Origin of the sequence: Pseudoalteromonas rhizosphaerae (assembly GCF_902498845.1) — a bacterium.
In the GTDB taxonomy this organism is placed as follows: Bacteria; Pseudomonadota; Gammaproteobacteria; order Enterobacterales; family Alteromonadaceae; genus Pseudoalteromonas; species Pseudoalteromonas rhizosphaerae.
The window spans coordinates 57,672-288,357 of the sequence record NZ_CABVLM010000005.1 but is presented as its reverse complement, the minus strand read 5'-3'; the positions used below and the strand labels follow the sequence as shown (position 1 = coordinate 288,357).

Annotated in this window: 205 protein-coding genes, 1 tRNA gene and 3 pseudogenes (2 of these 209 only partly in view); 124 read left to right on the top strand and 85 right to left on the bottom strand. The window is 39.7% G+C overall.

Annotation, left to right across the window (positions count from 1 at the left end):
* Positions 1-629: the 3' portion of a general secretion pathway protein GspB gene (locus tag PSR9079_RS10065; RefSeq protein WP_149981359.1), read on the top strand. It extends 397 nt beyond the left edge of the window; 629 of the gene's 1,026 nt are visible here — the last part of the coding sequence; its start codon lies beyond the left edge, outside the window; it ends in the stop codon at positions 627-629.
* A gap of 47 nt (positions 630-676) precedes the next feature.
* Here the strand turns inward: PSR9079_RS10065 and PSR9079_RS10060 are convergent, their stop codons facing one another.
* Both PSR9079_RS10060 and putA read right to left on the bottom strand, forming a co-directional pair.
* Positions 677-1,873, bottom strand: coding sequence for a cyclic di-GMP phosphodiesterase (locus PSR9079_RS10060; RefSeq protein WP_149981358.1), 1,197 nt, complete (start codon positions 1,871-1,873; stop codon positions 677-679).
* A gap of 108 nt (positions 1,874-1,981) precedes the next feature.
* Positions 1,982-5,785 carry a bifunctional proline dehydrogenase/L-glutamate gamma-semialdehyde dehydrogenase PutA gene (putA, locus tag PSR9079_RS10055; protein WP_149981357.1) on the bottom strand — a complete coding sequence of 1,268 codons (3,804 nt, stop codon included), beginning with the start codon at positions 5,783-5,785 and terminating at the stop codon, positions 1,982-1,984.
* A gap of 170 nt (positions 5,786-5,955) precedes the next feature.
* Between putA and PSR9079_RS10050 the strand changes: the two genes are divergently transcribed.
* Positions 5,956-6,438, top strand: coding sequence for a winged helix-turn-helix transcriptional regulator (locus PSR9079_RS10050; protein WP_145235173.1), 483 nt, complete (start codon positions 5,956-5,958; stop codon positions 6,436-6,438).
* Between the two features lie 493 nt (positions 6,439-6,931).
* Here the strand turns inward: PSR9079_RS10050 and PSR9079_RS10045 are convergent, their stop codons facing one another.
* Entirely contained in the window at positions 6,932-7,531 is a 600-nt protein-coding gene (locus PSR9079_RS10045) for a TIGR04211 family SH3 domain-containing protein (protein WP_149981356.1), read from the bottom strand.
* Between the two features lie 214 nt (positions 7,532-7,745).
* Here PSR9079_RS10045 and PSR9079_RS10040 point away from each other — a divergent pair, with 214 nt between their 5' ends.
* The 4 genes from PSR9079_RS10040 (at position 7,746) to PSR9079_RS10025 (ending at position 12,588) form a co-directional block, all read left to right on the top strand.
* Complete coding sequence (locus tag PSR9079_RS10040; protein ID WP_149981355.1) at positions 7,746-9,266, top strand: CYTH and CHAD domain-containing protein; 1,521 nt, start codon at positions 7,746-7,748, stop codon at positions 9,264-9,266.
* 31 nt (positions 9,267-9,297) lie between these two features.
* On the top strand, positions 9,298-9,969 hold the full coding sequence (locus tag PSR9079_RS10035; RefSeq protein WP_246175526.1) for an START domain-containing protein: 672 nt from the start codon (positions 9,298-9,300) through the stop codon (positions 9,967-9,969).
* 166 nt (positions 9,970-10,135) lie between these two features.
* Complete coding sequence (locus tag PSR9079_RS10030) at positions 10,136-12,124, top strand: LTA synthase family protein (protein ID WP_149981354.1); 1,989 nt, start codon at positions 10,136-10,138, stop codon at positions 12,122-12,124.
* Positions 12,125-12,180: 56 nt separating this feature from the next.
* Positions 12,181-12,588: a diacylglycerol kinase gene (locus tag PSR9079_RS10025; protein WP_179959168.1), complete on the top strand. Its 408-nt coding sequence runs from the start codon at positions 12,181-12,183 to the stop codon at positions 12,586-12,588.
* Between the two features lie 574 nt (positions 12,589-13,162).
* On the opposite strand, the gene metK is transcribed toward PSR9079_RS10025, so the two are convergent.
* Entirely contained in the window at positions 13,163-14,314 is a 1,152-nt protein-coding gene (metK, locus tag PSR9079_RS10020; RefSeq protein WP_149981353.1) for a methionine adenosyltransferase, read from the bottom strand.
* A 274-nt stretch (positions 14,315-14,588) separates the two neighbouring features.
* On the opposite strand from metK, the gene tkt reads away from it, so the two are divergent.
* The 6 genes from tkt (at position 14,589) to PSR9079_RS09990 (ending at position 20,640) form a co-directional block, all read left to right on the top strand.
* Positions 14,589-16,580, top strand: a complete 1,992-nt coding sequence (tkt, locus tag PSR9079_RS10015) for a transketolase (RefSeq protein ID WP_149981352.1) — start codon at positions 14,589-14,591, stop codon at positions 16,578-16,580.
* A 465-nt stretch (positions 16,581-17,045) separates the two neighbouring features.
* Positions 17,046-17,468 (top strand): hypothetical protein, encoded by a 423-nt coding sequence (locus tag PSR9079_RS10010; protein ID WP_149981351.1) that lies wholly within the window; start codon positions 17,046-17,048, stop codon positions 17,466-17,468.
* A 263-nt stretch (positions 17,469-17,731) separates the two neighbouring features.
* Positions 17,732-18,133, top strand: coding sequence for a PaaI family thioesterase (locus tag PSR9079_RS10005; RefSeq protein ID WP_149981350.1), 402 nt, complete (start codon positions 17,732-17,734; stop codon positions 18,131-18,133).
* Between the two features lie 279 nt (positions 18,134-18,412).
* Positions 18,413-18,724 carry a pyrimidine/purine nucleoside phosphorylase gene (gene ppnP / locus PSR9079_RS10000; protein ID WP_145235187.1) on the top strand — a complete coding sequence of 104 codons (312 nt, stop codon included), beginning with the start codon at positions 18,413-18,415 and terminating at the stop codon, positions 18,722-18,724.
* Between the two features lie 181 nt (positions 18,725-18,905).
* Complete coding sequence (hpf, locus tag PSR9079_RS09995; protein WP_145235189.1) at positions 18,906-19,262, top strand: ribosome hibernation-promoting factor, HPF/YfiA family; 357 nt, start codon at positions 18,906-18,908, stop codon at positions 19,260-19,262.
* 205 nt (positions 19,263-19,467) lie between these two features.
* Positions 19,468-20,640 carry an NRAMP family divalent metal transporter gene (locus tag PSR9079_RS09990; RefSeq protein WP_149981419.1) on the top strand — a complete coding sequence of 391 codons (1,173 nt, stop codon included), beginning with the start codon at positions 19,468-19,470 and terminating at the stop codon, positions 20,638-20,640.
* Positions 20,641-20,790: 150 nt separating this feature from the next.
* On the opposite strand, the gene yacG is transcribed toward PSR9079_RS09990, so the two are convergent.
* The 8 genes from yacG to nadC all read right to left on the bottom strand — a co-directional run bounded on the left by yacG (position 20,791) and on the right by nadC (position 30,165).
* Positions 20,791-21,021 carry a DNA gyrase inhibitor YacG gene (gene yacG / locus PSR9079_RS09985; protein WP_149981349.1) on the bottom strand — a complete coding sequence of 77 codons (231 nt, stop codon included), beginning with the start codon at positions 21,019-21,021 and terminating at the stop codon, positions 20,791-20,793.
* A 67-nt stretch (positions 21,022-21,088) separates the two neighbouring features.
* Positions 21,089-22,768, bottom strand: coding sequence for a type IV-A pilus assembly ATPase PilB (gene pilB, locus PSR9079_RS09980; RefSeq protein ID WP_149981348.1), 1,680 nt, complete (start codon positions 22,766-22,768; stop codon positions 21,089-21,091).
* Between the two features lie 139 nt (positions 22,769-22,907).
* On the bottom strand, positions 22,908-23,540 hold the full coding sequence (coaE, locus tag PSR9079_RS09975; protein ID WP_149981347.1) for a dephospho-CoA kinase: 633 nt from the start codon (positions 23,538-23,540) through the stop codon (positions 22,908-22,910).
* A 1-nt stretch (position 23,541) separates the two neighbouring features.
* Entirely contained in the window at positions 23,542-24,441 is a 900-nt protein-coding gene (locus PSR9079_RS09970; RefSeq protein WP_149981346.1) for a prepilin peptidase, read from the bottom strand.
* A 1,198-nt stretch (positions 24,442-25,639) separates the two neighbouring features.
* Complete coding sequence (locus PSR9079_RS09965; protein ID WP_149981345.1) at positions 25,640-26,869, bottom strand: type II secretion system F family protein; 1,230 nt, start codon at positions 26,867-26,869, stop codon at positions 25,640-25,642.
* A 96-nt stretch (positions 26,870-26,965) separates the two neighbouring features.
* Entirely contained in the window at positions 26,966-28,309 is a 1,344-nt protein-coding gene (locus tag PSR9079_RS09960; protein WP_149981344.1) for an O-antigen ligase family protein, read from the bottom strand.
* A gap of 54 nt (positions 28,310-28,363) precedes the next feature.
* Entirely contained in the window at positions 28,364-28,783 is a 420-nt protein-coding gene (locus PSR9079_RS09955; RefSeq protein WP_149981343.1) for a pilin, read from the bottom strand.
* 536 nt (positions 28,784-29,319) lie between these two features.
* Entirely contained in the window at positions 29,320-30,165 is an 846-nt protein-coding gene (nadC, locus tag PSR9079_RS09950) for a carboxylating nicotinate-nucleotide diphosphorylase (protein WP_149981342.1), read from the bottom strand.
* A 1,250-nt stretch (positions 30,166-31,415) separates the two neighbouring features.
* Here nadC and ampD point away from each other — a divergent pair.
* From ampD to PSR9079_RS09915, 7 genes are all read left to right on the top strand, one after another.
* Entirely contained in the window at positions 31,416-31,961 is a 546-nt protein-coding gene (gene ampD / locus PSR9079_RS09945; RefSeq protein ID WP_145235210.1) for a 1,6-anhydro-N-acetylmuramyl-L-alanine amidase AmpD, read from the top strand.
* Positions 31,962-31,988: 27 nt separating this feature from the next.
* Entirely contained in the window at positions 31,989-32,840 is an 852-nt protein-coding gene (gene ampE, locus PSR9079_RS09940; protein WP_149981341.1) for a beta-lactamase regulator AmpE, read from the top strand.
* Between the two features lie 726 nt (positions 32,841-33,566).
* Entirely contained in the window at positions 33,567-34,316 is a 750-nt protein-coding gene (gene pdhR, locus PSR9079_RS09935; RefSeq protein WP_145235214.1) for a pyruvate dehydrogenase complex transcriptional repressor PdhR, read from the top strand.
* 114 nt (positions 34,317-34,430) lie between these two features.
* On the top strand, positions 34,431-37,097 hold the full coding sequence (gene aceE / locus PSR9079_RS09930; RefSeq protein ID WP_149981340.1) for a pyruvate dehydrogenase (acetyl-transferring), homodimeric type: 2,667 nt from the start codon (positions 34,431-34,433) through the stop codon (positions 37,095-37,097).
* 10 nt (positions 37,098-37,107) lie between these two features.
* The gene (gene aceF / locus PSR9079_RS09925; RefSeq protein WP_149981339.1) at positions 37,108-39,015 is read left to right on the top strand and encodes a pyruvate dehydrogenase complex dihydrolipoyllysine-residue acetyltransferase; all 1,908 of its coding nucleotides are present in this window, start codon (positions 37,108-37,110) and stop codon (positions 39,013-39,015) included.
* A 195-nt stretch (positions 39,016-39,210) separates the two neighbouring features.
* Entirely contained in the window at positions 39,211-40,638 is a 1,428-nt protein-coding gene (gene lpdA / locus PSR9079_RS09920; protein ID WP_145235220.1) for a dihydrolipoyl dehydrogenase, read from the top strand.
* Between the two features lie 625 nt (positions 40,639-41,263).
* Positions 41,264-41,953 (top strand): tRNA-uridine aminocarboxypropyltransferase, encoded by a 690-nt coding sequence (locus tag PSR9079_RS09915; protein WP_149981338.1) that lies wholly within the window; start codon positions 41,264-41,266, stop codon positions 41,951-41,953.
* 317 nt (positions 41,954-42,270) lie between these two features.
* Here the strand turns inward: PSR9079_RS09915 and PSR9079_RS09910 are convergent, their stop codons facing one another.
* Both PSR9079_RS09910 and rapA read right to left on the bottom strand, forming a co-directional pair.
* Positions 42,271-43,302 carry an IS110 family RNA-guided transposase gene (locus PSR9079_RS09910; protein ID WP_179959167.1) on the bottom strand — a complete coding sequence of 344 codons (1,032 nt, stop codon included), beginning with the start codon at positions 43,300-43,302 and terminating at the stop codon, positions 42,271-42,273.
* 218 nt (positions 43,303-43,520) lie between these two features.
* Complete coding sequence (rapA, locus tag PSR9079_RS09905) at positions 43,521-46,415, bottom strand: RNA polymerase-associated protein RapA (RefSeq protein WP_149981336.1); 2,895 nt, start codon at positions 46,413-46,415, stop codon at positions 43,521-43,523.
* 295 nt (positions 46,416-46,710) lie between these two features.
* On the opposite strand from rapA, the pseudogene PSR9079_RS09900 reads away from it, so the two are divergent.
* From PSR9079_RS09900 to PSR9079_RS09880, 5 genes and pseudogenes are all read left to right on the top strand, one after another.
* Positions 46,711-47,574 (top strand): annotated as a pseudogene (locus tag PSR9079_RS09900) (PIN domain-containing protein); the annotation flags it as partial.
* 257 nt (positions 47,575-47,831) lie between these two features.
* A complete protein-coding gene (locus tag PSR9079_RS09895) occupies positions 47,832-49,214 on the top strand; it encodes a PhoH family protein (protein ID WP_149981334.1) in 1,383 nt (460 codons plus the stop codon).
* A 192-nt stretch (positions 49,215-49,406) separates the two neighbouring features.
* Positions 49,407-49,769 (top strand): hypothetical protein, encoded by a 363-nt coding sequence (locus PSR9079_RS09890; protein ID WP_008109624.1) that lies wholly within the window; start codon positions 49,407-49,409, stop codon positions 49,767-49,769.
* 209 nt (positions 49,770-49,978) lie between these two features.
* Complete coding sequence (locus tag PSR9079_RS09885; protein WP_149981333.1) at positions 49,979-51,013, top strand: hypothetical protein; 1,035 nt, start codon at positions 49,979-49,981, stop codon at positions 51,011-51,013.
* A 4-nt stretch (positions 51,014-51,017) separates the two neighbouring features.
* Entirely contained in the window at positions 51,018-51,335 is a 318-nt protein-coding gene (locus tag PSR9079_RS09880) for a hypothetical protein (RefSeq protein ID WP_149981332.1), read from the top strand.
* Positions 51,336-51,427: 92 nt separating this feature from the next.
* Here the strand turns inward: PSR9079_RS09880 and PSR9079_RS09875 are convergent, their stop codons facing one another.
* Entirely contained in the window at positions 51,428-51,781 is a 354-nt protein-coding gene (locus PSR9079_RS09875) for a DUF3147 family protein (protein WP_149981331.1), read from the bottom strand.
* Positions 51,782-51,864: 83 nt separating this feature from the next.
* Between PSR9079_RS09875 and PSR9079_RS09870 the strand changes: the two genes are divergently transcribed.
* Genes PSR9079_RS09870 through PSR9079_RS09835 form a run of 8 tightly spaced genes read left to right on the top strand, consistent with a single transcriptional unit; the run spans position 51,865 to position 60,605 of the window.
* Complete coding sequence (locus PSR9079_RS09870) at positions 51,865-52,248, top strand: BlaI/MecI/CopY family transcriptional regulator (protein WP_149981330.1); 384 nt, start codon at positions 51,865-51,867, stop codon at positions 52,246-52,248.
* Between the two features lie 2 nt (positions 52,249-52,250).
* A complete protein-coding gene (locus PSR9079_RS09865; RefSeq protein WP_149981329.1) occupies positions 52,251-53,240 on the top strand; it encodes a M56 family metallopeptidase in 990 nt (329 codons plus the stop codon).
* A gap of 13 nt (positions 53,241-53,253) precedes the next feature.
* Positions 53,254-54,579, top strand: coding sequence for a TolC family protein (locus PSR9079_RS09860; RefSeq protein ID WP_149981328.1), 1,326 nt, complete (start codon positions 53,254-53,256; stop codon positions 54,577-54,579).
* A 16-nt stretch (positions 54,580-54,595) separates the two neighbouring features.
* A complete protein-coding gene (locus tag PSR9079_RS09855; RefSeq protein WP_149981327.1) occupies positions 54,596-55,828 on the top strand; it encodes an efflux RND transporter periplasmic adaptor subunit in 1,233 nt (410 codons plus the stop codon).
* A 10-nt stretch (positions 55,829-55,838) separates the two neighbouring features.
* The gene (locus PSR9079_RS09850) at positions 55,839-58,997 is read left to right on the top strand and encodes an efflux RND transporter permease subunit (protein ID WP_149981326.1); all 3,159 of its coding nucleotides are present in this window, start codon (positions 55,839-55,841) and stop codon (positions 58,995-58,997) included.
* Entirely contained in the window at positions 58,987-59,682 is a 696-nt protein-coding gene (locus tag PSR9079_RS09845; RefSeq protein ID WP_149981325.1) for a HupE/UreJ family protein, read from the top strand. The genes PSR9079_RS09850 and PSR9079_RS09845 overlap by 11 nt, the downstream gene beginning before the upstream one ends.
* A 25-nt stretch (positions 59,683-59,707) precedes the next feature.
* On the top strand, positions 59,708-60,235 hold the full coding sequence (locus tag PSR9079_RS09840; protein WP_149981324.1) for a hypothetical protein: 528 nt from the start codon (positions 59,708-59,710) through the stop codon (positions 60,233-60,235).
* A gap of 37 nt (positions 60,236-60,272) precedes the next feature.
* A complete protein-coding gene (locus tag PSR9079_RS09835) occupies positions 60,273-60,605 on the top strand; it encodes a DUF6488 family protein (RefSeq protein ID WP_149981323.1) in 333 nt (110 codons plus the stop codon).
* A gap of 469 nt (positions 60,606-61,074) precedes the next feature.
* Here the strand turns inward: PSR9079_RS09835 and PSR9079_RS09830 are convergent, their stop codons facing one another.
* From PSR9079_RS09830 to PSR9079_RS09800, 7 genes are all read right to left on the bottom strand, one after another.
* On the bottom strand, positions 61,075-61,611 hold the full coding sequence (locus tag PSR9079_RS09830; protein WP_149981322.1) for a manganese efflux pump MntP: 537 nt from the start codon (positions 61,609-61,611) through the stop codon (positions 61,075-61,077).
* A gap of 139 nt (positions 61,612-61,750) precedes the next feature.
* The gene (locus PSR9079_RS09825) at positions 61,751-64,951 is read right to left on the bottom strand and encodes an efflux RND transporter permease subunit (protein ID WP_149981321.1); all 3,201 of its coding nucleotides are present in this window, start codon (positions 64,949-64,951) and stop codon (positions 61,751-61,753) included.
* An 11-nt stretch (positions 64,952-64,962) separates the two neighbouring features.
* Positions 64,963-66,216 carry an efflux RND transporter periplasmic adaptor subunit gene (locus tag PSR9079_RS09820; protein WP_149981320.1) on the bottom strand — a complete coding sequence of 418 codons (1,254 nt, stop codon included), beginning with the start codon at positions 66,214-66,216 and terminating at the stop codon, positions 64,963-64,965.
* 55 nt (positions 66,217-66,271) lie between these two features.
* Positions 66,272-67,489, bottom strand: coding sequence for a TolC family protein (locus PSR9079_RS09815; protein ID WP_149981319.1), 1,218 nt, complete (start codon positions 67,487-67,489; stop codon positions 66,272-66,274).
* An 83-nt stretch (positions 67,490-67,572) separates the two neighbouring features.
* Positions 67,573-67,932, bottom strand: a complete 360-nt coding sequence (locus PSR9079_RS09810; RefSeq protein ID WP_246175525.1) for a hypothetical protein — start codon at positions 67,930-67,932, stop codon at positions 67,573-67,575.
* A 46-nt stretch (positions 67,933-67,978) separates the two neighbouring features.
* The gene (locus tag PSR9079_RS09805) at positions 67,979-68,881 is read right to left on the bottom strand and encodes a cation diffusion facilitator family transporter (RefSeq protein ID WP_149981317.1); all 903 of its coding nucleotides are present in this window, start codon (positions 68,879-68,881) and stop codon (positions 67,979-67,981) included.
* Positions 68,868-69,491 carry a transglutaminase-like domain-containing protein gene (locus PSR9079_RS09800; protein ID WP_281290904.1) on the bottom strand — a complete coding sequence of 208 codons (624 nt, stop codon included), beginning with the start codon at positions 69,489-69,491 and terminating at the stop codon, positions 68,868-68,870. Before PSR9079_RS09800 ends, PSR9079_RS09805 begins: the two co-directional genes overlap by 14 nt.
* Positions 69,492-69,676: 185 nt before the next feature.
* Here PSR9079_RS09800 and PSR9079_RS09795 point away from each other — a divergent pair, with 185 nt between their 5' ends.
* The 4 genes from PSR9079_RS09795 (at position 69,677) to PSR9079_RS09780 (ending at position 71,547) form a co-directional block, all read left to right on the top strand.
* On the top strand, positions 69,677-70,066 hold the full coding sequence (locus tag PSR9079_RS09795; protein ID WP_149981316.1) for a Cd(II)/Pb(II)-responsive transcriptional regulator: 390 nt from the start codon (positions 69,677-69,679) through the stop codon (positions 70,064-70,066).
* Between the two features lie 141 nt (positions 70,067-70,207).
* Positions 70,208-70,426 carry a hypothetical protein gene (locus PSR9079_RS23950; protein ID WP_231619716.1) on the top strand — a complete coding sequence of 73 codons (219 nt, stop codon included), beginning with the start codon at positions 70,208-70,210 and terminating at the stop codon, positions 70,424-70,426.
* Positions 70,427-70,711: 285 nt separating this feature from the next.
* On the top strand, positions 70,712-71,209 hold the full coding sequence (locus PSR9079_RS09785; protein WP_149981315.1) for a DUF411 domain-containing protein: 498 nt from the start codon (positions 70,712-70,714) through the stop codon (positions 71,207-71,209).
* Positions 71,209-71,547, top strand: coding sequence for a TolC family protein (locus PSR9079_RS09780; protein WP_149981314.1), 339 nt, complete (start codon positions 71,209-71,211; stop codon positions 71,545-71,547). The genes PSR9079_RS09785 and PSR9079_RS09780 overlap by 1 nt, the downstream gene beginning before the upstream one ends.
* 14 nt (positions 71,548-71,561) lie before the next feature.
* Here PSR9079_RS09780 and PSR9079_RS23650 read toward each other — a convergent pair whose 3' ends face one another.
* Positions 71,562-71,729 (bottom strand): hypothetical protein, encoded by a 168-nt coding sequence (locus tag PSR9079_RS23650; protein WP_179959166.1) that lies wholly within the window; start codon positions 71,727-71,729, stop codon positions 71,562-71,564.
* Between the two features lie 288 nt (positions 71,730-72,017).
* Here PSR9079_RS23650 and PSR9079_RS09775 point away from each other — a divergent pair, with 288 nt between their 5' ends.
* Both PSR9079_RS09775 and PSR9079_RS09770 read left to right on the top strand, forming a co-directional pair.
* Positions 72,018-72,404, top strand: a complete 387-nt coding sequence (locus tag PSR9079_RS09775) for a hypothetical protein (protein ID WP_149981313.1) — start codon at positions 72,018-72,020, stop codon at positions 72,402-72,404.
* Positions 72,405-72,408: 4 nt separating this feature from the next.
* Entirely contained in the window at positions 72,409-72,726 is a 318-nt protein-coding gene (locus tag PSR9079_RS09770; RefSeq protein WP_149981312.1) for a hypothetical protein, read from the top strand.
* A 40-nt stretch (positions 72,727-72,766) separates the two neighbouring features.
* Here the strand turns inward: PSR9079_RS09770 and PSR9079_RS09765 are convergent, their stop codons facing one another.
* From PSR9079_RS09765 to PSR9079_RS09710, 12 genes are all read right to left on the bottom strand, one after another.
* A complete protein-coding gene (locus tag PSR9079_RS09765; RefSeq protein WP_149981311.1) occupies positions 72,767-73,150 on the bottom strand; it encodes a YkvA family protein in 384 nt (127 codons plus the stop codon).
* Positions 73,151-73,242: 92 nt separating this feature from the next.
* Positions 73,243-75,213 (bottom strand): LTA synthase family protein, encoded by a 1,971-nt coding sequence (locus PSR9079_RS09760; protein ID WP_149981310.1) that lies wholly within the window; start codon positions 75,211-75,213, stop codon positions 73,243-73,245.
* 84 nt (positions 75,214-75,297) lie between these two features.
* Positions 75,298-76,056, bottom strand: coding sequence for a COG4705 family protein (locus PSR9079_RS09755; RefSeq protein WP_149981309.1), 759 nt, complete (start codon positions 76,054-76,056; stop codon positions 75,298-75,300).
* A gap of 27 nt (positions 76,057-76,083) precedes the next feature.
* Entirely contained in the window at positions 76,084-76,449 is a 366-nt protein-coding gene (locus tag PSR9079_RS09750) for a diacylglycerol kinase (protein ID WP_149981308.1), read from the bottom strand.
* A gap of 3 nt (positions 76,450-76,452) precedes the next feature.
* Positions 76,453-78,135, bottom strand: coding sequence for a phosphoethanolamine transferase (locus PSR9079_RS09745; protein ID WP_149981307.1), 1,683 nt, complete (start codon positions 78,133-78,135; stop codon positions 76,453-76,455).
* A 10-nt stretch (positions 78,136-78,145) separates the two neighbouring features.
* Positions 78,146-79,756 (bottom strand): BamA/TamA family outer membrane protein, encoded by a 1,611-nt coding sequence (locus tag PSR9079_RS09740; protein ID WP_149981306.1) that lies wholly within the window; start codon positions 79,754-79,756, stop codon positions 78,146-78,148.
* 203 nt (positions 79,757-79,959) lie between these two features.
* The gene (locus PSR9079_RS09735; RefSeq protein ID WP_016899342.1) at positions 79,960-80,718 is read right to left on the bottom strand and encodes a DUF3108 domain-containing protein; all 759 of its coding nucleotides are present in this window, start codon (positions 80,716-80,718) and stop codon (positions 79,960-79,962) included.
* 5 nt (positions 80,719-80,723) lie between these two features.
* Positions 80,724-82,304: a phosphoethanolamine--lipid A transferase EptA gene (gene eptA / locus PSR9079_RS09730; RefSeq protein ID WP_149981305.1), complete on the bottom strand. Its 1,581-nt coding sequence runs from the start codon at positions 82,302-82,304 to the stop codon at positions 80,724-80,726.
* The gene (locus PSR9079_RS09725; RefSeq protein ID WP_149981304.1) at positions 82,294-83,148 is read right to left on the bottom strand and encodes a phosphatase PAP2 family protein; all 855 of its coding nucleotides are present in this window, start codon (positions 83,146-83,148) and stop codon (positions 82,294-82,296) included. The genes eptA and PSR9079_RS09725 overlap by 11 nt, the downstream gene beginning before the upstream one ends.
* Positions 83,149-83,250: 102 nt before the next feature.
* Entirely contained in the window at positions 83,251-85,470 is a 2,220-nt protein-coding gene (locus PSR9079_RS09720; RefSeq protein WP_149981303.1) for a DUF5916 domain-containing protein, read from the bottom strand.
* Positions 85,470-86,888, bottom strand: a complete 1,419-nt coding sequence (locus PSR9079_RS09715; protein ID WP_149981302.1) for a sensor histidine kinase — start codon at positions 86,886-86,888, stop codon at positions 85,470-85,472. Before PSR9079_RS09715 ends, PSR9079_RS09720 begins: the two co-directional genes overlap by 1 nt.
* On the bottom strand, positions 86,888-87,562 hold the full coding sequence (locus PSR9079_RS09710) for a response regulator transcription factor (RefSeq protein WP_029609916.1): 675 nt from the start codon (positions 87,560-87,562) through the stop codon (positions 86,888-86,890). The genes PSR9079_RS09715 and PSR9079_RS09710 overlap by 1 nt, the downstream gene beginning before the upstream one ends.
* A gap of 330 nt (positions 87,563-87,892) precedes the next feature.
* On the opposite strand from PSR9079_RS09710, the gene PSR9079_RS09705 reads away from it, so the two are divergent.
* The 19 genes from PSR9079_RS09705 to PSR9079_RS09610 all read left to right on the top strand — a co-directional run bounded on the left by PSR9079_RS09705 (position 87,893) and on the right by PSR9079_RS09610 (position 106,379).
* Complete coding sequence (locus PSR9079_RS09705) at positions 87,893-88,258, top strand: hypothetical protein (protein WP_149981301.1); 366 nt, start codon at positions 87,893-87,895, stop codon at positions 88,256-88,258.
* A 107-nt stretch (positions 88,259-88,365) separates the two neighbouring features.
* Positions 88,366-88,863, top strand: coding sequence for a DUF411 domain-containing protein (locus tag PSR9079_RS09700; protein ID WP_004589252.1), 498 nt, complete (start codon positions 88,366-88,368; stop codon positions 88,861-88,863).
* A complete protein-coding gene (locus tag PSR9079_RS09695) occupies positions 88,863-90,290 on the top strand; it encodes a TolC family protein (RefSeq protein ID WP_004589253.1) in 1,428 nt (475 codons plus the stop codon). The genes PSR9079_RS09700 and PSR9079_RS09695 overlap by 1 nt, the downstream gene beginning before the upstream one ends.
* On the top strand, positions 90,290-92,032 hold the full coding sequence (locus tag PSR9079_RS09690) for an efflux RND transporter periplasmic adaptor subunit (protein WP_004589254.1): 1,743 nt from the start codon (positions 90,290-90,292) through the stop codon (positions 92,030-92,032). Before PSR9079_RS09695 ends, PSR9079_RS09690 begins: the two co-directional genes overlap by 1 nt.
* A gap of 14 nt (positions 92,033-92,046) precedes the next feature.
* Positions 92,047-95,211 carry an efflux RND transporter permease subunit gene (locus PSR9079_RS09685; protein ID WP_008467841.1) on the top strand — a complete coding sequence of 1,055 codons (3,165 nt, stop codon included), beginning with the start codon at positions 92,047-92,049 and terminating at the stop codon, positions 95,209-95,211.
* Positions 95,212-95,264: 53 nt separating this feature from the next.
* Positions 95,265-95,612, top strand: coding sequence for a copper resistance CopC family protein (locus PSR9079_RS09680; RefSeq protein ID WP_008132134.1), 348 nt, complete (start codon positions 95,265-95,267; stop codon positions 95,610-95,612).
* A 19-nt stretch (positions 95,613-95,631) separates the two neighbouring features.
* Positions 95,632-96,519 carry a copper resistance D family protein gene (locus PSR9079_RS09675; RefSeq protein WP_016899202.1) on the top strand — a complete coding sequence of 296 codons (888 nt, stop codon included), beginning with the start codon at positions 95,632-95,634 and terminating at the stop codon, positions 96,517-96,519.
* Between the two features lie 21 nt (positions 96,520-96,540).
* Positions 96,541-97,005: a YybH family protein gene (locus PSR9079_RS09670; RefSeq protein ID WP_016899203.1), complete on the top strand. Its 465-nt coding sequence runs from the start codon at positions 96,541-96,543 to the stop codon at positions 97,003-97,005.
* 27 nt (positions 97,006-97,032) lie between these two features.
* On the top strand, positions 97,033-98,856 hold the full coding sequence (locus PSR9079_RS09665; RefSeq protein ID WP_013465888.1) for a copper resistance system multicopper oxidase: 1,824 nt from the start codon (positions 97,033-97,035) through the stop codon (positions 98,854-98,856).
* Complete coding sequence (locus tag PSR9079_RS09660; protein WP_016899204.1) at positions 98,853-99,713, top strand: copper resistance protein B; 861 nt, start codon at positions 98,853-98,855, stop codon at positions 99,711-99,713. The genes PSR9079_RS09665 and PSR9079_RS09660 overlap by 4 nt, the downstream gene beginning before the upstream one ends.
* A 628-nt stretch (positions 99,714-100,341) precedes the next feature.
* Positions 100,342-100,764, top strand: coding sequence for a hypothetical protein (locus PSR9079_RS09650; RefSeq protein WP_016899206.1), 423 nt, complete (start codon positions 100,342-100,344; stop codon positions 100,762-100,764).
* A gap of 299 nt (positions 100,765-101,063) precedes the next feature.
* The gene (locus PSR9079_RS09645; protein WP_008467855.1) at positions 101,064-101,477 is read left to right on the top strand and encodes a MerR family transcriptional regulator; all 414 of its coding nucleotides are present in this window, start codon (positions 101,064-101,066) and stop codon (positions 101,475-101,477) included.
* A 101-nt stretch (positions 101,478-101,578) separates the two neighbouring features.
* On the top strand, positions 101,579-103,822 hold the full coding sequence (locus tag PSR9079_RS09640) for a heavy metal translocating P-type ATPase (protein ID WP_076920054.1): 2,244 nt from the start codon (positions 101,579-101,581) through the stop codon (positions 103,820-103,822).
* 11 nt (positions 103,823-103,833) lie between these two features.
* Complete coding sequence (locus PSR9079_RS09635; protein WP_004589267.1) at positions 103,834-104,187, top strand: cupredoxin domain-containing protein; 354 nt, start codon at positions 103,834-103,836, stop codon at positions 104,185-104,187.
* A gap of 9 nt (positions 104,188-104,196) precedes the next feature.
* Complete coding sequence (locus tag PSR9079_RS09630) at positions 104,197-104,532, top strand: DUF2933 domain-containing protein (protein ID WP_016899208.1); 336 nt, start codon at positions 104,197-104,199, stop codon at positions 104,530-104,532.
* Positions 104,525-105,190, top strand: a complete 666-nt coding sequence (locus tag PSR9079_RS09625; protein WP_008467861.1) for a methyltransferase family protein — start codon at positions 104,525-104,527, stop codon at positions 105,188-105,190. The genes PSR9079_RS09630 and PSR9079_RS09625 overlap by 8 nt, the downstream gene beginning before the upstream one ends.
* Entirely contained in the window at positions 105,174-105,596 is a 423-nt protein-coding gene (locus tag PSR9079_RS09620) for a hypothetical protein (RefSeq protein WP_008467863.1), read from the top strand. Before PSR9079_RS09625 ends, PSR9079_RS09620 begins: the two co-directional genes overlap by 17 nt.
* A 10-nt stretch (positions 105,597-105,606) precedes the next feature.
* Positions 105,607-105,978, top strand: coding sequence for a hypothetical protein (locus tag PSR9079_RS09615; RefSeq protein WP_008467865.1), 372 nt, complete (start codon positions 105,607-105,609; stop codon positions 105,976-105,978).
* Positions 105,979-106,028: 50 nt separating this feature from the next.
* Positions 106,029-106,379: a hypothetical protein gene (locus PSR9079_RS09610; protein ID WP_004589646.1), complete on the top strand. Its 351-nt coding sequence runs from the start codon at positions 106,029-106,031 to the stop codon at positions 106,377-106,379.
* 216 nt (positions 106,380-106,595) lie between these two features.
* On the opposite strand, the gene PSR9079_RS09605 is transcribed toward PSR9079_RS09610, so the two are convergent.
* Both PSR9079_RS09605 and PSR9079_RS09600 read right to left on the bottom strand, forming a co-directional pair.
* Positions 106,596-107,327: a MauE/DoxX family redox-associated membrane protein gene (locus PSR9079_RS09605; RefSeq protein WP_149981300.1), complete on the bottom strand. Its 732-nt coding sequence runs from the start codon at positions 107,325-107,327 to the stop codon at positions 106,596-106,598.
* Between the two features lies 1 nt (position 107,328).
* Positions 107,329-107,850, bottom strand: coding sequence for a DUF305 domain-containing protein (locus PSR9079_RS09600; RefSeq protein WP_008109672.1), 522 nt, complete (start codon positions 107,848-107,850; stop codon positions 107,329-107,331).
* Between the two features lie 601 nt (positions 107,851-108,451).
* On the opposite strand from PSR9079_RS09600, the gene PSR9079_RS09595 reads away from it, so the two are divergent.
* From PSR9079_RS09595 to PSR9079_RS09585, 3 genes are all read left to right on the top strand, one after another.
* On the top strand, positions 108,452-108,796 hold the full coding sequence (locus PSR9079_RS09595; protein ID WP_076920561.1) for a recombinase family protein: 345 nt from the start codon (positions 108,452-108,454) through the stop codon (positions 108,794-108,796).
* 214 nt (positions 108,797-109,010) lie between these two features.
* Positions 109,011-109,904 (top strand): HamA C-terminal domain-containing protein, encoded by an 894-nt coding sequence (locus tag PSR9079_RS09590; RefSeq protein WP_076920562.1) that lies wholly within the window; start codon positions 109,011-109,013, stop codon positions 109,902-109,904.
* Entirely contained in the window at positions 109,901-112,405 is a 2,505-nt protein-coding gene (locus PSR9079_RS09585; RefSeq protein ID WP_149981299.1) for a DEAD/DEAH box helicase, read from the top strand. The genes PSR9079_RS09590 and PSR9079_RS09585 overlap by 4 nt, the downstream gene beginning before the upstream one ends.
* Positions 112,406-112,488: 83 nt before the next feature.
* Here PSR9079_RS09585 and PSR9079_RS09580 read toward each other — a convergent pair whose 3' ends face one another.
* The 10 genes from PSR9079_RS09580 to PSR9079_RS09540 all read right to left on the bottom strand — a co-directional run bounded on the left by PSR9079_RS09580 (position 112,489) and on the right by PSR9079_RS09540 (position 125,381).
* Positions 112,489-113,349 carry a DUF6731 family protein gene (locus tag PSR9079_RS09580; RefSeq protein WP_149981298.1) on the bottom strand — a complete coding sequence of 287 codons (861 nt, stop codon included), beginning with the start codon at positions 113,347-113,349 and terminating at the stop codon, positions 112,489-112,491.
* Between the two features lie 448 nt (positions 113,350-113,797).
* Positions 113,798-114,553 (bottom strand): type I phosphoribosyltransferase, encoded by a 756-nt coding sequence (locus PSR9079_RS09575; protein WP_149981297.1) that lies wholly within the window; start codon positions 114,551-114,553, stop codon positions 113,798-113,800.
* A gap of 51 nt (positions 114,554-114,604) precedes the next feature.
* The gene (locus tag PSR9079_RS23945) at positions 114,605-114,775 is read right to left on the bottom strand and encodes a GDCCVxC domain-containing (seleno)protein (RefSeq protein ID WP_425468857.1); all 171 of its coding nucleotides are present in this window, start codon (positions 114,773-114,775) and stop codon (positions 114,605-114,607) included.
* A gap of 92 nt (positions 114,776-114,867) precedes the next feature.
* Positions 114,868-115,026, bottom strand: a complete 159-nt coding sequence (locus tag PSR9079_RS23645) for a hypothetical protein (RefSeq protein WP_179959165.1) — start codon at positions 115,024-115,026, stop codon at positions 114,868-114,870.
* Between the two features lie 53 nt (positions 115,027-115,079).
* Positions 115,080-116,417 (bottom strand): hypothetical protein, encoded by a 1,338-nt coding sequence (locus PSR9079_RS09565; protein ID WP_231619712.1) that lies wholly within the window; start codon positions 116,415-116,417, stop codon positions 115,080-115,082.
* Between the two features lie 4 nt (positions 116,418-116,421).
* Complete coding sequence (locus PSR9079_RS09560) at positions 116,422-118,647, bottom strand: AAA family ATPase (protein WP_149981296.1); 2,226 nt, start codon at positions 118,645-118,647, stop codon at positions 116,422-116,424.
* Complete coding sequence (locus PSR9079_RS09555; protein WP_149981295.1) at positions 118,647-119,081, bottom strand: hypothetical protein; 435 nt, start codon at positions 119,079-119,081, stop codon at positions 118,647-118,649. Before PSR9079_RS09555 ends, PSR9079_RS09560 begins: the two co-directional genes overlap by 1 nt.
* A complete protein-coding gene (locus PSR9079_RS09550; protein ID WP_149981294.1) occupies positions 119,074-119,790 on the bottom strand; it encodes a hypothetical protein in 717 nt (238 codons plus the stop codon). The genes PSR9079_RS09555 and PSR9079_RS09550 overlap by 8 nt, the downstream gene beginning before the upstream one ends.
* The gene (locus tag PSR9079_RS09545) at positions 119,780-122,137 is read right to left on the bottom strand and encodes a hypothetical protein (RefSeq protein WP_246175524.1); all 2,358 of its coding nucleotides are present in this window, start codon (positions 122,135-122,137) and stop codon (positions 119,780-119,782) included. Before PSR9079_RS09545 ends, PSR9079_RS09550 begins: the two co-directional genes overlap by 11 nt.
* The gene (locus PSR9079_RS09540) at positions 122,124-125,381 is read right to left on the bottom strand and encodes a hypothetical protein (protein WP_149981293.1); all 3,258 of its coding nucleotides are present in this window, start codon (positions 125,379-125,381) and stop codon (positions 122,124-122,126) included. The genes PSR9079_RS09545 and PSR9079_RS09540 overlap by 14 nt, the downstream gene beginning before the upstream one ends.
* Before the next feature lie 110 nt (positions 125,382-125,491).
* On the opposite strand from PSR9079_RS09540, the pseudogene PSR9079_RS09535 reads away from it, so the two are divergent.
* From PSR9079_RS09535 to PSR9079_RS09525, 3 genes and pseudogenes are all read left to right on the top strand, one after another.
* Positions 125,492-126,031: pseudogene (locus PSR9079_RS09535) on the top strand (PhoH family protein); the annotation flags it as partial.
* A gap of 66 nt (positions 126,032-126,097) precedes the next feature.
* Positions 126,098-129,883, top strand: a complete 3,786-nt coding sequence (locus PSR9079_RS09530) for a PAS domain-containing hybrid sensor histidine kinase/response regulator (protein WP_149981292.1) — start codon at positions 126,098-126,100, stop codon at positions 129,881-129,883.
* On the top strand, positions 129,852-130,766 hold the full coding sequence (locus PSR9079_RS09525) for a diguanylate cyclase (RefSeq protein ID WP_145234892.1): 915 nt from the start codon (positions 129,852-129,854) through the stop codon (positions 130,764-130,766). The genes PSR9079_RS09530 and PSR9079_RS09525 overlap by 32 nt, the downstream gene beginning before the upstream one ends.
* A 66-nt stretch (positions 130,767-130,832) precedes the next feature.
* Here the strand turns inward: PSR9079_RS09525 and PSR9079_RS09520 are convergent, their stop codons facing one another.
* Positions 130,833-131,213: a DUF3192 domain-containing protein gene (locus tag PSR9079_RS09520; RefSeq protein WP_149981291.1), complete on the bottom strand. Its 381-nt coding sequence runs from the start codon at positions 131,211-131,213 to the stop codon at positions 130,833-130,835.
* Positions 131,214-131,375: 162 nt separating this feature from the next.
* Positions 131,376-132,320 (bottom strand): D-2-hydroxyacid dehydrogenase, encoded by a 945-nt coding sequence (locus tag PSR9079_RS09515; protein ID WP_149981290.1) that lies wholly within the window; start codon positions 132,318-132,320, stop codon positions 131,376-131,378.
* A 102-nt stretch (positions 132,321-132,422) separates the two neighbouring features.
* On the opposite strand from PSR9079_RS09515, the gene zntR reads away from it, so the two are divergent.
* The 4 genes from zntR (at position 132,423) to PSR9079_RS09495 (ending at position 135,696) form a co-directional block, all read left to right on the top strand.
* Positions 132,423-132,836, top strand: a complete 414-nt coding sequence (gene zntR / locus PSR9079_RS09510) for a Zn(2+)-responsive transcriptional regulator (protein WP_149981289.1) — start codon at positions 132,423-132,425, stop codon at positions 132,834-132,836.
* A complete protein-coding gene (locus PSR9079_RS09505) occupies positions 132,820-134,058 on the top strand; it encodes an SO_0444 family Cu/Zn efflux transporter (protein ID WP_149981288.1) in 1,239 nt (412 codons plus the stop codon). Before zntR ends, PSR9079_RS09505 begins: the two co-directional genes overlap by 17 nt.
* A 158-nt stretch (positions 134,059-134,216) precedes the next feature.
* Positions 134,217-135,350: a 1-acyl-sn-glycerol-3-phosphate acyltransferase gene (locus tag PSR9079_RS09500; RefSeq protein WP_149981287.1), complete on the top strand. Its 1,134-nt coding sequence runs from the start codon at positions 134,217-134,219 to the stop codon at positions 135,348-135,350.
* Between the two features lie 100 nt (positions 135,351-135,450).
* Positions 135,451-135,696 carry a DUF1289 domain-containing protein gene (locus PSR9079_RS09495; RefSeq protein WP_149981286.1) on the top strand — a complete coding sequence of 82 codons (246 nt, stop codon included), beginning with the start codon at positions 135,451-135,453 and terminating at the stop codon, positions 135,694-135,696.
* Here PSR9079_RS09495 and PSR9079_RS09490 read toward each other — a convergent pair.
* Positions 135,693-136,310, bottom strand: coding sequence for a type 2 periplasmic-binding domain-containing protein (locus PSR9079_RS09490; protein WP_149981285.1), 618 nt, complete (start codon positions 136,308-136,310; stop codon positions 135,693-135,695). The genes PSR9079_RS09495 and PSR9079_RS09490 overlap by 4 nt on opposite strands.
* Positions 136,311-136,524: 214 nt before the next feature.
* Here PSR9079_RS09490 and PSR9079_RS09485 point away from each other — a divergent pair, with 214 nt between their 5' ends.
* The 3 genes from PSR9079_RS09485 to PSR9079_RS09475 are packed head-to-tail and all read left to right on the top strand — an operon-like array spanning position 136,525 to position 141,679.
* Complete coding sequence (locus tag PSR9079_RS09485; protein ID WP_064667173.1) at positions 136,525-136,728, top strand: DUF3283 family protein; 204 nt, start codon at positions 136,525-136,527, stop codon at positions 136,726-136,728.
* Positions 136,728-137,132 (top strand): GNAT family N-acetyltransferase, encoded by a 405-nt coding sequence (locus tag PSR9079_RS09480; RefSeq protein ID WP_149981284.1) that lies wholly within the window; start codon positions 136,728-136,730, stop codon positions 137,130-137,132. The genes PSR9079_RS09485 and PSR9079_RS09480 overlap by 1 nt, the downstream gene beginning before the upstream one ends.
* 38 nt (positions 137,133-137,170) lie before the next feature.
* Positions 137,171-141,679, top strand: a complete 4,509-nt coding sequence (locus PSR9079_RS09475; protein WP_149981283.1) for an EAL domain-containing protein — start codon at positions 137,171-137,173, stop codon at positions 141,677-141,679.
* 452 nt (positions 141,680-142,131) lie between these two features.
* Here PSR9079_RS09475 and PSR9079_RS09470 read toward each other — a convergent pair whose 3' ends face one another.
* On the bottom strand, positions 142,132-143,079 hold the full coding sequence (locus PSR9079_RS09470; protein ID WP_149981282.1) for an ion transporter: 948 nt from the start codon (positions 143,077-143,079) through the stop codon (positions 142,132-142,134).
* A gap of 4 nt (positions 143,080-143,083) precedes the next feature.
* Positions 143,084-145,759 (bottom strand): bifunctional acetate--CoA ligase family protein/GNAT family N-acetyltransferase, encoded by a 2,676-nt coding sequence (locus PSR9079_RS09465; protein WP_149981281.1) that lies wholly within the window; start codon positions 145,757-145,759, stop codon positions 143,084-143,086.
* Positions 145,760-145,925: 166 nt separating this feature from the next.
* On the opposite strand from PSR9079_RS09465, the gene PSR9079_RS09460 reads away from it, so the two are divergent.
* Positions 145,926-146,642, top strand: a complete 717-nt coding sequence (locus tag PSR9079_RS09460; RefSeq protein ID WP_149981280.1) for an SIMPL domain-containing protein — start codon at positions 145,926-145,928, stop codon at positions 146,640-146,642.
* A 2-nt stretch (positions 146,643-146,644) separates the two neighbouring features.
* On the opposite strand, the gene PSR9079_RS09455 is transcribed toward PSR9079_RS09460, so the two are convergent.
* The 8 genes from PSR9079_RS09455 to PSR9079_RS09420 form a co-directional block, all read right to left on the bottom strand.
* A complete protein-coding gene (locus tag PSR9079_RS09455) occupies positions 146,645-147,343 on the bottom strand; it encodes a hypothetical protein (protein ID WP_149981279.1) in 699 nt (232 codons plus the stop codon).
* Positions 147,344-147,481: 138 nt separating this feature from the next.
* Entirely contained in the window at positions 147,482-149,314 is a 1,833-nt protein-coding gene (locus PSR9079_RS09450; RefSeq protein WP_149981278.1) for a DUF885 domain-containing protein, read from the bottom strand.
* 82 nt (positions 149,315-149,396) lie between these two features.
* Positions 149,397-150,533, bottom strand: a complete 1,137-nt coding sequence (hemW, locus tag PSR9079_RS09445) for a radical SAM family heme chaperone HemW (protein ID WP_149981277.1) — start codon at positions 150,531-150,533, stop codon at positions 149,397-149,399.
* Positions 150,530-151,129 (bottom strand): XTP/dITP diphosphatase, encoded by a 600-nt coding sequence (locus PSR9079_RS09440; protein WP_149981276.1) that lies wholly within the window; start codon positions 151,127-151,129, stop codon positions 150,530-150,532. The genes hemW and PSR9079_RS09440 overlap by 4 nt, the downstream gene beginning before the upstream one ends.
* Positions 151,130-151,132: 3 nt before the next feature.
* The gene (locus tag PSR9079_RS09435) at positions 151,133-151,576 is read right to left on the bottom strand and encodes a DUF4426 domain-containing protein (RefSeq protein WP_149981275.1); all 444 of its coding nucleotides are present in this window, start codon (positions 151,574-151,576) and stop codon (positions 151,133-151,135) included.
* Positions 151,577-151,626: 50 nt separating this feature from the next.
* Positions 151,627-152,160: a YggT family protein gene (locus PSR9079_RS09430; RefSeq protein ID WP_149981274.1), complete on the bottom strand. Its 534-nt coding sequence runs from the start codon at positions 152,158-152,160 to the stop codon at positions 151,627-151,629.
* 57 nt (positions 152,161-152,217) lie between these two features.
* Positions 152,218-153,039, bottom strand: coding sequence for a pyrroline-5-carboxylate reductase (gene proC / locus PSR9079_RS09425; protein WP_149981273.1), 822 nt, complete (start codon positions 153,037-153,039; stop codon positions 152,218-152,220).
* 15 nt (positions 153,040-153,054) lie between these two features.
* Positions 153,055-153,768 carry a YggS family pyridoxal phosphate-dependent enzyme gene (locus PSR9079_RS09420; protein WP_149981272.1) on the bottom strand — a complete coding sequence of 238 codons (714 nt, stop codon included), beginning with the start codon at positions 153,766-153,768 and terminating at the stop codon, positions 153,055-153,057.
* Positions 153,769-153,770: 2 nt separating this feature from the next.
* On the opposite strand from PSR9079_RS09420, the gene PSR9079_RS09415 reads away from it, so the two are divergent.
* From PSR9079_RS09415 to PSR9079_RS09405, 3 genes are read left to right on the top strand one after another with little or no spacing between them, the layout of a single operon-like run.
* Positions 153,771-154,811, top strand: coding sequence for a type IV pilus twitching motility protein PilT (locus PSR9079_RS09415; protein ID WP_145234931.1), 1,041 nt, complete (start codon positions 153,771-153,773; stop codon positions 154,809-154,811).
* Positions 154,812-154,830: 19 nt separating this feature from the next.
* The gene (locus tag PSR9079_RS09410) at positions 154,831-155,961 is read left to right on the top strand and encodes a PilT/PilU family type 4a pilus ATPase (protein ID WP_145234933.1); all 1,131 of its coding nucleotides are present in this window, start codon (positions 154,831-154,833) and stop codon (positions 155,959-155,961) included.
* A 1-nt stretch (position 155,962) separates the two neighbouring features.
* Positions 155,963-156,874, top strand: coding sequence for a hypothetical protein (locus PSR9079_RS09405; RefSeq protein WP_145234935.1), 912 nt, complete (start codon positions 155,963-155,965; stop codon positions 156,872-156,874).
* On the opposite strand, the gene ruvX is transcribed toward PSR9079_RS09405, so the two are convergent.
* The 6 genes from ruvX to PSR9079_RS09375 form a co-directional block, all read right to left on the bottom strand.
* Entirely contained in the window at positions 156,837-157,283 is a 447-nt protein-coding gene (ruvX, locus tag PSR9079_RS09400; protein ID WP_145234938.1) for a Holliday junction resolvase RuvX, read from the bottom strand. The two genes, PSR9079_RS09405 and ruvX, sit on opposite strands and share 38 nt — an antisense overlap.
* A gap of 36 nt (positions 157,284-157,319) precedes the next feature.
* Positions 157,320-157,877 carry a YqgE/AlgH family protein gene (locus PSR9079_RS09395; protein WP_145234940.1) on the bottom strand — a complete coding sequence of 186 codons (558 nt, stop codon included), beginning with the start codon at positions 157,875-157,877 and terminating at the stop codon, positions 157,320-157,322.
* Positions 157,878-157,904: 27 nt separating this feature from the next.
* Positions 157,905-158,858, bottom strand: coding sequence for a glutathione synthase (gene gshB, locus PSR9079_RS09390; protein WP_145234942.1), 954 nt, complete (start codon positions 158,856-158,858; stop codon positions 157,905-157,907).
* A gap of 54 nt (positions 158,859-158,912) precedes the next feature.
* Entirely contained in the window at positions 158,913-159,647 is a 735-nt protein-coding gene (gene rsmE, locus PSR9079_RS09385) for a 16S rRNA (uracil(1498)-N(3))-methyltransferase (RefSeq protein WP_149981271.1), read from the bottom strand.
* 105 nt (positions 159,648-159,752) lie between these two features.
* The gene (locus PSR9079_RS09380) at positions 159,753-160,226 is read right to left on the bottom strand and encodes a hypothetical protein (RefSeq protein WP_149981270.1); all 474 of its coding nucleotides are present in this window, start codon (positions 160,224-160,226) and stop codon (positions 159,753-159,755) included.
* Positions 160,227-160,256: 30 nt separating this feature from the next.
* Positions 160,257-161,150, bottom strand: a complete 894-nt coding sequence (locus PSR9079_RS09375; protein WP_149981269.1) for a DUF350 domain-containing protein — start codon at positions 161,148-161,150, stop codon at positions 160,257-160,259.
* A gap of 73 nt (positions 161,151-161,223) precedes the next feature.
* Between PSR9079_RS09375 and glnE the strand changes: the two genes are divergently transcribed.
* Positions 161,224-164,022 (top strand): bifunctional [glutamate--ammonia ligase]-adenylyl-L-tyrosine phosphorylase/[glutamate--ammonia-ligase] adenylyltransferase, encoded by a 2,799-nt coding sequence (glnE, locus tag PSR9079_RS09370; protein ID WP_149981268.1) that lies wholly within the window; start codon positions 161,224-161,226, stop codon positions 164,020-164,022.
* Here the strand turns inward: glnE and PSR9079_RS09365 are convergent.
* The 3 genes from PSR9079_RS09365 to tolC all read right to left on the bottom strand — a co-directional run bounded on the left by PSR9079_RS09365 (position 164,019) and on the right by tolC (position 167,021).
* Positions 164,019-164,591: a TcpQ domain-containing protein gene (locus PSR9079_RS09365; protein WP_145234952.1), complete on the bottom strand. Its 573-nt coding sequence runs from the start codon at positions 164,589-164,591 to the stop codon at positions 164,019-164,021. The genes glnE and PSR9079_RS09365 overlap by 4 nt on opposite strands.
* 54 nt (positions 164,592-164,645) lie before the next feature.
* Entirely contained in the window at positions 164,646-165,572 is a 927-nt protein-coding gene (gene lpxL, locus PSR9079_RS09360) for an LpxL/LpxP family Kdo(2)-lipid IV(A) lauroyl/palmitoleoyl acyltransferase (protein WP_149981267.1), read from the bottom strand.
* A 105-nt stretch (positions 165,573-165,677) separates the two neighbouring features.
* Positions 165,678-167,021 (bottom strand): outer membrane channel protein TolC, encoded by a 1,344-nt coding sequence (gene tolC, locus PSR9079_RS09355; RefSeq protein WP_149981266.1) that lies wholly within the window; start codon positions 167,019-167,021, stop codon positions 165,678-165,680.
* Between the two features lie 441 nt (positions 167,022-167,462).
* On the opposite strand from tolC, the gene PSR9079_RS09345 reads away from it, so the two are divergent.
* From PSR9079_RS09345 to PSR9079_RS09295, 11 genes are all read left to right on the top strand, one after another.
* A complete protein-coding gene (locus tag PSR9079_RS09345; protein WP_149981265.1) occupies positions 167,463-168,089 on the top strand; it encodes an NUDIX domain-containing protein in 627 nt (208 codons plus the stop codon).
* A 44-nt stretch (positions 168,090-168,133) separates the two neighbouring features.
* Positions 168,134-168,592 carry a DUF1249 domain-containing protein gene (locus PSR9079_RS09340; RefSeq protein WP_145234962.1) on the top strand — a complete coding sequence of 153 codons (459 nt, stop codon included), beginning with the start codon at positions 168,134-168,136 and terminating at the stop codon, positions 168,590-168,592.
* Positions 168,579-169,370, top strand: a complete 792-nt coding sequence (locus PSR9079_RS09335) for a metallophosphoesterase (RefSeq protein WP_149981416.1) — start codon at positions 168,579-168,581, stop codon at positions 169,368-169,370. The genes PSR9079_RS09340 and PSR9079_RS09335 overlap by 14 nt, the downstream gene beginning before the upstream one ends.
* Complete coding sequence (locus PSR9079_RS09330; RefSeq protein WP_149981264.1) at positions 169,355-169,915, top strand: YqiA/YcfP family alpha/beta fold hydrolase; 561 nt, start codon at positions 169,355-169,357, stop codon at positions 169,913-169,915. The genes PSR9079_RS09335 and PSR9079_RS09330 overlap by 16 nt, the downstream gene beginning before the upstream one ends.
* Positions 169,916-169,946: 31 nt before the next feature.
* A complete protein-coding gene (parE, locus tag PSR9079_RS09325) occupies positions 169,947-171,836 on the top strand; it encodes a DNA topoisomerase IV subunit B (protein ID WP_145234966.1) in 1,890 nt (629 codons plus the stop codon).
* Between the two features lie 20 nt (positions 171,837-171,856).
* Positions 171,857-173,785, top strand: a complete 1,929-nt coding sequence (locus tag PSR9079_RS09320) for a GGDEF domain-containing protein (RefSeq protein WP_149981263.1) — start codon at positions 171,857-171,859, stop codon at positions 173,783-173,785.
* Complete coding sequence (locus tag PSR9079_RS09315) at positions 173,778-174,872, top strand: PQQ-dependent sugar dehydrogenase (RefSeq protein ID WP_149981262.1); 1,095 nt, start codon at positions 173,778-173,780, stop codon at positions 174,870-174,872. Before PSR9079_RS09320 ends, PSR9079_RS09315 begins: the two co-directional genes overlap by 8 nt.
* A gap of 10 nt (positions 174,873-174,882) precedes the next feature.
* Positions 174,883-177,174, top strand: a complete 2,292-nt coding sequence (parC, locus tag PSR9079_RS09310; protein WP_149981261.1) for a DNA topoisomerase IV subunit A — start codon at positions 174,883-174,885, stop codon at positions 177,172-177,174.
* A 158-nt stretch (positions 177,175-177,332) separates the two neighbouring features.
* The gene (locus PSR9079_RS09305; RefSeq protein ID WP_149981260.1) at positions 177,333-178,046 is read left to right on the top strand and encodes a 1-acylglycerol-3-phosphate O-acyltransferase; all 714 of its coding nucleotides are present in this window, start codon (positions 177,333-177,335) and stop codon (positions 178,044-178,046) included.
* The gene (gene rraB, locus PSR9079_RS09300) at positions 178,046-178,381 is read left to right on the top strand and encodes a ribonuclease E inhibitor RraB (protein ID WP_064667208.1); all 336 of its coding nucleotides are present in this window, start codon (positions 178,046-178,048) and stop codon (positions 178,379-178,381) included. The genes PSR9079_RS09305 and rraB overlap by 1 nt, the downstream gene beginning before the upstream one ends.
* 193 nt (positions 178,382-178,574) lie before the next feature.
* Positions 178,575-179,792 (top strand): HD-GYP domain-containing protein, encoded by a 1,218-nt coding sequence (locus tag PSR9079_RS09295; RefSeq protein ID WP_149981259.1) that lies wholly within the window; start codon positions 178,575-178,577, stop codon positions 179,790-179,792.
* Here the strand turns inward: PSR9079_RS09295 and PSR9079_RS23940 are convergent.
* Positions 179,752-180,093, bottom strand: coding sequence for a hypothetical protein (locus tag PSR9079_RS23940; protein ID WP_149981258.1), 342 nt, complete (start codon positions 180,091-180,093; stop codon positions 179,752-179,754). The genes PSR9079_RS09295 and PSR9079_RS23940 overlap by 41 nt on opposite strands.
* A gap of 286 nt (positions 180,094-180,379) precedes the next feature.
* On the opposite strand from PSR9079_RS23940, the gene PSR9079_RS09285 reads away from it, so the two are divergent.
* The gene (locus PSR9079_RS09285) at positions 180,380-181,642 is read left to right on the top strand and encodes an outer membrane protein transport protein (protein WP_145234979.1); all 1,263 of its coding nucleotides are present in this window, start codon (positions 180,380-180,382) and stop codon (positions 181,640-181,642) included.
* A 97-nt stretch (positions 181,643-181,739) separates the two neighbouring features.
* Here the strand turns inward: PSR9079_RS09285 and PSR9079_RS09280 are convergent, their stop codons facing one another.
* From PSR9079_RS09280 to pepA, 3 genes are all read right to left on the bottom strand, one after another.
* Entirely contained in the window at positions 181,740-184,595 is a 2,856-nt protein-coding gene (locus PSR9079_RS09280; RefSeq protein ID WP_149981257.1) for a valine--tRNA ligase, read from the bottom strand.
* 60 nt (positions 184,596-184,655) lie between these two features.
* Positions 184,656-185,102: a DNA polymerase III subunit chi gene (locus tag PSR9079_RS09275; protein WP_145234983.1), complete on the bottom strand. Its 447-nt coding sequence runs from the start codon at positions 185,100-185,102 to the stop codon at positions 184,656-184,658.
* Positions 185,103-185,276: 174 nt separating this feature from the next.
* On the bottom strand, positions 185,277-186,788 hold the full coding sequence (gene pepA, locus PSR9079_RS09270) for a leucyl aminopeptidase (protein ID WP_145234985.1): 1,512 nt from the start codon (positions 186,786-186,788) through the stop codon (positions 185,277-185,279).
* 264 nt (positions 186,789-187,052) lie between these two features.
* Here pepA and lptF point away from each other — a divergent pair, with 264 nt between their 5' ends.
* Together lptF and lptG are read left to right on the top strand one after the other, a co-directional pair.
* A complete protein-coding gene (lptF, locus tag PSR9079_RS09265; protein ID WP_149981256.1) occupies positions 187,053-188,165 on the top strand; it encodes an LPS export ABC transporter permease LptF in 1,113 nt (370 codons plus the stop codon).
* Entirely contained in the window at positions 188,162-189,229 is a 1,068-nt protein-coding gene (lptG, locus tag PSR9079_RS09260) for an LPS export ABC transporter permease LptG (protein WP_149981255.1), read from the top strand. The genes lptF and lptG overlap by 4 nt, the downstream gene beginning before the upstream one ends.
* A 32-nt stretch (positions 189,230-189,261) precedes the next feature.
* On the opposite strand, the gene PSR9079_RS09255 is transcribed toward lptG, so the two are convergent.
* On the bottom strand, positions 189,262-189,756 hold the full coding sequence (locus PSR9079_RS09255) for an RDD family protein (protein WP_149981254.1): 495 nt from the start codon (positions 189,754-189,756) through the stop codon (positions 189,262-189,264).
* 261 nt (positions 189,757-190,017) lie between these two features.
* Between PSR9079_RS09255 and PSR9079_RS09250 the strand changes: the two genes are divergently transcribed.
* Positions 190,018-190,102, top strand: a tRNA-Leu gene (locus PSR9079_RS09250).
* 140 nt (positions 190,103-190,242) lie between these two features.
* On the opposite strand, the gene PSR9079_RS09245 is transcribed toward PSR9079_RS09250, so the two are convergent.
* Together PSR9079_RS09245 and PSR9079_RS09240 are read right to left on the bottom strand one after the other, a co-directional pair.
* A complete protein-coding gene (locus PSR9079_RS09245; protein ID WP_149981253.1) occupies positions 190,243-192,147 on the bottom strand; it encodes a hypothetical protein in 1,905 nt (634 codons plus the stop codon).
* 414 nt (positions 192,148-192,561) lie between these two features.
* A complete protein-coding gene (locus PSR9079_RS09240; protein ID WP_149981252.1) occupies positions 192,562-192,945 on the bottom strand; it encodes a DUF1842 domain-containing protein in 384 nt (127 codons plus the stop codon).
* A gap of 519 nt (positions 192,946-193,464) precedes the next feature.
* Between PSR9079_RS09240 and PSR9079_RS09235 the strand changes: the two genes are divergently transcribed.
* The 8 genes from PSR9079_RS09235 (at position 193,465) to PSR9079_RS09200 (ending at position 200,088) form a co-directional block, all read left to right on the top strand.
* Positions 193,465-194,091, top strand: a complete 627-nt coding sequence (locus tag PSR9079_RS09235; RefSeq protein ID WP_149981251.1) for a LysE family translocator — start codon at positions 193,465-193,467, stop codon at positions 194,089-194,091.
* Positions 194,092-194,213: 122 nt separating this feature from the next.
* Positions 194,214-194,654: a GNAT family N-acetyltransferase gene (locus tag PSR9079_RS09230; protein ID WP_179959163.1), complete on the top strand. Its 441-nt coding sequence runs from the start codon at positions 194,214-194,216 to the stop codon at positions 194,652-194,654.
* 182 nt (positions 194,655-194,836) lie between these two features.
* A complete protein-coding gene (locus PSR9079_RS09225) occupies positions 194,837-195,298 on the top strand; it encodes a GNAT family N-acetyltransferase (RefSeq protein WP_145235007.1) in 462 nt (153 codons plus the stop codon).
* 329 nt (positions 195,299-195,627) lie between these two features.
* Positions 195,628-196,179, top strand: coding sequence for a cytochrome b (locus tag PSR9079_RS09220; protein ID WP_149981249.1), 552 nt, complete (start codon positions 195,628-195,630; stop codon positions 196,177-196,179).
* Positions 196,180-196,402: 223 nt separating this feature from the next.
* Entirely contained in the window at positions 196,403-197,131 is a 729-nt protein-coding gene (locus tag PSR9079_RS09215) for a restriction endonuclease (RefSeq protein ID WP_149981248.1), read from the top strand.
* A 102-nt stretch (positions 197,132-197,233) separates the two neighbouring features.
* Positions 197,234-198,064 carry a hypothetical protein gene (locus PSR9079_RS09210; protein ID WP_149981247.1) on the top strand — a complete coding sequence of 277 codons (831 nt, stop codon included), beginning with the start codon at positions 197,234-197,236 and terminating at the stop codon, positions 198,062-198,064.
* Between the two features lie 123 nt (positions 198,065-198,187).
* Complete coding sequence (locus tag PSR9079_RS09205; protein ID WP_246175523.1) at positions 198,188-199,447, top strand: SIR2 family protein; 1,260 nt, start codon at positions 198,188-198,190, stop codon at positions 199,445-199,447.
* A 245-nt stretch (positions 199,448-199,692) separates the two neighbouring features.
* The gene (locus PSR9079_RS09200; RefSeq protein WP_149981245.1) at positions 199,693-200,088 is read left to right on the top strand and encodes a hypothetical protein; all 396 of its coding nucleotides are present in this window, start codon (positions 199,693-199,695) and stop codon (positions 200,086-200,088) included.
* Between the two features lie 28 nt (positions 200,089-200,116).
* Here the strand turns inward: PSR9079_RS09200 and PSR9079_RS24250 are convergent.
* A pseudogene (locus PSR9079_RS24250) lies at positions 200,117-200,313 on the bottom strand (IS110 family transposase); the annotation flags it as partial.
* Between the two features lie 278 nt (positions 200,314-200,591).
* Between PSR9079_RS24250 and PSR9079_RS09190 the strand changes: the two are divergent.
* A complete protein-coding gene (locus tag PSR9079_RS09190; RefSeq protein ID WP_149981244.1) occupies positions 200,592-200,867 on the top strand; it encodes a hypothetical protein in 276 nt (91 codons plus the stop codon).
* Between the two features lie 504 nt (positions 200,868-201,371).
* Here the strand turns inward: PSR9079_RS09190 and PSR9079_RS09185 are convergent.
* On the bottom strand, positions 201,372-202,415 hold the full coding sequence (locus PSR9079_RS09185; protein WP_149981243.1) for an IS110 family RNA-guided transposase: 1,044 nt from the start codon (positions 202,413-202,415) through the stop codon (positions 201,372-201,374).
* A 128-nt stretch (positions 202,416-202,543) separates the two neighbouring features.
* Between PSR9079_RS09185 and PSR9079_RS09180 the strand changes: the two genes are divergently transcribed.
* From PSR9079_RS09180 to PSR9079_RS09140, 9 genes are all read left to right on the top strand, one after another.
* Entirely contained in the window at positions 202,544-203,005 is a 462-nt protein-coding gene (locus PSR9079_RS09180; protein WP_149981242.1) for a hypothetical protein, read from the top strand.
* Positions 203,006-203,083: 78 nt separating this feature from the next.
* The gene (locus tag PSR9079_RS09175) at positions 203,084-203,467 is read left to right on the top strand and encodes a hypothetical protein (RefSeq protein ID WP_149981241.1); all 384 of its coding nucleotides are present in this window, start codon (positions 203,084-203,086) and stop codon (positions 203,465-203,467) included.
* Positions 203,468-203,899: 432 nt separating this feature from the next.
* Positions 203,900-204,157 (top strand): type II toxin-antitoxin system Phd/YefM family antitoxin, encoded by a 258-nt coding sequence (locus PSR9079_RS09170; protein WP_149981240.1) that lies wholly within the window; start codon positions 203,900-203,902, stop codon positions 204,155-204,157.
* Positions 204,145-204,444 carry a type II toxin-antitoxin system RelE/ParE family toxin gene (locus tag PSR9079_RS09165; protein WP_149981239.1) on the top strand — a complete coding sequence of 100 codons (300 nt, stop codon included), beginning with the start codon at positions 204,145-204,147 and terminating at the stop codon, positions 204,442-204,444. The genes PSR9079_RS09170 and PSR9079_RS09165 overlap by 13 nt, the downstream gene beginning before the upstream one ends.
* A gap of 302 nt (positions 204,445-204,746) precedes the next feature.
* Complete coding sequence (locus tag PSR9079_RS09160; RefSeq protein ID WP_149981238.1) at positions 204,747-205,244, top strand: hypothetical protein; 498 nt, start codon at positions 204,747-204,749, stop codon at positions 205,242-205,244.
* Positions 205,245-205,909: 665 nt separating this feature from the next.
* Positions 205,910-206,905, top strand: coding sequence for a fatty acid desaturase (locus PSR9079_RS09155; protein ID WP_149981415.1), 996 nt, complete (start codon positions 205,910-205,912; stop codon positions 206,903-206,905).
* A gap of 83 nt (positions 206,906-206,988) precedes the next feature.
* Positions 206,989-207,366: a VOC family protein gene (locus tag PSR9079_RS09150; RefSeq protein WP_149981237.1), complete on the top strand. Its 378-nt coding sequence runs from the start codon at positions 206,989-206,991 to the stop codon at positions 207,364-207,366.
* Positions 207,367-207,416: 50 nt separating this feature from the next.
* The gene (locus tag PSR9079_RS09145; protein ID WP_145241233.1) at positions 207,417-207,665 is read left to right on the top strand and encodes a TIGR03643 family protein; all 249 of its coding nucleotides are present in this window, start codon (positions 207,417-207,419) and stop codon (positions 207,663-207,665) included.
* Between the two features lie 87 nt (positions 207,666-207,752).
* Positions 207,753-208,160: a GFA family protein gene (locus PSR9079_RS09140; protein WP_145241231.1), complete on the top strand. Its 408-nt coding sequence runs from the start codon at positions 207,753-207,755 to the stop codon at positions 208,158-208,160.
* A gap of 28 nt (positions 208,161-208,188) precedes the next feature.
* Here the strand turns inward: PSR9079_RS09140 and PSR9079_RS09135 are convergent, their stop codons facing one another.
* On the bottom strand, positions 208,189-208,707 hold the full coding sequence (locus PSR9079_RS09135; protein ID WP_149981236.1) for a carboxymuconolactone decarboxylase family protein: 519 nt from the start codon (positions 208,705-208,707) through the stop codon (positions 208,189-208,191).
* A 310-nt stretch (positions 208,708-209,017) separates the two neighbouring features.
* Here PSR9079_RS09135 and PSR9079_RS09130 point away from each other — a divergent pair, with 310 nt between their 5' ends.
* On the top strand, positions 209,018-209,911 hold the full coding sequence (locus PSR9079_RS09130) for an AraC family transcriptional regulator (RefSeq protein WP_149981235.1): 894 nt from the start codon (positions 209,018-209,020) through the stop codon (positions 209,909-209,911).
* Positions 209,912-209,916: 5 nt separating this feature from the next.
* On the opposite strand, the gene PSR9079_RS09125 is transcribed toward PSR9079_RS09130, so the two are convergent.
* Positions 209,917-211,125, bottom strand: coding sequence for an MFS transporter (locus tag PSR9079_RS09125; protein WP_149981414.1), 1,209 nt, complete (start codon positions 211,123-211,125; stop codon positions 209,917-209,919).
* A 157-nt stretch (positions 211,126-211,282) separates the two neighbouring features.
* Between PSR9079_RS09125 and PSR9079_RS09120 the strand changes: the two genes are divergently transcribed.
* From PSR9079_RS09120 to PSR9079_RS09100, 5 genes are all read left to right on the top strand, one after another.
* Positions 211,283-213,022, top strand: a complete 1,740-nt coding sequence (locus PSR9079_RS09120; RefSeq protein WP_149981234.1) for a vWA domain-containing protein — start codon at positions 211,283-211,285, stop codon at positions 213,020-213,022.
* 10 nt (positions 213,023-213,032) lie between these two features.
* Complete coding sequence (locus PSR9079_RS09115) at positions 213,033-213,614, top strand: sigma-70 family RNA polymerase sigma factor (RefSeq protein WP_149981233.1); 582 nt, start codon at positions 213,033-213,035, stop codon at positions 213,612-213,614.
* Positions 213,604-214,233: a hypothetical protein gene (locus PSR9079_RS09110; RefSeq protein ID WP_149981232.1), complete on the top strand. Its 630-nt coding sequence runs from the start codon at positions 213,604-213,606 to the stop codon at positions 214,231-214,233. Before PSR9079_RS09115 ends, PSR9079_RS09110 begins: the two co-directional genes overlap by 11 nt.
* An 87-nt stretch (positions 214,234-214,320) precedes the next feature.
* Positions 214,321-214,584: a helix-turn-helix domain-containing protein gene (locus PSR9079_RS09105; protein ID WP_145241219.1), complete on the top strand. Its 264-nt coding sequence runs from the start codon at positions 214,321-214,323 to the stop codon at positions 214,582-214,584.
* Entirely contained in the window at positions 214,584-215,804 is a 1,221-nt protein-coding gene (locus PSR9079_RS09100) for a type II toxin-antitoxin system HipA family toxin (protein WP_145241217.1), read from the top strand. Before PSR9079_RS09105 ends, PSR9079_RS09100 begins: the two co-directional genes overlap by 1 nt.
* Before the next feature lie 25 nt (positions 215,805-215,829).
* Here PSR9079_RS09100 and PSR9079_RS09095 read toward each other — a convergent pair whose 3' ends face one another.
* The 3 genes from PSR9079_RS09095 to PSR9079_RS09085 form a co-directional block, all read right to left on the bottom strand.
* The gene (locus PSR9079_RS09095) at positions 215,830-217,884 is read right to left on the bottom strand and encodes a TonB-dependent receptor (RefSeq protein WP_149981231.1); all 2,055 of its coding nucleotides are present in this window, start codon (positions 217,882-217,884) and stop codon (positions 215,830-215,832) included.
* A 65-nt stretch (positions 217,885-217,949) separates the two neighbouring features.
* Positions 217,950-218,807, bottom strand: coding sequence for a rhombotarget lipoprotein (gene rhlP, locus PSR9079_RS09090; RefSeq protein ID WP_149981230.1), 858 nt, complete (start codon positions 218,805-218,807; stop codon positions 217,950-217,952).
* Between the two features lie 69 nt (positions 218,808-218,876).
* On the bottom strand, positions 218,877-220,457 hold the full coding sequence (locus tag PSR9079_RS09085) for an ATP-binding cassette domain-containing protein (protein WP_149981229.1): 1,581 nt from the start codon (positions 220,455-220,457) through the stop codon (positions 218,877-218,879).
* A 404-nt stretch (positions 220,458-220,861) separates the two neighbouring features.
* Between PSR9079_RS09085 and PSR9079_RS09080 the strand changes: the two genes are divergently transcribed.
* From PSR9079_RS09080 to PSR9079_RS09070, 3 genes are all read left to right on the top strand, one after another.
* Positions 220,862-221,266, top strand: coding sequence for a hypothetical protein (locus PSR9079_RS09080; RefSeq protein ID WP_149981228.1), 405 nt, complete (start codon positions 220,862-220,864; stop codon positions 221,264-221,266).
* 102 nt (positions 221,267-221,368) lie between these two features.
* Complete coding sequence (locus PSR9079_RS09075; RefSeq protein ID WP_145241208.1) at positions 221,369-221,701, top strand: hypothetical protein; 333 nt, start codon at positions 221,369-221,371, stop codon at positions 221,699-221,701.
* Between the two features lie 14 nt (positions 221,702-221,715).
* A complete protein-coding gene (locus tag PSR9079_RS09070; RefSeq protein WP_149981227.1) occupies positions 221,716-222,804 on the top strand; it encodes an endonuclease/exonuclease/phosphatase family protein in 1,089 nt (362 codons plus the stop codon).
* Between the two features lie 88 nt (positions 222,805-222,892).
* Here PSR9079_RS09070 and PSR9079_RS09065 read toward each other — a convergent pair whose 3' ends face one another.
* Positions 222,893-224,269, bottom strand: a complete 1,377-nt coding sequence (locus PSR9079_RS09065; RefSeq protein WP_149981226.1) for an NAD-dependent succinate-semialdehyde dehydrogenase — start codon at positions 224,267-224,269, stop codon at positions 222,893-222,895.
* A 189-nt stretch (positions 224,270-224,458) separates the two neighbouring features.
* Here PSR9079_RS09065 and PSR9079_RS09060 point away from each other — a divergent pair, with 189 nt between their 5' ends.
* From PSR9079_RS09060 to PSR9079_RS09050, 3 genes are read left to right on the top strand one after another with little or no spacing between them, the layout of a single operon-like run.
* Positions 224,459-225,496, top strand: coding sequence for an NAD(P)H-dependent flavin oxidoreductase (locus PSR9079_RS09060; protein ID WP_149981225.1), 1,038 nt, complete (start codon positions 224,459-224,461; stop codon positions 225,494-225,496).
* Positions 225,489-226,055, top strand: coding sequence for a Crp/Fnr family transcriptional regulator (locus tag PSR9079_RS09055; RefSeq protein ID WP_149981224.1), 567 nt, complete (start codon positions 225,489-225,491; stop codon positions 226,053-226,055). The genes PSR9079_RS09060 and PSR9079_RS09055 overlap by 8 nt, the downstream gene beginning before the upstream one ends.
* Positions 226,056-226,106: 51 nt before the next feature.
* Positions 226,107-226,613, top strand: a complete 507-nt coding sequence (locus PSR9079_RS09050) for a YgjV family protein (protein ID WP_149981223.1) — start codon at positions 226,107-226,109, stop codon at positions 226,611-226,613.
* Positions 226,614-226,634: 21 nt separating this feature from the next.
* Here PSR9079_RS09050 and PSR9079_RS09045 read toward each other — a convergent pair whose 3' ends face one another.
* Positions 226,635-227,147 carry an NUDIX hydrolase gene (locus PSR9079_RS09045; protein WP_149981222.1) on the bottom strand — a complete coding sequence of 171 codons (513 nt, stop codon included), beginning with the start codon at positions 227,145-227,147 and terminating at the stop codon, positions 226,635-226,637.
* A 153-nt stretch (positions 227,148-227,300) separates the two neighbouring features.
* Between PSR9079_RS09045 and PSR9079_RS09040 the strand changes: the two genes are divergently transcribed.
* The 4 genes in view from PSR9079_RS09040 to PSR9079_RS09025 are tightly spaced (at most 31 nt apart) and all read left to right on the top strand, a layout consistent with a single transcriptional unit that may run on beyond the window.
* Positions 227,301-228,641: a sigma-54-dependent transcriptional regulator gene (locus PSR9079_RS09040; RefSeq protein WP_149981221.1), complete on the top strand. Its 1,341-nt coding sequence runs from the start codon at positions 227,301-227,303 to the stop codon at positions 228,639-228,641.
* A gap of 31 nt (positions 228,642-228,672) precedes the next feature.
* Entirely contained in the window at positions 228,673-228,882 is a 210-nt protein-coding gene (locus tag PSR9079_RS09035; RefSeq protein ID WP_145241196.1) for a histidine kinase, read from the top strand.
* A 21-nt stretch (positions 228,883-228,903) separates the two neighbouring features.
* Positions 228,904-230,388 (top strand): sensor histidine kinase, encoded by a 1,485-nt coding sequence (locus tag PSR9079_RS09030; RefSeq protein ID WP_149981220.1) that lies wholly within the window; start codon positions 228,904-228,906, stop codon positions 230,386-230,388.
* A protein-coding gene (locus tag PSR9079_RS09025; protein ID WP_145241192.1) for a response regulator crosses the window boundary here: on the top strand, positions 230,389-230,686 show its 5' portion. It continues 164 nt past the right edge of the window; only the first 298 of its 462 coding nucleotides appear in the window; the start codon lies at positions 230,389-230,391; the stop codon falls past the right edge of the window. It abuts the gene before it with no gap.

Genomic DNA, 230,686 nt, shown 5'->3' with positions numbered 1-230,686 from the left:
ACCAACAAGCAGCAGGGCAATATCAGTGGGTGCAAGTGCCAGTAAATACTGCACCAGCTTATCCGCAAGGTCAGCCAATGCTGGTGCAAACACCTAATGGTTATCAGCAAGTATATGCAGCGCCTCAGCAGCAATATAATCCTAATGCAGTGCAAATGCAGCCAATGATTAACAATAGCGCTAGCAATATCGATATGAGTAAATACAAAGTATTGGGGAAGCCTATTGGCGAACCGACTAGAGAGAAATCAAAGCCGGAGGCAACTGTCAGCGATGAAGAACTTGAAACTGTGCCAACGGCGCTTAAAAACGCCTTTGCTCGCGCTATCGAAGATACTCAAAGCACCCAATCTCATCAAGTAACGCAAGGCACTAAAAATTCATCTTATGCTGAGCCGATTGAGTTACTACCTGATGCTTTGTTGGCATTGATGCCAGAAATTAAATACCAAGCGCATATTTACTCATCATCACCTGATAAACGTTGGGTAAAGCTTAATAATCGGGAGTTATATGAGGGAGATAGCATTGGGGACTTAAGAGTATTAGAGATCACTCCAGAGCAAACGGTGCTGAGTTTTGATGATTATGAATTTAGCTTAAAAGCGCTGCAAGATTGGCCTGAGTGACGATTATATAGCTACTTCGCGCAGGCCTATTTCGTTTTCGGTGATCATTACGGCAAAATTGAATTTTTGAAAAATCTAATTAAATCAATGTTGAAATCCGCTGGCTTAATGGCGGATTCTAACGAATCTTGATTTCGGTTATGCGCCAGATCTATATCTTGAACTTGCGTATAGTGAGCGTGTTTTGCATTGTAAAAAGTTTTCACTTGAGGTTTAAGAGGGCTGCTAGGGTTGCTTTTGGTCACTAGGCCGACTTTTTGACTCGATAGTTTAACTAACGTGCCAACTGGATGAACGCCAATACACTGAATAAATTTAGTCAGTAACTCGCCATCAAAGCTATCTGGGCAACCGTCTTTGAGTATTTTAAAGGCCTTGATTGGCTCCATGCCGGCCTTATAAACACGCTCTGCGGTAAGTGCGTCATAGACATCAACAATCGATGCCATACGCACGTACTGGCTTATTTCATCAGCTCGCTTGCCAAACGGGTAACCCGTGCCATCTAGTCGCTCATGGTGAAAGCCTGCAATATCGACAGCAATGCCTTTAAGGCCCGCTTGTTCTAAAATTTCTTTACTAAAACGCGCATGATCCTGAATCACTTTATATTCTTGATCGGTTAACTTACCCGGCTTATTAAGAATGTCATCCGGTATCTGAATTTTACCAATATCATGTAACAGCGCACCGGTGGCAAGTTCTTCAATAAGCGCTCGTTCAAAACCTAAGTGTTTGGCAAAAATACTGATTAAGATCGAGACGTTGATCGAGTGTTCTAGTAGGTAGGCGTCTTTTTCACGCATACGGGTGATGCATGCTAGGGCATCTTGATTACGAAATACCGAATCAATAAAGCCGCTAGCTAATTCTTTAAAGGGGGTAATATCTATAGTGTTACCGGCTTTTATATCGGTAAATGCTTTGCTTTGCAGTTGTTTTGCTTCGCTGTAGAGCTTAAATGCTTTGTCCATCTCTTGCTCAACACTGTGTGTTGTAGACCAAGGATCACGTTGTTTAGGCGGTTCAACCTTTATATCGCTTGTTGTGGCAGTAGGAGTGAGTTCAACGATGGTTTTATCAGGATCAATTTCAACTTCTAAGATACCGGCTTTTATAAGTTGCTGCACGCCAGCTTGCGTTTTTACCCAACCTTGGTTTTTGATTTTAATTTTACCCGTTTGTTTAGTTACGCTATGTACAAACATACCTGGTATAAGCTGATCGATTGGGATAATTTTCAATGTGTTTACTTCATAATAAATAACATACTACAAAGTTAGCAAAATTCTTACTGGATAAGTAGTAAAAAGGGCGCTAATTAGCGCCCTTTGTTAATATCTACTTAAACTCTACTCGTCATCTTCAACTAAAGTCATTAGTGATGTATTACCGCCTGAAGCGGTTGTATCAATACTAATGGTCTTTTCTGTTAATAAGCGCTTGATTAGCGTGTCGTAGTACTCAGCACTGATCACTGGCAAGATTGCTCCTTTACGTTGCGCTAGCTGTTGACTGAAGTAGCCTAAGCGTGATGAGCGCGATGCAACAACAGCACCTGCTAAATGAGGGTGCGCCAAAATAGCTTGTAACTGATTCGGTTTAGCTACTTGGAATACCCCTTCAGCAATACCTGTTGAGATAAACTTATCTTTAAAGGCCACCGCTTCGTCATAGAATAACTCCGACGCTACGGTGATCACGGTATTACCTGCAGCAAGTGCGGTGATGATCGAAATAGCCCAGAAGTTAAACGAGGTACTCTTATCGGCATAACATACAACACAGCCACGCGCTTCAAGGTGAAGGGTGTTTGATTCACCTGTTGGCCCCGGCAAAGTAGTAAACTTACGCATGTGCTTTTCAAGGCGATTAAGTTGGGCACGAGCATCGGCAAGTGTTAATGCTAAATCGTCGGCTAACTCGTCAATAATATCGACTGTGGCAACTTTAGCTAATAACTGACGTACCGCTGAAACACGATCGTTCAGTGGGGTTGCGCGCCAAATTTTTTCATCGCGCATTGAGTTTGCCATTAACTTCTCGACTTGCTCAGCAGCACCTGAATAGTGGTGAGTGTCAAGCTCATCTGGCGTCAAGTTAGTCATTTGCACGTTTTCAGGCGATGCTTTTTCTTTAACTAAACGAGTTAAGTAGTTAGGGCCACCTGCTTTAGGTCCGGTGCCAGATAAACCACGACCACCAAACGGTTGTACGCCAACAATCGCGCCAATCATATTACGGTTAACGTAGACGTTCCCGGCACGCGACATTTTTGCTAAGTATTCACAACGCTCTTCGATGCGTGAATGGATACCCATGGTTAAACCAAACCCAGTGTTATTTATTTGGTCAATCACGTTATCAAGTTCTGTGCCTTTAAAGCGAATGATATGTACACATGGGCCAAATACTTCACGTTTCAGTACAGATAGATCTTTGATTTCATATAAACGTGGCGCAAAGAAATACGCTCCGTTTTCGCTATTATCTGGAATATCACACTCATAATGCAGTGTTGCGTTGCCTTTTAAGTACTCAACGTGTTCGCTTAAGTTCTTCAAGGCTTTTTCATCAATTACAGGGCCGATATCGGTTGATAGTAATGATGGATCGCCAATGTGTAGCTCTTTTAACGCGCCTTTGATCATTTCAATTACGCTATCTGCGATATCTTCTTGAATGAACAATACACGCAGTGCAGAACAACGTTGACCAGCACTTTGGAAACCAGAGCTGATCACATCGTCAACGACTTGCTCAGGCAATGCTGTTGAATCTACGATCATACAGTTCTGACCGCCGGTTTCGGCAATCAACGGTACTTGAATATCATTACGTGCAGCAAGTGTTTGTGAAATGATGGTACCGGTCTCAGTTGAGCCTGTGAACATAACCGCTTGAATGCGCTCATCAGGAACAATAGTTTTACCTACTTCACTACCACGTGCAATAACAGGCTGTACCACATGCTCTGGTAAACCAACAGACAACATAAGCTCAATAGTGCGCAGCGCAATATAGCTAGTTTGTTCAGCTGGTTTAGCAATAACAGTGTTACCAGTTACGATTGCTGCAGCAACTTGACCTAAGAAGATTGCTAGTGGGAAGTTCCATGGGCTGATACATAAAATCACACCACGGGCTTCAAAGCGCTCATCTTCACTTAGCTCTTCGGCGCGAGCTGCGTAGTAACGACAAAAATCAACCGCTTCACGTACTTCGTCAATACCATCTTGTGCTACTTTGCCGGCTTCTTTGATACAGATAGCCACAAGCTCGTCGTGATGACGTTCTAGAATATCAGCAATACGGCGTAATAGGTTTGCGCGCTCTTTAACTGGCGTTTGTGACCACGATTCAAAGGCGGTTTCTGCATTGCTTAGTAGAGTGAGCATATCATCGCTATTTTGTAGCTTGATATGACCGATGATCTCTTGATGATTGGCAGGGTTTTTAACTGCAATTGAACCCTCAGGAATATCGCTTTCACTAATACGGTGCTCTGCAAACCAGTTATCAAGATTTTCCTTGAATGGCGTGATCACATTGATATCGGTTAAATCCATACCTTTTGAGTTAGCACGTTCAGCGCCGTATAAATCAATTGGCATCTTAATTTGCGTGTTGTACTTGTTACGCAAACCTTGCAGTGTTTCTACCGGATCCGGTAATAACGATTCAACAGGTTTAGTGGTATCTACAATGGCGTTAACAAACGATGAGTTAGCACCGTTTTCAAGTAAACGACGCACTAAATAAGCCAATAAATCTTCGTGCTGACCAACAGGGGCATATACACGACACTGAATTTTTTCTTCAGTTACGATTTGGTCGAATAATGATTCACCCATACCGTGCAGGCGTTGGAATTCAAAACCTTGGTTATCACCTTTAGCAACTTCTAAAATTGTTGCCGCAGTGTAGGCATTGTGGGTTGCAAACTGTGGATAAAGTACATCACGCGCTTCTAGCATTTTGATAGCACATGCTTTGTAAGATACGTCGGTGGTTGCCTTACGAGTAAATACTGGGAAGTGCTCTAAACCATCTTGTTGTGTGGTTTTGATTTCGGTATCCCAGTAGGCACCTTTAACTAAACGCACCATCATTTTACGACCAACACGGCTGGCAAGCTCAGTTAACCATTCAATCACAAAAATTGCGCGTTTTTGATACGCTTGCACAGCTAAACCAAAACCATGCCAACCAGCTAGGTCATCATCACTAAATACTGCTTCGATTACATCAAGTGAAATATCAAGGCGGTCCGCTTCTTCAGCATCAACAGTAAAGCCAATATCGTAGCTTTTAGCTGCCATGGCCAGCTCTTTAAGCTTAGGCACAATTTCGTTCATGACACGTTCTTTATGAGTAAACTCATAGCGAGGGTGAATCGCAGACAGCTTCACTGAAATACCAGGGCTTTTAATTGGGCCACGGCCATTTGCCGCTTTACCGATAGCATGAATCGCATTCATATAGCTATTGAAATAACGCTGTGCATCTTTCATGGTGCGCGCGCCTTCGCCAAGCATATCGTATGAATATACATAGCCTTTTTGCTCTTTTTCTGCAGCGCGTTCAATGGCTTCGTTAATTGTACGACCCATAACAAACTGCTTACCCATGATCTTCATGGCAAAGTTTACTGACTTACGAATAACCGGCTCGCCTAAACGACCAATGGTTTTTTTCAGTACACCAAACTGCTGTTCTTTGGTTTTATCAGTGTAGTTAACCATTTTACCGGTCACTAATAGACCCCAAGATGACGCATTAACGAATAGTGAGTCGCTGCTACCTAAATGAGAGCTCCAGTCGCCTTTGGCTAACTTATCGCGAATTAGCGTGTCTTGAGTAGCTTTATCTGGCACGCGAAGCAATGCTTCAGCTAAGCACATCAATACCACACCTTCTTCACTAGAGAGTGAGAACTCATTAAGTAGCGCATCAACACCGCTTTGACCGTCTTGATCGCGACGAATAGTGTGAACTATCTGGCGAGCACGTTCCCAAGCACGGCTGCGGGCTTTTACGCCAACTTCAGCAAGCGGTAAAATATGATCAATTACAGCATTTTCGTCAATGCGATAAAAGTCACGGATTTTTTGTCTGATTGGACACGTTGTTGTCAAATCGCCGTCAAATAACATAAGCAACCCTCTGGTGTATGGAGTCTTGCAGCTAAAAAATTTCGCTGCCCGATTTTTATGTACGTAATGCGTGCATTCTAATTAAAATCCAGCAGAATATGCTGGTTAAATTTAGCGTTTTACGATAATTTACAGGGCATACCTTAAACTTATCCGCATAAAATTCTGTTATGACAAGTCCGAATAGATTACGCATGCTCGATCGTATCGATTTAGCAATTTTAGACGTTCTGCAAAAAAACGGCAGAATATCTAATGTTAACCTCGCAAAGCAGGTTAACTTAAGTCCCAGCCCGTGTCTTGACCGAGTAAAACGGCTTGAACAAGAAGGTTATATCGAAGGTTACTTTGCCAAGTTGAGCGAAGCCAAACTTAATCAAAGCTTAGTGGCGCATGTGCAAGTGTCGTTAGTGACGTCAAATACTGCGGTATTTAAAGTGTTCCGTGAACATATTTTAAAAATCAAGCAAGTGGTTGAGTGCGACATGGTTGCTGGTGGCTATGATTATTTATTAAAAATTCGGGTTTCGGATATGGATGAATACCGTCAAGTGCTTGGTGATTTAGTCGATATACCGGGTGTTGGTACGCACCACACTTATATGGTGATCGAAAAAATTAAACAAGACACAGGGCTCAGACTCGATACTTAAATTTAAACTCGCTGCTACCAATACGTAGGCGCGGGTTTACCCCACGCAATTAGATTAAAGTTCTTTCAGTGATTAATTCACCACCGAGAACACAGAGAAGGAATAAGTGATTTTTACTTTGGTTTCTCTGTGTGGCGCGCAGCGCCTTTGTGCCCTCGGTGGTAAAATAGGTTTATCGGTGTAAATGTATAAACAGTCGCGAGGTAAACTCGCTGCTACCAATACGTAGGCGCGGGTTTACCCCACGCAATTAGATTAAAGTTCTTTCAGAGATTAATTCACCACCGAGAAGAAATAAGTGATTTTTACTTTGGTTTCTCTGTGTAGCGCGCAGCACCTTTGTGCACTCGGTGGTAAAATAGGTTTATCGGTGTAAATGTATAAACAGTCGCGAGGTAAACTCGCTGCTACCAATACGTAGGCGCGGGTTTACCCCACGCATTAAAAAAGCACCCAAGGGTGCTTTTTTAATATCAAATATAGTGGTTATCGATTAAGCCCAGCCGTCGTAACGTTTGCGGCGCGATAATACGATAGTCAAAATAATACCTAAAAACAAACCAATGAAGGCAATTGCTCCGCCATAAGTTAGTAGCTGACGTTTTTCTTTTGCACCGGCTTGTTGTTTTTCAGTGCGTTCAGCTTCTAAGGTACTTTTTAATTTAGCAATCTGCTCTGATAGAGCACTATTTTGGTCAGTTAAAGTTTGGCTTTGTTCTTGTAGCTGCGGTAATTCAATTTGTGCTTGACGAAGTTGCTCTTGCATTGATGCCATTTCAGCACTGAGTGTGCGGTATTGTTGGTGAATACCTGGAGTTTTAGAAACAAATTTAGCTTCTACCCAGCCTTCTCGTTCTTTATCATCAATAACTTTAACAAAGCCATTTTCTTCAGCAGATAGCTGGGTTAACTTTGTACCAGCATCAACAGAGCCAATAATGCGATAATTTTTACTCGCGCCAGAGTGCATAAATGTATAAAGATTATCGACTATATAAGCGGTGTTTGCATCGCTAGCTGAATTGCTTTCTTCTGCGTGACTCATAAATGCGGCCGCTGCGAATAGCAAAGCTAATAAAGAATGTTTAAACATCAATCTACCCTGTTAATGTAACCGTCTGTGGGACAGCAATCGTATTATTCATAGTTAAGTATTGAGATAGTATGGATTTAGCGCGCTAATAGCAAGACTGATATTGTAATCATGGCTGCTGTTTGCTGATTCAAATAAGCTAAAAAATTTGCAATGTTGGGCAGCTTTGTTTATTTTGAGCTCTTATTTATTTTAAAGGTAATCCTCAAGCCTAATGGATACTGAGATAGAACTGAAGTTTTTGGTGTCAGACGCCGTAATCCCACTGATCCCCGCGTTAATTACTCAATTTGCAAAAACGGTTACTAATAAACCTTCGCGTAGTTTACAAAATGCTTATTTTGACACGCCAAGCCGTGAATTAAGAGCGCTCGATATCGGTTTTCGTACCCGCTGTGCTGATAATCAATGTGAGCAAACTATCAAGCTTGCAGGAGAAGTTATGGGCGGGTTGCATCAACGACCTGAATATAATTTACCGCTGGAAAGTAGCCGACCAAATATAACTGCATTTGATGCCAGTATTTGGCCGCATGGTATGCAAATAAGTGCAATTGCCGCTAATCTTTATCCTATTTTTAGTACTAACTTCATTCGTCGTACTTGGCTTATTGAAACCGACAGTGGCGCTAAAATTGAAGTAGTGTTAGATAAAGGCGAAGTATCTGCATCGGGTTTGATGGAGCCAATTTGTGAGCTTGAAATTGAACTGGTTGAAGGCAGCCGCGATGAATTATTTGCTTTAGCTGATAAGTTAGTGAGTCAAAGTAATATTCGTTTAGGGTTATATTCTAAAGCGGCTCGTGGTTATCGCCTTGCGGATGAAAAACCACTTAAGCCAAGTAAATCAATTGGCTTTGTGTCATTACCTAAATATGCAACACAAGAGCAAGCACTTATAGCCGCAATTGGCTTTGGTATCCGTTTTGTACAAAAACATGAACAGTGTTATTTCGATAAACCGAGTTTAAAGACTCTGAAACGAGTGACCGATGGAATTAGTTTAATCCGTCATACGTTCTGGTTGTTTGACGATATTGTTGATAAAAGCACCACCGAGCTATTACGCACCGAGCTAAAATGGCTATTAAGTGAATTAGCATGGGTTGAAAACGCGATTCAACTAAAAACCTACACATCTAAGCGCCACGCATACTATAAAAAAATCAACAGTGCACCTGAGTTAACGCAAGTTATTAATGACTTAAAAGAGCTACAGCCAAGTATTGATGATATAAATCGGTTGTTTCATAGCGCTCGCTATAACCGCTTATTATTGTCTTTAACCACCTGGCTGGTGGATAAGCAATGGCGTAAAAGTTGGGGGCAAGTACAGTTTCAAGCAGCTGAAAAACCAGTCGCTGAGATTGCTAATCGATTATTTGAAAAAGATTGGCAAGACCTTCATCAGTTACTGCCAGAACAAAAAACACTGACTGTTAAGGATTACTTAGATTTACGTATGCGTTTAGAAAACAGCTTACTCAGTGGTAACTGTTTAGGTTCGTTATTTGAAAAAGATGAACGCAGTGAGTTTCGTATTCCATGGTTAGATATTTCACACGGCATGTACGAGCTCAGCACGCTTGAGTATCTAAAGCAGTTATGTGCAGGACAAGATGATGAAGAGCTGGCAAAAATTCAAAGCTGGCTTGAAAGAAAGTCTGAATTCTTGGTCGACGCAATGGAACAAAGCCGCTTAGCTTCATATAAAATATCACCTTACTGGCAGTAATCGCGTTTAAGCCAGTACATAGGGAATACACATGGTACGGCGGGTATTATTACTAATGCTGCTCTTTAGTGCCGATGCGCTCAGTGATGTTCAGCATTGGCAACTCTGGAAACAGCATGATGGTGCAAGTGTGTACTACAAAAAACATGACAATGGTATTTTTGAAGTGCAGGCTGAGATCACTATTGAAGGTGTCACGGCCAATGACTTTATGACATTGCTAAGTGATACTAACAGCGCGCCGTTATGGATTGATAATGTTACCCATGTGAAAGTGTTGGAACGACTAAGCCCCTCAGAAACTATTGTACATACCGAGTTTGACTCGCCGTGGCCACTCGCTGATCGCGATATGGTTAGTTACTCATGCTATCAACAACTGAACGGCACCCAGACGAAGTTAACGATTACTGCAAAAACAGGGGAGCTTGCAAAGCGCCAAGCTGTGATCCGTATCACTGATCTAAAAGCACATTGGTTATTAACTCAACATAGCAGTGAAGGGCAATCATTGTTAAGCATAACATATGAAATATACGCTAATCCTGGTGGTGCAATTCCGCATTGGCTAAGCAATAAAGTGGGATTAGAAAGTGCAATGCATACCTTGCTTGCTCTTAAATTACGCCTAATCAATAAAACCTATCAAACCAATCAGCAAGTAAGCCAAGTTGGTAATTGTAGTCACATCAATAAACAATAGCGTGTTAATTCTAACAATTGGTATAATCTGGATAGCTAGTTAACTCCTTGTTACTACTTTGTTTAATTGAACTTTTATTACAAATAATTACAAAAAAAATATTGTTGCTGTAACTTAAATCGGTAATATTCCCGCGCTGGGAACATACTACTTTAAGGACAGTAAAGTGTTTGCATCATCAGTTGCAGGATCAAGCCGTTGGTTTTCATTTGTTAACGAAAGTTGGCGCATCGCTACATTATGGCTAGCGGGTGTTCTATTGTTTATGAGCTTTCGGGTTTTCTTTTTAGTCTACTTTCATGACCGGATCACCACACCAATTGATCTTAACGTTATTTTAAACACCTTAGAAACAGGGTTTGCTTTTGACTCAGCTGCCAGTGGTGTGTGTTTTAGCATTCCTTTTTTATTAAATTGTATTTTACAGCCGATGCGCTTAGGTCATTGGGTAAGAATGGTGCGTAACTTTACGGGTAAGCTTTTTTTTGTAGTCGCTATTTTACTCTGTATAACCAGTATTACGTATATTGCAGAGTACGGTAGCCAATTCAATTACTTTATGTTTGAAGGGTTGCACGATGATCAGCAAGCAATTGCTTTAACCGTGATTGAACAATATCGGCCATGGGGTAGTTTTCTGGGGTTATTAGCACTGTTGGTGGTTGCATTTAAGTTATGCGAGCGCGTTGATAAGCAGTCGAATAGCTTTTTACAGCGCATTTTTACTGACTGTAAATGGAAGCGTACGTTGTTAATTAGCATCATTGTGGTGTTATTTATCTGTGCTATTCGTGGTTCTTTTGAGTCTCGTCCGGCATCACGAAAGTGGTCTGCGGTAACGCCGGACCCATTTATTAATAATTTGGTGATCAATCCATTTCGCAGCTTTTTTTATGCCATTAAAGATTACAACGATCTACAAAGCCATGGCGTAAACGGTGAAAATCCATATTTAAGCCATAACTCAGGGCTTGATGCCTTACCTTTAAATGCGCTGAGTAAACATACGACAGCGCCTTTGTTAGCTGCACCGTCACAGGTATTTGTAATTGTTATGGAAAGTTATGATTCTTGGCCGTTACAACAAAAGTATGCTGCACTTAATTTAACTAATCAGTTAAAAAACCTAGCTAGTAAAGGTATTTACCTAGATAACGTTTTACCTGTAGCTAGCAGTACCATGAATTCGCTATCCAGTATTGTATCTGGGATCCCTTATGCAGGGGTTAATATGAGTTTGATTGGGCCACAAAACCGAAGCAGCAAGCTATCGTTATTTAATCAATTCGAGCAGTTAGGGTACACCAGCCAGTTTTTTTATGGTGGTTTATTATCGTGGCAAAATGTCGGTGAGTACGTTCTATCCCAAGGTGTTGATAAGGTCTATTCAGCTATTGATGCTGGTGGCAAAGGTAGCGCCGGTGTCTGGGGCATTGATGATGGTCAGCTATTTGATTTGGTAGCAGAAAAAACAACGAAAAAAAGTTTTAATGTGATTCTCTCTGGTAGTTATCATGGCCCGTTTAATCTCGATTTAGATAAATATAACTACCCTTATAAGTCGGTTGCAGATTATCCAGCTGAGATAAATAAATTAGCTGGGGAGTTATTAGATCCTTATGTATTAGGGCACTTATGGTATGCAGATAAAATGCTGGGTGAGTTTGTGGCTAAGATGGAGCAACGTTATCCAGATGCATTATTTGTCATTACCGGGGATCATTATAGTCGCCGTAACTTTCATCAGCGCCCAAATTTATATGAGTTAACTCATGTGCCGATGGTGATTTATGGTAAAGGTGTTAGTGCAGATTTAGTGCCTGTGCAACAAGTGGCAAGTCATATGGATATCGCTCCAACATTATTAGATTTAATTGCGCCAGCAAATACTCAGTTTTATAGCATGGGACAATCATTATTTAATGCAGCGCCAGATAGGAGGGTATTTGGTTTTCAAACAATACGTCACAATGAACAGCTCTGGCGTGGTGATTTATCGGCGCTTTATGAGTATTATAGGGTTAATGAGCGGGATAAAACTCAGCTTTTACCGGCAACACCATCGCAATTTGTTGAAATTGATGCACAGACAGAGCAAGCATATACCCAGTATATGGCGACAGCTTGGCAGTTATTAACTCAAGGCATGGATTAAGGTAATGGTTTTACCCATCACCCGATAAGCAACACTTACACGCTAAAGATCATAAAATGACTAAACCAGAAATTAACTTAGTAAACAAACCCAACGGCATAGGAATTGGGCGTATTTTAAAAGCAACTAAATGCTCAATTAAAGGTTTTAAAGCCGCATTTAAGGAAGAGTCGGCCTTTCGTAATGAGCTTGCGCTAGGGCTTGTATTATTGCCATTATCATTTTGGCTAGCGCAATCATTACAGCACTGGGTGATACTTATAATCAGCTTTTTGTTATTGTTGATTGTTGAGTTGCTAAATTCAGCAATTGAAGCATTAACAGATCGAGTCGGTGTTGAATATCATGTGTTATCAGGGCGAGCGAAAGATATCGCTTCAGCGGCTGTGACATTAGCACTGATAGTGTTATTTATTGTATGGGCTGTGGCTGGGTATGAAAAGGTAATTACATTGATAAGTTAGGAAGTTAGGCAAAACGTCACTGGCTTTGAGCGACAAGCTTCGAATACACCCAAGTCACTTTCTAGAACCTAGCTTTAATTGCGCGGGGTAAACCCGCGCCTACGTCTGGTAGCAGCTAGTTTATCTCGCGACAAACACTTATCCTTCGCGGTGGCAAGCCACTCGGCTACAAGTAATATCCACCGCGCTCCTGTAGGTCGCCATTTATGGCGACAAGCCTATTTACCTCCGAGGGTATTAGGCGCTGTGCGCTACACCGAGAAGACAAAAGTAAAGTTAATTACTTACAGGTTTTTCCTCTATGAGCTCGGTGAACTCTGTGGTGAAATTATAAAAAAATAGGTTTGCACCAAGAGTAGTGAATGAGGAGGGAAATACCACTGGCTTCGAACGCGCCCTAACTCCCAGCCACTTCCTAGAACGTAGTTTTAATTGTGCGGGGTAAACCCGCGACTATGTCTGGTAGCAGCGAGTTTACCTCGCGACAATAACCTAGGCATTTACAACAATATAATCAGCAGGCATAAAAAAAAGCGCCAATTGGCGCTTTTTTGTATTCACACAGTGGCTGATATTAAAGACCAGCTGCTGCGCGAAGTGCGTCTGCTTTATCTGTGCGTTCCCAAGGGAATTCATCACGACCAAAATGCCCGTAAGCTGCAGTTGGTAGATAAATTGGGCGCTCAAGATCAAGCATTTTAATTAAGCCATATGGACGTAAGTCAAAGTGTTCACGAATCAATTCAATTAAACGTGATTCTTCAAGCTTGCTGGTACCAAATGTTTCAACACTGATTGACGTTGGCTCTGCAACACCGATTGCGTAAGAAACTTGTAGCTCACATTTGTCAGCAAGGCCCGCAGCAACGATGTTTTTAGCAACGTAACGTGCAGCGTACGCAGCTGAACGGTCAACTTTTGATGGATCTTTACCAGAGAATGCACCGCCACCATGACGAGCCATGCCGCCATAGGTATCAACGATAATTTTACGACCAGTAAGACCACAGTCACCCATTGGGCCACCGATTACAAAACGGCCAGTCGGGTTAATGAAAAACTTAGTTGCACTAGTGATAAGCTCAGCAGGAAGTACTGGCTTGATGATTGTTTCCATCACAGCTTCTACTAAATCTTTTTGTGAAATGTCTTCACTGTGTTGAGTAGAAAGTACCACTGCGTCAATACCTACTGGCTTGCCGTTTTCATATGCAAAAGTAACTTGTGATTTTGCATCAGGACGTAACCAGTTAAGCTCGCCGCTTTTACGTACTTGCGCTTGACGCTGCACTAAACGGTGTGAGTAAGTGATTGGTGCAGGCATTAATACTTCAGTTTCGTTACATGCGTAACCAAACATTAGGCCTTGGTCGCCAGCGCCTTGTTCTTCTGGGCTAGTACGGTCAACACCTTGGTTGATGTCAGGAGACTGCTTACCAATCGTGTTTAAAATTGCACACGAGTCTGCATCAAAACCCATATCAGAATGAGTGTAGCCAATTTCACGTACAGTTTTACGTGTGATTTCTTCGATATCAACCCATGCGCTAGTAGTGATTTCACCACCAACCATAACCATACCAGTCTTTACGTAAGTTTCACACGCAACACGGGCATGAGAATCTTGTTCTAAGATGGCATCTAGTACCGCGTCAGAGATTTGGTCCGCGATTTTATCCGGATGACCTTCAGAAACAGATTCAGAAGTAAATAAATGTTTTGCCATTGTCTTTGCTCACAAATATTGCGCTTCACAAACGTCGGTAAGAGCGCTAAAAAATTTAGGGGCGTATTTTATCTAAAACAACGATAGTTGCATAGTTTTTTTACGCCTAGACGTCTAAATAAAATTACTAATAACTTTTTGTTCTTAAAAAAAATTCATAATGCCCAATTTAATCAGGTTTTTAATTGCATACAGCCCCTACAATAAGTAAGAATGGATCTTCAAATGAATACACACAATAACCAGCGCAAATACAGTAAAGGTAGGAGAATCCATGCCGTCTCGCAAAGAACTTGCAAATGCTATTCGCGTCTTATCAATGGACGCAGTACAAAAGGCCAAATCAGGCCACCCTGGAGCCCCTATGGGCATGGCTGATATCGCAGAAGTACTATGGCGCGATTATCTAAACCACAATCCAACAAATCCAGAGTGGGTAGATAGAGATCGATTTATACTTTCCAATGGCCACGGTTCAATGCTTATTTATTCTCTATTGCATTTAAGTGGTTATGATTTACCAATTGAGGAAATTAAAAACTTCCGTCAAATGCATTCAAAAACACCTGGCCATCCAGAATATGGGTATGCGCCAGGTATTGAGACTACTACGGGCCCACTTGGTCAAGGGATCACTAACGCGGTAGGTATGGCGATTGCTGAAAAAGCATTAGCCGCGCAATTTAACCGCGAAGGTCATGATATTGTTGATCACCACACATATACTTTCTTAGGCGATGGTTGCTTAATGGAAGGTATTTCTCATGAAGCATGTTCACTTGCCGGAACATTAGGCCTAGGTAAGCTTGTTGCATTTTGGGATGACAACGGTATTTCAATTGATGGTGAAGTTGAAGGTTGGTTTAGCGACGATACACCTGCACGCTTTAAAGCCTACGGTTGGCATGTAGTAAGTGACGTTGATGGCCATGACTCAGACGCTATCCGCGCAGCCATCGAAGAAGCACGCAGCATCACCGACAAACCAACACTAATTTGTTGTAAAACAGTTATCGGTTATGGTTCACCAAATAAATCAGGTAGCCATGACTGTCACGGCGCACCACTAGGTGAAGACGAAATCAAAGCAGCACGCGAGTTCCTTGGTTGGACTGGTGAAGCATTTGAAATCCCAGCTGATATTTATGCACAATGGGATGGCAAAGAAAAGGGTAAACAACTTGAAGCTAACTGGGATGAAAAATTTGCCGCGTACGCCGCTGCACACCCAGAACTAGCCGCTGAATTTAAACGCCGCACACGCTCAGAGCTACCAGCTGATTGGGCTGAAAAATCACAAGCATATATTGAGCAACTAGACGCAAATCCAGCAAACCCAGCATCACGTAAGGCATCGCAAGACGCACTGAATGCATTTGGTCCATTACTGCCTGAATTTATGGGCGGCTCAGCTGATTTAGCCGGTTCTAACCTGACTATTTGGAAAGGCTCGAAAGGCTTAACACGCGATGATGCCAGCGGTAACTACATCTATTACGGTGTGCGTGAGTTTGGGATGTCGGCGATTATGAATGGTATTGCATTGCATAAAGGTTTTATTCCTTACGGCGCAACTTTCCTAATGTTTATGGAATATGCACGTAATGCTGTTCGTATGGCTGCACTTATGAAAGTGCCAAGCATTTTTGTATACACCCACGATTCAATCGGTTTAGGTGAAGATGGTCCAACTCACCAACCAGTAGAGCAAATTGCTAGCATGCGTTTAACGCCAAACTTAGTTAACTGGCGCCCGTGTGACCAAGTTGAGTCTGCGATTGCATGGCAGCAAGCGATTGAACGCCAAGACGGTCCAACATCACTTATCTTTACTCGCCAAGGCCTTGAGCAACAAACTCGCTCAGCGCAGCAATTAAGCGACGTGAAAAAAGGTGGTTATGTGCTGAGCTGTGATGGTGAGCCTGAGCTTATCTTAATCGCAACTGGCTCTGAGGTGCAATTAGCACAAGATTCAGCCGCTGAACTGCGTAAGCAAGGTAAAAAAGTACGTGTTGTCTCTATGCCATCGACCGATGTATTTGATGCACAAGACGCTGCTTATAAAGAAAGTGTACTACCAGCTGCAGTTTCACGCCGCGTAGCCGTAGAAGCAGGTATTGCTGACTACTGGTATAAATACGTAGGCCTAAACGGCGCTGTAGTAGGTATGACCACCTTTGGTGAGTCAGCACCAGCTAATGAGCTGTTTGAGCACTTTGGCTTCACGGTAGAAAACATCGTAAACAAAGCAAACGAATTATTTTAACCTTAAAGGTTAAAATGTAAAAAGCCCGCACTGTGTTAAACGCAGTGCGGGCTTTTTTATACAGAGCTGTAAGCTTTAAGCCGTCAGCCGTCAGTTTTTAATTTGAGGATAGTGCCAAGGAAAAATCGTAGGAGGGTGCTTTAGCCCCCGATTGTTTTGGGAGCTTTATCACCGATTTTATGGCGCTTGCGCCCGATTATTCTTGCCGCTTTTTTCGATTGTTTGTAATACCTTGTAGGCGTGAAACTTGTTTCGCACGTTGTCTATGTAGGTCGTGCTTTAGCGCGTAAGTTCGCTAGAGCTGAGCGAAACCCAACAGCCTGAGCTAAGCTGAACAAAAACTTAGTGATAGTAATATCTTAGCTAATTTGTTAAAACTATATAAAGTAGAAAGTGAGCGTTAACTTAGCAAAAAATAATGCGATTAGCGCACTATAAAGTTGTTATGTTTTAAAGGAATGTTTGGTGAATAAATTTATATGTTTAATATTCGCACTAGTTACTTTTACTGCTTTAATAATTATTTGCTCGTTTTTAAACCTATCATCGAGCGTTCCTTTTATTACAAAAATTTCACTGTTAAATGAAGAAATTCCTATTATTTTAAGCACACTTTATCTAGCAGGCTCATTGCTCATATACTTATTAATAGCTTTTGTAACCTCTAAAAATAGCTATAACAAATATAGAAATGAACTTATTGGTTTTAATATAAGTGTTCCTATAATTCTTGTGCTAACTATATTTCCAAATTCAGAGTCATTAACATACAACGTTGATCAGCGTTACAATCTATTGTTGTTTGGTAATTTATTTTTGCATGCGTTAATAACTAAATTTCTCGCACCACAACTCTGGGTTTTAGGTGGGCGTAAAATTGAAACATAACAAACGCCTCAACAAAGGACGTAAAAAGTTTGGCTTGCGTCACTTTATTCTTAATTTTAACCAAACTACTTTACGCCACTTAGCTTTGGCATTACCACTATCTATCAATGATGCATAATCGGCGGTTTAATGAATACATTGCTCTTAAGTCTCTAACCTTTTGAAGTGCTAAAGCACGACCAACAATGCTTGCTTAATTTTAGCAAAGGATTTTCGACTGTTTATTATGTTAAATTTCAAGATTCAAATAAAGGAGTAAACAATTGGAAGTTACATTAAAAACTGGAAAGGAAATATTAGCGCAGCAATCATTTAGTAATTTATTAGGTGCGGAGCTTGAAAAGTTCGAAGCAGGTTATGCTGAGTTACGTTTAGAAATTAAAGAAGAGCTAAAGCAAAATAACGGTTTTGTTCATGGTGGTGTGGTTAGTTACATGGCTGATAACTGCATAACATTTGCAGGCGCGTCAGTGCTAGGTGCATGTGTAACATTAGAGTACAAAATAAATTACGTCCGTCCTTCAATTGGTGAGCGTTTGGTATCAAAGGCAAATGTATTGCATGCAGGTAAACGTCAATCTACTTGTGAGTGTAAAGTTTTCGTTCAACAAAGCGGTGAAGAAAAACTAGTTGCTGTCGCTCTTGGGACGATAAGCAAGATCTAAGCTGTGGGATTATGCCTTACTCATTATGCTTGGCCATACAGTAATGACACAAAGCTAGAGTTAAAGCATTTATTTAGCCCTTAAACACTTGACGCGCTAAAGCACGACCTACAATGTAAGCCCGAAGCCCGAAGCCCGAAGCCCGAAGCCCGAAGCCCGAAGCCCGAAGCCCGAAGCCCGAAGCTCATGAGTATTTTTCACATCACTACACTTGCATGCTATGCGTCCTTAAGGCAATGTGGTCGCAGTTAAATTATAAATCAAAGAACAGGAGTGAGGATGTCTCAGTTTGATAATGTAAGTGTTGTTAAAACAGCGAACGTATATTTTGACGGTAAAGTATCAAGTCGTACCGTGGTTTTTGCTGATGGCAGCACTAAAACGTTAGGTTTTATGCAACCGGGTGAGTTTGAATTTGCTACGAGCAAAAAAGAATTGATGGAATTAAACGGCGGCCAGTGGGATGTATTACTCCCTGGTGAGACGAAATGGCAAACGATGTCAGCAGGGGAGTCTTTTAACGTTGATGCTAACGTTACCTTTCAAGTAAAAGTGACTGACTTTGCTGATTACTGTTGTTCGTATACTTAATATACAAATCAAGTGACACGCTGAAAGCCCGCCATGCGCGGGCTTTTGCATATTTAATGTGACTAAATTGATCTACATCAGCTGTAATAACAAATAAATTTCATATTTATGCTTTTCTGCCTTGTGTTAATCTAAATAGCCCCCAATACTAGTTATGAGGTAACATAAAAAAGGATACCCTATGAAAATTAATCTTTCTGGTCACCATGTTGACGTTACTGACTCTATTAGAGAGCACATCAACGAAAAATTTTCAAAAATTGCGAGTCATTTTCCATCTCTGATCGCACTAGATATCATTCTTTCAAAAGAGCATCATAAGCTCCAAGCAGAAATCAGTACCATATACGAAGGCGCGCGTTTATCCGTTAAAGGTGAGAACGAAGTTCTTTATCCAGCTATTGCAAACGCGGCTAAAAAACTCGATGCAGCACTAAAGCATCGTAAAGGCCAAATTAAAGCCAATTTACATGAAAAACCGGTGAGCACTACACCTGAAATTGCTCATGAAATTATTCAAGAAATGGACCTACGTTAAATAATAAAGACGCTAGATCTTAGGCAACTAGGATCTAGCGATTTACATCTAAAGGACTAGTCCTCTAAACCTCCGCTTTACTCTTTATTTCTTAATTAAAACGCTGTAACTTGCTTATTATTAACCATAAGTAATAAGTACACAGATGCAGTCAGCAGTATCAATTTGGCAAACTCGTTTAAACGCACTAGGTCCCGGTATTTTAATGGCGACCGCTGCAATTGGTGGCTCACATTTAGTGGCATCAACGCAAGCAGGGGCTATTTTTGGCTGGCAGCTATTTTGGTTAATCCTCGTTGTTAACGTGCTTAAGTATCCGTTTTTCCGCTTTGGTATCGAGTACACGCTAGCCACAAAAAAAAGCTTAGTTGAAGGCTATCAAAGTAAAGGCCCATGGTTTTTTTATAGTTTTATTGGCTTAAATATTATTGCTGCGGTGGTCAATACTGCTGGTGTGCTGCTATTAACGGCCAGTTTATTACACTACGCTTTACCTATTGCTATTTCAGTGACTTTACTGTGTTGGTTGATCCTCGCCGTTTGCTTAGTCATTTTATTACTCGGGCACTTTAAAGCACTCGATAACGTCGCCAAGGCTATTATGGGGCTACTTACATTAGCAACAGTCATTGCCCTAGCTATTGCATTTAGTAACGGCCCAATGGCACCTGCTGATTACGTTGGCCCATCTCCCTATGAACTTGCTATGCTGGGTTTTATGGTGGCATTGATGGGCTGGATGCCTGCACCGATTGAAATCTCAGCATTAAGCTCATTGTGGCTTAAAGAAAAACAAAGCCAACAAACGGTAACTAGAGCGCAGGGGTTATTTGATTTTAATTTAGGTTATTGGTTAACCGCAGGGCTGGCATTAGTATTCTTTTCACTTGGTGTGCTAGTGCAATACGGGCAAAGCGCGAATATAGAGCTCGGCGGCGTGGCATTTGCTAAACAGCTTATTGATATGTATGCCCTTACCATAGGTGAATGGGCACGACCATTAGTTTCAATTATCGCGTTTTTGTGTATGTTTGGCACAACTTTAACCGTGCTTGATGGCTACGCCCGCACATTAAACGAATCACACAAGTTATTAGGTTTTAAACAAAGTAAGCACAGCTTAAATATCTGGTTGATAGTACAGTCTTTGGCGGGGATGGCGGTGATCTTATTCTTTAAATCAGCCCTTGGCCCTATGCTTACTTTTGCTATGACGCTAGCATTTTTGACCACGCCGATTTTTGCATGGCTGAACTTCAGCTTAGTTCGCTCAGTGCCAAGTATTCAGCATTCCAAACTAATACAAAGCTTGAGCTGGTTAGGACTGATTTATTTAGTTGGCTTTGCGTTGGTATTTTTGGTTTGGAAGCTTGGTTAACAGCAAAGTAGTTAATTGGAGTTTGCGCGGGGTAAACCCGCGCCTACATATTGGTAGCAGCGAGTTTACCTCGCCACGGGCTGCGAGCTTCGAATACTAGAACCTAGCTACTACCTAAAACCTAGCTCCTATTTTTCAAGTACTTCAGGCTTACTTGAAAAAATCATCGTCGTTTTTAGCAAGCATAGCTTCAATATCTTCAATCATATCTTGGCTTAAATCATCTGCAGAGGTTATTGGTGCAGAGATTTTATTGTTTTCAAACGACCATTCGCCTAAATCAATTAACTGACAGCGTTTTGAACAAAAAGGGCGGTGCGGACTTTTTTCTGACCATTCGACTTGGGTTTTACACGTTGGGCAGCTTACAACTGTTGGCATAACATCTTCTCATACATATTGTTTACGATTTATAACTCTAAAACCTAGAACCCTAGGTTTTAGGATCTTAAAAACTAGTTACTCGGTTTATCTCGGCTAATGAAGTCATACCGGCGGCAGCTTTTCTGAGGCCTGATAAACGCAAGTTATTAAAGCCTGACTTTAACGATACTTCAGCAATTTCTAGTGAATTACCGCCACGCATAATGATTTGCGCTATTTCTGGAGTAATCTGCATTACTTCATAAATACCGACACGACCTTTGTAGCCATCAGTGCAACTATCGCAGCCTTTGGGAGCAAATAAAGTGAGTTCAGTTATTTGTTCAGGGCTAAAACCTTGGCGTTGTAACTCTTCGTCCGGTAAGCTTTCTGGTGCTTTACATTTAGGGCATAAACGTCGAGCCAAGCGCTGTGCGATAATTAAGCTAATCGAGCTGGCAACGTTATAAGCAGGTACACCCATATTAAGTAAACGGGTTAGGGTTTCAGGAGCAGAGTTAGTATGTAAGGTCGATAATACCAAGTGACCAGTTTGCGCCGCTTTGATAGAAATTTCAGCGGTTTCAAGATCACGGATCTCACCGACCATCACCACATCAGGATCTTGACGTAAAAACGCTTTTAGCGCATTAGCAAAGGTCATCTCTGCGCGCGGGTTAATTTGTACTTGGTTGATACCTTCGAGGTTAATTTCAACCGGATCTTCTGCAGTGCTAATATTACGCTCTGGTTGGTTAAGAATATTCAAACCAGTGTAAAGTGATACTGTTTTACCCGAGCCGGTAGGGCCGGTAACTAAAATCATGCCTTGCGGTTGTTGCAGCGCATCCATATAGAGCTTTTTCTGCTCAGGTTCGTAACCCAGTACATCAATGCCAAGCATGGCACTGGATGAATCAAGGATACGCATTACTATTTTTTCGCCCCACAAAGTCGGCAGCGTACTTACCCGGAAATCGATACTTTTACGTTCGGTGATTTTAAGTTTGATACGGCCATCTTGTGGTTTGCGTTTTTCGGCAATATCTAAGCGTGCCATTACTTTTATACGCGCTGATAAACGCGTGGCTAAGCTGTTCGGCGGGCTGGCCATTTCATGTAAAATGCCATCGATACGAAAACGCACGCGGTATTTATGTTCGTAAGGTTCAAAGTGTAAATCCGAGGCGCCTTTTTTAATTGCATCCATCAAAATTTTATTGATGTATACGATAATCGGGGCATCGTCTTTTTCGTCTTCGCCGTTGTTTTGTATTTCGCGAGGGCCTTCGGTATCTAAATCACTAAATTCTTTAAATTCTTCATCGCTAAGATGCAAGCTGCCCGATGCATCAAGCAGCTGTTCTATTTTTGCTTCAAGCTGGCGATAATCAACAACGACCACCTCACATGCAAGCCCTGTACTGAATTCAAAGTTTTCAAAAGCACCATAATCAGTCGGATCCGACGCGGCAATGTAGAGTTTACGACCTTTTTTAATTAAAGGCAGAATATGATGATCTTTGATCAGTTTTTCTTTAACAAGCTCTTTGGGGATCAGCTCGACGTCAAACTCACGTATATCAAAATAAGGCACTCGGAATAAGTCGATGCATTGCTCGGCAAGTTCATGACCATCAATACCGCTGCATTTTGCGATCAACTCTGCAGTTGAGCCATACTCACGTTGTTTGAGTTTGACTGTTTCTGCGTCAATACGGCCAAGCGTAATAAACTTTCTAAGTAATGGTGAATTAATATTCATTGCGCACCTTGGTTAGATCCTTTCATAGCCAGCAATTTATCAGAAAAAAGAATGGTATAACATCAGTCTTGTCGATTTAAGGTAATTTGACAACAAAAAGCTAAAAAGTTTTTGTTTATCACAACCGTTATCATCTTTATTAGTTAACTTTAGCCGTTAGTTGTAAGTAGTTTTGATGAAGTTGCATTATATCCTGCTCAACTAAATGCAATGGGCGGTTGTTATCAATCACATCGTCAGCTCGGTGGCGTTTATCCTCGCGTGACATTTGTGCGGCGATAATACTGCGTGCTTGCTGCTCAGAGGTGTTATCGCGGGCGATAGTACGCTTGAGTTGTATTTCTACAGGAACGTCAATCACTAAAGTGCGATCACAATATTGCTCAAGACCATTTTCAAATAACAGTGGTGCGACGAGTACCACATATGCGCTGTTTGCAGAGTGTAAATCAGTAAGAGTTTTTTCACGGATCAGTGGATGCAGTAAATTATTAAGCCAAGTTTTTTGCGCTGTATCAGCAAAAATAATCTCACGTAATTGCGCCCGGTTTAAACTGCCGTCGGGGTTTAGCACTTGGGCACCAAAATACTCACTAATAGCAGCTAAACCAGGGCTATGCGGTTTGACTACGTGGCGTGCAATAATATCAGCATCAACCACGGTAATAGCGAGTTTTTCAAACATGGCACTAACGGCGCTTTTTCCGCAACCAATACCGCCGGTTAAGCCCAGCACCCAATTTTTCATCGGTTTATGAGTGGATGCATTCATATTAATAACCTAACAAATTAAAATAAAATACTTGGATTTGTGTGCCCCATAACAAAGTAACCCAACCTGCAATGGCTAAATAAGGCCCAAATGGAATTGGCGTGGCTTTATCTTTGCCTTGAATACTCAATAACGCGATACCAATAATAGCGCCCACTACACTCGATAATAAAACAATGGTGAGTAATGATTGCCAGCCAAGCAATGCGCCAAATACCGCCAGTAATTTAAAATCACCATAGCCCATGCCTTCTTTACCGGTGATCAGTTTAAATAGCCAAAATACGCTCCAGAGGCTTAAGTAACCACATGCTGCACCAATAATGGCATCTGTTGGGGAGATAGTGATGCCCATTACCGCAGCAATTAATGCTAACCAGACTAAAGGTAAGGTGAGTTGGTCAGGCAGTAGCATATGATCAATGTCAATAAAGGTCAGGGCGACGAGCACCCAAGTAATTAAAATATACAGTAGTGCCTGCTCAGTCGCGCCAAAGGTGTAGGCCACTATTAAGCTTAAAACCGCAGTAAGCATTTCAGCAATTGGGTAACGTACTGAAATTGGGTTACTGCAACTGGCGCAGCGACCTTTTAACAATAACCAGCTAATAACAGGAATGTTTTGCCAAGGCTTAATGGCAGTTTTGCATTTTGGGCAAGTAGAGTTAGGCTTGACCAGATTAAACTCAGTTTCTGTATTATCAGCTTTTGTAGGTTTTAAATCGTCAGCCAGTAAAACACGGCATTCTGTTTGCCATTCACGCTGCATCATTATCGGCAACCGGTAAATAACTACATTCAAAAAACTGCCAATACACAGGCTCACTAAGCCAACAGTGAGTAAATAAAACCATAATTGGTTTTGCATAACAGTGATTATATCGAGAAAGAAATTTTGCATTCGCTAAAACCTAAAACCTAAAACCTAAAACCTAAAACCTAAAAACTACAAAAAGCCCGCGCTTACGTGTATGTAGCAGCGAGTTTACCTCGTGATTGTTTATACATTTACACCGATAAACTTATTTTACCACCGAGGGCACAAAGGCGCTGCGCGCTACACAGAGAAACCAAAGTAAAAAATCACTTATTTCTTCTCTGTGTTCTCGGTGGTGAATTAATCACTGACAGAACTTTAATCTAATTGCGCGGGGTAAACCCGCACCTACGCATTGGTAGCAGCGAGTTTACCTCGTGACTGTTTATACATTTACACTGATAAACCTATTTTACCACCGAGGGCACAAAAGCTCTGAGCGCTACACTGAGAGACCAAAGTAAAAAATCACTTACTTCTTCTCTGTGAACTCTGTGTTCTCGGTGGTGAATTAATCACTGAAAGAACTTTAATCTAATTGCGCAGGGTAAACCCGCGACTACGTATTGGTATCAGCGAGTTTACCTCGCGACTGTTTATACATTTACACAAACAAACTTATTTTACCATCGAGGGCACAAAGGTGCTGCGCGCTATACAGAGAAACCAAAGTAAAAAATCTTTGATTTCTTCTCTGTGTTCTCGGTGGTGAATTAATCACTGACAGAACTTTAATCTATTGCGCGGGGTAAACCCGCGACTACGCATTGGTAGCAGCGAGTTTACCTCGCGACTGTTTATACATTTACACCGATAACCTATTTTACCACCGAGAGCACAAAGGCGCTGCGCGCTACACAGAGAAACCAAAGTAAAAAATCACTTATTTCTTCTCTGTGAACTCGGTGGTGAATTAATCACTGACAGAACTTGAATCTATTGCGCGGGGTAACCCCGCGCCTACGTATTGGTAGCAGCGAGTTTACCTCGTGACAATTAGATTATTTTCGCGGTGGCAAGCCACTAGCCTACAAGTAATGCCCACAGTCAAAAACCTTTCTGAACAAAGAGTAGAATGAGAGCAAATGAGAAAAGCGCCACTGGCTTCGAATACACCCTAGCCACTTCCTAGCACCTATTTTTACAATTACTTCTTTAAAGCGCAGCGTTTCTTAATCTCTGTGGTGAATAAATCACTTAAATAAAAATTTTGTATTGCTTAATATAAATTAGGAACATTTTTGCTTACAGCTTACAGCTTACAGCTTACAGCTTACAGCTTTTATATAACCGACCCAAGTTGGAAAATAGGTAAGTACATGGCAATAATTAAACCGCCAACCAGTACGCCGAGTACCGCCATAATAAGCGGCTCTAATAAGCTCGATAGGCCATCTACTGCATCATCCACTTCTTGCTCATAAATAGTAGCAACTTTTGCCAGCATGCCATCCAAAGAGCCTGACTCTTCACCTATGGCGACCATTTGTATCACCATATCGGGGAATATTTTTGAGTTGCGCATCGCCCAGTTCATTTGATTACCCGAGCTTACTTCAGCTTTTATATCTAAAATAGCATAACGATAAACCGCGTTACCTGAAGCCCCAGCAGCTGAGTCCAGCGCATCAACTAGAGGTACACCCGCCGCAAAGGTGGTCGAAAGCGTACGGGCATAGCGCGCCACCGCAGCTTTATTTAAAATCATACCTATTACGGGTAATTTTAAAATAGCACGGTCGTTGGCATCGCGTAGTTTTTTGTTTTTTAGTAGTGCTTCCTTATAAGCGTAACCAAAACCAAAGAGCGCAATCAATATAATCCACCAATACTCTTGCATGAACTCAGATATACCAATCACCATTAAGGTAAATGCAGGGAGTTCAGCCCCAAAACCGGCAAAAATATCTTGGAACTGAGGTACAACAAATATAAGCAAAATAGAGGTAACAATACCTGCTATAACAAGCACTGAAATTGGGTAAAACATGGCTTTTTTAATTTTTGACTTTAGCGCTTCTGATTTTTCTTTATAAAGCGCAACGCGGTCAAATATTTTATCCAGTGCGCCTGATTGCTCACCAGAGGCAACTAAATCACAGTATAAGTCATCAAAATAACGGGGATGTTTACGCAGCGCATCCGAGAGTGTGCCGCCTGCTTTTACTTCATCGCCGACGGTTTCCATTAATTTAGTGACGCTTTTATTAGTCGAGCCAGAACCAATCATTTCAATTGATTGAATCAGCGGTACACCTGCCATTAACATAGTGGCAATTTGCCGCGTAACTAAAGCAATATCTTTTGCTGTAATTTTTTGAATATTTTGAATGCCAAACAGCGGTTTTGCTTTACGTTTCACTTTTGAAGGAGTAATACCTTGTTTGCGAAGCTGCGCTTTAACTAATGCTATACTTGCTCCTGTTGACTCACCTTCTAAACGTTTACCCCGAGCACTAACGCCTACCCACTGAAAGGTGTCGAGTCCTTTCTGTTCTTGTTTTTTAGCCATAAAAGTATTCCGCAGGTTTATATTTTGATAAAGTAGACTTTATAGTTGTAAGCATAACTTAAACTAATGATCCTTGGTAGAAAAGTTGCCTAACTTCTATATTCTTTGACCCACAGACCAAAAGCGTGGTCCATAAATATAGCCTTTGTCCGGATCTATGCTGTTATATATATGAATGGCCTTATTTAAATAAAAGCACCAGCCAATTATAAGTATAATTGTAATAATTATTTTCCAGTAGTTATTAATAGAAACAGTAACCTTATCCCTTTTTCTAACTCTTGCTAACAATAATCCCCAAATTATAAATAGTAGCGTTTGGGAAACCGGCATAACGTGCACACCAGAGCAAAAAGAATAAGTAATACCAATTAAAAATGAATAAAATAAACTCTCAGTAATAATATCTTTTTGATATCTTTTTATGTGATATGCTGCTTTTTTTATGGTTAAATAAACAGCAGTAGATAAGCATATTAATGCAATCCCTCCCCACTCATTTAAAGTTTCAACTATTGAATTATGAGGGTGGCTAAACGGAGCTGAACTTCCAAGTGACATCTCAAATATCCCTGGTCCGTTGCCAATAAAAATATGCTTAAAAGTAAAGTTGTTGAGTGTTGTTAACCATAAATCAATGCGACCAGATGTACTTGTTCTTGTTATATCAGCCCCACCAGGATTTAGAGAGTTTAAACTATAAAAAGCTATAAGGCTCAGAGTCAAGCATATTAGTCCAGTAAAAATCTGTTTTTTTAATGTGCTTTTTAAAATAAGTGCAAGAAGTGATATCACCAAAAAAGATAATAAAGCACCTCTAGCTTGGCCAATAAGTATAAGTAATAAATTTAAAAATAAAACAAAAAATACAATGCGTTGAATGTCTTTGAATTTAAGTAATAGTATTAAAAAAGGAAGAACAAAAACTTGTACTTGATTAAAAAATCTAATGTTTATAAATCCTGAGTAGATTATGTATGGATTTAAAGGCTGTTGTTCAAAAAGAGTAAAAATAATATTAAGCAGACAAACCAAAACTAAGCCCGTATGGGCTATTACTAAAGCATATATTAATATTAGAGCTGAACTCTTATCATTCAATGAACTTATCAAGCTCAGTGCGATAACTAGTAAGAAAATATGGGAAGTGTAAAAAAGGGAGAAAATAATTTCATCACTGAATATTGAAGAGATAACACCAATAAAGATAAATATTAAAAAGAATGCAGTGATATTTATGTTTTCTTTTTCTAAATATATAACGTTTTTTTGTATGTATAGATTAATAGCAAATATAAAGCTTAAACCTAACAATAATGCTATTTGTAAAATTCGTTGATGGTTATGATAGTCATAAGATAGTAATGGAATAAATGGTAGTAATGAGAGAGAAAAAAAAGCAATAAGTAATGTAATAGTTGTTAATTTTTGAGTTTTCATTATTTCACTAAAAATAAAGCGCCAAAAAAGGCGCTTTATTAAAATTTTACAGAATTAAGATTGTGGGCAACTTTTTGGTGCTAAATCTTCACTACCAGTTGTAATGCCTGTTGTAGCACAAGTCCATTGACCTGTAGAGCCTCTAGTCCATTGAATTACTGCAGATGCAATTTGAGTCGGTGCATTCAATATTTCGCATTTAATGCCAGTAGTGTCAACAGTTATAGTGCAGTTTTGTGTAGAAGCAGGTAAACCAGCTTTGGCTGCGTCTGGAGTTTCACCGTTGTTGACTGCTACTTCATAACCTGTTTTACCAGCTGAAATTTCAGCTAAACCAGCTGTTAATTTTGATGTTGCTTGGTAGTTAGAATAAGCCGGTAATGCAATAGCTGCCAAAATACCGATGATTGCTACTACAATCATTAATTCAATTAGGGTAAAACCCTTTTGACTTTGTTGTGTCATTTTTTCCATGTTCCTCTCCTAAAGGATAGTGTTTTTTGTAAGCTAAATAAATTATGTTAGTAAAGTGTGTAATCACGTTAGCTACTGTAACTGCTTTATCTTACGGTTTTTTTAAAATCGTTAAATTACTAATACCTAACCCAGTGCCTAGCTAAATAATGCTGGATAGGTTTTAGCAACTATTAAAATTACTCTGTTAGATCTACTTTAGCACTAAAACAGCTGATTGAAAGCGGCTTTAACTGCATTTCATCGAATTTTAAAAACTTTCTTCACCCACTACTTGGTATTAATGTTGTTTATTTAACTCACAGCTTTCATCAAAGTAGCCGTGCGGTGTAAAACAATACCTGAAAGTAGTTCTTTAGAATTGGTTGAAAGTTAATTCATTCATCCTAGAGGCTTACATTAGCACTATTTCGTATTATATAAAGCACTAAAATTAACATTTTGTTACAGTGTAAGCCTTTCGGCGTATTTAATGCTTTTTTAATCAGTTTGTCAACGCATTAGGGAAACATAATATTTGTTATTTAGTTTGATTATTACTCAAAACGCATTGACAAATCGATTGACTGTAAATTTTTTGTAAGTGCACCGCTGGATATAAAATCAACCCCAGCCTGTGAGTAGGTGCGCAGTGTTTCTAGGGTCATATTACCCGAAACTTCTAATTTAGCGCGCTTATCGGTCAGTACTACTGCTTGTTGAATTTGCTCAACGCTAAAGTTATCCAGCATTATAATATCAGCACCGGCTGTAATGGCTTGATCTAGCTCAATAAGTGATTCGACTTCTACTTCTATCGGTTTAGTTGGGTGATTAAGTTTTGCTTGCGCTACGGCTTTATCGATGCCACCGCAGGCGGCAATGTGGTTTTCTTTAATTAAAAACGCATCAAATAAGCCAATGCGATGATTTGCGCCACCGCCACATTTGACCGCGTACTTTTGTAATGCACGTAGGCCCGGAATGGTTTTACGGGTATCGAGTAGTTGGGTGTTGGTGCCACTGAGTTCTTTAACATAATGCGCTGTAGTGGTTGCTGTACCTGACAAGGTTTGAACAAAATTAAGTGCGGTACGTTCAGCTGTTAAAATAGCGCGGGCAGAACCTATTGCTGTAAATAAGGTATCGTTAGCTTTAACTGTATCACCATCATTTACCAATACATTAACGGCTACACTCGGATCAACTTGTTTGAATACTTCTAAGATAATGTCTTTACCGCAAAACACGCAATCTTCACGAGTGATCACTTTGGCATTAGCGTGCTGCGCCGCTGGAATTAATTGCGCGGTGATGTCGCCTTGTTCGGCTGTTTGGTAATTTAAATCTTCATCAAGGGCAAGTTTAACCAATTGGCTTAAAAGGCTGTGTGGGATAGACATTATAAAAGCTCATTATAATTAGGAAATTGCACAAATTTTACATGGTTTGAAAGTGAAAGAGAAGGCTGAAGCTATAAGTTTGATTGGTTCTAGGTTTTATGAAGTGACTAGATGCTAGGGGGAATTCGAAGCTCGTCGCTCGAAGCCCGCGGCATTTGTTCTTATCATTGTGCAAAAGTTTTTTAGTGATTTATTCACCACAGAGATCACCGAGCTCACAGAGGAAAAACCAATAGGTAATAGTGATTAACTTTACTTTTGTCTTCTCGGTGTAGCAAAGCGCCTCGGTGGGCTCGGTGGTGAAATAGTGTGTCTGTATAAATGTAAAAACAGTCGCGAGGTAAACTCGCTGCTACCAATACGTAGGCGCGGGTTTACCCCGCGCAATTAGATTAAAGTTCTGTCAGTGATTAATTCACCACCGAGAAGAAATAAGTGATTTTTTACTTTGGTTTCTCTGTGTAGCGCGCAGCGTCTCCTGCCCTCGGTGGTAAAATAGGTTTATCGGTGTAAATGTAGAAACAGTCGCGAGGTAAACTCGCTGCTACCAATGCGTAGGTGCGGGTTTACCCCGCGCAATTAAAATTTATTCACAAAGAGGATAAGAGGCGCTGCGCTTTAGATAAGTAATCTAAAAATAGGTTCTAGGTTTTAGGAAGTGACTAGATGCTAGGGCATATTCGAAGCTCGTCGCTCGAAGCCCGTGGCATTTGTTCTTCTCATTCACTTCTCTTTGTGCAAAAGTCTTTTAGTGATTTATTCACCACAGAGATCATCGAGCTCACAGAGGAAAAACCAATAGGTAATAGTGATTAACTTTACTTTTGTCTTCTCGGTGTAGCAAAGCGCCTCGGTGGGCTCGGTGGTGAAATAGTGTGTCTGTATAAATGTAAAAACAGTCGCGAGGTAAACTCGCTGCTACCAACACGTAGGTGCGGGTTTACCCCGCGCAATTAAAATTTATTCACAAAGAGGATAAGAGGCGCTGCGCTTTAGAGGAAAATAGGAACTAGGTTCTAGGGAAGTGACTAGCTGCTAGGTGAACTTACAGCCCGCAGCTCGTTACCCGTAGCCCTTGGCTTTCTCTTCTCGGTGGTGAAATTGGTTTGTCTATGTAAATGTAGAAACAGTCGCGAGGTAAACTCGCTGCTACCGGCGCAAAACAATGAAAGTGCTTTGCTGTTATTCTACTTGGAAATCTATTAGCATCTGACTATGCATTTATTTACAGGCCATTATGAATATAAACTATGAAAATAAACTCTTTTGGTGTCGTTAGTACCGCTATCCAGCGACCAAGTACGCATTTTGATGAGCGCCCACTAGGTGAGGAAATATCTTTATTAGTGATTCATAATATTTCCTTGCCAGCAGGGCAGTTTGCCACGCCGTTTGTGGATGATTTGTTTATGGGATGTATTGATTGCCAAGCACACCCTAGCTTTGCTGATTTAAAGGGGTTGAGAGTTTCAGCACATTGTTTTATTAAACGCAGCGGTGAAATAGTTCAATATGTGCCTTTTAGTAAACGTGCTTGGCATGCTGGGCAGTCTGAGTTTTTAGGACGTAGTCAGTGTAATGATTTTAGTATTGGTATTGAGCTTGAAGGTACAGATACAACGGCGTATACCCAAAATCAATATAATGCATTACAATCCTTAACTAAGACATTGATATATAAATACCCAGCTATCACACGCTCGCGTGTTGTTGGCCATTGTCACATTGCACCAGGGCGAAAAACAGACCCTGGAGACAGTTTTGATTGGAATCATTATTTTGCTGCTATATTTTAACTAGCGCCAATTTGGAAAGAGAAAAGTATGATCTTAATTTCTATAATAATAGCTCTGATATTAGAGCGTTTAGGTGCCCGATCTGATTATTGGCAAATAAGCTATTACGCGCAAGGCTATTTAACACGTTCAAAAAAACAGCTTGGCGAGCAAGGTCTATTCAATTCGCCTGCAGGATTTATTATTTGGCTGTGTTTGCCGGTATTACTTGTGGCGGTTATTTTTACCTTATCTGATTTTGTATTATGGCAGTTAGCCATTAATGTGGCTGTGCTGCTGGTTTGCTTTGGCTGTGCTAAACAACGTGCTTTATATAAGTCCTATTTAAATGCGCTAACCCGTGATGATCAGCAAGCGGCAACCTTATATGCACTGCAAATGGGGCAAAAGAAAACGGAAGAGCAAAAAGGCGGTGAAACCTTTGGACAAACGTTGGCTTGGGTAAACTTTCGTTTTTATTGTGCAGTTATTTTTTGGTTTGTAATATTAGGCGTACCTGGCGCGATCTTTTATGCATTAGTACGTACTTTTGCTGATTTAGTGCAGAACGACCATAAAGTTGTGTATGCCAAACGTTTTAAACTTATTCATTCATTATTATTTTGGCTTGATTGGTTACCAGCCAGAATCGCCAGCTTTGGTTATCTAGTAATAGGTAACTTTAATAAAGGCACCAGTTGCTGGCTGCATTATGCACTCGATTTTACAGTGAGTAACCGTAAAGTGGTTACTAATACCGCGCTTGCCGCAGAGCAAATAGAACAGCAACATTTTGGTTGCGCGTATGAAGCAACTTGTATGATGAAGCTTGTAAAACGAAATGTGTTGTTTTACTTGGTGTTGATTGCCTTGTTTACTTTATTTGGTGGTTTAGCGTAAATAAACAGATGCTAGGTTTTAGGTAAGTAATTGTCGCGAGGTAAACTCGCTGCTACCCGCGCAATTAAAATTTATTCACAAAGAGGTTAAGAGTCGCTGCGCTTTAGAGAAGTAACTATAAAAGTAGTGGCTAGGTGTTTGAGTCTATTCGCAGCTCGAAGCCCGTGGCGTTTTTTTTCATTTGCGCTCATTCACTTCTCTTTGTGCAAAAGTCTTTTAGTGATTTATTCACCACAGAGAGCACCGAGTTAATAGAGGTAAAACCTGTTAGTAATTAACTTTACTTTTGTATTCTCTGTGTAGCGCGTAGCGCCTCCTGCCCTCAGTGGTGAAATTGGCTGTCTATGTAAATGTAGAAACAGTCGCGAGGTAAACTCGCTGCTACCAATGCGTAGGCGCGGGTTTACCCCGCGCAGTTTAATTTATTATATAGTACACTTCGAGTTCAAAAAAACTCGCCCACTAGTTTTTGATTATCTGGTCAGACCATTGTGTTTTTCTATAAAACTCCTTCCTAAACACTGGCTTTATCTCATACTGTTTGATCTTTGTGCAAAATACGTTAGGGTGTTTTTTAAGGTGCGTCGCAGCGAAATTGACAGCAAACTTGCTTTTTGATAACGTATGGCTCAAATTTGGTATGACCAATTTACCTTTTGGTCTAGTCTCTGGGCACAAACTTGGATTTTTCAGGTTACATTTCCACTACAATGCGGACGTTGATTAATGTCTTTAAAGATTAAAGCAGCAAAACTATCGGATGTTATTTTACAGCAACTTGAGAACATGATTCTTGAGGGCTCATTAGCACCGGGTGAGAAACTGCCGCCAGAGCGTGAATTAGCCAAACAATTTGAAGTGTCTCGCCCTTCATTACGTGAAGCCATTCAAAAGCTAGAGGCAAAAGGCTTAGTAACGCGACGTCAAGGTGGCGGGACGTTTGTAAAAAATCAGCTAGAAGAAGGGCTCACTGATCCGTTATTTGACTTGATCAGTAAACATCCTGAATCACAGTTTGATTTATTAGAGTTTCGTCATGCTCTCGAAGGGATTGCAGCTTATTATGCTGCGCTTCGTGGTACTAGCACTGACTTTGCTAAAGTTAAGCAAAGCTTTGAATGCATCGCATTGGCTCATGATGATTTACTACAAAAAGCCAAAGCAATTAACGCGTTTCACTTTAGTGTGGCAGAAGCCTCGCATAATGTGGTGTTACTGCATTTAGTACGCGGTATGCGGGCATTGCTTGAGCAAAATGTTTTACAAAATTTAACGGTATTGTTAGAGAAGCCGCATATTAGTTCGCGCTTAGCTGAGCATCGCCGTTTATTGATGGATGCAGTGATTGAAGGGAATCCAGAGCAGGCGCGACTTGCCAGTAATGCTCACTTAGCTTTCATTGAAGAAGCGTTATTGGAAGCAGGTAAAGAGCATTCACGAATTGAGCGTAGTTTAAGACGCACAAAGCAAAATTAAGTAACAAAAAACTAAGTTAAAGATAAATAATTTAAGCAAGTGCTGTATATGGCAACACGATTACCACAGTGCTAATTAAGAACATTCGTATTTTAAACATAAGGAAACCTCCATATGTCTGAAGTCAATAAAATTGACGTAGACGCGCTAGAAACACAAGAGTGGTTACAAGCTCTTGAATCAGTTGTGCGTGAAGAAGGTGTTGAACGTGCTCAGTTTTTACTTGAGCAAGTATTAGAGCAAGCCCGTTTAGACGGTGTTGATATGCCTACAGGCATCAGCACAAACTACGTTAATACGATCCCGGTAGATCAAGAACCTGCTTACCCAGGGGACGTAAACCTTGAGCGCCGTATTCGTTCTATTATTCGTTGGAACGCAATCATGATTGTATTGCGCGCTTCGAAAAAAGACCTCGATCTAGGCGGCCATATGGCGTCTTACCAGTCATCTGCGGCGTTTTATGAAGTATGTTTTAACCATTTCTTCAAAGCCCCAAATGATGTAGACGGCGGTGACTTAGTTTATTATCAAGGTCACATTTCTCCGGGTATTTATGCACGTGCATTTGTTGAAGGTCGTTTATCTGCTGCGCAGCTTGATAACTTCCGTCAAGAAGTTGATGGCGAAGGTTTACCATCTTACCCACACCCTAAATTAATGCCTGAATTCTGGCAGTTCCCTACGGTATCTATGGGTCTTGGTCCTATCGCGTCTATTTACCAAGCGCGCTTCTTAAAGTACCTAGATGGTCGTGGCTTAAAAGACACTAAAAACCAACGTGTATACGCGTTTTTAGGCGATGGTGAAATGGACGAGCCAGAATCACGTGGCGCTATTTCTTTTGCTGCCCGTGAAAAACTAGACAACCTTTGTTACTTAATTAACTGTAACTTACAGCGCCTAGATGGCCCAGTAATGGGTAATGGTAAAATCATTCAAGAGCTTGAAGGTCTATTCAAAGGCGCTGGCTGGAATGTGATCAAGCTAGTGTGGGGCAGCGGCTGGGATATCCTACTAGCTAAAGACACCACAGGTAAGTTATTGCAATTGATGAACGAAACAGTCGATGGCGATTACCAAACTTATAAAGCTAAAAATGGCGCGTACGTACGTGAGCATTTCTTTGGTCGTTACCCTGAAACAGCAGCACTTGTTGCTGATATGACAGATGACGAAATCTTCGCGCTTAAGCGTGGTGGTCATGAGCCATCAAAATTATTCGCTGCATTCAAAAAAGCAGAAGAGACCAAAGGTCGCCCAACAGTTATCCTAGCTAAAACCGTAAAAGGTTACGGCATGGGTGAAGCGGCTGAAGGTAAGAATATTGCTCACCAAGTGAAAAAAATGGACATGTCACACGTTGCCCATTTACGTTCACGTTTAGGTCTTGATGATTTAGTATCTGAAGAGCAACTTGCAGAACTTCCTTATTTAACACTTGAAGAAGGTTCGGCTGAGCACAAGTACTTACATGCTCGCCGTGATGCACTTAAAGGTTATACGCCAAAACGTATTCCTAACTTTACTGAAAAGTTAGTACTGCCAGAAGTAGAAGCATTTAAGCCATTACTTGAAGAGCAAAAGCGTGATATCTCTACCACCATGGGCTTTGTTCGTGCACTTAATATCTTATTGAAAGATAAAGGTATTGGTAAAAACATCGTACCAATTATTGCCGATGAAGCGCGTACCTTTGGTATGGAAGGTTTATTCCGTCAAATCGGTATTTATAACCCGCATGGCCAAAACTATACGCCGCAAGACCGTGATATCGTTTCTTACTACAAAGAAGCAACATCTGGTCAAGTATTGCAAGAAGGTATCAACGAGTTAGGCGCAATGTCATCGTGGGTTGCTGCGGCAACATCATACAGCACTAACGATTTACCAATGATCCCATTCTATATCTACTATTCAATGTTCGGTTTCCAACGTGTTGGCGACATGGCATGGATGGCGGGTGACCAACAAGCACGTGGTTTCTTATTAGGTGCTACTGCTGGTCGTACAACATTAAACGGTGAAGGTCTACAGCACGAAGATGGTCACAGCCATATTCTTGCTAACACAGTACCTAACTGTATCTCTTACGATCCAACATACGCTTACGAAGTAGCGGTTATTGTTCAAGATGGTATTCGTCGTATGTACGGTGAAAGCCAAGAAAATATTTACTACTACCTAACGCTTATGAACGAAAACTATGCACAACCTGCTATGCCAGAAGGTGCTGAAGAAGGTATTCGTAAAGGTATCTACAAGCTAGAAAGCTACGCAGGCAAAAAAGCCAACGTACAGCTATTAAGCTCAGGTACTATCATGACTGAAGTGCGTAAAGCAGCCGCGATTTTAAGTGATGATTACGGTATTGCATCTGATGTGTATTCAGTAACGTCGTTCAACGAATTAACTCGTGAAGGGCAAGATGTTGAGCGTTTCAATATGCTTAACCCTGAAAGCGAACAGAAGACTGCCTACATCACCAGTGTATTAAATGACTCAGTGACTGTTGCCGCAACGGATTACATGAAAAACTACGCAGAACAAGCGCGTTCATTCATTCCAAGCAGCAACTACAAAGTATTAGGTACCGATGGTTACGGTCGTTCTGATAGCCGTGAAAACCTTCGTCGTCACTTTGAAGTTAACGCCAGCTACGTAGTAGTTGCGACGTTATCTGAACTTGCTAAACGTGGTGAAGTTGAGAAGTCAGTTGTGGTTGAAGCACTTAAAAAGTTCAACATCGACACTAACAAACTTAATCCACTGTACGCATAAGAGGTTTGCAATGAGTATTGAAATTAAAGTACCAGATATCGGTGGCGATGAAGTCGAAGTAACCGAAATTCTAGTGAGCGTTGGTGACAAAGTTGACGTTGACCAATCATTACTAACTGTTGAGGGTGATAAAGCCTCAATGGAAGTACCTGCGGCACAAGCCGGTACTGTAAAAGAAATCAAAGTAAACGTGGGCGACACGGTTACTACGGGTTCTTTAGTATTCTTGTTTGAAGGTGAAGAGCAAGCATCTAGCGAAGCGCCTGCAGAACCAGCAAAATCTGAAGCTGCAGCACCTGCTGCGTCTTCAGGTTCAACAACTAAAGAAGTCACCGTACCAGATATCGGCGATGATGAAGTTGAAGTGACGGAAATCATGGTTGCTGTTGGCGACACCGTTGAAGAAGAACAATCTATCTTAAACGTTGAAGGCGACAAAGCGGCAATGGAAGTACCAGCGCCGTTTGCAGGTACTGTTAAAGAAATTAAAGTTGCCGCTGGCGATAAAGTAAAAACAGGCTCTTTAGTGTTTGTTTTTGAAGTGGCTGGTAGTGAGCCTGCAGCTGCGAAAGCAGAAACAGCGCCAGCTCAAGAGTCTGCGCCGGCACAAAGTTCAGCGCCAAGCAGTAAAGAAGTAAACGTGCCTGATATCGGCGGTGATGAGGTTGAAGTCACTGAAGTGATGGTTGCAGTAGGCGATAAGGTTACTGAAGATCAGTCAATCTTAAATGTTGAAGGCGACAAAGCGGCAATGGAAGTACCAGCACCGTTTGCCGGTACTGTTAAAGAGATTAAAGTTGCTGCGGGCGATAAAGTATCGACCGGTTCACTTATCTTTGTATTTGAAGTGCAAGGCAGTGCACCTGCAGCTACCGCTGAAAAAGCGGCTTCTGAATCTGCACCAGCAGCGAAAGCAGAATCAGCTCCAGCTGCACAAGCAGCGCCTGCAAAAGCGAGCAATGAAAGTTTTGAAAACAATAGTGCGTATGCTCATGCATCGCCAGTTGTTCGCCGCTTAGCCCGTGAGTTTGGTATTAACCTTGCGAACGTAAAAGGCTCAGGTCGTAAAAATCGCGTTGTGAAAGAAGACGTGCAAGACTATGTGAAGAACTTAGTTAAGCAAGTTGAATCAGGCCAATTAGCGACAGCTTCTGGCAATACTGGTGGTAGTGAACTTGGTTTAATTCCATGGCCAAAAGTTGATTTTGCTAAATTTGGTGAAATCGAAGAGAAAAAACTATCTCGTATTCAAAAGCTATCGGGTAAAAACTTACACCGTAACTGGGTGCAAATCCCGCATGTTACGCAGTTTGATGAAGCTGATATCACAACTCTTGAAGAGTTCCGTAAAGAGCAAAATGCCCTTAGCGAGAAGAAAAAGCTAGGTGTTAAAATCACCCCGCTGGTATTTGTAATGAAAGCAGCAGCGAAAGCACTTGCTGAGTTCCCTACATTTAACTCATCACTATCTAACGACGGTGAAAGCTTAATTCTTAAGAAGTACATCAATATCGGTGTTGCAGTTGATACGCCAAACGGTTTGGTTGTGCCAGTATTTAAAGATGTTGATAAGAAAGGCATCATTGAATTATCGCGTGAATTAATGGAAGTATCTGTTAAAGCGCGTGACGGCAAACTTACCTCTTCTGATATGCAAGGTGGTTGTTTTACAATTTCAAGCCTTGGTGGTATTGGCGGTACAGCCTTTACGCCAATCGTAAATGCCCCAGAAGTTGCTATTTTAGGTGTCTCTAAGTCTGAAATTAAACCTAAGTGGAATGGCAAAGAGTTTGAACCAAAACTAATGGTTCCACTTTCTATGTCTTACGACCATAGGGTGATTGACGGTGCACTAGCGGCACGCTTTACTGTAACTTTAGCAAGTTACATGAGCGATATTCGCCAATTAGTAATGTAAGCAATTGCTGCATGTAGCGAAATAAATAGAATCAAATCCCAGCCAGTTGTTTTTTGCTGGGATTTTTACCATTTGCAATGATACAATCTTTGTATATCTTGCATAAATTTTTGATCTGCTCTCCCTTTCTGCCTTGCAGAAACATGGCAGTTAAACTTTAGGGCAGTGTCCCGTTCAAACAATTAAGGTAAAAGCATGAGCAACGAATTAAAAACTCAAGTTGTTGTACTAGGCGGTGGTCCTGGTGGTTATTCTGCGGCTTTCCGTGCTGCTGACTTGGGCTTAGAAGTAACAGTAGTAGAATCTCGCGACACATTAGGCGGTGTATGTCTTAATGTTGGTTGTATTCCTTCGAAAGCACTTTTACACGTAGCTAAAGTAATTGATGATGCAGCAGAAATGTCATCTCATGGTGTTACTTTTGGCGCACCACAAATTGATTTAGATAAAATTCGTTCGTGGAAAGAGTCAGTTGTTAGCCAACTTACTGGTGGCCTAGACGGCATGGCTAAAATGCGTAAAGTTAAAGTGGTTTACGGTTACGGTAAATTCACAGGTAGCAACACGCTTGATGTTGAAGGCGCTGACGGTAAAACAACAATTACTTTTGATAACGCTATCATTGCTGCTGGTTCTAAACCGGTAAACTTACCTTTCATTCCTGAAGATGACCGCGTAATTGATTCAACCGGTGCACTAGAGCTTAAAGACATCCCTGAAAAGCTATTAGTATTAGGTGGTGGTATTATCGGTCTTGAAATGGGTACTGTGTATCGCGCACTAGGTTCTGCAATCGACGTGGTTGAATTTGCTGACCAACTAGTACCAGCTGCTGATAAAGACATCATCAAGATTTACCAAAAATACGTAAGTGATAAATTTAACGTTATGCTATCAACTAAAGTTGTTGGCGTAGAAGCGAAAGATGACGGCTTATACGTTACATTTGAAGGTAAAAACGCACCAGCTGAACCAGTACGTTATGACAAAGTATTAGTTGCTGTTGGTCGTACACCAAACGGTAACTTATTAGATGCTGACAAAGCGGGTGTTAATGTTGATGAGCGTGGCTTCATTAATGTTGATAAGCAGCTTAAAACTAACGTTGACCACATCTTCGCAATTGGTGACTTAGTTGGCCAACCTATGCTTGCGCACAAAGCGGTTCATGAAGGTCACGTTGCTGCTGAAGTTATCTCAGGTCAAAAACATTACTTTGATCCGAAATGTATTCCTTCAATTGCCTATACTGACCCAGAAATCGCTTGGGTTGGCGTAACTGAGAAAGAAGCAAAAGAGCAAGGCTTAAGCATTGAAACAGCTGTATTCCCATGGGCTGCATCAGGTCGTGCAATTGCATCTTCTCGTACTGAGGGTTCTACTAAACTGATCTTTGATAAAGAAAGTGGCCGTATTATCGGTGGTGCTATGATTGGTATTAACGCAGGTGAAATGCTGGGCGAAATCGGTCTAGGTATCGAAATGGGTGCTGACGGTGAAGATTTAGCATTAACTATTCATGCTCACCCAACATTGAACGAATCAATCGGTCTTGCAGCTGAAATATTTGAAGGTTCAATCACTGATTTACCAAACAAAAAAGCAGTTAAAAAGAAGAAGTAAGTTCTTTTAGTTAATTGTTTAAAAACCCAAGCCTCGGCTTGGGTTTTTTGTTTTATAGGCGCGGGTGTGTAATACGTAATACCTTGTAGGCGTGGGTTTACCCCGCGCAAATAGATTAAAGTTATTTCAGTGATTAATTCACCACCGAGAACACAGAGAAGAAATAAGTGATTTTTTACTTTGGTTTCTCTGTATAGCGCGAAGCGCCTCTGTGCCCTCAGTTATAAATAATGGGCTTTATCGCGATGTAAACTCGTTGCTATCAGTACGTAGGCGCGGGTTTACCCCGCGCAGATGTAAAATGTAAGCTCGGAATAACATTCAGCCGCGAAACAGCTCTTGTCGCGAGGTAAACTCGCTGCTACCAATACGTAGGCGCGGGTTTACCCCGCGCAATTAGATTAAAGTTCTTTCAGTGATTAATTGACCACCGAGAAGAAATAAGTGATTTTTACTTTGGTTTCTCTGTGTAGCGCGAAGCGCCTCTGTGCCCTCAGTGGTAAATAATGGGCTTTATCGCGAGGTAAACTCGCTGCTACCAATACGTAGGCGTGGGTTTACCCTGCGCAAATGTGTTATAATATCCGCCGATCAAATTTAGGTACTATTTTAGGTAATAAACCACGTGAATAAACGCTCTTCTAATTCAGTACTTACTTTGCGTGCCCAGCAAATTAGTGAATCTCGCCGTGAGTTTAATGCTCGTGGCGGTAAAATGGATCGCTGTGAGCGATGCTTAATCGCAAAATATTACTGTATTTGTGACGGTGTGGAGCAGGCTGATAGTCAGGCGGCGGTATGCTTACTTATGTATCACAACGAGAGTTTTAAACCCTCTAATACAGGGCGATTAATTGCTGAAATTATTCCTGATAATCATGCTTTTCGTTGGGACAGGACTGATCCTGATGATAAACTATTAGCCTTATTAAATGACCCGCAATATCAACCTATGGTGATCTTTCCTGCTACAGATGTTGAAGATACCGCACGCGTTATTACTGATGTACAACACCAGCCTAATAAACGTCCCTTGTTTATCTTTTTAGATGGCACATGGCGTGAAGCGAAAAAAATGATCCGCAAAAGCCCTTATCTCGATAATTTACCCGTGCTGTCGATCACTGCAGAAAAACTGTCAGATTATCGCTTACGGGTTGCCCCGCATGCTCACCAACTTGGCACCGCTGAAGTGGCCATTATGGTGCTAGCACTGGCAGGGGAGTCTGATGCAGCAACTAAGCTTGAACAGCATTTTATGAAGTTTCGCGACGCGTATTTATTAGGAAAGCGCAATAAAGGCAGGCCGACGTAGGTTTTAGTTTATCCCGCGCAAATATATAATTTAGATGCTGGATAAAACTATGTTGCTTCTGTCGCGATGTAAAATCGCTTATATGGACTCCTCCTATAGCACAAGCCTTTTTACATTAAAATGATGTGATTGCGTGCTTATATACGGGCTCTAATGAGGCGCTACCTCGGCCACTTTGATGTTTTCGCGCCCTTGTGCCTTATCTGCTACACGGTATCTTCGTACACTAGCGATTTTTCAGGCTCTCAAGGGTGGGTCTCACCACTTAATGCTCTATCTTGGCTTGTTCAATTCTTTTGTTTACTGACTTTTTATTTTTACGCGGTTAATAATCTTGCTTCATAACTCGTTCCATTTTTGAGTAAGGCGTAGGCTGTTCGCATTGTTTTGTTTGCTAATGCAATAGCGGCGCACTTGACACCTTTTCTTATTAGAAGGTTTTTTACCCATCGTTCTTTTTCTGTCGTGGCTTCTCTGTTTTTTAATTTACTCACTACTGAGCGAGCGCCTAAAAATAGGTTTCGTCTTAATGCACCACCTCGTCTTTTGGGTATGCGCCCTATCTTTGCTTTGCCACCTGTCGAATGCTGTAATGGTGTCACTCCTGCACACGCCGCAGCACTTCTTCCATCGTTAAACTGTGTCGTGTTACCTAAAAAAGACAGGAGCTCGATAGCCGTGATTGGGCCGACTCCTTCGAGAGCCATTAAGCGTTGACAGCCATCATTTTGTTTTGCAATACGCTCTATTTGTTTTTGCAGCTCTACCTTATTGTCACACTGCTGTTTATAAAGTGAATAGCTGAGCGCGAGAGCATGCTTTAGTTCTAGCGGCAGTGTGTTTTCTGCATCTTCTAAAATATCGGGTATGGCTGCTTTAAATGCGGCCTCACTTTGGTTAATCACAATACCAAACTCAAGGAGTAGCCCGCGTATTTGGTTTGATAACTGAATTTTTTGTTTATCTGCTAACGCTCTTACTTTGCTAAGTGACTGTAAAGCCTGCTCTTCAATGGTAAGAATTTTACACGAACGAACATCCGGGACTCGACTGGCAACGGCTATTGCGATTGCATCGTTCGCATCAGTTTTTTGCCCCTGTCTAAATGCTTTCACGAACAAAGGGTCAAGGAGTATTACATCATGACCAAAGGACTGCGCAGTGCGCGCAAAATGCTGGGCGCTTGCGCATGCCTCCATAGCAACAACCGACGGTTTTGCTTTAACTAATAACTCAAGCAGCGTTTGACGGTTAACTGATTTATTGGACATCAGTTTGTTGCCTTTAAACTGCGCCGCTTGGAAAGTATTTTTTGCTAAATCAATAGCAACTAAATTACAATGTGCCATGTATGGACTCCTAATTTGGTAAAAGATTCTCTGCAATTTCTTTATACCGTACTCTCCCGTTAATGGGGAGGAGTCCATACATCTGCTACGAATGGGCAATATCTCGTAGGCGCGGGTTTTCAGCGTAACATGTAATAAAAAAGCGCGCTGTAACTTAATACACCGCGCTTTTTTAAACTTAAAACTTACCGCTTATAACTTAAAGCTCAGCTCCCAAATCAATGTGATACCACAATTAAGCGAATGGCATCTAACTGCAACTGTGCTTTGCCGATATAACTTGTCAGCTCTGTGCGTTGCTTATCGTAGAAGGTAAGTTCTTCTTCACGGATATTAGGGTTGATCTGTTTCAGCGCCGCTAAACGCGCCTGCTCTTCACTGAGCGATTGTTGCATTTGCTCAAGCGCCGCAGTGCGAATGACTTCTAACTTAGTTTGCGCCATTTCTTGGGCGGTTTTAAGCATTGGGTGAATCGCACTTTGTAATGCGCCAGCTAGTTTACTGGCTGTTTGACGGCCTACCGCAGAAAGCTGCTGATTAAAGCCATCAAAGCCGACGTTATCAGCTAAGTTGTTGCTGGCTTTGTCGAGCAAAATACGAATCGGCGTCGGCGGTAAAAAGCGGCCAACTTGCAGCGCTTTTGGTGCCATGGCTGCTGCTACGTAAATTAGCTCAACAAAAAAGGTACCTGGTGGTAATTTTTTGTTTTTAAGTAATGCGACTGACGCAGTACCAAAGTCATCATCACAGATCATGTCTAAGGTGCCTTGCACCATAGGGTGATCCCAGCTGATGAAATGCACATCTTCTTGTGCAAGTGCAGTGTCACGGTCAAATGTGACTGTCATGCCGTCGTCTTTTAAACTTGGGAATGACGGATTTAGCATATGCTCAGTTGGCTTTAAGATAATAGTATTTTCACCTTTGTCTTCTTGGCTAACGCCAAAGGTATCAAACACGTTGATCATATAACTTGGTAGTTCAAATTGGTTGTCTAGTTTTTCAATATCAACAACCAGCGAGTCTGCTGCACCTTGGCCTGATGAGTGTAACTCAAGCAAACGGTCACGGCCGCTTTCCATTTGTTTACGCAGTACTGCGTTTTGACCGGCTACTTGCTCTAGTAATGGCTCTAGCTCGTCTTCATCACAGTTATGGGCGGCAATAAACTCAAGTAGCTCATCTTTAAACTCTTTATACAAAAGTTGCCCGGTGCTTGAGGTGGTTTCAAAGGCATCTAAGCCTTCGTTATACCAACGCAGTAATACTTCTTGTGCGCTGTTTTCAAAGTACGGTACATGGATGTTGATGTCTTGAGTTTGGCCAATACGGTCAAGGCGACCAATACGTTGCTCAAGTAAATCTGGGTTCAGTGGTAAATCAAATAACACTAAGTGATGAGCAAATTGGAAGTTACGACCTTCTGAACCAATTTCAGAGCACAATAATATTTGTGCATTGTCGTATTCATCAGCAAAGAATGCAGCGGCGCGATCTCGCTCAATAATTGTCATGCCTTCATGGAACACTGAGGCTTTAATCGCTTCGCGTTCACGCAGGATTTGCTCAAGGCTGATAGCGGTTTCGGCTTTAGCACAAATAAGCAGGACTTTTTCGCGTTTAAGGGTTTTTAGGGTGTCGATCAACCATTCTACTCGAGGATCAAATTGTCCCCAGCTAGCGCTTTCGCCTTCAAACTCTTGGAATATTTTTTCAGGAAATAGGGCGCGTTGCGCGCTAAGCTCAGCATTTTTAATGCCGCTCATATTGCCCAATACTGAAATTGCCGTTTTATATTGTTTCGGCATCGCCATCGGGTAGGCGTGTAGTTTGCGACTAGGGTAGCCGTCAATGCCGCTACGGCTATTTCTAAACAAAATACGGCCTGTGCCATGGCGATCTAATAACATCGCCAAAATCTCTTTACGGGCCGCTGCATCGCCATTTTGCGCTTGTTCAAGCACCTTACTGATGTCGGTTTCTTTTAACAGCTCAATTAGCGTGGCTTTGGCGTTGTCATCAAGGGCTTGCTGTTGTAATAATTGATTAGCAGCCTCTGCCACATGCTTATAGTTACTTTCTTCAGCAACAAAGGCATCGTAGTCATAAAAGCGATCAGGATCGAGTAACTGTAGGCGCGCAAAGTGGCTGCGGTGACCAAGTTGATCCGGTGTTGCTGTTAATAGTATCAGCCCTGGAATATCTTGGCTAAGCTCAGCCATACGTTGATATTCAGTGCTTGGTTTACCGTTGGTAATACTTAAATGATGCGCTTCATCAACAATCAGTAAATCCCAATCAGCCATTGTTGCTTGTTCAAACCAGCGTTTTTTCTTGGTTAAAAACTCAAGGCTAGTTAGTACTAACTGTTCAGTGTCGAATACATTGGGTGAGTCGGCAAAGGCTTCATCACAACGCTCTTCATCAAAAATTGAAAAGTGTAAATTAAAGCGGCGCAGCATTTCAACTAACCACTGATGCTGTAAGTTCTCCGGCACTACGATGAGTACTCGGCTTGCGCGACCACTGATAATTTGTTGATGTAAAATCATCCCCGCTTCAATGGTTTTACCAAGGCCTACTTCATCAGACAATAACACTCGAGGAGCAAATCGTTTACCGACCTCTTGTGCAATATAAAGCTGATGCGGAATTAAGCTTGCGCGCTGGCCAATCAAACCCTTAATAGGTGATTGTTGGCGTTCAAACTGGTGTTGCCATGTTTGATAGCGCAATGTATAGCGATCAAAGCGGTCAACTTGGCCGGCAAATAAGCGATCTTGTGGTTTATTAAATTTGATGAAGTGATCTAAAAACGTTTCTTTTAATTGTGCTTTTTCACCGTTATCAATACGAGTGCCGTGATAACAAAGTAAATCACCGATAGGTTCAATTGACTCGACTTCAAGTTCCCATTCTTCAACGCTTTTGATCACATCACCAGGATTAAATGCCACGCGGGTAACCGGTGCTTCTAACATTGAGTAAACACGGTTTTCGCCACTGGCGGGAAATAAAATGCTGACCTGACGGCCCTCAAGGGCAACCACTGTGCCTAATCCTAAATCTGACTCTGTATCACTGATCCAACGCTGACCTAAGGAAAAATTCATGTATGTCTCGTCTATGAAGAAAAAGGCGGCTATGTTACCTGTTAGCTAACACCACTGCAAGGTGCGAACCAGCTGACTTTTAATTAATTTAATAACTGTGAATTATTCCTATTAAAGTTGCTGCAATAAGGATTAATTCAAAACAAAAAAAGGTTTGTCATAAAACAGACTTTTATGACATCTAAGCTAAACTTAGAATATACCGAGCAATTAAGTTTTTCAGGGTGAACATTCAACCCGTTTTACTTGATTAGTTGGGTATAGCATAAAAATCATAAAACGTAAGGAAAGTGCTATGGAAAAAGCTTCGAACCTTGATAGTAAAATGTATGTGCTAGATACCAATGTATTGCTTCACGAACCCCTCGCGTATTTATCATTCCAAGAACATGATGTTGTAATTCCCATGACAGTTTTAGAGGAACTGGATCATATAAAAGATCGTAAGCATGATGTTAGCCGTGATGCCCGTGTGGCCATTCGTGGCTTGGATGAAGTACTCAAAGATGCCACACCAGAACAAATGCTCAAAGGCGTCGCTCTACCTAGTAATAAAAAGGCCAAAGCGTCTTCGGCTGGCACACTTATTATTGTTAATGATCATTTATTTGCCGATTCTATCTCAGGTTTACCTGGCAACGAAAATGACCACCGTATTATCAATTGTGCCGTGCACCTACAAAAACAACATCCTAATAGCAAAGTGGTGTTAGTTACCAAAGATATTAATATGCGTTTAAAGGCCAAAGGCGCAGGGCTTAAATTTGTTGAAGATTATCGTACCGATCAGCTGATTGATGATATTGCTTTGCTCTCCAGTGGTTATAAAAAAATTGCTGGCGATTTTTGGCAGCATGTGGGCGAATGTGAAACCGAGCAACATGGTCGTGATGCGTTTCATAAAGTGGCAAAAAGTTTGATCCCCGATGTGTTTTGCAATGAATATTTACTTGATGACAGCGGTCAGTTTGCCGCACGAGTTAAATCTTATGATGAGCAGCATATTATGCTCAAAGATATCGGTGTTGAGCGTTTAATGCATCAGTCGGCATGGGGAGTAAAGCCAAAAAATATTTATCAAGGCATGGCAATGGATGCGTTACTCGATACCGGTATTGAATTAGTTATTTTAACAGGTCCTGCAGGATGCGGAAAAACAGGTATTACTGCAAGCTTTTTTTCAATATTTGTGCAGACCTATCTACAGACCTTATTCTTACTGAATAAATTGAGTATTTATAACAGGCTAAGATCTAATCTCTCTAACATGTCATTAAGTGTGACTTAAAGAATAGAACCATTCATCAATAAATATAAATAACGGATTTAACCTGCAAGAGGCACAAACAAAAATAATAAAGCTAAGGTAAATCTAAAATGCTAATTAATTAAAATCGTTCTCAAAGGAGAACTAAAATGAATAATCCAAGTGAAAACAAAAACCCAAGAGTATTGGATACATCGGCACTAGTTCATGATCCAAAGTCACTTCTTGCGTACAGTGAAGACGTATACATCTGTCTAACAGTTCTAGAAGAATTAGATAACTTAAAAGAAAGAACTAACAAATCGGTTAGTGCTGATGCTCGTGTATGTATTCGTATGCTTGAAGATATAATAAATGGGCACAGTGCAGAAGAGATGGAAGCTGGTATTCCACTGCCTTCTACTGAAACAGCTAAACGAGGAAGACTGTTTATTGGAATTGATACCCAGCTCGATATGGCTAAAGAGTTAAAGCACGGTATTGGAAGTGACGCTGACAATAGAATAATTAACTATGCACTGTATCTTCAGAAGGACTTAGATAAAGACGTAATAATTGTTAGCCGTGACATTAATATGCGCTTGAAAGCTCGAACCGTAGGGGTCATGGCAGAAGACGTTGCCGTAGATAATCAAATATCAGATATTGATCTTTTATACACAGGGGTACAAGCCTTTAAAGGAGATCTTTTTGATCGAATTAAATCAGACAAAGACTTCAAGGTTTCAGGAGAAGTTTATACTTTCCCAATAAGTCTATTTAATGATGAAGTTCAGCCAAACATGTATTGGTACGATGAAGCTGGACACATTGGGCGAATTTCAGAAGTAACAGATACTGAGATATTCACAAAGTTATTGCCTCGTAAACAAGAAAAAGTATGGGGCATTTTGCCTAAAAATCAGCGTCAGGCAGTAGCTTTAAGCCAATTAACAGATCCATATTATGACTTAAATATCATCCTTGGCCCTGCTGGCTCCGGAAAAACTTTTTTAGCAGTTGCTTCGGCGCTGCATCAAGTATTGGAGTTAAAAAAGTACAAAAAAATCGTTGTGGTGCGCTCCAGAGACTTTATGGACGATGATCCGGGGTTTTTACCCGGTGACCTGACAGAGAAATCAATGCCGTTATTAGCAGGTATAACAGATGCGCTTATATCAATGCATTCAGGTGATAACAATGAAGGTAATATTAGTGCAACTGTTGAGCATGTGATCGAAAAAGCCAATATAGAATTTACTAGTATGGCTTACTTCCGAGGTCGTTCAATAGACGATGCTGTTTTAATCATTGATGAAGCTCAAAACATGACTAGAGCGCAAATTAAGGGCATGTTAAGCCGTGGTGGCAAAAATTGTCGCACAATCGTGTTGGGCAACTTAGCCCAGATTGATGATAAGTTTGTCACACCCGCATCTTCAGGTGCTAGCGCGGCTGTTAACGTGTATAGAAACTATGAAAAAGGCTCAGTATTGATATTTGATGAAGTAGAGCGTAGTAGCTTGGCTGAATTCACTGAAAAGAACATGTAGGCATCAAACTACAATTCACATTTCCTTATAATATTGCGACAATAGCCACTGCTTTTTGCAGTGGCTTTTCAGAGAAGCCCGTTCCCACGAAAACAGGACGAAATGGATTTACTCTGAACTAAAAGATTAAATATTCACAAAAACTGAGTGACATAGGTGCGTGGCCTAGCGTTGCCGTTTTTTGGTGTATTGATGTCTTTTAATAAAGAAGACCTGCTAGTAAATATAAAAAGGCAGGCAAAACGATTATCTAAATTATTAACTATTCCCCTTGGACAAGCCCAAGAAGCCCTAGCTATTTGTCTTTACGGCTGTGACAGTTACAGCGATTTACTAGTAAAAATAAAAGCTGAATCCTTTGACAACCCATTGATAGCACTGTCTGCACTCTCACCAAACTCGGAAATATTTTTAGTAAAAATATTAGCTAGCCACCTAGATAGCATTATTGGAAATTTTGAAAAAAAATTTCCCGGCTCCAATATAAATGAAGAGATGGTCGTATCCCTGTTTGGGCTTAGCTTTTCAGAGTTCAAACTCAAAATATCTACCTAAAGTTGTACAAATACGTAAGTTGTCATTTTGTTTTTTGGCGATATTATAATATGAAGGCTGAACGGACAGCCTACGCCTACACATGTTTTTCGCCTTGAAAAACGTGAACAGTGAAGCGGAGCATCCGTAAAAATTTGGTTATTTGAACAATAAATAAAGCAATGTGTTGGTAGGCCATTGTTTGTTCGTTATTTTGTTTGGAGAACTAAATGATTTCACTTGAGCAATTGCATACTAAACTTCAATATCAGACTAAGCTTTTTGCTTGGTTACTTGAGATTCCCGAATTAATAGCAGAAGGTTTATTCGCGAGATGTGTTTATAATTTAGCTAATTTCTCGGCTGCTGAACAAGCCCTGCGACTAGAGTATTCAAAAAATCATCTACATGGGATTTTTGAACATGACTCACTCAAATATCTTTTCATAGGTGAAGTTGATGACGATGAATTGATTGATGAACTTCATGAAGAAATTGAAGTGATGTCGGCAAGAATAGTGTCACTTAATCTTATAGAAAAGCCACAATTGCAAATAATCTCAGCGATTTATAAATCAATGGGGTTACTTGATGAATCTCGGTTTATTGTAAACACAGGCGCTGAATTCCAGTTAAACTGGAAACCTTATTTTAATACGCTGACTGATCCTACAGAAGTGCTTTATGCTGATTTGTTGGTTCATACAAGACCATTTAGATTAGTAGCGACAAAATATCCGCTTAGCAAATTATCTTACGACAATTTAAATACATATCTTTCAAGAAGACTTAAACAAGATAGTAATCTCCATAAGGCTACTTTAGGAGCTGAAAGAAACAAAATAGAGAAACATAAAAATTGGCTTCAGAGCAATTTAAAATGCGCCTTTGGTGATGTATTACAAAATGGTAGTGAGACCCCAGCGTTTTATCACATACGACGTAAGCGATACCTTGTATTTGGTTTTATGTTGCTCTCAGAAAAAGCTAGAAAAGTAGATGAAGAACTACCAAGGTTAAATCTATTGGTCAAAAATACGAAGGAATTTCAGAAATATATTATTAAGATTGAACAACAGTCTTTGGTTTTTGAAACTCACCGCATCAGTTCGTCATTCTCGAATCACGAAGTACTCACAGACATGCAGATTGAGCAAAAGAAAATCTTAATGTCACACACTGATGCTAGCAGTGACTGGTTTGTGTTAAAAGGTAATCGCTTTTCCGTGGGGTTTAGACCGATCAAGGTAAAAGAGGCGGTATAAGCTGATGGAAAAAACATTTTTAGTCGATGTTAGTATTGTTTCTGTTTTTGACAGTATGGGCGCTAATAAGGCTTATTTAGGCGATGTGTTAGCTGGTCAGGTAATCGAAGATGAAACATTTAGATTTCGTCCCTATGAGCAAATTGTTACCTCAATAATTGTTAGCAAAAGATTTGCTGATAACACGATGGAGGTTATCACTCACAACGGTAACTGCTATTCGATAGATGGTAATTTAAAATTATTTGAGATAACACTAGACGAGTTAATAGTGATGAGAAATGGTAGTTATTCTCCAGAGGCAATAATAAGTATGCGATAGCTATAACATAATTTTTGAGTTTAATTTATTCGTCATAAAAAAGTATATGTTTTGGTTACTACACCGTTTTAGGGGAAATCCCTACTTTTAATTTAGGGTATTAATTCTATTCCAAACTGCTTAAGCAATAACGAAAACAGCCAAAAGCAAATTATCGTTATTATTGAGCTGATGAGTAACGATAGCCAAAAACTGTAGCGCTGCATCAGCATGGGGAAAAGTAAAAACATGGGCAATGTGGGAAGTACATACCAAAAAGTGTACCAAGCATGATTGGCTATTTTCTCTGACGGTTGCTTTTCAACATATAACCAAATCATGGCTAAAATTGTGACTGTCGGTAAGGCCACTATTAGTGCGCCTAGTTTATCATTTCGTTTTGCTAGCTCCGATGCCGCGACAATGACCGTAGCGGTGATCAAATACTTAGTTATTAGCCAACCCATATAATGTCCTTAAATGAAAAACCGATTGCCTATCGGTTTTTGTTGTGACAATATAGCCAACGAATTAAATAGAGTAAAGTGTTATGCAGTTAGGTGAACTAGAAAAGTTAGTGCTTCAACATTTCTGGAATGTGAAAGAGGCGGATGCAAAGCAAGTACATAAAGTACTGGGGTTAGCTCGTGGTAATTCGTTAAATACTATCCAAAGTACGCTTGATAGGTTATTTAAAAAAGAATTACTTAAACGCACTAAACAAGGCCATGCGTATTGTTATTCAGCCAGAGTAGATCGTGAAGGCTTAATTGCTCAACTTATTTCAAATGTAACCAGTGACTTTGTTGATGATGGTGAAAATAGCTTAATTGCTGCATTCAGTTCTGCTTCGGCACAGCTTAATGACGAACAACTCGATACATTAGAAAAAATGATCGAGAAACAACGCCAGCTTAGAAAGGAGCTGGCTTAATTATGTTAGTTGGAGATATGGCAATCGTTCTAAATTTGCTCAGTGTTTCAGTGCTTGCATTTGTGATCGGTATTGCAACTGTTGCTGTCGTATCTCGTTTTGTGTTGTTCAAACTCAAACAAGTCAGTTTTAATAGTCAAAAGTTTATATTGTGGTCACTAGTGAGTGCACCTTGGTGGATAGCCTTTTCTTGTATTAGTTACTTTATGCCTTACTCGTTAGGGTTTGATAAAGTTTTTAACATAAGCTGGTTCGAAGATTTTGCCCATTGGCACCATATCGATATTTTTAGCTTTTCAAGTTGGCACGCGTTAACCCTACTTTTAGCACTAATCTATTTAGCTTGGCGCGTAACTAACACTACCTTTGCTAGAACCAAACAGTCCATCGCATTATCGAGTTTACTAAGCTTTACTGATGCACAAAATGCTAGGACGACTAATGGCAATCAATATTTATTGATGCCTGTTAAAGTGCCTGTTGCCTTTACTACAGGTTTTATATCTCCCAAGATATATGTATCAACCGGACTGCAAACCCAAGTTAGTGATGAACAACTTAATATCATCGTTAATCATGAACTGGCTCATGTAACGGCAAGAGACCCGTTATTTAAAGTGCTTTTCGCGGCACTTGCCAGCTTCTATCCGTCACGTATAAAACAAACCCTAATCGAGCAATATGTCTTAATGACGGAAAAGATGGCCGACAATGAGGTCACAAAAGAATACGACCACCTTGATATCGCACAGACATTAATTGATGTCGCTAGACTTCAAAAAGCACTTCCTACGGATTGCGATCAGGCGTCTGTTAGCTACTTCGGACATGATCACACGAGTCTTCGTGTTGAGCGGTTATTAAATCCAATAACTAAACCGTCACTTTCTACTATCATCATAGCACTAGCATTATTGGCAACCATGCCATTACTAGCGGCATCCACTGTCGATAGTTTTCATCACTTTATCGAAACTTTTTTCATCCATTAATTAAGGATAGGGAATGAGATTTAATCTTTATAAAAGCAACGGGAAAAAACCGATCGGCAATCGGTTTTTGGCTGTTGGTCTAGTTTTAACAACGGGGGCTGGTTTAGTAACATCAACTCCCTTTTTGGCTAATGCGCAAATCCAGCAGCAATTACAGTCATCACATCAGGTTATAAATTTAAGCAAGGCTGTGACCATGACTCTACAAAGTCATCCTGAGCTAAAAGCCTTGATAGCTCAAGAAGCTGTGTGGCAAGGTAATATCGAGCAAGCTGGCATTGGAGAGCGTCCTCAAATAGGTTTAATGATTGAAGATGCGTTAGGGACAGGTGAGCATAGCGCATTACAAAGTATGCAATCAACGCTCACATACTCTTGGTTGCTTCAACAAGATCAAATTGATGGCAGAGTTAATGCGGCAAAAAGCCAAGCAAATGCAGTAATAGTAGAGCAAAAAATAAAAGCCCTCGATTTATCTGCGATTGTTGCTAAACAGTTTGTTGAAATCTTGATAAAGCAAGAGCGCTTGAAACTCAATCAATTAGCGGTATCTCAGGCACAGGAAGTGGTTGACGCGATTGCCAAAAGAGTAAAAGCAGGTAAAAGTTCTAATGTTGAAATGCGCTTGGCTCAAGCTGAGTTGGTTCGAAGAAATCTAGCTGTTGAAGATTTAGAGCACGAATTAAAAGCCAGCCATTATCAACTGTCATCCTTATGGGGTAAGCCTCAGGCAGAGCTTAAGTTAACGGGAAATTTAATGCTTAAGCCGGAAATTCCATCTGTAGAAAGCCAGCTAAACAAGCTTAAGCAAATACCGCAAATCCAGCAGTTCGCTAATGAACAACGTATCGCCCAGTCTCAAATGGAACTTGCACGTATTGAAGCAAAACCTCAGTGGCAATTCACTGCGGGATTAAGACGATATGAAACGACCGATGATTTTGGTTTAGTGGCGGGTGTCTCTATTCCTTGGGGGAGTGAAAATAGAAATGCAGGAACAATGGCTGCCTTACGCGCAAAACAAGATGTTCTGGCAAGTCAGCAACAAGCCCTAATGCAGAAACTCGATGCGCAGCTCTATGTGCTATTGCAAGAAATGGCACATTCCCATCATGTCATTGAAACGATTCAATTAGAAATAATTCCCGTACTAGAAACCGCGTTGACGGAAGCCGGTCAAGCATTTGATATCGGTAAGCTGAGCTACAACCAGTGGAGTGATATACGTAGAGAGCTGCTCAGCGCCCAAAATCAGTTACTTGATGCTTATCAATCTTTGCATTTACAACATATTGAAATTCAACGCCTAACTGGCGTGCCCGTTAGTGATAGCGAGTAAAACCATGAGTAAACTTATGAAAAATAAAAATATTCTGTCGTCATTAAGCTTGGCGATTATTATCTCATTCGCAGGTGTCGTCGCACCTAATGCTATTGCAGCATCAACACCTGCGGCAGAGCAAGCTGAACCAGAGAAAGGTCCACACCGTGGGCGCATGTTACGAGATGGTGATTTTGCCATTGAACTCTCTATTTTTGAAACTGGTGTGCCACCAGAGTTTCGTGTTTGGGCGACAAATGATGGACAGCCTATCGACCCAAAGAATGTCGATTTAAACGTAAAATTAATTCGCCTAGGCGATGGCACTGATGATATTAACTTCAATGCTCAAGGTGACTTTCTTCGCGGTGATATGGTGATTTATGAGCCTCACTCTTTTGTTGTTGCCATTGAAGCAACTTATCAGGGTAAAAAGTACAATTGGCGATATGACAACTTCGAGGGTCGCACCACAATTGAACAGGCAGTTGCCGATGCAATGGAAATCAACACTGAAATCGCAGGCCCTGCGACAATTCATCAAACCATACCCGCTTATGGAAAATTAAGTTTACCTGTGGACGCTAAGCGAAACATTGCTGCCCGTTTCGATGGTGAAATCACCAAATTACACGTCAATTACGGTGAAATTGTTAAAAAAGGGCAAACGCTATTCACAGTAGAAAGTAATGAAAGTCTTAAGCCCTACGTTATTAAAGCGCCCATTAACGGTGTTATTACCCAGTTATTCGCAAACGCGGGTGAGCAAACGGGTGGTAAAACCTTACTCACCATTACCAATTTTAATCGCCATATTGCCAAATTAGCGGTTTATCCTTCGGATTATTCCAAGGTTAAACTGGAAACGCCAGTTACGTTAAACATTGAAGGTCATGAGGACCCCCTTGTAGGTGAGGTGTCATTTATTGAACCTAGCGTGAGAGATGATCAGGCAAGAATAGTTTGGGTCGAATTAGAAGGTCGTAACCTTGCCGAAGGCGGCTTCGTAAAAGCTGACATTGAAGTTGCAACCATTGATGTGCCACTGGCTGTAAAGCGTGTTGGCTTACAAGGTTTTAGAGACTTTACTGTTGTCTACGCAAAAGTTGGTGAGCAATACGAAGTACGTATGCTGGAGCTAGGCAGAGCTGGAGGTGAATGGATTGAAGTTCTCGGTGGATTGAAAACGGGAACGGAATACGTGACAGACAATAGCTATATCTTAAAAGCCGACATTGAAAAGTCTGGCGCATCACATGACCACTAGGAGCGTTTAAATGTTGGAATCAATTTTACGCTTTTCAATAAAAAGCAAATTCCTTGTGATGGTAATGGTATTGGCAGTATCTGGGCTTGGTGTATGGAATTTTACGAAGTTACCGATTGACGCTGTACCTGATATCACCAATGTACAAGTGATGATCAATACTGAAGCGGCTGGTTTTACGCCTTTAGAAGTTGAGCAAAGGGTAACCTTTCCGTTAGAAACGGCATTGTCAGGTTTACCGGGGTTAACCTATACCCGTTCAGTTTCTCGATATGGTCTTTCACAAGTCGTGGCAATATTCAGTGATGATACCGATGTCTATTTTGCTCGTCAGCTTGTCAATGAGCGTTTGTCTGCGGCTCGTGCCGAATTACCGCAGGGTTTAGAACCTCAGCTTGGACCTATTGCGACAGGTCTCGGTGAAATTTTTATGTTCACTGTTGATGCTAAACCTGAAGCTACTCATTCGGATGGTTCGCCCATTACGCCAATGGATTTGAGAACCGTCCATGACTGGACCATTAGACCGCAATTGATGCGAGTTCCCGGTGTGGTAGAAGTAAACCCAATCGGTGGTTTTGAGCGTGAAATACTGGTCGCCTTTAAACCTGAGAAGCTACTTGCTTTTGGGCTTTCACAATCCGATGTGGTTGATGCTATCGCGCAAAACAATCAAAACCAAGGCGCAGGCTTTATAGAACAAAATGGAGCGCAATGGCTGCTGAGATTACCCGGTCAAGTTGCGGATATGGAAGCTATTGGCAATATACCTCTCAAATCGTTTGATGGTTCATCTATATATATTAAGGATGTGGCTGATATAGAGAACGGTAAAGGGTTAAGAACGGGCGCAGCTACACAAAATGGTCGTGAAGTTGTCATGAGTACTGTCTTCATGCTGATTGGTGAGAACAGTCGAACAGTCGCTTTCGCGGTTGGTGAAAAGCTAAAAGAAATAAATGCCACGCTTCCAGAAGGTATGGTTGCAAAGGCTGTCTATGATCGCACCAAATTAGTTGATAAAACCTTAGAAACTGTACAGTTAAACCTTGCTGAAGGGGCTATTTTAGTCATTGTCGTTCTATTTGTACTATTGGGTAATTTCAGAGCTGCATTTTTAACCGCGTTAGTGATCCCTTTTGCCATGTTAATGACTGTTACAGGAATGGTGCAAACAAAGGTTAGTGCGAATCTAATGAGCTTAGGTGCGCTGGATTTTGGCTTATTAGTTGATGGGGCCATTATTATTGTCGAAAACTGTCTTCGTAGGTTGAGCCAAGCAGGTAACACTCCATTACCATTAAAAGTGCGTATGGAGTTAGTTTATGACGCGACAAAGGAAGTAATACGTCCAGCATTATTTGGTGTGTTTATTATCACCGCAGTATATCTGCCAATTTTCGCTCTTGAGGGTGTTGAAGGTAAAATGTTCCACCCGATGGCTATCACTGTAGTTATCGCACTACTTAGTGCAATGGTGTTGTCTGTCACCTTCGTACCAGCAATGATTGCCTTGTTATTTAGAAAACCTGTGAAAGAAAAGCACAGTCCTGTCATCCGTGGTGCTGTTGTACTTTATAAACCCGCATTAAAATGGGTGTTACAGGCACGATGGTTTGTGGTCATTGTCGCGACATTATTGGTAGGTTTATCTGGATATCAAGCTACTAAGTTAGGTAGTGAATTTGCGCCCAACTTAGATGAAGGCGACATTGCCATGCATGCGTTGCGTATACCCGGAACCTCTCTAACACAGGCAATCGCGCTTCAAGAATCCTTAGAAGATAAAATTAAGCAAATGCCAGAGGTTGAGCGTGTCTTTACCAAGATAGGCACGGCTGATGTCGCAACAGACGCGGTTCCGCCAAGTGTTGCTGATAATTTTATTATCCTCAAACCTCGTGAGTTATGGCCTGACCCTAATAAACCCAAAGCACAAATCGTTGAAGAGTTAGCTGCTCTTGTTGAAGTTATTCCGGGCAACCGCTATGAATTCTTACAACCTATACAAATGCGCTTTAATGAACTATTGGCAGGAGTTCGAGCTGAGCTAGCCATTAAGGTATTTGGCGATGATTTCGAGACGTTAAACACGCTAGGTGATGAAATAGGTGCCGTTATCACTCAAGTCGATGGTGCAGCAGATATACAAATAGAGCAAACGACTGGTTTGCCTATGCTTAGCCTCGTGCCAATTCGTGAAAAACTGATGCAACTTGGTATTAGCATTGGGCAAGTACAATCTCAAGTGGCTACCGCTATGGGAGGCACAGTTGCTGGTAAGTTTTATCAAGGAGATATACGTTCCGATATTGTAGTTCGCCTAGCGGAATCAAAGCGTAATAATATTGATGAACTTGCTTATTTACCTATTACTTTGCCTGACGGACATTCAGTGCCATTACAAGAGTTAGTTCAAATTGAATTGGTTACTGGTGCTAATCAAATTAACCGTGAAAACGGAAAACGTAGAATTGTAGTAACAGCCAATGTTCGAGGTAGAGATCTGGGGAGTTTTGTTTCCGATATTCAATCTGTGATTGACGAAAACATTGAAATCCCTACTGGTTATTGGGTGGAATACGGTGGCACTTATCAGAAGCTGCAATCTGCATCTAAGCGACTAAGTATCGTGGTGCCTGTCACATTAATCATGATCATTGGGTTACTGATACTCGCTTTAAGCTCGTTTAAAGATGCAATGATTATATTCACAGGTGTCCCTTTAGCACTTACAGGGGGTATCGCTGCCCTGTTATTACGTGATATTCCATTTTCAATCTCGGCTGCGGTTGGTTTTATAGCCTTATCAGGTGTCGCGATCTTAAACGGTTTAGTTATGGTTTCTTTCATCAGAGAGTTACGCAAAGGTGGAATATCGCTAGATGAAGCGATATTTGATGGTGCGCTGACTCGTCTTCGTCCTGTATTAACAACGGCATTGGTTGCGTCATTAGGTTTCATTCCTATGGCGCTAAACACAGGAATTGGCTCAGAAGTTCAGCGCCCATTAGCAACAGTGGTGATTGGCGGAATAATTTCGTCAACGTTATTAACCTTGTTTGTTATTCCTGCCTTATATCGCATAGCACATAAGAATAAGCCACATAAAGAAAATGAGTCACTTTTGACTGACGTTGAGGTTTTGGAGTCACAAGATGCCAAATAACATGATTAAAATATTAACTTATTTGACTATTACACTATTAGCACTTGTTAGCATCGAAGCTTTTGCTCATGGTGTTGATGATAAAACTAGAGTGTTTTTAGAGCAGAATACAGGTGTGCAGTTTATCCCATTTTTATACATAGGCGCTAAGCATATGATTACGGGGTACGATCACCTGCTATTTCTAGTAGGCGTGATTTTCTTTTTATATCGCAGCCGTGACGTACTCTTGTACGTCACCATGTTTACTATTGGACACAGTGCAACCTTATTATTTGGTGTGCTGAGTGACATACAAGTTAATGCTTATTTAATTGACGCAATTATCGGTTTCTCGGTGATATATAAGGGGTTCGATAATTTAGGCGGCTTTAAACGTTGTTTTAATTGGCAACCCAGTACTCAATGGGCTGTGTTGATTTTTGGACTGTTTCATGGATTTGGTTTGGCAACAAAATTACAAGAGTTCCAATTACCAGAAGATGGTCTTATTACCAACTTAATTGCCTTTAATTTGGGGGTTGAGTTAGGCCAGTTTTGTGCTCTAGCTATTATCCTGATCGTTATAAATGCATGGCGAAAGCTACCATCATTCCAACGCTTTTCAACATTGACTAACACTGCATTAATGAGCGCTGGTGTTATGTTGATGGGACTGCAATTAACAGGTTATTTCACCATTTAATAAATTAAAAAGATAAGAGAAATATATGCAACATACAGTAAGTAGTAAGACATTGATTAAAGCGAGTGTATCAGCAGTTTTCGTTGCGGCTATCGCTATAGTCACGCTCATATTGCCAGCCGAATATAATATTGACCCAACAGGTGTTGGTGAAAAGCTTGGATTAACTATTTTAGCGACAGCAGGTGATGAACAACAATCAGTAGCTGATCCAATTGCCAATAAAGGGAGTGATGAGTTCCAAGCAATTGAAGTAACTGTACCTGCGGGACGCGGCATTGAATACAAGTTTTTCATGAAGCAACATGAAAAAATGACCTATGAGTGGTTAACAGACGGTGAGCCTTTGTACTTTGACCTACATGGTGAGCCTGAAGGAGACACAACTGGCTACTTTGAAAGCTATACCATTGCTACTAGTAATGAAATGAAGGGCAGCTATACAACGCCTTTCACTGGCTCACATGGTTGGTATTGGAAAAATAAGACCGATAACGCTATCGGTATACAGCTTATGGTAAAAGGCCAATACGAAGTGATTGGTCTGAAATAATAATTATTTCTTATTTATATAAACTCTGGAGAATGAAATGAACAAAATAATATCGATTATTGCACTATGTACGGCTTTACTAAGCTTAAATGTATATGCACACAGCGATCATGGAGTGATCAGTGGCCAAAAAGCGCTAGTTATTGCAGCAACAGCGATAAACAAAATGACCTTTAAAGATGTTGGTTTTTCCATTGGTAAGCTTGATGATACATGGAAGAGCTTAGAAAAATCGCAGTTTACAATTTCGAGTGTTGAAGATAGCTATTATGTGGTTAGTGCTAATAATCCTAAAAGTGATAAGAAAATCTATTTTAAAATAGCCAAGAATGGTGAAGTATTGGCAGCAAATAACCACAACAATTTCTAATCAAATTTGCTACTGTAGCAAGGTGGAAGTTTCCAAAAAAGGTTCCATCGTTAATTTGGAAACTTCACAAATTTTTAAGCTATTAACAGTATAATTCTGCTACTTTCTTCTCAGAGAACCACTCATATAAAACAAGTAATATAAATAACGTTTACAGTGTTATCGTTATCAAATCACCAACAATAACACTGGCAAGCTGTCGCTGACTTTCAGCGCCAACATTGTTAGATATTAAACCTTGAAAATAAACCTAGCGTAAAAGTTATTACGGTCATTAATACTGGCCTCAATCTAGAGGTTGCGTCCTCAAAAATTGCACTAGATGAGTCAAAACTATCTATGAAATGTTGGTTAATACCTTTGGGGGAATGGAGCTGTAAATGCCCTCCTATTCGAGAAGGGCAAGTTATTGCTTTAGCAAATAAACGATTTAAATTCTTATGTGTAGTGTCAAGTAAAAATACCGGGATTACAGTAACACCTTAAAAGCAATAAGTATTAGTACAATGCCACCTAGTAGCTCTGCCTTACTTTCAAGTAAGGTTCCACTTTTAGAGCCAATATATATACCCAGCCAACTTAAAGCAAAGGTGGTAAAACCGATAGTCAAACAAGCGGTCAGAACATTAACGTCCATTAAGGTTATTACGTAACCTGCGGCCATCGCATCAATGCTTGTTGCAATAGCCAATGTGAGTAAAACGCGGTGAGTGATTTGAGATATGTCTTCTTCAATACCTTCTGCAAATGATTCATAAATCATTTTACCACCGACGCAGAATAACAGGATAAATGCTATCCAAGGCGCATAATCGTCTACCCATGAAGATACGCCTTTGCCACTAAAATAACCAAATAATGGCATGACACATTGAAAAAAGCCAAAGTAAAATGCAGCTTTTAAAGCTAGTTTATTTAAATTAGTTGGTTGTTTAGCACCTAAGCCAACAGACACAGCGAAGGCATCCATACTTAAGGCTAGAGCAAGAATTAAAACGTCAAGCACTTAGTTTTCCTCAAATCTTTACTATCGTCTTTCAAGTTAATATGTTGTGGTTTAGTGATTTTGGCCACTACAGTTAAGATTGTAATCCCACACAAAACGTCACTTAAGTGTGAGATATTCGTTCATTATAAAAATTTTTCTATCTAGATAATTCTTTTATTTTCTTCCTAGAAAACCAACTGTATAAAACAGGCAGCACAAATAATGTTAATAAGGTTGCCGTAATTAATCCTCCGACAATAACACTGGCTAAAGGGCGTTGTATTTCAGCACCAACACCGCTCGACATTAACATTGGGATTAAGCCCAATGCTGAAGTGATAGCCGTCATTAATACGGGTCTTAATCTAGAGGTTGCGCCATCAAAAACGGCTTTGGAGATGTCTAACCCATCTTTAATACGTTGATTGATGCTCTCTACCATTACTACACCGTTTAATACTGCAACGCCGAATAAGGTAATGAACCCCACCGAGCTAGGCACTGATAAGTATTGGTTTGACAAATACAGAGAAAACACACCACCAATCACAGCAAGAGGTACATTGACTAGTATCAACATAGCCTGACCAACGGAGCCAAAGGCAAAGTAAAGCAATAGTGCTATTAACCCTAATGATAAAGGAACCACTATAGCTAACCTTTTTTGCGCACGCTGCTGGCTTTCAAATTGTCCACCAATAGAAATAGAATAACCGGAAGGCAAATCAACCTTTTTAGCTATTATCTCTCTAATATCAGCTACAACACTACCCATATCTCGATTCTGGACGTTTGCTTGAATAACAACTCGCCTTTGTACGTCATCGCGCCTGACTTGCGGTGGGCCAGACTCAAATGAAACGGATGCAACATCACCTAAGCGCACCCAAGCCCCAGTTGGTGATTGAAGTCGAATATCTGAAATAGCTTCTTTGTTTCGACGATATTCTTCTTCCAAACGTACATAAATGTCGTAGCGTTCATTGCCATCAATAATTTGCCCTGCCTCGACGCCACCAATGCCGTCTCGCACAACCTCCATTACGTCGATAACGGACAGGCCAAATCGTGACAATTCTTGTCTATTAGGCTTGATCACTAATTGAGCTTCACCAGCAATTTGTTCTAAAGCGACATCTCTAGCACCATCAACTTCTTTAATAACTGCTTCAATTTCCTGACCTTTATTGGCTAACACATCAAGCTCTGGTCCAAATAGCTTGATTGCTAATTGCGCTTTTACACCTGATAATAATTCATCAACACGAGTGGCAATGGGCTGAGAAAAGTTAAGTAGCAACCCCGGAAACTCTTCCAGTGACCTTTCCATTTTAGCTTGAAGTTCATATCGATTAGAAGCGCTTGTCCACTCAGAAACTGGTTTTAATCCTATATAAATTTCTATGTTGTTCACAGGCTCTGGATCTCCACCTATTTCAGCTCGTCCAATTCTGCTCAGGGCATAAGTTACTTCAGGAAAGGTCATTAATTTTTCTTCTAGAATTGGAGCAACAGTAAGTGCTGTATCTAAACTAGAAGAAGGAGCGAGGGTTGCTCTTAAATTAATCGTCCCTTCCTCTAGCTCAGGAACAAATTCAGTGCCAATAAATGGCACTAATGCAAATGCAGAGATAACTAAAACAAGTGAAGCTGAAATGACTAACTTCGTGCGTTTTAATGCGAAAGTAAGCCCTTTTCTGTAAAGTTTGTCTAAAGGTTTTAGTACGAAACTTTCTTTTTCTCTTACACCAGTTTTAAACAGATAAGTAGCCAGAGCAGGCACAACAAACAAGGCCACCATGATGGCAGATACTACCGCTAAGATGATACTGATTGCCATAGGTTGAAAGAGTTTTGCTTCTACCCCTTCGAAGCTAAATAATGGCGTAAATACCACTAAGATAATAGACGCTGCAAAAAATACCGGACGGGCGACTTCTTTGCCTGCTTCCTTGAGACGCAATTCAATACCGTGATCATCATGCTCAACATCGTGTGGGTCTGTGTCAGAGGCAGAAACTCTAGCGTGAACACTGTCTGAGTGAGTTGAATCTGGCTTATTTAAATGTTTAAACATGTTTTCAACCATCACCACCGAACCATCGACCAACATACCAATAGCCACAGCAATTCCACCCAGTGACATAAGGTTGGCAGAAATACCCCACCAAGCCATGATCATCAAAGCAATGCCAATTGAGATAGGAATTGAAATTAAAACCAAAAAGGTTGCCCGTAGGTTCATTAAGAAAAGCGCCAGTACAATACAGATGAAAACAAAAGCTAATGCTAGTGCTTCAACGACGGTATTAACTGCTTTCTCAATTAAATCAGCTTGATCATAGAAGGGTTCAAAGCGAACGCTTTTTGGAAGCGCTTGATTAATTAGTGGTATTCTTGCATTGATTCCATCAATGGTGGACTTAGTGTTTGACCCCATCCGCTTCAATACAATACCTGAAACCACTTCACCTAGATTCTCGACTTTGCCCTCTGCTGTTTTGCGAGTCATGGTAACAGCGCCTTGTCGAATTTCGCTGCCCATTCCAACTTTTGCTATGTCAGAAACGGTTATTACTGTTCCATCGAAGGTTTTTACTGGTACTTGCTTGATATTACCGATGCCAGCATCTCCACTTTCAAACCACCCCGTACCTCGAATGACCAGTTGTTCTTGGCCTCGATTCATATACCAGCCGCCAACATTGGCATTATTGCTATCTAGGGCAGTGACGACATCTTCTTGGGTTAGGTCGTATTCAAGAAGTTTTGAAGGATCAATGTTTACTTGGTATTGCCTAACGTTGCCTCCAAAAGACAGAACGTCAGTAACACCATCGACGGGCATGATAAGTAGTTTGACAATCCAATCATTGAGACTTCTAAGTGCCATCGCGTCAAAACCAGCGTCTTTATCTGATATCAATAAATATTGAAATACTTGACCTAACCCAGAGGTGTTCGGTCCCATATTCGGTGTACCAACACCTTCTGGGATCAATTCTTTTGCCGCTTGAAGTCGTTCAAAGACAAGTTGCCTAGCAAAGTAAATATCGGTGCCTTCTTTAAAAACGACAGTGACACCAGATAAACCTGTTTTAGAAATCGAACGTACTTGCTCAACATCAGGCAAGGCGTACATCACAGCTTCTATCGGATAAGTAATAAGTTGTTCAACTTCTTCCGCTGCCAATCCGGGCGCTTCAGTATTCACGGCAACCTGAACGTTAGTGACATCAGGGAAGGCATCCAAATTTAACTTTGGAATAACCATTACTGCACTAACAATAGCGGCAAAAAGAGCGATTAAGATAAGGAGTCGGTTGTTTACGGACCAATCAATAATTTTATTAAACATTGTATTTCTCCTTAGTGGTTGTGCGGATCAAATCCGCCTTTAGCAATTTCAGAAGCAACAAAGAAAGCGCCTTTGGTGACAATTCGTGTTCCACTTTCAACGCCGATTATTTCCCTAAAATCACCTAAGGCTCGTCCTAATTCAATTTCTACAGCTTTAAATTCTCCGGGGTGGTCTTCAACGAATATGGTCCAATCACCATCAGCACCGCGGACCAAGGCTTCTTCCGGCACAGCCATTACTTTCTCTTGGGTTGAAAATTGAAAATAGACTTTCACAAACATACCTGAATGGAGGTTGTCGTCTTTGTTTTCGACTGACAGACGAACTATCCTCGTTCTAGTTAATGGATCGATGGTGTGCGCTTCTTGAATGACTTTTGCGTTGTAACTTTGCCCCTCTAATTTGACTATCCCCGGAGAGTTTTTGGGCAAATCAAGCTTTTTATTAGGCGGTACTTTTGCTTCTACCCATAGTTGCTTTTCGTCTGCTAGCAACATCACTGTATCACCAGCATTAACGCGTTGCCCTTGGATAAAATCGTCTTGAAGCACTACGCCTTCACGCTGTGCTGTTAATGTATATTGCCCAAATGCTTTAATGTCTTTGTTAGAAATACTCTGAATTGCTTTTTCAGTTAACCCTAAAGCAATGAGTTTTCCGTAAGAAGCGTTGTAAGTTGTTTCAGCTAGCAACAAGCGGCTTTCGCTGACGGTTTTATTTCCTAGTTTTTTAATGCGTTGCCATTCTGTTGAAGCAATTAAATAGTCCCCTTGTGCTTGTGCCATCGCTTCACTAAATAATGTGACTAACTTTTGGCCTATTTCTACGTGTTCTCCGAGAGCTGCATGGCGACTAATAATGACCGACTCAGTACGAGGAGATACGACATAACTTCTGTAACCATTGGCCTTGATTTCACCGGGTGCGTATATCGAACTGTATTGATATTCTGGAACAATGCTTTCCACTTTTATGTTAGCAAGTGACATCTTTTTTGGGCTAAGAGTTATACCTTCTTCATGCTCTTCCTCTTTACTTTCAACTTCATGTCCGTGCTCGTCTTGGTCACCTTTATCTTCTTCATGGCCTTTTTCGTGATCGTCATGATCATCTTTATGTTCTTTTACATCTTGCTGTGAAATCTTTGCGGCAGAATCTAAAACATCTGACGATTGACCAAAAGCAATGTGACTCGTAGTAAGCCCAACTAAAAGGCTGCTCATTACTACGGCTAATAATTTTTTACTAAATATTGTATTCATTTTTATAACCTATATTTTATAAATTTGAGATTTCGCTTGTTTAAAATTGGAGCGGTTAAATCTCAAATTTGGATAACTGACCCATACTTGAAATGAAGGAAATTTCGGCAACCTTGAATTGCTTTTCCAGTTGAATTCCTGTTTGAAGTCCTTCTGCCCGTTGATTTAAAGCAAATAAATAATCAGAAGTATTTATGTCACCTGCTTCCCAGCGTTTGTTTAGTAATTTTTCGCTGTTATTCAACCTGCCGTGGGTAAGTTTTAACCACTGTTCGTAATATTTTTTACTAACCAAAAGTGATTCATAGTTAGCTTTTGCTTTAAAAGACTGCTTGCGAAAAACCGACTGAAATTTGGCTTCTGCGGCAATAGATTTTGAGTAGGCAAATTTAATAGTATCGGAGTAGTTATTCCTGATATTTAAAGGCATTGAAAATGTAAGTCCAACTGTACTTTCATTGCCACTTTCACCTGCACTAATCCCAATGGTGGGATTAGCTTTAGCTTCTATTGTGCTAAGTTGAGCCTTGGCTTGTTGCTCTTGCCAATACGCTTTAGCAAGTTTTACTTTAGGGTGTTGTTTAACCCATTCTGTATTGAAGGAATAATTTGTTGTCTTAAACTCAAACTGCTGTCCTTTGGCTATGTCTGGAGTCCAATCCGGCAGTAACTCTTGAACTTGAACTTCCGCATGCTTTAACGCAATTTGATATTCGGAAATTTCACTAAAGGTTTGTGCTAGGTTTAGATACACTAATTCAGCATCAATAGGGTCCAGTAGTCCCACTTTTTGCTTTTCATCAACAATGCTAACCAGTGTTCGCAGTTGTTCTTCTTTTTCAATTAACAATTTTGCTGCATCTTTGGAAGCCTGCCAATTAACAAGCGCGATTAGTGCTTCGGCTTTCTTTGATTCAAGTAAATCTAATAATTGCTGTTGATTCATGTAAAAAACAATTTCACCAATGTTTTTGTTGGATGACTGTTTATCCCATAAATCAATAGTTTGACTCAGACCAACTGAAAAGTTTTTAAAATCACCTTCCTTTTCATAACTAGCCTCAAACTCAGGGTTATAGATAGCTTTAGTCAAGCTTTTTGCCTGAAATTGACTAGCTTTGAGTAACTCTCTTGCCTCAATAATTTCAGGATCTTTATTTATTTGGTTTTCTAACCATGAAGTAGTTTTTTCCTTGCCATAAGAATTAATTGAAAAGCCTATAACAAGGCACATAGACAGGCATACACCTGCATTTTTTAAATATAAATACATATGAACTCTTAATTTTTAAATTAATAAACACCAACTTTTTTATCCTTGTGACAGGATATAAAGGTCATTAATAATCAAATAAATTAAGATTTAGGAGGGCGTAATATGGAGTCTTGGTAATCTTTTGTTTGATCTACCTGAGGGGAAAATCGGTTTATGAAATGTAACTTAGCAGTACTGTTTAAATTGCTAACTAATATCCATGATAGGTGGCTACCACTGCAATGCCCACAGTGATGACAATCTTTAATTTCGTGCTGACTATCACCTGCGTTTTCTTTGATAATATTAGGGTCATTTTTATGGTCATGTTGTGTTTGCAGGTGTTCAACGTCTACTTGATGACTATCATAAGTTGCGGACGCAATAGACGATAACGATTGCAAAACAATCGAAATAATCAGTAGTACCCTTACAGCAACAGATAAATTCAAAATAAACACCTATAAATACAAGAATGAAAAATATAACAGAAAGCTAATGTTTGGGCTAGTTATGTTGGTCCTTTTCAATCTCATCACGACAAGATTCTTGAGGAAATTCAAACTCAATGGTTGTATGAGACAACTGATGAGTAGAAAGCTCTTTAGCTATTCGTTGCTTTAGCTTAATTATGTCATCAACCTCTAGGTTATGAGTTAACTCTAAGTGTGCAGTCAATACGTGGCTTTCACCATCTAATGACCAAAAGTGCATATGATGAATACCACTTATTTCAGGTAATTCAGTTAGTGATCGTTTTATATTTTCTTGAGTTTCTTCTTCTGGTGCAGCTTGCAGAAACAATACTAGCGTTGATTTTAGGTTTCTGAATACATTAAATAAAATGAATAATGTAAATCCAATTGAAAGTAAAGGATCTAATATAGGTAGTTCAACAAAAAGAAGCACGACAGAAACAATAAGAACAGCAACCCAACCAAGCACATCTTCAAGTAGGTGCCATGTCAGCACTTTTTCATTTAATGTCTTACCCGCTTTTAATTTAAATACAGCATAGCCGTTGACGGCAACACCAAGCAAAGCTAGCCCTAACATTCCTTCCGCAACAGGCATTTCTGGACTGGACAACCTAGGTATTGCTTCAAATAAAACCCAAATAGAGCCAATAACCAAAACGATTCCATTGATGAGTGCCCCAAAAAGTGTGAGTCGCCGATAACCGTAACTAAATTTATCTGATGCTTCTTTATCTGAGAAACGACTCAATAACCAAGCAAACCCTATAGACAGGCTATCACCCAAATCATGAACGGCATCAGCCATAATCGCCGTACTGTTAGTTAGCCAACCACCAATGAATTCAATAATGGTGAATGTCACATTCAGAAAAAATGCCCAACCAATACGGTTGTCTTGTCCATGTTGATGACTGTGGTTATGGTTGTGCATTTTGTACCTCCAGTACTGTCTTTTTTCTAATATTAGCGACATTGAAGTTGATCAGATGACGGATCACTCGTTGATACATCCAACGTTTCACGCCTGATAAGTTAGTTCCTTGCTCACGATAGAACTCATCAGGGGAATCATAAAGTCCGAAATCGTCATGAATACCTTCTTTTTGTATATAAGTATCGGTTCCCCGCCAATCAGTATCTGGATATGAGAAGCATTTAGTTGCAACACCATAGCCACAAAAAACATCTTTTTCTTGGCTAAACCTTTGCTGTAAGGATGTTAGATATTGTGCATCCAAGATAAAGCCTTCTAAGTTGATCCAACGACCATCAAGGTATACCTCCACCCAACTGTGGATAATGTATTTAGGAGCTAACCAAAAAACATAGGTTGGTATGGCACCTTTTTGCAACTGTTGATTTATAGTAAACCCGTGAAATCGGCATGGAATGCCTAATCCACGCAATAGAGCCATCAATAGATTGCCTTTGGTATTACATTGACCATAACCATCAGACAGCACTTCACTCGCTGAAATATCATCGCTCTTGTTGTAGCCAAACAACATTTCATCTTTCAAAAATTGATAGGCGGCTCCAATTTTGTTGAATTCATTAAATTTGTTCCATCAGCGATGATTTATAAGGGACTGAATATCCTCGTGTTCAAAATTGACAATGCTGGTCTTGGTTAGATACTTATCACACATTTTTACCCCTTATTAACTTGTATGCTTTAACTATAAAACATATAGTAACTATAGAGTCAAGTTTGTTGGGAAGCTTTATGAAAATTGGCGAATTATCGAAAACATCAGGTTGTTCAATACAAACAATTAGGTATTATGAAAAAGAAGGGTTGCTTGCTGATCCAGAGCGTTCAGAAGGTAATTTCAGGCTGTATAGCAATAAAGCGATGAAGGAGTTGGAATTCATAAAGCATTGCCGAAGTTTAGATATTCCACTCGCCAACATTAAGCGCCTTATTGAATTAAAAAATAAACCCGAAGAAAGCTGCTTAAGTGTGAACATACTCATTGAGCAGCAACTAACGTTAGTTAATAAACGCATGAAAGAATTGAAAGCATTAAAAAAAGAGTTACAGCAAATGGCAAGTACTTGTGGCTCTGGTAGTACAATTGAAACCTGCGGTATTATTAAATCGCTCGATAGTTAAACAACGAACCATTATATAGCTTGGTTTTCCAGTTAATCTTAAAGGTCACAAAAATCAAATTATACCTCATAAATAGAAAGTCCCATTTACTTTGAGACTCCACTGTATTAATATTTTATAGGTATTTTTTTGAGATAATTTATGTTTAAACCACTTTCAAAAGTCTTAGTTTTAGCAGCTATGCTGATTGCCTTTGTTGGGCAAGCATTGGCTTATACTGCTATGTCTTGTGAAATGTCGGAAAATTCTCATCAATCTCATATGACTGTGGATCATTCTTCAATGAAGTCTTATGAGGGTATGGATCATAGTAAGATGAAAAGTAGTAAATCAAACAGTCTGAAGACTGTTGTGATGTAGATTGTGTATGTCCTGAACACGCGTGTTCATCAGTAATTTTGTTGATTTCTGGCCATAATAATTCTAGTGTTTTGGGTTTTACTGAAGCTGAAATAATTCAAACTTCTGAACAGCCAAACTCAATTTCCACTTCTCTTTATCGTCCTCCAATATTTGCCTAACAGAGGGTTAGTGTGCCAGCATTTCACGGAATGCTTCTCGTAGCACACACGTTTTAACTTTTCCTGTTAATTAATTTTTAGCGTATTAACGCTTTAATTTTCCAGCCTTGTCTGGGGGCAAAAAATGTTCAATAGATATATACAAATAGCAGTAACATTACTGTTTATACCAGCGTTTGCTCACGCTAACGAGCACAAACACGAAAATCACATTGAGGCTAAGCCAATAGAGTTATTGGTTTATAAAACGCCTAGCTGTGGATGTTGTAAAAAGTGGATATCTCATATTGAAGATGAAGGTATTACTGCGCATTCAAATGACTCTCAAGATATTAGCGGTATTAAAACGAAGTTTGAAATTCTACCCATCTATCGCTCTTGCCACACTGCTGTTACTAAAAATGGTTTTGTATTCGAAGGGCATGTACCAGCTAAATTCATAAAACAATTCGTAGCTGAAAAACATGACAACGCCATTGGTTTGTCTGTTCCTGTGATGCCAGTTGGATCTCCGGGGATGGAAGTTGGCGAACGCTTCATGCCTTATAACATTCTGATCTTGTTTAATGATGGAAGCAGCAAAGTCTATAAAAAAGTTAATGGTTATGAGGAGCAATTCTAATGAAATGTTCTTTATTAGGGGGAGCAAAACTCATACTAGGTTTCATGATCTGTCTCCCTGCCTTTATTGCCCAAGCAAATAAAGTTGTGTCGTTGGAGCAGGCAGTTGCCATAGCTCAACAAAATGATCCTTGGCTTCTCGGTAGCCGATTGAAACAACAAGCTGTAGAAAATAGAAGTATTGCTTCAGGTTCTCTACCTGACCCTAGAATATCAATAGGAATGATGAATTTTCCTACTGATACATTGGACTTTGATCAAGAAGGTATGACTCAGTTTCAAATCGGTGTGTCACAAATGTTTCCTCGTGGAGATAGCCTAAAGATAAAGGAAATTTAAAATCAATTAATGGGTTATTTGCTTAATAACTCAAATTTCCCTTCTAGTTTGCCGTAAGCCCGTTGGAGCTTATCAAACTCTACTTCTTTAATTTCAAGTTGTTTGATACGACTCTCATTTGCTTCTAGTAACCCAAGCAGTCTTGAGTTTTCTGCCACTAGCTCTTCGTTTCGAGATTGCAAAACATCTATTTCAGCTTCTAGTTCGTCAATTTTATTGTCGCTTGATTCAATAGCGAGGCTTGCTTGATTTTCAGATTCCTCATATTCAAGGATTTTTGATTGGTAATCATCAATAGTTGATTTAACTCTTTTTTCTGCAACTTGTTGTGCGACTTTGTAGCTTTCAATTGCTAGTTTTTCTAATTGATTCTTAGCAGTCTGTTGGTTTTTTTCTAACTTGTCTGCTATTTCAATCGGTAGCTCTACTTCTGTTGTATCTTCCTCTGTAACTGTTTCTTGTTCTTCTAGATGTTTGCCTTTGGTGACGTATTACAAAATGGTAGTGAAACCCCAGCGTTTTATCACATACGACGTAAGCGATACCTTGTATTTGGTTTTATGCTGCCCACAGAAAAAGCTAAAAAAATAAATACAGAGCTGCCTAAGCTAAATCTATTAGTCAAAAATACTAAGGAATTTCAGAAATACATTATTAAAGTTGAACAACAGTCTCTAGTTTTTGAAGCTCACCGCATCAGTACCTCATACGCGAATCATGAAGTTCTCACAGATATGCAAATTGAGCAAAAGAAAATCTTAATGTCACACACTGATGCTAGCAATGACTGGTTTGCCTTAAAAGGTACTCGCTTTTCCGTGGGTTTTAGACCGATCAAGGTAAAAGAGGCGGTATAAGCTGATGGAAAAAACATTTTTAGTCGATGTTAGTATTGTTTCTGTTTTTGACAGTATGGGCGCTAATAAGGCTTATTTAGGCGATGTGTTAGCTGGTCAGGTAATCGAAGATGAAACATTTAGATTTCGTCCCTATGAGCAAATTGTTACCTCCATAATTGTTAGCAAAAGATTTGTTGATAACAAGATGGAGGTCATCACTCACAACGGTAACTGCTATTCACTATCCGATAAGCCCAAATTATTCAGTGTAACGACTGATGAACTCGCTACTATGCGCTTAGGACAATATACACCTGAAACGATTTTAAAAATGAGATAGCTCAAATAACGTATATTTTTAAGTATAAATTTTAAAAAAATTATGTAATAAATTTGCTTTGAATTGAATGCGCAATAAAAAGTAAAGCTACAAACCAGACTAAAATAACCGCAATTGCGCTAATATAGCTTATTGGCTTTTCGTTATATTGTTGAGCTTTTATTTTTGCGATTCGTAATATTTTTTTTGGGGTTAAATAAATAATTAGTGCAAAACCAAGAGGCAGAATTATAAAGTCATCTATCAACCCCAATATTGGTATGAAATCTGGAACTAAGTCTATCGGGCTTAGTGCGTAAGCTGCGACTATAATTGCAATGGCTTTTACATACCAAGGTAGCGCTGGTTCGCGAGATATAAAATATACTACTAATGTTTGGCGTTTCAGTTCCCGTATTTTTTGTTTAAAATTTTGTAATCTCATTTATCACCTACATCAGTTCATATTTACAATTGATAGCAGAGGAATCGAAAGAGCAATTGTTCAGAAAAAAGCCAATAGAATAACAAGCCGAGTTATTCTTCTTTCAGAGAATACCAATGGTTTTTATACGCCAAACTTCCCCACAGTACATGGGCCAATGCGATCTCTGAAGTGTCACGGTTAACATCTATTGGTGATAGTGTGTTGAGTTCATAATTATATTGAAAGTTCAAAGGTGCTTTACTTGGCTGAAGGATGGTTACTTCATCATTAACCATATAAGCAAAATTCTCTGCATACTGCATCATAGCTCTATTAGAAGCCGTTGGAACTGTTAGGTCTTGACCTAACATTGGTGAAATATTCTCTATACCTATTAATGACAAAAGAGTTGGTGCTAAATCGATTTGACTGACTATTCGTTGATCTGAAGTGGGTCCTTTACCTGAGTTTAGAATCACACCCGGAATATGGAAATTGTTAATGGGAACAAGATCTTTACCCATTGCTCTTGCATCATGGTCGGCAACAACGAGGAATATAGTATTTTCCCAATAGTCTTGAGCTTTTGCTTTTGCAATAAATTGTCCTAAGGCATAATCTGCATATTGTATGGCTTTATGGCGCAGTAATTCTTTGCCATCATATTGTTGTAATTGTTTAGCAGTGTATTGAATTGGTGAAACAATACCGTCAGGTATTTCAAATGGATCATGGTTACTTGACGTAAATATGAAACTAAAAAATGGTTTTCCTTCGTTATGAAGCTTAGTTAATTCAATATCAGTTTGATTAAACAAATCACCATCGCTTGCCCCCCAAGACGCTACGAATTGTGGGTTTTCAATATCATTAAAGTCAACAATGTCAGTAAAGCCGTTTCCTAAAAAGAAGCTTTTCATGTTGTCGAAATGACTTTCTCCACCATAAATAAATTGAGTCTCATAACCATTTTCTTTTAGCAGAGATGCAATAGTAAAGAAGTCCTTTTGCGATTTGTCTAACTTAACCACTGCCCTAGAGGGAGTTGGAGTAAAGCCAGTTATAACCGCTTCAATACCTCTAACGGAGCGAGTGCCTGTTGCGTATAATCGTTTAAATGCCCAACCTTCTTGATTTAATTTATCAATTTCAGGTGTCAGCGGGATTCCACCAAGAGATGATACATATTGGGCACCTAAGCTTTCTTCAAGGATAATTACCAAGTTTTTTGGTTGCCCCTTAAAGCTCGGAGAGCGCTTACTTAAAGTGGGTAAGTTATCGTTTTTGAAGCTGTCCAAAGGTTGTTTTGACTCCTGACGAACTAGCTCAATAACTCGATCATCTTCCATCTTGCCATACAACTTAGCTGCATTTTTTTCATCACCGAATTGATTAAGCGCATAAGCAACACTGTAGGTCGAATTTAATGTAAGTGAATTAACTAGTGGGTCAGTGGAAAAGTACACTAAGGCAGGATTGATTGGTCTGTGGCCTAATGTCCCTCGTGCAGATAAAGCAATTATTACAAAAAGCATCAAACAAGAAACCAGCCTACTTCCGATTGCTGCGTTATCTTCTTTTACTTTGTTAGAGACTACGTGATCAGTAAACTGCCATATTTTTTTAACAGGAAATAGCAATAGAGCAAACACTATCAATATTGTTATCAAATGACCATTCACCAGCATTTTAGACACTTCATCAGGATAAGCTAGATATTCAATAAATAGCCTGTTTGGTCTAAAGCCGTATTCATTGATAAATGCGGGCGTTGCTAATTCAAAAAACAATATGCCCATAAAGCAGATCAGAAACCAAATTCGCAAAACCAATGACCAATATTCTTGAAATCTAGTTTTTGACACCCAAGGGTGCAATAACGCCGGGATGGCGCATAAGTAACCTACGCTACTTAAGTCTATACGAAAGCCATTTGTGATTAGGCTCCATATACTATTTAAGTCATTAAATCTATCTAATTGCCAGATAGCCAACCCTGTTCGTACTAAGGTTAGGAATAGCATGACAGAAACAGAGAATAGTAGGAATGGTCTGATAAAGCTGTAGATAGAAGTAAACATCGCAATTCTTTTTAGTGAATAACACGATGTTTACTGTATTAGGTTAAACTTAAGAATTGCTTAATTAAAACTGATAATTAGACATTAATGTTGTTTTAAAGCAGGTCGTTGAGGTAGAAGTATGATCAAAACTACTATTACAAACAGTAGTGTCGCGGTAGCTGAATATCTACTCAATTCCAAACCACCGTGCGCAACAGGCTTGTCTAAAAAGTCACCAACAACCGCGCCTAAGGGACGAGTCAAAACAAATGCAAGCCAAAATAACATTGTTCTAGATACTTTAGTGAACATATATAGGGTTAATACAATTCCTAAGCCTGTACTGAAAATATATGCAGCTCCAATATAACCCAATCCAGCAGTATCAGCAGTCCAGTCTCCCAGTGCAGTCCCAAGTGTTTGAGAAAACATAATGGTTAACCAGTAAAACGATTCAGCTTTAGGGTTGTCAATAGTAGAAACACTGATACTTCCAATTGTTCTATACCAAATAGCCAATGTAATAATTAAGAGAGTAGCTAATAGAGTTGAGCCTCCTAAATACCCAATTCCCAACGATCTATCGGCAAAATCAGCAAGTGTTGTCCCCACTGTCGTTGATGCAATAATAGTGATCCAATAAATAAACGGGCTAAATTTTGTAGATTTTACTTGCATAATAACAGCAGCAATAAAAAAGGACATAAAGATTACAGTTCCAACTAAATAGCCCAAATTCATTGACATTGAAACAGCATCACCACCTGTTTCACCTAACGTAGTCGCGAGTATTTTTATTATCCAAAACCCTATTGTTAATTGAGGTACTTTTATCAGAGCATCGTTAAATTGTTTATTCATATAAAATTCCTCTATGTGAGTATGTCATTAAAAAAGAACTACCAACCAAATACATATAGCAATCACTATACTCACTAATACTGCGGCAGACCCTAAATCTTTCGCTAAACCTGACAGTGGGTGTATTTCGAAACCAATACGGTCAACGACTGCCTCTATTGCAGTATTTACTATCTCGGTAAACATAATGAACAGTACCGCAATGATAAGTATGAGTTGCTCTTTCAGTGTAATATTGAACAAAAAAGTTACGGGGATCGACAATATAAGCAACAGTAACTCTTGTCTAAATGCGGCTTCATTCCTTAGGAGCCACTTGAACGCTCTGATTGAATTCAATGTTGCGAGATAAACTCGTTTAAGACCTTTAGGCTTGTTTTCACTATCAAACACGGATTAGTTTACTCCTTGAGAAATTGTTGGTGACTTTGCATTTGCTACGGAAACACCATTAGTACAATGATTAAAAGGGTTGTTTTTAGGTTGATAAACTTTTGACTTTACTTGCATTTCAGCAAGTAAAATATCGAATACGTTGTCATGAGATATAGGCTGTTCACTAATTTTATTTAAACAATCTAACTTGGCTTTGTGATGTAATTTATCCCCCCAATAAATCAATGGCACTTTTGTTTGTTCTTCTGGTGCAAATGCGTAAGGTAAACCATGTAAATATACGCCACTTTCGCCCAAAGATTCACCGTGATCAGAAACATAAATCATTGATGTTTTGATATTGTTCTCATTGCTCAATGCTGCAAGTTCTGTGATGATTTCTGACAAGACTAAATCAGTATAAGCAATAGTGTTGTTGTAGGTATTAACCAGTTCCTCTTGACTACAATTTTGGATATCACTTCGTTGACAGTCTGGAGAAAATACTCGTTTATTTTTGGGGTAGCGTCGGTAGTAAGTAGGCCCATGAGAGCCGATCATATGAAGTACAATTAGTGTATTGTCGCTTTCCAATGAATGAAGTTTCTTTCTTAATTCGTCAACCAGCACTTCATCGAAACAGTACTCACCATCACATAATGGATTTTTACTATTAGTAGAAATCTGCTCCGTTTTTACCCTTGAGCAAACGCCTTTGCAGCTACCATTATTATTGCTGATCCAATACACTTCAGCTCCTGCCAAGTGAATTAAATCAACGGCATTTTGTTGTGCTACCGCCACTCTTTTCTCGTAGTTGTTTTTGTTTAACCTTGAAAACATACAAGGTACAGATACCGCAGTTGCTGTTCCACAGGAGGTAACATCTTTAAATGAAACAACGCCTAAGTCTTTAGTTAGGCTATTGGTCTGCTTTTCATAACCATTTAAAGAAAAATTTTGGGATCTTGCTGTTTCACCTAGCACTAAAACAGTAATACTTTTGTTACTATCATCATTTTTAATGGTTGGAGACGTGTCTAACAGGCTGAATTTTAACGGAGGATACAAATAGTTTTTTCGAACATATTTTACTGTTGAATCAATCAAGGCATATGGCGTTAGATAGCCCACTAAATCGCGATTATTTCGGCCAACAGATGCATAGTTTGAATAAAATACTATTGCAATTAGAAATATTACACCGACACTGCCGCTAAGTAATTTTATCCGTGCGAGCAATTCCCCGACAAAAGAACTATAGGTCAATTGAACGTTGGCAATAAGAAGTGAAGGTATTACTCCAAAAAATAGAAAGAACAATATTGCGGAGAAGTTAAAATAAGAAAATGCTTCAGCCGTATCCGTTTCAACTGTATTTTGGATCATGCCATAATCAAAAACTATACCGTATGTCACAGTGCTATAAAAAAGAACAGACGACAATAAAACCAATAAGATGAGTAGTGGTTTTGTTATCCATCGAAAGGATAAAAAGCATTGAACGAAAATAGACAATGCCAATAAAAAAACAGGGACAGACAGTAAGAAAAAAAGATTGTAAGATTCAAGGGCTGTAACCACTGTCGTTATTTTACTTAAAAATGGGAAATTCAAAACTAAAGTGATGTATACGCAGGTATAAATCACTAATTGATTAGTTGTGAGCTTAATTTGGTTTAAAAAATTGATAATTTTGTACACTTAACTTACCTTAGAAAGAATGTTTAGTGGTTATACGAAATTCAACACCATTGACATTGGCATCAGAGGTTAATGGCTTGATAATATCGACATGAATGACACGTGCTTCACTGGTTTGAGTAGAGTAAAATCGAGCACCCAGTCCCACAGAAGTCATCCATGAATCTTGGTTGGTGGTATTATCTGAACTACCGAAAACTCTGCCTGTATCGACAAAAATAGCTCCGCCTAACTCAAGTAATTTATAGATATTGATGTGAGGGTAATAACGAGCTTCAGCCGTAAATTGAGTGCTGTGATCGCCATGCCTGTATTGTAATGGATAACCCCGTAAGCCAGTTTCACCACCTAAGACAATAGGGTTGTCTTGAAATTGATTCTCACTAAATTGACTGTTGTTTTTTAAATAGGCACTCCAGCTATCATTTAATTTATGAAAGTATTCATTATTGACGCTTAATACAGTTCTATTTGCATTGTTGGAATCACTGTAAATTTCCCCACCTAAGGTTGCACTAATAAACCAAAAAGCATCATCAAATATTTCTATGCCTTTTGTTAAACTTGACCGCCAAAGTAATGTTGGTGAGGTATCTGTATTCCCGATATCAGTGCCAACTTGAGTTGTTAAATTCCACCCAAGGTTGAAGTCTTCTATATGATTTATCAGGTTGAGGTTAGATAATTTTCTGAAGTCTTTTTGCAAATACTCAACACTAAGATATGGATATATAAACTCTCTATTAGAAGGTACGACAGAAATTAAATCTGGGTTTTGTATCTCATTAACTGCTGAAAATTCATGCTGTTCATTAGTAAAACCAATACCAAATCTTAATGTATCTTCACTGGAATCATTTTTAAGCCATTGCCAGCTAGCTGTTGAGTAACGTTGATTGTGTTCAAATTGGTTGTAAGTTTTGCCAAGTTTGTATTGGGTATCTATTTGCCTAAAGTTGTCAAAGCCAATATTAAATGCATTGTTGGTATCAAAACTTACAAAGTCTTTCTGTATGAATACAGATTCAGATGTGCCGTCGTCGCTGTTGGTTAGATTAACTTGCGCGTTAATATTATTATTGAGGAATAATGGGAAATTAGTTTTAAATTTATATCCACTGCGTTGATCATTGGTAAACGATTCAAGCTCAGCGTCTATACCCAAGCCTAAGAAATTTCTGTCTTTGATACCAATAGCGTATTTATTCTTTCCCCCCTTACGGCCAAAATCTACTGTTGGCATTAGTGACCAGTTATCCCAAGCTTCAACTGTGATTTTGTCAGAGTTATCGTTTCGAGTTACTCGTGCATTTCTTATGTATTTTTTACTTCTGAGGTGGCGTTCCAGTTCTTCAAGATCTTCTTGGCTTACATCGCACTTTTTGATGAAAAATGCTGCTTCATTGTACAGTGTTTTATTTTTGGTTTTGATATGAAAAAAGTTAGCCCAGCGATGGAGAAAAATAGTGTCTGGATCTTCTAAGTTAAAAATGTCGTAGGTCTTTAATTCTATTTTATCTTTTTGATTACAATTATCGTCAGTTGCATTCGCTGCTTGTGCTCTACAAGTTAAGAAAATTATTGATGTTGCAAGTAGGTTGATAACAAAATGCTTTTTCATAAAGACACCTCTTATGAGTATGGCTTTATGGTAATTTTGTTAACTTAAGATTTGCTTAGTTCAAACTGATAAATGGCAAAGTGTTGCTATTTTTTGCTTAGAAAGGCTTTGCTATTATTGAATTACGGTAGTTAGTTTTAGAAGTTAATTAGAAATGTAGTTTTTATCTTTTATTTGTAGGAAGGTTATGCCGATATTGCTTCTTAATGTTTCTCAATAGAACTTATAAGTAGTGTTGCGACTTCTTCTTCCTTGTGTTCTTGTAAAAGCATAATAGGAATATAGTCGTAATCAATTGCCAGCCAAATATGCGTCTTTCTAGTACTATTTTTTCTAATCCTGCTTAACTTGATGCAATTAAGTTCCCCAAGAGGTGTGTCAATAGTAACTCGTCCACCATTCAGGAAGTTAAATTCTTTGAAGCCACTTGTATCATAAACGGTGTAATGCAATTGTTTTACATTAGAAAACCCATCGTTTTTCAGTGCGTCAAGCCTTAACATTTCAAACACAAATAGTGGGTCTAACACGTCATCTTTTAAGGTTTGCTCACTAATATCGCCATTCATTTTAGCTATTAAAGTTTGGTTATTATGATCAAAATTTAACTGTAAATGTTTATCTTTTTTAAAAGTTCTCGAATCTTTTCCTTTATAGCTCAGTAACGCTACTTTATTGTCCTGCCATAGAAAATTACTTATCTCACTCGTATCTATGCTATAGAAAAAAATTGATGCGCTAGTATTGAATGATAACGAATAAGAAGTATTATTTTTACTTAGTTTTCTTGTGGCTCGACCATATTTTTTCTTGCCCCGTAATACACTATATTTCGCGGTATATAAATTCAATTCAGATGTTTCTTCAGAACCACTTTTAATAAGAGGGGCAGCAGTTATTGGTAAGGCAAAATAAAGCATTACCAATATAATAATTTTAATAACGCTGTTGTAGTTCAACATAATTTCTAATGTTCACCAGAGTTATGCAATACATCAAGCGTACTATCATATATTGATGACTCAAGGCTAAGCGCTCCTAAAACGGTATGAAAGACATTAAACTGATTATGGCTATTAGCTTGATTTAAGTTTTTAAGCTTTAAATTTCTTGCATCTAAAAAAGTATCTGATGCCCAAAATAAAAATGGGATATCTTTTTGATAATCTGGTGCAAATGAATATGGTGTGCCATGCAAGTAAAGTCCATGCTCACCAAGTGACTCACCGTGATCAGAAATATACATCATTGCTGATGAAGTTTTCGCTAAGGTTTGTAACTCCATTATCAGTGTCGTCAGGAAATGATCGGTATACAGCAGGGTATTATCGTAGGAATTAATCAACTCCTCCGGGCTACATTTGCTAATTTCCTCATCACGGCAGACAGGAGTGAATTGGTTAAATTCTTTTGTGTATCGTGAATAGTAGCTTGGTCCATGGCTCCCTTTAGTATGCAAAACAACAAAGATCTTTTGTTTATCAGATGAATCGATAGCGTTAATTAAATTAGTCAGTAGTACTTCATCTAACTTACAGCCTTCACCCACGCAGTCAGCTCGTAATTCACCCGCCTCGGTATAACTTGTTACTTTTATTGGTGGTTCACCCCAGTTATTGGTTCGCCACTGTACATCAACGCCATGTCGGGCTAAGTAAGTTGGTAATGCTTCAAAGTCTAAGTATTGATCACTAGGTGCTAAAATACATGCCAGAGAACCTGTGGTATAGGTAGTGCAGGATTTTGTATTGTTCAGCACTAGTAGGTTCGGCTGTTCTGCGAGCTTTGGGTTAGTTAATTTAGAATAGCCATACAATGAGAAATTGGCAGCACGAGCAGTTTCACCAATGACCAATACAAAGACTGTTTTATTGTTATCCAGAAAATGGCCATCTGGTAACGCTTTCTGTCCGTCAGTTGTTCTATTTATAGATGAGTAATATCTACCTGAATTTATTATGTATGACCAAGGTAAAATCTTTCCGCCTAAAACGCTTGCATGCTTATCAATCCAAAGCCAACTAGTAGAATTCGTATACAAGAATGCACCAGAGACTACTAAAGCAATTGACGCGTTACCTAATATTTTTACTCTATCAACTTGTTTAATTTTTATTAAGGCAACAAAGCAAGCTGGCATTAAACCCAACATTATTATCGGGAAAACTAAGCTTACGGTGAGTAGTTCAATAGATTCTGAATAGCGGGTGTTAAATATATTTCCCATCATGGTTCTATCTAGCACCACTTGATAGTTACTCATGTAATATATAGCGGAAGCATTTAAAACAGTGATGATTACGAGAAATATTTTCAGAACTGTTGGTGAAATAAGCGCTAGCAATGAAAATATGGTGTATGAAAAGATAAATACTATCACAACAGTAGATAGAAATATTCCAAGTCCGCTAGTGCTCCATACATTGGTGTTTTGATTAACATACTCTAACAGCACCAAATTGTAAGCAAACGTCATTACAATGCTTACCCAAAAAGTGAAGCTGCTTGCCTTCAAAATTGAAATTTTAGAAAGGGCCTTAGTGTTCATTTTGTAATATTGATTTTAATGTGATGTATGTACCAACAATAGCGCTTACTGAAATTGCTATCCAAATTATAGTTAGTTCAGGAAGCTTTCCACTGATAGTACATACTAAAAGGATGAAGCAAAATCCAAGGACAAAATATCCTAAAATAGCAGGCTTTACTTTTGCCCAATTCCACCATTTTGAATAATATCTTGATAAGTATTCGCCACTTAACCCTGAAACAGTGCCTATTATTGCTCCAAATGCTAAATCTGCGGGCCAATGAGCACCGACAGCGACTCTAGAAATGGCGACTACTGTAGCGACCATAAGCGATAAATATATCCAATACGTTTTATGTTTCTCACTGATTTTAGCTTCTCTTAAAAGAACAAATACCATTGCAGAGATTGCTGTAAAAATCGTAATAGTATGACCAGATGGAAAACTTGTATAAGCAGTCAGGGTGTCACCAATAATAGTAAATTGATGATGTTCTAAAACAGCAGCGGGTCTAGGAATGGCAAAGAAACTTTTACCTAAATGACTAAGTGCGCAAGCGAGAGGAACAGCTCCGAACATAGCTGCCCACATTCTCGTATTTATAAGGCAAATGAAGGAAAGCAGCGGAATTAAAATCAGAGCATCTCCCAAGTACGTAATATTGTGCCAAATTTCACTGGGTAGTATTTGCAGAGCGTTATTACTGATAGAAAAGATATCTTTTTGGCTGGCGATATAGGCGTCTTTATTCATTGCCATACTTACCATTACGGCACTCATTAAACATATAAAGCTTATAAGCTTCCAATAAGGAAAACTGCCTTTAGGATATTGTTGACCAATTGTTAGCTTTACTGGCATAAAATCACCCCAATGTTGGTGATTACATGCTAAAAATTAAAACTTAAGTTTTGCTTAGTTGAAACTGAAACTTTAAATAAGATTGATTGAATGTTGCCTTAATCAAAAATGAAGTCGAATTTTCGCAAATAGATTATGAGCATCTTTTGCATTTATTGATTGTTTATAAAGGTTTCTTTTTCCAAACTTCGCGAGATCGTCTTCAAATTCCCCACCAAAACTATAGCTGAGGTAAAGCGCGGTTAATTTACTTAAAGAATATTTATAGCGAAGCTGGAAAGCACTTTCAGAAAATGAAAAATCATCTTGGTTTTTAGAGCCTATCAACTCACCCTGTGTATCAACGATGTATTGATTTAGGTGATTTGCTTTCCCGATAACAGACTCAAGTTTAAAACGTACTTCCTGACTTTCACTAATTTGATAATCTACACTTAGTTCAATGCCTTGCTCTGTGAAGTTAAATTCATCGACGGTATTACCGTCATCCCATTCAAGCCAACTATCACTATTGTATTGTGATACCGTTAGTCCAATGTGTAGTAGAGTACTAATCTGCTGCTCAATGCTCACTTCAGCGTTGTAAAAGTTACCAGACAACCCCTCCGTTCCCATCTCAATTGCCACTCCAACGCTTCCCCAGTCATATTCTGGAGAATTCAGTTCAAGTTCGGCTATATAAAAGGACGGTAGCCATACGGAATTATTCCCTCGCGTTAGTAAATCATCATATCCAGACGAACCCAACTCCAAAGAAAGTTGATATTCAAATTCTGCATTTGTCACCAATTCAACACCTGCACCAACAATACGAGGTAGTTTTTCATTTTGGTGGTTCTTTTTTAATTCAGTTTCAAACGCAAATGTAACATCTCTTATCGACCATCTATCTAAATCTGGAATTTGAAATTGATATTCATATTCAAATTGCTTGCGATTGACTCGTTTGACATAGCCGATGTCATTTAATTGTAAGTCTTCTCCATAGTTAAAAAGACTAAACTCATGACTATGCTGCTCGGATGACTCTGTACTTCCTGTCAGCCACCAACCGAGGTCGCTCGTTGTTTCAGGTCCTTGTTCGATATCAGATCTGATTATACCGAAATTTAGCTCAGTACTATCTGAGTATGCATAATTGAAATCAGACTCAATAATAATTGCATTTCGTTCAATGCTAGGCGTATTAACCTTATTAAGTGAAGCGCCAAATTTGTTAGCACCTAAACGGTACTGGCCTCTGAACAACCAAAAATCCCTACCAGAGTTCCCGCTATCGGCACTTTCAAATGCAGATAAAAGCCCAAAATCTAATTGTTCTCTACTTATTGTGTATTTAATTGCAGAATCCAACTCACCTGAATAGTCTTCATCATAATATGACTCCCCGCCAATTCTTGGCGTATGTACTACTCTGAGAGACTCTGGCCCTGAAACTTCAAATAAACTTTGACTATCATTGAAAAAAGGTCGTTTTTCTGAGAAAAAGCTTTCTATGGCTGAAAAATTAACGACTAACTCATCTGATTCCACCTGTCCAAAGTCAGGGTTTATGGTGGCACTTAATTGCTGACTTTTAGTAGGTTTCCAAAACAATTCAACCCCTATATCAGTAGAGTTTTTGTTGTTCGTAATGTCTCGATTAGCCGAAATGTATGGAAAAATATCTAGGCTCGACTGATTGTTAATTTCAACTTTTTGTTTGCTGAAATTTGTTAAAAAACTATTCATTGAAGCGTTTGCCGGAATTGATGAATAGGTTGCATTAGTGGATTCATCAAAACGGGTAATAGAAAGGCCGAATTCATTCTGCTCTTGAATGGCAAAAGACATAGCAGTCCAAGGGATATAAACTTCAGTGCTCCACGAATCGGTAAATACTTTAGTTTTGAAGTTCCATTGATTGCCCCAATCTAAATCTAACTCTTTATTTTGCTTATAGATACCATCATAATAATATCCTTGATGATTGACTGAAAATACATAACTCGTTTGCTCGGTATTATTCATATCTATCATTAGTTGAATATGATCATTGGTAAAAAGCGAGTCGTTTTCTTGTGTCCTTACTCTTAATGGTTGCTTAGTTGTTGCCACAACAGCTATGTATATGCCGTGGTCAGTTGTTATTATTTGATAAGAAAAGTTGCTCTCTACCTTTGTTAGCGTTTGTGGAACAACTTGGTAATTAACTGTGTTTCTCTTCGCGCTTTGCCAACCTGAATCATTCAGAGAGCCATCAACGACAACTTCAGTTGCAAAGGCAATACTTGAAGCAAACAGATAAAGAAGTTGTAAAGAAGCGTTAAAAGACTTGTTCATTACAGCGATACAGTAAATGTTATTTTCTTCTCAACTAGCGATACTGAAACAGTTGCTCCAATTTTTTCACAGTAGGATTTTACTATTGCTAAACCTAATCCAAATCGCTCTGTTGATGTTCTTGATTCGTCTTTTTGCCATAAAGGATCAAAAAACAATTTAAGCTCATTTTCTTGATAATTTTCGTAGCAGATATTTGAAATTTTGATTAAAGCATTTCTATTATCAATTTTTGATGTTGTTATCTCTATTCCTGAATTAGTTGGACTATAAAAGATTGCATTGTTAATTAAATTTGATAACACAGTTTCTAAAGCAAATTTGTTGGTATTTACTATTAATGAAGGTATATCAAAAAGAAGTGTAATATCTCTATCGTCTGAATTTTCTCTTGAGATAATGTTACTAATTAGATCTGTTAGGTTAATTTTGCTAGTTTCTAACTCATGGCTACTACTACTTTTTTGTAATAGCATGATGCTACTAACGATATTTTTTAAGCGATAGGATATTCCATGGACATCGCTTGCAAGGTTATCTGATATTTCCTTTTCATGAGGAAACTTTAAGGCAACTTCGCTCAAACTTATAAGCTCTGCAATTGGTGTTTTTAATTCGTGAGCAATGTCAGAAGCCATTCTCTGCTCTCGAATGTACAGAATATGATTTTCTTTAATAAACTGATTAACGCCTTCAGCTATCGGAACGAGTTCTTGCGGTAAAAATTCTACTGAAACTTCCGGGTTTTTAGAGTTTAAACTTATTTTTCTTAGCTGCTGACTGAGTTCACTAATTGGTTTTAAACTCCTATAAACAACAAGTTTGACAATTATTCTTATAATAAATACGGAAAATATAGATGTGAAAATAAAAATAATATCAACAAACCAGAGGATATAGTCTAACTCTTCTCTACTTAGCGCATAGGCAAGTTCCATTGGTTGTTGATTCTTTGCAAATTCTTCTCTGCTTATACCGAGTATTTCACGAATGTCAGAGTCAACCTGAGGAAAAAACTTTGTATACAGCATCCTGCCATTTCTACCGTCTGGTAATACGGTATCTTGAATAATAAATTCATGTAGTTTTACATCTAATCTAGAGAGAGCTTTTATTTCAAAAAGCTCTAGAGTGTCAGATCTCTCAAATACTTCGCTTTTGTACCAAAGTTGGAAATATTCAGGGTTTTCTTTGCCTTCAAATTCCGGCATAAATTCCCCAGCAAAATCAAATTCTATTCCGTTTTCATCTTCTTCAACTAATGTTTCAAGTAGTCCAACTTTGTTGATCATGGCTCGGTCAAACTCATCACTAATCCATGTATCAACACTGATATCAGTTGCTAATAAGATACAAATTAAGAGTAATGAGATTGAAATTGATAGATAGTGACTTAGCTTTTTATGAATTGAATTCATTAATGACTCTCAACGAAGTAGCCAAAGCCACGCTTGGTTTTAATTGGAAGCTCGTAACCAATAGCTCTTACTTTTTTCCGAGCAGAAGAAAGGTGAGCCTCTATAGAATTTTTTGCAATTGCATCATATTGTCCGGCTAGGTATTCGCTGAGCTTTTCAGAAGAAATGACTTTTCCTTGACTGGAAAATAAGCATTCAACCACTTTGTATTCATTAGGGGTTAGCTGAGCATCTTTACCACCACATCTTAATTGTTTTAAATGTAAATCTAGTGATACGGCACCAATATTAATACTGTTAGCGTTCACATTCAAAGTACCGCGCCGCATTAAACAGAGTAAACGGACATGCAGTTCGTCAAAAGAAAAAGGTTTAGTAAGGTAGTCATCAGCACCGTTCAGCAACCCTTCAACTTTATCTTCAGTAAGGTCTTTCGCAGACAAAATTAATACACGGATATCTTTTCCTGCCTGACGAATTGCCTTTAATATTGAAGTACCATCGACAGAGGGTAACATTAAGTCGAGAATTAGTAGCGAATAATCTCCAGACAAAGCCATGCTTAGTCCCTCAGAGCCATCACCAGTATCATCCACGGTGAAACCGAGGTTGGTTAATCCTACCCTTAAACTTCGTCTAAGTGATATTGAATCTTCGATAACTAAAACTTTCACTGATAAATACCTTTCATAAATATTTTCCAAAGTATCACTGTAAACTTAAGATTAGCTGATTTTTTACTTAATTTATTAAATAGTTGTTTCATCAAAGTTTCTTGCTTCCCCTCTAATTTTACATTTAAATTTGAGTTTATTTAGCAAATATTATTGAAATAATAAGTAAAAGGAATTTCAGTGTCAGCACAAGTGAACTAGCTTCGGGCAATGAAATGGCACTTTAGGGTTAGATGTTGACAAAATAACTCATAAGTGTTTGCAGCTTTTCTGTTTACTTATTCAAATAAATATATTAGATTTTCAATTGTATTTCTTAAAGAGAGTCTTATGTCTAAAGTATTTTTAAAAGTCTTAGTAATGACGCTTATGCTGGTTGCCTTTGTTGGGCAAGCATTTGCGTATTCTGCTATGCCTTGCGAAATGTCATCAGGTTCTCACGAATCACACATGAACATGAACATGAACATGAACATGGATCATGGTGATATGAATAAAAGCAGTAATGGTCAATCAGAAGATTGTTGTGACGTTGAATGTATTTGTCCTGCAAATGCTTGCTCATCTACGACAGTCCTAAATTCCAGTATTGATTCGACAGATATTCAAATATTCAGTGAATCTGTAGCTGCTCTGCAATCTAAACAACCTCATTCAATTTCCACTTCCCTTTATCGTCCACCAATTTTTGCCTAATACAGGATTAGTGCGTCCAAATTTCTCGCACATGTAATTAATTTTTCTGTTAGTCAATATAGCGTCGTAGCGCTATAGATATTTTCCAGCGATGTCTGGGGGCAAAAATGATCAATAAGTATTTAAAAATAGCAGTAGTAATGCTGCTTTCACCTGCGTTTGCAAACGCCAACGAACATAACCATGCACACAATAACGACGTAACACCTTTGGAGTTAATCGTTTATAAAACCCCTACTTGTGGGTGTTGTAAAAAATGGATAACTCATATTGAAGACAAAGGGATCGTTGCGCATTCCAAAGATTTCCGAAACATCGGCAACATCAAAACTAAGTATGGTATCAAACCTAATTACCGTTCATGCCACACGGCAGTGAGTAGAAATGGATTTGCCTTTGAAGGTCATATACCTGCTAAATTTATTCAGCAGTTCTTATCAGAAGAACATCCCAATGCGATTGGGCTTTCAGTTCCAGCAATGCCAGTTGGCTCTCCCGGTATGGAAGTCGATGACCGCTTTATGCCATACAACGTGTTAATTCTATTTAAAGATGGAACGAGCAAAGTCTATGCAAAAGTTAAGACATACGAGGAGCAATTCTAATGAAATTGAACTCTTCAAACCTTACTTCACTTTCAACTGCATTAATACTCGGCTTATCTGTATTCTCAGCTCAAGCTGAGAAAGTAGTGTCGCTTGAACAAGCTATCACCTTAGCTCAGCAAAATGATCCTTGGCTTCATGGTAGCCGATTGAAACAAAGTGCAGTTGAAAATAGAAGTATTGCTTCAGGTACTTTGCCTGATCCGAAAGTATCGCTAGGGATAATGAATTTACCAACAGATACTTGGGATTTAGATCAGGAAGGAATGACTCAGCTAAAGGTTGGCGTCTCTCAAATGTTTCCGAGAGGCGACAGTCTAGAGATCAAGAAAGACCAGTTACAAATTGAGTCCACGAAATTTCCACTGTTACGAGAGGATCGTAAAGCTAAGTTGAAAAGCCAAGTGTCACAACTTTGGTTAGATGCTTACTTAGCCCAACAAACTATTAAATTGATTGAAGATGATTGGTCTCTCTTTGAGCAGATGGCGGAAGTGGCTAAAGCTAGCTATTCAAACGTTGTTGGTAAAACTAGACAGCAAGATGTTATTCGTGCTCAGTTGGAAATCGTGCAGTTAGATGACAGATTAACTTCGCAAAAGCAGAAACTAGAAACGACAATCGCTCGTCTCAATGAGTGGCTTCATATTTACGATGCGGATCGTTTGAATGAATCATTCAACTTTGACGCGCAACCATTAGAGTTTAGCGTCTCAAAAGAATTGCCTTCGATTCAATTGAATAATCCAACAGTCCTAAAAGCATCTAATTACTCAAGAAATCTATTGGCTCAGGAGCTTTCGAATCACCCAGCCATACTTGCGATTGATATAAAACGCAAAGCTTCAGAAAAAGGAATTGAGTTAGCCAAACAGCAATATGAGCCGCAATGGGGTGTTAATGCTAGTTATGCCTATCGCGACAATATGCCCTCTGGTGATAGCCGAGCTGATTTATTTTCTGTTGGGGTAACGTTTGATTTACCCTTGTTTACCGAGAACAGACAAGATAAGCAAGTTGCAGCTTCTATTGCAGATTCAGAGACTATTAAAACCGAGAAACTATTACTGACAAAGCAAATGATCAGTGTTTTAGAAAAAGAACTAAGACAGCTTAAACGCTTATCAGATAGACAATCTATCTATCAAGAACAACTCCTTAAACAAACTCATGACCAAGCAGAAGCGTCATTGACAGCCTACACAAATGATGATGGCGATTTTGCCGAAGTTGTTCGAGCAAGAATTGCCGAATTAAATACCAGAATATCAGCTTTAAGAATTGATGTTGACGCACTTAAAACAGTTGCTCGTATCAACTATTTCTTTGCGCATTCTCAATCTAACTCAAATGCTGAACATAAGTCGATGCAAACTTCACACAAAACTAATCAGCACTTATCCAGTCAGCAATTTGGAGAAAAATAATGTCAACGAATACAAAAACAATTATTGCCATCATCATTGGGGCAGCACTTGGTGCTGGAGCATTGAGTTTATATCAAGGTACTGGCTCAAACAGTAATAGTAATGAAGCAACATCAGGAGAAAAAAAGCCTCTGTATTGGGTTGCACCGATGGATTCTAATTACCGCCGGGACAAGCCCGGTAAGTCGCCTATGGGGATGGATCTAATTCCAGTGTATGAGGAAGGATCATCTGGTGATGACTTTGGCCCCGGAGCAGTAAAAATTGCGCCTCATGTAGTGAATAACCTTGGGGTTCGCACTGCACCTGTTGAACTGAAAAATATGCATACTGAAATCTCAACGGTAGGTTATGTTCAATATGATGAAGATAAGCTAATTCATATCCACCCACGGGTTGATGGCTGGATTGATAAACTTTACATCAAAGCAGCAGGTAACCCTGTAGAGAAAGGGCAGCCTCTTTATACACTATATTCTCCTCAGTTAGTTAATGCTCAGGAAGAGCTGTTAATAGCGTTAAAGCGCAACAATAGTTCTTTAATTTCAGCAGCCAAAGATCGCCTAAAAGCGTTACAGCTTTCAGCAGACTTTGTTCAAAAGCTAGAAAAGACACGAAAGGTTCAGCAAACAATTACCTTTTATTCACCACAAGCAGGTGTTGTCGATGGTTTGAAGGTTAGAGAAGGTTTTTATGTAAAGCCGGGAAACACCTTATTAAGCATTGGCCAGCTAGATCAAGTTTGGGTTGAAGCAGAAGTGTTTGAACGTGACGCAGCCTTAATTAAAAAAGGACTTCCTGTATCAATGACACTGGATTATTTACCCGGTGAGGACTGGGCTGGTGTCGTTGATTATGTTTATCCAACATTGAACAGTAAAACACGCACACTCCGAGTGAGATTGAAATTTGATAACACAGACTATCAATTAAAACCAAATATGTTTGCACAAGTCTCTATTCACGCTAATCAAGCTGATAGCACCATCCTCGTGCCTAAAGAAGCCGTTATTAGAACAGGTAAACAGGACAGAGTAGTACTTGCGTTAGGTGATGGGCAATTTAAATCTATTGAAGTGACTATTGGCCGGGTTGATATCGACAGCATCGAAATATTAGACGGCTTAAATGAAGATGACGTTGTGGTGACATCTGCCCAATTCTTGATTGATTCTGAATCAAGTAAAAGCTCTGACTTTAAACGAATGACTCATGATGAAGTGCCTAACTCTGTTTGGATGCAAGGGGATGTTAATAGTGTTATGGCAGGGCACCGCATGGTTAATATTTCACATGGCCCTGCTGAAGCTTGGGATTGGCCTGAAATGGTTATGGATTTTACTGTGGCTGAAAAAGTCGATATTGACTCATTAAAGTCAGGTCAATCTTTGCACTTTGAAGTGAGCAAAACCGAAGACGGTGGATATGAAATTACTGGAATTCATATCATGAGTGAGCCTGAAGTATCATCAGCAACAGTATCTGGTTTGATTAATGCGATTGATATTGATACACGGATTCTAAATATTAGCAGAGGCCCAATAGAGAAATGGGATAGACCTGCTGCGACGATGGATTTTATCGTCGCGGACAATATAGAAATGGTTGATTTCAATGTCGGTGATAATGTCACTTTCACTTTTGAGGTTAGAGATGACTTAGTTATCACTGACATTTCTCTTGAATCAGATGAACAACACGGCAAGGAAAATAAAGCTGCTGTTGATCATTCTAATCATTAAGTGGGAGAAAAATAATGATTGAATCAATTATTAGATGGTCTATCGGCAATCGTTTCTTTGTTTTGTTGATTACCTTAATTATCGCGTTTGGTGGTTTGTATTCATTACAAAAAACACCAGTAGATGCACTCCCCGATCTTTCTGATGTGCAGGTGATAATTAAGACGAGCTATCCGGGACAGGCACCACAAGTAGTGCAGGATCAAGTGACATTTCCTCTTACTACAGCGATGTTATCAGTGCCGGGGGCGCAAACTGTTCGTGGTTACTCATTTTTTGGTGATTCCTACGTCTACATTATTTTTGATGACGATACTGATTTGTATTGGGCTAGAAGCAGAGTACTTGAATACTTAAGCCAAGTAGCATCAAGCCTGCCTGATTCGGCAAAACCTCAATTAGGACCTGATGCAACAGGTGTGGGTTGGGTATACATTTACGCTTTAACAGATAAGTCTGGAAACCATGATCTAAGCCAATTAAGAAGCATTCAAGACTGGTTCTTAAAGTATGAACTACAAACTGTTCCGGGCGTGTCCGAAGTTGCCGCCGTTGGTGGTATGGTTAAGCAGTATCAAGTGCAAGTAGATCCTGATAAATTGAGAGCTTACGATATTCCTCTAAGTTTAATACAAATAGCCTTACAAAAAGGGAACAAAGAAACTGGCGCATCCGTTGTGGAAATGGCTGAAGCTGAATATATGGTTACCGCAACGGGGTATATTCAATCAGTTAGTGATATAGAGAAAATCCCACTTGGTATTAACGAACAAGGCACGCCATTGCGTATTGGTGATGTTGCTACCGTTAATTTAGGGCCTCAAATGCGCCGTGGTATCGCAGAGCTTAATGGTGAAGGCGAAGTTGTTGGTGGTGTTGTCGTTATGCGCTTTGGTGAAAACGCTCAACAAACCATAAACGGGGTAAAAGAAAAACTTGAATCGCTTAAATCTTCTCTACCAGAGGGGGTGGAGATTGTCCCTGTTTATGACAGATCGAAGTTAATAGATCGTGCTGTTGATAATCTTTGGAGCAAGTTGCTAGAGGAGCTTGCAGTCGTTGCTATTGTCTGTGTGGCTTTCCTATTTCATCTTCGCTCATCTATTGTGGCAGTTGTTACTCTGCCATTAGGTATCTTGGTGTCGTTCATTATCATGTATATGCAAGGCATCAATGCCAACATTATGTCTTTAGGCGGTATCGCTATTGCGATTGGTGCGATGACTGATGGTGCAATAGTGATGATTGAAAATATGCACAAGCATATGGAGAAAACACCACTAACAGATGAAAATCGCTGGCAAATTGTTGCTAAGGCTGCGAGTGAAGTAGGCCCTGCACTATTTTTTAGCTTACTGATCATTACAGTCTCATTCTTACCTGTATTTATCTTGGAAGCGCAAGAAGGAAGAATGTTCTCTCCGCTCGCCTATACAAAAACCTATGCAATGGCGGCATCAGCAGGTTTGGCGATCACATTGGTGCCTGTTTTGATGGGCTACTTTATTCGAGGCAAAGTTGTTTCTGAAAAGAAAAACCCGTTAAACCGATTATTGATTGCTATCTACATGCCTGTTTTAAAGCAAGTCATGAAGTTTCCAAAATCGACAATAGTAGCAGCAATATTAGTGACTATCGTTGGCTTTTGGCCTGTCGATAAAATTGGTAGTGAATTCATTCCGCCATTGGATGAAGGCGATCTCATGTATATGCCTACTACCTATCCCGGTATTTCAATTGGTAAAGCAAGGGAGTTATTGCAGCAAACAGACAAGCTTATTCGCACTGTGCCAGAAGTTGAAACTGTATTTGGTAAAGTAGGAAGAGCTGAAACTGCAACCGATCCTGCACCTTTAACCATGATTGAAACCTTTATTCAATTGAAGCCACAAGAGCAGTGGCGAGAGGGTGTGACTACTGAATCGTTAAAAGCTGAGTTTGATAAATTGGTTAAGTTTCCGGGCTTAACGAATGCTTGGGTTATGCCAATCAAGACCCGAATCGACATGTTAGCAACAGGCATAAAAACGCCTGTGGGTATTAAAGTCGCCGGACCAGAGCTTGATGTGATTCAGGAAATCGGCCAACAAATAGAGCAAATTTTACCCGAAGTTACAGGCACAGCATCAGTTTACTCAGAGCGAGTTGCAGGTGGACGATATATCAAGGTTGATATTTCACGCGATAAGGCAAGTCGCTTTGGGTTAAACATCGAAGATGTTCAACAAGTGGTTTCTACAGCTATTGGTGGTATGAACGTTACCCAAACGGTAGAAGGTCAAGAGCGTTACCCTGTTAACTTACGCTATCCGCAAGACTATCGAGACTCTCCTGAGCAGCTATCACGATTACCTGTTGTAACACCAAGTGGTCAACGCATTGCACTAGGTGATGTCGCAGATATTCGAGTTGAGAACGGTCCGCCGGGGATTAAGAGTGAAAATGCTCGTTTAAATGGCTGGACGTTTATCGATATAGACGGTGTTGACGTAGGTACTTATGTTGAAAGTGCAAAAATACACTTGGCTAATAATCTAAAACTACCAGCAGGTTATTCAATTACTTGGGCTGGGCAATACGAATATATGGAAAGAGCGAAAGAAAAGCTCACCTATGTATTGCCTTTAACACTCGCCATTATTGTTATTCTACTTTACTTAAACTTCAGAGCGTTTAGTGAGGTGGCTATCATTATCGTTACCTTGCCGATGGCGATGATTGGTGGCTTATGGTTGATGTATCTGGAAGGGTTTAACTTCTCTGTGGCTGTTGGCGTGGGCTTTATTGCTCTAGCTGGGGTAGCGGTTGAGATTGGTGTGATAATGTTGGTCTATCTCAATCAGGCACTTGCTGAGCTTAAGGAAAAAGCTGAAGAGCGAGCTGAACCTATCTCTGATGATGCATATCAAGATGCATTATTGCACGGTGCAGGCTTACGAGTTCGTCCAGTAATGATGACAGTTGCAACAATCATTATCGGCTTGATGCCCATTTTATATGGTACAGGAACAGGTTCGGAGATTATGAGTCGTATTGCTGCACCTATGGTAGGCGGAATGACAAGTGCTGTGCTACTCACTCTTATTGTGCTCCCAGTAATTTACTCAATCGTTAAAAAGCCAGAATTAAACGCCTTTAACAAGGAGCTTTCTAAGGCGGAGCTAAAAAGTAATGCTTAGCGAAGTTAAGAAACCATAAATAGCAATTTCAATAAACTAAAATAGAGGTAAATATGAAAAAACTAATTAAATTTTTAACCGTAATCAGTGTCGTTTTTAGTAGTGCGGTATTTGCGCATGTGCATCTTGAAAAAAGTGTGCCTGCTGATAATGCAATGCTAATGAATCCTCCAGAAGAGTTAACTTTGGTGTTCACCAAAGAGGTACGTGTTGTAAAAGTTTCATTGGCCAATAAACAAGGCGAAGAATTTAAATTTGGATTCGAGCCTTCTAAAGTCGCTACTAGCAAATTTACATGGAAACTACCTAAATTAGCTCCTGCAAACTATACTGTGGATGTAACCTTCTTAGGTAACGATGGTCATAAAATGAAACATAGCTTCGGCTTTATGGTTCACTAAAATAGGCGGTGTGATTGATATGGAAATGTATATCTGGAATACAGTCATTGTACTGTCAAAAATTGTATTTTACGTCGGCTTTGCCTGTATTGCAGGTTATACATTTTTCAGGCAAATATTTGAGAATAATGAATCTCATACTAATACTGTAATAGCGAATTTAACGTGGACAAGAACTTATATAGTTATGGCTTTGATCGCTAATATTACTTGGTTCTTTGCCAGTACTGGTGCAATGGCAGAAGAGGGAATTCAGGGGGCGATAGACGCTGATATATTGGCTATTATGTGGGACTCCTCTGTCGGCACTGGAGCTTTGCTTCGAGCGCTTGGGCTAGTTACCGCAATAATCGCTTTAGCTTTAAGGTTCAAACTCGCTGTGAACTCGTACTTAAAACAAAGCGCTTTAATGTTGAGTTTATTAATCCTTGCATACTCATTCACGTTACTGGGTCATATTTCTGAGTTAGGCACAATTGAAAAAGGCTTGCTTATTTTGCATGTGCTCGTTATGGCATGGTGGTTTGGGGCGTTATTGCCACTAAAACAGGCTTGCCATCAGCTAAGTTATGCAGAACTTCATTTGCTGATGGAAAGCTTTGGCAAACAAGCAAGTTTTACATTGAGCCTATTGTTGGTAGCAGGCCTCTGGCTCGTGATTCAATTGGTCGGAAGTCTTGATGCACTAATAAGCTCAAGTTACGGACAAACACTGTTGTTTAAATTGGCCCTTGTAGTGTCTATTTTGGCACTTGCTGCTAAACATAAACTAATACTCGTTCCACAACTTAAAAATAGTCAAGGCAGAGAGGCTTTATCTAAATCTATCTCGATAGAAATGGTAGTAGCTTTTGCCATTTTATCTGTAACTGCTGGGCTTACTAGTGTTGTTGGTCCTGCAAATTAAAACCTAAAAGAGAAAAAGAAAATGAAAACAATAAATATCCTACTCGTTTTATTAATGACGTTTAGTTTCGCAGCAAACGCTCATGGTGATAAGAATAAAGACAAAGGATTGTTTAAAGGTGTAGATACACCAGCCGCAAAAGTTGTTTTGGCATTTCATCAAGCACTTGAAACTGGCAATCAAAAACAGGCTAGAGCGCAGTTAGCGGATGATGTCACCATTTTCGAGGGAGGCCGCGTTGAAAGGAGCGCTGATGAATATGCTCATCATCATATGTTGTCGGATATGAAGTATTTAGCAGCGATGAAGAGCGACACACTTGAACATCAAGTGACGATACTTGGAAATACAGCTATCTCTGCCTCGCGTAGTCAAACTAAAGGTACTTACAATGGTGAAGAACGTGATTATCAAGGGATGGAAACAATGGTTCTCGAAAAGCAAAACGGTGAATGGAAAATTACGCACATTCATTGGTCACACTAATTTATTGGTCAAACCTCGGAGAGTAAAATGAGAATTAAAGATCCATTACATCAAATTTCTACACCGCGTAGACGCTTTGTACAAGGTTTAGCTGCTGGCGGTATATTAGCTGCTTTTCCAAGCATTCTTCATGCTGCTTCATCTTTAGTGGCTGGAACAATAACAGGTACTGTGCCCGAACTAAGTGGAGAAATAATAGATCTGGTGATAGATGAGTCACCCGTAAACTTCACAGGTGTTGTAAGAATGGCTACAACAATCAATGGCTCAATACCAGCTCCTACCTTGCGCCTCAGAGAAGGTGATGACGTTACTATCAGGGTAACTAATAAATTATCAGTGCCGAGTTCAATTCATTGGCATGGGATCATTCTTCCGTATCAAATGGATGGCGTACCGGGTATTAGCTTTAAAGGTATAATGCCGGGTGAAACCTTTGTTTATAAATTTAAGCTGCAACAAAGCGGCACATATTGGTATCACTCACACAGTGGCTTTCAAGAAATGACAGGTATGTACGGCGCATTAATTATTGAGCCAAGAGAAAAGGATATTATTAGTGCTGACAATGAGCATGTTATCCAATTGTCTGATTGGACTGATGATGACCCAATGGATTTGTTCCGCAAGTTAAAAGTACAAAGCGATGTATTTAACTTTAATCAACCTACTGTTCCAGAGTTTTTTGATGACATTTCAAATAGCAGCGTTTCAAATGCGCTACAACGCCGGGAAATGTGGAATAAAATGAGAATGAACCCTACAGATCTTGCAGACTTATCAGCATCTGCAATGACTTTTTTAATGAATGGTTGTGCGCCTTTGACAAACTGGCGTGGAATGTTTAAAGCTGGCGAAAAGGTTAGGCTTAGATTTATTAACGGTTCTAGCAATACGTTTTTTGATGTAAGAATACCTGAGCTGAAGTTAACAGTTGTACAAGCTGATGGACAAAATGTTGAACCTGTGACAGTAGATGAATTTAGATTTGGTCCCGGTGAAACTTATGATGTACTTGTCGAGCCAAAAAATGATGCATATACGATTTTTGCACAAAGCATGGATCGCTCAGGTTATGCTAAAGGTACTTTATCAATGGCACCTAATATTGATGCACCAGTACCTGCTCTAGATCCCGTTGAATGGTTAACGATGACAGATATGATGGGGAATATGGCCCAAGGTGGTGAGCATTCCGCGATGGCAGGTATGGCAGACATGTCGGGCATGAATTCTAATAAAATGGATCATAGTGCAATGGGTCATGGAGCGATGGCAATGGATCATAGTAAACATGGAATGACTAAAAACCCATTAGCTGTTGCTAGCACTAAAGTGCGTCATGCAAAAACAGAGTATGGAGCTTCTGTTGATATGCGTGTTGATATGCCTAGAACAAACCTTGATGATCCCGGTATAGGTTTACGTAAAAATGGACGCCGTGTTTTAACACTTGCAGATTTACATTCTCTTGAGGGAATTACAAACCAGCAAGAGCCAGAGGCTGAAATTGAATTACATTTAACTGGAAACATGGAGCGTTATAGCTGGTCATTTGATGGCTTGGAATTTGGAAAAAGCACGCCAGTTCACATGAAGCATAATCAACGTTTAAGAGTTATTTTACAAAACGATACAATGATGACACATCCCATGCACCTGCATGGTATGTGGAGCGATTTGGAGAATGAAAAAGGTGATGTACAGGTTCGTCGCCATACTATCCCTGTACAACCAGCGCAAAGAATTAGTTTTTTAACAACACCTCATGACGTAGGTCGCTGGGCATGGCATTGCCATTTATTATTCCACATGGATGCAGGTATGTTTAGAGAGGTAGTTGTATCATGAAAAAATTAATACTAACCAATACGTTAAGACTATTATTAATAGGTTTGCCCCTTATAAGTGTATCTGTATCTGCAAAAGATGAGATGACTGAGATGGGTGATTCTAAAATGCAAGCACAAGGTGGAGATGCACCTAAAGATGCTAGAGACCCCCATGCTTATGCAGCAGGTACAACTTTGACTGAAGGTCCTTATGCACTCAGTAGCGACAAACGACTGACTTTGGCAGATGAGCATTCATTTTACGCGCTACTAGGGGATCGTCTTGAATATAATGAGCAAACAAACGCAGGTGTTTTTGACTTTCAGGCATGGTATGGCACTACTTTTGACAGGTTAGTCATAAAAACCGAGGGTGATTTTAGCAAAGGAAATCTAGAGGAGAACCAAACAGATATTTTATGGGGCCATGCTGTTTCAACATATTGGGATACACAAGCAGGGATTCGGTTTGATTACAATAAAGACGGTGAAAACCGACAGTGGCTAGCTTTTGGCCTTAGGGGGCTTGCTCCATATTGGTTTGATCTCGACATGACTGGCTACTTGGGCGAAAAAGGCAATACAGCACTATCGCTTAGAGCGGAATATGAGCTATTACTCACACAAAAGTTAATTGTTCAACCACGTGCAGAGTTAACGCTTTACGGTAAGGACGACGTCCAAAATAACCTTGGTAGTGGTTTATCGAGCAGTACTATTGGTTTTCGGGTTCGTTATGAGTTTACCCGCCAGTTTGCTCCCTATGTTGGCGTTGAGTGGACAAATAAATTTGGTAATACAGCCGACTTTGCGAAGTTAAATGGGCAAAGTACTCGTGATACTGCTTTTGTTGCAGGTATCAAGTTCTGGCTCTGATGTGAAGAAATACTATATTGACTTGATGAGAGCTACCGCAACTATATTGATGGTAGCTTTCGTTTTTTGGGATTTAAACCATTTTAGTTATGTTAGGAAAGGCCTAGCTAATAGTTTTTTTGGAAAGAACTAAGAGCAGTAATAGTAAGCTACTTCTTATTTTCAGTCGGTGCCAGTCTGGTGTATACCGGAATATCAGCTAAGAAGTAAAGTTGGCGAATGGTTAAGGTTAAAGAGTCAAGGCAAAAAACATCGCCATTGAAAGACGTACAATAGGCCATTTTATCACTTTTGATGAACGGGAATTGGGTGTGCCCGGGATAGAACCGATTGTTGCAAAGTACTGCGCTTAAAGCTGAACAATTGGAAAAATGATCCCTTACTCAATACCTAGTTATGAGCGTAGGGTTTTTATTTCTTTTAATGGTGCTCATGCTTGGCTTCAATCTCATGAGTATAAATTAGACACCCCTTTATACTTGTGAAGTTTAAGCTGTTTAAAAAAGTAAAAAGTAAAAAGTAAAAAGTAAAAAGTAAAAAGTTTAGGTTTTAGTTCAAAGGTTGATCAAGATCATAAAATTATTTTTATAAAGTGGCTAATATTGTAGGTGCTAAAGAAGGAATGATAATGTTTGGACTTTTCAGGTGGTTTAAAATAGTGATAATAACTGTGTTGCTTACGCAGCATAGTTTTGCTATTGCTAAACCAATGAATTGTGAAGAGCATCATAATGGCTCATCCGACACGCATATTATACAACCAAGCAAAAATATGCATCATCAATCAATGATTGACAATAGTCACTATCACACTGAAAATTCGCAAGACTCTAAACACCTTCATGGTGATGAAGACTGTGAAAAATGTAAAGCTGGTGATTGTGTTTGTTGTGAAGGCGGTTTTTGTACAAGCTTTCATTTAAATGCCTATCTTGTGGAAGCGCAAGACGAAGGTATTTGCAATATTCATTCTGAGCTAATTCTACAGCGTATACCCCTACCAAAATCTGGTATCCATCTCTTACTTTATCGTCCACCAATTATTGGCTAATCACGGGATCAGTGCGCCTTTTTTTCGCCAGTCCCATCAAAAATAAAACGATTTACTGATTGGTTTAAATTACCAACCGTTTTGAACAATTAGCACAATATTTTTTGGAGGCATGATGAACATGCTCAAACTATTGCTATTTACAGTACTTAATGCTGTCGATTTTGACCGAGATTTCTCTTTTACCAAAAAATTAGTTTTTAGCTTATTCACTAGAATTAGTACTTGACCTGTGTCTTAGACACAGGTCTAAGCTGAAGATGAGAGTACAAACTTAGCTAAAAAACTGAGGAGTGAATATGAAAGTTGCGGAGCTGGCAAAAAGCCTTGGAACGACTGCTGATACGGTGCGCTATTACACCAGATTAGGATTGTTAAAACCTGCTAAGTCAGTGAACGGCTACAAGTCATACTCGAATAAAGAAGTATCGAGACTTAAATTCATTTTAAGTGCTAGAAACCTTGGTTTTTCCGTTGCAGATATCAAGGAAATTATTAATGAATCTGAAGATGGTAAAAGTGCGTGCCCATTAGTCAGAAGCCTGATCAAAGAGCGGCTTGAAGAAACAGAAAAGCAGTTTCAAGCAATGTTGGCACTTCGAGGAAAAATGTCTTCTGCGCTTTCTCGATGGGAAGAAATGGAAGACAAAGCACCGACTGCAAACATGGTTTGTCATCTCATCGAAAACTTTGAGCAAATTAAAAAAGCATAGGAGGAAAAAGGGTGGCTACTAACACAAATATAAAAACTGAATCAGGCTGTTGCTGTCAGGCAAAAGCTCAATCCTCTTCGTGTAAAAGTAAGGAGAATACGTTGGAGAAAGTATCACATAACCAACAGCTTATCATTGAAGGTGCTGGGTGTGCTAGCTGTGTAGGCAAAATTGAAGGGGCGTTGAAGGCAACTCTTGGAGTCGTCAGTGCGGAAATGAATTTTGCTGATAGGACAGTAACAGTTTATGGGACAGCTAAAACAAAAGAGTTGATCAAAGCTGTTGAGTCAGCGGGGTATAACGCGAAGCCAATTGATGATAGCTCAGCAACAGATGCGCTTGATGAGAAAGAGGCGGCGGATTTTGCATATTACAAAAAGCTAATGCGCGATACGTTTATTGCCCTTTCACTCGGCGTTCCTTTGATGATCTACAGCATTGTGGTTGGAGAAATGACGGTTGAAACAAACCTTGAGCGCATGTCTTGGCTGGTTGTAGGCATTTTAACTTTTGGTGTTATGTATTTTTCAGGTAAGCATTTTTATGTTGGCGCTTGGAAAAGCTTTAAAAACCACTCCGCTAATATGGACACCCTAATTGCTTTAGGAACAGGTACAGCTTGGTTGTATTCGATGGTTGTCGTGTTTGCACCTGACGCTGTTCCATTGATGGCACGGCATGTTTATTTTGAAGCTACCGCCATGATCATTGGCTTAATTGATTTAGGTTTAGCATTAGAAATCAAAGCCAGAGGTAAAACCTCTGAGGCCATTAAACGTCTTATCGGCTTGCAAGCCAAAACAGCAACCGTGGTTCGTGACAACAAAGAAGTTCAGATAGGTATTGAGCAGGTTTTATTTAACGATATTGTGAAGGTAAAACCGGGTGAAAAAATTCCCGTCGATGGCGTGGTATTGGAAGGACACACCTCTATTGATGAGTCCATGCTGACAGGCGAACCTATGCCTGCTGAAAAAGCTGAAGAAGATGAGGTTGTCGCAGGTACTTTGAACAAATCAGGCATGATTTTATTTAGAGCCACACGCGTTGGTAAAGACACGGCGCTTGCACAGATCATCAATATGGTGAAACGAGCACAAAATTCGAAACCGCCGATTGGCCGTTTGGCCGATGTTATTTCAGCTTTTTTCGTACCTGTCGTGATGATCACCTCTGTGTTAAGTGCGCTAGCATGGCTTAACTTTGGACCTGAGCCAGCCATTGCTTTTGCCATCGTTTCAGCAACTACTGTGCTTATTATTGCCTGCCCGTGTGCTTTAGGCTTGGCAACACCCATGTCTGTCATGGTGGGAGTAGGAAAAGCAGCAGAAGCCGGAGTGCTTATTCGCAACGGTGAGGCACTGCAAACCGCCTCTAAAATCACTGCCATGATTTTAGATAAAACGGGCACTATTACTGAAGGGGCACCTAAGGTAACCGATATTATTTTAGCAAAAGCTACTGACGAAAAAGACGTACTACAGCTTGCAGCAAGTTTAGAAAGCGGCTCAGAGCATCCTTTAGCGCAAGCGATTGTTGAAAGTGCGTTAGATCAGGATATTGAGTTACTAAAAATTGAAGCCTTTAACGCCATTACGGGTTTTGGTGTAGAAGCAAGCTGCAACAACAAAGCCCTGCTTTTCGGAAACGATAAACTAATGAAGTTAAAAGGCATAGACCTCACAGGCTTTGTTGAACAAGCACAGTCTTTAGCCAAAGAAGCCAAAACACCTATGTACTTTGCTGTAGATGGTGAACTTGCAGCAATCATTGCTGTTGCAGATCCTATCAAGTCAGACTCAATCTCTGCTATCAAACGGCTTCAGGCTAATGGTATACGCGTCATCATGTTAACGGGTGATAACAAGGAAACCGCTGCCGCCGTAGCTAAAAAAGTGGGTATTAGTGAGTTTCTTGCTGAAGTGCTGCCAGAAGATAAAGCCAACAAGGTGAAAGAGCTACAAGAAGGCGGCGAAATTGTTGGTATGACAGGAGATGGCATCAACGATGCTCCTGCGCTAGCGTTAGCCGATGTTGGCTTCGCCATAGGCACAGGGACTGATGTAGCTATCGAAAGTGCTGACATTACCCTAATGCGTGGTTCACTTCATGGCCTTGCTGATGCCATAGCGGTAAGCAAAGCTACTTTACGAAATATCAAACAAAACTTGTTTGGCGCGTTTGTCTATAACGTAGCCGGGATTCCTTTTGCTGCGGGGGTTCTATATCCCTTCTTTGGCATTCTGCTTAGCCCTGTAATTGCAGGTGCTGCAATGGCGTTTTCGTCATTGACTGTAGTGTCAAATGCAAATCGACTTCGCTTTTTTAAAGCAAAAGAGCATTAAGGAGAATCACAATGATGGTTATTAACTTATTAGGCTTAATGTTAATCGCGCTGATTGTTTGGTGGTTTTGGCTATATAAACCCAATAAAACAATCGTTCAAGGTAATGAAGTACTCATTGAAGTGAGGGATGGTGTGTATTCCCCATCCTCAATTCAGGTGTCTGCTAGCCAACCTGTCACTCTGAAGTTTATGCGCAAAGATCAATCCCCCTGCGCTGAAACAATGCTTATTCCTTCATTGGATATAAGCGAACAGCTTAAATTAAATGAAATTACTCAAATTACCCTATTGAACTTATCACCGGGAGAGCATGAGTTTCACTGTCAGATGCAAATGTATCGCGGTGTCTTAAAAGTCGTTTAGGAGGGCAATATGAAAAATCAACACCCTAATTTTTGGTCAACACCTACAGGCTGGGCTGCACTGGCACTTATTGCCGCAGTGACCTACTTCTTAGTGCTTGAGCATGGTCAACATATGCTGCAATTTCTTCCCTACTTGATTTTATTGCTATGCCCCTTGATGCACGTATTTATGCATGGCAGTCATGGTAAACATGGTCACGATCATTCACATGCGCCTGATGAAAAAAAGGAAGAGAGCTTTCAAGAACTCACGGATAAAAATGCAGCCTATCACGATGGCTACATACAAGGGTTAGAAAAGGCACGTAAGGAATCACATAAAAAGGAAAGCAGTGATGAATGAAACATATGATTATGGCTTATGGTCAATGGTGATACTGAACTCAGCAATTTTTATCTTTTTTGCCTTTAGTTTTGTCAAACCAAAAACATCAACTGATTGGAGAAGTCTAAGCGCGTTCTCTGCCTTTATTGTTGCCCTATTTACTGAAATGTATGGCTTTCCTTTAACTATCTATTTTCTGTCGGGGTGGCTGACGGAGACCTATCCAGAAGTAAATTTCTTTGCGCATGAAAATGGGCATTTATTACATACTTTCTTTGGATTTCAAGGTGATGCCCATTGGGACCCATTTCATATAGTGAGTATGGTGTTAATTGTTGCAGGTTTCTTTATGTTGTCTTCAGCATGGAATGTATTGCATCACGCGCAAAAACATCATCAATTGGCTACAACTGGATGGTATGCAAGGTGTCGCCACCCACAGTATGTAGCTTTCATTCTAATCATGTTCGGCTTTTTATTGCAGTGGCCGACAATCCCAACACTTGCGATGTTTCCGATCTTAGTCGTTGTTTACGTCAAGCTAGCGAAACGCGAAGAAGCACAAGCGATTGCTGAGTTTGGTTCGGAGTACCACAGGTATATGGAATCGACACCAAGTTGGATCCCAAATTTTAATAAAAGTGTAGAAGGTAAAAATCATGAAAACGTTAACTAAATCAATTTTATTTATTAGTTCACTACTTATAACCACTAGCTCATTTGCCCAAAACAATGAGCATAAGCATGAAGGTGCGAACAAAGCTGATATGCATCAAGGCATGGCAATACCACATGAGAACATGGGAGAAATGCACAAAAAGATGATGGAAATGAAAAAGGAAGTCCATGCCATTAAAACTGAAAAAGATCCTGAAAAGCAACAGCAGATGATGGTTGAACATCACCGTTCAATGATGAAGATGATGCAATCCATGCACAAAAACATGGAAGAAATGCCAATGCATCAACAAATCAAGATGGCTGAACATCATTTAGAAATGATGGGGAACATGATGCCGCAGATGAACCGTAAAATGGAAGAAATGAAAGATAGCAATCAACAGCATTCACACAAACATTAGGAGAAAAATTATGAGCGATTTAAATCATAGAGTTGGCGTTAAAGAGCAAAATTTAGTTGTTCGAAACCTAAAGCTTAGCAATGTCACAGAAGAAAGCTGTGACGAGTTAGTAAAAGAAATAGATCAGCTTTTTGGTATAGATGAAGTTAGTTACAACATCAAAGAAGGTGAAATACACCTTGCCTATGATGCCGCAAACGTAAGCCTTGATGGGATTGAGGAGGTAATCCGTAAGTATGGCGCAGATGTTCATGATGATTGGTGGACACATACTAAAGAAAGTTACTATAAATTTGTTGATCAGAACATCAAAGATAACTCTGTTCATAAGCCTTGGAGTTGTCATCAAGCACCTTCGGGGGCTGGCCGGAAAAACAAATGAATTCATAAAAAAGTGTATAGATAATTAGTTAGTCAAATGAGGTAACAGTGATGAAAACACCCTATATAAAAGCTCTTTTATTGCTTACATTCGGTTTATATTTAGTGGGTTGTTCCAATACCACTTTTTATCATAAATACATGATGAGAGGTCAGGTAGTAGAAAGTTCTGATAATCGAACTCTAATCTGTATTGGTGCTAAGCATGGCGCAGAGGTTGGGCAAAAATACAGTGTTATTAGATTCCATGAAAGAATAGTATTGAGTGAAGGTGAAGATCCCTACACTATCGAAAAGGTAGGAACGGTACAAATTACTAAAATTGTGAATGATCATTTCGCAACTGTAAAGCTAGTGTCTGGTGACATTGCAGCGAAAGATATGGTGGAACTTGAAAACTAATAAAGTGGTGGCGAAAGCCACCACAAGAGCATAACAATAAAACTTAATGAAAAAGCTTTAGTGTTATTTTGTACAACCTTTGAGATTGTTTGCTCAGTTCTGGTTATCTTGATGCCAGTACGACAGAAAAAATGTTACATATGGATTAGAAAGGTGTGGGCTGGCATCCTAGGTCTAATCTTAACAGTTAAGGGGCCGCCGAATAGAGCTATACCTTTACATCAGCAGCATAATCAATGCTCCCGCGATCATAAATAAGTTTTCAGATAGCGATACAAATCCAAGTGGCACACTGCTATCGCCGCCTACACAGGCACACTTTAACTGGCGTTTGTCAATGTAAACGGCTTTGAAAACTGAAATTGCTCCAACTGTGCCGATAAACAATGAAAATGGTGCCACTGCGAGAGGCTGTAGTTGGGCAACCATACCAATACCTGCATATGCTTCAATGAAGGGATAAATATAACTATATCTTATCCATCTCATCGCTAGTAAATCATAAGTAATAAACGAATTTGTGAAACTGTATAGGTCTTTCAGTTTTTGCACCGCTAAGAGCGTCATTGAAAAAGCTATAAATAGCATCAGTGTTCTGATGGAGATAAATGAGCCGGAAGCAAAATGTTGAGATGCGACAGCAAGAAGTGCAGCTATCGAGAAAATGGCTACAACTGGCGTGTAGGTTGTGCCAGTTTGACCTGCTTCATCTTTACCAAAATACTCTCTTAAGTCATCGTATCCTCCGACACGCTTTCCTTCAATAAAGGTTTGTGGCGTAGTTTTGACATCATGCTTATCTTTGAAGTCATCAGCTTGTTGTCTTGACGTGAGCTTATGATCTTCTACATCATACCCTTGCCTCTCCAGCAAATCTTTCGACCTTAAACCATAGGAGCAGATATGTTCGTCAGTGACCATTCTGTACAGGGTAGCTGTCTTAGTCATCTTAGTCTCCTTTGTTCAGTGTGCCTTCAAACTTTGGGAGCGGTCGTTGCTCAGCCTGAGCTTGTGAGCTGACCTTTCCATTTTCAGAAATATCCTTAATCAGCCATTCCATTTCTTTTATTTCTTTTCGTTGGGCTTTAATAATACCATTTGCCAATTCACGCACGCGTACATCCTCCAAAGTTGAATGCTCACTAGTAAGAATAGCAATGGAGTGATGAGGAATCATCGCTTTCATGTAGGCAGTGTCAGAAATTGTGCTTTGAGAGCGAACAAGATAAAGACATATGGCGAACAGTATTGTCGCCAATAGAAAAATAGCCATGTTGAGCTTCTTGTTACTGTACATGCCAAGCATAAAGGCCAGCATGATCATTGCCATACCTGCTCCCATATACAACGCCATATAGATACGCGTTTCACTAAACCATATATGTGATACTGCGTAAGTGTTGAGATACATCATGACAAACATAGCAATGGTTGAGGTGATGATCATTGCAGCAAATCTTGAGTATTTCATAAGTAATCCTTACATTGATAGTGTAAATATTTCCCACTGTTAGCCTATTATTCTCTACATGTGGTCATGTTCTCGAAAAATTGCAAGTAATGAGCCAGTATCAATAAGAGTATTTGTAATACGATTGACTCAATTTCAGCGTAATTATTGTGAATCAGTACTAATCTATACATTTCGGTATAAGAGTTTATGGGCAAAAAATTTTCTTTGAAGGAGATCAAATCAGCTTATATTTAGAGTTTAAGTTTTGAACTTGTAATAGACACAGGCGAAATTGGCTTTAGTTAACAACCTAATGTGGGGACTCAAAGTACTACAAGCTGAGCTTCAACAAATGGCAAGCTCGTGTACAAGTGAAGACACAGTTAAAGCATGTGGAAGAATTAAACTTGATAGTTAGAGTTGTCATTTATTTCACTTTTTAAATGAACGAATATTGATCTTTTATCTCGTTCATGTTTGAAAGCTAAAAGTTTCCTACACATGAAAGTGTTTTTGCAAGAGTATCTACTTTTGCAAGAGTATCTACTAGAGAACAAGATTTGAATGCTTAACTGTTCAGTTGGGCTATTATGGTTGTAAAAAAGTATTATAAGGCAATGTGTCTGGTACTTCGTTTAGAAATGAAAAAGTTAAAGAAGCTAATCGATTTCATCAGGTGGGTGATGAGGTAATTGTTACTCGCCTTGAGCGGCTAGGCCGATCATTAAAGTTTATTTTTGAGGGCATTGAAAGTACTCACAAACGGGGCGATTGTTCAAAGATTATTAATGGTTCTCTCAATACTAAAAATGATAACCCGTTTGCTACCCCCATGATCAACCTTTGTGAAGTATTCGCTCAACTTGAGCTAGATCTTATAAAAGCCAGAACCACAGAAGGTCGTGAAGAAGCTAAAGCTAAAGGCAAACACATGGGCAGCTTGCCTGCTTTATCTGACAAGTAAAAGAAATACTAAAGGATGAGTTTAATGGAGGGGCGATTTAAGAAATAGCTAAAAATATTCTGTTACTAACCCTACTCTTTACCGGACTCTCGAATGAATGAAGCAGCTTTCAAATAAGTAGTTCTTACAAGATAAGTAGGTGCTCCACTTTCAAAATTGAATATATGTAGGGATTTGTTAATATCTAAGTATTAAGGATAGACAAGAAATAAAAATGGAAAAACGTTTAGAGCCACAGTTAAAAAATAACGATGAAATTAAGGCGATCTTAAACAAGGTCGATTTTACTCATAAGCTAGATGATGGAAGGAGCGTTGAAGCACTTCTTATTTATTTAGCTCCTAACGGTATACCTGATTCATTAACCCAATTTTTTTCTTCCTTAAAAAACGGCATTTTGGCAAGTTTTGTTTTCAAGTGCTCTGAAATTGAGAAAAAGCTCGGAATAAAAAAAGAAGGTGCAGCGACTAAACTTTTCGATAAAGCAATTCGCAAACTAAGCCAACACACAGCTCAAGGCGAACTCGGTGAACTAATTCTTTTTACGTTGCTGGATGTTTATCTTGAAGCCCCCAAATTACTGAGCAAAGTCGCTAACAAAACATCAAGGAGGATGCCTGTATATGGAGCAGATGGCGTTCATGGTCAATTCTATGACGGTAATTTTAAACTATTTTTAGGTGAGTCAAAATTACATATAGACTTTAAATCGGCTGCATCAAAAGCCGCAAAGTCGATCAAGAGTGCTAAGGATAAATATCAGGAAGAATTTGATTTACTTGATAGTGAAATGGACTTTCCTAATATAGATGCTGATTTAGAAGAGTACCTTTTAGAGGTTTTAGACCCTCTTTCTGATACTGATTTAGATGAAATTTTACATAATTCATGCTTTATCGGTTTCTCAAAACCAGAGTTGCTTCAATGCTCCACAGAAGAGTTTGAACAAGAATACTTAAATATTGGGAAAGAATATATTGCGGATTTTTACATGAAGCTGGAAAAGCAAGATTTACCAGCAAATAAAACCGTATTGATGATTTTACCATTTAATTGTATTGAAGATTTAGTGGGACAATTTATTAAATATATGGACATTAAAAAATGAGTGAGTTTATTAAGAAGCTTTCAACACGAGCGCTAGCTAGTGAACGTTATAAGGAAGCAACTAACGAACTGTTTCGTTCATATATTTATAAAATGATTGGTATGGAAGCCGAGATAAATAGAGAGCATGTAAAGCAATTAATAACGATAGCTCAATATTTTTATAAAGTTAACGATAGTAAATTCCGAAAGGAAGGAGCCGCATTACTCTCCATGCTTCTTGATGTTTGCGGCAATTCATACCCAGAAATAATTGCTATAGCAAATCGTGTATTCTCTAGCTCTGGAGACTTTCCTAACATTAAACTAATTGAAAAAAACTACCCTGACCTTAGTTTTAAATATAGCTTCTATTCAGAAGCTGAGATGGATTTTAGGCAAGAGTTAAATACGGTTGATGAGCTAAGTTTTCCTCTAACTGATTTCCAAAGGACCTTATGGGAAAGTCTTATATTAGATGAAGATGTTATAACCGTAGCTCCAACTTCAGCTGGGAAAACACACATCATTCTTAGTTACCTCATACGAAGAATGATTGATTCTGACGGTGCATTTGCCGCGATAATTGTCCCCACCAGAGCTTTAATATCAGAAGTAGCGAATAAACTTTACGAAATAGCTAAAGAACAGAATTACGAAAAAGAAATAGAGATTTGTACAGTTCCACAAGACGATGGTTATGCAGACAAAACCTTTTTTGTCATGACACAGGAACGCTTACTTGAGGCGTTACAAGCAGGTGACTTATCTTTTAACTACTTGTTTATTGATGAAGCTCATAATATTACGGATGAGAGCCGGGGTGTATTACTTCATTTGACAATAGATAAGTTAATGGAAGACAGCTTTCCCCAAGTAATCATAAGTATGCCTTCGGCTAGCTACCAAGATTCTTTTTCAACTGTTTTTGAAGATTTGGAGTTTACCAAAGAAATTACATCAATTTCTCCTGTTGCCAAAATATTAATGGAAGTGAAGCCTGTAGGCCGGAACCTCGTAATTGAAAGGCTTAATACCCAAGATTCAATAACAATTCCAAAGGGGTTTAAGGATAAACATCTCTCAGATATTGCTCTAAAGTTTGGCAGAGGTCACAGCAATATAATTTATAGAAATCAGACGGATCATTGCGAAAATATTGCACAAAATATTGCTGATAAAGTAACAAAATATGATACTCCAAATGAACTCGAAGAGGCTGCAAATTATGTTGAAGAGTTCATTCACGATAGATTTTCATTGGCAAATAATTTACGCAAAGGGGTAGCTTTTCATTATGGCCCTTTACCTAGCTCTTTAAGAATTATGATCGAAAACCTCGTTAAAGAAGGTTTTATTCAATATGTTGCCTGTACAAGTACATTAGCAGAGGGGGTTAATTTACCTGCTAAAAACTTATTTCTCTATAAACCTATGCAGTCAAAGGGAATGGGGGCACCAGAAAGATTAGATGATGTAAAAATCAATAACATCACTGGTCGAGCAGGAAGGATGCTAGAACATTTTGCAGGTAATATTTTTATAGTTGAACCTGACGAATGGCAGGTGAAAGATTATTTTGATGACAAAGAGAACGATGAAGAAAAGATCCCAACTTACTTTAAAGCGATTAATGAAGACCTTCCCTTAGTTTTTCAAGCGCTGGCTGGTGTTTATGCACATGATGCTGAAAACCAGTATAAGTTCTACACTATAGCAAACAAATTGATAAAGGAAGTGGCTGAAGGGAAGTTACATAAGACGCTTGAAGCAACCGAACTTGATTTAAGCTTAGAAGAAATTGATGCATTGGAAGGAGCTGTAAGAAATGCTCACAGCAGTTTAAAAGTTGCTCCATTCACACTAGAAGCAAGCCCAACAATAGGTTATATCCAACAAAATAAGTTATTTAATTTTATAAGTAATATTGATAACTTAAATGATTGGACCCTACCTCACCCAAAATCCAAGGAACTTTACAACGTATTAGTTAAAGTTTGTGAAAAACTAGTAGAATTTGGCGTTTATACTCCAACTGGAGAATATTACATGTCTTATATGTGTGTTATTGCAGCTAAATGGGTTCAAGGTGAGAGCTTAAAAGAGATTATTAACGAACAAATCGAGTGGATGGACAAAAATAACAAGAAAAAAGGTGACGATGTAAATCCGAATAAGGCTGTAAGGGATGTTATTAAAGTTATCAATAACGATATTCGATTTAGAATGGCAAATGCTCTACGTTGCTATCAAGTACTGTTGACAAATGTTATCTCATTAAAACAGCTCGATATTACAAGTATCAAACTTCATTCCTTTATTGAAATAGGGGCTAGTGATGATAGGATGATTGAGTTGATTAACATCGGCTTATCTCGTGAAGCTGCAAAGGAAGTGAATGAAAAACTTGCTTATAACATTGATGTAGATTCTTTACACAGGCTGTTAGAGTTATTAAGAAGTGATGTGTTAGTTGGCTTGCATCCTATTACTAGAAAAGAAATATTATCAATGTCAAAATAAAGAATCGTTTGTAACTATTCTTTATTTTATTGATTTAGAATTTAATATGCTCCAGTTGTAACCTGAAAAATTTATTCATCAACCTAATGATTGAAGCTGGCTAATGCAGCCTCTAGTATCTCTTGGGCAATTTTTTCATCAATATATTTATGACGCGTTGTTATCTCTGTTTTATAGTTAAAGAATGCATTGCCAAAATCTAAATGAACAACTGATCCATCTTCATTTTTTCCCTTTACTTTAAGAAGGGTACAATCGTCGTGATTTGATAAATAATTAACTATTTCAATAACATTTTCTTTAGATAAGCCCGTATCTTCTTTCTCGTCAATGGCAAAGTCTAATGCCAGTTGCATATTGCTCTCTAAATATGGAGCACTACTTAAATCCTTTATTAGTTGAGGCGCATTTTCAGAAACATCAGATAATGAAGAAGTCCCAATCTTAAAATGTAAGCTACTGTAATCATTGATTTCAGTTAGCCTAGAAAACTCTTTTTCTTTCGGAATTAGTTCTAGTTTTACTTTATCAGTTCTATTGTTACTGAACTGTTCAAGTAGAGAAGTTCCTACACTTTTTAAACTAACGCTAGGTCCAGAAGTAAAGCCGATAACTACCTTTAATTCAGGGATGATTGAAAAAAAGTATGGATCACCAATAATACCTTGATTTATTGCAATAGAAGAAATTTTTCCATCACTTGTGGCTTTGGTTTGCCATGTATTTCTTTCGCGTACAATTGTAACAGGAAATACATCTAAGGCAGATTGTTGAACACAACTTGAAGCTTTGACTAAATGCTTTTTATTTCGAATATTAATGATTCGAGTTTGGTTATCATTATTTTGATTAGCTTGATAGTTAGATATAAACTCAGAAAAAAAAGAGTTCTCAGCTTCTATGGCGAAAAACCGGACAGTAATGCTCTTTTTTAGTTTGCTCATAATATTCCGTTACGTAATCAAATAGATTTTTGTGCTTTCAAAGAGTATAGAATAATCTCTCATATTCATAATAGAAAGTCCACAATCGCTGTTTAAATGTACAGTAACTGTGTTAGTCAGTTCTTTAATCAGTGCTTATTTTTAACTTTTTTAAGAAGCTTGGATAGATAGTACTTGATCATTGTTAATGACGAAGGGAGTAATTTAATGTATTTAGTTCATTAGCCTCTAGAAAGAACAAAGGAGAGCCTATGCTCTCCTAAAGTTACTGTTACGACAACAAAGATGTTGAAGGGTTAGCCGCTGCCTAACCTGCCAAACACTCGTCCTTTACGAACCGACCTTCAGCAATGGTGCCTACGCGGGTCTCTTCTGGATTTTAAGAGCGGGGAGACTCAAGCACACTCTGTATTTACAATTATGATGTTAATTGACGCATTCGTCAAGATCATTTCATAGATGAACTTATTAAGCTAGCCCCATGTATTACAGCTTGCGGATATATCGATTCTACTAAGTTATGAGCTGTTTTTAGCGTAGTTCCTGTTGCTAATAGATCATCTACCAATAGAATTCGCAGAGGTTCTAATTTCTCTATTTCTGTATTATTCAGACATAGTGGTGGGAATTCACTTCTAAAGGGGACGGGAATCCCTTTGAGTGAAAATGCTCCTTGAAATCCACTTTCCTGTCTTTGCTTTCTTAACCTAAAAGATAAAGCCTTGTGTTCATCTACACTTATGTCAGCTCTATCCAAAAGATTAAATGCTTCATCAATTGTCAATTTACGTAAAAAATTATCGGAATGGTGAGCTGAAAAAGTTCCTGCCAAACGTTTCCCTATAATACGGCTTATATTATGTGCAGATGGCATTGAAATGACGAGATCGTAACCGTTTGGTTCACTAGCTTGAAAAATACTTATAATAGAGTTGTAGCTAATTCTAAGCTTTTTAATACTTGTTAAATCTGTTGTTAGGTTATCTTTACCTTTGAGTGCGTAGATGATGGGACAGTTATCACCGGGAATTTTGTTTCGATATTTTCTTCGAATTTTTTTAGAAGTTCGTAGTCTTTTAAATAGAGAATAAACAGTAAGCCCTTCTATAATTTCTTTAGTTGGGTTTCCTTGTGAGCTGGTTTTTAACCACTCTTTACTATCGTGATCAACTACGACGACCCTTCCTTGTACTATTAGTCCCACCTGCTGCCTCTAATAAATGTAATTATTGTACTCAGTTTATCTATTTATTGATTAGTATGGAATCTTCATAATTTGTTTTTGGAACAATAGATCGTCTCTTTTTTGGATAAGAAGGGATTTGATAGTCCCGTAAGAGCAATAGACGCAACTATCAACTTTTAACGGTTTAAGCAGTGCTTTACAGCTTGTACATTCGTAATACCGCTGACAAGGAGTTGGCATGGTTTCAACCTTGCAACCCCATCGATTCAATATCAGCGAAACTGCTACTTACATAATGAACATCAGTGATTCAATCTCTTTCAGCGTAAACCTTAATTATTTAGCTTTAAAATAAAGTTAAGTTGATTTGCAAGAGCATCTGCATAGACTCGGTAACCAAATTCTGATTTTAAAGGCTGCTCTATCATGCCTTGATGTTCACAAAACGAATTTATATTGAGATCTAAGGCAAGTTTACCTATAGCTTTCATTTACAGAACTCTTAAATAATTTGCTTGATGTGTATTAACAAATACTATTAATTTTATTGTGTTTTTAACTTCGCTTTTAACTTTGCAATTTCCAATAACAATTCTTGATTCTCAGCATTCTTTTCATCTGCCAACTCAAAAGCTCTTTGAGCATCCAAAGCTAGTAGAACTTTTTCTGATTCCAAAGACTTTATCTTCAGATCCTTTTTATTAGCTTCAGTTTCTTGACCCATACGCATTCTACTTTCGACGTATGGTTTTATTGATGATTTGGCTCTATGTGTCATGGAAGCTTCCATCTGTAGAGCAATGGATGCTTCGTCAGCGCTAAATCCAAGTTCAGTCGCTATAGCTAAGTGTTTATCTACGCTATCACCTGCAAACTTATGCCTTAGTGAATAAATTGACTTGCCTTTAGGCCAACCTAATTCGGATGTAATTAAGCTAAAAGTCTTTGATATGTCTGCCGCAGATAAAGGCTTTAGTGTATCTGGGTTCAAGAATAATTGACCTTCATATCGACCAACTTCATTACCTTTTATGTAGGGTTCTAGTTCATTCTTGATAAATGCCACTACTGTAAGGGTAGTTGAAATAGGAAACTTTATAGGCATGGTGTTACCCTGTTTAGCCTTTTTGGGCACAACATCTAAAGTTGCCTTTTTTTCTTTGAATAGTTCTTTGTCAACAATGTCTTTATGAAACTGGTATCTGGTTAGACTAGCTATAGAAATAGGGCGTGCACCTGCCTGATTCATAATCTGTGCTATGAGCAATAATGAAGCCCTTTCATAGCCTCGGTAGTTTGCAATGATATGACAATTCAACTCGTCAAGCTCCATCTCAGTCGCTGAACGTTGCTTTCTACCTCTTGAATCACAGTTTTTAAATAACTTAGGGTACAGAGCATCATTATTTGGCTTTTCTTCTATAGATATCGCAATATCTCTTTGTAACTGCGATGAAGTAATTTGAAATGCATTGGTATTCTCTGCATCGAACCCTAAAATATTAGGGTGATAACTACCTTGCTTTTGAACCCAATAATAAAAAGCATAAATTGGCATCAAGTAGTCATTATTCGTTGTTTGTTTGGCTATGTTTTCTTCTTCGCGATAGCGAGAGTCGGCTTTTGTCTCTTCAAGGCTCCAATCTCTAAACTTCTCCATATGGTAGTCGTTCATATCAAGCCAAGACATAGTATGTGTTCGAGTATTAATGTACTTAAACAAGCGTCTAAGAGCCTTTCTATACTTGCTCTTGGTTTTTATATCGCCTTCAAATTCGAGAATAAAATCTGTAGGTGCCCACAGCACTTCGCCCTTAGCATCTTGATAAACGTAATGTTCTTTTCGGTCATATGTAACTTTGGTTTCAGTGATCATATTCATTATATTAACCAACTAACTCTAGTGGAGTACCAAAATATCGAGCACGATTAAAATCAGTAGAATTAAACTTTTTATTTAGAGCATCTCGATCTCCAATAAATATAAGACTGCTTCTACTCGCATTAATAGCGGTGTAAAGCCACGATTTACTAATCAAATAAAAGTTATCCAATACGAGAATCGTATTTTCAAACTTGTAACTTTGAACTTTATAAGCGTTGATCGCGTAGGAAAGACTTAAACATTCAAGATCGTCTTTCGTTAACTCCAATAGCTTATGATTTACTTTGATGCTTAAAACACATTCTCGACCTCGTAATAAAATGGGGGCGTCGTATACTTTATGCACTATCGCCATTTGCCCAGACTGAATTTTGAGATATTGGTTTTTCCTAATAAAAATTACTTGCTCGCCTTCGTAGTAAGTTTGTTCGTTGCTAGTAAAACTAATAACATTTTTCTTAGTAAATCTTAGTTGCTGAACGTGCTTATTGATTTGGTCACAAAGAGCACTATGAGCACAAATTAATTGATATGATTTATTAAAGTTTAAATACATTTCTAGCCAGATATTAGCAGCGATATTGCTTAAAATTTCTTGAGATGTTTCTTTGGTCTCGTAGATACTAACATCCTGAATCTCTGTAAAATTAGCAGAAGGAAGTTTGTTTATTTCATCATTTCCTTTGACCAGAAGAGATGAAGATATATGAGTAAGTAAGTTATCGGGCGCACAGCCGTATTGATGCTTCAAATGGGTAATCAATTCAGACTTATTTGATATTAATTGACCAAACACATAGCCGGGACCAACGGGTGGCAGTTTACGATGATCACCTACAAAACATAACCGTGCGCTCAAAGGTAGGCACTTAAGCAATTTATAAAACATTAAAGCATCAATCGTATGTGCATCATTAACGACAACAATTGAATTTTTTAATGCATCAGCCTTATTCCTTTTTGATGAATTATTGATAAAGGTATTAACAGACTCCTTCCCAATCCCTGATAGATACTCTCCGTCATCTCCTGACGGGGATGATATTAACCAGAGGTTTTCGCCATTGTTAAGAAGCACTTCAGCAATGACTTGGATGATGAGTTTTTTCCCTGAATTACTAGGGCCATCGACAAAAGATAGCGTTTTAGTTAGTCCATTACTTATAGCTTTGATTTGCTGTGCAGTCATTCGTTCCAAGCTAAGTTCACTCTTGCTTAGTACTATATCTATTTCTGCTGTATTAAAAGCCTGATCAGTTTCTCCTAATGAAACGCGTTTATTAAGCAAAAAACTTATGGTTCCCTCAATGGCACTATGCCCTAAAATCTGAATCTTACTTTTATCCTTGTTCAAGCAAAGCGTTTGAAACTCATCACTTTGTGTATTAATGCTATTCAAAGAAAAGCTAATATTAGATTCTTCCAATGCATCAATTATAGTTCCAATTGGTAATGCCATGTGGCCATGTTCACGGTATGCGGAATATAGTAATGACTCAATAAATGATATGGCTCTGCGGCGATCACTTTTCTTAATATTAAAGCTTTTTCTTATTGAGCGATCAAGTTCCTTCCAGTGTCTGTTAGGAGCTTTAATCGATATTATCGGATAGAGTAAATAAGGGTTTTTATTTAACAGTTCGATTGCGTCTTTACCAAATAATTGACGTGCAGTTTCAACTAGTTCTAGAGGAAATCCTTTCGCATCAAAGTATTCTATTAATTCGCTTTCATCAGCTAATTTAGTCCAGCTATTTAAAAGGTTATGAGCAATACTTTTAGATAAATTCATGCCTTTTGTCGCAGTCAGTTCATCTATTGAAGCATGTTCCAAAGTAGAGTAAAGGTTATTTCCGAATACCCTTACAAGCTTATTTGCGTAGTAACGAGTGATACCGGTGAAAGCAGTACCAAATACCAAGAAGTCTGCCAAAACATCTAAAGGGGTATCTTTGTCAGGCAGTAATTTGTGAGCCTTTTCTGCTTTGAACTGAGAGCCGTAGGTATTATCTGTTTTATGTTCACCCGTAACTAACCAAATATCCCCAACATCAGGGAAGCTTTTCATCGAACCGAATTCTGCAACAACGACGAATTTGGTTCTTTTAACCTTAATTTGAAAAATTGCAGAAACACCACGATTATCTCTAGCGGTATGGATTATGTGAGTAACAACTCCCATTAAGTCAATTCGACTATCATTAAAACTAATACTCGATAACGTCATCAAGAGTTCCCCTGTCCTGAGTAGAGTTTAGGAATGTATCTTCCAGTCGATATTAGGAACTCTTCTGAAGCCAAGTCTAATGTTATTGAATCTAACCTGCGCTGGAGAGCGTCAATTTTTTCCTTTAGTTCTTCAGTGGCTTCGGGCGTAGAATCAGGCGATGTTTCTGAATTAGCGTGCTCTGAATTTTCACTAAGCAGCTTTTTCTGTTTAGCTGCTAATTTTTCAATAGGCCCACCTTTAGCAAATAAGTCTCGAAGATCTGGGTTTGTCTCTATCGTCGATTTCGGTATTTGATGCATTCGACAAATAGCAATCTTATTAATTTTTTGCTGGAAAATAGGTATGGCTGGTTCTGTCTTTAACCAGTCACTGATTTTCTTTGCATTTAATTTACCTTTCTCTTTGGCCGAAAGAGTTTTCTCTTTAGTCATTACTTTTCACTCCGGGAAAGGTAATGACTGAGGTCTCTTTTTCTATGTCTGAGTAATCAATACTATGCCTATGTAACAATTCTTTTAGCTTGTTTACTGTAATGGCTAACGCTTTTTCTTCGTTATTTAACTGCCTTAATTTCTTTGCTTCAAACTCCAGTTGTTGACGCATTATTTCTTGGACACCTTGAAGCTTGTTTTCTGCGTTTCTTAATTCGCTTTCGAGAAATTTATTATCAAGTCTCAGTTGTATAAGTTCAGTGGCCAAACCTTGTTTATTGGTTTCACTTAGCTCCAGCTTTTCTTCAAGCTCTTGGATTTTTGTTTTTTGTTTATTGCTTCTTTGAATCAGTGCAATTTCTTTTAGGCGTACAAATAGACTTAATTTATCGTCCGCTCCCTCAACACGAATTCTCGTGTTGAACGACGCAGCTTTCCATGTAGCATCTGACGTTTGATAGTGAGGTATCATGTACTCATTGACCACATTCTTACTGTTTTGTGTGCCATTCCATAAACGAAGCCCTCGAACACTAGTAGGAAAGTACTCCAATAGGAACTTTCCCTTATCATCAAGCTGTTTGTTACCATCAGCTAATTTGTATGGAATACCTTCATCCAACCACTTTTCAAGAATACCTATTTTTTGCTCTAAGCGTTCAAAGGCTTCAGCACGCTGTCTTTCTATCTTTGAATTATCACTTGCCATTCGATACTCCTTTTATAAACAAGGTCTTACTTCTTTCCATTGAGCGTTCATGTACCTCTATCAGTTTAGAAAGGTTTGCTATATCTTCATTGGCTCGAAAACGCTCAATTGGTAATTTGGATATATCAGATTGAATGGTTTTTAGCTCAATCAAATCGTCTATCATTATGTTTAATTGTGCTTGTTTTACCTCCTGATAAGGACAGCCTGCACATTTAATTGGCTCACAAGGCTCGGCATGTTTCTTAGCTTCTCCTTTTCTGCGATGACAAGTTGCGTGCGGCTTCGGGCGATGTTTATGTCCCTTTTCATCGAGCATTTTGGCCATAACTTCACTTTTATCTTCAGGAGAAAGATCGTCAAAGTCACTACCATAGTTTTCGTTGGTTATCTTATTAAAACTAACACTTTTCTGGAGTACGCGATAAACCCTTTTGAGATATGCAGTATATTTTCCTGCCATCTCTTCCGTTCCCATTAATAGAGTCAAAATGTCATTTGCAGTGGCTTCAATACCGACTTCTTCTATCACTTTTTCCAGCGCTTTATTCTCTTCCTGAATGGCAATGGTAGATTCTGTTTTTTCATTCTTCGTTAGCTTAACCTTATGATGAAGTTGTTCATGCTGGTCTCGTGCCGCAGGTTCCGTGACATAGACAGTTGTGTTATCTGGGTCTACATGTCCCATCTGATGACACAGCGCTAGCAAATCAGCATTTTTAAACTGGTAATGATAGATAATGGCATAGATGCGCCTGAATGTTTGACTGCCAGTGGGAATATCACTAGTTCCAAGAGTCAACTTTAAAAACATGTTGCCAGAAATTCGGGAATCTTTACCTTTATTGAAATTAAATTTATAGTGATTGAAGTGACCATTTTGCGAGATAGTAAAGTTCGGTACAACGAACAATCCTTCAGCATGTGTTCCATTCCATGCTTTTTTTAGTTTGCTCAGTATTTGAATAGCTTTTGTGCTGCTATTGTTCAATGTATACCAACGGCGCTCATTATTCTTTTCGTTGTATAAACACGCCTGATACCAATTAAGTTTTTTACTCTTACAAATAAATAGATCTTCTTGTACACCAATTACAGGATCTTGAATCTCGGCTTGACGCCTACAGTTATATGTTTGCAATGCAACATAGCATGAAGACACTAGCATAGTGATTATTTCAGTAAGAGAGTAAGCATTAGGATTGCTTCTTGAAGAATCTAAGCTGGTTTTATGTATCTCTATTGAAAGCATCTTTTCTAGTTCTCTAGCTTTACTAGACTTGCCAACAAACTCTGGAAGCAATGTTCTTTGAATATAATCTTCAGAAACCCCATCAGACAACAACTTGTCTTTTTCTCTACAAACCTGTTTTACCAATGAAATTAATATGGAAGATATTTCGTAAAGCCACTGGTGTGAACTTCCTAGTAAGTTCACAACATCTTCAACATCAAGGTTGCCTGTTCTACCGGCTTGCTTTCCTAAATCTTTAGATAATTTATATGGTTCAGGAAAAGGTACTATTTGTAGCTGATCAGCAGTATCTAATTTTGCGAATTGGTTCCAAATACTAAACCAATTGCCGAAAGATTTTTGACTCGGTTGACCTCCAGTTTCAATACCTTTCTGACCAAATTCCTGTCTCACCGTAACACCTTTCTCTTGTAAGTGATGGTAAATTTTTCGGTAGATACTTTTAGGTACTTGGTTAGCTAAACTCACACAGCCAATAGCTTTTGCTAGTTTGGGTATTTGAATGCCTTTAACCTTGGCGTTTTTGCTTCTATCATCTCTTCTTAAATATGGCTCTAAATTATCTTCCTCAATTAGTTTATCTATAAAGCTCTCCAGACGTTGAGGAATATTTAACATAGATGGTATACCACCTCTCTTAAGTACACTTTTAAGTCCCTCAATATGCTTCTTAGTGATGTGTGATAAATGTATATGCCCATTAAGGCAAAAATACTCTACGAACTGGGAAGCAATATTAAACTGAGAAATAACACCTGTTTTGGCAAACGAAATGGTGTGCTTAGCATTGTTAGCATACTTATCTACAACATCAACTATTGCTTTGACGTAATCTTTATGAAGCAAAAGTGGTATCGGATGTTGCCAGCCAATGGCTCCCGGAATCCATACTTCAGCCAAGTCTATTGAGCCTGTTTGCTCTTTCCCTTCAACTACAGCCCTATAATGTAGTTCGGTGCCTTGAATAGATAGCTTTTCATCCGTTAGAACTAATCCTTTTGCGTTTTCTATCATTTGGTCTTTGTGTGATGACCAAAATGATTTGGCGGACGTTTCATCAATGAATTGATATTTAAGGTTACCTTTCATCATTCATTGCCTCCTTGGCTTTATTAAACAGCACAGGGTTGGTGTACTCTACATATTTCACTAAGCCAAATGTAAACCTCATACTTGGCGCTATATACTCGTCAAAATACTCTTTTCCACGTTTATTCAGTAGGTGTTCTCCACGACTTATATAGAATGCCTGCTGACGTAATGTATGGGTGAATTCAGTTACCCCTATTTCAACTCGATTAAACTCACATCCGCCTTCTGAGTGACACTTTCTTCCCTTACAAAAAGAATCTTTTTTCGATCTATCGACATTGGCGAAAATATCCATACAAGAAGAACCATCAGGTAATAAGAACCAATCAGGCAGGTTTTCATCATCTAGATTGTTCGACGCGATCAATAAATTTTCGTCAATGTTAGTTTTAGCGAAACCGTACTTTTCTAGTTTATTTTCATCATGGCGAAATTGAACCGTAGTCTCAAACCTACGTTGAAAATCAGCATTATTTGCTTCGTACTCCACTAATGCTATTGGGTGAGTAAGGTAGCTAGCAGTCACTCGACTCGATGCATGGTTTCTTTCTTGTTGTGATTTGAATAGATCACCATCAATTCCTTTTCTTAGATTGATCATGTGCTTAGCCAAAAGCTCAATAGAGAAGCGAGGAAGCTGATAATGCTCTATGAATTGTGCCAAAGTTGAGTTTAGGAAGCTCAGATTAGTTGATTTCGGAGTTTCCCAAATAGCATCAGGTGTAAAACCCAACATTCTCATGTTTTGGTTGTGCTGAATGAGTAAAGCAATGGTTTCATTAATTTCTTTTTCATGAGGTTCAATTTTTACCTCACTAGTAGGTTTACCAACCTTATCTTTAAAACCCGTTATCTTATATTCGTCATTAGGTATAGTCTCAGGAATGTCTTTAGTAGATAGTTGAGCGATAGCGTCTTTATTCCAAGTTGTCCTAACAACCAATCGAAGAAAACATGCTAACAATACGTTCTTTGGCAGTAGCAATTCAAACCAAAATAAATCACTAAACCCTTTGCCTGTGAGGCTAAACCAATGCTTTACTTCCTTAGGTATTAATTTACTCTTGTTTGTACAGTAAATCGTTCCTACAGTCCCCATTTCATGTTGTGCTCTCGTGTAACACGCTAAGACCATTTCACTTGAATACGACTCTAAAATACTGTCACTTAATTTGCGGTTGTCACGTTTTTGACTTCCCTGATCTAGCTTAACAAGATCAGCTAACGCTTCTGGAAATCTAATCTTGTATTGTCCCTCTTCATCTTTTTGACTGTATTTTTCGTATTTACTTAGCAGTCCCTTATAAGATTGAATCTCTTTCTTACATGCCTCCAAAACCTGATTTATTGGTTTTTGGTAATAGTCATTGATTGACTTTTTGAGTTCTACAAGTGAAAGATGTTGGGTTTGTGTCGGACTCGGAAGTAAGTCACCATTATAATCAATTGGTTCAATAAGCTTCTGAGCGTTAATTTCTTTTGATGCCTTGAACCGAGAATTAAATCCACAGTTTTTGACTGCTATTTTGTTGTTAATTTTTCCAGCATATTTGCTTAGAAATGTTCTTAATGATTGGCTTTTATTGGACTTAATAGATATATCTTGTTCGTCGATAATATCTTCCAATTGCTTAAAGGCTAACCTGAAATCTCTTTGATTTAAATGCTCTATTGGGCTATTCAGCAAATCACATATCAAATCATTGTCGCTTGCTGTATTAATAATGCAATTCAACGTCAGGTTTAAGTTTCTCAGCGTGGTTAATGTTACTGGTTTATTTTCGGATTCTTTTTTCAGTTTAATTAAGCTTTTATATAGTATTCCATCAGACGACGAAATTTTTTTTATCTTAGTGATATTTATTGACGTTGAAGAGAAATTTTTCTTTCCATTGCTTTTTGAAACTGTTTGAAATGAAATTGATTCCGCTTTAGGAGCATACTCTGGCTGATAAGAGATATCTCCAAAGGGCTTACCATTTTTCGTTGGTGTTGTGTCTATTGATACAAATCGCAGGAATAATGAGAACACCTCAATGGCGTTATGCACAAAGTTGGAAGTAATATACGTTTCTATTTCCTTGAAAGCTTTTCTTATATGAAATGGCAAAGCTAAAGCGCTAGGTCTAGATAACACAAAATGGGCGTTTTGCAGATCGTGTTTTTCAATAGCTTTCAAGACTTCAAATATGTTATTTATATCTTGCTGATGTATAGGATTTTTAAAGCTTTGCTTCTCTAGGATGGATAAATTTTTAGCTGCAATACCATCAGTTTTAGCAACTGTGGGTATTTGAAATGTATCAATCTTAAAATGACCTAAATCCGTATTAATAGTGTAACTAGGTATAAAGTTGAGAGTTCCTTTGGCATTAAATACCGATTTGTACGTGCCTTTTAATTCTGCAAGTTCAGGATTGTTAGGAAAAGCATAAGTAAACAGTAACTTTCTAAATTGACTGCTAACTAGCTCTGGTCGCTTATCTTGTGAATTGAGATACAACTCTTTTTCAAAACTTCTAATAGATTCTAACAGGCTCTCTGCATTCACAGTGGCAGATGATTGATTCAATAACTTTATTGTTGGGCTGTTAGTACCCCAGTAATTGATTTTATTCAATGTTGTTCGGAGAATCCTCATGTCGCTTAGAGGTATTGCTTCTGAACTCACCGCAAGTTGGCCTATTAAATCGACCAAAATTGACCCTTCAACAAATAAGTGTTCGTAAAAATCAGGATCAATGTAAAATTTTCCAAAACTACTAGTAATGTTGATTTCAAATAGTCCAACCTTCGAATTAGGTTTATAAGAATCGATATGGCCGAGAACGGAAGGTCTATATGCTTCAGGGAACAGCTCCTGAACATTTTTGGGACTATGCTCCTTTAGAAAGTATCTTGAATTTCGGCTGTAGGCTAATGCTTTGTTATGCGAGAACTTTGATAATAACAATAACTCAATTGATTTAAAGCCCAACCAAACATCTTTGACCGTTAGTTTGTTCAGGTCAGAATTCAGCAGTTTTAGCAAATGCCTTGAATTATTACAATCCTCTAAAATCAAGGGCAAAAGTTTGGAAATCGAGAGCCTTTGGTCATAGCTAGCTTTTGACTCTGTTTTTACATTTTCATCATCCCATTTTGAGTTATCCAGACAGCATCGGAGTAAACTACCTAGAGGGGCTAAGCGTGTAAAAATTGGTGCGGCTCTGCTGAGGATGCTTTTTTTATTTTGTTTATTCATTTTGATAACGCCGTTAGACCCTTTTATGCAGTAATTGATTTTAAAAATCATTTAAAAATAAAGATTACGCTCAGTCGGTCGGTATGTCTAATTTAAAATTATAATACCTGAAAACATTACTAGCGCTTGCCTGTGCTTTAGAAATGGTGGTTGAAAAAGGTATTTACGATAAGGTAATTGTCACCCGAAATACTCCTGAAATTGCTGAGTCGATCGGTTTTTTACCAGGTACCGAAGAGGAAAAAATGGCACCATGGTTAGCTGCGATCACCGATACCTTAGAGGTATTACACAAAGGTGACGAAAATCCTATTTCAAGCCGTAACTATATTATGGAAAAGGCAAACATACAGTTTAAATCAGTTAACTTTATGCGTGGTCGCAGCATTCAAAATGCCGTGGTCATTTTAGATGAAAGCCAAAACCTTACCGCCTCACAGCTGAAAACTATTATTACCCGTTGTGGTGAAGGTACTAAGTTAATTTGCTCTGGTAACCTTGCGCAAATAGATAGTAACTACTTAACTCCTGTTACTTCTGGTTTAACTTATATTGTGGAGCGCTTCAAAGATTTTGAAGGCAGCGCCACGGTTAACTTAAATGGTGTGGTGAGAAGCCGTTTAGCATCGTTTGCGGAAGAAAATTTATAACTTGCGCAGTCCCACTTGGCTCGCTAACCTTGTTGACAAATTTAGCGCCAAGCATCGGATTGTAGATTGAATTTTCTACCTTTAAAACATTACTATCGTTCACTGGCTGTGGCACTTATTGTGCCGCTGCTGGTGGCTTTTCTATTATGTTTACACTTATATAATATTAAATTAGATCGCGCCGTTGCTAAACGTGAAGCGGATTTTGCCAATATAGCAGCGCAAGTTGAGCATGCTATGAATGGTGCTGATGGCTTGATCAACACACTGTTCTCTTTATACGAGCAACCTTTGTCGTATCAATTTGAGCCGCAATGGCTTGAAGATATTAATCAGCAAGAGAATTATTATTACCGAAAAATCCCTGATGGAGGCGGTGAAATTGTCGGGCAAGGTAAGTTTTCAACCACTCCTAATGCGATAGCTCAATGGCAGCAAGTGATCGCCTTGGGACCTGCTTTTAATACCGCATTATCGTTAATTCAATCCTTATCGGCAGTTGCTTATGTTAATGAGCAAGGCTTTGTTTATATAAAACGTCGTCGTGACGAAGATAGCCTAATGTTAACTCAAGTATTGGATGGCCAGTTGCGCCCAGCACTGGCTGACAATTCACTGACATCAAGTGCGATAGTAGAGGTGGCTGGTAAAAACTACTTATCAATAGGGCGTGCGCGTGAGCAGGGCAGTGAAGATTATATTATTTTGATTTATGACTTATCGGCAGTATCGCAATGGCTAAAAAAAATATCGCCGCGCAGTGGCGAATATATATTTTTAAATAGTGCGCAGCACGTCATTATCAGCTCACTTTACGATATTGAAGAAGACACGCCATTAGCGGAGTATTGGCCTTCAGCTAAAGCGTCATTAGCAGAATTAGATAATCAGGGTAATCTCACTCTTTTACAAGCGCAAAAGCAGCTACCAATTTATGCGGGTTATTTTGCATCACATGATGAATTAGCCTCACCGATTGTAACTGATGTATTAATTGAACTTACTTTTTTGAGTATGTTTTTAGTGATGATGTTCAGTACCTTGTTATGGTTAAGCCAGCGTATTTTTGTGAAACCCATGACATATTTAATGGCGTATCTTGAGCAAAATGAGGAGCATTATAAAGATTATTCAAATTATCATATACCAGCAAACTGGCAGCCGTGGTTTAGCCGAATTAAGTGGGTGCTTAACAAAAATCAGCAGTTGGTAAACTCATTGCAGCAGGCAAATAGTGAACTTGATGACCAAGTAAAAATAAAGACCCGTGAACTCGCGCGCAGTTATGAGGCTAAAGAACGCCACTTAGCATTATTGAATACTATGCTCAATAGTGTGCCAGATCTTATTTATTTTAAAAACATTGATGGCTCATTCTTAGGATGCAATCGTGCTTATGAACAATACATAGGTCTTGAGCAAGAGCAGTTAGTTGGCTTACAGTTATGTGATATTAGTGATGATAATGGTCAGATCAGCGAATTAGAGCAACAAGTTTTAACAACAAAAACTAAAGCTGAGCAACGTCTTGAAACCCAGCAGCAAACATTTCAATTAACCATCGCGCCATTTTATAACGATCAAAATCAGTTACTAGGTTCAATGGGGATTGGCCGGGATATAACTGCTCAACAACAAGCTCTTTTGGCATTAAAAGCGTCAGAGTCTAAGTTTCGCAGCGCCATAGAGTATGCTGCTAATGGAGTGATTTTACTTTCACTTGAACAGACCGTATTACAACTTAATCGAACTGCGCGAAAGATTTTTAAGATTGATAAAACTGAGCAGGATTTATTATTAGTGGATTTATTTCCACAGCAACAGTGGCAAGAAATAGCAACGCTTTTAGCTTTATTGCTGAGTGAGAAAAAGAAAGTTTACCACCTTACTTTAGGACAAGAAGAGCTAAATTGCTGGTGGCAGCTGAGCGTCTCTTTAGTATGGGATGAGCAACAAGCACCTTACTATTATGTTATTCATATTCAAGATGTCAGTGCATTGACTCAGGCCAAACAAGATGCCGAGCGGGCAACCGAGGCCAAAAGTCGGTTTATTGCTAACTTAAGCCATGAAATACGCACGCCACTGCATGCTGTGACAGGCCTTATTGATATGGTAACTCAGCAAGGCTTAACAGCGCAGCAGCAACAGCATGCAGTTCAAGCAAAAAATGCTGCGCAAAGTTTATTAACCATGCTTAATCGAATGCTTGATTTTGCGCGAATCGAAAATAACCAAGTGCAATTAGACTTAGTTGATTTTGCTGTAGTTGCACTTGTTGACAGCTGCGAGAGTGTATTAATAGGGCTCTGCCAGCAAAAAGATTTGGCTTTTAATATCGATATTGATCCGCTAATTGCTCCGCAGTTAGTCGGCGATTACATTCGCTTACAGCAAGTGCTCGGTAATTTACTCACCAATGCCGTGAAATTTACTGAACATGGCAGTATCACTTTGAAAATAACAGCCGTTGAATTGACGCCAACAAAACAAACCCTGTGTTTTAAAGTGATTGACACCGGGATCGGTATTGATAAAGCTGATCAGAGTCGATTATTTGACGCATTTACGCAAGGCGACGAATCACTCACTCGCACCCATCAAGGTGTTGGTCTAGGGCTCGCTATAGTCAAACACGAATTGGCATTAATGGGAGCTGAAATTAAAGTTGTCAGTAATAAAGGCCAAGGTAGTGAGTTTTTCTTTACTATAACCTTTAATGTTGCCGCTCAAATCGACCCTATCGCCTGGCACAATACTTTAGTGATTCATTCTGAGCGGGGAATTAATTTACCTGCCGCATTAGCGCCATTAAAACCGCTAGAATTTTCTGAGTTAGCTGAATTAACAGACCACGCTGTATTAGCAGATTATCAGCGGATCATCATTAATGACGTTGATCTACCGAGAGTAATAACGCGAGACAATATAAAAACAGCATTGATGAGTAATAACACGCAGCTTTATGTTGTTAAAAATGATCCAAATACTCCGCTGCCTACTCTTAAAGGTATGCAAATGTGCAGCGTGAAAAGTTCTGCATTAGTACAACGAATACAGCAAGTTGAGCCGGTATCTAAACGCCCTGATGTAAATCTGACAACGGCAGAGAGTAAACTCAACGTTGCGGGCTTACTAGTGTTAGTTATTGATGATAATCAGCTTAATTTAGATATTATTAGTAATATCTTAAGCCAAGCACATATTAATGTCATGACAGCAAATTCGGCGATGGCAGGGATAGATTTGGTTGCACAAGTCATGCCTGATCTGATCTTAATGGATATTCAAATGCCAGAAGTCGATGGGTTGCAAGCAACCGCTTTATTGCGACAACGTTATGATCAACAGCAATTACCTATTTTTGCGCTAACTGCGCATTGTGAAGCAGCTGACGAGCAACGCTCACTTGCAGTGGGTATGAATAAACATTTAACAAAACCAGTAGTTGCAGCGACGTTATTAGCGGCGATAAATGAGCTGAAAATTACCGGCGCTGTTTTTTATAATCATTCTTTTGCATTAGAACAATTCTCGGGCCATAATGATTTACTACGGGTTATGTTGGGTAAACTTGCTAAGTTGTGTGTAAGCCATCTGCAGCAATTAAAAGTGCCGATGCAAACAAAAGCGTTGGAACGATTAGTGCATAGTATTAAAGGTGTGTCAGGAAACCTTGGCTTTAATCGCCTAAGTGCTACCGCTCAGCAATTAGAAAGTAGACTACGTAAGACACCAGACGTAGGGCAAATATCCCTGAGTCAGTTAGAGTTCGAATTAGTACAAGTAAATAGATACATTCAAATACAAGGCTCAGTAAATGTTGAAGAAAGCCAAAATACTGATCGTTGATGACGACCCATTAAATCGATTAGTGTTGGAAAAAACATTAGCGAATGATCACGAAATATTTTTAGTTGAAAGTGGTGAAAAAGCCCTGACATTTGTTAAATCAACGGCGGTTGACTTAATTATACTCGATATTGTAATGCCCGGCATTAATGGCTATGAGGTATTAATTCAGTTAAAAGAAAATTCAACTACGCACGCTATTCCAGTTATCTTTATTTCAGCTAATACAAGCCATGATGATGAAGCGAAAGGGTTTGAATTAGGCGCAATGGACTATATTGCTAAGCCATTTAGTCCCGCAATAGTACGTGCACGAGTGCGTAATCAATTATTGATCAAGCAAAAAAATGATTTGTTAGAAATGCTCGCCTCAATTGATGGGCTGACAGAAATACCTAATCGGCGTTATTTAGATGAAAGCTTATCGCGAGAATGGCGTCGCAGCCGTCGAGCTGGTACACCGTTATCGGTGCTATTAATAGATATAGACCACTTTAAGCGTTACAACGATTGTTATGGCCACCGTGCCGGGGATGACTGCCTTAAACGTGTTGCACATGCATTAGTTGCAGCGTGTGAGCGAGGTACTGACTTTGTTGCGCGCTACGGCGGTGAAGAATTTGCTGCAGTATTACCCGACATCAACCAGTACGAGGCATTGGAATTTGCTAATAAACTCAGAGATGCTGTTAATGCGCTTGCTATACCGCATAAAGCATCACTCAATGCCGCTCACATTACGATAAGTATTGGGGTTGCTACAACTGAGTTTGGTCAAGTTTATGCTGAGCATATATTACTTGAAGAAGCCGATTTAGGTTTATATCAAGCTAAAGATAGTGGTCGCGATAAAATTATCGCTCGAGTTATTGACGCAAGTTAGTAAAGTCAGTTATTACAGCAAATAAAGAGTGAATATGCTCCACTCTTTACTGCTTTAGTTTTGTGTCTAAATGGCGCTAAGTGAATTATAAATACTATCACCCACACCAATCAGTTTTTCGTTTTTAAAGACCAGTGGAGTACATTCATCTTTTGTCATTTTTCCGTCAGAGTGAATACTATGGGTGGCATAAAATAGTACTTGGTATACATCACCGTCTTTTTTTAATAATTCTGTAAAGTCGGGAGTTTTTAATTTATTTAATACATTTTGATAGCTGGTATCTAAAGTGAGCCCCGAGATGCTTTCACGATTAAATTGATGATGTTCTTCCCAGCTCGAACTATTACCAGCCCAATGCGTTTCTGCTTCACCATCGGATACTGCAATTACACAACCAGTAAGAAGAGGGGCTGTAAGCGCGGCAATTAAAAGTACTTTTTTCATTATTTTATCCTGATACTAAATATTGATTTTAATTTGTCTATTAGTAAGCAAAGAACTGGCCAATGTTTTATATTATTTAAAATCAATATATTAGGTTTTTTTGTAAGGCGGTAAATTACATTTAACCACCTTGTATAGCGTAACTAACTAAAAGTTAGTTGATTAGACCAGTCTATTTAAGCTTTCACCTTGGCTAAATGCGCTAATATTTAAGCTGACTTGCTTTACTAAGCGAATGATTGACTCTTCACTGGCCCATGCAATATGTGGAGTCAGAATTAAATTATCCCCACGATAAGCAGCCAATGGATTATCCAGCGCAGCTGGTTCTTTGCTTAATACGTCAAATCCCGCTCCTGCAATTTGATTATTGCTCAGTGCGTTGGCTAAATCAGCTTCATTAACGATACCACCGCGAGCGGTGTTAATTAAAATGGCATTGGGTTTCATCATAGCAAGTTCAGCAGTACCAATCAGATCACGACTTTCATCGGTTAAAGGGCAGTGAATGCTAATAATATCAGCTGTTGTTATTGCCTGGTAAAATTCTGTTCGGCCCTCTCTAGTTACTTGGTTTTTACGCTCACTGATAATTACATTGGCGCCAAAAGCACGTGCAACATCCGCAACGGCTTTACCAAGCGAACCATAACCGATAATTGCCAGAGTTTTACCTCCAATATCATTAAAACGGTAATCAAGGCGGCAGAACATCTCACTTTGTTGCCATAACCCTTGTTGGCAATCAGCAATGTAGCGGTGAGTATTACCCAGTAAATTTGTGATCAGTGCAAAGGTATGTTGTACAACCGAAGGTGTTGAATACCCGGCCACATTGGTAACTGCAATGCCAAACTCTTTAGCGGCGACTAAATCAACATTGTTAGTGCCAGTTGCGGCTACACATATGAGCTTTAATTCAGGAAGTTTTGCCAGTGTTTCGCGATTAAGTACCACTTTATTGGTGATCAATACATCAGCGCCTGCACTGTGCGCTAATACTTGTGCTGGACTGGTTAGTGAATAACTAGTGAAATTGCCAAGTGTTTGAAAAGGCTCAAGTGATGTGCCTGCTAATGTGGCAGTATCGAGAAGGGTAATATTCATGCGCTTTCCTTATTAAATAAAATAATTTTAATGCTTGACCTTGGTGTGTACTCTAAGGTTTATACTTGGCATCAGTTGATAATACACTCATTGGAGACACAGATGAAAATAGGTGAGTTTGCTAATCAGTTGGGTGTCTCTACAGATACCCTAAGATACTATGAAAAACATAATTTGTTAACGCCATCAAGTCGAACCGGGGCCGGTTATCGCGATTATGGTGAAGCTGCATTAAAGCAAATGAAGTTTATTTTGCGTGCTAAAAATGTTGGCTTTAGCTTGGCAGAGATCAAAGAACTATTACAAATTAAATTTAAAAAACATCAGCATTCTTGCCATGAAGTTAAAAACTTAACAATACAAAAGCGTGACTTAGTCGCAGAGCGCATTGCTGAATTAACACGTTTTCATCAATCATTATCCGTGTTAGCTGATAAGTGCTGTGGCGGACAAGAGCCCGCAGATAACTGTTCAATATTAACCACTTTGGAGGACATCGATGGACTTACTCAATAATTTTTGGCAGTTATTTTTATTATCTGCCCCTTGGTTAATGCTTGGTTTACTCATTGCCGGGTTATTAAATGTGTATTTACCGGCAAATTTTTTAAATAAACATTTAGGTAAAGAAGGTTTTTGGACCACAGTGAAAGCTGCTTTAATTGGTGCGCCAATGCCGTTGTGTTCGTGCGGTGTAATACCCGCTGCAATTGGTTTAAGACGTGCTGGCGCTTCAAAAAGTGCTACCACTGCGTTTTTAGTATCGACTCCTGAAACTGGGGTTGATTCGGTGTCGGTATCGTATGTGCTACTCGGTCCTTTTATGGCAATAATTCGTCCAATAGCGGCGATTTGTAGTGCTATTGTCGCAGGTGTCTTAGTGGGGAGTGATGCTGAAAAAACGCAAACTACAGATCACTCTAGTGAAGTTAATAATGAGCAAAAGCGAGCAGCTACAACAAGTTGTTGTTCAACAAAATCAGCAGTGGCTGAAGAGAAGGCAAGTTGTTGTTCAACGAAATTAGCAGCGGCTGAAGAGAAGGCAAGTTGTTGTTCAACGAAATCAGCAGTGGTCGAAGAGAAGGCAAGTTGTTGTTCAACGAAATCAGCAGTGGTCGAAGAGAAGACTAACTGTTGCGATACAACAAGTGCAGCACCAGCTAGTCAATGGCAAAAGATGAAACAGGCAGTGAGTTTTAGCTGTAACAAATTGCTATCAGACACTATGAAGTGGTTAATGATTGGTTTGTTCTTTGCAGCTTTAGTGCAAACTTATGTGCCAGAGTCATTTTTAAGCCAATGGGGCAGTGGTATTTTGGCTATGCTGGTGGTGATCGTGATTAGTATTCCCATGTATATCTGCGCGACCGCATCAACGCCGATTGCAGCTGGTTTGTTATTGAGCGGTGTATCGCCGGGGGCGGTGTTGGTGTTTATGCTTGCGGGTCCTGCCACGAATGTCGCAACGCTTGGCGTGGTTGCTAATGAGCTTGGTAAACGTGCAGTAGTTGCTTATTTAGTTGGTGTAATAGGGGTTGCTTTAATATTTGGCTTTTTAACTGATTATTTAGTGGCTGAATTTGGCTTTGTTGTTACACCATTATTAGGTGAAGAACATCAAGTGCTACCACATTGGCTAACCCTTCTCTGTGGTACTATTTTAGCGCTGTTAATGGTGCGTTTAGTTCTTAAAGGAGCGCTTAGTAAATACCGTAGTACTGGTAAGAGCATTGCATAATTGAATGTTATTAAATAGATTTTTAGCGGTTATAAAATATAAACAATGGACCAAATTAATGACTTAGTTCGCATTTTAGGTTGTCTGAGTTATAATCGCCTATAGAATATAAACGGTGCGCATGAGCGCACCGTTTTTTTAACTTTAAAGATGCAGTAATGAGTGAGCCAGTGGACAAGTACGCAGATATAAGACCTTACAATGATGATGAAGTAGCCGCTTCGGTTGCACGTTTGATTGATGATAATGCGTTTATTGATGTAGTTGCAAAATATAACTTACCGCGTTTTTTATCAGCTGTACCTTTGCTGTCTAGAGCATTGGTAAAGTATCAGTTACGTAAAAAGTGGGGCGCTATCAACAGTGTTGAGCAAGTTCAACAAATCGTTGCTAAGTATTTAGCACAGCTGGTAAAACGCACCACAACTGAGGTGACTTTTTCTGGTTTGGATCAACTTGATCCAAAGCAAGCGTATTTGTTTATCTCAAATCATCGCGATATCGTACTTGATCCTGCGTTAATTAATTGGGGCTTATTCAGCCATAAAATGAAGACAGTCCGTATCGCCATCGGTGATAACTTACTGCAAATCCCTTATATCACCGAACTGATGCGTTTAAATAAAAGCTTTATTGTTAAGCGCTCTGTTAAAGCGCCAAAAGAAATGCTTAGAGCACTATCGCAGCTTTCAGCTTATATTTACGATTCGCTTGCTGGTGGTGATTCAATTTGGATTGCACAAAAAGAAGGCCGCGCTAAAGATGGCTTTGATCAAACAGATCCTGCGCTACTTAAAATGTTGCAGCTTAATGGTCGTAAGCAAAAGAAAGAGTTTGCTGAATATGTACGCGAGCTAAAAATTGTACCAGTATCAATTTCATATCAATATGAACCTTGCGCAACAGCCAAAGCCAAAGAGCTTTATCATAAGCAACATCATGGTAAATACGTTAAGTCAGCGGGTGAAGATATTGCCAGTATTGTTGAAGGTTTTAGTACCGCCAAAGGGCATGTTCATTTAGCATTTGGGCAACCAATTGAAGAAGGGTGTGAATCACCAGAGCAGCTGGCAAAAACCATTGATCAGCAAATTATTGATTCGTTTTTTTTACATCCTGGGAACTACATTGCGGGTGGTTGTAAACAAGCGGTGATTGATAAAGCCGACGCTCAGGCATTTGAGATGCGTCTGGCGCGTGTGCCAGATGAGCTAAAACCACTGGTGTTAGCAATGTACGCTAAGCCATTTCATCGTAAAGTTGAGTTTAAAAGTAGCGAAAGCGGCCAGTAACCAATGTAAAACATCTTCAAAAAACCGTAATTAAGTTACGGTTTTTTTTCGTTTAAAAAACGGGCTATAATAAAGTTGTGTATATTGACTGATGTTTGCTATGCAACAAATTGAAATTTTTGAAATTCCAAGTCCTTGCAAAGACATTTGCGAGGTAAATAACCGAGGCTATTGTAAAGGCTGCTACCGAAGTCGGGAGGAGCGCTTTGGTTGGAATTCATTTTCAAACGTAGAAAAAAAGCAAGTCATCAGTTTGTGTCAACAACGTTATAAGCGTTACTTGCAAAAACGCCAAGCACTTGGCGCTAAGCCAGCAGTACCTGAGCAGGGGGATTTTGGTTTTTAATCAAGATGATGTTTAGCCCTGAGTAAACGAATTGTGCCATTTTCATTGAGTTTATGCAGTTGCTCTTCAAGCTTAGGTATTAACGCGCTATGGCGTGAATGCAAAAAGTGAAAGCTTTTTATCGGTGCCAGTACTTCAGTTTGAAATTGCTTAATATTAAACTGAGGGTGTTTAGTCGATAATAAAAAGTCGAGTAAAATTACACCTTGTACTTTACCTTGAGTGAGTAAATTAAGTTGAGCAGTGACGCTTTTCACCTTAATAATGTCACCAATAAAAGGGTGTTCGTTAAGGTAACTCTGCGCTGCAGGATAACCAACTTGAATGGCGATATTGTCTAGCTGCTCAAATGTACATTGCTGGCAGTTTTTTAATAGCACAAGGTTAAACTCAAATAGCGCAAAGTTAACCGGATGCAAGTTTTGATATTGTTGACTGATACTGGCCACTCGCCCTAATTGGCCATCAAGCGTGCCATTGTTCGCTGCAGATAAAGCGCTTTGGTGATTAAAGTCAATAATATGTACATCATAGCCAAGTTCTTTATATGCAAGGGTCATCAGCTCAATAACATAGCGAGCCTGTGGGGTATCGGCTGGGCGATTAAATAGCATATGTTGTGTGTTTGCTATAGTGCTCAGTGGCGTTAGTAAATAACAGAGCAATATGAGAGAAAAAAAGCACTTAATCACAGCGTTTCCATATTAGGACTAAAAACGCCACCAATCTACGTTTAAAAGCTAAAAAGCGCAAGTTTAGCCGTGACTCTTTTAGGCAAATGTTTGTTATACTCTGGGCATTAATATGATTAGTAATAACTGGTAATTTATGTCGTTTAACTTATGCTTACTACCTCGTGAACAAAAATATCAAATTCAATTGGATTACGAGGCATCGTTTTGGGCTTATCAAATAAAGCGTGGTAAGAGTACTCGTGAGCAAATATACAATACAATTCATAGTCGCCCAGTGGCAGAGCAGATGTTTTTGAAGCAGCAATTTGAACAATATTTAGCGACGATGCAAAGTTAATGACGGCATTGCGTTTTGAATGCCTAGAGCCAATTAAAACCCCCTTAGTGAATAAGTTTTACAGCCAATATAAAGCCCGAGGTCGGGCAACCAGACAAGATCAAGTGTGGGTTGTTTATCATGACTTAGTTATTGTCGCGGCATGCAGAATTCAAAATCGCAGTGATTATTTGTTTTTGTCTACCTTGCTGGTTGCACCTGCTTGGCGTGGTCAAGGACTTGCCAAACAGCTACTAATACATACCTTATCTAACCAAAACTCACTCGTTTATACATTTGCTTATACGCATTTAGCTGATTTTTATCAATCAATTGGGTTTAACTTTGTGTTAACATTGCCGTCACCTTTGGATACACTCTTTACTGTCTATCAGCAACGAAATATCGTAGCTATGCAGTGCTAGTTAAAATAATTAGTTAAAACAACTACGTGGAAATTTAAATGGGTCAATGGTTTAAGGCTAGTATATTCTTTTTGTTAGCCGCCTCAGTTGTTGCTAGCCAAGTTGCTATGGCGCAGGTAAAACGTTTATCGCCAAGTGAAGGTTTATCACAAAGCTATGTCAGTACCATGTTGATAGATAAAAGCGGCTATCTTTGGTTAGCGACGGAAGGGGGCTTAAATCGTTACGATGGCTATCAGGTTGTACATATTGCAGGGCCTAATGGTGAACTAGATGAAGCAATTATTGACCTTATATATCAAGACCCTGATGGTTATATTTGGATTGCTTCGTTAGTTGCAGGGCTATTTCGCTATGATCCAAGTACCGATAGTTACCAACAATTTTTATCAAAACCTACCACTGAAGAGCAAGTTTTAAGTCAGTCCGTATTTAGTATGGTTGCCACCGATAATAAGTCATTATGGATTGGTCGCGGTTGGGATTTTGCTCGCCTTGATTTAGCGACGGGCCAAATTGAGACTATTTTTGAATTACCAGAGCGCACTCGTAATACCGTGATCCGCGATTTATTACATTACAAAGGTTATATCTTTATTGCCGCCAGTACTGGCGCATATGTCTATCATATAGCAACTGGGCAATACCGAAAATTAGAGCATTTAAGCACTGAGCCAGACCATGTATATCAAAATTATATAAAGTCGTTTGCAATAGGCGAAAATGAGCAACTGTTAGTGGGGGCCGTACGTGGTTTATATCAAGTTGATATTAGTGATTTACCGAGTATGTTTGAGCGCCCAGATGTGCCTTTTAAAAATAAAACCATATTGAATGATCTTAATATTTGGAAAATAATAAATGACCATGGGGTGCTTGATTTAGGCACCGATAAAGGTTTATTTAGTCTCGATTTGAATACCGGTGAGCTGACTAAAAATAATAGAGTAAAAGAAAGTAAATACTCACTAGCAGATCCAAGTGTTATCGATATTGTCAAAGATAGTAACGGCGCTATGTGGACAGCGACTAAAAGTGATGGGGCATTTTATTTACCTTATGATAATTATCATTTTGAAAATGTTAATGCCAGTATGCTCTCTGGTGATGGTTTATCGCACCCTTCAATTTGGGGCATAACTGAGTATGAAGATAAACTCTGGCTAGCAACCCATAATGGCTTAACTGCGGTTGATTTAAAAACTAATCAAGGGCAAGTGTTTTTAAAAGATTATCAAGCTGATTTGTTTACCACTGAATTTAATATCTACGCTATTTCTCCCTATAAAGATAAATTGTGGCTGCGTACAAATCGCGGGATTTTTAGTTTTGATCCGCATAGCTATGAAATTTTTCCAGCGACAACAGCCGACCCAAGCCAGCAACACCTGATCACAGGGTGGGTACATGGCTCAGTATTGATGGCAAATGGTGAATTATTTTATGTTCATTCTGATCATGGCATGTTTGTTTATAATATCGACAGCCAAAAGATCACTCCTTTAGGTGGTGAATTTGAAAAGTTTGAACCGTTTTTAGCTTATGGTTTCTTACCGCCTTTATCTACCAAACCTGACTCCCCGTTATTTTATAATGCAGGGGTGCTTTATCAGGTTGATCCAAACTCATTTGCTTTAACAAAAATCTATACAGTGCCACAGCAACACGAAAATGTAGCCGTTAATGTAATGTCTTATATTGTTGATAATAATAATGTGCTGTGGATCACGTTATCGAATTTTGGCTTAATTGGTCTTGATGCATCGAATTACAAGCTGTTGTATACCATAGATTTAGATAAAAATAAGCTCGGCACCTTATTGTACGATATGGTGTTAGATGATGCTGGAATGATCTGGATGAGTAGTCATAAAGGAATATGGCGATTAAATCCAGAAAATAAACACTTTCAGCAATTTACAACTTCAGAAGGACTGGTCTCTACCGAGTTTAATAGTGGTGCATTTACGCGTTTAAAAACTGGCCAAATAGTCTATGGTACGTTAAAAGGGTTTAGTTATTTTTACCCAAATGATAATCACCCTAGGCATGGTTTAATTGATCACGTAAATATAACCAGCATTGATTTGATGTCTCGTGAATTATCTACGGATCTTAAGCAACCTATAAAAACAATCACCTTAGAGCACGACGATATAGGTCTTGAAGTGGCTTTTTCGGCAATGGCATTTAATTATCAGGAACGTATTATTTATGAGTATCAACTCTCTGATGGGCAAAAATCTTATACCCGTAATAATAACCGAGTGCTATTTCCAAAACTTAACCCCGGCAAATACCAACTAAAAATTTGGGCTAAAGATCCGCTTACTGGCGACTACACACAACCGGCAGTGCTGGATATTGTGGTTAAATACCCGCTATGGCGCGCACCTCAGTTTATAGTGCTTTACGCACTGGTATTTTTTGGATTAGTAGCAGCTTGGATAATGCGTCGTAATCGAATCCAGCAATTATTATTAGCAGCCCACAGAGAAAGCCAAGAAAGTGAAGCGCGCTTAAAGTTAGCATTAGAGGGCAGTCGTTCAGGGGTGTGGGATTGGCAATCTTCAAGTCCAATCATTTATCAACCACGACTTAAAAATGAGCTGGGTTATGATGTTGAATCGGTTAATTTGGATGATTATTTAGCAAAAATACATCCTAAAGATAAACAACATTTTCGTATCGAATGGTTAGAATTTTTATCCACCGAAAAAGGCTATTTTAACTGCACCTATCGTTTACGCCATAAATTAGGCTATTGGCGCTGGTATAAAGACTTTGGCAAAGTGGTTGCCTGGCAAGGAAGTACACCCGAGAAAGTGGCCGGCACTTATACTAATATGACTCGTGAATTAGTGTTTGAAGAACATGCCCGTTTATTTGGCGCAGCATTTGAGCAAACCCGCGATTGGGTCTTTATTCTAGATAAAAGTTTACGTATTTTAGCTACCAACAAAGCACTGCAGAGCGCATTTAACTTTCCTGTTGATTATCGTTCTAGCTGCTCATTACACTTAGGATTAAGTCGTGCTGTAAGAGTTAACTATTTACGTGTAATGAAGGAGTTGCAAGCTGGCGAACACTTTTCTGCAGAAGATACTGTTTGCTTGGCGAATGGCGAGCCGCGTCATGTGCTTATTAAAATTAGTGCGGTTGCTGATACGGAGCAACGCTTAGAAAGCTATGTGGTTATTCTGACTGATATTAATGCCCAAAAATTAGCTGAAAATGAATTATTCTTATTAGCAAATTACGACAGTTTAACGGGGTTACCAAATCGTACTTTATTTAATGATCGAGTTGAACATGCACTTGAACAGGCAAAAGGCCAAAACCTAAAAGTTGCGTTACTCAATATTAATATCAAACGCTTTAAGTATTTTAATGACTCACTAGGGCATGAAGCTGCCGATGAGATAATAAAGGCGGTGGCACTGCGGATCAAATCGCGTGTACAGGCGAAAGACAGTGTAGCCCGCTTTAGTGGTGATGAGTTTATGCTGTTAGTCGAGGGCATTCAACAAATCGAAGAGGTTGTTTTACTGTGCGTTAAGTTGATGGCTAGCTTGAATGACAACATCATTATTAACAATCAAGCGATTAGTGTCAGTTTAAGTATTGGCGTGGCGATTTCGCCTGATGATGCACTCAGTGCGAAAAGTTTAATTAAAGCGGCTGATATTGCACTGTATCATTCGAAAAAGAGCTTGGAAGGTTGTTATCAATTTTACAAACAAGAAATGAATCAGCATGTACAACGCTCACTGCATTTAGAATCACAATTAACTCAAGCCTATCAAAATCATGCGTTTTGTAATCATTACCAAGTGATTGTTAATGCTAAAACTCATCAGGCCGAAGGGCTGGAAGTATTGCTGCGCTGGCCAGAAAATAACAGCTATGAAACACAAGAGTTTGCGCTTGCTGCTGAGAGTATTGGTTTGATAACAAAAATTATGTTGCAAACCCTAGCTAGAGCATTGATTGAACTTAAGCAATGGCAGTTACAAAAGCCTGACTTGTATGTGTCTATTAACCTGTCTGCACTGGATTTTGAGTATAAAAATTTAGTTGATGAAATTCGCAGTGCGCTAATTAATGCCGATGTATCAGCCAGCTCTGTGGTGTTTGAAATTACAGAATCAGTGCTTATGCATGACTCCCCACAAGCGTTAACCAGCATGAGAAAGCTAAAACAATTAGGCTGTCGCTTATATATGGATGACTTTGGTACAGGCTATGCGTCACTCACCTATTTAAAGCGCTTTCCGATCGATGTACTGAAAATTGATCGTAGTTTTGTAACCGATATTGGTATAGATAGTGACGATGAAGCGATTATTCAGTCAACGCTTGCATTGGCGAAAAGCTTAGGTAAAGAATGCGTCGCAGAAGGCGTTGAAACTAAGCAACAGCTTACCTTTTTGCGCAACCTAGGCTGTAATTTATTTCAGGGCTATTTATTCAGTAAACCAATCCCAGGTGATGATGTAAGCGCATTATTAAATAAAGACTGGCAGTCGTTGTGGAACGATGACTAATGCTCGCTAGAGTTTTATTAAATGGTGAAATTATCAGAGCCGAATCTATAAATGGTTACTTTTTTTAAGTTTTTAAGCTTAACTTGTTTTAGCAAAACAATAATTATTACGAATAAAGGAAGTTATGAAGCCTGAGAAGCCTACTATTATGGATATGTCCGAATTTAAACCATCAGCGAGATGTCCTAATTGTAATTTGATTATGTACTTAGGAAACAGGTGCCCGCATTGTGATTATTTGCTCAGTCATACGGAGCAAAAAACTCAAAGAGAATTTTGGCTTAAAGTTCGAAATGCTGGTTATATAAAAGGTGTGGTCTTCTTTGCTTTCTTCTTTTTTATAGCTTGGGTTTTATTTGCTGAGTGAAATGTTTTTGAGACTCAACACTACAATTAAATCAATCGCTGTGTTGATGCCTTAAATACTTGAAACGTTGAACTAGAAGCTATATCTAGTCTTGGCGTTCACCGCAGTGACGGCAATATAGGTTTTTAGTGCGTGCACTAAGTTGAGACTTAATTGCTTTGTTTGCTTCTTGCTTACTTAAACCAAGCTTACAGCGCAAATTCTCTAGATGCTCCAGTTGCGCATCATCTAGTTTGCCATCATGCAGACATTCATGCACCGCATCACTAAACATGATCCTACGCTTACGTAGCTGTTCAGAGAAACTCGAAGCTAATAAGCCGGTGGGTATTGCTACCATTCCCATACTCAGTAACGTGATCACGCCGCCAAAAAAACGCCCTAGCGGTGTTACTGGCACAACGTCACCATAACCTACAGTGGTCAGCGTTGCCATTGCCCACCACATTGCCGCAGGAATGGAGCCAAATTTATCCGGTTGTATATCGTGTTCAATTAAGTAAATTCCGCAGGAAGCTAAAATTAGCACCACTGCCATTATAAAGAATGCGGCCAAAAGCGAACTGCTTTCATCACGAAATGATTGTAAAAGTAGCTGCATTGCTCGTGAGTAACGAGTGAGCTTAAAAACACGTAGGAGTCTGAGCACTCTTAAAAAACGTAAATCAAAGGTGATAAACATCATTAAGATTGTGGGCAGGATTGCCACTAGATCAATTAAGGCTAAAGGGGAGAGTAAATATTTTAAACGACGTTGAAAATTACCACAGTTTAGATTTTTGTACTCGGCACGTTCTACGCATGACCAAAGGCGAAGCAAATACTCGATAGCAAATATAATTACTGAGCCTAACTCTAACATTAAAAATTCATGCTTATATTGATGAGCTAAACTCGCAATTGATTCAAGCACAATCGCAACGACATTAATCATTATCAGCGATATTAGAAATATATCGATGTAATGACCAGTCTTACGGTACTCCCCATTACCTTCAAAAAATAGCGCTGTGCGTTTACGTAAATTATTCAAGCTATTATCCGTGTGTGTTATTGGGAGTTAAAGCAAGTACCATATTAATGCTGCCTTCTTCAAAGTCGCGGCTGATCTTAAAGCCTAGTTTTCGGGCTAATTCAATCATGCCGGTATTTTCCGGCAGGGTGATACCCTCAATAAATTGTACGCCTTGGCTTTGACAATACTCAATAGCGGCGCGCATTAATAAGCCACCTAAGCCAAGGCCTTGGCAGTTTGAGCGTACTACTATAGCAAATTCGGCATGCACTTTATCAGGGTCCATTAACACCCGAGAGACGCCAAGCGTGGCGTTGTCTTGAGTGATAATAAACGCCATTTCACGATCGTAGTCAATTTGTGTCATTTTAGCGAGTTGATCGTGGTTAAACTGCGGCAGCTCGCCAAAAAAGCGTTTGTAGCGATCTTCTTTGCTGAGAGATAGATCAAACTCTTGGTGCGCTTGTTCATCTTCTGGTTTTATTGGTCTGAGTGTCGCAAGGGTATTATTTTTCAGCGTCACTTGTTTAACCAGCTCAATTGGGTAAGGGCGAATAGATAAGCGTTTACGATGTGATTGTACTTGGTAGTGACTCAGGGTCATGGTGGCATCAAGCACCAAAAACTGGCCATTACTGGCTAAAATAGGATTTAACTCAAGCGAAGTTATATCGGGTTGATCAATAACTAACTGAGAAATACGGGTCAGTAGTGCACAGAGGCGATACTTATCAACTTTCTCTGGCAAAATACGCTCTTTAAGCACGCCTTTGTCATGCGCCGCAGCAATTAAATACTTTGCTAAGTTCATATTCAAAGGTGGTAAAGCAACCGCTGCTTGAGCAAACTCTAGACCCGTGCCGGCTTCTCCTAGAAGTATTACAGGACCAAAATTCGGTTCTGTTTTTATCGCAATACGTAGTTCATTGGCGCCAGCTCTGGGAGCCATTTTTTGCAGTGAAAAGCCTTCAATAATCGCATCAGGGTAGGTGTTTTTTATTCTTAATAACATTGCAAAAGCGGTTTGCTCAACTTCTTGTGCGTCATTGAGATTAAGTACTACACCACCGACTTCTGATTTAGATGGAATGCTAGGGCTGATCAGTTTCAGTGCTACCGGGAAGCCTAGCTCTATGGCTTGTTCTTTTGCTTCTGTTGGTGTGTATGCGACCTCGGTTTGAATACATTCAACGCCATAGTGAGCGAGTATTTGGCTGGCTTGATGGGTGGATAGATAGCTTTGCTGCTCTGCTAAAAATTCATTCACGAGCGCTTTTGCTGCGTGTTTATTGATTTTAGCGTCATCTGTGTTTGACTCTGGAGTTTGCGTTAAATGTTTTTGATTACGGCGATAACTTACTAAGTGCATAAAGGCGCGTACTGCGCCCTCAGGGGTGCGATAAGTAGGAATGCCGTAGTTGCTACATACGCGACGGGCGGCATAGGCGGCATCTTCGCCCATAAAATTTGTGATCACATAAGGACGCGCCATTTTCGGTAATTTATTCAACGTTTCAGCGATAATTAATGCATAGTCTTCACTTGGCGCAAGGGCTGATGGCGTATGAATGATCAGTAGATTTTTTACTTCCTTAGCATGCAATAAAATTTCCAGTGCTTGTTGGTAGCGTGCCGGAACTGAGTCACCAAAAATGTCCACCGGATTAGAGGTCATATCCGATTGTGGGATCACTTTATTGAGCGCCGCACGGGTTTCTTCACTCAATTGTGCCAGCTTACCAGAACTTTGTAATAAGCTATCAACGGCCATTACGCCGGGGCCGCCGCCATTAGTTAAAATGGTGAGTTGTTCCACCTTTAATAATTTAGGATGCATAGCCAGTGTTTGTGTAGCAGCAAACAGTTCAGTTAAATCATTTACTCGTAACATACCTGCGCGTTGGAAGAGGGCGTCATACACTGCATCTGAACTTTGCTTGCCGCCAGTGTGAATTTCGGCAGCAAGCGCTCCAGCCGCTGTTTTACCGGTTTTAATGGCGATCACTGGTTTACTAAACGCAGCGGCACGAGCAGCTGAAATAAAGCTGCGGATATTCTCAATGTTATCGATGTACAGCAAAATAGCCTTCGTTTTTGCATCGCGACCTAAAAAGTCGAGTAGTTCAGCAAAGTCGATATCTAAACAATCTCCCACAGAGACAAAGTATGAAAAGCCAATTTCTTTATGTTTTGCCCAATCTAAAATAGTGGAGCACACAGCTGCGGACTGTGAAATAAACGCTAATTTACCAGGGCTTGCGATAGTGTGAGAAAAGCTCGCATTGAGGCCAATATGAGGGATCAACAAACCCAAACAATTAGGGCCAAGTAACGATACTTTGGCTTGTTTAGCGGCTTCTTGCAGTGCTGTTTTTTGCTGATGATTGAGTCCGGCTGCGATCACAATCGCATTTTTACAGCCAAACTCTCCCAGCTCTGCAATGATATTAAGTAGAGTGTGTTTGTTCGTACAAATAACTGCAAGGTCCGGTATTTTCGGTAGCGCCGCAATAGACGGATAGGCCAACACGCCATGTACGGCGCTATTAGTCGGGCTTACTGGCATGATAGGGCCGTTAAATCCGCCTTGTAATAAGTTGCGCATTACTACAAATCCTGCTCGGGAAACGTTATTCGATGCACCAATCACGGCAACCGAAGTCGGGTTGAAAAACTGACTAATGCGTTTTACACTCATGGTCTTTCCTTGCGGGTTATTTGTTTTCTAGCGAGGTGATATAATCTTTTTGCTAACGACGCTCGCATCTTGAGGTGGTTTGAGTATATGCTCAATGTAACCTGTTTAGGTTGATTTTTCGAGCATCATAACCACATATAATTGATTATTATCAAAGGATCATTAAATGAATAAACCAAATGGATATTACCAGTTGCTTGGCGCAGCTGTATTGAGTGTCGCTATACTTGGCTGCGGATGGATTTTAAAATCAGCAGCGCTTGATGTAAAAAATATGGAACGCACGGTTGAGGTTAAAGGATTAGCAGAGCGTGAAGTAACTGCTGATACAGTGATCTGGCCGGTACAATTTAGTGATGCTGACAATGACCTCGAAAAGTTAGTTGAACGGGTTGAGCAGAAAAATGCCGCAGTGATCGCTTTTTTAAAACTGCATGGCTTTGATGAACAAGAGATCAGTCAAGGTAGGCAATCAATTGTTGATAAACAAGCGCGCGAATATGGCTCTGAAAATCAACAGTTTCGCTATATTGCCCGCGCAAATATTACCGTGTATTCGCAGCAGCCTGATAAAGTGCAAAATGCTTTAACTAAGGTGGGCCAGCTAGCCAAACAAGGTATTGCGATTGTGCAAGATAACTATGAAACCCGCATTGAATATTTGTTCTCTGGGCTAAACGATATAAAACCAGCAATGGTGCAAGAAGCCACCGAAAAAGCTCGCGAAGTGGCATTAAAATTTGCCAAGGACTCACAGTCAAAACTAGGTAAAATCCGCACCGCAAGACAAGGGCAGTTTAGTATAATCGACCGCGATTCAAACACTCCGCAGATCAAAAAAGTGCGAGTTGTAACCAGCGTTGAATATTATTTATCTGATTAATATTATTTATGTTGTACAAGGTAGCGCTCAACTTGTTCTGTTTTACAGCGTAAGTAAGCGCCACTGAGCAGTATTTTATAGTCACTGAGTGGCTTGTCTGGGCTTGTTTGAGATAACGTGAGTAAGGCTTTTAAGAATGCGGCAGTGTTTATATTGCCCTGATTTTGTTTAAACTCAACTTCCATTAATGCCAGCAAGGCCGAAAATTCATGCTTTGGTAAGCTGTGTTGAGCTGGGTTGTTTGCAATGTAACTAGCAACTGGGGTCAGCCCGATATCATTAACTTGCGCTAATGCTTGCAACAAGTTTTCGTTACTTTCAAATAGCATCAGTGAACGTACATAATTAAACGGTAATTTAGCCTCACTACACTCGCTAAATAAGCGGTGCAATACATTTTGCTGCTGTTGGTTTTGTTGTGTAAAACCATGATTGAACTTTAGACCAGGGGTAAAAAAACTTAATTGGTCGGTATTATTTAGCTGACTGATGATGGCTGTTGGTAGCGAGTGTTGAGTTAATATGCGTGTGGCGATATTTTGCAGATAAGTATATTTTACACTCATGCGTTGCGCACTGCTATATAAGTGCTGTAACTGCATGGCTTGTTGTATTGTAGATAAACTGGCAAAGCTATCAACAATGGCTTGCAACTGATGCTGCTGCATCTGTTGATTTAGTTGACTGATACATGTATCCATTGTTAATCCTATACGTTACGTGTATATCAATTGCTTTATCCTAGCGTAAAGCACTTGTTGGTCAAGTGTTTATCTATCTTTCAGGCAATAAAAAAGGCCGTAGATACGGCCTTTGTATATGTTATAAAGTAAGGATGCTTAAGCTGCTAGTTTGCTTGCAACCCACTCATCAACAAAGTTTTCAAGTACGTTTAGTGGCACTGCGCCATTTTTAAGTACTACATCGTGGAATTGGCGAATATCAAACTTATCGCCTAGTTTAACCTTGGCAGCTTCACGAAGTTCTAAAATCTTCAGCATACCTACTTTGTAAGCAGTTGCTTGCGAAGGCATTACAATGTGACGTTCAACCATTTTAACGCCGTCAGACGTCGCGTTTGGCGTGTTATTTACGTAGTAATCAATACCCTGTTGGCGAGTCCACTTCATTTCGTGGATACCAGTATCAACCACTAAGCGACATGCACGCCATAGTTCCATCGATAGACGGCCAAAGTCAGAATAAGGGTCTGCATACATGCCCATTTCTTTTGGTAATAACTCTGAGTACAAGCCCCAACCTTCGATATAGGCTGTGTAGCCACCGAATTTACGGAACTTAGGCACGCCTTCAAGCTCTTGCGAAATTGCAATTTGCATGTGGTGACCTGGAATACCCTCGTGATAAGCCAGCGCTTCCATTTGATACGTTGGCATTGCTTCCATGTCGTAAAGGTTAGCGTAGTAAACACCCGGGCGTGAACCATCTGGTGCAGGCTGTTGGTAGAATGCTTTACCAGCCGCTTTTTCACGGAATGCTTCAACACGCTTAACAATCATGTCGGCTTTAGGCTTAACAATGAATAGCTCATCCAAGCGTGATTTCATGGTGTTAATAAGTGCCGTGGCTTCGTCAAGGTATTGCTGCTTACCTGCTTCAGTATTAGGTAAGTAAAATTGCTTATCGGTTTTCATAAACTGCATAAAGGCTTTTAAATCGCCTTTAAAGCCAACTTTTTCTTTGATTTGGCGCATTTCGTCATGAATACGAGATACTTCAGCTAAACCGATGGTGTGGATTTCTTTAGCCGTTAAATCAGTAGTAGTCGTGCGCGCTAATGCGTTGTTGTAAAACGCTTCGCCATCAGGAAATTTCCAAGCACCATCACGATCATCAGCACGTTTTTCAAGCTGTGCTAAATAATTAATCAACTTAGAGTAAGAAGGTTTTACAGCCGCTTTAAGGGCTTTCTCAGCATCGCTGATCAATGCGTCTTTATCAGCTTGAGCAATTTCAAGCTTAGCAACTTTACGTTTAAAGTCGGCAAGTAAGGTGGAATCATCACCTTGTTCAAATGGCGCACCGTGAATGATATTTTTGCTTGAATCAATCACATGTGGGAATACAAATTTAGGAGCGATAATGCCTTTATCAGCACGTACTTCTAAATCGGTGATCAGTTGATCAATAACCGTGGTTACGCCATTTAAACGCGAGATATAGGCTTTGGCATCGGTAACATCAGAAATCTGGTGTTGGTTGATTAAAAAGGCCGGGATCATCGAGTGAGTACCAAACATTTGGTTCACTGGGTAGTTATGATAGCGCCATTTAAAATCAGCAATGCTGTTTTCAAGGTCTTGCTTTTTAAGGTCATAACTAACTTTTGTGGTGTCATCTAGGAGTTCGCGGTTAATAGCGTTTAATGCCACTAAATCATCTTTTGTTTGTTGATGATCTTTCAGTACGCGCGCTTCGCTACCGTCATCCCATTTGTCGTAGTCTTGTTTGATACCCATGTATGTTTGATAAACAGGGCTGCTCATTACATCACGGTTAAAGGTATCTTCGAAAAATGCATTGGCTTTGTCTATTTCACTTTGTACAGGTTGTGTTTGTACAGTTGGCGTGGTTTTTTGCTCTGGTGTTTGCTGGCAACCACTTAGCAGTGCAATACTCACGGCTGCGGCGATAAAAGTAAGTTTACGCATGTTTTCCCTTTTTGTTGTTAGAAACCTGTTGAAGGTTATTAATTATTATTAAAATGAGTAATTACCAGTGCTTGACTGACAATTACACAAATAACTCTAGTAGATCATTTAAAAAACGATGACCTTTTTGACTTACCTGCCAATGACTATCCGTTTGCTCAAGCAAGCCCTTAACGACTGCTTGCTGTAGCGCATCAGCCTGACTTTGCAGTGGTAATTGTGTTAATGCTGTAAAATCATTAATTGGGCAGGGTTCAAATAACCGTAAGCGATTCATAAAAAATTCAAACGGTAAGTCATGTTGCTCAACTTGCCACTGTTTAAATAAATAGGGCTTTGCTAAATCCATGTATCCACGAGGATGTTTTACTTTTTCAGTACGCGTGATGATACCTGTTTTAGCGTCAGTTACCTTACCATGGGAACCGCATCCAATGCCTAAATAGTCGCCGAAGCGCCAATAATTTAGGTTGTGTTGACATTGGTAGCCAGGTTTTGCATAGCCAGATATTTCATATTGCTGGTAGCCAGCTTCTGCAAGTAGGGCTTGGCCTTGCTCTTGAATATCCCACAAAATATCATCAGCTGGTAATATTGGTGGCTTAGAGGCAAACTGTGTATTAGCCTCAATAGTGAGTTGATACCAAGAGATATGTGGTGGATTTAAGGCAATCACTTTTTTTAAATCATCAAGTGCATCATCTAATGATTGCCCAGGTAAGCCATGCATTAAATCCAAATTAAAGCTGTTTAAGCCTGCTTCATGGGCTTGCTCTGCAGCATAAATGGCTTCATCGGCACCATGAATACGGCCAAGTGCTTTAAGCTTGTCATTTTGCATGCTTTGCACGCCAATCGAAATACGATTAATGCCAGCAGCTACGTATTCTTTAAAGCGGCCAGTTTCAACCGTGCCCGGGTTGGCTTCTAAGGTGATTTCGCAGTTTTCACTCAGGCCAATTAATGAATCCACCGCCGTTAATAAATTAACGTAGGCCTCACCGGTTAATAAGCTAGGCGTGCCACCACCGATAAAGATTGAATGAATTTTACGTCCTTGCACTAAGTGCAGATCGGTTTTTAAATCATCAATTAAATGCTGCACATATTCCTTTTCAGGGATCTCACCTTTTTGACCGTGACTATTAAAATCACAATACGGGCACTTTTGCACACACCAAGGGACGTGCACATATAAACTTAATGGTGGTAAATTCACAGGCCGCCTTTGAGCTTAAGCTCAGACAATAAACGTTGTAATGCCTGACCACGATGGCTTACTGCATTTTTTTGCTGTTTAGTCAGTTGCGCACTGGTGCATTCAAGTTCTGGCACATAAAAAATAGGGTCGTAACCAAAACCACCTTGGCCATCTTGGCTTTGCGTAATTTGTCCTTCCCAGCTAGCACTGCAAATCAGTGGAGTAGGGTCATCAGCATGACGCATTAATACCAGCACACACCAAAAGCGCGCACTGCGGTTAGGGTTGTTAGCAAGTTCGCTTAATAATTTATCAATATTATCTTGATCGCTAGCGCCTTCTCCGGCATAGCGAGCTGAGTAAACGCCAGGGGCGCCGTTAAGGCCATCAACCTCTAACCCTGAGTCGTCAGCAATAGCTGGTAGCCCCGTTATTTTTGCAGCATGGCGAGCTTTGATAATAGCGTTTTCAACAAAGGTGGTGCCTGTTTCTGCTACTTCTGGCACGTTAAAATCGCTTTGTGGCACAACGTTTATTTCAAGCGGGTTTAGCATTTGCGCCAATTCGTTGACCTTACCCGGATTGCCAGTGGCTAACACTAAAGTTTTTTTCATGAATTAATCTACGTAAAATTTTTGCTGGAACTGCAGCTTTTGAAATTGATTACCTTGTTGTATTTCAATTTCAAAGCGCAGAATTTCTTCGTTAGTAAAATCAACTTGCGCGAGGTAATAAATTGCATCGCCTTCGATGACTTCTTTGAATTCCAAGGTTTGCTTATTACCAAGTAGGTTTTTAGCAGTGCCTTTAAGAATGGCAGTTTGCGCTGTGGCATCAGTATCTTTTTTAAGGATTGAAATATTTACAATGCCCTTATAACCACTACGTTCTAGGCCATAGGTTTTAGCTATTTGTGGTTGAATAAAGGTTGACGGAAATGCAATGTAATGTACTTGCCATGGGCCGAGTTCTTTGTATTGTGCGCCTTGCATTTGTTCACTGTGAGCACTAAAGGTAATGCCTGCCAGTGCAAAAAATAAAATACTTGCGAGCTTTTTCATAAATGACTCTTAAAAAAGAGGCCTAGTAGGCCTCTGTGTTAATGATAAGGTTAGCCGACTAAATCCATAAACAAAAACTGGGCAAATTGCAGTGCGATAATTAACACTAAAATTGATAGATCTAAGCCGCCCAGTGGCGGTAACACTTTACGAATAGGTCTTAACATTGGTTCAGTTAGCTGCTGAAATACCGCTTCTACTGGATTGTTGCCTTGGCTAACCCAGCTTAATAACGCGCGAATAACTAACACCCAAAACAACAAGTTTAAGCCTTCTTTAATCACCGTTACTAGCGCATTTAAAAGTACAAATCCAACTTCCCATGTCGCGCCTACTAAAAATATCAGCGCAGTAATTTTTGCAGCAGCGACAATGAACGCCAGTAATAACGAAGCTAAGTCTAGGCCACCTAACCCTGGAATAATTTTACGCAGTGGATTAACAGCAAATGAAGTAGCTTTGACCACAAACTGACTCAACGGATTGTAAAAATCAGCCTTGGCGGCTTGTAGCCAAAAGCGCATTAATACGACCATTAAAAATAGATCGAATAGTGTGCTTATTAAAAATTGCATGGCGTTCATAACGTACCTTAATTAAAAACCTTAAACATAAATAGGTCTAAAAGCAGCAAAGTGCTTTTAAAGTTCTTGTTCCATTTGTTCCGCGCGAGCAATACAGGCATCCATTGCATCGGCGACAGTGTTAGTCAGACCGTGTGCTTTTAAATGTTCAACAGCTGCATGCGTGGTGCCACCTTTTGATGTCACATTAGCACGCAATTGTGAAATACTAATCTCAGGCTGAGATAGTGCCATTTCAGCTGCACCTAATGCTGTTTGCTGTACTAAGCGACGTGCGTCTTCATCGCTAAAGCCAAGTGCTTTGGCTTTTTCTTCTATGGCTTCCATAAATAAGAAAAAGTAAGCCGGTGATGACCCCGTAACAGCAATAACATCGTTAATTTGTGACTCTTGCTCAACCCATACCGCAATACCTGTACATTCAAATACTTGTTGCACAAAAGTGTGTTCTTGCTCGGTTTCGCCGGCACCAAATAAACCTGATACACCGCGCCCTAATAAAGACGGGGTATTTGGCATACAACGTACCATCTTAACGTCTTGTCCGAGCATTTCACGTAACCGCTTAACCGTTAAGCCTGCGGCGACAGAAATAAATAGCTTATCGCTAAAGTCGATACCCGAATCTTGAAATGATTGACATAAATCACCCATCATTTGCGGCTTTACAGACAACACAATAACATCGGCATCGCGCAGTGCTTGGTTATTATCTGCGGTGGTTTTAACCCCGAAATCCGCTGCTACCTTAGCGAGTTTTTCTTGGTTACGATTTGTTGCAATAATACTCGATGCAGCAAATCCTTTTTTTACCATGCCGCCAATAATGGCGTAGCTCATATTACCTGTGCCTATGAATGCAATTGTTTTATCTGACATATCTTAGTTATCACCTTAGCTTCGTTGGCCAAAAATATCCGTGCCGATGCGTACCATGGTTGAGCCTGCTGCAATCGCAGCTTCGACATCACCACTCATCCCCATCGACAGGGTGTCTATTTGAGGATATTGGGCTTTAAGTCTATCAAAGCAAGCACGTAATTGCTCAAAATATTGTATTTGTTGCTGTGGATCGTCAGTTTTTGCTGGGATTGCCATGACACCACGCAATTCTAAATGCGGGCAATGGTGAATAAATTCAGCGAGGCTTGCAAGTTTATCGGGGTGGCAGCCTGATTTTGAGTCCTCTAAGCTGATATTTACTTGGATCAGTACTTTTATAGGGGCTTTATCTGCGGGCCTTTGATCGTTTAAACGTTGCGCTATTTTTTCACGTTCAATACTTTGCACCCAATCAAAGTGGCTGGCAACAAGGGCGGTTTTATTTGATTGAATAGGGCCAATGAAATGCCAAACAATATCGCTATAATTTACTAATTGGGTTATTTTATCAACAGCTTCTTGAACGTATGATTCACCAAATTCTCGGTGACCTTGTTGATAAGCCGCTAGAATGAAATCAGCAGGTTTGGTTTTTGATACTGCCAACAAGCAGACATCGTGCTCATTACGATGATATTTTTTTGCCGCTAAGGCAATTCTAGCATAGGCGGACTTAAGTCGTTCTGCTATTGTAACCATATAATTATCAGTTAGTTGTGGAGTCATAAATGGATATTACCGAATTGTTGGCCTTTAGTGTGCAGCACAAAGCATCAGATTTACACTTATCATCAGGGGTTGCGCCAATGATCCGTGTTGATGGTGATGTGCGACGTATTAATATACCAGCGCTGGAAAACAAAGATGTTAACAGCCTAGTTTACGATATTATGAACGATAATCAACGCAAGGACTATGAACAAAACCTTGAAGTGGATTTTTCGTTTGAAGTGCCAAACTTAGCACGTTTTCGTGTTAATGCCTTCAACTCAAATCGAGGCCCCGCAGCTGTATTTCGTACCATTCCCAGTGAAGTGCTGACGCTTGATGATTTAGGTGCGCCAGATATATTTAAAACAATTTCAGATACGCCGCGTGGTTTAGTGTTGGTAACAGGACCTACAGGCTCTGGTAAATCGACCACATTGGCTGCGATGGTGGATCATATAAATCAACACAAGCATCATCATATTTTAACCATCGAAGATCCCATCGAGTTTGTGCACGACAATAAACTGTCGTTGATTAATCAACGTGAAGTGCATCGCGATACGCATAGTTTTTCTAATGCATTGCGCAGTGCTTTACGTGAAGATCCAGACGTAATTTTGGTTGGTGAGCTACGTGATTTAGAAACTATTCGCCTTGCCATGACTGCTGCTGAAACCGGCCATTTAGTATTTGGTACATTGCATACTACGTCAGCCCCGAAAACCATTGACCGTATTATCGATGTGTTTCCTGGTGAAGAAAAAAGTATGATCCGCTCAATGCTTTCAGAGTCATTACGCGCAGTTATTTCACAAACCCTGTTGAAAAAAATTGGTGGCGGGCGAGTCGCAGCACATGAAATCATGATTGCAGTGCCTGCGATCCGTAACCTTATCCGCGAAGATAAAATTGCGCAAATGTATTCGTCGATTCAAACTGGCGCATCGCATGGTATGCAAACCATGGATCAGTGTTTAATCAATTTAGTGAATCACGGTGTTGTTACCAATGCTGAAGCGCGTGCTAAAGCACAAGATAAAAATAATTTCGGCGGCTAGGCCCGAGTAAGGAGCAGTAATGACACATTCTCTTGATTACTTTTTACATTTGATGATTGAAAAGCAAGGTTCGGATTTATTCGTATCGAGCCAATTGCCAGTCAGCGCAAAGATTAATGGCGAGCTAATTGCACTTGGCGACGAAAAAATATCAGACGAAGAGTCGCTGCAATTAGTTGAATCAGCGATGAGTGAAAAACAAAAAGCAGAGTTTCATAATACTAAAGAGTGCAACTTTGCCATAGCTACCGATGAAGGGCGCTTTAGGATCTCGGCATTTTGGCAACGAGATTGCGCGGGTATGGTTATTCGCCGTATTGTTACGCAAATTCCTGATGTTGCTGAGCTTGGTCTACCGTCGACATTGACTGATGTGATCATGGCTAAACGTGGTTTAGTGCTGTTTGTTGGTGGTACTGGCACCGGTAAATCAACGTCGTTGGCTGCATTATTAGGTTACCGTAATCGTAATCAACGTGGGCATATCTTGACCATTGAAGACCCGATTGAGTTTGTCCATGAACATCGCAAAAGTATTATTACTCAGCGTGAAGTTGGCTTAGATACGGAAAGTTTTGAGGCGGCGTTAAAAAGCTCATTACGCCAAGCCCCCGATGTCATTTTAATTGGTGAAATACGTTCGCAAGAGACCATGGAATACGCACTTAGTTTTGCTGAAACCGGTCATTTATGTGTTGCTACATTACATGCCAATAACGCTAACCAAGCAATTGACCGTATTATGCATTTAGTGCCTAAAGAAAAGCACGATAAGCTAAAATATGATCTATCCTTAAACTTACGAGCTATCATAGCACAACAACTAGTGCCTACAGCCGATGGCAATGGTCGAGTAGCTGCTATCGAAATTTTATTGAATACCCCGATTATCGGCGAGCTTATCAAAAAAGGCGACATTGGCGGCATTAAAGAAGCCATGGCTAAAGCGAAAGATATGGGTATGCAAACCTTTGATCAAGCGTTATTTGAGCTCTATAAACAGCAACGTATCAACTATGCAGATGCTTTGCATCACGCTGACTCACCTAACGATTTACGTTTGATGATTAAGCTTCGAAATAATGAACAGCAAGGGGCTGGTTTTTTACAGGGAGTAACAATTGACGGGTTAGAACCTAAAGGTCAGTAGTATGAAAAAACGCATAAAATGGTTACTTGTAACAGTTAGTTTTTATGTTGTTAGTAACTCATTTTTTGCGATGGCGACAGATCAATCGATTGCTATTTTTATCCGAGATGACGTGCATTATGATTACACACATTTTTTAGCCGGTAGAGCACCGCAGGATATTACTGATTTTAGTGGTCGATTTATACGTCGCGATGTAGTTGATATGATCATTGCCCAACAAGCCTTGTACTTGGGGGGCTTTAATAAAACTTTCAGTTATCAAATTGGTAAAATTAATTTTCGTAATACCAAACTGTTAGAAAAAGGTGAGCTACTGATCAGCTTTGATAGTTATTGGTATGAAGATGCCAAATCACTGGCAGATAAAGTGTATATCAGCGATGAGCTGATCCGTAAAGGCGAGTATTTTGCGGGGATTTTTACTTCTCCAAACAATAAAAAAGTATTTCAGCTGCAGCACCTGTCAGATTTTAATCAACTAACTAGTGTGTCTACGCCGCGTTGGCGTACAGATTGGAAAACTTTATCGCAATTACCATTAAAAGATCTAGTTGCAGAGGATGAATGGCTCAGTCAAGTGCGTATGGTATCGATGCAATGGATTGATTTTATGTTAATGCCACTGATGCCACAGATGGGTAACCAATATGTACTTGAAGATATTGTTTTGCAAGCGGTACCTAATGTGCTGATATTATTAGATGATAGTCGTCATTTTGTAATATCAAAACGCCATCCTGATGGCGCTCAGGCTTTTAAAGCGTTGCAAAAAGGCTTAAAGATATTACGAGAACAAGGTGCGATAGAAAAAGCCTATCGCCAAGCTGGATTTATTCCTGAACTGAGTGAGCAGCTTATTATAAACCTACCGCTTACCCGTAAGCTTGTTCAAAGAAGCTTTCCAAAATAATAACAGCCGACATATTATCCACATTTCCTTTACCTAAGCTACGGTAACCGCCTTGCTCAAATAATCGTGCTTTTGCATCTGCAGTGGTTAAACGTTCGTCTTGGGTCTCTACAGGCAGCCCATAGTGATTATGTAAGCGGTTGGCAAACTTTTTAGCTTTAAAGGTGACTTCTTGATTTGTGCCATCCATATTAAGCGGTAATCCAACCACCAGTAAATCAGGTTGCCACTCATCGACATGCTTTTTAATAAAATCCCAATTTGGAATACCATCTTTTGCTTTGATAGCGCTTAGGCTCGATGCGGTTCCTGTTAGTTCTTGGCCGATAGCAACACCAATGCTGGTGGTGCCAAAATCAAAGCCCATCACGGTGCGTTCACCTTTGGGCTTTAGTTGTTTTTTAGTCATGCTATCTCTGTGCTTTAAAATTGTGGTTGACCACGCTTATGCGTGGCCAGCTTCCGAACTTAATTGGCTAATATCAAAACCGAGCGTCGCGACTGCTTTTTCCCAGCGTTGCTCTATCGGTGTGTTAAAAATAATCTCAGGATCGGCTTTTATAATTAGCCATGAATTTTCGAGTAGCTCTTGTTCGAGCTGGCCTTGCTCCCAACCCGCATAGCCCAGTGTAATAATAAACTGTTCTGGTGCTTGGGCTGTGGTTAAACTTGCTAACACATCTTTGGATGTGGTTATCATGATTTCGCTGCTAAGTTCTTGGCTTGCGCTATAACCTGCTTTTGGAGAATGCAGTACAAAACCACGATCGGTTTTTACAGGTCCTCCAGCAAATACTGCAACACTTGCTGCGTGGGTGGATTTGTCGTTATCAATCTCTATTTTGTCGAGCAAGTCGCCGACTGTAATATTGATCGGCTGGTTGATCACCAGCCCCATAGCCCCGTCTTCATTGTGCTCACAAATATACGCGACAGCACGTTTAAAAAAAGGGTCTTGCATTGATGGCATTGCGATTAAAAAATGATTTTCTAATGATTGCATAACGATACCCCTTTATTGTTAGTAAATTTAAGTATGGCTCAGTTTTCTTTCTATGGCATCAAATAAGCGCCCAGTAATTGAAATATCATAGGCAGCTTCGATTTCTTTTACGCAGGTAGGTGCTGTAACATTAATTTCTGTTAGCTTATCACCAATGATATCAAGACCTACAAAAATAAGTCCTTTCGCTTTTAATGTTGGTGCAACGGCTTCGGCAATTCTACGATCTGAATCACTGATTGGGCGTGCTTCACCACGACCGCCAACAGCTAAATTACCACGTGTTTCACCATTTTGTGGAATGCGGGCTAGGCAATATGGGATCACTTCGCCATCGACCACCAATACGCGTTTATCACCTTGTTTGATCTCTGGGATATAGTTTTGTGCCATGGCAAAACGGCTACCGTGTTCGGTGAGTGTTTCGCAAATAACCCCAATGTTGGCATCATTTTCAGTCACACGGAAAATAGAGGCGCCACCCATACCATCTAAAGGTTTTAGAATGATGTCTTTATGTTCAGCCAAAAATGCGCGGATCTGGTGCTTACAACGGGTTACTAAGGTGTCAGGTGTATGCTCACTAAACCATGCGGTGAATAACTTTTCGTTCGCATCACGCAGGCTTTGTGGCTTATTAATAATAAGCGTGCCTTCAAGTTCGGCGCGTTCTAAAATATAGGTTGCGTAAATGTACTCAGTATCAAACGGTGGATCTTTACGCATTAAAATAACATCTAAATCAGCAAGTGCGATACTGGCTTTTTCTTCCAGCTCATACCAATGGTTTGTATCGTCGAACACGGTTGCTTTTGCGGCTGTGGCATACGCTTTGCCTTTACGCAATGAAAGATCATTCATTTCCATGTAGTAAATTTCATAGCCACGGCTTTGGGCTTGCATCATCATTGCAAAACCGGTGTCTTTTTTGATGTTGAATCCGCTGATCGGATCTGAAATTATACCTAACTTAATTGCCATGTTCGTTGCCTTACTGAATCTGTTGCTATTGATATGAGGGTGGTTTTACTAATTTCAATTAGCTAAATCGCCAAATTGTAGCTGTAGTGCACTTAAGACTGTCAAAGCGGCAGTTTCAGTGCGCAGCACGCGTGGGCCGATATGGATATCAACAAAATTTTGTTGTTTGGTCTGGGCAATTTCATCATCAGTGAAGCCACCTTCAGGACCAACTAAAAACCGCACGCCAGCGCTAGGTACTTCGATTGTTTTAATACTGTGCTCTGCACGAGGGTGTAGGGTAAGCTTAATTTCATCACTGCTTTGTGCTAGCCATTGGCTGATGTCTATCGGTGGATGAATCGTGGTGATTCGGTTACGACCAGATTGCTCTGCTGCAGCAATCGCTATTTTTTGCCATTGCTGGTGTTTTTTTGCAAGTCGCTCGGCGCTTAATTTAACGCCACAACGTTGACTGAAAATAGGGGTGATTTCAGTGATCCCTAATTCAACAGACTTTTGAATGGTAAAGTCCATTTTGTCACCGCGAGAAATCCCTTGCCCTAGGTGAATGCTCAGCGGTGATTCAACATCTTTTTCATTAAATTCAAGCGGCATTGCAACGACTGATTTTTTTCCTACTTCAATGAGTTCGCAAAGATATTCGCCGCCTTGGCCATTAAATAATGAAATATGCTCACCGACTTTCATCCGTAATACGCGACCTATGTGGCCTGCTGCATCATCTTCTAACTGAAGTGCAGTGGCAATTACAATAGGACTTGCTTGATAAATATGAGGAACTCTCATGATGACCTTCAACAAAAATAGCTAATATCGTTATGGTATGTAAGTCATCTCTTCGGTGCAAATACTTATTGTGAGTCAGTGATAATTAGTTAAGTTTTATTTTAACTAATTATTAAGCTTTTCACATAATGCGTCTAAATTTTGCGGTGTTTCGGCTATTTCGGTTTGACATGATAAGTGATTGTTTTGTGCTAGGTCTGTGACTGGTTCAAACAGGTATCCATCATCAATCTCTTTAATTAAAAACCGTACAGAATGTAATGAATTGAATATAAATCGTTGTTTATCATCAGCTAATAAATAATCCGTTTGATTGCATAGTACACCGGCAATATCATGGTGTTCATGTAAATAACTCGCCAGTTCTGACACGCTAATTTCATTACTAAAGTCGCAGTAGCAATAATCTTTGATCAACTGGTCAAACATTAATTTAACCAAGTGACGGGTATTTGCACCAGCAACAACAAGGGTACTTGGACTGGTGCCGTGTGGCTGAGCAAAATAATGTTCAGTGAATTGCCGGCTGAATTCACTGTCGTTATCGATCAGTAGATAGTTATTTACTTCAAACGGCATAAGGCCCCACGTATTACGTCATTTTCAATATTAAATTGAAAACATACTTATTAGTAAATAGCCTATAGCGCTGAAAACAGCAAATTCAATGCAAGCTATTCCAATATTATCCTGATGATCAATTTCAAGCTCAGTATCAATGTTTGGCAAAGAGATGAACTTGATTATAGTCGTTAATAGATACAGTAATAACCACATAGTGCCGCAATGTAAAGCTAATGTGAATAAATTCTCAACCATTTTACCACTGTGAAAAGTGGCACTGGCAAGACCCGCATAGATAGCTAATGCAAGGCCAATGGATTTACCAGCATAACGAATGCCAATAGAGGTGTTTTCTAAATTAAAGTTACTTTGTAATGACGCCCCTTGATTGGCGCGAGCAAAGCGATATTCACGGAATTTACTGTCTAAGGCAAAAATAGTTTGCAGTAAAAAGAAGCTGACAAAAGCAATTAGTAAGCTGCTAAACCCTTGGGTATGAGACCAGCTGTATAGCCCTAATGTAATAATACAGTTAGCGATCAACATGCCTGAATCTACCAACGCGGCACAGACATTTTGTTTTAGTATGGCGGCTTCTTCATTAAAGCGGTGCAAAATCCACTTGCGGTGGATCAAGTGGCCTACTTTAATAAAAGTAAACAACAGTACTATCAGTATAATCATCTTAAGCGGGTTTGATTGGGCTGCACTGATACTAATTTCATCAAATAAAAATGCTACAGTCGCGATCACTACACTGATTTCTGACGCAAAACTAATTCCTAGAGCAAAATTGTCATGTTGAGCAAGTTCTTCTTTTAATGCTTGTTTAGCCTTGAGTTGACTTACTACCCGCAAACAAATAACAGCTAAACAAATAACCATAAAACAGATAGCAATCGCGAGTAAACTAGTGTTAGATAAAGATAAATATGACATTGAGAACCTAGGGTGGTTATTATTATGTTAACTATTCTAGTACGGTTACGACTGATATAAAAGAGAGTATTTGATGACACCAGGCGAACAACTCCCAACAGCACTGCATGGCTTAGGCAGCGAACGTTTTTTTCAGCTATATCCAGAGCTTCCTGCTAATGAATTAATTATTAATTTGTTAGGTTTGAGTGACTTCGCCTGGCGTTGCCTGCAATCTCAGCCGCAGTTAATTGAGATGTTGCTCAGTGATACTCAAATGAGTTTGCGAGATAGTCCTAACCCATTTCAAGACTTAAATCTTACCGAGGTTGATGAAGCGCAGTGCCATAAAATTTTACGCCGTTACCGGGAACGCTATTGGCTAAAAGTAGCATGTTTAGATTTATGTTACAGCAATGATATAGCCGATAGTATTGGCTATATCTCGGCTTTAGCCGATCAGCTAATTGATAGTGCCAATAACTGGGCATTTGCCCAAGTTGCTCAGATTAATGGGCAACCATTCGATGAGCAACAACAGCCACTGGCGATGTTGGTATTAGGAATGGGTAAGTTAGGTGGCCAAGAACTTAACTATTCGTCAGATATCGATTTAATTTTTTCTTATCCGCGTAGTGTAAAAACTCAAGGTGGGCGGCGCTCTTTAGAAGCGCAAGTGTTTTACACTAAAGTGGCACAAAAGCTGATTGCCGCACTTAATCAAACAACGGTTGATGGACAAGTATTTAGGGTCGATATGCGGCTGCGGCCTTTTGGTGAAAGTGGCCCCTTGGTGATGAGTTTTAATGCCATGGAAGATTACTACCAAGATCAAGGCCGTGAGTGGGAACGCTATGCGATGCTCAAAGGACGTTTAATTGGCCCTCAAACGCGCTACTGTGATGAATTTTATCAGTTATTAAAGCCTTTTGTGTATCGTCGCTATATCGATTTTTCAGTGATTGAATCGCTGCGTAAAATGAAGCAAATGATAGCTCAAGAAGTACGCCGTAAGCGCTTAACCAACAATATAAAACTAGGCGCTGGTGGGATTCGTGAGGTCGAGTTTGTGGTGCAAGCATTGCAAATGGTACGAGGTGGGCGTGAAGCCAATTTACAAACACAATCATTACAAAAAGCGTTAGCTGAATTAGTAAATATTCAAGTTATTGGCGCAGATGAAGCAAAATTATTACGCCACAATTATTTGTTTTTAAGGCGAGTTGAGCAATATTTACAGATTTTTGCAGATCAACAAACGCAAACATTGCCAGATGATGCCCTGAACCAACAACGGCTAAATTACTTGTTAGAGCAGAGTGACTTCAGCGCATCTTTAGCGCAAATAAATGACATTATGGCTGGCATCCACAGTGAATTTGAACAAGTTATTGGTTATGAAAGTGAGCCAGTCGATCCTTGCGAAAGTGCTTTTATAAGTGCTTGGGAACACACCGATATTAGTGTTTTAACCGACCCAAATGATGCATGGCAAATACCATTAGAAGATTTTAAAGCCCGCTTAACGAAAACTAAAATTGGTCATCGTGGCCGTGATATTCTCGATAAACTCATGCCATTAATGCTAAAGCAACTATCAGACAGTCAAGCAAGTGGTGACGTATTTAGTATGATCTGCCAAGTATTAAGCAAGGTTATTTCACGAACAGCCTATTTAGAGTTGCTGTTTGAAAACCAAGGCGCGTTAAAACAGCTTGTTTCGTTGTGTTGTCATAGTAAATGGATTGGTGAGCATATTTCGCGTTACCCGATTTTACTTGATGAGCTTATCGATCCTGCGGTGCTGTATAAGCCTACACCACTGACTGCATATAAAGACGAAATACGACAGTATTTTTTACGTATTGATAGCGCAGACTTAGAACAGCAAATGGAAGCACTGCGTCAGTTTAAACAAACCCATCAACTACGTATTGCTGCCGCTGATGCAACCGGTGTGTTAGATGTAATGAAAGTAAGCGATCATTTAACAGCATTAGCCGAAGCGATAGTTGAGCAAGCGGTGAACCTTGCTTGGCAGCAAATGGCGCAGCGTTTTGGTATTCCGCCTAATACTGATGAAGAGCACAAGGGCTTTGCCGTAATAGCTTATGGTAAAACCGGTGGTTTTGAAGTGGGTTATGATTCTGATCTCGATTTAGTCTTTGTACATAATAGTGATGGCTCAGAGCAAACTAATGGCACTAAAGCGATTGATTCACGGCAGTTTTATTTAAAATTAGCACAGCGACTAATGCATTTATTTAATACTCGAACGGCGTCGGGCATTTTATATGAACTAGATACGCGGTTACGCCCAGAAGGTGCCTCAGGGTTAATGGCAATCAATCTTGAGAGCTTTAACCACTATCAGCAAACGCAAGCTTGGACATGGGAACATCAAGCGCTAGTGCGTTCTCGGATGATTTTTGGGCAACCCGAATTACAGCAGCGCTTTGCGCAAATTCGCTTAGGCATTTTGTGCCAGCAGCGCGACCCGCAAAAGCTTAAAGACGATGTGATCACCATGCGTGAAAAAATGCGCACACATTTAGCGAAAGGCAACGATATTGAGTTTGATTTAAAACAAGATACTGGCGGCATTGCTGATATTGAGTTTCTGACTCAATATTTAGTGCTTGATAACGCTTATAGCTTGGAGCAACTAACTACTTACTCAGACAACGTAAGGATTTTAACCGATGCAGCAAGGCTTGGTTGTATTAGTGATGAGATCAAGCAAGGGCTTATTACAGCCTATATTGATTATCGCTCGCGTTATCATGTGTTGAGTCTAGATCAGCAGGGACGTTGTGTAACAAAAGCTGAATTTGCGAAAGACATCGCATTTGTTACACAAGCATGGCAGCAGATATTTGAGTTAAGCGCTTAACTTCTTAGGCGCTTACAGTTTTCGCGCACATATTCAGAGGGCAGCTCGGTGATCACGGCTGCTCGCTGTTTAAAACAAAAGAAGGTATAAACTTCGTTTTCAAAGTCATCATTGATCGCCCGGCCAACTTGATAAAGCGTTGAATTAAAATTGCTATCCACTCGAAAGTGTTCTTTGATCACATAGTCTTTACTTAAATACCAATACAGAACGATATCTTCATCGCGTGCGTAATCAGTTAATACTTTTTTTAAAGTCGAGCCATTTTCAAAGCGTCTCGGCATTAACTCACCAGTCCAATTTGGTGAGGATGGTTCAACAACTTTAGCGCGCTCGGTCAGCGCCGCATCTATATTTATATCCGGATTAGCTAATTTAAGTACGTATTTATCGCGTTCATTGCTTTTATTTACCTGGTTGCGTAACGATGAATAAAAACGTGATAAACCTTGCGCAGCCGCATTTTTAGTATCTTTCATGTCCATGACTGGGCCATGACCTAATAAAAAATAAATCGCTGCGGCAATCAAAATGGCAGCTAGTGATAAATGCTTAACCCAAAACCACATGGCTCATACTCTTGTATTTATATTTACTAATAAAAGCATATTACAGCGGCGTTGTCACTTGTAATAAGAGGGGGCGTTCTCATCCGGCCTGGTTTTAAAGCGTCGATGAACCCACATATATTGTTCTGGTGCGGCATTAATAGCTTCTTCAATGCGTTGATTTACACGAGTCACATCGGCGAGGTTATCGCCAGATGGAAAGTTTTCAAGCATAGGGCGTACTTCTAAATGATATTTTCCCTGTTCGTCACGTCGACTTATAAGACTGACGGTTTCACAGTGCTTACTGGCTGCAAATAGCAAAGTCCCAGTGGTAGTTGCGGTATCTTGAACTGCAAAAAAAGGTGCAAATTCACAGCGTTGGCGGCCATAATCTTGATCGGGTAAGTAATAACATAATTTTTTATTTTTTAAGGCTTTGAGTAGGCCTTTAACATCGCGTTTGCCAACCACAAATTCATTTGAGCGTAAACGACCATTAGTAATAAAATATTCCATTAGCGGATTATTATGGGGGCGGTAAAAACCAATACCTTGATAGTGTAATCCCATGACACGGCTTGCCATTTCAAGATGCAGTATGTGTGGGACTATCATTAGAATCCCTTTACCAGATTGTTGTATTTGCTCAAAGTATTCAAGCCCTTTAACCGAGCCGCAAACTTTTTTTACACGCCAATCAGGCCACCACCATGACATGGCTGTTTCAATCATACCTATACCGGTATTTTCTAAGTTAGAAAGTACTAATGCTTGTTGTTCGGCTGCGGGCATATCTGGAAAGCAGCGTTTAATATTGACTTCAGCAATATGGCGACGACTTTTCATAAAACGATGGACTAAGCGACCTAGCAGTCGGCCCAATGCAAGTTGTAATTTCTGCGGTAGCCAAGAAATTATATACAAAATAAATACGCCAAACCAAGTAAACCAATAACGAGGGCCCAAGAAAGACCATTTAAATGGGGAGTTGTTGACCACAGAAGTATCTCATATGCAAAAGAAGCTAGTTTAACTGGATGAATAAAAAAATACAAAAAAGCCAGCAAGTTGCTGGCTTTTAAATGAGTAATGTTAAGCTTATCTTTATTGGATTTCTTTTAAACCTTGGTTGATGGCTTGTAAATCATTACTTGTTAACGTGCCCGCTGCTTGTTTTAAGCGTAGCGTTGATACAACGTAGCGATAGCGTACATCAGCGAGGTTACGTTTGGCGTTAAATAAGTTTTGTGTACTGACCAGTACGTCAACAATAGTACGAGTACCCACTTCAAAACCAGCTTCAGTGGCTTTTAATGCACTTTCAGCAGAAACTACTGCTTGTTCAAGGGCTTTAAAGGTCGCAATATCTGATACTACTTGATTATAAGAGGTGATCACCGAACGGGTTACGCCACGTAGACTTGCTTCTAAATCTTCACTTGCAGCAACATAAAAAGCACGTGCTTGCTCAGTCGCTGCAGTAGTAGCACCGCCTGAATATATTGGCACACTAAAGTTAATGCCAATATTTGTACTATCACCACGTGGGCGCGCAGTGTTGCTATTGCTATCAGTTAGTGTATCACCGTAGCTGGCATCTAAAGTCAGCTTAGGGTAATGACCCGCTTGTGCTAAATCAATTTGATCTTTAGCGATATCAACCGTTACTTTAGAGACCTGCAGAGTTAAATTATTTTGTTCTGCAAGCTTAATATAATCGGGTGATTTTTTTGCTGGTTGAACGGTAGAGAAAGTCTCAGTGTTTAACATATCCAGCTTAGCGTGATATTTACCGGTGATTTCGCGAAGCTGCTCACGGGCGGTTTCAACGCCGTTTCTGGCAACGATTTCGCGGGCAACCGAGTTATCGAATTGTGCTTGCGCTTCATGCACATCGGTAATTGCCGTTAAGCCTACTGCATAACGCTGTTTGGTTTGCTCAAGTTGACGTTCAATAGCGCGTTTTTCAGATTGTACAAATTCTAAGTTATCAATCGAACTTAATACGTTGAAATAGCCATCAGCAACACGAACAATGAGATCTTGCTTGGCAAAGTCATATTGAGCAGCTGCTTGCAACGCTTGTTTGTCTGCAATACCGAGTGAATTCCATGCACCTAAATCAAACAGTGTCTGGCTTAGTTTAAGACCACGGCTGAATGTATCTGAATCGCTATCGACCTTGGTGTAACCTGCCGCATCAGTACCATTAAATGATGTGCTATCGGTTTTATCATACCCCATAGAAAAACCGATTTGTGGCAATAATGCGCTCATTGCACGGTCACTGTTATAAGCTTGTGCGTTTGCTTGGGCTTTTGCTTTTAAAACAGTAGGATCGTTAGCTGTGGCAATTTCATAAACTTGTAATAAGTCTTCAGCATTTGACGCTGTGGCAGTTAATGCGCAAGATATACCAATCAGCGCAGCAAGAATGTTTTTTTTCATTATTCGTTCAGTCCTTAGACAATTTACGTTCTAAAAGCATGGTAACCTGTTTTACTTAAGAACAAAAAAAAATTTGCGTAAAACAGCGTAAACAAGTGTAACAGAATATATACCCAAACCACCTCAATATGTGAGTTTCAGTTGGAATTAAAAGCGATTTAGGCAAGGCATTGATTGTAAGTTATAGTGGTTCTATTATTAAAATCAATAACGCAGTATAAATCGCTTTTAAACCAACCCCCCTGGGCGTTTCACAGGAACTTACTCTCATCGTTGTTACTTCTTAAAAGGGACTGCCATTGTTGCAAAGTAACGCCTTGATATTAAGCCCCTGTGAAACGCTGGATTCTGCATCTTGAGGTGGTTTGGGTATAATCCCCGGACATGATAGTAAGTATCTAGGTTTAAATTCAAGTAATAGCATGTGTAATAGGAAACTTCATGGCTGATGAAAAGCTCACAAAATTTACCAAACAAGACGTTAAAATTGCTCCTATAGAAGTACTTTATAGCGGCTTTTTTAATATTAACTTATATCAGTTTGAACATGCATTATTTGCGGGGGGTCAATCAGAGACTATCCGTCGTGAGATACTCGAACGCGGTGACGCGGTTGCAGTTTTACCGTATGATCCCATAGCAGACAGTATTTTGTTGATAGAACAAATACGTATTGGCGCGATAAGAACTAAACAGTCACCTTGGTTATTAGAATGTATAGCAGGCATGACCGATGGCAGTACTAATTATGAAGATGTCGCTAGGCGCGAAGCATTTGAAGAAGCGGGCTTAGTACTGAGCGAATTGGAATTTATGCTATCGTACCTGTCAAGCCCAGGAGGGACTACTGAGCGGTTACATCTTTATCTTGCAAAAACGGATTTAAGCCAGCTGCAAAGTGACGTGTATGGACTTGCAACTGAAGGTGAAGATATTAAAACGCATATTCTCAGTTTTGATGATGCAATGGCGCGTTTAGCAACCGGTGAGATAGATAATGCTGCCTCGGTAATTTCATTGCAGTGGTTAGCGCTTAATCGCGAACGTATAATTAATCAGCGCAGCTAAAATAGTAATAGACTACCCTTAACCTCTAACTTTATGGCGGTAATGTGACAGCACTTGCAGTGAAACAACGATATATTCAGAGTCTTCCTAAATACTTGACGTTATGTGAGCATAACTACTTACGTGCTTTAAAATTGTTGCCCAATGAGCGCAAAGAAGGCAATACACGTCAAGTACAATTGGGTAATAACCAGTTTGTAATTAAGGTGGATGGCTGTGCTAAATACACGATGGATATTTCAATAACGCAATTAACCGGTATGTTAAAAGGGTTTAATCCGCTGTTTTTAACTGTGCGTTTATATCACGATGCAAAAGTTGCTGAAATAATTCACCATGATTACCATCAAAGGATCAAACCTTCATATGGTTACCCTAATCCGCAAATGCATCAAAAAGATGAAAAATATCAACTTAATGCGTTTTTGTATGATTGGTTAGTGGCGTGTGTTGAAAGTGGTCGAGCGGTACTTAACTGGGATATAAATGATGGCCTGGTTTGATGAGTCGGCGCAGTTCAATAATACTCAGCTGCGCTTAGCGCATATTACCGATTGTCACTTATTTGCAGACCCACAAGGGGAGTATTTTGCGGTCAATACCGCTGAGCACTTTTCTCGCGCGCTTGCAGATATGGCAAAACAGTCATTGGACGCCGTGATCTTTGGTGGCGATTTAACCCAAGATCACAGTTTTGCATCATATTTGTTGTTTGCTCAGTTGATTGCCGATTCTGCGCTTACTTGCCCTGTTTTTTGGCTGCCTGGTAATCATGATGATATCAGTGCGATGCAGCGTATTTCTGGTGGTCAAATCAATAGCGCAAAACGATTAATTGCCGATGGCTTTGAAGTGTTGTTAATTAGCTCTAAAGGGCCAACACCAGCAGGTTGGGTAAGCGAAGCCGATTTAAATGAACTCGCTGATTTATTAGCGACTTCACAGTCGCCGAGCGTGGCTTTTTGCCACCATAATCCATTACCTATTAATGGTTACCTAGACAAGCATATGCTCGAAAATGGCCCGCAACTACTTAATGTATTGCATAATAGCGCGCTAGTAAGGCAGTTATTTCATGGTCATGTTCACAATGACTATCAATTTAAATTCAGAAGTATTGAGATTTTTGCTACGCCAGCAAGCTCAGTGCAGTTTACTAAATACACCGATGACTGGCAGCAACACAATGCGGGGCCTGGTTATCGATTGTTGACAATATCAAAGCCAACAAACAGTGCAAAACTATTAATTAACTCGGAACTGATGTGGCCCAACGAGTAATTTATATTCATGGTTTTAATAGCAGCGAACATTCATTTAAAGCTGTCCGCTTTGGTGAGTATATGGCACACTATGACGTTGATTATTGTGTGCCACGGCTAAGCCATGAACCGTTTCATGTGATAATTCAAATTGAACAATTATTAACGCCAAATACTGTATTACTTGGCAGTTCTTTAGGTGGTTTTTACGCCACTTATTTATCGCAAAAATATCAGTTACCAGCAGTGGTTATAAACCCTGCGGTTAAGCCTTATTTATTATTGAGTTCTTTGTTAGGGCCGAACTATAATCCCTATCAGGATAGCCATTACGAGCTCAACAATAGTCATATTAACGCGTTAAAATCACTGTCGATACCTAGCTTAGAGCGCCCATCATTACTGTACTTATTACAGCAAACGGGTGATGAAGTACTGGATTATCAGCAGGCCGTTAAATATTATTCACAATGCAAGCAACAGATAGAATTTGGTGGTGATCATAGCTTTGTTGGCTTTGATGACTCCATTGCTAGTATTGTAGATTTTCTTAAAATCACGTAAAACTTAGCTAAGCGCATAAAAGATAAAAACTATGAGTCAGCAAAATTATAACGCCGAAGCCATTGAAGTATTAAATGGGTTAGAACCTGTTAAACGCCGCCCTGGTATGTACACCGACACCACCCGTCCTAATCACTTAGGACAAGAGGTTATTGATAACAGTGTCGATGAAGCCATGGCCGGACATGCCACTAGAATTGATGTCATTTTGCATGAAGATAATTCGCTAGAAGTTAGCGATGATGGCCGTGGTATGCCTATCGATATTCACCCAGAAGAAGGTATTCCTGGGGTCGAATTGATTTTTACCAAGCTGCATGCTGGTGGCAAGTTCTCTAATAAAAACTACCAATTTTCAGGTGGTTTGCACGGGGTAGGGATCTCCGTGGTTAATGCATTATCAACGCGCGTTGAAGTGGTTGTGCGCCGCGATGCACAACAATACATGATGGCGTTTGAAAGCGGTGATAAAGTTGAAGATCTTCATGTTATAGGCACCGTAGGTAAACGTAATACAGGTACAACTGTACGTTTTTGGCCTGATGTAAGCTACTTTGACTCAGCTAATTTCTCGTTGACTAAATTACATCATTTATTAAAAGCTAAAGCCGTACTTTGCCCAGGTTTACGTATTAAGTTTGTTAATAAACAAACCAAAGAAACCCAAGAGTGGTATTACGAAACAGGCCTTAAAGACTACTTAAACGAAGCTGTTAAAGGTTACGAAGTACTGCCAAAAGACCCATTTACCGGTGAGTTTTCAAGTTCAACGGAAGGTGCTGATTGGGCGGTTGTTTGGTTACCTGAAGGCGGTGAATCGATAGCTGAAAGTTACGTTAACTTAATACCAACTGCGCAAGGCGGTACTCACGTAAATGGTTTGCGACAAGGTTTACTTGAGGCTATGCGTGAGTTTTGTGAATTTAGAAACTTACTGCCGCGTGGCGTTAAGCTCACCCCCGATGACATTTGGGAACGGTGTAGCTACGTTTTATCAGTGAAAATGCAAGATCCACAATTTGCCGGTCAAACCAAAGAGAAATTATCTTCTCGTTCGTGCTCGGCATTTGTATCTGGGGTGGTAAAAGATGCATTCAGTTTATGGTTAAATGAGCACACCGATACTGCTGAGTTACTGTCAGAGTTATGTATTTCTAATGCACAAAAACGTCTTCGCGCAGCCAAAAAAGTGGTGCGTAAGCGTGTTACCGCAGGCCCCGCATTACCGGGCAAATTAACCGACTGTAGCGCTGCAGATAACGACCGTACGGAGCTGTTTTTAGTAGAAGGTGACTCAGCTGGTGGCTCAGCTAAACAAGCACGTGATCGTGAGTTTCAGGCAATAATGCCACTACGTGGTAAAATTTTGAATACGTGGGAAGTTGAATCAGGGCAAATTTTAGCGTCACAAGAGGTGCACGATATTTCTGTGGCGCTGGGTATCGACCCTGACTCAACTGATATCTCTTCTTTACGCTATAATAAAATTTGCATCTTAGCGGATGCTGACTCCGATGGACTGCATATTGCGACTTTGTTGTGTGCACTATTTGTTCGTCATTTCCCAACGTTGGTGAAAACGGGTCACGTATATGTAGCTATGCCGCCGTTGTTTAGAATCGACATTGGTAAAGATGTTTATTATGCCCTTGATGAAGATGAAAAATCCGGCATCCTAGCGCGTATTGAAGCAGAGAAAAAACGCGGTAAAGTAAATGTTCAGCGTTTCAAAGGCTTGGGGGAAATGAACCCACTGCAACTACGCGAAACGACCATGGATCCTAATACTCGTCGCTTAGTTCAGCTAACCTTAGAAGATGAAGTTGAAACCATGGAAATGATGGATATGTTGCTGGCGAAAAAGCGCTCATCAGATCGTCGTCAATGGTTAGAAGATCACGGTAATCGTGCTCAAGTGTGATTTTTCAAGGGTGTAATGCCATGCAAGTACAGCAAGGGAGTTGTTTTAAACATTTAAACAGTTTAGTTTTATTAACGATTCTTGTTACTTGTTTGTACTTGTACTGCGCACCTTTAAAAGCACAGCAAAAAACCGCTTTTGATGAGCAATGGTTAACAACACAACTGCATACCGCCCACGAAAAAAGCATTCAGGATCCAGGCCAAGCCATTGAGTTTGTAGCGCTATTATTAGTAGAGCATACGAGTCGCTTAACAGTGTTACAACGCACAAGGTTACAACTCAATTTAGCTGAAAATTACTTGTTAAATGGTGAAATAACTAAATCCATTGAATTGGAACAGCAAATAGCGAAGCAGCTAAACTCACTAAGTAGTGATGCGCTGATAAGCTACTACTTAGTAAAATCGGATATTTACAATTTTACTGGGCAAACTGAAAAATCATTAGCGGTTTTAATGACTGCCAAAAAGTTAGTTGAACAACTTGATAATGATAAGCTAAAAAGTGATGTATATGGCGCTTTAGCTAATTTTTATGTGTATAACCATGATGATATTCGGGCATTAGATTACTTCTATAAAAGTTATGTAATTATTAAGCGTAGTGGAAGTTTACTTGATTTAGCCTACATAGAATCAACAATGGCAAAATCGTACGAATATTTGTTTGATTACAACAAAGCAATTGAAGTGCAAACTAAGGCATTAGATTATTTTTTAAAACATGACTTAGCGTTTGACAGTTTAGTGTCGTATTTTCATTTAGCTAAAGTTTATTTAAAGATGGGGCGCAGCCAAGAGGCGATTGCAAGTAGTCAGAAATTACTGACGTTGAGCAAAAAGTTAGCCAATGAAAAATTAGTGTACTACGGTTATATTATCTTAGCAGAAGCATATTTATTAGAACAAGATATGGCTCTAGCTAGCCATTATTTGTCATTGAGTAATCAATATTTTGACAGGCTTGAAGATGTAGTTACCATTGCTAACCACTTCTATACTCAAGCAGGTATTGAGTTAGCACTGAATTTGCCTGAGCAAGCCACGATAACCTTAACTAAAGCGCAGCAGTTGTCGAAGCAAATTCCGATAGAAAACAGTATCACATCACTATTGAAGTTAACCCGCTTGCTTACTCAGCTTGCGGTGCAGCAACAAGATTATCAGCAGGCGTACTTACATCAGCAAGATCTTATCGCTTTAAATGCTCAACATTATAATAAAGTGCGAGAGTTATCCCGTTCTCGCTATCAAGTTCAGTTTGATACTAAACAAGTAGAAATTGAACGACAGCTGCTTGAAAAAGATAAAGAACTTAGCGAATTTGCATTACAAGAAATTAAGCAACAGCAAGCATTACAAAAAACCATTATGCTAAGCGTACTATTATTATTTTTATTGCTGTTAATTTTTTCATGGCGACAATATAGTTTAAAGCGCAAATTTAGTGTGCTAGCCAATACGGACGTTTTAACTGGTGTGGCTAATAGACGTAAAATAATAGAGTTAGCTCAGTTACAGTGGCAACAGTTAAAAAAAGACGATCACAATTTTTGTTTGATTGCTTTTGATTTAGACCACTTTAAAAACATTAATGATGATTTTGGCCATCCGGCAGGGGATTTAGTGTTACAAGCGATCACGAATACATCTCTGCGAGCGATCAGAGAGAATGATATTCTAGGGCGCATTGGTGGTGAAGAGTTTTTAGTGGTACTCAACAATACCACTCTAGCTGAAGCCACTGAAATTGCTAATCGAATTAAAACTGAGATTGAAAAAGAACGTATAATCAGTGATGGAAATGAGATCAAAGTCACTGCAAGTTTTGGTGTGGCGCAAAAGCAAGCGCAACTAGGCTCATTTAAAGATTTATTTAAAAAAGCAGACAAAGCGTTATATGCCGCAAAAGATCATGGCCGTAATAGGGTAGAAATCGATGAATAAATTACTAGTTTCTGTATTAACATTAGGCTTGCTAAGTACTCCCTTAGCAGCAAAAGAAATCCTTAAAGAACTCAGTGTTCCTGATGGCTTTACTGTAAACATATTTGCCAGTGATGTGGAAAATGCACGGCAATTAGCAGTATCTAAAAAAGGTATTGTGTATGTTGGCTCGCGAAACGCGGGCAATGTGTATGCACTGATTGATCACAATAGTGATGGGGTTGCCGATAAACAAATTTTGGTGGCCAGTGGTTTAACTATGCCTTCAGGTTTAGCGATCAAAGATGGCGACTTATATGTTGCTGAAGTGCAACGTATTATTCGCTTCAAAAATATTGATACACAATTGAAAGCACCTAAATATGAAGTGGTTTACGACGCATTACCGACAGAGCGTCATCACGGTTGGAAGTTTTTACGCTTCTCACCAACCGGCGAGCTGATCATTCCTGTGGGTGTACCTTGTAATATTTGCGCTGAAGATGAGCGCTATGGGCGAATATTTTCATTGGATGTAAACACCAAACAAATGACCACGTTAGCACAAGGTGTGCGTAACTCTGTTGGCTTTGACTTTCATCCTAGCACCCAAGCTATGTGGTTTAGTGATAATGGCAGAGACATGATGGGTGATGATCTTCCACCGGATGAACTAAACCGCTTAACAACCGAAGGTGAACATTTTGGTTTTCCCTATGTGCATGCAGGTGCCATCTTAGATCCTGAATTTGGTAAAGGTAAAAATATTGCCGATTACAGTGCCCCAGCTTTAGCCTTGGGTGCGCATGTAGCCCCATTAGGGATTCATTTTTATCAAGGTAAACAATTTCCTGCTAATTATAAGCAACAATTATTTGTTGCTGAACACGGCTCTTGGAACCGTAGTAAAAAATCTGGATATAAAGTGGCAGTTGCCACTATTGAGCAAGGACGTGTGATAAAATACACGCCGTTTATTACGGGCTTTATGAAAAACGAAGAAACATTGGGTCGTCCGGTTGCTTTTGCAGAACTTGCCGATGGCAGCTTATTGATCTCCGATGATTATGCCAATGTGATCTACCGTGTAAGCTATAAAAAAAATTAGGTAGGCTTTGATGAGTGATACAGATACCTTGCTATTGCAAGGAATTGAGCAACAAACAATGGGGCGTTTTACCGAAGACGCCTATTTGAATTATTCCATGTATGTGATCATGGATAGGGCATTGCCACATATTGGCGATGGTCTAAAACCAGTACAACGTCGTATTATTTACGCCATGAGCGAACTGGGGTTATCGGCAACGGCTAAATATAAAAAGTCAGCCCGTACCGTTGGTGATGTACTCGGTAAGTACCATCCTCATGGTGATAGCGCTTGTTATGAAGCGATGGTGTTAATGGCACAACCATTTTCTTATCGTTACCCATTAGTTGATGGGCAAGGGAACTGGGGTGCTGCAGATGATCCAAAGTCATTTGCGGCAATGCGTTATACCGAAGCGCGTTTATCTAAGTTCTCAGAAGTACTGTTAAAAGAACTTGGCCAAGGGACTGTTGATTGGACGCCAAACTTTGATGGCACAATGGACGAGCCACAAGTATTACCATCACGCTTACCACATATTTTACTCAATGGTATTACGGGTATTGCAGTGGGTATGGCAACTGACATTCCGCCACATAACGTACGCGAAGTAGCCAGTGCCTGTTGTTTGCTATTGGATAACCCTAAAGCTGAACTAGATCAATTGCTTGAGCATGTACAAGCTCCCGATTACCCAACTGAAGCTGAAATAATTACTTCAAAAGCGGATATTCGTAAAATTTATCAAACCGGCCGTGGTTCGATAAAAATGCGCGCTATTTATACAGAGGAGCACGGCGATATTGTCATTACTGCACTGCCACATCAATGTTCTGGTGGTAAAGTACTTGAGCAAATCGCAGCGCAAATGAATGCCAAAAAGCTGCCTATGGTCGCTGATTTACGTGACGAATCAGATCATGAAAATCCAACCCGGATTGTCATCATTCCGCGTTCTAATCGCATTAAAGTGGAGCCGTTAATGGCTCATTTATTTGCCACTACAGACTTGGAAAAAAATTACCGCGTTAATATCAATATGCTTGGCCTTGATGGCCGTCCGCAGGTAAAAGATTTACGAACAATTTTAACTGAGTGGCTGGTGTTCCGCCGTGAAACAGTGCGCCGTCGCCTGCAATACCGTTTAGATAAAGTATTGGCTCGTTTACATATTTTAGAAGGTTTATTGGCAGCCTTCTTAAATATTGACGAAGTGATCGAAATTATTCGTGCCGAAGACAAGCCAAAGCCGGTATTAATGGAACGCTTTGGTATTACAGACATCCAAGCCGAAGCAATCCTTGAATTAAAACTACGTCATTTAGCGAAACTTGAAGAGTTTAAAATTCGTGGGGAGCAAGATGAGCTTGCCAAAGAGCGCGATAAATTACAGCTGATATTAGGCTCTGAACGTCGTATGTCGACGTTACTAAAAAAAGAGATTCAAGAAGCAGCAGAGCTGTATGGTGATGAACGCCGTTCACCGATTGTCGAACGTCTTGAAGCGAAAGCATTAAGCGAAAAAGATTTAATCCCATCAGAATCAGTAACCGTTGTGTTGTCTGAAAAAGGTTGGGCGCGTGTTGGTAAAGGCCATGATTTAGATGTTGAAGGGCTCAGTTATCGAGCTGGCGATGCATATAAAGCCTCTGCCCGTGGTAAGAGTAATCAACCTGCGGTGTTCTTAGATTCTGCTGGGCGTGCATTTGCCACTGATGCGCATGGGTTACCGTCGGCACGAAGCCAAGGTGAACCAATGACAGGGCGGTTTAACCTCACTGCAGGTGCTAATTTTGAGCATGTAGTGATGGGCGAAGACAAACAAGTACTGTTAATGGCATCAGATGCAGGTTATGGTTTTATTACTGATTTTGTAGATCTAGTAAGTAAAAACAAAAACGGTAAAGCCTTGGTTAGTGTGCCTAAAGGTGGGCAATTATTAGCGCCAATTAGGGTTAATGATGTTGCTAACGATTACTGTATGGCGATATCGAATGAAGGCCGGATGTTGTTATTCCCATTACGTGATTTACCAAAACTAGGTAAAGGTAAGGGTAACAAGATAATCTCTATCCCAAGTGCCAAAGTACAAGCGCGTGAAGAGTTTGTTAAAGTGCTGGCAGTGGTGCCTGAAGGTACCAGTGTTACCCTGCATGCAGGTAAGCGTAAGCTGACTCTTAAACCCAGTGATTTAGAGCATTATCATGGTGAGCGTGGTCGTCGAGGTAATAAATTACCGCGTGGTTTACAGCGTGTCGATGAAGCGGTTGTAGAGTTGACGGCGATTGATGATGACATTGAGCCGACAGAAACCGAGTAAGTATTTTTTTAATATCTATGAATAAAACGGCCTGCTATTGCAGGTCGTTTGTTTTTAAAGCAGAAAATTATTTTAAGCTTACATGTGTTCGCTAAAAACTCGTTTAGCGGTAAAAATAACGCTATAATGCTGGCGTTATTATTTTTGGAGCGTTTTCTTTGTTAGCTATTATTCGTATTGTTATTATGGCATTGTTTATTTTATTAAGCTGTGTATTTGGTTTACTCCTTTGTTTAGTAAAACCTTTTCATATAAATAATGTACATATTATTTCAAGTTGGTTTGGCACAGTGGCTAAAATGCTTGGTGTAAACGTGGTTATTACACGCCATCCTGACGCGCAAAGTTGTGGCCCTGCAGTATATGTTGCAAACCATCAAAATAATTACGATATTTTCACTTTACCGGCGGCGGTACCAAAAAACTGTGTCAGTTTAGGTAAAAAAAGTCTTAAGTGGATCCCATTTTTTGGACAGCTATATTGGCTTTCGGGCAATATTCTAATTGATCGGGGTAATCGCTCTAAAGCGGCTGGCACGATCACTAAATCGGCCGATAAAATCAAACAAAAAGGCCTGTCAGTGTGGATTTTCCCAGAGGGAACCCGCAGTTACGGACGTGGCTTATTACCATTTAAAACAGGTGCATTCCACACGGCTTTAAATGCGGATGTACCTGTAGTACCCGTATGTATGAGCACAACATATAAAACCATTAAGCTAAATCGCTGGGACAATGGTATAATCTACATAGACATGTTAGCGCCAGAACCACTTGATAAAACGATTGGAGCACGTGAACACGCAAAGCGTATTCATAGCAAAATGGCTGCTAGAATAACTGAATTAGATGCTCAAGTGAGAGAAAAGTAATGGAAAATTGGCGTGAAATTAGTGAAGACATTGTAACTTCGTTATTAGAAGATGGTTCTGATCCTGAGATCTTATACGAAGTAGAACATCACTTTGTTTGCGAAGACTTTGTCAAGCTTGAGCAAGCTGCACTAGCTGCGTTTAAACTAGGCTATGACGTTGAAGAGCCTGCAGAGCTTGAGCTTGAAGACGGCAGTAAGATTTGGGGCTTTGACATCGTTGTTGAAGCTGAGTTAGATGTTGACGTAATAATGGAAGATGTTGATAAACTAGCACAACTTGCGATCGACACCGACGTAGAATACGACGGCTGGGGCACTTACTTCCAAGAGTAATGTGTTAGCCACTAGGTCCTAACCACTAGGACCTAGTGTAATCCATAACTATTATTGACTCGCCAACTCGCCAACTCACCAATTCATCATTTCCTAGTGCTTATTTCGTATTCGTTACTTTTGTTATAGACATTTGTAGTGGATCGTTGATAATCAGTAATTATTATTTTTTGAAATGAATTAATCACTTTATATGCTTATTACCCTTCCAATTTCTGAACTCGTACCAGGAATGTTTGTTGACAGTGTTAGCAAGCAGTTTGAGGGGGTTGATAGTATAAAAATCAAAACTCGCGGCCTAGTTCGCGATAAATCGATCATTAAGCGCTTGGTATCCGAAGGAGTTCAAGAGCTGCTGATAGATTTTACGCAAAGTGATGTGAGTGTTCCTGCCAAATATCAGCTCAAACCTGAAGTCGCTGCTGCAACGGCCAATAACCCTAATAAATTAAAGATAAAAAAGGTTATTTCAGTTGAGCAAGAGTTTGCTAAAGCGAGTGTGAGCTATGAGCAACATAATCGTAATTTACAAAGTTTATATGGCGACGTTACCTCAGGCTTAAAGATGAATATCGTACTGCTTGATGGTATAGCTAAAGATATTGTGGCATCGGTATTTCGTAATCATAATGCAATGACTATTTTAACCCGCATTAAAGATAAGCATATGTACAACTGGCGACATATGACTAACTGCGCTATTTTTGTCACTGTATTTGCCAAGTACTTAGGTTACAAAGAAAGTGTTGTGCAAGAGCTTGCCATGGGTGCCTTGCTGCACGATTTGGGACAAGCTAAATTACCACAAGGGATTTTTTCTAAACCTGAAAAAGTAAATAAACTTGAGATGCAAGCGATTAAAAAGCATGTAGCGCAAAGTTTAGGCTTGGTAAAAGGCGAAAAAGGCATTACCCCATTAATGCTTGATATGATAGTTAATCACCATGAGCGCTTAGATGGCAGTGGTTATCCTCGAGGTCTGCAGGGTGAAAAACTTAGTCGACCAGCACGAATTATGGCGATAGTTGATGTGTATGACGCGATGACAGCGGACAGGCCCCATCAATTAGGTGATGAACCGGTCAACGCACTGCGCTATTTATTAGCTAATAAACACATGTTTGATGGTGAGTTAGTACAGCGGTTTATTAAGTGTTTAGGTGTGCATCCGGTCGGTACGATTGTTAAATTAACCAATGAACGATTGGCATTAGTAACAGAAGGTAATCATCAGAACCCCATTCAACCTAAAGTTAAAGTTTTCTATAATGCTAAGCATAGTCATCATATTACGGCAAAAGATGTTGATTTAACTTCACCAGATCATGACTTAAAGATTTTAGCGAGTATCAAACCATTAGATTATCAGCTTAATTTGGCTCGTTTGTTAAAAGAGCATCTGTTGGTTTAAGGGGTTTTTTGGTTATTGCTTTGTTACAGTGTTTTTTAGTTGATTGCTTAGCCGATAATAGCGCACCACTGAAGCAACTCACCATTAATAATAGCCACAATAAAGTCCCATTCTCTGAATGTAACGCACTGCAGCAGCACACTAGTGCGACTAAAGCACAAACGATAGCACCTAACCAATAATGGTTAACAGGGTTATCGCATTCACCAGCTCTGGTGCAGGCACAAAAATTAGCTTTGCAAAAGCAATATACACTTACCCCACAAAAAGCCAACGCAGCAATAATTAATCCTATTTCCACCGCTTCATCTCCTTTGCTAGTCTTGTTTGGCAGTCTAATAGTGCTGATCAAGCAAGTCAATCTAAATGATAATTAATTGCAAGTGAGTTTTATTGTAACTTATCCGATGAGTTTTAAAAAACTGTTACTTTGCTGTTAAAAAATGGTTTTTATGGGGTTTTTAACGCTTTGTTACAGTTTTTTATTTAAAAGTAAGGTACTGTGCTAAGGTTTTGAAGTAACTTACTCCTAATAATTAGAGACAACACATGGGAACCCAAACATTTAGTTTGGTTAAGGAAACACAATGAAATTTACAAAAACTTTAATTGCAGCATCACTTGCTGTTATGTCTGCAGATACGTTTGCAGCGGCTTTCCAGCTAGCAGAGCAAAATGCCTCAGGTTTAGGGCGTGCATATGCTGGTGAAGCAGCAGTGGCTGATGATGCCTCTGTAGTTGCGCGTAATCCAGCTCTTATGTCTGTATTTAAAGAGCAGCAGTTAAGCATTGCAGGTATTGCTGTCATTCCAGATGTCAGCCTTCGTGGCACTGAAGCTAGTAATCAATCAGTTAACCCAGGTCAACTAAACGACAGCAGTATTGCGCCAGCAGCTTTTGTTCCTGCAGGTTATTTTGTAATGCCTATCGATGACAAGTTTGCTGTTGGTTTTGGTGCGTTTTCAAATTTTGGTTTATCAACTGAATTTGAAGCAGATTACCCTGCAGGCCAGCTTGCTGGTGAAACAGAGATTGTTACTGTAAATATGAACGTTAGTGGTTCATACAAAATCAATGAGCAATTTAGTGTTGGCCTTGGCTTAAACTATGTTTATGCAGATGCGAAAATCATTCGTAACTTTGGTGCCAATCCATTAGGTTTACCAGCACAAACTCAAGCAGTACATTTAGAAGGCGATGATACTGGCTTTGGTTGGAACTTAGGAGCTAGCTATCAGATTGATGAAAATAGTCGCTTTGGTTTTAACTATCGTAGCGAGACAGATATCACATTTGATGGCGAGTTTTCTAACCAATTACCTGCACAAATCGGTGGCCTAGCTGGCGTAAGTGTACCTGGAAGTGTTGAAATCACTCTCCCTGCGATTGCTGAGTTCTCTGGTACACACCAGTTAGATGAGAAAACAGGCTTACACTACAGTGTATTATGGACTGGTTGGGATAGTTTCCAAAAGCTAGAAGCTTATGTTCCAGGCAAAGATACACCTGTATTCTCTAAAGATGAGCACTTCTCAAACTCAATGCGTTACTCAATCGGTGGCGATTATCAGTTTAACGATGCTGTACTATTACGTGCTGGTATTGCTTATGATGAATCACCTGCCGATCAAAAACACCTGTCAATTTCTATCCCTGATACTGACCGTTTTTGGTACTCGTTTGGTGTTAACTACACCATGAGCGAACAAGCAAACCTAGATATTGGTATGAGTATTCTCCGTGGTAAAACACAAAACTTTACTGAATCTGATGGCTTAGGTCAGCAGTGGGGCTTTGAATCAAAAGGCCATGCATACTTATTTGGTGCGCAGTATAACTACACGTTTTAATTTGTAGGCGCGGGTTTATCCCGCGCAAATAAAAAGCCGCGTTATTTATTAACGCGGCTTTTTTTGTGTCTAGCTGTGCGGGGTTCCCCGCATCTAGTTACAAGCTTTCGATCTTGGCTTTTTGATCAAGTAGTTTTGCTTTCGCATCTGAGAACTCTGCAAGTTTCTCATTTTCTTTAGCAAGGACTGCTTCAGGTGCATTGTTAACAAACTTTTCGTTTTCTAGTTTATTTTGCACTTGAGCTAGGCCTTTTTCGGCTTTTTCAAGCTGCTTAGCAATACGTGCAAGTTCGGCGTCAACATCGATTAAACCTGCCATTGGGATCATGATCTCAAGGTTACCAACATAAGATGTTGCACATGCAGGAGCATCATCTTTATTTTCAAGTAAAGTAAACACTTCAATCTTAGCAAGTGAAGCTAAGAAGCTTTCGTTCTCTGCAATGCGGCGTTTATCTTCATCTGATGCGTTAGCAAGTAATACAGATAATGGCTTGCTCGGGCTGATATCCATTTCGCCACGGATATTACGAATGGCGAGAATGAATTGTTTAACCCACTCTAAATCGTCCATTGCTTTAGCATCAACGTTTGCTTCAGTGTAAACAGGGAAGGCTTGAACCATGATGCTAGTGTTTGCAGTTTCAAGGCCAGCCAGTGGCGCAACACGTTGCCAAATCGTTTCGGTAATGTATGGCATCATTGGGTGCATTAAGCGCAGTAGGCTTTCAAGCACAGTAATAAGCGTATGACGCGTACCACGTTGTTGTGCTTCATTGCCTTTGAATAATACAGGCTTAGTCAACTCTAAGTACCAATCGCAAAATTGGTTCCAAGTGAACTCATAAAGCGTATTTGCTGCAAGGTCAAAACGGTAGTTATCTAAGTGCTCAGTATAGGTTTTAACAGTTGCTTCAAATTGGCCTAAGATCCAACGATCAGCAAGTGAATACTCTTTAACAGCATCATTTGTAAAGCCACAATCTTGCTCTTCGGTGTTCATTAGTACATAACGGCTGGCGTTCCATAACTTATTACAGAAGTTGCGGTAACCTTCAAGGCGGTTCATATCCCAGTTGATGTCACGACCAGTTGATGCCATTGCCGCTAAAGTAAAGCGCAGTGCATCTGTACCGTGGGCTTCAATGCCGTTATCAAAGGTTTTACGAGTATCTTTTTCGATTTTCTTAGCAACTTTTTCTTGCATCAGGTTACTGGTGCGTTTTGTTACTAAGCTTTCAAGGTCGATACCGTCAATCATATCGATTGGATCAAGTACGTTACCTTTAGATTTTGACATTTTATCGCCATTTTCATCGCGAATAAGACCCGTAACGTAAACCGTTTTAAAGGGCACTTGTGGCTTGCCGTTATCATCTTTGATGAAATGCATGGTCATCATGATCATGCGCGCTACCCAGAAGAAGATAATATCAAAACCAGTTACCAATACGTCAGACGGGTGGAAAGTTTTCAAATCATCTGTGTTCGCAGGCCAGCCTTGGGTTGAAAAAGTCCAAAGTGCTGATGAGAACCAGGTATCGAGTACATCTTCGTCTTGGCTAAGTGTTACGCTATCAGCAATGTTGTTTTCACGACGTACTTCTGCTTCATCACGGCCAACAAAAACGTTGCCTTCGCTGTCGTACCAAGCAGGAATGCGGTGACCCCACCATAACTGGCGCGAAATACACCAATCTTGTACGTCGTTCATCCACGAGAAATACATGTTCTCGTATTGCTTAGGTACAAATTGAATATCGCCATTTTTTACTGCGTCTTTTGCAGGCTCAGCCAGTGGTGCAACACGTACATACCATTGGTCAGTAAGTAGCGGTTCAATAACCACACCAGAGCGGTCGCCGTAAGGTACGGTTAGAGCATGATCTTCAATCTTTTCAAGTAGGCCTAACTGTTCAAATTCAGCCACAATTGCTTTACGTGCATCGAAGCGGTCAAGACCATGCAGGCGCTCAGGAATTGGTGCATCAAACTCAAGCTCTTTACCATCAAAGGTGTAGGTTTCGCCTTGGCTTAGAATTGCGGCATCTTTATCGAAGATATTGATCAACGGCATTTGATGACGTTTACCAACTTCGTTATCGTTAAAGTCGTGTGCTGGCGTGATTTTTACACAACCAGTGCCTTTGTCTTTATCGGCATGTTCATCAGCAACAATTTTAATTCGACGATTAACAATCGGCAGTAAAATCTCTTTACCGATCAAGTCTTGATAGCGTTCGTCATCTGGGTTTACTGCAACACCTGAGTCACCAAGCATGGTCTCTGGGCGAGTCGTTGCCACTACAATGTAGTTTTTACCGCCTTGGGTTGTAACACCATCAGCCAATGGGTAACGTAGGTGCCACATGTGGCCTTGTTTGTCTTTGTTTTCAACTTCAAGATCAGAGATAGCCGTGTGTAGCTTTGGATCCCAGTTTACTAGGCGCTTACCACGATAAATTAAATCTTCTTTGTGTAAGCGTACAAACACTTCTTTAACGGCTTCTGATAAGCCGTCATCCATTGTGAAACGTTCACGATCCCAGTCAACCGATGCGCCAAGGCGACGAAGTTGTTTTGTGATAGTCCCGCCAGATTGTTCTTTCCACTGCCAAATTTTGTCGATGAAAGCTTCACGGCCTAAGTCGTGGCGTGTTTTACCTTCTTCAGCAGAGAGTTTACGTTCAACCAGCATTTGCGTAGCAATACCTGCGTGGTCAGTACCTACTTGCCATAATGTGTTATTACCTTGCATACGTTTAAAACGCGTTAAGGTATCCATAATGGTGTCTTGGAAAGCGTGGCCCATGTGTAAGCTACCAGTGACATTGGGTGGCGGGATCATAATTGAATATGCATCGCCTTTACCTGATGGTTTGAAGTAGCCTTTTTGTTCCCAGTCTTGGTATAACGACTGTTCAATATCTTGCGGATTGTAGGTTTTATCCATTACACAGAACCTTAAATAAGTACTTAAATGAGTTAGTTAGCTATTTATACAAAAGGTATGTTAGCTATTAATATCTTGCGTGGTGATATTAGCACCGAGTTGGCGTAGCTTTTTAAAGCGCTCACGGGCAGCTTGTTTAGCAGTGGCTTCAACGGGCACAAAATCAAAAACTTGGTTAAACCGACGAATAAAGTCCGGCAATTGTGCAGCCAAGTTAATTAAAACTTTACGATTACCGACTGGCGGGGTAGTACCTATTTCAACGGGCGCACCACCTTTTGGACCTTCACCTTGGAGATTGTGAGGCACAAAACTGTCGGGGTCGAATGACCAAATAGTTTCATCAATGGCATGGGCAATTTCAAGATCATCAACGTAAATAAAGATACGATGACCAAGACGATACTGTTCAGCAGCAATATCAGCCGCTAAGCTAAAGTGATCATCAGCCTTGGCTAATGACTCATCTTGTTGCTTTAGAACGAAAAACTGGGCGTTCATGCTCATTGTATCGGGGCTTCCCACAGTATTGAAAATAATACTTAAATCAAAGCAGGGATTTTGCCATATAACGCGTTTTGCTTCAATTAATACGCTAATTTATACGTTAATAAGTGGGGAATAAATAAGGCGCTAAAAAGCGCCTTATTTAAATTTACAATGTATTGTTAAACGCGGGGTTTAATCTTGGCTGGTTTCGCTTACACCGGCACGGTTTAGTAAATATTGCGTAAGCATCGGCACCGGTCTACCTGTTGCGCCTTTGTTTTTACCACTGCGCCAAGCAGTGCCTGCGATATCTAAATGGGCCCAGTTATACTTTTTAGTAAACTTAGATAAGAAGCATGCAGCTGTTATCGTTCCCGCAGAGCGGCCGCCTAAGTTAGTAAAATCAGCAAATGGGCTTTCTAGTTGATCTTGATAATCATCCCACAGTGGCAACTGCCACGCACGGTCGCCACTTTGCTCAGATGCTTTTAACAAGTCATGTGCCAGTGGGTTGTGGTTAGATAATAACCCCGTTGCATGAGCGCCAAGGGCAACAATACAAGCGCCAGTTAAAGTAGCGACATCAATCACGGTTTCAGGTTCAAAGCGCTCAACATAAGTGAGTGCATCACATAATACTAAGCGGCCTTCAGCGTCGGTATTTAGTACTTCAACTGTTTGCCCTGACATAGTGGTCAAAATATCACCCGGACGATAAGCATTCGAGCTTGGCATGTTTTCACAACCTGCGAGTACACCAATTACGTTAATCGGTAATTGCATTTGCACCAAAGCACGCATTGCGCCAATAACACCGGCTGCACCGCCCATGTCGTATTTCATTTCATCCATGGCTTCGCCTGGTTTGAGTGAAATACCACCTGAGTCAAAGGTTAAACCTTTACCAACTAGCACTATTGGGGCTTGATCTTTCGCGCCGCCTTGGTAGTTAATTACCGACATAATAGATTCGTTATCACTACCACGACCAACTGCTAAGTATGAATTCATACCTAACTCTGCCATTTTATCTTCGCCAATTATATCAACCGTAACGTTGTCAAAGTTAGCTGCAAGTTCTTGCGCTTGTTCACCTAAATATGCAGGATTACAGATGTTTGGCGGCATGTTCGCTACGTCTTTACATAACTTACTACCTGCAGCAATCGCTAGGCCATGTTCAATGGCGCTTTCACCAATGGTAAGTTCGCGGCGAGTTGGTACGTTAAACACAATTTTACGCAGCGGGCGACGCGGGTCACTTTTTTTGCTTTTTAATTGGTTAAAGGTATACAAACAGTCTTGGGTGGTTTCGACCGCTTGGCGTACTTTCCAGTAGGTGTCGCGACTTTTAACATGTTGCTCAGTTAAAAAGCATACCGCTTCCATCGACCCAGTTTCATTTAGGGTATTGATAGTTTTTGAAATAATTTGTTTGTATTGTTTGTCGTCTAGCTCGCGCTCTTTACCACAGCCGACCAATAGTATGCGTTCACTTAACACATTGGGTACATGATGCAATAATAGCACTTGTCCCGGCTTGCCTTCAAGGTCGCCGCGACGCAATAAATTAGAGATATAACCATCACTGATTTTATCGAGTTGTTCACCAATGGGGGATAAACGACGTGGCTCATAAACGCCAACTACAATACATGCGCTACGTTGCTTTTCAGGACTACCACTTTTTACGCTAAATTCCATTGTCACTCCTAATTTTGAGTCATTTAACCCTTAAATAAGGGTAATAAAATAAAAATCCAGATACTAGCTTAATATTAGCTTATAAACGCTGACTCATTATGTGTATTTGAACTTTATACTTTTGTAGCCATCAATACCACTAATGCGACAATATATCGAGTTGCTAGGTATGATATTTAATGTTGATGACATATAATAAAACCCTAAGTTTACTCAAATTTTCTTACTCTTGAAGTAAAACATCATGTTTAACAGGGGCGATCATTGCTAATTTTCCGTTATTTGACCACTGAAGTTTTAAAGTCTCAGGTCGCCGTATTTTTAACTTTGATGACAATTTTTTTGTCGCAAAAGTTTGTCGTTATTCTTGGCGACGCCTCTGAAGGCGGCATTCCTGCTAAGTTAGTGCTGTCAATGATTGCACTAAAGTTACCGCAATTGGCATCATTAATATTACCGCTAAGTATCTTTTTAGGGATTATTCTCGCCTATAGTCGCATTTATGCCGACAGTGAAATGACCGTTCTCAAAGCCTGTGGTGTTAGTGAATGGTACGTAGTGCGTGTAACCTTAGTTTCTAGTGTGGTATTGGCGCTATTGGCAGGAGTACTGACTTTATATATAGCCCCATGGGCGAGTGAGCAAGAATATCAATTGAAAGAACAAGCCAAAGCGGATGCCGGGTTATCAGCGCTGCGGGCTGGGCGCTTTCAACAAACAGGTAACGAAAAAGCGGTGGTGTTTATTCATAACATCGAAAAAGGCGGCAAAGAACTACACAAAGTATTTGTAGCGCAACTACCAGACAGCGAAAAAGATAATCTCGCACGGTTAGTATATGCGCAGCGGGGTGTAGTGATCGAGCAAGAAAGCGGTGAGCAGCAATTGGTGCTCAGTGACGGTAAGCGTTACGAAACCGACGGCAAAACCCCTGCGCTAAATTTAACCGAATTTGATGGCTATAGCGTACAAATTCGTGAGCAAGAAATAGAACATCAACGCCGTAAACTTGAAGCTGTGCCGACCATAGATCTGTTTGCGATGAAAACGACAGATGCTATTGCTCAGTGGCAGTGGCGTCTTGCTATACCGCTTTCTATTCCACTACTTACTTTATTAGCAGTACCGCTGAGTGTCGTTAATCCGCGCCAAGGTAAGTTTGCCAAATTAGTGCCTGCCATCAGCTTGTATTTAGGTTATTTCATCTTATTGAATGCTGCAAAGTTTGCGATTGAGGATGGTAAAATTCCGCCTTCAATTGGCCTGTGGTGGATCCATTTAAGTGCTTTATTTATTGGCGGCTTTTTGATTATCAAAGGGCGACCGCTCGGCGCATGGTTAAAAGCAGTATTAACTAAGCGGGAGTTAGGCGCATGATGAAAACACTTGATTGGTATTTAGGCCGCAGTGTTTTACAAACCACCGGTTTTGCTTTGATGGTCTTAGTTGGGATCAGTACCCTGATTAAATTTATTGAGCAGCTTAAATCAGTCGGTCGCGGTAGCTACGATATTGGAACTGCTTTGCTATATACCTTATATAGCATGCCTGATGATCTTGTGGTGTTCTTCCCAATGGCCGCTTTAATTGGTGGCTTAACGGGGCTTGGGGCACTTGCATCAAATAGTGAACTGGTGGTGATGCAAGCCGCCGGTATGTCGCGTTTGCAAATTATTCTCTCAGTAATGAAAACCGCAATATTTATGGCGCTTTGTATGATGGCATTAGGCGAGTGGGGCGCACCAGCGACACAACTTAAAGCGAAAGAAATGCGTAATCAAGCAATACATGGTGGTGATGTATTTAACGCCCAGCAAGGTGTATGGGCCAAAGATGGCAATAACTTTATTAATATAGAAGATGTTGACCAAAACGGCGTATTACATGGCGTGAACATGTATCATTTTGATAGTTCACTACAACTTACACAAATTACCAAAGCCCGCGAAGCGGTAGGCCGTAAAGACGGTTGGTTACTTCGAGATGTAAATAAAGTGCAACTCAGTGAAGAGTTGATCAGCACACAGCAGCAAAAAGAAGAGTTTTACGAATCACAACTTACAGCTGAAAAGCTGGGTGTCGTATCGGTAAAACCAGAGTCTCTGTCATTTACAGGGTTGTGGTCATATTTAGGTTATTTGAAACAAAATGAGCAAGATACTAGCACCTACGAGCTTGCTTTATGGCGTAAGATTATGCAGCCAGTATCGATAGCGGTGATGTTATTAGTGGCGCTGTCGTTTATATTTGGCCCACTGCGTACAGTGACGATGGGCGCGCGGATTATAATGGGTGTAGTAACCGGTATTGCATTTCACCTAACCAATGAAATATTTGGTCCTGTGGTGATGGTGTATCAAATCCCTGCGATAATCGGGGCGACTTTACCAAGCATAATATTTATAGGTTTTGCGACTTACTTGCTTAATAAGCGAAATTGATAACGGGGAGCTAGCAGCCTAGCTCCTCATAGCTAATTTAAAGAACGATAAATTCGTTTGTTTTCTTCTTTTGTTAGCGCAACAACCTCGGTTTTAGACAGGTAATCTTGCAGCGCTCGTTTGTTTTTAAAATCAACTAATACCACTAAATTACCTAAGCCAAGTAATGCGGTTACGCTGCGAATAACGGCTTGTGGCCAGCTAATTAGCTTACCATCGCGAGTTTGTACTTTTAAACGCCATGCGCGCATACCAATCGTTTGGCCACTCTTAGTCCAAAAATAGACAAAAAATATAATATTTACACCAACGAATAATGTACTGCGAATACCGTACAGCAATGGAGAGTCCTGAATTAAGGCGGCCGGATCTTCTGTCTGCGCAATTAGATCTAAGCCAATTAACCCCTGAATGGCTGCAAAGTAAAGTATGGCAGTAAGCATAGATAGCGAAATCACAACTAAAGAGTCGTAAATTAAAGAGGCAAAGCGACGCCAAAAGCTCGCACGCGGAAATTCAGCAGACATAAACAAACTCACAAAGTTAATATGCGCGCTAGTTTAGCAAATAGCGAGACAAATACTAGCCGCACAGTTAGTAGCTTTTATGAGTGAATGTTAATGGTTGCTCAATTGTTAAGCGGTTGATCGTGGTTTTGTAAAAAACGCTTGCTGCTCCTCTTATTGTTTGTATAATGCATGGCATAGAGACAAAGACAGCTTGATAAGTCCTAGCTCTAAAGTGGTTTTTCTTTATCTTCTCATGTTAGAAGGTTAAAGAAAAATGATGCCAGCGTGATGAAATTGGTATACATGGGGGATTCAAAATCCCCTGCCGCAAGGCGTGCCGGTTCAAGTCCGGCCGCTGGTACCACTTTTAATAACCCTGACCACATTGGTCGGGGTTTTTTTATGCCTGAAATAAAGTCGTCAGTGGTCAGTTTTTAGTTTATAGCCATATGATGTGGCAAACGATTAATACCGTATAATCTGCATTAATCGTTTGATTTTTAGTTAATTACTTCTGTATATACAGACGCTATCGCATAGTTTTAAGAATTGAATACTTTGCGTTACTGATTGGGCTATTTTTCCATCTGAGTATTTGTCTTGGTTGCTATGAGACCTTAAAAACCAATAGCCGGCTTTTTCCTTTTTGAAAAGTTTGTAGTTGATCACATCAACTTCTTCAGAATTATCGATACAACTGCTTATTGTTTCATCTTGACTACAAGGAGTTATGAAGCTCATGCTATTGTCTTCTTCAAACTGCCAACGGCCATTAGGGCCAAAAATACCACCGCTATAAACAATGGCTGTACCGTTATCGTGAGGCTCTATAACGGCATGTTTGTTGTTATTTAACAAGTTTAAATCGTTAACATAGAAGGTTTTCATATAATCTTCTTGAGTCGCATTATAGGTAGTATCTGCTTGGGCTAGATTAGCGTAAGAGTAGCTTGATTGTTTTTTGCTGGAGTAAAAATCGTCTATAGTAGCAATGCGATTATCGTAGAGTTTTACATAGCGTACATTTCTGGTTTCAGTACCAATGGTGAATTCTAAAGTCCCCCCCAAGTTGTTTAAAGTAACCTCATAAGTGAACTGTTCACCAGTAAGTGTGTTTTTCACTGAGTAATGTCCTGACGTTTCTGAATCAACCGTGATAGGTGCATTGATTATTGAAAAGGAACTGCCATCAGCTAATTGCACACTTGAATACAATGGAGATAAGCCGAATAACACATCACCCGCTGAAAATTCAGGAACTGACGCTTCTGCAACACCTCTAAATACTTTATAGGTTTTGCGATCAACAAGCTCTTTTCCAAGCTCAGGCCAATTAGCCGTATCTTGAGATGTTTGAGGGATAAAGTGATAGGTGACTTCAAAAACAGCAAAATCATCTAAGCTTGCAATGAGTTCGGCTTGTTTTAATTGAACAGAAAAACTGATTTGTTGATATGAGCCATCAGTATTTTGAAACGTTTTTGTATAGTCTTGCCTAAATATACTATTACCTTTCTCTTCAGGCTCAATAAATTGATATACACCGTTGGTTAGAATTGCATTCTCGTGAAATCCAGCCAACTGAGTGTAACCTTCTGCTTTAATCGCTACATTGGCAAAGAAAGTATATTTGACGCCTTCTTCATTACCTAGTTGGCTTAGTCTAAGTGTTTGCTCTTGGCGTTGATCGCTATAAGTATCAAAACTAAGCGCTTTTTTCTCGCCCTTAATCAGGGTAAGCCAAGTGAATTCGGTTTCACTTGTGTACTTTTTAGCTAGGATAGAATTAGCTTTCTTAGCTAAAATCTCGAGAGGTATAAACTTTGAACGCATGCAATTTTCAATGCATTCAAACTCTTGAGTATGCAGTTCAACATCATCTGGGTTATTCCAGTTAAACAGAAAGTTGTCACTGTCAATTTTTGCAAAACCTGTTTGGTCAGCTGAAAAATGAAATAGTGAGCTTGAGTCTGCTGTAGTCCACGTGCCGATTAATTCTTCATCTGCAAGTGTAATTGCTTCGCCAGGAAAGTTAACGGCATCATAGTGAACGTCAATACTTAGGTTAAACTGGTTCGACTCTTTACCATCACTAATTGATAGGTCGACTTGATGTTCAGCTATGTCAAAAAGAGTAGGCGAAGCACTGAGCGTTAGTGTATTTTCACTTAGTTCATAGCTTAGCCAATCAGGTTTGTTTATTATAGAAACAGTTACTGTGTCGTTGTCTTTATCGCTTACAGTAAGTGCATGTTCTAAACTAGATCCCGCAGCGAGTTCAAAACTGAACTCACCCGCTATAGTAGGTTTGTTATTTGGTGCTTCTTGTTGTTCTTCAGAACTACTTCCCCCACCACAGGCAGAAAGTAGTAAGGTTAAAAGACAGACAGCTGTTGTTTTTAGTTTCATCACTAATTTTCCTTAATATTTTATGCGATTATATCAGATGGTTAACTTGAATGGACCAAACGTAGGTAAAGTTAAGAAGGAAATGCTTTAAGTCATTAAGCGCTTTGTTGAAGATTCTTCTATTGAAGTTTTGCTACTAAACCTAGTTATATGAATGCAAAGGCTTAAAAAAATGATAAAAAAGTTAGGCAATCCTAATTAAATCATAGCAAAGCAAGTCGACACTGTTTTTCAACGTTTTTAAAAACGTGAAGCGGACCAAATTGGTCGGTTTTTTATGCCTGAAATAAAGTGCTAAGCCATAAGCTTTGGCGAGAGCTTGAAGAAGGGTAGTAATGACGATGCTTGGTGAATTATTAAATGACATTCAACTGGATTGAATGCCATTTTATAGAAAAACTATTTTTAATCAGCTTAGTCGATTAGACTCACTTTACATTGGTAAGTATTCTCACCCACAGAAAAGCTGCCTTTGCCATTCCATTGATTATCAACGCCAAAGCTTGCCGTAAAAGGTGACTGGTAACTACCAATTGCAGGTGGTGGAAAAGACACCACTGCTTGACCTGTTAGCGCGCCAACTTTAGTTACATCATTATAGCCAGTTGCATGCATATGGCCCGATGCGCTAGCGGTGAAATGAGGTGAATGCTGCGTTCCTTCTTGGATGCTGCCATTCGCTCGACCATTTAATGAACCTGTTTTTGGATCTACAGCAAACTGAATTTCCATAGAGCCACCACCAACAACACCAGATTGAAATTGTAATTTAACGAGATATAAGCTTTCATCAGACATTTTCTTGTTCCTTTTGTAGATTGCATTCACACTGTTATATGGTTACTCAGTAACCGAGTGAAAGTGTAGAATGACCACCACAAAAGACATATTACAGCGTATTACAGCTAGGTCATGTAAATTAGTTTACGGCATAGTCGCTCTATTCTTGCAGTTCAAATATCTGCTGTAATGTGTTGGATTAGTCGTTTTTGCGATAGATTAGGAATGCAGGTGAATTTTGAGCTATTAAAAAAGCAGAGTAGCTTGCTCTATTTACAAGTGATGAAAATAAACAGCATTTATCAATATATTCCAAATAAATCAACCGTACCACTAATAGGTATGTTTAATTCTCTTTGTTTATCTTGTAAAGTTAATAATATAAAAAACTCAACAACACTTTTTATGGTTTTAAAAACATGGCTGTGTGTTGAGTTTAGAAAATAGACAATTAACCACTTGTATCTACATTGCAAAGCTAGCAATGTGTATAAAAAACCTAATATTAAGCCTTAATAGTAAAAATGGAGAAAGTTAATGGAATTTAATTCAATGATGTTATTTGTTATTGCTTGTCTGACTATCAATTTAATACCGGGGCCTGATGTTATCTACATCGTATCAAATACCATGAAAGGTAAGATGGTCAGTGGCATGAAAGCTGCGCTTGGCTTGGGGGTTGGTTACTTTTTTCATACATTAGCGGCCTGTGTGGGATTATCAGCCATTATTTTAAGTTCAGCTTTAGCTTTTAGTATCGTTAAATGGCTTGGTGCTCTTTATTTAGTTTATTTAGGTGTTCAAGCACTTATTTCCATGTACAAAGGGAATAGTCGGGTAGTCGTTAGTGAAAGTAAGGATACGAAAGGAAATATTTTTATGCAGGGGGTTGTGGTCAGTGTTTTGAACCCTAAAGTTGCTTTGTTCTTTCTCTCATTTCTCCCGCAATTTATAAATACATCCACTGGCTCAGCAGCCTCGCAATTACTGATTTTAGGATTAGTTTTTAGTGTGTTAGCAACCCTCTGCAACGTACTGTATGCAACTGTTGGAAGTTGGTTGTTCAATCGACCTAACGCAGGTAGATACACGCGAATATTGGAAGGAGTATCAGGAGTATTGCTAATTGGTTTAGCTGGTAAAATTGCATTGAGCGAACGTTAGGGAGAAGTTGATTCTACAAAGAGCTGCATCAATTAGAGTTGCAGCAGTTGTTAACTCAATATTTGAAATTTGTAAAGGAGGGCGTTTGGTTGGATTTTGTATTCCTTGCCGATAGGGCTGCCATGAAACCCGTTATAGCAAAGTGGTATTTTCAGCAGTGGGGGCACCTGATAGAAGACTCTTCTGTCGAATTGTTTGATAATAAGCTAAATGATTACTTAAACCGCGATAGTATTCCTTTAGTTATCATGGCTGTCGAGGGGGACGATGTATTGGGAGTCGCACACTTACGTTACCATGAAGTGACTATTTATCCAGATAAAGAGCATTGGTTAGGCGGGGTGTATGTTACTAATGAATACCGAGGAAAAGGAGTGGCCTCTGCATTAGTTAATCACCTTGAATCTTTAGCGGCTTCGCTCGGTGTGATTGATATACACCTACAGACTGAAAAGTTAGATGGTGGCCTTTATAAGCAACTTGGTTGGTCACCTATTGAGCTGGTTAGCAATCGTGGTGTTGAAGTGCTTGTTATGAGTAAACACATTGCTTTATTTTCTTGAAGCAGCTGATGTTCAGTTTTAGTTAGGTCAAATTTGAGCTAGTTATGTGAGCGCTGGTCATTTTTAATAACAATAATCTTCGAGAAAAACAAGCTAAACGGAACGGTTGATAACTATAATATTGCTAGTTTACTCCCACTATAATCTAAGCGATTAAATATCGAATACAGAGGCGTTAAAAGATGATTGCGAAGTTAGATAATGCAAATGAGGCAGTCGCAAAGCAAATTTACACCACCTTTCAACGCTCTTATAAAATAGAAGCTGAATTAATAGGTACGCAGAATTTTCCGCCTTTATCGCGCACTGTTAATGATATACACAATTCGCAAACGCTTTTTTATGGATTTTATGACGATACTCAGCTTGCAGGGGTTATTGAACTGGTAATTATCAATGAGCGATTAGAAATTAATAGCTTAACGGTTGACCCAAAGCATTTTAGAAAAGGCATCGCCGATAAGTTAATCCGCTATGCGTTAACTAACTTTATTGAAACAGCATCAACAGCGATAGTTGAAACCGCAGTAGTTAACGAGCCCGCTATTAAGTTATATAAAAAGCATGACTTTGTTGAGTTTAAAAGATGGACGCCCGATCACGGTATTGAAAAGCTGGCCATGATTCGAACTGGCATTGTTTGATTCAAAAGCCACAGTGTAAAAAACGTTGTAAATTCAATTTCTTTTCAATTATTAGTTTAACTAGCAAATACTTATCGAAAGGTAACCAACGGTTGTTATTTTGTTATGCCAATCACTTAAGTTTATTTTAAGTTTTACTGTTTACGCTTAACCAACCATATTTAAACATGATTTTTGAAATACAAATTTTATGTTTTAGATCACTAAATACTTAGTAACGATAGGTTACTGTATGTGGAGTATTTAATACGTACAAGGGTAGAGGTTACCTCTTCAAGCTCTCAAAACATAAGAGCTAGGTTGAGACGTTTCATTTTTCGAGGGGCACTATGAATTTAAAAAATACAACAACTAATTACAATACACTCTCCATTGCTTTGCATTGGCTGATGTTCATATTGATTGTCGCTGTTTACGCAAGCATTGAACTGCGCGAATTATTCGACAAAGGGACTACAACCCGAGATGCCTTTAAAATGTGGCATTTTATGCTTGGTTTATCGGTTTTAGCTTTAGTAAGCGTTAGGCTAATTGCTCGCGTTGTGGGTGGCTCAGCTCCTGATATAAAACCAGAACCAGCTAAATGGCAAAATAACCTGGCCAAACTAGTGCATGTTATTTTGTATGGGTTCATGTTTGCTATGCCTATTGCGGGATGGTTAATTTTGAGCACGGCAGGCAAACCAATTCCGTTTTTTGGTCTAGAGCTACCGCCATTGGCCAGTAAAGATTTAGACTTGGCTAAAACCATCAAAGAGCTGCATGAAACTGCTGGGGAAGTTGGCTATTACTTGATTGGATTACATGCCGCCGCCGCCTTATTCCACCATTATGTTTTATCTGATAATACGGTTGCACGAATGCGTTTGCCGAAAAAGTAACAGCTAATTAAGTGGTTAACCTGTTGTTTGCGCACATATTCAAGGATATGAGCGACGCGCGTATATTGTTCCATTTAGAACTACTTAAAGATAATAGAAAACTTAGTGATAGTAATATCTTAGCTAATTTGTTAAAACTGTGTAAAGTATACATATGAGTGTGGTCGGAGCAGAAAGATCCGCCCTTCGCGCACTATAAAATTGTTAATTTTCAAAGGTGACCATGACTGACTGGAAGAAGTATGAGCGTTTCATAGCCGAACTTTGCTCTGAGGACTATCAATCTCAAGATGTCACGGTCATCCCAAATGCCAAAATCAAAGGTTGTTTAAGTCAAACGATTAGGCAGGTAGATGTCCTAATAGACTCTCGCTTTGGTGACGATAGAAATCGCAGGATTATTGTAGATGCCAAGAAATATAGCCGTCCCCTAAATGTTAAAGACGTTGAAAGTTTCCATGGAATGATGATGGACTGCTCCTCAAAAGCTGGCATTTTAGTTTGTCCAAACGGCTATAGTGAGGCGGCAAAAAGAAGAGCACAAGATTATATTAATTTGAAAATTGTTGCTCTCTCTGAATTAGAAAATGTCGATCTCTCGCTGTGGGATGACTGTATAAGTGATAGTTGTAATGAAAGAAAAGAGCGAGGTCTAGTACTTTGGGATTCGCCTATGGGTATAGGAGCACCATCTACTCCAGTATCAATTACTACTATTGGTAAATGCGATATCTGTGGGGATTTTCATATTTGGTGTTGGGACTGTGGTGGTAAATTTTGTTTGGGCGATGAAAGTGAGTTGAAGTGCAACTGCAACCACCCTTGGTTTTGGCTTACCGCCATCGAAGAAGATGAAAGTAGTGAAGGTGGCAACGAAGTATTGAAGTCTGTATACCTGCTTTTGGTTACTTTAACAGATGCATTAATCGCGGATAGAAAGCCGCTAAACTGAAATTAACAAGCGCATTTTGTTCGCCCCTGCGGGGCTGGACCTTCGTTCCGCTGCGCTTCACTACGGCCCCAAATGCGGGCGTTAAATGCCAAAGGAGATTATGTGCAGTATTTGAAAAAAGTAGCGGGTATGGCTTGGAGAATATTCCCGCATTTTATATTGGTTGTTTCCGGTGTATTCCTTTGGTGGTATTTAAATGAGACCGCGAACAGCTCTACCAATCTATTTGGTTCTTTGGCTAGCGGTATTATCAGTGGTCTAATTACAGCATTATTACTTTTCGTTTTCGCCATTTTATGGCGAAAAAACATTGAGCCTTGGTTTGAAAATCTTCTATATCAAGATGTATGCATTGAGGGAGAGTGGTCTGGAATACTGATACCCTACCTTGGTCTAGAAGATCTTGATAGAGCTGCAAAAAAGGCTGCTTGGCGAAGGTTTCAAGAGCGCCTTAGAAAAGAAAGAAAGGCCGAAAGAGGTGAGCCTGTTCCTGCTTCATCAGTTACTGAGCGGGGCGAGCAGAGAGAAGTAAGTGCTGAACTTATTCTTCATGACGACTCAGAAGAGAAGCAAGAACCCGAAAAAGAGAAACACATTAAAATAGCTATTGGTTCCGTACCAATTATCGTAAGAGTCGAAATTTGTAGAATAGGGCACAAAATAAATGGGCGCATCATTGAGATCGGTGGTGCCAGCAAAGTTCACACCTACACCATCTCAGGGACTTTTAAAAATTTAATACTTTCTGGTTGTTATGAAACGTGTAGCAGAGATCATATAGATCGTGGGGCATTATCGCTCATGTTAAAAAACAATGGCAAGGTTTTTGATGGCTTCTTTTCTTCATATAGTGACAGTGAGCATAAAATAACTCCGATGCAGTGTATTCTAAAAAAGAAAAACCAGTTGAGTGACGAGTCTAATGGCATTTAACAATCGCAGGCACAGCGACGGCTTTTCCGTTACGGCTTCGCCTACACTACAAATCCGCGCGTGCTGCGGGGTTGACAGGAGTGTGAAATATTTGAAATTGCCTATGCTGCTGCGACAAATAGGTTGTGTTTCTTTACAGGCACGGGATTTTCTAAAGCCGTAACCGAAAATGGTGCGCCGAGCTGGCAAGGATTACTTGAAGACCTTTGCGACCTTTTACCCGAAGCTGATGAATTAAAAGAATCGCTATTTCCAGATGACAAACCAAGCCCGCTCAGTTTAGAAGAAATAGCACAGGTTATTTCGATAAAGCTCACAGCTGTCGATAAAAGCATACATGAAGAAACTGCAAAATTAATTGAGAATATCGAGTTGGTTGGTAAAAATCGCCAAGTAGCAAAATTTTTTTCTGAAAGGCAGTTTCGTGTTGTAACAACTAACTATGATAAATTGGCAGAAGAGCTGACAGGGGAAAGTGAATGCCAGTCTCTAGCACCAGGATTACCAATCCCTAGATCGTCGGCAAACGTAAAAGTTTATCATGTACATGGATCAATCGATTCACCTGATAATATGGTAATTACCTCTGAGGACTACTTTAGATTTATAAATGGTGACTCTTACTTTTCTAGGAAATTAAGTACGGTTTTACATGAGAATACTGTAGTTATTTTGGGTTATTCGCTGGGAGATACAAATCTTAAGGCAATAATCAGTGACTATAAAGGGTTTTCTAAGACACACGTAATTGGTTCGAATATATTTTTAGTGTCTAGATCTCGTGTTGATCAGCATGTTAAGGATTATTACTCGCACTGCTACGGAATTAGAGTGTTAGATAACATCGATATTCCTGATTTATTTGAAGATTTAAATAAAAAAACTCCAAAAGTTGAGAGTATTGCCACAAGATCAATAGATAGTATTAGAAACGTTGTACATAAAAAATATCACTTTAAAGAAGCTTATCTAAAACTCGAAGACTCCTTCTATCGAATAATTTCAGCGTTATCAGCCGAAGGTTTGAGTTTAGAAAATAAGCGTGTAGTAGAAGTGATAGGTGAAGTTATAGATGCCAAAAGAAAGTTAACGACTGAAAGTAATGCATGGGAGCAATATGAACATTTGGCGAGATGGCTAATTTATCTTGGCACAATATTAGAAATTAAAGGCACTTCTATTGAGGGAGCTTATTTGAAAGCGGTATTGCGCTCAATGAACACTATGAGTAATAGATTGATTATTGGGTATTCTTGGCATGCTTATAAAGCATGGAAGCATAGATGGCCTTCAGTCATGTCTTCAAATCGCGCGCTTATCAAAAAACATGTTGAAAAAAATACATCAGATGGAGATGCTTTGTCTGTGGTTAATTCCATATAGTCATAACAAGGCGCTGCTATCGGGCAATTTTTACGCTGTGCTCCAAAATTGCCGCAGAGCGCGGCGTTTTGAGGTTGTAGAATTACTCTTTTTTTAATAAAAACAGCTTGTTTTATGGGTTCCAAAATACATTACCTAATGCTTTAAACACGCTTAGAGTTAATTACAGGAGCTCGTTTTTTAATTGAATTTGGCTGTTGGAGTTATTCTACAGCCTCCTTATAAGCCCCAATAGAATTGAGTTTATGTCTCTTTTAGTATGTAAAAAATGTTATTCGACGATTGTTGCAAAGGATAAAACTCCAAATGCTAGGGAGCGGAACTATATTTGTCCAGTTTGTGGAACTTCAATAAATATATTTAATATCAAAAACTATTTAATCGCTTTTGCTGTGTTATTTCTTTTGTGGGCAATTTCGTTTTTTTCTCACCATATTAGTGAGGGGAATTTAAAATGGGATTCGGCAAATCAATCATCATTATTATTAGCTGTTATTATGGTAACCTCTATTGCGTTCGCAATTTATCGGCACTTAAAGGTAAATGACAAGTCAAAAAAATGGGTGGTATTAGGCTGTATTTCTTTAGTTTTGCTGCTCAATGAAATCCATATTGCAGCATCAAGAGTTTGGGGCTTGTAACAACACGCTCTGAGGTGGACAGCAAGCACTAAAGCTCTCTTTCCACCGCAAATTTTAACAGCCTTGCTCCCTTACTTTTCAATGCTGTTAGGTAAGTTGACTTATCTTTGGGCGTATGAGTCTTACAGCACCTAAAGAGTGTTCGTATCCATTTAAATGCCAGTGATCTGATGATGGTTGTTCTTACTTTATAAGCATGGGGATTCCTGTGGCTTCTTGCTGCCGTCTATCGCGGTTTAGTAACGATGCTTTACCAAAATAAATAACACAAGATAATCCTCCATTGTGTTCGGTGACAGGGGATGACATCTGTTCAAATAAGCCACTTAAACACCTGTCATACCTTCCAAAACGCCAATTAAAGCAACCGCAAATCCTCTTTTTATATTTTACGTAAAATCGAAGTAACCGATTGAATCAAAATAGGAACTCAGCTATGGTTAAACCATTAATAAAAATAAATTAAAAACGAGTTATTCTACAGGCTCGTTAGGTGTTTTCATATGAAACAAACATTTGATGAAATCAAAGAAAAGTTAAAGCAGTTCGTAGAGAGTGGCGAAGACAGCTATTTTAGCTCATCTATAAATAGCCTTTATTCTCAGTTGGTAAATCACTTTCCAGAGATTCCTGACGTACGCTATCCGTTTGATGAGCTGCAATCGTACTCTCATCAACTAGAAGTGGCAGAGCACGATGAAATACAGAAATACTATCTGCTTTGCCTGCAACGTTTGGCAGTACTAGAAAGTAAAGCTGAGCAAGCTGGAGCTGTATAAATGGAATCGAGTGCCCTCCCTAACACATATGAGCCTTAACTCTGTCAATAGGCACTAGTATTTTGTTTGACCGTTTTTATATAGTGACGGTCAATTCTAAATCAATAAACAAATTCGTTTACTTCGTCTGTCGATGTGGCTGTTAAGCAAGTAGCTTACGGCAAACACATATAGAGGCTCTCTTATTGCGATCTCATCGCAGCCAGGTTTTTCCCATATCCTTTTGGGGTAGCTGGGGCACTAGACATTCATCGGTTAACCTCATCATGGCACTATTCAAGGCGGCTGTTTTCATCATTGTGATCCAGTTAGTTTCAGGCTCAAGTCAGGTGTAAGCGACTTTGTTTATTGTATTAATGCACGCGTACTGAGCGTCTAATCAAGGCAAGTGGCTTTGGTCTGTAGGCATATAATCAGGTTAAACCTTGTTGGTTATTAACTCACCCAATTGATTGATGCTCAGCCTTATATCCAGTTAGATGTCCAGCTCACTCAGTACCGTGACTAACTCTTTAAGAATTTCGCTTCATCGAATACCGTCTCTTTTTTAAGCATATAATAAACACAGCGACCAAGCTTATGTGCAAGTGCTGACAGTGCTTTGGCTTTGCTCATTCGCTTTTGTAGTTTTTCAAGGTATTTGTTGGCGTTGTGATTGTGACGCAGCAGCAATACAGCGGCTTCGGAGAACGCCCATTTCAGATGTGCATTGCCAATTTTGTTACCTTGGGTGCCATAGGTTTTACCAGCAGACTCCGCTTTGCATTTGACTAACCGACTGTATGAAGCGAACTTTTGTACGCTTGAAAAACGATTGATGTCACCAATTTCGTAAATGATGGTAAGTGCTAAAATGCGGCCTATGCCATTAATTGTTTGCAAAATATTAAGGTGGACAGGGTTATGCTGCTTGGCCATTTGTTCAATATAATGCTCTAAAGGCTTAAGCTCCTTATGATAGCAATCGAGTATAGCCATGTTTAAATTAATAGAGCGTTGTACAACGGGATCAGGAAAGTAATAGCGCATCTTTTCTCTGTCGCAGACGTTCTTTAAATTGACATTATGGGCAGGTAAATTGTACTGGCTGGCAGTATTGGCGACATGGGCTTTTAAATCAGCGCCGTGACGAACAATTTTGGTTCTGCGACGTAATAAGTCACGCGTAGCACGCATATCTTTGTCATACACATAAGCAAGTGGGAAGTTACCGCCACGGATGAGTTTGGCAATCTTATGTGAATCTATTTTATCGTTTTTAGCTTTACCGCCATGAATCGCTTTCATATACAAAGCATGACCAAGAATAAAGTCGATAGTGTGTTCTTTGCAAAAATCAGCGACCCAATACCAACAGTGCATGCACTCTACGCCAACTACAATGTCACCGATATACGGCTTAAGTAGTTTTAGTAGCGCTTCAGGATCATCTTTAATTTTCTTGTGAACAAGGATAAGTCCTGTATTATCAATGATACAGACGTAAAGTAATCGCGCGTGTAAATCGATTCCACAATAATATGGATGCATGTTATTGTAAAAGTTCATTGAGCTTTCTCCTATAAGGTTAGTTGCCTTTTCAGCGTAGCGAATAATCGCGATGCTGGGGAGGAGGCTCAATGAGTATCAAGGCGCTGCCGCCGACAAGCGGCAGAGCGCGGCGTTAAGTTTAAAACATGACTATGCAAGAAGATTACGAAGGGTATGCTAAAGAATCTAGTAAGCTTCTCCCAAAGCTAGAAGGAGCCACCTTGCATACCGTCTTGATCAATGTGGTAGATCCAGAATTTAACGTAGTTTACCTCGGCACTTCGAATGGAGTGTTTGCTTTGCAGGGGGAAGTTGGCGGCGAATATCTTGGTGTTCATGAATGCCTTGATTTGCCTGAAATTACAAATCAAGACGGCTACATTATCTGCAAGCATCAACCCTTTGAGCGATTTATCGGCAAAACCATCGCACAAGCTAGGCAAATAGGCGACGTCTGGAACGGCCACGGATATGAGCTGGCATTCTCCGGCGAAGAAAATCATACGATGATTGTTCAGTCCATTTATTGTGGTGTAGAGCCGAAAGAACTCAGTGACTGCCTTCGACTCGGAGTTGGCGTTTATGAAAATCAATGGGCAAAAACTTAACAAACGCATGTTGTCGGACCGGTTTTCCGCTGCTCTCCAAACCAGTCGCAAATTCGGCGTTAAATTTCAGGAGAAACAATGAAGCTCATTCTAGCAACAATCCTCTCGCTAGTATTTTCTGCTAGCACTTTAGCAAGTGAGGCAGTTGAACTTCGCCATAAAGGTGTGGAGGCAGCATCGAAAGGTGATTTTGCATCAGCTCAAAAATACCTAGATCAGAGTGCAAAACTAGGATTTTACACAGCACAAGTTGAGTATGCATATTTGCTAGAGTCTAGCCCTGGCTCAGTACAAAATAGTGTTGAGTCTTATGCTTGGTACAAAGTGGTTATTGCGCGAGCAGGTGCTGACACAAAGTTTGCAAAAGAGGGTTTGGCTCGGCTAACCAAAGTAATGTCTGAGGCAGAGTTAAACCAAGCAAAAGAAACTACCACAAAATATATTGAACAATATGCCAAGTAAAAATTTAACACATATGAGCCTGAACTCATTTCATAGGCACTTGTGTTCTATTTGACAGTTTTCATTTAGTGACGGTCAAATTCTAAATCAATAAACAAATTCGTTTACTTCATCTGTCGATGTGGCTGTTAAGCAAGTAGCTTACGGCAAACACATATAGAGGCGCTTTTATCGCAGCCAGGTTTTTCCCATATCCTTTTGGGGTCGCTGGGGCACTACGACCAAATGGATTTAGAAGGTAGAGCAAAGCAGTATGCCAGAGCCGAGACATTCATCGGTTAACTTCATCATGGCACTACTCAAGAGGGCTGGTTTCATCAATCGAATATGTCAGTCTAGTTTAGTCTAATTTTAATCTACATGCTCGTTAGCTGTGTTTCCTAAATTGCTTACTCAGTGCTACTATAGTGATACATTTTTATGGAGGTTATTATGAGAGTAGAGTTAGTAACAACATTGAAACGCCAAGCGACGAAAATATTATCTGAGCTGCATTTAACTAAAGAGCCCGTATTAATCACCGAACATGGGCAACCGTCAGCGTATCTTGTTGATGTTGATGACTTCGAATTCATGCAAAAACGTATGCAAATCCTTGAGGCGTTAGCTAAAGGCGAGCAGGCAATAAGTAGAGGAGAAACTACGTCTAATATTGAAGCTAAAGAGAAAATGAATAAATGGCTGAAATAATCTGGACAAATCCTGCTCTGGAAGATCTAAACGATATCGCTGAATATATTGCATTTAGTAACTTGCTGTCAGCTAAAAAGTTGGTGGCGAAAATCTTTGCTAAAGTTGAACGCCTTGAAGAGTTCCCTGAATCAGGGAAAACACCGATTGAACTCTCAAATCTGAATTACCGTGAAGTGATAGTTAATCCTTGTCGTATATTTTACAAAATAGACAATGATAAGGTTTTTATTTTACACATAATGAGACAAGAGCGTGATTTACGTAAGTTCTTGTTGCAAATGTAGCTTACACTAATCGGGTAGCCTGAGCTCTTTCAACATCACCCATATGCGCTTTTTATTACAGTAAGTGCAGTGGGCGGTTCACCTCCTGTAATCACGATGTACTGATAAGGCTAGGCACTTACCACCTAAAATAAGCCACTCAAACACCTGCAAAAATGCCAATTAAAACAACACCAAGCCCTCTTTTTATATTTTACGTGAAAGCCAGTTGTCGATTGAATCAAAATAGCAACTGGGCTATGGTTGAACCATCAATAAAAATAAATTAAAAACGAGTAATTCTACAGCCTCGTTAGGTGTTTATGAGATTAGTAGCATTTTTCTATCTTTTAGTGTTTATATCAATTCCAAAGTCTTTCGGAATGGAGCAGTATTCACATGAAGAAGCAAAAACTAAAATAGCGCCTCTTCTAGCTAAACTTAAAGCTGGTGTAACAAATAAAAATGTCTCAATTTTAGAGGAGATTATTTTATTTCCACTAAATATTAGCTCAAGTGAAACATATGTTTCTGATGATGGTTATTTAAAAATAAAAACTCGAAAAATCGAAAATATAAAAGAGCTAGAAGAGCAATTTGATAGTATTTTTGTTCCAACTTTGGTTAACCTTATTGGCTGTGTCACTCCTGAAAATATGATTTATAATCCCTATAAAGGTTTTTCTGCTGCGTATGGAGCAATTTGGTTTTTTGACATCATTGAAAATGATTCTGGTATTCGTAGGTTTGCATTATCAAGTTTATCTACAAATGAAACTGCAACTAATAAGTGGCTTGGTCAGGAGTGTAAAAAAACCTAACACATATGAGCTTTAACTCTATCAATAGGTACTAGTGTTTTATTTGACCGTTTTTATTCAGTGGCGGTCAATTCATAATCAACTCTAATTCAATAAGCAAATCCGTTTACTTCGTCTGTCGATGTGGCTGTTAAGCAAGTGGCTTACAGCAAACACATAGGGGATCGCTGCGCAATAATCCTTACGTTATTAGCATAGCATTTGCTTATAGCCCTCTAAAGCGCAGCGCCTCTTTGTGAATAATTCACTTAATTTTTTGCACAAAGAGAAGGGAATGAGAAGTAAATGAGGATGAACTTGAAGGCTAAAATTGGTGTGTGAAAACCGCTAGGGCTAGGTCTTGTCTAATCCCTTTGTTTCCAGTAACGATTTTTACAAGTTAAAAGACCACTTTTTAATTTAAGTCGATTTAGCTACGGCTAACTTAACCAATTGTAGTTATATTAAAAAAACATGCTTGACTTAAATTAACTGCAGTTTATTTTTTCGTTGCTCGTTGCTCGTTGCTCGTTGCTCGTTGCTCGTTGCTCGTTGCTCGTTGCTCGTTGCTCGTTGCTCGTTGCTCGTTGCTCGTTGCTCGTTGCTCGTTGCTCGTTGCTCTCGCTCTAGCAGCTTTTTATTTATTCGGGTATCATTTGCGCAACTTTGATTATCAGTTGCTATTTATGACCACGTTAAGTGCTAAGGAAAATATTCAAGCCATTGTTAAGGCGATTAAAGCTGAAGAAGCTAAGCTTCGTCAAAAGCACCCGTTATTAGCCCATCAAAATACTATCGGGATGGCTATTTTATTATTATCACTCAGTGCGTTAATTGGGGTTGGTGCGCTTTATTACTTTGCTATTATCCCTGCGTGGCTATGTATTATTTTAGCAGCCATTGCAGCGTCAATTTCCCACGAGCTTGAACACGACCTGATCCATAAACAGTACTTTAGTAACCAGCCTTTTCTACATAACTTTATGATGCTAACAGTGTGGCTAATGCGCCCAAATACTATTAGCCCATGGTATCGCCGTAAAATGCATTTACATCATCATAAAGTGTCGGGTACTGAGCAAGACTTAGAAGAGCGCTTAGTGGGTAATGGCATTAAAAAGCCATTGTTACGGGCGTTGGTAATTGTTGATGGCTTACTCGGCTTGTTAATTAACGCTAAACGTTTTAGTAAAGAAATCAAAGGGTTTAGCTTTTTTAAGGTATTTAACGCAGGGTTTCCGGTTACCACAGCGTACTTTGCTATTTTATACAGCGTAATTGTGTTCCATTTAGTTGATTTATTTACCCCACTTGCGGCTAATTCGCCGGCGTTGTTGCTGGACATTATGGCGGTGTTTGAGTTTTTAATGGTGGTGTTGATTGTGCCTAATATTGTGCGTTCAAGTTCATTAAATTTTGTGACTTCATCAATGCATTACTATGGCGGCGTGAATAACATGCTGGAGCAAACGCATGTTTTAACGAGTCGCTTGTTCGCACCGTTTAACTTGTTTTGTTTTAACTTTGGCCATACCCATACGATTCACCATTTTGTGCCGAATCAACCGTTTTATTTACGCCAAATGATCAGCAAGAAAGTACTTGAGGTAATGAAAAAACACGGTGTTCGCTTTAACGATTTTGCTAGCATCAAACAAGCAAATCGCTATCAAGCATCTTAATATCAAGATACCAATTACTAATTGACCTCAAGTTAAGTTAAGGTTTTAAAGTCGTTATCTGACTCAATATTTAGGTAACGACTATGAACCTTAATCAAATCACTTTACCCGTCTGTGACATCGAAAAAGCAAATCAATTTTACCTGGCCATGGGCTTTACACAAATTGTAAAAACGGATCATTACTCACGCTTTGAGTGCCCTAATAAAGCTACATTTTCTTTATTATTAACTGATGATGTGTTTAGTAATGGTGCGGTTATATATTTTGAAAACGCAGAACTAGAAAAGTGGGTCGCCTCCTTAAAAGCTAAGGGCTTTGAGTTTGAATCAGTGATCACTGAGCAGCGTTATTTATGGCGAGAAGCTGTGTTAAAAGACCCATCAAGCAATAAAATTAAACTTTATTGGGCGGGGGGGAATCGGCTGAATCCACCATGGCGAGTTGAAATTACAGATTGATCGTATTCTTGCTATGTCGGGTATAAAGATATTTTGTAGAAGAGTCAGTTATGTTTGATAGTAGCCAAGTGTCTAGAATTATCGAGATGGCGTGGGAAGATCGCACGCCATTTGAAGCCATTGAAAACCTTTATGGTTTAAATCATTCCCAGTTAGTTAGTTTTATGCGCGACAATATCTCATCGGGTTCGTTTAAAGTCTGGCGCAAGCGCCATGCTGGCCGTACAACAAAACATTTAAAATTACGCAATCCCGCTATTATGCGCAGCCACTGTAAAACCCAGTATAAAAACCGTTAATGACCTAAACGTTTGTTGAAAATACAAGGGAAGTTGGCGTAAAGTGATACCACTTTAGTTAGTTAAAATTCTATGTAGGGATCTTAAATGCAAATTACCGGACGTTGTCATTGTGGGGAAGTTACTTACCATGCTGAAGTTGATGAAAATAAAGTAATAAATTGTCATTGTACTGATTGCCAAATTATCGCAAGTTCCCCATTTCGAACTGTGGTTATATCACATCCTAACGCGGTTACGTTTACTGCAGCTGTGCCGAAAGAATATATAAAAACAGCCGAAAGTGGTAATAAGCGTGCACAGGGATTTTGTGGCAATTGCGGCACCTCTTTGTATGCAACGTCAGTCGGTGATGGCGATAAAATTTATGGCCTACGTATTGGGGCTATTGAGCAGCGTGAGCAACTTATTCCTAAAGCACAAATTTGGTGTCGTTCAAGCCCATCTTGGTTAAAAGAGCTAAACACTATAACTGGCTTTGATACTGTGCCTTAAGCGTCTAATTTCGTAATGTATATTACTACTATGCGCGCTCTAACAATTTTTCAAAAGATAAATTAGCGCGCATTGCTACGTTTATATCTGCTTTAATAGCCAGTGAATTGATCACGGTATTTATGTGTGCTGCTTCAAATTGCGAATCAAGACATGTAACTAAATGGGCTTGAAGCAGAGCTTGAAAATTATCGTCCACCGCCAATGCCCCCAGCTTTATTGCCAAGTAACAGTGATGAGAAAGCCTGCTTTGGGCGCTGTTTATTTTAGTCGTGGATAGGTGTTCAATTTCTTGCTCAACCAATGCTGTACGATTTGGCTGTCTTTGCAAACATATTTGTTTTAGCACGTTTAGGCTATTTAACGCCCGAGGGGCACCAATGTAGGTAACCATATAAGAAAATGCACTATTAAGCTCATCAATGGTATGTCCTTTATCTAAGGCTTCGTTCAACAAGTTTTTTAGACGATATAACTCCCCCATTGCTGCAAGTGCGGCAATAGCTGCAACAAACGGGTATTTTGTGTGGTTATTTACTTTAAGCATAATGTCTCTTTAAAAATTAAATTGTTAAAAAGCAAAAATATCGCAGTAGGTAAGCTTTACCTTAGGCTGCTTAATTTGCTGTTTAAAATAGTGCGTAGAGAAGTGAATTATTTGGGTTTTTATAGTGATAACCTGTCAGCGCATTGATATGCCTGAGCGAATATTTATTATTACTGATAATGGCTAAATGTGTTTGTTAAAACCAATGTGTTTTTTGCCTAAAACAACAGATCGTGATTGTTTTTAATATTTATGAGTGTGCTTAGTGCTAAGCTTTGATTAAAGTATGATGAGATCAAATTAAAACGCGATGACTAGTAAACAGACCTTAACCGAATCCGTGTTAGCAATTGCTACACACGATGGTATTTTTAACACTCAGATAGATGCGCTTAAATTAGTACGTCGCAGCAATGTGTCTGAGCCTATGCCATGTGTTTATGGGCTTGGTTTAGGCATAACTGTGCAAGGTGGCAAGCGTGTTACCTTGGGCGAAGATATTTATGATTATGCAGAAGGACAAACATTAGTTGCCTCTGTTGATGTGCCAGTTGTAAGCCATATTACTTCAGCGTCTATACAACGCCCTTTTTTAGGGTTGCACTTATGTATCGACAGTAAAGTTTTAGGTCAAGCAGTTGCTAATATGGATTTTTCATCTCAAGATCATGTAGCTCGTCAATGTGCTATGTCGGTAGTCGATGCTGATGAGGGTCTTTTAGATGCTATAAATAGGCTGATTAAATTATTAAACGAGCCTAAGCTGCTTTTGCAACTCGCTCCTTTAATCCAAGAGGAGATTGTTTTTCGGTTATTACAAAGCCCACATAGTTATCAATTAAGGCAAATAGTAACCGCAGGATCCGCTAGTCAAAAAATAGCTAAAATTTTATATTGGTTAAAACAAAATTATAAAGATGATTTTTCGATAGTTGACTTAGCTGTTGAGGCGCATATGAGTGAATCAACGTTTCGCCAGCACTTTCGAGAAGTGACTAAACTCAGCCCTTTGCAATATATCAAGAATTTACGTTTACAAGAGGCGAGGCAATTAATGCTGAATCAGCGCCTTGATGCGAATACGGCTGCTTTGCAAGTGGGCTATGAAAGCGCCTCACAATTTAGCCGAGAGTACACCCGATTTTTTGGTCGTCCTCCTCTTAAAGATATAAATGCATTGCGTTTAAGCAATGCATTTATTTAAGTGCTTTAGTTGTCATTTCTCATGGTGATATTACGTCCACCTAAATAACCAAATACGGCGCACAATGCACTCGCAAAAGCACATAACCATAAGGTGGTTGTCCAATTGCCAAAGTAGCTATGTAATGAGCCTGCGATAATCGGCCCAGAGGCGGCAAGTAAATAGCCCAAGCACTGTGCCATGCCTGAAAGTGATGTAGCCTGACGGGTGTCATGAGTACGTAAGCTAATAAACGATAAACCTAAAATAAAGCAGGCGCCTGAGCAAAATCCTAAGGTGACTGCCCACAAAGAGGCAAACTCAGGTAAATAGAGCAGCCCAAGTGAGCATGTTGCGGCTATTAGTGCTAACAAGCTGGTTAAAATACGTTGATCTTTAAGCTTTGCCAGCAGTGGTATTAAGATAATGCCAGGCACTGCAGACGCTACTTGAAAGGCACCTTGTAGCGCACCCGCATGCTGAGCTGTATGGCCACCTTCAAGCAAAATGCTCGGCAACCAACTAATCATAATATAGGTAAAAAATGAATTTAATCCCAGCAGTAAGGTAATCTGCCACGCAAGCGCCTCGTGCCATACTTTGTTGGTGTTGACACTCGCCAGTAGATCTTTTGTTGGCTTAGTATGAAGTTTTAACTGTGGTAGCCAAATAACAATACTCACTAGGGTAAGTAAGCCATAACAAGCAAGGGCTAATTGCCAGCCGATACTTTTATATTCAGCCAGCGGAATAATAAGCGCGGCATAACTACCACCAAAAATTCCCATCGCTAGTACGTAAGTAGAGGTCATCACTGCCACTTTATGCGGGAAGTCGCGTTTAATTAAGCTCGGTAACAGTACGTTACCAATTGCGATACCGATGCCAATGACTGCTGTACCTAAGTAAAGCATTGGCATAGAGTCAATTAGCCGCGAAGCCAAGCCCAAACCAATCAGAATAAGCGCAATAAACAGTGATATTTCTAAGCCTTGTTTTTTAGCAAGACTTGCCGCCATCGGGCTGGCTAAAGCAAAGGCAATTAACGGCAGTGTTGTGAGCATACCGGCTTGCGAAGGGCTTAAGTTAAAGGTCAAAATTATTTGCTCAAGCACAGGAGCAATCCCTGTAACCGGTGCGCGTAAGTTAGCGGCAATAAAGATAATGCCTAAAATTAAAATAGCAGAAGAAAAAGCAGTTCTTTTAATGGCAGTCGAGTTCAAAACTAAAATCATCAATAAGAAAGAGGGAGCGCAATTATAACTCAGCACTCGTAACGTAGATATTAAATGGGACGAATAGATGCTCATTAAAAAATAATTAACCCCACTTTTTAAAGTCATCCGTTAATAGCCTTAGTGAACCTCATTTGATAGACAACAAGGTGATTTTATGAATAACAAAATTAGTAACACCCAATCAATTAATTTGCGTTTAACTGTGCTGAGCCTTGCGGTTATAGTTGGTTTAACTGGCTGTGAGCAAAGTGCGCCACGTGAGATTGATGAACAACAAAGCCAAGCAAACAACGCGGCGCAAAGCAAACAAAACGATGAACAGCAATTAGAGTTACAAGTGCAAAAAAGGCAGAGTAAAAATGCCATAAGTTTTGCAGCAATGCCGCAAGGAATGGTACATGAAAGTGTTGCTATGCATCGCCCAGGATTACAGCTACAGCTAATGCCGCCAGCCCCTATTGATGACATGGCATTTGAGTCAGAGCAAGATCGTGAAAATTATTTAAAATCCCAGCAAAACCCAGTAAAACAAGTTGGTACTGAACCGGTTTCAACCTTTTCAATTGATGTTGATACGGGCAGTTACAGCAACACTCGGCGTATGCTCAATATGGGGAAATTACCACCTAATGACGCAGTACGTGAAGAAGCTTTTATTAATTATTTTGACTACGGTTACAGTGCACCCAATAGCATAGCTACACCTTTTAATGTTCATACCGAGATGGCAACAGCTCCTTGGAATGAGCATCGGCAACTGTTAAAAATTGGCATTAAAGGTTTTGAGATTGAAAAAGCCGATTTAAAAGCGGCGAATTTAGTGTTTTTACTGGATGTATCTGGCTCTATGAATGCACCAAATAAGTTACCCTTATTAAAAACCAGTTTAACCATGTTAACTAAACAATTAGATGAAAATGATTCAGTCGCTATTGTCGTGTATGCCGGTGCTGCAGGCGTGGTATTGCCAGCAACGAAAGGCAATGAGCAACAAACTATCAGCGCCGCGTTAGATAAACTGGCAGCAGGCGGCTCAACTAATGGCGAGCAAGGTATTGAACTGGCTTATCAAATTGCGGCCGAAAATTTTAAAAAAGGAGGTATTAATCGGGTGATTTTAGCCACTGATGGCGACTTTAATGTGGGCACCCAATCAATCGATAAACTCAAAGAGCTGGTGGCATCTAAGCGCAAAACCGGGATTGCCTTAACTACTTTGGGATTTGGCCAAGGTAACTATAATGATGGCTTAATGGAGCAACTCGCTAATATTGGCAACGGCCAACATGCGTATATTGATAACATTAACGAAGCACGAAAAGTGCTGGTTGATGAGCTTAGTAGCACCATGCAAATTATTGCCAAAGATGTCAAAATTCAGGTGGAGTTTAATCCTCAGCAGGTGGCTGAGTATCGGTTAATTGGTTATCAAAACCGTATGCTTGCTGCTGAAGATTTTAAAAACGATAAGGTTGATGCGGCAGAGCTCGGAGCTGGGCACACCGTAACTGCGCTGTATGAAATAACTTTAGCGGATTCTGAGCATAAACAAATAGATGAACTGCGTTATCAGTCTGAAATAAACGAGAAACAGACGGCAAGAAATGAGTTGGCGTTTGTCAAAGTCCGTTATAAAGAGCCAGACGCCGAGCAAAGCAAGTTGCTGACTCAAGCTATTAGCAATGACAAAATTCAGCCTTTATCGCAAGCCAGTTTCGACTTTAAATTTGCCGCCGCAGTGGCTGGTTTTGCGCAGTTATTAAAAGGTGCAAAATATACCGGAGACTGGCAGTATGAAGATTGCGCTAAATTAGCAACCGCTAACAAAGGCATAGACACATTTGGCTATCGTAGTGAGTTTGTGCAATTGGTTAATAATGCCGCGGCATTGTAATTAGGACGTTATGACAGAACTAGCTGATGAGCAATTAATGTTGAGTTATGGACAAGGTGATGTACAGGCTTTTACCCAGCTGTACCTGCGCCATAAAAATAGCTTATATCGTTATTTTTTACGCCAGTGCGCAAGCCCGCAAGTGGCTGAAGAGCTCTATCAAGAAGTCTGGAATAAGCTGATAAAAGCGCGCTCACAGTATCAAGTGAGCGCTAAATTTACCACTTGGTTGTATCGTATTGCGCACAATGAATTGATTGATCATTACCGCCGTACTGGTACGCAAAACAAATGGTTAGACGGTGATAATCAAGACATTGAAATTGCCGAATTTGCTGATCATAACAGTCGACCAGATACTGAAAAGCTCGAGCAGGCTCAGCAAGCAGCGCAGTTAAAAGTGTGCCTAGCGCAATTACCACGTGAGCAAAAAGAGGCGTTTTTACTTAAACACGAAGCTGATTTTACCCTCAAAGAAATTGCCGAACTAGTGGTAGAAACAACTGAAAATATCAAAAGCCGCATCCGTTACGCTATAGCCAAGCTAAAGCAATGTATCAAGTATAAAATGGAGACTAACAATGAGCGATAAGTTAACCGATCATGATATTGCTTCACTTTATAAACGAGGTGCAACGGAGCAACCAAGCTTACAACTTGATGAGCAAATATTACAACATGCAGCTGATGAGGTTGCAGATAATAACGTAACCAATATTAATAAGCGCAAACGCTTTTACCAAACGTGGTATGGACAATTATCGACTGCGGCATCACTGGTGTTAGTCGCGGTTTTATATATGCAAAATACTACTCAGTATCTTAAGCCGTCAGAGGCAATGAATGATCTACAAATTTTAGCCGATGAACAGACTGCTTTAGCACCTGCAGCCTCGTCTGAAATGATGCAAAGCGAAGTGCTAGAACAAAAGCAGCTAGAGCAATTAAAGCAAACTCAAAGGCTTCAACGCAGTACACAATCTTACATGGCAGGACGGCAATTTGAGTCGCAAAGCATGACCGCTAAAAGCGAAGTATTATTAGAGCTTGAAATTATCACCGCAGAGGTAGCAAATAAATTTAAACGTATAGATACACTTATTGCTGATGGTGAAACAACCGCCGCTAAAGCTCAGCTTGCTGAGTTATTAGTAGCGCACCCAGAACTCAAGGTGCACTTAACTGAGCAGTATAAACAGCTATTACAGTAAAAGGTAATCTAGTTATGTTCGCTATATGGCTATATTTTTTGTTTTATACTACCATGTTCGCTATATGGCGAGTTTTTGGTGGCTGCGATGAATAGAATAGAAATAGGAAAAGCGCTTGCTCAGGCGCGAAAAGAAAAACAACTAACACAACGAGAAGTGCAAAAATTGACGAACATTAATAAAAGCACACTATCTGAAATTGAAAACGGTAAATTTACAGGATCATTGGATATCCTTGAGCGTTATACTCATTATTTAGATTATGAGCTAGCTGTAGTACCAAGAACTTTGTCTAAATCACGGTTACCTCGTTGGGATGAATTAAACGATCTTTTTAGTGAGGATAGCTAGTGACGGCTTTTAACCTACCTGAAAAAGTACAAAAGTTGACAGTGTGTATAGATGACAAAGAGCTGGGTGTGCTAACTCATGATGCAATACACGATTATAAGCAAACGCAAAATGAGTTTAATCTATCATTAACTATGACTGAAAAAGGCATGGATGATAGTTATCGATCTGGTGCATTGCATCCTATTTTTGCGCAAAATTTGCCTGAAGGGCATAACCGTAGATACATTGCACAAAGGCTTGCTCGTTACGCCAAAGTTAACGACATGTACTTATTAGCTTTGCAAGGAAGTGATGGTATTGGCATGTTATCTTACCAAGGTGACTTTAAATTACCGCAAGTTGATAGCGTGTCACTTAACGATATTCTTACGTATTCGCATGCACAGCCTTTATTTCCGCAGTTATTAGAAAAATACTATCTCAGGAATACCTTGTCAGGAATGCAACCCAAAGTAAGTATTCCAAGTGTTGAGCGAACAGTTCATCAAAAAGATCTGATCGTAAAATCATTTGATGAAGAGTTTGAGCTGCTTACTGTTAATGAATATGTGTGCATGCAAGCAGCTAAATATTGCGGTCTAGCACCGCCAAATACGTATTTATCTGATAACCTTGAAACATTTGTGATTGAACGCTTTGATCGTGGTGAAAGTGGCACTCAGTTGCTAGGTTATGAAGACTTTACAACTTTGATGAAGCGCTCTTCAGATCCCGATGAAAAATATCGGGGAAGTTACGAAACCCTACTGAAAGCAACCTATTTGTACACGAATAATATGCTCGAAGTTGAAAAAATGTATAAGTACATCGTTTTCAGTTGTTTAATTGGTAACGGTGACGCCCATCTTAAAAATTTTGCGCTGCAGTACACGCCAGATATGAGCAATATTTTTGTTTCTCCACCTTTTGATATTACTCATACATTAATTTATCCAACCATCAATAATAAAATGGCACTTAATATTTGTAAGAGCAAAGAGTTTCCAGACTGTGATCACTTAATTAAGCTGGCTAATCAAGGTCATATCGTAATTAGGAATGCGCAAGAGATTGTTGAATCGTTAGCTCAAGGGGTTATAGAGTATGTTTCAAGGTCACAAGAAGTCTTGCTCTTAAGTGGTTTAAAAGAGTCGATTTTAGCTGGAGTTGATAAAGTGATGACTGCAACTTACAACTCAAAATCATATCGCCATGATAAAAAGAAAAAGTTTGAGTAATAGCAGAAATCACTTAATTCAATATTTACCAAGCGTAACTTGCTGAGAACATTATATTACGTGGTCGCCCAGGAAAATAACGGTCGCCAGTAAAGCTGGTGTAATCGGCACGCTCTGCATAGGCGGTATCAAATAGATTGTTAATGCGCGCGGTTAGTTTCAATTGTTCAGTCAGTTGCCATGCTGCGCGTAAATTTAGTAAGTCATGGCCTGCGTAACTGTGTTGGTTTTCAGGATCGGTAAAATAGTCACTGACATGATGCCACTCAATAGCAATTAAGGTGTTATTGGTGACTTGCCAGTTAGCTTGTAGGTTGGCGATATTACGCGGTGCTGTGTCTATGTCGTTACCGTTAATGTTTACTTCAGATAAAACTTGGTCATAGTCGTATGTGTGTATTGCATGGCTTGCTGCTAGGGCAAGTTGAATCGACTGAGTAAGTTGATAATCCAGCTCCAGTTCAATACCACGGTGCTGAGTTTGGCCATCATTAATGGTGAAAAAATTGCTGTCGCGAAAAATCACGTTTTGTTTATTCATCGTATACGCAGAGACTACATAGTGCAGTTGTTGATATTGCCCTTTGAGGCCCACTTCTAGATTGTCTGCTGTTTCAGATTCGAGATCAGCCACTTGTTGTTCGCGCTGTAGCTGATAAAGTTCAGCCGCTTGCGGCGCACGGTAACCGCGAGATAGATTTGCATATAAATAATTATCAGCACTTAATTGATAACTCAAGCCAAGTTTAGGCGATGTATTGGTAAAGGTATTCTTACTACTTGGCGGGCGCGAGTAACGACAACCGCCAAATCCACATTCGCTGCCATTCTTGTCAGTGCGACCAGTCAGCATATTATTGGTGTAGTCGTAATCAAGCTGCTCAAAGCGTGCGCCTAAACTGATAGCGAGTTGCTGCCATTGCCAATCAAGGCTAATAAAAGGGGCGAGTAGGGTGCTGGTTACATCGTAATCGTAATGCTTACCTTGTGGCACAGTTGCTACTAAAAATGCTGAACCTTGAGTTGGCTCGTCTTGATATTGCAAAAAATCTGCACGGGTGTATTCGCTGTCTAGCCCTAAATTAACAGTTAATTCGTTTGAATACGCATGCTGCCAAAGTGATTGCACGCCAACGCCATTTTGGCTGTTTTCTTCAAGCGGTGTGCCCGGTAAAAAATGCTTAAAGAAGGTCATACTTTGATTGCGCACATACGGGGTAATGGTTAGCGTATCTTTTGCTGTTTGCCATTGTGTTTTTGACCAAAGCCGAAATGAGCGGGCTTTTCTAAATGCATCAGGATCAAAGTTTTGCTGGGCTATTTCATCGTTTTTATAGCTTTCAAAGCCTTCAATAAATCCGGCAGTTTTTTGATCTAAGTGGGTATAGCTCAATCCTGTTGTGACGGATAGATCATCACTTGTATAGCGATGGCGCAGATTGAGCTTTTCTTGGTCTACGCTTTCGTCATCACGGTATCCGGTATCGCGAGTGATACTGGCATTAATACCAAATCCTTGATTGCCTAAATCTTTTCCGCTGCGCAGTTTGAACCGGTTGTAACCGTAAGAGCCTAAATCAACGCCGAGCAAATGTTCATCATAAGTGGTATCAGGGGTGATCACATTAATTACGCCATGCACAGCATTTGAGCCGTAAAGGGCAGAGCCTGGGCCTTTTAAAACTTCAATACGTTGCGCCATTTCGGTGTGCGCTTCAAACAATTCGTTAATATTGCAAAAGCCTGCCGCACGCAGGGGGATGCCATCTTCGGCTGTTAAAATACCGCCACAGGCGCCAGCGCCAGAAAGCACCGGAGAGCGCAGTGCGGGCAAATATTCTTGACCGTTACCATGTTGTACATTGGCACCTGCAACTTGCTTTAATACTTGCTCGATATGGGTCGGTGCGATTAAATCTAACTGCGCTTTAGTGATACTGCTTATTACTAAAGGTAGAGGATCGGCGCGTACCTCAGCACGAGATGCTGTAGTGGTAATGCGTTCAATGTCGTTTTGCGCGGCGAAAGAATTAAAGGCTGTAGGTGTGATCAGCGCCAGACATAATAATCGAGAAAGCATGAAAGCCCTTTATCTAAAATATTTCAAAAGGGCAGGATATAACCTTTTTTAGGAATTCTAAAGCTTTAGCGATAAACGCTTGTTAGTTTAATGTAGAGCTGTTTAGTTATTTGCTCGTGCTGTTTTAAAATTAACATAGCAGTTAGTAAAATTAATAAGAAATATAAACTGCCACCACTGCTGCCGTCTTTATGATTAACATTGGCTATTTTGTCTTCTTTGACACGGGTTTTAAATGAACCAAGTTCAGCATCTAAGTTTGTGATCATGTCATCAACAGCTAAGTTAAAACTGCCTTGCGACTGCTCGTTTAAGGTTTCATCAATACCGACGGCTGTACTGCGTTGCTCTACTTTGTTAATACCCGGAGCTCGAAACAGCATTTTTCTACTTTTCACATCGAAAACAGCTGTATCAACAAAAGTTTGTACGGTGTTTTCGTTGCCAGGAATAACGTATAACCCTACAATTGTTAAATATAAGAATGCAGCATTATTTTCGAGAGTTTGTGATACTTGGTCATATGATACCAGCGCAATAATATCAACGTCATATAATCTAGATACTTGCTCAAGAGTGGTAAATCCTTGACCTCCTTTTAAATAACTACTAGGAATAACTTCAATACGGTCAATGTAGTCATATTGCATAAACTGTTTTTTTACTTTCTCAAGCAAGGCAATTTCGTCGTTACTGCGAATGCCAGAGTCATATTGGTTAGGAATAAATGCGATACCTACAGTTGCGGGTAAGTTAAGCGTTGGTATGCTTGGTTGATGAGCCTGACGGCTTTGTTCATCAGGGTATAGAAAATCCACGAGACTACTTGAGCGAGTTTTTTGATTCGTATTTTGGCTGAGCATACTACTGCAGCCAGCTAACGAAGTAATTACAATCACCAAAACCAATTGTAGAGTTTTCATATTATTCCTTTTTATAATTAAGTGATCCGATGAGTTTGAACCTGAAACGATGAAAAAGTTCTCGCTGTGCTATTTTAAGATAATGTTAGTTAGTACATTAGATTGCTTTATAAACTCCTCATCGTGGCTCACCAATATAAAGCTGCCAGTAAAATCAGCCAGATTTTGCGCAAGATGTTGCTTGTTAGCCAAGTCCAAGTGGTTATCGGGTTCATCGAGTAACAATAAAGAGTGCTGCGCATTTTGCGCCGCTATAAGCATGGCTAATTGCATTTTCTCGCCGCCGCTTAATTGGCTAATTGGCCGATAAATATTCTCTCCCTTAAAGCCAATATTCGCAAGCAAATGGCGTACTGTTTGTTGTTTTAGCTGACAGTGTTTTTCTAATGCATTGCATAAAGTGTCTGTTGCTCCTAAAAAAGAGCTGTGTTGATCTATATAAAGCACTTTACTATTTAATTGAAGCGCTGTTGATACTGGTGAATTTGCCGAGTCATTAATCATCCGGAGTAATGTTGACTTACCGCTGCCATTGGCTCCTTTTAGGTGTAACTTATCACCACTAAAAATTTGCAGGGTGATTGCTTTATTAGCGCTTGAAAATGGCAAAGTAAGTTTTTCAATAAATAGTAGGCGTTTATTGCTAGTCGGTTGCGTAAACTTTACTGTTTTAGCTTTACTATTTGGTAACTGCTGTTGAAGTGTTTGGCGTTTTTCGGTTAGGGCTTCGTGTTTGGCTGAGGCTAGCCGCTCAGAAGCCCCTTTACTTGCTTGGGCACTGTTTTTCTTAAAGTCTAACATCACTTTTGGTTGGCTGGTGGTGTTACGTTTTTTATTACCTTGTGCTGCTCTTTGTTGGGCTTTTTCACGATTAAGCTGGGTTTGCTGAAGGTGTTTTTGTCGCTCCTTGTCAAGGTTATTAATTTGCTTTGTAAGCGCAGTTTGTTGTCGTGTTTTTTGCTCATTGAAATGCTCATAATTCCCCGTTTCATAATGAACACCTTGACTGCTAAGCTCAATAATAGCATCGCATTGATTAAGTAATTGGCGGTCATGACTTACTACAATTACTTGCCCTTTAAACGCATGTAATTGGTCAATTAGCCATTGCTTTGCTGATTGGTCTAAATGGTTACTTGGCTCATCTAAAATCAGTAAATCAGGCTTAGTTTGCAACGCGCAAAATAGCATTAAACGCCGCTGTTGACCGCCGCTTAAATGCTTAATTGGCTGGTTTAATGAGGTATCAATAGCAAGGGCTAAAAGTTGTTGTTTGTAATATTGCTCGCATAACCAATCATCATCGATTAGGTTAAAGTCAGCCTCATGGCAGCTTCCTTGTTCAATACGATTAAGGGCGGCTAACTTTTTATCAACTCCTAATAGTTGTGCAATCGTGGATGACGATGTTTGAAGGTGCAGCTCACTTAATTGTTGCTGTGAAATAAGCACGCGAGTACCACTAAATTCAACATGTCCCGAACTAGGTTGTTGTTGGTTTGCCAATATACTCAACAATATTGATTTACCGCTGCCATTAGCACCAATGATCGCGGTGAGCTTTTCATTTATTGAAAAACTAAGTTGTTTAAATTGAGTTTGGCCATCTGGGTGTTGATAGCTTAAATTGTGGATGTGTAATGTATGCATAATGCCTCTGGAGTGTTCAGGGCATGGCGCGCAAAGCAATTAAAATTAACTAGGTATCGTTAAGTCGATAGCAAGATATATGACGAATTTTGCGCCCACTAACCCTGTAAATTCAAAAAATAAAACGAATTTCAACAGGTGTTAGTTATTCATTAATGCGCAAACTCCAGTAAGGTCAGTGAGTTAATAATATACGAATATGTTGTGAGCTGTCAGCCAGTTTTTATTATTTATTGTTTTACAGCATTTTATTTATTTTCTTTAATATAGCTAACTAATTGTTTGTTAAAACACAAAACTGTAAGTACTCACTACCTTTACAAAGTTTACAATTCATTTCATCTTTCATTCAGGCTGACTTGTTAGGCTTTAGTTATTCACACAGATTATGCTAGGAAGTAGCTATGAATAAATTAATCCCCCTGTCTTTGGCTGTACTTGGTTTGAGCCTATTACCGTTTGCAGCAAATGCTAAGCACGAGCGCGAACATTATCATGAGCATCATCATGAGCATAAAAAGCACAGTAAAAAGTACCATAAAAAATATTATAAAAAACACCATAAGTCAGCAGATTATAAAAAGTTGCCGCCGGGTTTATACAAGAAAGTAGGCTACGGGCATGGTTTACCGCCGGGTTGGTATAAAAAATATCATCGTGGCGATCGCCTTGATAGAGATATTTACCGCCGTGGTCGAGTTGTTGAGCGTCATGACCGAAAGGGGATAATTTTACTGGAAGTTGATGATCAGCTAATTCATTTAGTGCATGACACTCGAGAGATTCTCTCTATTGTTACTCGTCACTAAATTTTTACCAAGTCACAACTTGATGTAGGGTTATTTAATTTACTTCATAACGAGTTCATGAATTATTGCTATTCTTTAAATGAACTAAATAGGGAGTAAAATATGAAAGCACTTCTATCTACTGCTTTGCTTGGCTTAGTACTTTGCAGCGGCGCAGCTTTTGCAAAAAATGATAACCATGACAAAGACAAAAATAAAGGTAAAGGGAGTTTACCGCCAGGATTACAAAAAAAAGTTGATAATGGTGGTCAATTGCCTCCTGGTTGGCAAAAAAAGTACCACAAAGGTGACAGATTAGATTACGATATCTATCGCCATGGTCGAGTAGTAAAACCGATAGACCGTGATGGTCGTATTACGATTGAAATAGACGATACCATCATTCATATGGTGCATGATACTCGCGAAATTTTGTCAATTTTAAGTCGTTATTAATAAAGGATTATTGAATGCTAATTGTGCTGGTAAGTATATTAAGTGTGTTATTAGTTGTGACACTTTTACCTATGTCTTTCAGCCAGCATTATTTAATTCGTAGTTGCGACTTTGTTCGTTTACAGGTTTTTTATCTTGCATTGGCTGGGTTGCTTTTAGGTGTTTATTTTGCATTAAGTGGACTATCGCCTTTGGTTGTATCGTCGCTAATCATGGCAACTGTAATTTTGCTTATTCAAGGTAAATGGATATATCCTTATACTTGGCTTGCTAAAAAAGAAGTGGCGCAAAGTCCCGCAGGCAGTGGGCATAGTATTCGTATTATGTCGGCTAATGTGTTGATGTCGAACACTCGCTACCAAGACTTAATAGATTTAGTCCATGAACACCAGCCAGATTTACTTATTACGCTTGAGTCAGATACTAAATGGCAACAGCAACTTGCAGCCATTGAAGAAGATTATCCATACAAAATATTTTGCCCGCAAGATAATCGCTACGGCATGCATTTATACAGTAAATATAAGATAAAAAAACAACAAGTATGTGAGCTTGTAGAAAACGATATTCCCTCAATTCACGTTCTATTTGAAACTGCAGAAGGTCTTGAAGTACAAGGTCATTTTATTCATCCTGCTCCTCCAAGTCCTACTGAAGAAGATACCTCTAGGCCACGAGATACCGAACTTATTTTGCTTGCTAAGGCTTTAAAGAACAACAAACGTCCAACAATTGTTGCCGGCGATTTAAATGACGTTGCTTGGTCAAGAAGTACCCGTTTATTTATGGAAATCAGTGACTTTTTAGATCCACGCAAAGGCCGAGGTTTTTTTAATACCTTTCATGCTGGGTATTTCTTTATGCGCTGGCCGCTTGACCACTTATTCCATAGCCATGGCTTTACTGTTAAACGTATAAAACGGCTAGAAAAATATGGCTCGGACCATTTTGCTCTTTTAACTGAGTTAGTGCACAAACCTGGTAATAGTAACCAGCAACTAGATGACGACATGGACATTCAAAAGGCGGTTAATGAATTGCAAATGGAGAATACTTCTAGCCGAGAAGTGCCTACCTTTAATGATGAAGTAAGTAAAATATAGCGAATAACAGTTATTGTACACTTAACTTATTTAGTCATAAAAAAAAGGGCCAATTAAGGCCCTTTAGAGTATTTTTTATTAGGAGTAGTTAGCTATTAATCATAATCGCTTTAATATTAACAAACTCTCTCATACCAAAACCGCCGTGCTCACGACCATAACCACTGTCTTTAACACCACCAAATGGTAAGTTTGGCTGAGCCAGCCCATAACCATTTATGTTAACCATACCGGTATCAAAATGCTTTTTAGCAAGCTCAATGGCTTTCTTTTCATCTTTACAAAGTATGCCGCCACCTAGACCATAGCGAGAGTCGTTGGCAATGCGCATCGCATCTTCGTTATCTTTGGCTTTGATAAGTGAAGCGACTGGGCCAAATAATTCATCGTCATAGGCCGGCATTCCGGGAGAAAGATTCTCAAGTAATGTGGCTGGATAGAAATAACCCGTTTGCTTAGGTATTTCACCACCAGTCACAATAGACGCACCAGCCTCAACTGATTGCATTACTTGTTTATGAATTTTGTCTCTTAAATCCTCGCGTGCCATTGGGCCAAGATCGGTGTTTTCATCCATAGGATCGCCAACTATTAAGGCGTTAAATTGCTCTGTTATGCCTTTTTTAAACTCATCGTATAAGGCTTCTACAACCACAAAACGTTTTGCTGATACGCAGGTTTGCCCGTTATTAATCATCCGCCCTTGCAGGCAGGTTTTAATTGCCAGCTCTAAATCTGCATCATCAAGTACTAAGTAAGCGTCGTTACTACCAAGCTCTAGGACTGTCTTCTTCACGTGTTTACCTGCTTGCTCAGCCACTTTTTTACCAGTGCCATCACTGCCAGTAAAGGTAACACCACGGATTGCTTTATGGCTAATAAGCTCGCTGGCTGTTTTACCGTCAATCAGTAAATTTTTAAATACATGACTAGGGAAACCTGCATCGGAGAACATTTCTTCAATTTTTTCAGCCATACCAAACACGTTACTAGCATGTTTAAGTACTGCCGTATTACCAGCCATAATGTTAGTCACGGCATAACGAATTACTTGGTAGAGAGGAAAGTTCCAAGGTTGTATGCCTAGTAACACACCTGTCGGTTGATATGTAATTATAGCGCGACCGTTTTCCATAGGGCGTTCTTCATCCGCTAATATCGTTTGGCCATGTTCGGCGCTGTAACGACATATAGCTGCACAAAGCTCTACTTCTTGTAGGCCTTGATTGTATAATTTGCCCATTTCTTGAGTCATCAATGTTGCTAGTGACTCTTTTTGTTGCTCGAATACATGTGCAAGTTTGTTTAAATACTTAGCACGATCGGTAAATGAAATATGGCGCCACTCTAAGAAAGCCTCATGACTTTTATCTATCTCATTTTTTGCTTGCTCTAGGTTAAGCAATGTATAGTCTGCAATAGTTTGTTCAGTGGCAGGATTAATTGTCGATACTGTGTTAGTCATTTTCATCTCCTTACAAATAATATTGAGTAAAGGAATGCAAAGCTAACACCAACTCGGTGCAAATCATTTGATTTTTTTAAGTTGTTGATATAAAGTAACTTTTAGTTTTTTCATTATTATTTTTACTCAGCTATTATTTTTGTATCGGTAAAAAGTTCTGGTGGCTGAAAAAGTTACAAGGAGAAAGTGATGGCGTTATCTTTATTTAATACTCAACGACCCCTCATTCAGGCGCCAATGGCGGGTGTGCAAGATTTTCGTTTAGCTGCTGCGGTGAGTAACGCAGGTGGTTTAGGATCATTACCCTGTGCAATGCTCTCAAAACAACAGTTAGTGAGCGAGCTTGATAAACTGACTCAAGCGACCAGTAATCCCTATAACCTTAACTTTTTTTGTCATACGGTCGGTGATTACACCAGCCAACAAAAGCAGCAATGGCATAATTTGCTAGCGCCTTATTTTGATGAGTATGGTATTGATGCTGAAAGCTTAACTGCAGGGGCTTCTCGTCAACCAATTGATGCAGATACAGTCGCGCTGATAGCGCCTTTTAAACCCCCAGTAGTCAGTTTTCATTTTGGTTTACCTGATCAAACGATTATGGCGCAAATCAAAAGCTGGGGCACTAAAGTGATTTCAACTGCTACCACTTTAGATGAAGCTATTTGGCTGAGTGAAAATGGCGCTGATGCTATTATTGCGCAGGGTTTAGAAGCAGGTGGCCATCGAGGACATTTTTTATCAATGGATTTGGCTTTGCAGAAATCTACCGCAGTATTAGTCGAGCAATGCGTGGCTGAACTAAATGTACCCATCATTGCGGCAGGTGGTATTGCAACCACTGAAGATGTACAGCAGATGTATGCGCTAGGCGCCGAGTTGGTGCAAGTAGGAAGTGCCTACTTATTGGCTCAAGAGGCAACTACTTCAGCGCTGCACCGCGACGCTATTTTACAGCAGTCAGCGAATAGCACGGCGCTGACAACGGTGTTTTCTGGGCGCGCTGCCCGAGGGATTGAAAACCGCATTATGCGTGAACTTGGCGCCATGCCGCAGCAAGCTCCTGCATTCCCATTTGCCAGTATTGCGCTAAGTGCATTGCGATCTAAATCAGAAGCACAAGGCAAAAGTGATTTTTCGCCGTTATGGTGCGGGCAAAAATACATTGCAAGAGAGGGGATTAGTGCTGCTGAAATCACTGAACTGTTAGCACCAGCCAATGCATAATTTAGCGATGTTGCCGTTAGGAGATAGTTATCATGCATTGGCTAATGATTTGCTTGTTAAATGTGAGCAGCAATTTGCAGTGAAAACATTTTCTCGCGGTGAGGTGATCTTACAACAAGGCGATAAGCAGCAGTATGGTTACTTAATTTTAGAAGGCGTACTCGCTGCATTGCACACTACTGAAAGTGGCGGGCAAAAATGCAAAGAATATTATTTTAAGGACGAGTTTGCTCTTTTATTTGCTAACTGGCTTACCAATACTCCTGGGCTTTATCAGTTGCAAGTGGTTAAATCAGCGCGATTAATTGCCATTCCGTTAGCTGTATTTGAGCAGCCCGATTGGCAACAACTAAAACAACATTTATTGACCCAACAATTAGTGTTTAAAGAAGCTAAAGAGGCTTTTTTATTATTAAATACACCAGAGCAGCGCTATCGCTATTTATTAGCGCAAAAACCACACTGGATTGCGCAATTGACGCTAACCGAAGTGGCGATGTATATCGGCATTTCTGCTATTTCTTTATCACGAATTCGTCAGCGCCTTAACTTAAGTTAAGGCGCTGCAAGGCTAGGTTAAATTAGACTGCTGTTTTTTTCAGGAGTCACTATGTTTTTAGTTTCACAATGCTTAGTCGCTATCGCTACTTTATTAGATTTAGCGTCATTTCAATTTAAATCTCGAAAATTAATATTGCTGTGCTTATTCAGCTCTGTGCTTTTAACCGCTACACACTTTTTTTTGCTGGATAAAATAAGTGCTAGTTTATTAATGTTGATAGCGGCAGTTCGTTATTTTTATTGTATTTTTAATCGTAGTCAGTGGGCAATGTTGGGTTTTATGTTGTTAAGCACTGTGGCTGTTATATTAACTTGGCAGGGTTGGTTAAGTGGTTTAGCATTGCTAGCAACATTAATACAGACGTTTGCTTCTTTCCAACCGCGAGATATGTTGTTGCGACTATTTATGGTGTTCGGCACTGCATTGTGGATAAGCCATAATCTACTGGTGGGTTCACCGATGGCAGTATTGATGGAGTGCTTGTTTTTGCTCAGTAATTTAGTCGGGTTATGGCGTTTTTATTTCTGGTCGAAAGAAGCTAACAGAGCAGATTAGCTTCTTTACAGGGCTGTGATCCTAAAGTTGCTTAGCTATCTGTTTTAATAAGTAGGTTTCGCGAATGATTGATAGCCCTTGCTTATCGCTGTTTGCTAGCGTTCGCTCATTATGAGCAATGGCATCATAAATATTAACCCATTTAGCAACCATGCCATTTTGTTGCTCATAATGTTCTAGTTGGGCTTGCCCTAATTGCTCATCGATACTACAAAAATAGCAGTAAGACTTTATATGGATCACTGCATAATCATCTTTATACCAAGGGCGGTATTCTTCATAAAGGCCAAACTCACCGAGTACTTTGATGTTTTGTGCGCCAGTTTCTTCTTGTAGCTCGCGGATTAATCCTTGCTCTGTGCTTTCACCTTCATCAATGCCGCCGCCAGGCAAGCTGAAATCTTCATAGCGGGCAGTGTACATTAATAAAATATCAGTGCCTTTTAAGGCAATAGCACGGCTCGTTAGGCGAGTAAATTGACGTGGCTCGCTGGCACTCACACTGGGATGAACGGTGCTTTTAAGTAAGCGCATCAGAATGTTCCTTAAAATTTAATTTAAAAATTATATCTCAAAAAAGATCTAAATCTATTTAGATAGCGTAAATTTCCAGTTAAGCATCGATTTTGTAGAATAAGGCAGTTAAGATGTGGGGCTGGGCAATGATAATAAGCATAGGGATTTATCATGTTAAACATACTGTTAGTTGATGATGATAGCGAGTTTAGTGATGTCGTTTGTCATATCGTAGAGTTTTTAGGACATAACATTAATACTGCTGCTAATTTAGCAGAGGCTGAGCAGTGGTTTGTAAATAATACCTTTGACCATGTATTGTTAGACTTTATGCTGCCTGATGGAAGTGGTTTACACTTGGTTGAGCACCTTAAAAGTATTGGTCAAAAACCAAAAATAACCCTTATTTCAGGTCATCCTTCAGTCAAAGGTAAGTTGGCTGAAATGTGTGAGCCTAACGTTGGTCATCTAGTTAAGCCCTTGCAGCGCGAAGATATTGAGCGCCTTCTCAACCCTAAAAAAACCACGGCTAAGAAAAAAGCCGAGCCAAGTATTAAAAAGCATTTTGGCACCTTAATAGGTGAATCGCCGCAAATGCAGCATTTGTATACCATGATTGAGCGCGTTGCTAACACCAACGCCAACGTAATGTTAATGGGTGAAAGTGGTGCTGGTAAAGAAGTTGTCGCACAAGCGATTCACAATGCTAGCGCATGTACAGGACCTTTGGTGGCTACTAACTGCGGTGCGTTATCGAAAGAACTTATTGGTAGCGAATTATTTGGCCATGAGAAAGGGGCTTTTACTGGTGCTATTGCCCGTAAAGACGGTGTATTTGAGCAAGCAACCGGCGGAACATTATTTCTAGACGAAGTGACTGAAATGCCAATAGATATGCAGCCTAATCTATTGCGCGTGTTAGAAACTAAAAAAGTAACCCGAGTAGGTGGCAGTAAAGAAAGTGCGGTAGATTGCCGAGTGATTTCTGCGACTAACCGTTCATTAGAAGATTTAGCGCAAAATAATGTTATTCGTGAAGATATCTACTTTCGGTTAGCGGTATTTCCTATTGATATTCCACCACTGCGTGAAAGAAAAGAAGATATTGCCTTATTAGCCAATGCTTTTTTAAATCAATTAAATGAAGAAAACAATACCGACTTTCAATGGCAAACTGCACAATTAAAGTTACTTGAAAGCTATGATTGGCCAGGCAATGTTCGAGAACTGCGCCACGGCATTCATCGTGCTTTTATTATGAGTGATCCAAAAGGTAAAGCGATTACTTTGCCAGATAACTTAGAGTCACCATTTTCACGAGTGAATAAGCAAGCTCAAGCAAATCAAGTGACTGCAGGGCAAACTATTGAAGAAGTTGAAAAAGAGCTGATCCACGCTACGTTGGATAAAGTACAAGGCAATAAAACGCTTGCAGCACAAATGCTAGGTATAAGTACTAAAACTTTATACAACCGTCTAAATGCCTATGGTGGCATTGGCGAATATAGCTAAATTAAACTCAAGTAATCAACCAAGGGGTAGCATGGCTAATAACGATAAAATCAATAAGTTGATTCATGATGCACGCGGACCACTGAATCGTATATCGATGAATGCAGAATTGATCAAATTAGTGCTAGAAAATGATATGCCAAAAGAAAAAGCATTGGCAGCACTTGATAAAATAATAAGTAATTGTCAGCAATGCAGTGACAGCTTGGAACAAATATCGAATCTCGGCGTCGTTGAATAAGATAATATAAAAGGATTATAAATGAAGCTGCAAAAGCAACAAGGTAAGGTCAAGGTAACCTGGGCCAGTTTTATCGCGGTGCTGCTGTGTATTGTGGTGGGGAATGCGATTTTGGCAATGAATACCATTCAAAGCCTGACTCAAACCCAACAGCGTTTAGATGATACTAATATGTTAAACACCGCAATTGAGAAGCTTCATCTTTCAATTGTGCAGGCAGAATCAGGACAACGTGGTTACTTATTAACGGGCGATAAAGATTATTTAGCACCCTACAACGACGCTATTATGCAGCTCAACTCACAAGCTACACTGGTTAAAAATTTACGTACTGAAATTGCAGGCCAAGCAGATAAAGTAGCGCGTTTACTATTTTTGGTTGATGATAAAGTTGCGGTATTAACCAGAACCGTTGATTTAGCATTAGCAGATAAAGAACGCCGTGCTCATTATTTACTAGAGACGCATCAAGGCCGTAAGCTTTACGAGCAAATTAGAGAGCTCGCTGATGAAATTCAAGATGCGGAGTCTGCTTTTAAAGCTGTGCAGTTTCGAAAGTTAGGGCAAATTAAAAAAGAAGCCAAACTCACTTTTGCAATTACTGCCGTAACCAGTGCTTTATTGATCCTTGGTATGTTTATGCTCACGCGTATTAACTTACATACAGCGGCAAAATATCAGCAGGAACTTGAATATCAAAACGAAACACTGGCTAGTAAAGTGACCGAGCGTACACAAGAGCTGACCTTGTACTCTGATGAACTAAGTCGCAGTAACCGTGAGCTTGAAGAGTTTGCCTTTGTAGCGAGTCATGATTTGCAAGAGCCACTGCGCAAAATTCAAGCATTTAGTGATCGCTTAGAAACCATGTTTAAAGACGAATTGGGTGAAAAAGGCATTGATTATATCGCGCGTATGAAAAATGCAGCGCAAAGAATGTCTAATTTAATTAATGACTTGTTAGAGTTTTCGCGAGTGACAACACGTGGTAAAGACTTTGCCGATACGGATTTAAAGCAAGTACTTGATGATGTGCTAAGCGATTTAGAAATTGCGATTAAAGAGTCAAATGCGCAGGTCAACGTGGGCGAAATGCCAGTAATACAAGCAGATCTGAGCCAAATGCAGCAGCTATTTTTGAATTTGATTTCAAATGCGGTGAAATTTAGACGTCCAGATGTGGCACCAATTATCACTATTGAGTATCAGCATCAGACTGAATTTAATGATGATTATAATACAGAGCTGGAATGGCAAATCATTACAGTGAAAGATAACGGTATTGGTTTTGCGCCAGAATATACCGACAAAATTTTTGTTCCGTTTCAACGTCTGCATGGGCGTTCGCAATATAAAGGCACGGGGATTGGTTTATCCGTGTGCCGACGTATTGTAGAGCGTCACGGCGGTACGATAGCGGCACAAAGTGAAACCGGTGAGGGAGCAACCTTCATCATAAAACTACCTGTGGAAAGCGAGCTTTTCACATTGCAAGGAGAGGCTTAAATGCCATTTTCTAAAGTAAAGCCAATCACCATTTTAATGGCTGATGATGATGAAGATGATCGTTTATTAACGCAAGACGCACTCGCTGAAAGCCGTGTATTAAACGAGTTATACTTTGTTGAAGATGGTGTGGAGCTTTTGGAGTACCTAGAGCGTAAAGGTAAGTTTGAAGACAAAAACTCATCGCCACGACCTGGGTTGATTTTATTGGATTTGAATATGCCACGCATGGATGGACGCGAAGCGTTGCAAGCGATTAAAGGCAATTCAAACTTAAAAGGTATTCCTGTAGTTATTT

Coding starts and splice junctions, on each gene's coding strand:
- PSR9079_RS09440 (WP_149981276.1), bottom strand. CDS start 151,129: ATGAAAAAAACTTTAGTGTTAGCCACTGGCAATCCGGGTAAGGTCAAC.
- PSR9079_RS09725 (WP_149981304.1), bottom strand. CDS start 83,148: ATGCCAGTAAAGCTAACAATTGGTCAACAATATCCTAAAGGCAGTTTT.
- PSR9079_RS09285 (WP_145234979.1), top strand. CDS start 180,380: ATGAAATTTACAAAAACTTTAATTGCAGCATCACTTGCTGTTATGTCT.
- PSR9079_RS09130 (WP_149981235.1), top strand. CDS start 209,018: ATGACTAGTAAACAGACCTTAACCGAATCCGTGTTAGCAATTGCTACA.
- PSR9079_RS23945 (WP_425468857.1), bottom strand. CDS start 114,775: ATGCCAACTCCTTGTCAGCGGTATTACGAATGTACAAGCTGTAAAGCA.
- PSR9079_RS09780 (WP_149981314.1), top strand. CDS start 71,209: ATGAAATGTTCTTTATTAGGGGGAGCAAAACTCATACTAGGTTTCATG.
- PSR9079_RS09755 (WP_149981309.1), bottom strand. CDS start 76,056: ATGAATAAACAATTTAACGATGCTCTGATAAAAGTACCTCAATTAACA.
- PSR9079_RS09240 (WP_149981252.1), bottom strand. CDS start 192,945: ATGTCTGATGAAAGCTTATATCTCGTTAAATTACAATTTCAATCTGGT.
- PSR9079_RS09315 (WP_149981262.1), top strand. CDS start 173,778: ATGAATAAATTACTAGTTTCTGTATTAACATTAGGCTTGCTAAGTACT.
- PSR9079_RS09545 (WP_246175524.1), bottom strand. CDS start 122,137: ATGATGAAAGGTAACCTTAAATATCAATTCATTGATGAAACGTCCGCC.
- PSR9079_RS09465 (WP_149981281.1), bottom strand. CDS start 145,759: ATGAGTGTAAAACGCATTAGTCAGTTTTTCAACCCGACTTCGGTTGCC.
- PSR9079_RS09105 (WP_145241219.1), top strand. CDS start 214,321: ATGAATAGAATAGAAATAGGAAAAGCGCTTGCTCAGGCGCGAAAAGAA.
- PSR9079_RS09695 (WP_004589253.1), top strand. CDS start 88,863: ATGAAATTGAACTCTTCAAACCTTACTTCACTTTCAACTGCATTAATA.
- PSR9079_RS09435 (WP_149981275.1), bottom strand. CDS start 151,576: ATGAAAAAGCTCGCAAGTATTTTATTTTTTGCACTGGCAGGCATTACC.
- eptA (WP_149981305.1), bottom strand. CDS start 82,304: ATGAACACTAAGGCCCTTTCTAAAATTTCAATTTTGAAGGCAAGCAGC.
- PSR9079_RS09055 (WP_149981224.1), top strand. CDS start 225,489: ATGCATAATTTAGCGATGTTGCCGTTAGGAGATAGTTATCATGCATTG.
- PSR9079_RS09555 (WP_149981295.1), bottom strand. CDS start 119,081: ATGACTAAAGAGAAAACTCTTTCGGCCAAAGAGAAAGGTAAATTAAAT.
- aceE (WP_149981340.1), top strand. CDS start 34,431: ATGTCTGAAGTCAATAAAATTGACGTAGACGCGCTAGAAACACAAGAG.
- PSR9079_RS09295 (WP_149981259.1), top strand. CDS start 178,575: ATGCTTATTACCCTTCCAATTTCTGAACTCGTACCAGGAATGTTTGTT.
- PSR9079_RS09065 (WP_149981226.1), bottom strand. CDS start 224,269: ATGACTAACACAGTATCGACAATTAATCCTGCCACTGAACAAACTATT.
- PSR9079_RS09115 (WP_149981233.1), top strand. CDS start 213,033: ATGACAGAACTAGCTGATGAGCAATTAATGTTGAGTTATGGACAAGGT.
- PSR9079_RS09080 (WP_149981228.1), top strand. CDS start 220,862: ATGAATAAATTAATCCCCCTGTCTTTGGCTGTACTTGGTTTGAGCCTA.
- PSR9079_RS09770 (WP_149981312.1), top strand. CDS start 72,409: ATGGAAAAAACATTTTTAGTCGATGTTAGTATTGTTTCTGTTTTTGAC.
- PSR9079_RS09635 (WP_004589267.1), top strand. CDS start 103,834: ATGATGGTTATTAACTTATTAGGCTTAATGTTAATCGCGCTGATTGTT.
- rsmE (WP_149981271.1), bottom strand. CDS start 159,647: ATGAGAGTTCCTCATATTTATCAAGCAAGTCCTATTGTAATTGCCACT.
- glnE (WP_149981268.1), top strand. CDS start 161,224: ATGACACCAGGCGAACAACTCCCAACAGCACTGCATGGCTTAGGCAGC.
- PSR9079_RS09880 (WP_149981332.1), top strand. CDS start 51,018: ATGGAAAAAACATTTTTAGTCGATGTTAGTATTGTTTCTGTTTTTGAC.
- PSR9079_RS09040 (WP_149981221.1), top strand. CDS start 227,301: ATGTTAAACATACTGTTAGTTGATGATGATAGCGAGTTTAGTGATGTC.
- PSR9079_RS09500 (WP_149981287.1), top strand. CDS start 134,217: ATGAGTGAGCCAGTGGACAAGTACGCAGATATAAGACCTTACAATGAT.
- PSR9079_RS09135 (WP_149981236.1), bottom strand. CDS start 208,707: ATGCTTAAAGTAAATAACCACACAAAATACCCGTTTGTTGCAGCTATT.
- pdhR (WP_145235214.1), top strand. CDS start 33,567: ATGTCTTTAAAGATTAAAGCAGCAAAACTATCGGATGTTATTTTACAG.
- PSR9079_RS09495 (WP_149981286.1), top strand. CDS start 135,451: ATGCAACAAATTGAAATTTTTGAAATTCCAAGTCCTTGCAAAGACATT.
- PSR9079_RS10025 (WP_179959168.1), top strand. CDS start 12,181: ATGACTAAACCAGAAATTAACTTAGTAAACAAACCCAACGGCATAGGA.
- PSR9079_RS09620 (WP_008467863.1), top strand. CDS start 105,174: ATGAAAACGTTAACTAAATCAATTTTATTTATTAGTTCACTACTTATA.
- PSR9079_RS09165 (WP_149981239.1), top strand. CDS start 204,145: ATGGCTGAAATAATCTGGACAAATCCTGCTCTGGAAGATCTAAACGAT.
- PSR9079_RS09280 (WP_149981257.1), bottom strand. CDS start 184,595: ATGGATAAAACCTACAATCCGCAAGATATTGAACAGTCGTTATACCAA.
- PSR9079_RS09245 (WP_149981253.1), bottom strand. CDS start 192,147: ATGAAACTAAAAACAACAGCTGTCTGTCTTTTAACCTTACTACTTTCT.
- rapA (WP_149981336.1), bottom strand. CDS start 46,415: ATGAATTTTTCCTTAGGTCAGCGTTGGATCAGTGATACAGAGTCAGAT.
- PSR9079_RS09775 (WP_149981313.1), top strand. CDS start 72,018: ATGTTTGCCTTTGGTGACGTATTACAAAATGGTAGTGAAACCCCAGCG.
- PSR9079_RS09225 (WP_145235007.1), top strand. CDS start 194,837: ATGATTGCGAAGTTAGATAATGCAAATGAGGCAGTCGCAAAGCAAATT.
- PSR9079_RS09890 (WP_008109624.1), top strand. CDS start 49,407: ATGTCTTTTAATAAAGAAGACCTGCTAGTAAATATAAAAAGGCAGGCA.
- PSR9079_RS09070 (WP_149981227.1), top strand. CDS start 221,716: ATGCTAATTGTGCTGGTAAGTATATTAAGTGTGTTATTAGTTGTGACA.
- PSR9079_RS09450 (WP_149981278.1), bottom strand. CDS start 149,314: ATGCGTAAACTTACTTTTATCGCCGCAGCCGTGAGTATTGCACTGCTA.
- PSR9079_RS09865 (WP_149981329.1), top strand. CDS start 52,251: ATGTTAGTTGGAGATATGGCAATCGTTCTAAATTTGCTCAGTGTTTCA.
- PSR9079_RS09230 (WP_179959163.1), top strand. CDS start 194,214: ATGAAACCCGTTATAGCAAAGTGGTATTTTCAGCAGTGGGGGCACCTG.
- PSR9079_RS09785 (WP_149981315.1), top strand. CDS start 70,712: ATGTTCAATAGATATATACAAATAGCAGTAACATTACTGTTTATACCA.
- PSR9079_RS09215 (WP_149981248.1), top strand. CDS start 196,403: ATGACTGACTGGAAGAAGTATGAGCGTTTCATAGCCGAACTTTGCTCT.
- ampD (WP_145235210.1), top strand. CDS start 31,416: ATGAAAATAAACTCTTTTGGTGTCGTTAGTACCGCTATCCAGCGACCA.
- PSR9079_RS09380 (WP_149981270.1), bottom strand. CDS start 160,226: ATGCCGTTTGAAGTAAATAACTATCTACTGATCGATAACGACAGTGAA.
- PSR9079_RS09220 (WP_149981249.1), top strand. CDS start 195,628: ATGAATTTAAAAAATACAACAACTAATTACAATACACTCTCCATTGCT.
- ppnP (WP_145235187.1), top strand. CDS start 18,413: ATGTCTCAGTTTGATAATGTAAGTGTTGTTAAAACAGCGAACGTATAT.
- PSR9079_RS09060 (WP_149981225.1), top strand. CDS start 224,459: ATGGCGTTATCTTTATTTAATACTCAACGACCCCTCATTCAGGCGCCA.
- PSR9079_RS09095 (WP_149981231.1), bottom strand. CDS start 217,884: ATGCTTTCTCGATTATTATGTCTGGCGCTGATCACACCTACAGCCTTT.
- PSR9079_RS09845 (WP_149981325.1), top strand. CDS start 58,987: ATGCCAAATAACATGATTAAAATATTAACTTATTTGACTATTACACTA.
- PSR9079_RS09835 (WP_149981323.1), top strand. CDS start 60,273: ATGAACAAAATAATATCGATTATTGCACTATGTACGGCTTTACTAAGC.
- PSR9079_RS09795 (WP_149981316.1), top strand. CDS start 69,677: ATGAAAATTGGCGAATTATCGAAAACATCAGGTTGTTCAATACAAACA.
- rhlP (WP_149981230.1), bottom strand. CDS start 218,807: ATGAAAACTCTACAATTGGTTTTGGTGATTGTAATTACTTCGTTAGCT.
- PSR9079_RS09615 (WP_008467865.1), top strand. CDS start 105,607: ATGAGCGATTTAAATCATAGAGTTGGCGTTAAAGAGCAAAATTTAGTT.
- gshB (WP_145234942.1), bottom strand. CDS start 158,858: ATGGCAATTAAGTTAGGTATAATTTCAGATCCGATCAGCGGATTCAAC.
- PSR9079_RS09170 (WP_149981240.1), top strand. CDS start 203,900: ATGAGAGTAGAGTTAGTAACAACATTGAAACGCCAAGCGACGAAAATA.
- PSR9079_RS09625 (WP_008467861.1), top strand. CDS start 104,525: ATGAATGAAACATATGATTATGGCTTATGGTCAATGGTGATACTGAAC.
- PSR9079_RS09660 (WP_016899204.1), top strand. CDS start 98,853: ATGAAAAAATTAATACTAACCAATACGTTAAGACTATTATTAATAGGT.
- hpf (WP_145235189.1), top strand. CDS start 18,906: ATGAAAATTAATCTTTCTGGTCACCATGTTGACGTTACTGACTCTATT.
- PSR9079_RS23645 (WP_179959165.1), bottom strand. CDS start 115,026: ATGAAAGCTATAGGTAAACTTGCCTTAGATCTCAATATAAATTCGTTT.
- PSR9079_RS09720 (WP_149981303.1), bottom strand. CDS start 85,470: ATGAACAAGTCTTTTAACGCTTCTTTACAACTTCTTTATCTGTTTGCT.
- PSR9079_RS09525 (WP_145234892.1), top strand. CDS start 129,852: ATGTTGAAGAAAGCCAAAATACTGATCGTTGATGACGACCCATTAAAT.
- PSR9079_RS09255 (WP_149981254.1), bottom strand. CDS start 189,756: ATGTCTGCTGAATTTCCGCGTGCGAGCTTTTGGCGTCGCTTTGCCTCT.
- PSR9079_RS09160 (WP_149981238.1), top strand. CDS start 204,747: ATGAGATTAGTAGCATTTTTCTATCTTTTAGTGTTTATATCAATTCCA.
- PSR9079_RS09410 (WP_145234933.1), top strand. CDS start 154,831: ATGACACATTCTCTTGATTACTTTTTACATTTGATGATTGAAAAGCAA.
- PSR9079_RS09610 (WP_004589646.1), top strand. CDS start 106,029: ATGAAAACACCCTATATAAAAGCTCTTTTATTGCTTACATTCGGTTTA.
- PSR9079_RS09150 (WP_149981237.1), top strand. CDS start 206,989: ATGAACCTTAATCAAATCACTTTACCCGTCTGTGACATCGAAAAAGCA.
- PSR9079_RS09085 (WP_149981229.1), bottom strand. CDS start 220,457: ATGCATACATTACACATCCACAATTTAAGCTATCAACACCCAGATGGC.
- PSR9079_RS09675 (WP_016899202.1), top strand. CDS start 95,632: ATGGAAATGTATATCTGGAATACAGTCATTGTACTGTCAAAAATTGTA.
- PSR9079_RS09345 (WP_149981265.1), top strand. CDS start 167,463: ATGGCTGATGAAAAGCTCACAAAATTTACCAAACAAGACGTTAAAATT.
- PSR9079_RS09335 (WP_149981416.1), top strand. CDS start 168,579: ATGGCCTGGTTTGATGAGTCGGCGCAGTTCAATAATACTCAGCTGCGC.
- rraB (WP_064667208.1), top strand. CDS start 178,046: ATGGAAAATTGGCGTGAAATTAGTGAAGACATTGTAACTTCGTTATTA.
- PSR9079_RS09690 (WP_004589254.1), top strand. CDS start 90,290: ATGTCAACGAATACAAAAACAATTATTGCCATCATCATTGGGGCAGCA.
- PSR9079_RS09740 (WP_149981306.1), bottom strand. CDS start 79,756: ATGAAAAAGCATTTTGTTATCAACCTACTTGCAACATCAATAATTTTC.
- metK (WP_149981353.1), bottom strand. CDS start 14,314: ATGGCAAAACATTTATTTACTTCTGAATCTGTTTCTGAAGGTCATCCG.
- PSR9079_RS09875 (WP_149981331.1), bottom strand. CDS start 51,781: ATGGGTTGGCTAATAACTAAGTATTTGATCACCGCTACGGTCATTGTC.
- PSR9079_RS09200 (WP_149981245.1), top strand. CDS start 199,693: ATGTCTCTTTTAGTATGTAAAAAATGTTATTCGACGATTGTTGCAAAG.
- PSR9079_RS09645 (WP_008467855.1), top strand. CDS start 101,064: ATGAAAGTTGCGGAGCTGGCAAAAAGCCTTGGAACGACTGCTGATACG.
- PSR9079_RS09850 (WP_149981326.1), top strand. CDS start 55,839: ATGTTGGAATCAATTTTACGCTTTTCAATAAAAAGCAAATTCCTTGTG.
- PSR9079_RS23950 (WP_231619716.1), top strand. CDS start 70,208: ATGTTTAAACCACTTTCAAAAGTCTTAGTTTTAGCAGCTATGCTGATT.
- PSR9079_RS09480 (WP_149981284.1), top strand. CDS start 136,728: ATGACGGCATTGCGTTTTGAATGCCTAGAGCCAATTAAAACCCCCTTA.
- PSR9079_RS09630 (WP_016899208.1), top strand. CDS start 104,197: ATGAAAAATCAACACCCTAATTTTTGGTCAACACCTACAGGCTGGGCT.
- PSR9079_RS09405 (WP_145234935.1), top strand. CDS start 155,963: ATGAAAAAACGCATAAAATGGTTACTTGTAACAGTTAGTTTTTATGTT.
- parC (WP_149981261.1), top strand. CDS start 174,883: ATGAGTGATACAGATACCTTGCTATTGCAAGGAATTGAGCAACAAACA.
- PSR9079_RS09520 (WP_149981291.1), bottom strand. CDS start 131,213: ATGAAAAAAGTACTTTTAATTGCCGCGCTTACAGCCCCTCTTCTTACT.
- PSR9079_RS09190 (WP_149981244.1), top strand. CDS start 200,592: ATGAAACAAACATTTGATGAAATCAAAGAAAAGTTAAAGCAGTTCGTA.
- PSR9079_RS09045 (WP_149981222.1), bottom strand. CDS start 227,147: ATGCGCTTACTTAAAAGCACCGTTCATCCCAGTGTGAGTGCCAGCGAG.
- ruvX (WP_145234938.1), bottom strand. CDS start 157,283: ATGACTAAAAAACAACTAAAGCCCAAAGGTGAACGCACCGTGATGGGC.
- PSR9079_RS09460 (WP_149981280.1), top strand. CDS start 145,926: ATGAATAAACCAAATGGATATTACCAGTTGCTTGGCGCAGCTGTATTG.
- PSR9079_RS09035 (WP_145241196.1), top strand. CDS start 228,673: ATGGCTAATAACGATAAAATCAATAAGTTGATTCATGATGCACGCGGA.
- PSR9079_RS09965 (WP_149981345.1), bottom strand. CDS start 26,869: ATGGCTAAAAAACAAGAACAGAAAGGACTCGACACCTTTCAGTGGGTA.
- PSR9079_RS09955 (WP_149981343.1), bottom strand. CDS start 28,783: ATGGAAAAAATGACACAACAAAGTCAAAAGGGTTTTACCCTAATTGAA.
- PSR9079_RS09395 (WP_145234940.1), bottom strand. CDS start 157,877: ATGCAATCATTAGAAAATCATTTTTTAATCGCAATGCCATCAATGCAA.
- PSR9079_RS09685 (WP_008467841.1), top strand. CDS start 92,047: ATGATTGAATCAATTATTAGATGGTCTATCGGCAATCGTTTCTTTGTT.
- tkt (WP_149981352.1), top strand. CDS start 14,589: ATGCCGTCTCGCAAAGAACTTGCAAATGCTATTCGCGTCTTATCAATG.
- PSR9079_RS09765 (WP_149981311.1), bottom strand. CDS start 73,150: ATGAGATTACAAAATTTTAAACAAAAAATACGGGAACTGAAACGCCAA.
- PSR9079_RS09650 (WP_016899206.1), top strand. CDS start 100,342: ATGTTTGGACTTTTCAGGTGGTTTAAAATAGTGATAATAACTGTGTTG.
- yacG (WP_149981349.1), bottom strand. CDS start 21,021: ATGCCAACAGTTGTAAGCTGCCCAACGTGTAAAACCCAAGTCGAATGG.
- coaE (WP_149981347.1), bottom strand. CDS start 23,540: ATGAATGCATCCACTCATAAACCGATGAAAAATTGGGTGCTGGGCTTA.
- proC (WP_149981273.1), bottom strand. CDS start 153,039: ATGTCAGATAAAACAATTGCATTCATAGGCACAGGTAATATGAGCTAC.
- PSR9079_RS09235 (WP_149981251.1), top strand. CDS start 193,465: ATGGAATTTAATTCAATGATGTTATTTGTTATTGCTTGTCTGACTATC.
- PSR9079_RS09125 (WP_149981414.1), bottom strand. CDS start 211,125: ATGATTTTAGTTTTGAACTCGACTGCCATTAAAAGAACTGCTTTTTCT.
- PSR9079_RS10050 (WP_145235173.1), top strand. CDS start 5,956: ATGACAAGTCCGAATAGATTACGCATGCTCGATCGTATCGATTTAGCA.
- pilB (WP_149981348.1), bottom strand. CDS start 22,768: ATGAATATTAATTCACCATTACTTAGAAAGTTTATTACGCTTGGCCGT.
- PSR9079_RS09870 (WP_149981330.1), top strand. CDS start 51,865: ATGCAGTTAGGTGAACTAGAAAAGTTAGTGCTTCAACATTTCTGGAAT.
- ampE (WP_149981341.1), top strand. CDS start 31,989: ATGATCTTAATTTCTATAATAATAGCTCTGATATTAGAGCGTTTAGGT.
- PSR9079_RS09140 (WP_145241231.1), top strand. CDS start 207,753: ATGCAAATTACCGGACGTTGTCATTGTGGGGAAGTTACTTACCATGCT.
- nadC (WP_149981342.1), bottom strand. CDS start 30,165: ATGTCTATCCCACACAGCCTTTTAAGCCAATTGGTTAAACTTGCCCTT.
- PSR9079_RS09820 (WP_149981320.1), bottom strand. CDS start 66,216: ATGAATACAATATTTAGTAAAAAATTATTAGCCGTAGTAATGAGCAGC.
- PSR9079_RS09155 (WP_149981415.1), top strand. CDS start 205,910: ATGACCACGTTAAGTGCTAAGGAAAATATTCAAGCCATTGTTAAGGCG.
- aceF (WP_149981339.1), top strand. CDS start 37,108: ATGAGTATTGAAATTAAAGTACCAGATATCGGTGGCGATGAAGTCGAA.
- PSR9079_RS09885 (WP_149981333.1), top strand. CDS start 49,979: ATGATTTCACTTGAGCAATTGCATACTAAACTTCAATATCAGACTAAG.
- PSR9079_RS09855 (WP_149981327.1), top strand. CDS start 54,596: ATGAAAAATAAAAATATTCTGTCGTCATTAAGCTTGGCGATTATTATC.
- PSR9079_RS09760 (WP_149981310.1), bottom strand. CDS start 75,213: ATGTTTACTTCTATCTACAGCTTTATCAGACCATTCCTACTATTCTCT.
- PSR9079_RS09565 (WP_231619712.1), bottom strand. CDS start 116,417: ATGAATATGATCACTGAAACCAAAGTTACATATGACCGAAAAGAACAT.
- PSR9079_RS09455 (WP_149981279.1), bottom strand. CDS start 147,343: ATGGATACATGTATCAGTCAACTAAATCAACAGATGCAGCAGCATCAG.
- PSR9079_RS09420 (WP_149981272.1), bottom strand. CDS start 153,768: ATGACTCCACAACTAACTGATAATTATATGGTTACAATAGCAGAACGA.
- PSR9079_RS09550 (WP_149981294.1), bottom strand. CDS start 119,790: ATGGCAAGTGATAATTCAAAGATAGAAAGACAGCGTGCTGAAGCCTTT.
- PSR9079_RS09430 (WP_149981274.1), bottom strand. CDS start 152,160: ATGAACGCCATGCAATTTTTAATAAGCACACTATTCGATCTATTTTTA.
- parE (WP_145234966.1), top strand. CDS start 169,947: ATGAGTCAGCAAAATTATAACGCCGAAGCCATTGAAGTATTAAATGGG.
- PSR9079_RS09590 (WP_076920562.1), top strand. CDS start 109,011: ATGGAAAAACGTTTAGAGCCACAGTTAAAAAATAACGATGAAATTAAG.
- PSR9079_RS10035 (WP_246175526.1), top strand. CDS start 9,298: ATGGTACGGCGGGTATTATTACTAATGCTGCTCTTTAGTGCCGATGCG.
- PSR9079_RS09365 (WP_145234952.1), bottom strand. CDS start 164,591: ATGTGGTTTTGGGTTAAGCATTTATCACTAGCTGCCATTTTGATTGCC.
- PSR9079_RS09840 (WP_149981324.1), top strand. CDS start 59,708: ATGCAACATACAGTAAGTAGTAAGACATTGATTAAAGCGAGTGTATCA.
- PSR9079_RS09490 (WP_149981285.1), bottom strand. CDS start 136,310: ATGCTATTTAATCGCCCAGCCGATACCCCACAGGCTCGCTATGTTATT.
- PSR9079_RS09860 (WP_149981328.1), top strand. CDS start 53,254: ATGAGATTTAATCTTTATAAAAGCAACGGGAAAAAACCGATCGGCAAT.
- PSR9079_RS09475 (WP_149981283.1), top strand. CDS start 137,171: ATGGGTCAATGGTTTAAGGCTAGTATATTCTTTTTGTTAGCCGCCTCA.
- PSR9079_RS10040 (WP_149981355.1), top strand. CDS start 7,746: ATGGATACTGAGATAGAACTGAAGTTTTTGGTGTCAGACGCCGTAATC.
- PSR9079_RS09515 (WP_149981290.1), bottom strand. CDS start 132,320: ATGAATATTACCCTTCTCGATACTGCCACATTAGCAGGCACATCACTT.
- tolC (WP_149981266.1), bottom strand. CDS start 167,021: ATGAAAAAAAACATTCTTGCTGCGCTGATTGGTATATCTTGCGCATTA.
- PSR9079_RS09665 (WP_013465888.1), top strand. CDS start 97,033: ATGAGAATTAAAGATCCATTACATCAAATTTCTACACCGCGTAGACGC.
- PSR9079_RS09180 (WP_149981242.1), top strand. CDS start 202,544: ATGACTATGCAAGAAGATTACGAAGGGTATGCTAAAGAATCTAGTAAG.
- PSR9079_RS09110 (WP_149981232.1), top strand. CDS start 213,604: ATGAGCGATAAGTTAACCGATCATGATATTGCTTCACTTTATAAACGA.
- lptG (WP_149981255.1), top strand. CDS start 188,162: ATGATGAAAACACTTGATTGGTATTTAGGCCGCAGTGTTTTACAAACC.
- PSR9079_RS09815 (WP_149981319.1), bottom strand. CDS start 67,489: ATGTATTTATATTTAAAAAATGCAGGTGTATGCCTGTCTATGTGCCTT.
- PSR9079_RS09705 (WP_149981301.1), top strand. CDS start 87,893: ATGTCTAAAGTATTTTTAAAAGTCTTAGTAATGACGCTTATGCTGGTT.
- PSR9079_RS09560 (WP_149981296.1), bottom strand. CDS start 118,647: ATGACGTTATCGAGTATTAGTTTTAATGATAGTCGAATTGACTTAATG.
- lpdA (WP_145235220.1), top strand. CDS start 39,211: ATGAGCAACGAATTAAAAACTCAAGTTGTTGTACTAGGCGGTGGTCCT.
- PSR9079_RS09175 (WP_149981241.1), top strand. CDS start 203,084: ATGAAGCTCATTCTAGCAACAATCCTCTCGCTAGTATTTTCTGCTAGC.
- PSR9079_RS09600 (WP_008109672.1), bottom strand. CDS start 107,850: ATGAAATACTCAAGATTTGCTGCAATGATCATCACCTCAACCATTGCT.
- PSR9079_RS09670 (WP_016899203.1), top strand. CDS start 96,541: ATGAAAACAATAAATATCCTACTCGTTTTATTAATGACGTTTAGTTTC.
- PSR9079_RS09970 (WP_149981346.1), bottom strand. CDS start 24,441: ATGCAAAATTTCTTTCTCGATATAATCACTGTTATGCAAAACCAATTA.
- PSR9079_RS09185 (WP_149981243.1), bottom strand. CDS start 202,415: ATGAACTTTTACAATAACATGCATCCATATTATTGTGGAATCGATTTA.
- PSR9079_RS09680 (WP_008132134.1), top strand. CDS start 95,265: ATGAAAAAACTAATTAAATTTTTAACCGTAATCAGTGTCGTTTTTAGT.
- PSR9079_RS09120 (WP_149981234.1), top strand. CDS start 211,283: ATGAATAACAAAATTAGTAACACCCAATCAATTAATTTGCGTTTAACT.
- PSR9079_RS09375 (WP_149981269.1), bottom strand. CDS start 161,150: ATGTCATATTTATCTTTATCTAACACTAGTTTACTCGCGATTGCTATC.
- putA (WP_149981357.1), bottom strand. CDS start 5,785: ATGTTATTTGACGGCGATTTGACAACAACGTGTCCAATCAGACAAAAA.
- PSR9079_RS09585 (WP_149981299.1), top strand. CDS start 109,901: ATGAGTGAGTTTATTAAGAAGCTTTCAACACGAGCGCTAGCTAGTGAA.
- PSR9079_RS09030 (WP_149981220.1), top strand. CDS start 228,904: ATGAAGCTGCAAAAGCAACAAGGTAAGGTCAAGGTAACCTGGGCCAGT.
- PSR9079_RS09320 (WP_149981263.1), top strand. CDS start 171,857: ATGCAAGTACAGCAAGGGAGTTGTTTTAAACATTTAAACAGTTTAGTT.
- PSR9079_RS10045 (WP_149981356.1), bottom strand. CDS start 7,531: ATGTTTAAACATTCTTTATTAGCTTTGCTATTCGCAGCGGCCGCATTT.
- PSR9079_RS09580 (WP_149981298.1), bottom strand. CDS start 113,349: ATGAGCAAACTAAAAAAGAGCATTACTGTCCGGTTTTTCGCCATAGAA.
- PSR9079_RS09050 (WP_149981223.1), top strand. CDS start 226,107: ATGTTTTTAGTTTCACAATGCTTAGTCGCTATCGCTACTTTATTAGAT.
- PSR9079_RS09715 (WP_149981302.1), bottom strand. CDS start 86,888: ATGAATTCAATTCATAAAAAGCTAAGTCACTATCTATCAATTTCAATC.
- PSR9079_RS09700 (WP_004589252.1), top strand. CDS start 88,366: ATGATCAATAAGTATTTAAAAATAGCAGTAGTAATGCTGCTTTCACCT.
- PSR9079_RS09505 (WP_149981288.1), top strand. CDS start 132,820: ATGGACTTACTCAATAATTTTTGGCAGTTATTTTTATTATCTGCCCCT.
- PSR9079_RS09990 (WP_149981419.1), top strand. CDS start 19,468: ATGGCGACCGCTGCAATTGGTGGCTCACATTTAGTGGCATCAACGCAA.
- PSR9079_RS09075 (WP_145241208.1), top strand. CDS start 221,369: ATGAAAGCACTTCTATCTACTGCTTTGCTTGGCTTAGTACTTTGCAGC.
- PSR9079_RS09485 (WP_064667173.1), top strand. CDS start 136,525: ATGTCGTTTAACTTATGCTTACTACCTCGTGAACAAAAATATCAAATT.
- PSR9079_RS09540 (WP_149981293.1), bottom strand. CDS start 125,381: ATGAATAAACAAAATAAAAAAAGCATCCTCAGCAGAGCCGCACCAATT.
- PSR9079_RS09895 (WP_149981334.1), top strand. CDS start 47,832: ATGAATAATCCAAGTGAAAACAAAAACCCAAGAGTATTGGATACATCG.
- PSR9079_RS09805 (WP_149981317.1), bottom strand. CDS start 68,881: ATGCACAACCATAACCACAGTCATCAACATGGACAAGACAACCGTATT.
- pepA (WP_145234985.1), bottom strand. CDS start 186,788: ATGGAATTTAGCGTAAAAAGTGGTAGTCCTGAAAAGCAACGTAGCGCA.
- PSR9079_RS09605 (WP_149981300.1), bottom strand. CDS start 107,327: ATGACTAAGACAGCTACCCTGTACAGAATGGTCACTGACGAACATATC.
- PSR9079_RS09825 (WP_149981321.1), bottom strand. CDS start 64,951: ATGTTTAATAAAATTATTGATTGGTCCGTAAACAACCGACTCCTTATC.
- PSR9079_RS09415 (WP_145234931.1), top strand. CDS start 153,771: ATGGATATTACCGAATTGTTGGCCTTTAGTGTGCAGCACAAAGCATCA.
- PSR9079_RS09145 (WP_145241233.1), top strand. CDS start 207,417: ATGTTTGATAGTAGCCAAGTGTCTAGAATTATCGAGATGGCGTGGGAA.
- PSR9079_RS09275 (WP_145234983.1), bottom strand. CDS start 185,102: ATGAGCATGAACGCCCAGTTTTTCGTTCTAAAGCAACAAGATGAGTCA.
- zntR (WP_149981289.1), top strand. CDS start 132,423: ATGAAAATAGGTGAGTTTGCTAATCAGTTGGGTGTCTCTACAGATACC.
- PSR9079_RS09960 (WP_149981344.1), bottom strand. CDS start 28,309: ATGAAAACTCAAAAATTAACAACTATTACATTACTTATTGCTTTTTTT.
- PSR9079_RS09735 (WP_016899342.1), bottom strand. CDS start 80,718: ATGTTGAACTACAACAGCGTTATTAAAATTATTATATTGGTAATGCTT.
- PSR9079_RS09910 (WP_179959167.1), bottom strand. CDS start 43,302: ATGGCACATTGTAATTTAGTTGCTATTGATTTAGCAAAAAATACTTTC.